This window comes from Streptococcus suis, assembly GCA_022354845.1.
GTDB classification, from domain to species: Bacteria; Bacillota; Bacilli; order Lactobacillales; family Streptococcaceae; genus Streptococcus; species Streptococcus suis_AA.
The window spans coordinates 1-230,686 of record CP031970.1 but is presented as its reverse complement, the minus strand read 5'-3'; the positions used below and the strand labels follow the sequence as shown (position 1 = coordinate 230,686).

Annotated in this window: 207 protein-coding genes, 20 tRNA genes, 3 rRNA genes, 2 other RNA genes and 16 pseudogenes (1 of these 248 cut by a window edge); 39 read left to right on the top strand and 209 right to left on the bottom strand. The window is 40.5% G+C overall.

Annotation, left to right across the window (positions count from 1 at the left end; genetic code table 11):
- Positions 1–992 carry the 5' portion of a purine permease gene (locus D2A30_01240; protein ULL20341.1) on the bottom strand. 316 nt of this gene lie to the left of the window's left edge, so the window shows 992 of its 1,308 coding nt (coding positions 1–992); the start codon lies at positions 990–992; its stop codon lies off the left edge, out of view.
- Between the two features lie 212 nt (positions 993–1,204).
- Between D2A30_01240 and D2A30_01235 the strand changes: the two genes are divergently transcribed.
- Positions 1,205–1,786 carry a xanthine phosphoribosyltransferase gene (locus tag D2A30_01235; GenBank protein ULL20340.1) on the top strand — a complete coding sequence of 194 codons (582 nt, stop codon included), beginning with the start codon at positions 1,205–1,207 and terminating at the stop codon, positions 1,784–1,786.
- 74 nt (positions 1,787–1,860) lie between these two features.
- Positions 1,861–3,213: pseudogene (locus tag D2A30_01230) on the top strand (IS3 family transposase).
- 59 nt (positions 3,214–3,272) lie between these two features.
- Here the strand turns inward: D2A30_01230 and D2A30_01225 are convergent.
- From D2A30_01225 to D2A30_01215, 3 genes are read right to left on the bottom strand one after another with little or no spacing between them, the layout of a single operon-like run.
- Positions 3,273–4,001, bottom strand: a complete 729-nt coding sequence (locus D2A30_01225) for an rRNA pseudouridine synthase (protein ULL20339.1) — start codon at positions 3,999–4,001, stop codon at positions 3,273–3,275.
- The gene (locus D2A30_01220; GenBank protein ULL20338.1) at positions 3,992–4,642 is read right to left on the bottom strand and encodes a GNAT family N-acetyltransferase; all 651 of its coding nucleotides are present in this window, start codon (positions 4,640–4,642) and stop codon (positions 3,992–3,994) included. The genes D2A30_01225 and D2A30_01220 overlap by 10 nt, the downstream gene beginning before the upstream one ends.
- A 35-nt stretch (positions 4,643–4,677) precedes the next feature.
- Complete coding sequence (locus D2A30_01215; GenBank protein ULL20337.1) at positions 4,678–5,838, bottom strand: MFS transporter; 1,161 nt, start codon at positions 5,836–5,838, stop codon at positions 4,678–4,680.
- Positions 5,839–5,969: 131 nt separating this feature from the next.
- Between D2A30_01215 and D2A30_01210 the strand changes: the two genes are divergently transcribed.
- Positions 5,970–6,584, top strand: a complete 615-nt coding sequence (locus tag D2A30_01210; GenBank protein ID ULL20336.1) for a peptide deformylase — start codon at positions 5,970–5,972, stop codon at positions 6,582–6,584.
- 236 nt (positions 6,585–6,820) lie between these two features.
- On the opposite strand, the gene D2A30_01205 is transcribed toward D2A30_01210, so the two are convergent.
- The 16 genes and pseudogenes from D2A30_01205 to D2A30_01130 form a co-directional block, all read right to left on the bottom strand.
- Positions 6,821–7,606 carry a translation factor (SUA5) gene (locus tag D2A30_01205; protein ID ULL20335.1) on the bottom strand — a complete coding sequence of 262 codons (786 nt, stop codon included), beginning with the start codon at positions 7,604–7,606 and terminating at the stop codon, positions 6,821–6,823.
- A gap of 62 nt (positions 7,607–7,668) precedes the next feature.
- Entirely contained in the window at positions 7,669–8,262 is a 594-nt protein-coding gene (leuD, locus tag D2A30_01200) for a 3-isopropylmalate dehydratase small subunit (protein ULL20334.1), read from the bottom strand.
- Complete coding sequence (gene leuC / locus D2A30_01195) at positions 8,262–9,641, bottom strand: 3-isopropylmalate dehydratase large subunit (protein ULL20333.1); 1,380 nt, start codon at positions 9,639–9,641, stop codon at positions 8,262–8,264. Before leuC ends, leuD begins: the two co-directional genes overlap by 1 nt.
- Entirely contained in the window at positions 9,638–10,690 is a 1,053-nt protein-coding gene (leuB, locus tag D2A30_01190) for a 3-isopropylmalate dehydrogenase (protein ID ULL20332.1), read from the bottom strand. Before leuB ends, leuC begins: the two co-directional genes overlap by 4 nt.
- An 8-nt stretch (positions 10,691–10,698) precedes the next feature.
- Complete coding sequence (locus tag D2A30_01185; protein ID ULL20331.1) at positions 10,699–12,261, bottom strand: 2-isopropylmalate synthase; 1,563 nt, start codon at positions 12,259–12,261, stop codon at positions 10,699–10,701.
- Between the two features lie 94 nt (positions 12,262–12,355).
- Positions 12,356–12,599, bottom strand: a pseudogene (locus tag D2A30_01180) (hypothetical protein).
- 477 nt (positions 12,600–13,076) lie between these two features.
- Complete coding sequence (locus D2A30_01175; GenBank protein ID ULL20330.1) at positions 13,077–13,310, bottom strand: GlsB/YeaQ/YmgE family stress response membrane protein; 234 nt, start codon at positions 13,308–13,310, stop codon at positions 13,077–13,079.
- Between the two features lie 59 nt (positions 13,311–13,369).
- Positions 13,370–14,611: an aminopeptidase gene (locus D2A30_01170; protein ULL20329.1), complete on the bottom strand. Its 1,242-nt coding sequence runs from the start codon at positions 14,609–14,611 to the stop codon at positions 13,370–13,372.
- A 374-nt stretch (positions 14,612–14,985) separates the two neighbouring features.
- Entirely contained in the window at positions 14,986–15,588 is a 603-nt protein-coding gene (locus D2A30_01165) for a nitroreductase (protein ID ULL20328.1), read from the bottom strand.
- Between the two features lie 152 nt (positions 15,589–15,740).
- Positions 15,741–20,132, bottom strand: coding sequence for a PolC-type DNA polymerase III (locus D2A30_01160; protein ULL20327.1), 4,392 nt, complete (start codon positions 20,130–20,132; stop codon positions 15,741–15,743).
- Between the two features lie 425 nt (positions 20,133–20,557).
- The gene (locus D2A30_01155; protein ULL20326.1) at positions 20,558–22,420 is read right to left on the bottom strand and encodes a proline--tRNA ligase; all 1,863 of its coding nucleotides are present in this window, start codon (positions 22,418–22,420) and stop codon (positions 20,558–20,560) included.
- A gap of 245 nt (positions 22,421–22,665) precedes the next feature.
- Positions 22,666–23,925, bottom strand: coding sequence for an RIP metalloprotease RseP (gene rseP, locus D2A30_01150; protein ID ULL20325.1), 1,260 nt, complete (start codon positions 23,923–23,925; stop codon positions 22,666–22,668).
- Between the two features lie 9 nt (positions 23,926–23,934).
- Complete coding sequence (locus D2A30_01145) at positions 23,935–24,741, bottom strand: phosphatidate cytidylyltransferase (protein ID ULL20324.1); 807 nt, start codon at positions 24,739–24,741, stop codon at positions 23,935–23,937.
- A gap of 9 nt (positions 24,742–24,750) precedes the next feature.
- A complete protein-coding gene (locus tag D2A30_01140) occupies positions 24,751–25,506 on the bottom strand; it encodes an isoprenyl transferase (protein ULL20323.1) in 756 nt (251 codons plus the stop codon).
- Between the two features lie 113 nt (positions 25,507–25,619).
- A complete protein-coding gene (gene yajC, locus D2A30_01135) occupies positions 25,620–25,943 on the bottom strand; it encodes a preprotein translocase subunit YajC (GenBank protein ID ULL20322.1) in 324 nt (107 codons plus the stop codon).
- A gap of 109 nt (positions 25,944–26,052) precedes the next feature.
- Positions 26,053–27,345 carry an adenylosuccinate synthase gene (locus D2A30_01130; GenBank protein ULL20321.1) on the bottom strand — a complete coding sequence of 431 codons (1,293 nt, stop codon included), beginning with the start codon at positions 27,343–27,345 and terminating at the stop codon, positions 26,053–26,055.
- Positions 27,346–27,709: 364 nt separating this feature from the next.
- Here D2A30_01130 and gshB point away from each other — a divergent pair, with 364 nt between their 5' ends.
- From gshB to dusB, 3 genes are all read left to right on the top strand, one after another.
- Complete coding sequence (gene gshB, locus D2A30_01125) at positions 27,710–29,941, top strand: bifunctional glutamate--cysteine ligase GshA/glutathione synthetase GshB (GenBank protein ID ULL20320.1); 2,232 nt, start codon at positions 27,710–27,712, stop codon at positions 29,939–29,941.
- A gap of 196 nt (positions 29,942–30,137) precedes the next feature.
- Entirely contained in the window at positions 30,138–31,004 is an 867-nt protein-coding gene (gene hslO / locus D2A30_01120) for an Hsp33 family molecular chaperone HslO (GenBank protein ID ULL20319.1), read from the top strand.
- Positions 30,997–32,001 (top strand): tRNA dihydrouridine synthase DusB, encoded by a 1,005-nt coding sequence (gene dusB, locus D2A30_01115; GenBank protein ULL20318.1) that lies wholly within the window; start codon positions 30,997–30,999, stop codon positions 31,999–32,001. The genes hslO and dusB overlap by 8 nt, the downstream gene beginning before the upstream one ends.
- 33 nt (positions 32,002–32,034) lie before the next feature.
- Here the strand turns inward: dusB and D2A30_01110 are convergent, their stop codons facing one another.
- The 5 genes from D2A30_01110 to D2A30_01090 all read right to left on the bottom strand — a co-directional run bounded on the left by D2A30_01110 (position 32,035) and on the right by D2A30_01090 (position 37,718).
- Positions 32,035–32,817, bottom strand: a complete 783-nt coding sequence (locus D2A30_01110; protein ULL20317.1) for an NUDIX hydrolase — start codon at positions 32,815–32,817, stop codon at positions 32,035–32,037.
- A complete protein-coding gene (locus D2A30_01105; GenBank protein ULL21963.1) occupies positions 32,810–33,595 on the bottom strand; it encodes a nicotinamide riboside transporter PnuC in 786 nt (261 codons plus the stop codon). Before D2A30_01105 ends, D2A30_01110 begins: the two co-directional genes overlap by 8 nt.
- 39 nt (positions 33,596–33,634) lie before the next feature.
- Complete coding sequence (locus D2A30_01100; GenBank protein ID ULL20316.1) at positions 33,635–34,672, bottom strand: transcriptional regulator; 1,038 nt, start codon at positions 34,670–34,672, stop codon at positions 33,635–33,637.
- Positions 34,673–34,800: 128 nt separating this feature from the next.
- A complete protein-coding gene (locus D2A30_01095) occupies positions 34,801–37,254 on the bottom strand; it encodes an ATP-dependent Clp protease ATP-binding subunit (protein ULL20315.1) in 2,454 nt (817 codons plus the stop codon).
- Positions 37,255–37,259: 5 nt separating this feature from the next.
- The gene (locus D2A30_01090) at positions 37,260–37,718 is read right to left on the bottom strand and encodes a CtsR family transcriptional regulator (protein ID ULL20314.1); all 459 of its coding nucleotides are present in this window, start codon (positions 37,716–37,718) and stop codon (positions 37,260–37,262) included.
- A 143-nt stretch (positions 37,719–37,861) separates the two neighbouring features.
- On the opposite strand from D2A30_01090, the gene D2A30_01085 reads away from it, so the two are divergent.
- Positions 37,862–38,200, top strand: a complete 339-nt coding sequence (locus D2A30_01085) for a thiol reductase thioredoxin (protein ID ULL20313.1) — start codon at positions 37,862–37,864, stop codon at positions 38,198–38,200.
- Positions 38,201–38,360: 160 nt separating this feature from the next.
- On the opposite strand, the gene D2A30_01080 is transcribed toward D2A30_01085, so the two are convergent.
- The 3 genes from D2A30_01080 to D2A30_01070 all read right to left on the bottom strand — a co-directional run bounded on the left by D2A30_01080 (position 38,361) and on the right by D2A30_01070 (position 41,516).
- Complete coding sequence (locus D2A30_01080) at positions 38,361–39,401, bottom strand: elongation factor Ts (protein ULL20312.1); 1,041 nt, start codon at positions 39,399–39,401, stop codon at positions 38,361–38,363.
- Between the two features lie 155 nt (positions 39,402–39,556).
- Positions 39,557–40,333 (bottom strand): 30S ribosomal protein S2, encoded by a 777-nt coding sequence (rpsB, locus tag D2A30_01075; GenBank protein ULL20311.1) that lies wholly within the window; start codon positions 40,331–40,333, stop codon positions 39,557–39,559.
- Positions 40,334–40,532: 199 nt separating this feature from the next.
- Positions 40,533–41,516 carry a DUF4767 domain-containing protein gene (locus D2A30_01070; protein ULL20310.1) on the bottom strand — a complete coding sequence of 328 codons (984 nt, stop codon included), beginning with the start codon at positions 41,514–41,516 and terminating at the stop codon, positions 40,533–40,535.
- Positions 41,517–41,683: 167 nt separating this feature from the next.
- On the opposite strand from D2A30_01070, the gene D2A30_01065 reads away from it, so the two are divergent.
- Positions 41,684–41,754, top strand: a tRNA-Cys gene (locus D2A30_01065).
- Between the two features lie 344 nt (positions 41,755–42,098).
- Here D2A30_01065 and nusG read toward each other — a convergent pair.
- The 4 genes from nusG to D2A30_01045 form a co-directional block, all read right to left on the bottom strand.
- Positions 42,099–42,638: a transcription termination/antitermination protein NusG gene (gene nusG / locus D2A30_01060; GenBank protein ULL20309.1), complete on the bottom strand. Its 540-nt coding sequence runs from the start codon at positions 42,636–42,638 to the stop codon at positions 42,099–42,101.
- Between the two features lie 153 nt (positions 42,639–42,791).
- Positions 42,792–42,968, bottom strand: coding sequence for a preprotein translocase subunit SecE (gene secE / locus D2A30_01055; GenBank protein ULL20308.1), 177 nt, complete (start codon positions 42,966–42,968; stop codon positions 42,792–42,794).
- 9 nt (positions 42,969–42,977) lie between these two features.
- Positions 42,978–43,130, bottom strand: a complete 153-nt coding sequence (rpmG, locus tag D2A30_01050; GenBank protein ULL20307.1) for a 50S ribosomal protein L33 — start codon at positions 43,128–43,130, stop codon at positions 42,978–42,980.
- 49 nt (positions 43,131–43,179) lie between these two features.
- On the bottom strand, positions 43,180–45,378 hold the full coding sequence (locus tag D2A30_01045) for a penicillin-binding protein (protein ULL20306.1): 2,199 nt from the start codon (positions 45,376–45,378) through the stop codon (positions 43,180–43,182).
- Positions 45,379–45,533: 155 nt separating this feature from the next.
- On the opposite strand from D2A30_01045, the gene D2A30_01040 reads away from it, so the two are divergent.
- A complete protein-coding gene (locus tag D2A30_01040) occupies positions 45,534–46,502 on the top strand; it encodes an NAD(P)/FAD-dependent oxidoreductase (GenBank protein ULL20305.1) in 969 nt (322 codons plus the stop codon).
- A gap of 1 nt (position 46,503) precedes the next feature.
- Complete coding sequence (locus D2A30_01035; protein ID ULL20304.1) at positions 46,504–47,367, top strand: RluA family pseudouridine synthase; 864 nt, start codon at positions 46,504–46,506, stop codon at positions 47,365–47,367.
- Positions 47,368–47,422: 55 nt separating this feature from the next.
- Here the strand turns inward: D2A30_01035 and D2A30_01030 are convergent, their stop codons facing one another.
- The 12 genes from D2A30_01030 to rsgA all read right to left on the bottom strand — a co-directional run bounded on the left by D2A30_01030 (position 47,423) and on the right by rsgA (position 55,518).
- Positions 47,423–47,674 (bottom strand): hypothetical protein, encoded by a 252-nt coding sequence (locus D2A30_01030; protein ULL20303.1) that lies wholly within the window; start codon positions 47,672–47,674, stop codon positions 47,423–47,425.
- Between the two features lie 28 nt (positions 47,675–47,702).
- The gene (locus tag D2A30_01025; protein ULL20302.1) at positions 47,703–47,906 is read right to left on the bottom strand and encodes a hypothetical protein; all 204 of its coding nucleotides are present in this window, start codon (positions 47,904–47,906) and stop codon (positions 47,703–47,705) included.
- 18 nt (positions 47,907–47,924) lie between these two features.
- Positions 47,925–48,104, bottom strand: a complete 180-nt coding sequence (locus D2A30_01020) for a hypothetical protein (protein ID ULL20301.1) — start codon at positions 48,102–48,104, stop codon at positions 47,925–47,927.
- Positions 48,105–48,438: 334 nt separating this feature from the next.
- Complete coding sequence (locus tag D2A30_01015) at positions 48,439–48,771, bottom strand: hypothetical protein (protein ID ULL20300.1); 333 nt, start codon at positions 48,769–48,771, stop codon at positions 48,439–48,441.
- 82 nt (positions 48,772–48,853) lie between these two features.
- Positions 48,854–49,036, bottom strand: a complete 183-nt coding sequence (locus D2A30_01010) for a hypothetical protein (protein ID ULL20299.1) — start codon at positions 49,034–49,036, stop codon at positions 48,854–48,856.
- A 356-nt stretch (positions 49,037–49,392) separates the two neighbouring features.
- Positions 49,393–50,205 (bottom strand): pur operon repressor, encoded by an 813-nt coding sequence (locus D2A30_01005; GenBank protein ULL20298.1) that lies wholly within the window; start codon positions 50,203–50,205, stop codon positions 49,393–49,395.
- Positions 50,206–50,307: 102 nt separating this feature from the next.
- A complete protein-coding gene (locus tag D2A30_01000) occupies positions 50,308–51,174 on the bottom strand; it encodes a phosphotransferase family protein (GenBank protein ID ULL20297.1) in 867 nt (288 codons plus the stop codon).
- Positions 51,174–52,115 carry an HD domain-containing protein gene (locus D2A30_00995; protein ULL20296.1) on the bottom strand — a complete coding sequence of 314 codons (942 nt, stop codon included), beginning with the start codon at positions 52,113–52,115 and terminating at the stop codon, positions 51,174–51,176. Before D2A30_00995 ends, D2A30_01000 begins: the two co-directional genes overlap by 1 nt.
- On the bottom strand, positions 52,105–53,343 hold the full coding sequence (gene rmuC / locus D2A30_00990; protein ULL20295.1) for a DNA recombination protein RmuC: 1,239 nt from the start codon (positions 53,341–53,343) through the stop codon (positions 52,105–52,107). The genes D2A30_00995 and rmuC overlap by 11 nt, the downstream gene beginning before the upstream one ends.
- Positions 53,344–53,976, bottom strand: a complete 633-nt coding sequence (locus D2A30_00985) for a thiamine diphosphokinase (GenBank protein ID ULL20294.1) — start codon at positions 53,974–53,976, stop codon at positions 53,344–53,346.
- Positions 53,969–54,628: a ribulose-phosphate 3-epimerase gene (locus D2A30_00980; protein ID ULL20293.1), complete on the bottom strand. Its 660-nt coding sequence runs from the start codon at positions 54,626–54,628 to the stop codon at positions 53,969–53,971. Before D2A30_00980 ends, D2A30_00985 begins: the two co-directional genes overlap by 8 nt.
- Positions 54,629–54,642: 14 nt before the next feature.
- Positions 54,643–55,518, bottom strand: a complete 876-nt coding sequence (gene rsgA / locus D2A30_00975) for a ribosome small subunit-dependent GTPase A (protein ID ULL20292.1) — start codon at positions 55,516–55,518, stop codon at positions 54,643–54,645.
- 124 nt (positions 55,519–55,642) lie between these two features.
- Here rsgA and D2A30_00970 point away from each other — a divergent pair.
- Positions 55,643–55,724 (top strand) — tRNA-Leu (locus D2A30_00970).
- A gap of 149 nt (positions 55,725–55,873) precedes the next feature.
- On the opposite strand, the gene D2A30_00965 is transcribed toward D2A30_00970, so the two are convergent.
- Positions 55,874–57,607: a hypothetical protein gene (locus D2A30_00965; protein ID ULL20291.1), complete on the bottom strand. Its 1,734-nt coding sequence runs from the start codon at positions 57,605–57,607 to the stop codon at positions 55,874–55,876.
- Between the two features lie 596 nt (positions 57,608–58,203).
- Here D2A30_00965 and D2A30_00960 point away from each other — a divergent pair.
- Entirely contained in the window at positions 58,204–58,842 is a 639-nt protein-coding gene (locus tag D2A30_00960; GenBank protein ULL20290.1) for a cysteine hydrolase, read from the top strand.
- On the opposite strand, the gene D2A30_00955 is transcribed toward D2A30_00960, so the two are convergent.
- A complete protein-coding gene (locus D2A30_00955) occupies positions 58,796–60,145 on the bottom strand; it encodes a GHKL domain-containing protein (GenBank protein ULL20289.1) in 1,350 nt (449 codons plus the stop codon). The two genes, D2A30_00960 and D2A30_00955, sit on opposite strands and share 47 nt — an antisense overlap.
- Before the next feature lie 3 nt (positions 60,146–60,148).
- Positions 60,149–60,886 (bottom strand): DNA-binding response regulator, encoded by a 738-nt coding sequence (locus D2A30_00950; GenBank protein ID ULL20288.1) that lies wholly within the window; start codon positions 60,884–60,886, stop codon positions 60,149–60,151.
- A 143-nt stretch (positions 60,887–61,029) separates the two neighbouring features.
- Here D2A30_00950 and D2A30_00945 point away from each other — a divergent pair, with 143 nt between their 5' ends.
- Positions 61,030–61,413, top strand: coding sequence for a hypothetical protein (locus D2A30_00945; GenBank protein ULL20287.1), 384 nt, complete (start codon positions 61,030–61,032; stop codon positions 61,411–61,413).
- 113 nt (positions 61,414–61,526) lie between these two features.
- Here D2A30_00945 and D2A30_00940 read toward each other — a convergent pair whose 3' ends face one another.
- Positions 61,527–61,733 carry a hypothetical protein gene (locus tag D2A30_00940; protein ID ULL20286.1) on the bottom strand — a complete coding sequence of 69 codons (207 nt, stop codon included), beginning with the start codon at positions 61,731–61,733 and terminating at the stop codon, positions 61,527–61,529.
- Between the two features lie 47 nt (positions 61,734–61,780).
- Here D2A30_00940 and D2A30_00935 point away from each other — a divergent pair.
- Positions 61,781–63,132 (top strand): annotated as a pseudogene (locus D2A30_00935) (transposase).
- Positions 63,133–63,432: 300 nt separating this feature from the next.
- Here D2A30_00935 and D2A30_00930 read toward each other — a convergent pair.
- The 12 genes and pseudogenes from D2A30_00930 to D2A30_00875 all read right to left on the bottom strand — a co-directional run bounded on the left by D2A30_00930 (position 63,433) and on the right by D2A30_00875 (position 72,696).
- A complete protein-coding gene (locus D2A30_00930; protein ULL20285.1) occupies positions 63,433–65,148 on the bottom strand; it encodes an ABC transporter ATP-binding protein in 1,716 nt (571 codons plus the stop codon).
- Between the two features lie 2 nt (positions 65,149–65,150).
- Positions 65,151–65,921: a hypothetical protein gene (locus tag D2A30_00925; protein ID ULL20284.1), complete on the bottom strand. Its 771-nt coding sequence runs from the start codon at positions 65,919–65,921 to the stop codon at positions 65,151–65,153.
- 6 nt (positions 65,922–65,927) lie between these two features.
- Positions 65,928–66,800 carry an ABC transporter ATP-binding protein gene (locus D2A30_00920; GenBank protein ULL20283.1) on the bottom strand — a complete coding sequence of 291 codons (873 nt, stop codon included), beginning with the start codon at positions 66,798–66,800 and terminating at the stop codon, positions 65,928–65,930.
- Positions 66,793–67,221 carry a hypothetical protein gene (locus D2A30_00915; GenBank protein ULL20282.1) on the bottom strand — a complete coding sequence of 143 codons (429 nt, stop codon included), beginning with the start codon at positions 67,219–67,221 and terminating at the stop codon, positions 66,793–66,795. The genes D2A30_00920 and D2A30_00915 overlap by 8 nt, the downstream gene beginning before the upstream one ends.
- An 11-nt stretch (positions 67,222–67,232) precedes the next feature.
- A complete protein-coding gene (locus tag D2A30_00910) occupies positions 67,233–67,808 on the bottom strand; it encodes a CPBP family intramembrane metalloprotease (protein ULL21962.1) in 576 nt (191 codons plus the stop codon).
- A gap of 12 nt (positions 67,809–67,820) precedes the next feature.
- Entirely contained in the window at positions 67,821–68,561 is a 741-nt protein-coding gene (locus D2A30_00905) for an amino acid transporter (GenBank protein ID ULL20281.1), read from the bottom strand.
- A 1,245-nt stretch (positions 68,562–69,806) separates the two neighbouring features.
- Entirely contained in the window at positions 69,807–70,679 is an 873-nt protein-coding gene (rsmA, locus tag D2A30_00900; protein ULL20280.1) for a 16S rRNA (adenine(1518)-N(6)/adenine(1519)-N(6))-dimethyltransferase RsmA, read from the bottom strand.
- 38 nt (positions 70,680–70,717) lie between these two features.
- Positions 70,718–70,970 (bottom strand): annotated as a pseudogene (locus tag D2A30_00895) (NUDIX domain-containing protein).
- 6 nt (positions 70,971–70,976) lie between these two features.
- A pseudogene (locus D2A30_00890) lies at positions 70,977–71,141 on the bottom strand (type II toxin-antitoxin system mRNA interferase toxin, RelE/StbE family).
- A 2-nt stretch (positions 71,142–71,143) separates the two neighbouring features.
- Positions 71,144–71,395 (bottom strand): annotated as a pseudogene (locus D2A30_00885) (toxin-antitoxin system antitoxin subunit).
- Positions 71,364–71,930: a ribonuclease M5 gene (gene rnmV / locus D2A30_00880; protein ID ULL20279.1), complete on the bottom strand. Its 567-nt coding sequence runs from the start codon at positions 71,928–71,930 to the stop codon at positions 71,364–71,366. Before rnmV ends, D2A30_00885 begins: the two are co-directional and overlap by 32 nt.
- Positions 71,914–72,696 carry a TatD family deoxyribonuclease gene (locus D2A30_00875; GenBank protein ULL20278.1) on the bottom strand — a complete coding sequence of 261 codons (783 nt, stop codon included), beginning with the start codon at positions 72,694–72,696 and terminating at the stop codon, positions 71,914–71,916. Before D2A30_00875 ends, rnmV begins: the two co-directional genes overlap by 17 nt.
- A gap of 149 nt (positions 72,697–72,845) precedes the next feature.
- On the opposite strand from D2A30_00875, the gene D2A30_00870 reads away from it, so the two are divergent.
- Positions 72,846–73,727, top strand: coding sequence for a diacylglycerol kinase family lipid kinase (locus tag D2A30_00870; GenBank protein ULL20277.1), 882 nt, complete (start codon positions 72,846–72,848; stop codon positions 73,725–73,727).
- 49 nt (positions 73,728–73,776) lie between these two features.
- Here the strand turns inward: D2A30_00870 and D2A30_00865 are convergent, their stop codons facing one another.
- The 9 genes and pseudogenes from D2A30_00865 to D2A30_00825 form a co-directional block, all read right to left on the bottom strand.
- Positions 73,777–73,914 carry a 50S ribosomal protein L34 gene (locus tag D2A30_00865; GenBank protein ID ULL20276.1) on the bottom strand — a complete coding sequence of 46 codons (138 nt, stop codon included), beginning with the start codon at positions 73,912–73,914 and terminating at the stop codon, positions 73,777–73,779.
- A 221-nt stretch (positions 73,915–74,135) separates the two neighbouring features.
- Positions 74,136–75,140 (bottom strand): protein jag, encoded by a 1,005-nt coding sequence (locus tag D2A30_00860; GenBank protein ID ULL20275.1) that lies wholly within the window; start codon positions 75,138–75,140, stop codon positions 74,136–74,138.
- A gap of 18 nt (positions 75,141–75,158) precedes the next feature.
- The gene (locus tag D2A30_00855; protein ULL20274.1) at positions 75,159–75,971 is read right to left on the bottom strand and encodes a protein translocase component YidC; all 813 of its coding nucleotides are present in this window, start codon (positions 75,969–75,971) and stop codon (positions 75,159–75,161) included.
- The gene (locus tag D2A30_00850) at positions 75,955–76,314 is read right to left on the bottom strand and encodes a ribonuclease P protein component (GenBank protein ID ULL20273.1); all 360 of its coding nucleotides are present in this window, start codon (positions 76,312–76,314) and stop codon (positions 75,955–75,957) included. The genes D2A30_00855 and D2A30_00850 overlap by 17 nt, the downstream gene beginning before the upstream one ends.
- A gap of 70 nt (positions 76,315–76,384) precedes the next feature.
- Complete coding sequence (gene argH / locus D2A30_00845; GenBank protein ULL20272.1) at positions 76,385–77,779, bottom strand: argininosuccinate lyase; 1,395 nt, start codon at positions 77,777–77,779, stop codon at positions 76,385–76,387.
- A gap of 13 nt (positions 77,780–77,792) precedes the next feature.
- A complete protein-coding gene (locus D2A30_00840) occupies positions 77,793–78,986 on the bottom strand; it encodes an argininosuccinate synthase (protein ULL20271.1) in 1,194 nt (397 codons plus the stop codon).
- A 191-nt stretch (positions 78,987–79,177) separates the two neighbouring features.
- A complete protein-coding gene (locus tag D2A30_00835) occupies positions 79,178–79,726 on the bottom strand; it encodes a hypothetical protein (protein ULL20270.1) in 549 nt (182 codons plus the stop codon).
- A 70-nt stretch (positions 79,727–79,796) separates the two neighbouring features.
- The gene (locus D2A30_00830) at positions 79,797–80,324 is read right to left on the bottom strand and encodes a transcription repressor NadR (protein ULL20269.1); all 528 of its coding nucleotides are present in this window, start codon (positions 80,322–80,324) and stop codon (positions 79,797–79,799) included.
- 103 nt (positions 80,325–80,427) lie between these two features.
- Positions 80,428–80,810 (bottom strand): annotated as a pseudogene (locus tag D2A30_00825) (hypothetical protein).
- A gap of 126 nt (positions 80,811–80,936) precedes the next feature.
- Between D2A30_00825 and D2A30_00820 the strand changes: the two are divergent.
- From D2A30_00820 to D2A30_00810, 3 genes and pseudogenes are all read left to right on the top strand, one after another.
- Positions 80,937–81,478 (top strand): annotated as a pseudogene (locus D2A30_00820) (NUDIX hydrolase).
- Positions 81,479–81,775: 297 nt separating this feature from the next.
- On the top strand, positions 81,776–82,141 hold the full coding sequence (locus tag D2A30_00815; protein ID ULL20268.1) for a MerR family transcriptional regulator: 366 nt from the start codon (positions 81,776–81,778) through the stop codon (positions 82,139–82,141).
- On the top strand, positions 82,138–82,650 hold the full coding sequence (locus D2A30_00810; protein ID ULL20267.1) for an adenylate kinase: 513 nt from the start codon (positions 82,138–82,140) through the stop codon (positions 82,648–82,650). Before D2A30_00815 ends, D2A30_00810 begins: the two co-directional genes overlap by 4 nt.
- Positions 82,651–82,690: 40 nt before the next feature.
- Here the strand turns inward: D2A30_00810 and D2A30_00805 are convergent, their stop codons facing one another.
- The 8 genes and pseudogenes from D2A30_00805 to D2A30_00770 all read right to left on the bottom strand — a co-directional run bounded on the left by D2A30_00805 (position 82,691) and on the right by D2A30_00770 (position 89,713).
- The gene (locus D2A30_00805) at positions 82,691–84,145 is read right to left on the bottom strand and encodes a glutamate--tRNA ligase (protein ID ULL20266.1); all 1,455 of its coding nucleotides are present in this window, start codon (positions 84,143–84,145) and stop codon (positions 82,691–82,693) included.
- Positions 84,146–84,533: 388 nt separating this feature from the next.
- Positions 84,534–84,965 (bottom strand): annotated as a pseudogene (locus D2A30_00800) (MFS transporter).
- A 224-nt stretch (positions 84,966–85,189) separates the two neighbouring features.
- The gene (locus D2A30_00795) at positions 85,190–85,948 is read right to left on the bottom strand and encodes a TIGR00266 family protein (GenBank protein ID ULL20265.1); all 759 of its coding nucleotides are present in this window, start codon (positions 85,946–85,948) and stop codon (positions 85,190–85,192) included.
- Positions 85,949–86,146: 198 nt separating this feature from the next.
- Positions 86,147–86,641 (bottom strand): carbonic anhydrase, encoded by a 495-nt coding sequence (locus tag D2A30_00790; protein ULL20264.1) that lies wholly within the window; start codon positions 86,639–86,641, stop codon positions 86,147–86,149.
- Positions 86,642–86,764: 123 nt separating this feature from the next.
- On the bottom strand, positions 86,765–88,132 hold the full coding sequence (gene radA / locus D2A30_00785) for a DNA repair protein RadA (GenBank protein ID ULL20263.1): 1,368 nt from the start codon (positions 88,130–88,132) through the stop codon (positions 86,765–86,767).
- A 6-nt stretch (positions 88,133–88,138) separates the two neighbouring features.
- Positions 88,139–88,673: pseudogene (locus D2A30_00780) on the bottom strand (histidine phosphatase family protein).
- Positions 88,674–88,679: 6 nt separating this feature from the next.
- Positions 88,680–89,123, bottom strand: a complete 444-nt coding sequence (locus D2A30_00775; GenBank protein ID ULL20262.1) for a dUTP diphosphatase — start codon at positions 89,121–89,123, stop codon at positions 88,680–88,682.
- Positions 89,124–89,353: 230 nt separating this feature from the next.
- Positions 89,354–89,713 (bottom strand): DUF454 domain-containing protein, encoded by a 360-nt coding sequence (locus D2A30_00770; GenBank protein ID ULL20261.1) that lies wholly within the window; start codon positions 89,711–89,713, stop codon positions 89,354–89,356.
- A gap of 127 nt (positions 89,714–89,840) precedes the next feature.
- On the opposite strand from D2A30_00770, the pseudogene D2A30_00765 reads away from it, so the two are divergent.
- The 3 genes and pseudogenes from D2A30_00765 (at position 89,841) to D2A30_00755 (ending at position 92,567) form a co-directional block, all read left to right on the top strand.
- Positions 89,841–90,443 (top strand): annotated as a pseudogene (locus D2A30_00765) (NAD(P)H-dependent oxidoreductase).
- A gap of 14 nt (positions 90,444–90,457) precedes the next feature.
- Positions 90,458–91,693 (top strand): NADPH-dependent FMN reductase, encoded by a 1,236-nt coding sequence (locus D2A30_00760; protein ULL20260.1) that lies wholly within the window; start codon positions 90,458–90,460, stop codon positions 91,691–91,693.
- Complete coding sequence (locus D2A30_00755; protein ULL20259.1) at positions 91,665–92,567, top strand: formate transporter; 903 nt, start codon at positions 91,665–91,667, stop codon at positions 92,565–92,567. The genes D2A30_00760 and D2A30_00755 overlap by 29 nt, the downstream gene beginning before the upstream one ends.
- A gap of 88 nt (positions 92,568–92,655) precedes the next feature.
- On the opposite strand, the gene D2A30_00750 is transcribed toward D2A30_00755, so the two are convergent.
- From D2A30_00750 to D2A30_00740, 3 genes are read right to left on the bottom strand one after another with little or no spacing between them, the layout of a single operon-like run.
- Positions 92,656–94,440, bottom strand: a complete 1,785-nt coding sequence (locus tag D2A30_00750; protein ULL20258.1) for an ABC transporter ATP-binding protein — start codon at positions 94,438–94,440, stop codon at positions 92,656–92,658.
- On the bottom strand, positions 94,441–96,147 hold the full coding sequence (locus D2A30_00745) for an ABC transporter ATP-binding protein (GenBank protein ID ULL20257.1): 1,707 nt from the start codon (positions 96,145–96,147) through the stop codon (positions 94,441–94,443).
- The gene (locus D2A30_00740; protein ID ULL20256.1) at positions 96,140–96,586 is read right to left on the bottom strand and encodes a MarR family transcriptional regulator; all 447 of its coding nucleotides are present in this window, start codon (positions 96,584–96,586) and stop codon (positions 96,140–96,142) included. The genes D2A30_00745 and D2A30_00740 overlap by 8 nt, the downstream gene beginning before the upstream one ends.
- Positions 96,587–97,066: 480 nt before the next feature.
- Between D2A30_00740 and D2A30_00735 the strand changes: the two genes are divergently transcribed.
- The 3 genes and pseudogenes from D2A30_00735 (at position 97,067) to D2A30_00725 (ending at position 100,474) form a co-directional block, all read left to right on the top strand.
- Positions 97,067–98,083, top strand: coding sequence for an NAD(P)H-dependent glycerol-3-phosphate dehydrogenase (locus D2A30_00735; GenBank protein ULL20255.1), 1,017 nt, complete (start codon positions 97,067–97,069; stop codon positions 98,081–98,083).
- 42 nt (positions 98,084–98,125) lie between these two features.
- Positions 98,126–99,025, top strand: a complete 900-nt coding sequence (gene galU / locus D2A30_00730; protein ULL20254.1) for a UTP--glucose-1-phosphate uridylyltransferase — start codon at positions 98,126–98,128, stop codon at positions 99,023–99,025.
- Positions 99,026–99,122: 97 nt separating this feature from the next.
- Positions 99,123–100,474, top strand: a pseudogene (locus tag D2A30_00725) (MFS transporter).
- Between the two features lie 98 nt (positions 100,475–100,572).
- Here D2A30_00725 and D2A30_00720 read toward each other — a convergent pair.
- The 13 genes from D2A30_00720 to D2A30_00660 all read right to left on the bottom strand — a co-directional run bounded on the left by D2A30_00720 (position 100,573) and on the right by D2A30_00660 (position 118,298).
- Entirely contained in the window at positions 100,573–101,250 is a 678-nt protein-coding gene (locus D2A30_00720; protein ID ULL20253.1) for a rhomboid family intramembrane serine protease, read from the bottom strand.
- Positions 101,234–101,776, bottom strand: a complete 543-nt coding sequence (locus tag D2A30_00715) for a 5-formyltetrahydrofolate cyclo-ligase (GenBank protein ULL20252.1) — start codon at positions 101,774–101,776, stop codon at positions 101,234–101,236. Before D2A30_00715 ends, D2A30_00720 begins: the two co-directional genes overlap by 17 nt.
- Before the next feature lie 41 nt (positions 101,777–101,817).
- On the bottom strand, positions 101,818–102,945 hold the full coding sequence (locus tag D2A30_00710; GenBank protein ID ULL20251.1) for an N-acetyldiaminopimelate deacetylase: 1,128 nt from the start codon (positions 102,943–102,945) through the stop codon (positions 101,818–101,820).
- Between the two features lie 9 nt (positions 102,946–102,954).
- Positions 102,955–103,653 carry a 2,3,4,5-tetrahydropyridine-2,6-dicarboxylate N-acetyltransferase gene (gene dapD / locus D2A30_00705; GenBank protein ULL20250.1) on the bottom strand — a complete coding sequence of 233 codons (699 nt, stop codon included), beginning with the start codon at positions 103,651–103,653 and terminating at the stop codon, positions 102,955–102,957.
- 75 nt (positions 103,654–103,728) lie between these two features.
- Positions 103,729–104,472 (bottom strand): serine/threonine protein phosphatase, encoded by a 744-nt coding sequence (locus D2A30_00700; protein ULL20249.1) that lies wholly within the window; start codon positions 104,470–104,472, stop codon positions 103,729–103,731.
- A 65-nt stretch (positions 104,473–104,537) separates the two neighbouring features.
- Positions 104,538–105,887 (bottom strand): glucose-6-phosphate isomerase, encoded by a 1,350-nt coding sequence (locus tag D2A30_00695; GenBank protein ID ULL20248.1) that lies wholly within the window; start codon positions 105,885–105,887, stop codon positions 104,538–104,540.
- An 81-nt stretch (positions 105,888–105,968) separates the two neighbouring features.
- Complete coding sequence (locus D2A30_00690; GenBank protein ID ULL20247.1) at positions 105,969–106,511, bottom strand: hypothetical protein; 543 nt, start codon at positions 106,509–106,511, stop codon at positions 105,969–105,971.
- Positions 106,512–106,837: 326 nt separating this feature from the next.
- Positions 106,838–106,935, bottom strand: an RNA gene (gene ffs, locus D2A30_00685) — signal recognition particle sRNA small type.
- A 37-nt stretch (positions 106,936–106,972) separates the two neighbouring features.
- Positions 106,973–107,485: a tRNA adenosine(34) deaminase TadA gene (tadA, locus tag D2A30_00680; protein ID ULL20246.1), complete on the bottom strand. Its 513-nt coding sequence runs from the start codon at positions 107,483–107,485 to the stop codon at positions 106,973–106,975.
- Positions 107,486–107,535: 50 nt separating this feature from the next.
- Positions 107,536–109,506 carry a transketolase gene (gene tkt / locus D2A30_00675; protein ID ULL20245.1) on the bottom strand — a complete coding sequence of 657 codons (1,971 nt, stop codon included), beginning with the start codon at positions 109,504–109,506 and terminating at the stop codon, positions 107,536–107,538.
- A 309-nt stretch (positions 109,507–109,815) separates the two neighbouring features.
- Positions 109,816–116,277 (bottom strand): pullulanase, encoded by a 6,462-nt coding sequence (locus D2A30_00670; GenBank protein ID ULL21961.1) that lies wholly within the window; start codon positions 116,275–116,277, stop codon positions 109,816–109,818.
- A 229-nt stretch (positions 116,278–116,506) separates the two neighbouring features.
- Entirely contained in the window at positions 116,507–117,454 is a 948-nt protein-coding gene (locus D2A30_00665) for a LacI family transcriptional regulator (protein ID ULL20244.1), read from the bottom strand.
- Positions 117,455–117,716: 262 nt separating this feature from the next.
- Positions 117,717–118,298, bottom strand: coding sequence for a CHAP domain-containing protein (locus D2A30_00660; GenBank protein ID ULL20243.1), 582 nt, complete (start codon positions 118,296–118,298; stop codon positions 117,717–117,719).
- Between the two features lie 158 nt (positions 118,299–118,456).
- Between D2A30_00660 and D2A30_00655 the strand changes: the two genes are divergently transcribed.
- Complete coding sequence (locus D2A30_00655; GenBank protein ULL20242.1) at positions 118,457–119,221, top strand: alpha/beta hydrolase; 765 nt, start codon at positions 118,457–118,459, stop codon at positions 119,219–119,221.
- Between the two features lie 90 nt (positions 119,222–119,311).
- Here D2A30_00655 and D2A30_00650 read toward each other — a convergent pair whose 3' ends face one another.
- Together D2A30_00650 and D2A30_00645 are read right to left on the bottom strand one after the other, a co-directional pair.
- Positions 119,312–119,710 (bottom strand): hypothetical protein, encoded by a 399-nt coding sequence (locus D2A30_00650; GenBank protein ULL20241.1) that lies wholly within the window; start codon positions 119,708–119,710, stop codon positions 119,312–119,314.
- 22 nt (positions 119,711–119,732) lie between these two features.
- Positions 119,733–122,234 carry a leucine--tRNA ligase gene (locus D2A30_00645; GenBank protein ULL20240.1) on the bottom strand — a complete coding sequence of 834 codons (2,502 nt, stop codon included), beginning with the start codon at positions 122,232–122,234 and terminating at the stop codon, positions 119,733–119,735.
- 183 nt (positions 122,235–122,417) lie between these two features.
- On the opposite strand from D2A30_00645, the gene D2A30_00640 reads away from it, so the two are divergent.
- A complete protein-coding gene (locus D2A30_00640; protein ID ULL20239.1) occupies positions 122,418–123,239 on the top strand; it encodes a hypothetical protein in 822 nt (273 codons plus the stop codon).
- A 75-nt stretch (positions 123,240–123,314) separates the two neighbouring features.
- Here the strand turns inward: D2A30_00640 and D2A30_00635 are convergent, their stop codons facing one another.
- A complete protein-coding gene (locus tag D2A30_00635; protein ID ULL20238.1) occupies positions 123,315–125,207 on the bottom strand; it encodes an endopeptidase in 1,893 nt (630 codons plus the stop codon).
- A gap of 191 nt (positions 125,208–125,398) precedes the next feature.
- Between D2A30_00635 and D2A30_00630 the strand changes: the two genes are divergently transcribed.
- The gene (locus tag D2A30_00630; GenBank protein ID ULL20237.1) at positions 125,399–126,058 is read left to right on the top strand and encodes a metal-dependent transcriptional regulator; all 660 of its coding nucleotides are present in this window, start codon (positions 125,399–125,401) and stop codon (positions 126,056–126,058) included.
- Positions 126,059–126,132: 74 nt separating this feature from the next.
- Positions 126,133–127,704, top strand: a pseudogene (locus tag D2A30_00625) (IS3 family transposase).
- 12 nt (positions 127,705–127,716) lie between these two features.
- Here the strand turns inward: D2A30_00625 and D2A30_00620 are convergent.
- The 10 genes from D2A30_00620 to D2A30_00575 form a co-directional block, all read right to left on the bottom strand.
- Complete coding sequence (locus D2A30_00620; protein ULL20236.1) at positions 127,717–128,058, bottom strand: hypothetical protein; 342 nt, start codon at positions 128,056–128,058, stop codon at positions 127,717–127,719.
- Positions 128,059–128,406: 348 nt separating this feature from the next.
- Positions 128,407–129,768, bottom strand: coding sequence for a bacteriocin secretion accessory protein (locus D2A30_00615; GenBank protein ULL20235.1), 1,362 nt, complete (start codon positions 129,766–129,768; stop codon positions 128,407–128,409).
- Between the two features lie 9 nt (positions 129,769–129,777).
- Positions 129,778–131,928, bottom strand: a complete 2,151-nt coding sequence (locus D2A30_00610) for a peptide cleavage/export ABC transporter (protein ID ULL20234.1) — start codon at positions 131,926–131,928, stop codon at positions 129,778–129,780.
- Between the two features lie 171 nt (positions 131,929–132,099).
- Entirely contained in the window at positions 132,100–132,309 is a 210-nt protein-coding gene (locus D2A30_00605; GenBank protein ID ULL20233.1) for a hypothetical protein, read from the bottom strand.
- A 27-nt stretch (positions 132,310–132,336) separates the two neighbouring features.
- Positions 132,337–132,528 (bottom strand): class IIb bacteriocin, lactobin A/cerein 7B family, encoded by a 192-nt coding sequence (locus tag D2A30_00600; GenBank protein ULL20232.1) that lies wholly within the window; start codon positions 132,526–132,528, stop codon positions 132,337–132,339.
- A 20-nt stretch (positions 132,529–132,548) separates the two neighbouring features.
- Complete coding sequence (locus D2A30_00595; protein ID ULL20231.1) at positions 132,549–132,737, bottom strand: class IIb bacteriocin, lactobin A/cerein 7B family; 189 nt, start codon at positions 132,735–132,737, stop codon at positions 132,549–132,551.
- A gap of 178 nt (positions 132,738–132,915) precedes the next feature.
- Positions 132,916–133,041 (bottom strand): bacteriocin, encoded by a 126-nt coding sequence (locus tag D2A30_00590; protein ID ULL20230.1) that lies wholly within the window; start codon positions 133,039–133,041, stop codon positions 132,916–132,918.
- A 10-nt stretch (positions 133,042–133,051) separates the two neighbouring features.
- Positions 133,052–133,195, bottom strand: a complete 144-nt coding sequence (locus D2A30_00585) for a bacteriocin (protein ID ULL20229.1) — start codon at positions 133,193–133,195, stop codon at positions 133,052–133,054.
- A gap of 245 nt (positions 133,196–133,440) precedes the next feature.
- Positions 133,441–133,665 (bottom strand): hypothetical protein, encoded by a 225-nt coding sequence (locus D2A30_00580; protein ID ULL20228.1) that lies wholly within the window; start codon positions 133,663–133,665, stop codon positions 133,441–133,443.
- A gap of 12 nt (positions 133,666–133,677) precedes the next feature.
- Positions 133,678–134,466: a ParA family protein gene (locus tag D2A30_00575; protein ID ULL20227.1), complete on the bottom strand. Its 789-nt coding sequence runs from the start codon at positions 134,464–134,466 to the stop codon at positions 133,678–133,680.
- Positions 134,467–134,667: 201 nt separating this feature from the next.
- On the opposite strand from D2A30_00575, the gene D2A30_00570 reads away from it, so the two are divergent.
- The gene (locus D2A30_00570) at positions 134,668–134,793 is read left to right on the top strand and encodes a bacteriocin (GenBank protein ULL20226.1); all 126 of its coding nucleotides are present in this window, start codon (positions 134,668–134,670) and stop codon (positions 134,791–134,793) included.
- A 128-nt stretch (positions 134,794–134,921) separates the two neighbouring features.
- On the opposite strand, the gene D2A30_00565 is transcribed toward D2A30_00570, so the two are convergent.
- The 6 genes and pseudogenes from D2A30_00565 to D2A30_00540 form a co-directional block, all read right to left on the bottom strand.
- A complete protein-coding gene (locus D2A30_00565) occupies positions 134,922–136,265 on the bottom strand; it encodes a GHKL domain-containing protein (protein ULL21960.1) in 1,344 nt (447 codons plus the stop codon).
- Positions 136,265–137,002, bottom strand: a complete 738-nt coding sequence (locus D2A30_00560; protein ID ULL20225.1) for a DNA-binding response regulator — start codon at positions 137,000–137,002, stop codon at positions 136,265–136,267. The genes D2A30_00565 and D2A30_00560 overlap by 1 nt, the downstream gene beginning before the upstream one ends.
- A 174-nt stretch (positions 137,003–137,176) precedes the next feature.
- A pseudogene (locus D2A30_00555) lies at positions 137,177–137,352 on the bottom strand (putative holin-like toxin).
- 509 nt (positions 137,353–137,861) lie between these two features.
- A complete protein-coding gene (locus tag D2A30_00550) occupies positions 137,862–138,047 on the bottom strand; it encodes a hypothetical protein (protein ULL20224.1) in 186 nt (61 codons plus the stop codon).
- Between the two features lie 76 nt (positions 138,048–138,123).
- Entirely contained in the window at positions 138,124–138,567 is a 444-nt protein-coding gene (locus D2A30_00545) for a D-tyrosyl-tRNA(Tyr) deacylase (protein ID ULL20223.1), read from the bottom strand.
- A 1-nt stretch (position 138,568) separates the two neighbouring features.
- On the bottom strand, positions 138,569–140,773 hold the full coding sequence (locus tag D2A30_00540) for a bifunctional (p)ppGpp synthetase/guanosine-3',5'-bis(diphosphate) 3'-pyrophosphohydrolase (protein ID ULL20222.1): 2,205 nt from the start codon (positions 140,771–140,773) through the stop codon (positions 138,569–138,571).
- A gap of 110 nt (positions 140,774–140,883) precedes the next feature.
- Between D2A30_00540 and D2A30_00535 the strand changes: the two genes are divergently transcribed.
- Positions 140,884–141,420 carry an N-acetyltransferase gene (locus D2A30_00535; GenBank protein ULL20221.1) on the top strand — a complete coding sequence of 179 codons (537 nt, stop codon included), beginning with the start codon at positions 140,884–140,886 and terminating at the stop codon, positions 141,418–141,420.
- A 23-nt stretch (positions 141,421–141,443) separates the two neighbouring features.
- Here D2A30_00535 and D2A30_00530 read toward each other — a convergent pair whose 3' ends face one another.
- The 7 genes from D2A30_00530 to D2A30_00500 form a co-directional block, all read right to left on the bottom strand.
- Positions 141,444–142,160: a DUF554 domain-containing protein gene (locus D2A30_00530; protein ID ULL20220.1), complete on the bottom strand. Its 717-nt coding sequence runs from the start codon at positions 142,158–142,160 to the stop codon at positions 141,444–141,446.
- A 3-nt stretch (positions 142,161–142,163) separates the two neighbouring features.
- Entirely contained in the window at positions 142,164–142,910 is a 747-nt protein-coding gene (locus tag D2A30_00525) for a 16S rRNA (uracil(1498)-N(3))-methyltransferase (GenBank protein ID ULL20219.1), read from the bottom strand.
- Between the two features lies 1 nt (position 142,911).
- Positions 142,912–143,865, bottom strand: coding sequence for a 50S ribosomal protein L11 methyltransferase (locus D2A30_00520; GenBank protein ULL20218.1), 954 nt, complete (start codon positions 143,863–143,865; stop codon positions 142,912–142,914).
- 15 nt (positions 143,866–143,880) lie between these two features.
- Positions 143,881–144,909: a tryptophan synthase subunit beta gene (locus D2A30_00515; GenBank protein ID ULL20217.1), complete on the bottom strand. Its 1,029-nt coding sequence runs from the start codon at positions 144,907–144,909 to the stop codon at positions 143,881–143,883.
- 615 nt (positions 144,910–145,524) lie between these two features.
- Positions 145,525–145,878, bottom strand: coding sequence for an RNA-binding protein (locus D2A30_00510; GenBank protein ULL20216.1), 354 nt, complete (start codon positions 145,876–145,878; stop codon positions 145,525–145,527).
- 1 nt (position 145,879) lies between these two features.
- The gene (locus D2A30_00505) at positions 145,880–146,350 is read right to left on the bottom strand and encodes a DUF3013 family protein (protein ID ULL20215.1); all 471 of its coding nucleotides are present in this window, start codon (positions 146,348–146,350) and stop codon (positions 145,880–145,882) included.
- A gap of 1 nt (position 146,351) precedes the next feature.
- Positions 146,352–146,687 carry a nucleotide pyrophosphohydrolase gene (locus D2A30_00500; protein ID ULL20214.1) on the bottom strand — a complete coding sequence of 112 codons (336 nt, stop codon included), beginning with the start codon at positions 146,685–146,687 and terminating at the stop codon, positions 146,352–146,354.
- A gap of 69 nt (positions 146,688–146,756) precedes the next feature.
- Between D2A30_00500 and D2A30_00495 the strand changes: the two genes are divergently transcribed.
- The 3 genes from D2A30_00495 to D2A30_00485 all read left to right on the top strand — a co-directional run bounded on the left by D2A30_00495 (position 146,757) and on the right by D2A30_00485 (position 148,422).
- Positions 146,757–148,028: a replication-associated recombination protein A gene (locus D2A30_00495; protein ULL20213.1), complete on the top strand. Its 1,272-nt coding sequence runs from the start codon at positions 146,757–146,759 to the stop codon at positions 148,026–148,028.
- A gap of 117 nt (positions 148,029–148,145) precedes the next feature.
- A non-coding RNA gene (gene ssrS, locus D2A30_00490) (6S RNA) lies at positions 148,146–148,339 on the top strand.
- Positions 148,340–148,349: 10 nt separating this feature from the next.
- A tRNA-Lys gene (locus D2A30_00485) sits at positions 148,350–148,422 on the top strand.
- Between the two features lie 388 nt (positions 148,423–148,810).
- On the opposite strand, the gene D2A30_00480 is transcribed toward D2A30_00485, so the two are convergent.
- The 9 genes from D2A30_00480 to D2A30_00440 all read right to left on the bottom strand — a co-directional run bounded on the left by D2A30_00480 (position 148,811) and on the right by D2A30_00440 (position 155,072).
- The gene (locus tag D2A30_00480) at positions 148,811–149,281 is read right to left on the bottom strand and encodes a sigma-70 family RNA polymerase sigma factor (GenBank protein ID ULL20212.1); all 471 of its coding nucleotides are present in this window, start codon (positions 149,279–149,281) and stop codon (positions 148,811–148,813) included.
- Between the two features lie 181 nt (positions 149,282–149,462).
- Positions 149,463–150,011, bottom strand: a complete 549-nt coding sequence (locus D2A30_00475) for a nucleotidyltransferase family protein (protein ID ULL20211.1) — start codon at positions 150,009–150,011, stop codon at positions 149,463–149,465.
- Between the two features lie 328 nt (positions 150,012–150,339).
- Complete coding sequence (locus D2A30_00470; protein ID ULL20210.1) at positions 150,340–150,660, bottom strand: DUF1292 domain-containing protein; 321 nt, start codon at positions 150,658–150,660, stop codon at positions 150,340–150,342.
- Positions 150,661–150,671: 11 nt separating this feature from the next.
- The gene (gene ruvX, locus D2A30_00465; protein ULL20209.1) at positions 150,672–151,091 is read right to left on the bottom strand and encodes a Holliday junction resolvase RuvX; all 420 of its coding nucleotides are present in this window, start codon (positions 151,089–151,091) and stop codon (positions 150,672–150,674) included.
- A complete protein-coding gene (locus D2A30_00460; GenBank protein ULL20208.1) occupies positions 151,091–151,357 on the bottom strand; it encodes an IreB family regulatory phosphoprotein in 267 nt (88 codons plus the stop codon). The genes ruvX and D2A30_00460 overlap by 1 nt, the downstream gene beginning before the upstream one ends.
- Before the next feature lie 109 nt (positions 151,358–151,466).
- On the bottom strand, positions 151,467–151,865 hold the full coding sequence (locus D2A30_00455; protein ID ULL20207.1) for a transcriptional regulator Spx: 399 nt from the start codon (positions 151,863–151,865) through the stop codon (positions 151,467–151,469).
- A 213-nt stretch (positions 151,866–152,078) separates the two neighbouring features.
- Positions 152,079–153,233 (bottom strand): recombinase RecA, encoded by a 1,155-nt coding sequence (gene recA / locus D2A30_00450; protein ULL20206.1) that lies wholly within the window; start codon positions 153,231–153,233, stop codon positions 152,079–152,081.
- A 51-nt stretch (positions 153,234–153,284) separates the two neighbouring features.
- Complete coding sequence (locus tag D2A30_00445) at positions 153,285–154,466, bottom strand: competence/damage-inducible protein A (GenBank protein ULL20205.1); 1,182 nt, start codon at positions 154,464–154,466, stop codon at positions 153,285–153,287.
- 36 nt (positions 154,467–154,502) lie between these two features.
- The gene (locus tag D2A30_00440; GenBank protein ULL20204.1) at positions 154,503–155,072 is read right to left on the bottom strand and encodes a DNA-3-methyladenine glycosylase I; all 570 of its coding nucleotides are present in this window, start codon (positions 155,070–155,072) and stop codon (positions 154,503–154,505) included.
- Positions 155,073–155,307: 235 nt separating this feature from the next.
- On the opposite strand from D2A30_00440, the pseudogene D2A30_00435 reads away from it, so the two are divergent.
- Both D2A30_00435 and D2A30_00430 read left to right on the top strand, forming a co-directional pair.
- Positions 155,308–155,513, top strand: a pseudogene (locus tag D2A30_00435) (hypothetical protein).
- A gap of 29 nt (positions 155,514–155,542) precedes the next feature.
- Positions 155,543–155,769 (top strand): annotated as a pseudogene (locus D2A30_00430) (hypothetical protein).
- Between the two features lie 157 nt (positions 155,770–155,926).
- Here D2A30_00430 and ruvA read toward each other — a convergent pair.
- The 8 genes from ruvA to ruvB all read right to left on the bottom strand — a co-directional run bounded on the left by ruvA (position 155,927) and on the right by ruvB (position 165,367).
- Positions 155,927–156,517: a Holliday junction branch migration protein RuvA gene (ruvA, locus tag D2A30_00425; GenBank protein ULL20203.1), complete on the bottom strand. Its 591-nt coding sequence runs from the start codon at positions 156,515–156,517 to the stop codon at positions 155,927–155,929.
- Positions 156,518–156,762: 245 nt separating this feature from the next.
- Positions 156,763–158,700, bottom strand: coding sequence for a DNA mismatch repair endonuclease MutL (gene mutL, locus D2A30_00420; GenBank protein ULL20202.1), 1,938 nt, complete (start codon positions 158,698–158,700; stop codon positions 156,763–156,765).
- Between the two features lie 117 nt (positions 158,701–158,817).
- Entirely contained in the window at positions 158,818–160,338 is a 1,521-nt protein-coding gene (locus tag D2A30_00415) for a quinol oxidase (GenBank protein ID ULL20201.1), read from the bottom strand.
- Positions 160,339–160,505: 167 nt separating this feature from the next.
- Positions 160,506–161,741 (bottom strand): bifunctional folylpolyglutamate synthase/dihydrofolate synthase, encoded by a 1,236-nt coding sequence (locus D2A30_00410; GenBank protein ULL20200.1) that lies wholly within the window; start codon positions 161,739–161,741, stop codon positions 160,506–160,508.
- A 208-nt stretch (positions 161,742–161,949) separates the two neighbouring features.
- Positions 161,950–162,852, bottom strand: coding sequence for an XRE family transcriptional regulator (locus D2A30_00405; GenBank protein ID ULL20199.1), 903 nt, complete (start codon positions 162,850–162,852; stop codon positions 161,950–161,952).
- Positions 162,853–163,006: 154 nt separating this feature from the next.
- A complete protein-coding gene (locus tag D2A30_00400; GenBank protein ULL20198.1) occupies positions 163,007–163,621 on the bottom strand; it encodes an HAD family hydrolase in 615 nt (204 codons plus the stop codon).
- Position 163,622: 1 nt separating this feature from the next.
- Positions 163,623–164,369 (bottom strand): GNAT family N-acetyltransferase, encoded by a 747-nt coding sequence (locus tag D2A30_00395; GenBank protein ULL20197.1) that lies wholly within the window; start codon positions 164,367–164,369, stop codon positions 163,623–163,625.
- A complete protein-coding gene (ruvB, locus tag D2A30_00390; protein ULL20196.1) occupies positions 164,369–165,367 on the bottom strand; it encodes a Holliday junction branch migration DNA helicase RuvB in 999 nt (332 codons plus the stop codon). Before ruvB ends, D2A30_00395 begins: the two co-directional genes overlap by 1 nt.
- Before the next feature lie 127 nt (positions 165,368–165,494).
- Between ruvB and D2A30_00385 the strand changes: the two genes are divergently transcribed.
- The 4 genes from D2A30_00385 to D2A30_00370 are packed head-to-tail and all read left to right on the top strand — an operon-like array spanning position 165,495 to position 168,445.
- A complete protein-coding gene (locus D2A30_00385; protein ULL21959.1) occupies positions 165,495–166,154 on the top strand; it encodes an amino acid ABC transporter permease in 660 nt (219 codons plus the stop codon).
- Entirely contained in the window at positions 166,135–166,812 is a 678-nt protein-coding gene (locus D2A30_00380) for an amino acid ABC transporter permease (protein ULL20195.1), read from the top strand. The genes D2A30_00385 and D2A30_00380 overlap by 20 nt, the downstream gene beginning before the upstream one ends.
- 4 nt (positions 166,813–166,816) lie before the next feature.
- Positions 166,817–167,563, top strand: a complete 747-nt coding sequence (locus tag D2A30_00375) for an amino acid ABC transporter ATP-binding protein (protein ID ULL20194.1) — start codon at positions 166,817–166,819, stop codon at positions 167,561–167,563.
- Between the two features lie 12 nt (positions 167,564–167,575).
- Positions 167,576–168,445: an amino acid ABC transporter substrate-binding protein gene (locus D2A30_00370; protein ID ULL20193.1), complete on the top strand. Its 870-nt coding sequence runs from the start codon at positions 167,576–167,578 to the stop codon at positions 168,443–168,445.
- Positions 168,446–168,805: 360 nt separating this feature from the next.
- Here the strand turns inward: D2A30_00370 and D2A30_00365 are convergent, their stop codons facing one another.
- From D2A30_00365 to dnaA, 73 genes are all read right to left on the bottom strand, one after another.
- Positions 168,806–168,997 (bottom strand): bacteriocin leader domain-containing protein, encoded by a 192-nt coding sequence (locus D2A30_00365; protein ID ULL20192.1) that lies wholly within the window; start codon positions 168,995–168,997, stop codon positions 168,806–168,808.
- Between the two features lie 16 nt (positions 168,998–169,013).
- On the bottom strand, positions 169,014–169,205 hold the full coding sequence (locus tag D2A30_00360; GenBank protein ULL21958.1) for a hypothetical protein: 192 nt from the start codon (positions 169,203–169,205) through the stop codon (positions 169,014–169,016).
- Between the two features lie 9 nt (positions 169,206–169,214).
- On the bottom strand, positions 169,215–169,394 hold the full coding sequence (locus D2A30_00355) for a class IIb bacteriocin, lactobin A/cerein 7B family (protein ID ULL20191.1): 180 nt from the start codon (positions 169,392–169,394) through the stop codon (positions 169,215–169,217).
- 387 nt (positions 169,395–169,781) lie between these two features.
- A complete protein-coding gene (locus D2A30_00350) occupies positions 169,782–171,134 on the bottom strand; it encodes a bacteriocin secretion accessory protein (protein ULL20190.1) in 1,353 nt (450 codons plus the stop codon).
- Positions 171,135–171,145: 11 nt separating this feature from the next.
- On the bottom strand, positions 171,146–173,299 hold the full coding sequence (locus D2A30_00345) for a peptide cleavage/export ABC transporter (protein ID ULL20189.1): 2,154 nt from the start codon (positions 173,297–173,299) through the stop codon (positions 171,146–171,148).
- A gap of 497 nt (positions 173,300–173,796) precedes the next feature.
- Entirely contained in the window at positions 173,797–175,065 is a 1,269-nt protein-coding gene (locus tag D2A30_00340) for a MerR family transcriptional regulator (protein ID ULL20188.1), read from the bottom strand.
- 106 nt (positions 175,066–175,171) lie between these two features.
- A complete protein-coding gene (locus D2A30_00335; GenBank protein ULL20187.1) occupies positions 175,172–176,884 on the bottom strand; it encodes an ABC transporter ATP-binding protein in 1,713 nt (570 codons plus the stop codon).
- A gap of 4 nt (positions 176,885–176,888) precedes the next feature.
- Entirely contained in the window at positions 176,889–177,635 is a 747-nt protein-coding gene (locus tag D2A30_00330) for a hypothetical protein (protein ULL20186.1), read from the bottom strand.
- 4 nt (positions 177,636–177,639) lie between these two features.
- The gene (locus D2A30_00325) at positions 177,640–178,509 is read right to left on the bottom strand and encodes an ABC transporter ATP-binding protein (protein ULL20185.1); all 870 of its coding nucleotides are present in this window, start codon (positions 178,507–178,509) and stop codon (positions 177,640–177,642) included.
- Position 178,510: 1 nt separating this feature from the next.
- Entirely contained in the window at positions 178,511–178,930 is a 420-nt protein-coding gene (locus D2A30_00320; protein ID ULL20184.1) for a hypothetical protein, read from the bottom strand.
- Between the two features lie 14 nt (positions 178,931–178,944).
- The gene (locus D2A30_00315) at positions 178,945–179,532 is read right to left on the bottom strand and encodes a CPBP family intramembrane metalloprotease (protein ULL20183.1); all 588 of its coding nucleotides are present in this window, start codon (positions 179,530–179,532) and stop codon (positions 178,945–178,947) included.
- Positions 179,533–179,542: 10 nt separating this feature from the next.
- Positions 179,543–180,292: an amino acid transporter gene (locus D2A30_00310; protein ULL20182.1), complete on the bottom strand. Its 750-nt coding sequence runs from the start codon at positions 180,290–180,292 to the stop codon at positions 179,543–179,545.
- A 586-nt stretch (positions 180,293–180,878) separates the two neighbouring features.
- Complete coding sequence (locus tag D2A30_00305) at positions 180,879–181,385, bottom strand: hypothetical protein (protein ID ULL20181.1); 507 nt, start codon at positions 181,383–181,385, stop codon at positions 180,879–180,881.
- Between the two features lie 12 nt (positions 181,386–181,397).
- Positions 181,398–181,886 carry a hypothetical protein gene (locus tag D2A30_00300; GenBank protein ID ULL20180.1) on the bottom strand — a complete coding sequence of 163 codons (489 nt, stop codon included), beginning with the start codon at positions 181,884–181,886 and terminating at the stop codon, positions 181,398–181,400.
- Positions 181,876–182,523: an ATP-binding cassette domain-containing protein gene (locus tag D2A30_00295; protein ULL20179.1), complete on the bottom strand. Its 648-nt coding sequence runs from the start codon at positions 182,521–182,523 to the stop codon at positions 181,876–181,878. Before D2A30_00295 ends, D2A30_00300 begins: the two co-directional genes overlap by 11 nt.
- Positions 182,460–182,945: a hypothetical protein gene (locus D2A30_00290; GenBank protein ID ULL20178.1), complete on the bottom strand. Its 486-nt coding sequence runs from the start codon at positions 182,943–182,945 to the stop codon at positions 182,460–182,462. The genes D2A30_00295 and D2A30_00290 overlap by 64 nt, the downstream gene beginning before the upstream one ends.
- A 4-nt stretch (positions 182,946–182,949) precedes the next feature.
- Positions 182,950–184,092 (bottom strand): hypothetical protein, encoded by a 1,143-nt coding sequence (locus tag D2A30_00285; protein ULL20177.1) that lies wholly within the window; start codon positions 184,090–184,092, stop codon positions 182,950–182,952.
- 27 nt (positions 184,093–184,119) lie between these two features.
- Positions 184,120–184,404 carry a circular bacteriocin, circularin A/uberolysin family gene (locus D2A30_00280; protein ID ULL20176.1) on the bottom strand — a complete coding sequence of 95 codons (285 nt, stop codon included), beginning with the start codon at positions 184,402–184,404 and terminating at the stop codon, positions 184,120–184,122.
- A 274-nt stretch (positions 184,405–184,678) separates the two neighbouring features.
- Positions 184,679–185,971, bottom strand: a complete 1,293-nt coding sequence (locus D2A30_00275; GenBank protein ID ULL20175.1) for an adenylosuccinate lyase — start codon at positions 185,969–185,971, stop codon at positions 184,679–184,681.
- A 104-nt stretch (positions 185,972–186,075) separates the two neighbouring features.
- On the bottom strand, positions 186,076–187,593 hold the full coding sequence (locus D2A30_00270; GenBank protein ID ULL20174.1) for a hypothetical protein: 1,518 nt from the start codon (positions 187,591–187,593) through the stop codon (positions 186,076–186,078).
- 12 nt (positions 187,594–187,605) lie between these two features.
- Positions 187,606–188,679: a 5-(carboxyamino)imidazole ribonucleotide synthase gene (locus D2A30_00265; protein ULL20173.1), complete on the bottom strand. Its 1,074-nt coding sequence runs from the start codon at positions 188,677–188,679 to the stop codon at positions 187,606–187,608.
- Positions 188,666–189,154, bottom strand: a complete 489-nt coding sequence (purE, locus tag D2A30_00260; GenBank protein ULL20172.1) for a 5-(carboxyamino)imidazole ribonucleotide mutase — start codon at positions 189,152–189,154, stop codon at positions 188,666–188,668. The genes D2A30_00265 and purE overlap by 14 nt, the downstream gene beginning before the upstream one ends.
- A gap of 27 nt (positions 189,155–189,181) precedes the next feature.
- Positions 189,182–190,444 (bottom strand): phosphoribosylamine--glycine ligase, encoded by a 1,263-nt coding sequence (locus tag D2A30_00255; GenBank protein ULL20171.1) that lies wholly within the window; start codon positions 190,442–190,444, stop codon positions 189,182–189,184.
- Between the two features lie 118 nt (positions 190,445–190,562).
- Positions 190,563–192,110 (bottom strand): bifunctional phosphoribosylaminoimidazolecarboxamide formyltransferase/IMP cyclohydrolase PurH, encoded by a 1,548-nt coding sequence (purH, locus tag D2A30_00250; protein ID ULL20170.1) that lies wholly within the window; start codon positions 192,108–192,110, stop codon positions 190,563–190,565.
- 25 nt (positions 192,111–192,135) lie between these two features.
- Positions 192,136–192,294: a phosphoribosylaminoimidazolecarboxamide formyltransferase gene (locus D2A30_00245; GenBank protein ULL20169.1), complete on the bottom strand. Its 159-nt coding sequence runs from the start codon at positions 192,292–192,294 to the stop codon at positions 192,136–192,138.
- Positions 192,291–192,848, bottom strand: a complete 558-nt coding sequence (locus D2A30_00240; protein ULL20168.1) for a phosphoribosylglycinamide formyltransferase — start codon at positions 192,846–192,848, stop codon at positions 192,291–192,293. Before D2A30_00240 ends, D2A30_00245 begins: the two co-directional genes overlap by 4 nt.
- Positions 192,845–193,867, bottom strand: coding sequence for a phosphoribosylformylglycinamidine cyclo-ligase (locus D2A30_00235; protein ID ULL20167.1), 1,023 nt, complete (start codon positions 193,865–193,867; stop codon positions 192,845–192,847). Before D2A30_00235 ends, D2A30_00240 begins: the two co-directional genes overlap by 4 nt.
- A 72-nt stretch (positions 193,868–193,939) precedes the next feature.
- Positions 193,940–195,400: an amidophosphoribosyltransferase gene (locus D2A30_00230; GenBank protein ID ULL20166.1), complete on the bottom strand. Its 1,461-nt coding sequence runs from the start codon at positions 195,398–195,400 to the stop codon at positions 193,940–193,942.
- 49 nt (positions 195,401–195,449) lie between these two features.
- Positions 195,450–199,166: a phosphoribosylformylglycinamidine synthase gene (locus tag D2A30_00225; protein ULL21957.1), complete on the bottom strand. Its 3,717-nt coding sequence runs from the start codon at positions 199,164–199,166 to the stop codon at positions 195,450–195,452.
- Positions 199,167–199,286: 120 nt separating this feature from the next.
- A complete protein-coding gene (locus D2A30_00220; GenBank protein ID ULL20165.1) occupies positions 199,287–199,994 on the bottom strand; it encodes a phosphoribosylaminoimidazolesuccinocarboxamide synthase in 708 nt (235 codons plus the stop codon).
- A gap of 117 nt (positions 199,995–200,111) precedes the next feature.
- Positions 200,112–200,360, bottom strand: a complete 249-nt coding sequence (locus D2A30_00215; protein ULL20164.1) for an acyl carrier protein — start codon at positions 200,358–200,360, stop codon at positions 200,112–200,114.
- On the bottom strand, positions 200,353–201,360 hold the full coding sequence (gene plsX, locus D2A30_00210) for a phosphate acyltransferase PlsX (GenBank protein ULL20163.1): 1,008 nt from the start codon (positions 201,358–201,360) through the stop codon (positions 200,353–200,355). Before plsX ends, D2A30_00215 begins: the two co-directional genes overlap by 8 nt.
- Positions 201,357–202,139: a DNA repair protein RecO gene (gene recO, locus D2A30_00205; protein ULL20162.1), complete on the bottom strand. Its 783-nt coding sequence runs from the start codon at positions 202,137–202,139 to the stop codon at positions 201,357–201,359. Before recO ends, plsX begins: the two co-directional genes overlap by 4 nt.
- Entirely contained in the window at positions 202,126–203,304 is a 1,179-nt protein-coding gene (locus tag D2A30_00200; protein ULL20161.1) for a pyridoxal phosphate-dependent aminotransferase, read from the bottom strand. The genes recO and D2A30_00200 overlap by 14 nt, the downstream gene beginning before the upstream one ends.
- 89 nt (positions 203,305–203,393) lie before the next feature.
- A complete protein-coding gene (locus D2A30_00195; GenBank protein ID ULL20160.1) occupies positions 203,394–204,359 on the bottom strand; it encodes a ribose-phosphate diphosphokinase in 966 nt (321 codons plus the stop codon).
- 105 nt (positions 204,360–204,464) lie between these two features.
- The gene (locus D2A30_00190) at positions 204,465–205,703 is read right to left on the bottom strand and encodes a CHAP domain-containing protein (GenBank protein ID ULL20159.1); all 1,239 of its coding nucleotides are present in this window, start codon (positions 205,701–205,703) and stop codon (positions 204,465–204,467) included.
- Between the two features lie 84 nt (positions 205,704–205,787).
- Complete coding sequence (gene mreD, locus D2A30_00185) at positions 205,788–206,303, bottom strand: rod shape-determining protein MreD (GenBank protein ULL20158.1); 516 nt, start codon at positions 206,301–206,303, stop codon at positions 205,788–205,790.
- Between the two features lies 1 nt (position 206,304).
- Positions 206,305–207,129 (bottom strand): rod shape-determining protein MreC, encoded by an 825-nt coding sequence (gene mreC, locus D2A30_00180; protein ULL20157.1) that lies wholly within the window; start codon positions 207,127–207,129, stop codon positions 206,305–206,307.
- Positions 207,130–207,192: 63 nt separating this feature from the next.
- Positions 207,193–207,280 (bottom strand) — tRNA-Ser (locus D2A30_00175).
- 11 nt (positions 207,281–207,291) lie between these two features.
- A tRNA-Ile gene (locus D2A30_00170) sits at positions 207,292–207,365 on the bottom strand.
- Between the two features lie 36 nt (positions 207,366–207,401).
- Positions 207,402–207,474: transfer RNA gene (locus D2A30_00165), tRNA-Phe, on the bottom strand.
- A 22-nt stretch (positions 207,475–207,496) separates the two neighbouring features.
- Positions 207,497–207,570 (bottom strand) — tRNA-Met (locus tag D2A30_00160).
- Between the two features lie 11 nt (positions 207,571–207,581).
- Positions 207,582–207,671, bottom strand: a tRNA-Ser gene (locus D2A30_00155).
- Between the two features lie 3 nt (positions 207,672–207,674).
- Positions 207,675–207,748 (bottom strand) — tRNA-Met (locus tag D2A30_00150).
- 13 nt (positions 207,749–207,761) lie between these two features.
- Positions 207,762–207,835 (bottom strand) — tRNA-Met (locus D2A30_00145).
- A 10-nt stretch (positions 207,836–207,845) separates the two neighbouring features.
- A tRNA-Pro gene (locus D2A30_00140) sits at positions 207,846–207,919 on the bottom strand.
- 44 nt (positions 207,920–207,963) lie between these two features.
- Positions 207,964–208,040 (bottom strand) — tRNA-Arg (locus D2A30_00135).
- A 19-nt stretch (positions 208,041–208,059) separates the two neighbouring features.
- A tRNA-Leu gene (locus tag D2A30_00130) sits at positions 208,060–208,143 on the bottom strand.
- 6 nt (positions 208,144–208,149) lie between these two features.
- A tRNA-Gly gene (locus tag D2A30_00125) sits at positions 208,150–208,221 on the bottom strand.
- Positions 208,222–208,233: 12 nt separating this feature from the next.
- Positions 208,234–208,306, bottom strand: a tRNA-Thr gene (locus D2A30_00120).
- 15 nt (positions 208,307–208,321) lie between these two features.
- A tRNA-Leu gene (locus D2A30_00115) sits at positions 208,322–208,403 on the bottom strand.
- A 3-nt stretch (positions 208,404–208,406) separates the two neighbouring features.
- Positions 208,407–208,479 (bottom strand) — tRNA-Lys (locus D2A30_00110).
- Positions 208,480–208,517: 38 nt separating this feature from the next.
- Positions 208,518–208,590 (bottom strand) — tRNA-Asp (locus D2A30_00105).
- 113 nt (positions 208,591–208,703) lie between these two features.
- A tRNA-Val gene (locus D2A30_00100) sits at positions 208,704–208,776 on the bottom strand.
- Positions 208,777–208,905: 129 nt separating this feature from the next.
- Positions 208,906–209,021: ribosomal RNA gene (rrf, locus tag D2A30_00095) — 5S ribosomal RNA — on the bottom strand.
- 152 nt (positions 209,022–209,173) lie between these two features.
- A 23S ribosomal RNA gene (locus D2A30_00090) occupies positions 209,174–212,077 on the bottom strand.
- Positions 212,078–212,378: 301 nt separating this feature from the next.
- Positions 212,379–212,451 (bottom strand) — tRNA-Ala (locus D2A30_00085).
- 64 nt (positions 212,452–212,515) lie between these two features.
- Positions 212,516–214,078, bottom strand: a 16S ribosomal RNA gene (locus D2A30_00080).
- Together the 16S, 23S and 5S rRNA genes with 17 tRNA genes alongside form the textbook arrangement of a ribosomal RNA operon.
- 553 nt (positions 214,079–214,631) lie before the next feature.
- Complete coding sequence (locus D2A30_00075) at positions 214,632–216,602, bottom strand: ATP-dependent metallopeptidase FtsH/Yme1/Tma family protein (protein ULL20156.1); 1,971 nt, start codon at positions 216,600–216,602, stop codon at positions 214,632–214,634.
- A 21-nt stretch (positions 216,603–216,623) separates the two neighbouring features.
- Positions 216,624–217,166 (bottom strand): hypoxanthine phosphoribosyltransferase, encoded by a 543-nt coding sequence (gene hpt / locus D2A30_00070; protein ID ULL20155.1) that lies wholly within the window; start codon positions 217,164–217,166, stop codon positions 216,624–216,626.
- A 7-nt stretch (positions 217,167–217,173) separates the two neighbouring features.
- Positions 217,174–218,442 (bottom strand): tRNA lysidine(34) synthetase TilS, encoded by a 1,269-nt coding sequence (gene tilS, locus D2A30_00065; protein ID ULL20154.1) that lies wholly within the window; start codon positions 218,440–218,442, stop codon positions 217,174–217,176.
- The gene (locus D2A30_00060; protein ID ULL20153.1) at positions 218,443–219,723 is read right to left on the bottom strand and encodes a serine hydrolase; all 1,281 of its coding nucleotides are present in this window, start codon (positions 219,721–219,723) and stop codon (positions 218,443–218,445) included.
- A gap of 22 nt (positions 219,724–219,745) precedes the next feature.
- Positions 219,746–219,859, bottom strand: a complete 114-nt coding sequence (locus tag D2A30_00055; protein ULL20152.1) for a hypothetical protein — start codon at positions 219,857–219,859, stop codon at positions 219,746–219,748.
- Positions 219,852–220,223, bottom strand: a complete 372-nt coding sequence (locus tag D2A30_00050) for a septum formation initiator family protein (GenBank protein ID ULL20151.1) — start codon at positions 220,221–220,223, stop codon at positions 219,852–219,854. Before D2A30_00050 ends, D2A30_00055 begins: the two co-directional genes overlap by 8 nt.
- A complete protein-coding gene (locus D2A30_00045; protein ULL20150.1) occupies positions 220,210–220,482 on the bottom strand; it encodes an RNA-binding S4 domain-containing protein in 273 nt (90 codons plus the stop codon). Before D2A30_00045 ends, D2A30_00050 begins: the two co-directional genes overlap by 14 nt.
- Positions 220,483–220,532: 50 nt before the next feature.
- Positions 220,533–224,027: a transcription-repair coupling factor gene (gene mfd, locus D2A30_00040; protein ULL20149.1), complete on the bottom strand. Its 3,495-nt coding sequence runs from the start codon at positions 224,025–224,027 to the stop codon at positions 220,533–220,535.
- The gene (locus D2A30_00035) at positions 224,027–224,596 is read right to left on the bottom strand and encodes an aminoacyl-tRNA hydrolase (protein ULL20148.1); all 570 of its coding nucleotides are present in this window, start codon (positions 224,594–224,596) and stop codon (positions 224,027–224,029) included. The genes mfd and D2A30_00035 overlap by 1 nt, the downstream gene beginning before the upstream one ends.
- A 597-nt stretch (positions 224,597–225,193) precedes the next feature.
- A complete protein-coding gene (ychF, locus tag D2A30_00030; protein ULL20147.1) occupies positions 225,194–226,309 on the bottom strand; it encodes a redox-regulated ATPase YchF in 1,116 nt (371 codons plus the stop codon).
- 88 nt (positions 226,310–226,397) lie between these two features.
- A complete protein-coding gene (locus D2A30_00025) occupies positions 226,398–226,745 on the bottom strand; it encodes an XRE family transcriptional regulator (GenBank protein ID ULL20146.1) in 348 nt (115 codons plus the stop codon).
- Between the two features lie 99 nt (positions 226,746–226,844).
- Positions 226,845–227,048: a DUF951 domain-containing protein gene (locus D2A30_00020; protein ULL20145.1), complete on the bottom strand. Its 204-nt coding sequence runs from the start codon at positions 227,046–227,048 to the stop codon at positions 226,845–226,847.
- A gap of 9 nt (positions 227,049–227,057) precedes the next feature.
- Positions 227,058–227,939, bottom strand: a complete 882-nt coding sequence (locus D2A30_00015) for a hypothetical protein (GenBank protein ULL20144.1) — start codon at positions 227,937–227,939, stop codon at positions 227,058–227,060.
- 91 nt (positions 227,940–228,030) lie between these two features.
- Entirely contained in the window at positions 228,031–229,167 is a 1,137-nt protein-coding gene (locus D2A30_00010) for a DNA polymerase III subunit beta (protein ID ULL20143.1), read from the bottom strand.
- Between the two features lie 154 nt (positions 229,168–229,321).
- The gene (gene dnaA / locus D2A30_00005; protein ULL20142.1) at positions 229,322–230,686 is read right to left on the bottom strand and encodes a chromosomal replication initiator protein DnaA; all 1,365 of its coding nucleotides are present in this window, start codon (positions 230,684–230,686) and stop codon (positions 229,322–229,324) included.

The window sequence follows — 230,686 nt, the reverse complement described above, 5'->3', positions numbered from 1 at the left end:
ACACCCGCAATAATCATGACATGACGACTAGCCACTTTTGTTAAGGTAATGAGACCAACATTTTGTGAAAAGGCCGTATTTGGACCTGCACCAAAGATACCAGCAATCAAGGAACCAACACCATCTGCCAGAACACCATTTGCTGCCCGCTCAGAAGAAATTTTTTGGTTAGACGCTTCTCCAATTGCCATCATAATCCCTACCGTACCAATCAAGGATACAACATAAGCAGGAATAAAGGCCAAAATCGAAGATAGGTCAAATTTTACACCGTAATGGAAAATTTTAGGAAGAGCAAACCAGGCTGCCTCTCCAACAGCAGACATATCTACTTTTCCAAGCAGAATACAGAGGACATATCCAAAGACCATTCCGAAGAAGACAGAGGCCGTCTTCAGCATTCCTTTACCATAATGATTCAATGCCAGAGTAAAGACCAAGACGATAAAGGCAATACTGATATTTTCAACAGAGGCATAATCTGTGGCTCCAGCACCACCAGCTGCCCAGTCCATACTCACTGGCATGAGGGTAATACCGATGAGGGAAACAACGGTCCCTGTAATCAATGGCGGAAAGAAACGCATCAAGGGTTTCACAAAACGACTCAAAACGATTTCAACAAATGAACCCGCAATGGTTGCACCCACGATACCAGCAATTCCCAATTGGCTACCAACACTGATAGCTGGATTAGCAAAGGTAAAATCCGTTCCCATCATTCCAGAGACACGTGAACCTACCGGGCCAACACCTTTAGATTGCAAAATAGTTGCAATCCCAGCAACAAAGATTGAGGCCGATACCATAATAGAAGTATCTTCTACTGATAACCCCAAAGCACTTGCAACGACAAGTGGCACCGCGATGATGCCTGCAAAAGCTGCTAAGATATGCTGAAAAGCAAGCAACACAGCCATGCCTTTTGGCGGTTGTTCATCAATTCCATAGAGCATTTCTGATGAATGTTCATTTGTTGTTTTCTGAGACATTGTTTCTCCTTTTTTGTTCCTAAATAATATTTTTTAGTCTATCATAAAAATTCACTTATTTCAATACAATCTACGATATTCTTTTGTTTCTGTTCGCTTTTTGGTCATTTAACGTGTTTTTTTACATGTTTTTATAACAATAATTCGTTTTTTGTTTTGCTTATAATAAAAAAATGCTATAATACACCAAGGAATCATTTGGAGGAAGAATCATGAAAATTTTGGAAGAACGTATTTTAAAAGATGGTCAGGTGTTAGGAGAAAATATTTTAAAAGTTGATTCATTTCTGACCCATCAGGTTGATTTTAAATTGATGAAAGAAATGGGACAAGTGTTAGCAGAAGCTTACCGGTCTAAGCAAATTACAAAAGTTGTCACTATTGAGGCATCCGGCATTGCTCCAGCTGTTTATGTCGCTGAAAGTTTAGATGTGCCAATGATTTTTGCCAAAAAACATAAAAATATTACGATGATAGAAGGAATCTTGACATCTGAAGTCTTCTCCTTCACCAAGCAAGTAAGCAGTACCGTTTCTATTGCTAGCAAGTTTTTGTCGCCGGAAGATCGGGTTCTAATCGTTGATGATTTTTTGGCCAATGGACAAGCAGCAAAAGGCTTGATTGATATTATCCAACAGGCTGGTGCTCAGGTAATAGGAGTTGGTATCATCATCGAAAAATCCTTCCAAGACGGACGTCAACTCTTGATAGATGCAGGTGTCCCTGTTACTTCACTCGCTCGTATTGAAAAATTCCAAGATGGTCAGGTTGTTTTTGCACCTGCGGATATTTAAAAAGACTTGCTTCCAAAATGAACCGCACCCCAAAAGTTAGACAGAAAAAATCTAACTTTTGGGGTGCTGTTTTTATGAAATTGAGCTATGAAGACAAAATCGAAATCTATGAACTACGTCAAAGTGGTCAGTCTATCAAGAACTTGTCAAAACAGTTTAATATTGCAGAATCTGTTATCCAATATATGCTTCGACTGATCGATAGGTATGGAATAAACATTGTCAAGAAAGGAAAGAATACCTATTATTCTCCAGAACTCAAGCAGGAAATGATTGATAAAGTACTTCTTGATAAGCAGTCAGTCCTCTCCGTCTCGCTTGACTACGCCCTGCCAAATCGTGGAACTCTTCCAAACTGGATAGCACAATACAAGAAAAACGGGTATACTATTGTTGAGAAAACAAGAGGGAGGCCACCAAAGATGGGGCGTAAACCAAAGAAAACCTGGGAAGAGATGACGGAGTTAGAGCGACTTCAGGAGGAAAATGAGCGCTTACGCACTGAGGTGGCTTACCTAAAAAAGTTGAGGGAGCTTCGTTTAAGGGACGAAGCCAGAGAGCAAGAAAGGCTCAAACAGTTAGAGAGATGGTCGCAGAAGGATTCCGACTAGATATACTGCTGGTTATTTCTCAATTAGCTCCTTCTACCTATTACTATCAAGTCAAGCAACTGGATAAACCAGATAAAGATAAGGAGTTAAAAGCTGAAATTCAAGCCATTTACGATGAACATAAGGGAAACTATGGTTACCGTCGCATTCACCTTGAGTTAAGAAATCGTGGATTTTCTGTCAATCATAAGAAAGTACAACGGCTGATGAAGGAGCTAGGATTGACTGCTCGTATTCGTCGACGTAAGAAATACAAGTCTTACAAGGGGGATGTGGGCAAGAAATCTCCCAATCTCATTGAAAAAATCTTTGAAGGAGCTAAGCCTTTTGAGAAGTGCTATACAGATGTGACTGAGTTCACTCTGCCAATTTGTTCTGAAAAACTCTATCTATCACCTGTTCTGGATGGCTATAATAGCGAAATTATTGCTTTTGCCTTGTCACGTTCTCCCAACCTCATACAAGTCAAGACTATGCTTGATAAAGCCTTTCCTGAGGAAACTTACCCAAATACCATTCTCCATAGCGACCAAGGTTGGCAATACCAACATGAAGCTTATCATCGTTTTCTTGCCAGTAAAGGCATACGTCCGTCCATGTCTCGCAAGGGAACTAGCACGGATAATGGCATGATGGAGTCCTTCTTTGGCATTTTGAAAACAGAAATGTTTTACGGATTTGAGAAGAATTTCAAGTCACTGGACCAACTAGAGCAAGCTATCACTGATTATATTTTATTACTACAACAATAAACGCATTAAAGCAAAACTAAAAGGACTTAGTCCTGTTCAGTACAGAACTAAATCCTTTCACTAATATTTTTTGTCTAACTTTTTGGGGTCAGTACAAAATCGGAAGCGAGTCTTTCTTATCATCTATAATTTCACACCAAACACTTCTAATTGCCTCAATTCGTCAGCTGTTAATCTTCGGTATTTTCCAATCGCTAGTTCGGAATCTAACCATAAGGGCCCCATTGATAATCGTTGCAAATCTGTCACCATCTTGCCACAAGCCTGCACCATCCGTTTGACCTGGTGAAACTTTCCTTCTCGGATGGTAATGTCAACCAGTGAAGTCTCTTTGACCTCATCTGTCGATAGGATAGTCAACTGGGCTGGCTGACAGGTAAAATCTTTTAGATCAATTCCTGCCGCAAATCGCTCGACATCCCCTTGGGTCATAATCCCGTCAATCTGTGCACGGTAGAGTTTATCAACATGTTTTTTAGGAGAGAGCATGGCATGGGCTAATTTGCCATTATTGGTCAAAAGGAGCAAGCCATGAGTATCGATGTCCAAGCGTCCAACTGGAAAAACTTCCTTATGTTGAGCTATTTCATCCAATAAATCTAAAACAGTCCGATGGTGGTCATCTTCAGTTGCTGAGATAACTCCTTTAGGTTTATTGAGAAGATAGTAAACAAATTGTTCATGATGGAGAATGTCGCCAGCTACTGCTACCAGATCCACCTGTTCATTTATTTGTTGTTTAGGAGACGTCTCTACTTGGCCGTTGACTGTGACTTGCTTGTTTTTCAGGAATTTCTTGACCTCTGTCCGACTACCAACACCACAGTCTGCCAAAAATTTATCTAATCGCATGCTAATTTCTTTTCCATTCTGACACATTCATAGTGGTTTCCACCACAAACTTGAATACTATGACCGCTTACAGAAAATCCAACTGCTCGAAAGAGAGCTTGAGCTCGTTGGTTACATATGGCTACACTTAGGCTAAGTTGCTCTGGATGATAATGTTCAACAATGTAGTCTTCAATCGTCTGATAGAAAGATCTGCCATTTCCCTGTCCCATCAAGGACGGCTTCATCCCTAAGTGAAGGCTGAGTTCCTTATCAACTTGCTCCACTTGAAAGTAACCCATGAGGGCTGCATTGCGAATGACTGCAAAAAACCGGTCTCCACGCGCCTCTGGCGTTATAAACTGGGTATACGTTTCTGATTGAGAGCTCACTGAATAAAAATCATATGGCGACGGATACTGCCACTGGTTGGCAATTTCCAACGCCAAATCTTGCGGTAAAGACATTACGTAAAAGTAATCCATCTTCCGAAAATTTTTAGCAAGATTTTTAATTCGTCGGTTCTGAGTAGCAACATCGTCTGTCTGATAGACATAGTCAGCATAACCCAATTGATAAGAAGGGATCATTTCATTAAAAATCAGCTGGACATCTTCAGGGAAACGCAACATTAATTGATTGAGTCGATTGTGTTCTAACATAAGACCATTTACCAAAAGGAGCGGAAATCCACTCCCTATTTCTTTATTTGTTGATAGATTAAACCTGCACTTATCAAAGCGCAACCGATAGCATAGATACCAAAGGCACCAGTTGGTGTTGGGTTGAGTTTTTCCAGAAAGGTTGGTAAGATTGCAGATGTTGCCCCACCAATATTACAGCCCATCAAAACAATCGTCATTACTGTATTAAGAATAGCTTTGGTTGCTCTGTCCGTTACTTGGCTGAAAACTATGGTCAGAACGATACTGTAGAAAAATCCTGATACCATACCGCCGAGGCCTAACACCCAAAGATTATCCGCAAAGGCAATGCCGATAACTGCGAGTCCAAAAATTACATAGGAAACTGCTAAAAGCCAGTCCTTCAAGCGGCCAACCAAGCTACTAAAAACCGTCCCTGCCACAATCCCCATTATTTGCATCAAACTGAGAATCAGACTAGCTTGCTGAGCAGTCCCAATTCCCTTGTCCAAAACAATCTGTGGAATCCGAATGGTCAAGAAAGTGTTGACATTGATAACAAAGAAAGCCAAAAATGCGAGGTAGATTCCCATTTGCCACATTTTCTTATCCAGTTTGACCTTAGAACCACTATCATTTTTTAACTCGCTATGTGCCACAAACTCTTCTTGGGGTACAAACAATAGAAAGAGGGCTAAAACAACCAAAGCAAAGAGATAGACCATAAAGGCTGGTTGCCAGCCAAATTGAGTCAACCATCCCACCAATAGGGTCAAGCCTGCACTTCCCAACACTTCTGCCGAGCCGCGCAATCCCATCATCTGCACACGTTCTTGACCGGTGAAAAAATTACCAATAATGTTAATGGCTCGTGCATTTATCAGACCAATCCCTAATCCCAGCAAAATCCTAGCCAAGAAAATCATTGGGAAGGCCGACAAAAACATAGGCATGGAACCACCGATAGCAAGGAGTAACAACCCAAGAATGATAATATTCCGTTCAGAAATAAATCGAACAACTAGACTATTCATCAAGAGGGCTGCCATAATAGCAAATGAGGTAACTGTAATTAAGTTTTCTACTTGACTGGCCGCAATCCCTTCTCGGGCAAAATGGTCAATCATCTGTGGAATAGCAGGGGATACTGCAAATGTTGATACCAGCATGGTGGATAAGGCCAACAGGCTGGCTTTTTCTAAAATTCTTTTCATCATTCTCCCTTTCAACGTTCGTCTTTTACTATAGTATAGCAGATTTACTACAGAATAGATAGGCGAGTGAAGCTTTTATTCTCTCTCATTTCATGCTATACTTATTTTAATAATACCCAAAGGAGAGAAGTATGACTATAATTGAAAACCTTACAAAACCTGCCCATTTGATTGACATGGATGACATCATACGTGAAGGGCATCCAACCCTACGCCAAGTTGCAGAGGAAGTCCAATTTCCACTTTCTGATCAAGAAGTGATTTTAGGTGAGAAAATGATGCAATTCCTCAAACATTCTCAGGATCCTGTCATGGCTGAAAAAATGAAACTCCGTGGCGGAGTTGGTCTTGCAGCTCCCCAATTGGATGTTTCTAAACGCATCATCGCTGTTTTAGTACCAAACCCAGAGGACGAGGAAGGACATCCACCTGCCCAAGCCTACTCTCTACAAGAAGTATTGTACAATCCTAAAATCGTGGCTCATTCTGTCCAAGAAGCGGCTATAGAAGGGGGCGAAGGTTGCCTATCTGTTGACCGCGAAGTCCAAGGCTACGTAGTCCGCCACGCGCGTGTGACTGTTGATTACATGGACAAAAACGGAGAAAAGCACCGCATCAAACTCAAGGGATATAATGCAATCGTGGTCCAACACGAAATCGACCACCTCAACGGTGTCATGTTCTACGACCGCATTGACCCGGAACACCCATTTGCCGTTAAAGAAGGCATGCTGGTGATTGAATAAACATAGGAAACTGACTGAAATATCGGTCAGTTTTTTTCTGGTAGAAAAAACGACCCTTTCGGATCGATCTATCATAGAACCTGTATTTACAAGTGAAGTGCTTGTATATAAGAGAAAGTTTTTCGCTAATCAAAGCAGTTTTTTGAGGGAATACTGACTGTATTTTGAAAAAAACTAACGATGAGTAGCTGAAAAACTAGCCTTAGATGGAAGTGCTGAACTGTGAATGTAGGTTCTTAGTAATATTCCCCTTGTCTGTAGTCCCAAGAGTTGAAATGATCAGACAAGTGCATCATGATTTTATCGATGTCCAAACCTTTACGGATGACAACTGGACATGGGCTGATAGAACGGCTATCTGCACCTTGTTCTGGAATCAGTTTACCATCTTTGTCTACCATAGACACCATAACCCCTTGCTCATAGCGGGTTTCGATGGTCTTGTCTGGCTGGATAGATGCCACATAGTCATCCGCCTCGATAATCAAGTCTACTTTAGACGCGATACGCTCACCAATACCTTCTACCTTACCACGATTTCCCTTACCTGATGGATTGGCAGAAGAAGCGTAGACCATACGACCTTCTTTTTCCCACATTTCCTTGGCAATCTGCTCGCCTGCAACACCAAACTTGATAACAAAGCAAGAAGTCCCACGAACGTCGGTCATCAACTCTTCACGACCATCGCCATAGGCTTGCAACTTAGCATAAGCCTCTGGTTTCCAAGGTAGGATACAACCCAACAAAATGTCCTCATCCCAATGTTTTTGGTAGAAGGCATCAATCTCAGGTGTCAGCTGCGCCAGCTCACGAAGCTCCTCCATGCTACCACAAAGGACCACGCCCGGCTTATTACGCTTACGCTCTTTAGCGTCAAACTTACGCTCCAAGCCAGCCTTGTCAGCAGTCATGATGATGTAACCAACCTTCGTCGGGCAGACAATCACGCCTCCCTCACCCTTGATAACGTCAAAACCTTCTTGTGAAAGTGCGCCATCCCAGTGAATTTGTTTCGTCATAATAATTTCCTCTTTTCTTTTGTTTCATAGCAGAGCGACCTGCTTGTTTTCTTATCTTTATTTTATTCCTGCCAGTAACTTGGCCGATTCCTTTCATACTCCTCAATCAAATCCTGATACTGAAGGGTAATCCCAATATCATCTAGACCGTTGAGTAATTTGTGTTTCCAATCTGCATCGATCTCGAAATCAAATTCTCCGACTGGTGAGATAATCTTTTGCTGGTAGAGATCCACAGTCACCTCATCAGTTGGTGCCAGCGCAGCCAATTTCTCCCGAACCTCAAGAGGCTGAACGATTGGCAAGATGCCATTGTTGAGGTCATTGTTATAATGAATATCCCCGAAGGAACCTGCAATGATAACCTTGAAGCCATAGTCAGCTAGTGCCCAAGCGGCGTGCTCCCTAGACGAACCTGCCCCAAAGTTATCCCCTGTAATCAAGATCGTTGCCTGACGATATGGTGCCGTATTAAAGATAAAATCAGGGTCCTCAGTGTACTTGTTATCCAAATAACGCCACTCATACATGAGGTACTTGCCAAAACCCTTCTTGTCAATCAGCTTAAGAAACTGCTTGGGCAAAATCTGATCGGTATCAATGTTGTCATTCATGAGTGGAACAGTCGTCCCAGAGTAGATTGTAAACTTTTCCATCAGACCACCTCCAAATCACGAACATCTACAAAGCGTCCTGCAATAGCTGCCGCTGCTGCCATGGCTGGACTACAAAGATGGGTTCGAGATCCAACACCCTGTCGATCCTCAAAGTTTCGGTTACTAGTCGATGCACAGTGGACACCTGTCGGCACCTTGTCTGGGTTCATACCCAGACACATGGAGCAACCAGGATCCCGCCATTCAAAGCCAGCTTCCAAGAAAATTTTGTCTAAGCCTAGTGCTTCTGCAGCTGACTTAACCGGCCTCGAACCAGGAACCACAATTGCAGTCACATGATCTGCCACACGTTTGCCTTCAACAATCTTGGCGGCCACCTTCAAGTCAGAAAGACGAGAATTGGTACAGGACCCCAGGAAAACATAGCCAATTTCGATGTCCTTTGGACTTTGTCCAGGCTGTAAGTTCATGTACTTATACGCTCGTTCATCGTTCATATCGCGAACTTCAGGAAAGGTCTCATCAAACGAGACTCCCATGGAAGGATTGGTTCCCCATGTTACCATCGGTGCCAGATTCGAAACATCCATTTCAATGACCTTATCATAAACTGCATCTGAATCAGATACCAGGGTTTTCCAATCAGCTACCGCTACCTCAAAGTCTTTAGGCCGTTTTTCCTTGTCTGCTAGATAATCAAAAGTGATTTGATCTGGGTTCATAATCCCCATCTTGGATCCGAACTCGATAGACATGTTACAAATCGTCATCCGTTCTTCCATGGTCAGAGCATCAATAGCCTCACCCACATACTCGACTACATAACCAACCCCCAGTGCCACACCATACTTAGCAATCAATGCCAGAACATAATCCTTGGAGTATATCCCCTTTTTCGGCTTACCTGTAAACCGTACTAAGAGCTTTTTGGGTTTGACTTGCCACAACGTTTGAGTCGCAAAGACATGCTCTACTTCTGTTGTCCCAATTCCAAAGGCAATGGCACCGAATGCTCCGTGGGTTGCCGTATGGCTATCTCCACAGACGATGAATTTCCCTGGCTGGGTCAAGCCAGTCTCTGGTCCCACCATGTGGACAATGCCTTGGTTGGCAGATCCATGTGGCGCATGTGGAATGCCGAACTCCGCCACATTGCGAGCTAAGGCATCCATCTGAGCCTTGGAAATGACATCACGAATATCATAAATATTAACCGTTGGAACATTATGGTCAAATGTACCAAAGGTCAATTCTGGCCGACGGACTTGCCGTCCAGCCTCTCGCAGACCATCAAAGGCCTGGGGACTAGTCACCTCATGGATATAGTGCTGGTCCACATAAAGGAGTTGGGGTTGACCTTCTTGCCCTGTAATCACATGGCGATCCCAGAGCTTATCGAAAATGGATTTTCCACTCATGGCGATCTCCTTTCAATCTGGGCTATAATAGCCTCCGTCATTTCTTTGGTAGAGGCGCTACCACCTAGATCTTTAGTAAAAATTCCCTGTGCAAAGACCGCTTCAACAGCTTGGCGAATGGTCTGACCTGCTTGGACCAAATCAAAACTTTCTTCCAGCATCATGGCAACAGATAGAATCATACTGACCGGATTGGCAATGCCCTGACCTGCAATATCTGGTGCCGAACCATGGATAGGTTCATAGAGACTGGGACCTGCCACCGCATGACTAGCAGAAGGCAGAACCCCTAGCGTTCCTGTTAATACGCTGGCCTCATCCGACAAAATATCTCCGAAAAGATTTTCCGTCACCAAGACATCAAATCGACTAGGATTGGTAATCAAGAGCATAGCTGCACTATCCACCAACTGGTGCTCCAAGACCACATCTGGGTAGTCCTTAGCCACCTCATCCGCTACCTTCCGCCATAATTTTGACGTTGCCAGCACATTTTGCTTGTCAATGCTGGTGACTTTTTTTCGTCTTTTTTGGGCTAGGTCAAAGGCAGTGCGGACAACTCGTTCAATCTCTTTTGCCTGATAGGTATTGCTATCGCTGGCTTGGTCTGTTTCCAGAATATGCTCTCCAAAATAAATTCCTCCTGTCAGCTCCCTTACCATGACCAAATCCACACCGTCCAGCCGGTCGGCTTTCAGAGGAGAATAGTCTTTCAGGCTATCAAAAATTTTCACCGGACGGATATTGGCAAAGAGACCCAATTCCTTCCGAAGTTGAAGCAGACCTTGTTCTGGTCGAACAGCTGCATCATCATATTGAGGGCTACCGATAGCTGCTAACAAAATCGCATCCGCCTGACGGCAGGCTTGTAAGGTGGCATCTGGTAGCGGATGGCCAGCCGCATCAATCCCAGCTCCACCAAAAGCTCTCTCCTCAATCTCATAATCAAATCCTACTTGCCCAGTAACAGCCTTGAGGACTGCTAGGCCAGCCTCCATGATTTCAGGACCGATTCCATCACCAGCCAAGGCTACAATTTTTTTCGTCATATTTCCTCCTAGCTAGTTGGCAACTCTTTCTCAGATAGTTTCTTATCAATCTGTCCGCTATTTTCTTTCTGTACCATGACATTGGCATGAATATAGGCAATTGCAGAAGCCTTCAATACGTCAAAGTCAATACCAGAGGCATTAAAGACGGTTTCCGTTGCCTTGTTTTCTACGGCGACAAGCACACGCGCCTGGGCATCAATCCCATCAGTAATAGCGTCGATATGGTAGCGTTCTAAGCTGATTTCCTGCTGGAAGAATTGGTCAATGGCATTAAAGACAGCCTCAACCGAACCCTTGCCTGACTCCACAACAACCACTTCTTCCTCATCCTGATTGATGAAGGTAACTTGAGCCTGAATACTTCCGTCAGACTGACTATCCAAACGCAAATCTTTAAATTGGAAGCCATCACGATTGCTGATTTCTGTACCAGCTACCAAGGCACGAATATCTGCGTCCGTGATTTTTTCTTTCTTGTCCGCAAGGTTTTTAAAGCGAGCAAAGAGGCCCGCAACATCACTCTCTTCAAAATACAAGTCTAATTCTTTTAGTTTTTCCACAAAGGCATGGCGACCGGATAGTTTACCCAGTGGCAGAGAATTTTTCTTGACCCCTACCAACTCAGGTGTAATGATTTCATAAGTCAATGGATTTTTCAAGACACCATCTTGGTGGATACCTGACTCATGAGAGAAGGCATTGCCACCAACCACCGCCTTATTGCGTGGAATGGCAATCCCAGAAAATCGAGATACTAATTCCGAAGTATTGAGAGTTTCCTTTAGAACAATTGGACTAGTCACATCATAGAAATCTTTCCGAATTTCAAGAGCAACAGCTACTTCTTCAAGGGCCGCATTTCCTGCTCGCTCACCGATACCGTTGATAGTTCCCTCAACACGACCGGCACCGTTTTTAATAGCTGAAAGGGTATTGGCAACAGCCATACCTAGGTCATTATGGCAATGCGGACTGAAAATAATCTCACGGTCCGACTTGATGTTTGTTGTCAAGTAACGGAAAATTTCTCCGTAGTGCTGAGGAGTCGTAAAGCCGACTGTATCTGGAATGTTGATGTAGGTCGCACCAGCATCTACCGCTGTTTGTACCACTTCTAGCAAATATTCCAACTCCGTCCGCGTCGCATCCTCTGGCGAGAACTCCACCACCTCAAAACGCTCACGGGCATAGCTGACATGTTCAGTGATTTGCGTCAAAATTTCTTCTTTGGACTTTTGAAGTTTAAATTCACGGTGAATGGGACTGGTCGCAATGAAAACATGAATCTGCGGATACTTGGCATCTTTCAGAGCCTCATAACAAGCATCAATGTCTGACTTGACTGACCGAGCCAAACCTGTCACAGCCGTCTTGGTCATAGCCGCCGCAATCTGACGAACCGCTTCAAAAGAATCAGGACTGGCCGCTGGAAAACCCGCTTCAATGGCAGAAATCCCCCATTTCTCCAACTGCTTGGCAATGGTCACTTTTTCCTTGATTGAAAAATTCACACCAGGCGTCTGTTCACCATCCCGTAAAGTCGTATCTAAAAATTCAATCACACGCATAAGAATACCTTTCTAAACTCTTCAAATTAAAGATATACGAACAACTAGTTCATTACTCTATAATTTTGACAGTCCATTCAACTTACTTTTAGTACTAGCTCCAGCAGTCAGAGTAGTGACTGTTGGAGGTGGGAAACAGAGCGAACTTAGTTCGCATCAATAGCCGAAGACAGCTTGCATAGTCCAGGGGACTGTGCGAGGAGGGAGATTAGACTTGCAAAGCAAGTCACATCCGTGGAGTACGGCAAAGCGAGTTCAAATAATGATGAAATTATTTGAAGTTGGTAATAAGGAAACGAAGTTTCCTCAATCGTCGCAGTAATAAAAGAAAAGGGAATGAATCGTGATAAAAAGAAAACACCTCGAGGATTACTACCTGCGAGATGTTGTCAACAGCGCCCGCTCGGTAAGCCAAACAGGACTAATGCTACCTAGTGCACTAGCCCAACCGTCGCAACAACAAAGTAAAGTTTGTAGTGACTGGTTTCATTTGACTTTTTCCTTTCAGTGTTCTGGAACCTGTATTCACAGCCCAGCACTTTCATCTAAGGCTAGTATTTCATCAACTCATCGTTAGTTTTTTTCAAAATACGTCAGTATTCCCTCAAAAAACTGCCTTGATTAGCGAAAAACTATCTCTTATATACAAGCACTTCACTTGTGAATACAGGTTCTTAATTGTTTACAATGATACCTTACTTTTTTTCACTTGTCAATAGAAAAATGGAAATTTTCTGAAAAATCCGAACAGTACGGCAATTCATGCAAATTCACACAATAAAGCCAAGCTCTTTTTCAAAGCTCGGCTTTATTTATTAACTCCGTCTGGAACTTGAAAAAATGGCCACTAACAATACTGCTCCAAAGACTGACGGTACCAGAGCCATGCCAGCAAATTGTGGCCCCCAACCACCAAAGAGCAACTGCCCAATCCACGAACCAGCAAGCCCAAGGATAATATTTCCCAGACAACCACGACGGTCGTCTGACGAAGTAAGTGCTCCTGCAATCATACCAATTATGGCACCTGCGATAATACTTGTTAACATCTTATTTTCCTCCAACATTTACAAAATAAGACTGGTTGCCCAGTCTTATAAGATGACTATTAGATAGCCCACTCACCGTCGCGGAAGATAGGGACGCGAGTTCCATCTTCACGAATGCCGTCAATGTTCATTTTGTTTGAACCAATCATGAAGTCAACGTGGACATCAGAACGGTTGAGACCTGCTTCTTTCAACTCTTCTTGGCTCATTTCTGTACCACCTTCAATTGAGAAGGCATAGGCTTGCCCGATTGCCAAGTGGTTTGAGGCATTTTCATCAAAGAGAGTGTTGAAGAAAGTTACACCTGATTGAGAGATTGGGCTCTTATCTGGTACAAGGGCAACTTCACCCAGACCGCGTGCACCAGCATTGTCAAAGACCAGTTTCTTCATGACTTCATCGCCTTTTTCAGCAGTCACATCTACAATCTCACCATCTTTAAAGGTTACTTTGATACCTTCAATAATATTACCGTTATAGCTAAGCGGTTTTGTAGAAGTTACATAACCATCGGCCACACGATAGTCAGGTGCTGTAAAGACTTCTTCTGTTGGCATGTTGGCAATAAACTTCTCACCTTGGGCATTGATCGAACCAGCCGCTTCCCATAAGTGGTTTTTCGGCATACCAAGAACAAGGTCGGTTCCTGGTGCTGTGTAATGCAATTTGACAAACTGCTCGTCGTTAAGAACCTTAGCTTTTGCTACCAAACGTGCTTCATGCTCTTCCCAGGCTTTGATTGGATCTTCTTCGTAGATACGGCAAGTCTTGAAAATTTGGTCCCAAAGCAGATCTACTGCTTCTTCGTCAGACGTTGCATTTGGGAAAACTTTTTTGGCCCATTCCAAACCAGATGCTGCACCAAGTGTCCAGCTGATTTTGTTAGCTTGACTGGCTTGACGCATTGGGTTTAAGGCCTGGCTGATTGCGCGTGCACTGCGAGACAATTTCTCAGGATCAACGCCATCGTATGCACCAGGATCATCAGACAAGACAACCAAACGACTAGATTTGTGCTCTAATAAATAATTCATTTCAGTAACACGTTGTGGGTGAACTTGTTCTAAGCGTTCTACATCTACATTGACCAAACGTTCGCGAGCAATGACATCATCTGACCAGTTCACTAAGACCTCTGCTGCACCGAGTGCATAAGCTTCTTTAACAATCAAACGGGCCAACTCTGCCTGATCAACAGCAATTGTCAACTGGACTGTATGACCTGGTTGGACATTGATACCAGTTGATACCAAAAGTTTCGCGTATTTCGCCAGATTTTCTTTAAAATTAGGTAATACCATGTTCATCTCCTTAGGTTATTATACTAGATTATTGTATCATATTTTAGTAAAGGGGAGATAAAAAAACTTCCTGCAAAACAGGAAGTTAGTGGGAAGGTTGTGTCGTATTCACTGAAGCTTTACACTCAACTAGACAAGCTGACAAGGGATATTTCCAATTTTCTAAGCATAAAGTTTTCAGTTTGCATTTAGTACTAGGCAACGAGCCGCAGACATAACTGGAGTTAGGCAAGGCGAGTTAACGACGTAATAAAGCAAACTGTAAGTATGTATACTCAATGAAAATTGAAGTCAGACTAGGCGACGCAGATGTAGATCGAACTTAAGTTCATCACATCAAGTCAACAACGTCTGACTTCAATTTTCGCAGAGGATTAGTTACCAAAAACCTTTACACGGTCCCCATCCGCCATGTAATCTTTTTCCCCTGCTGGAGCTGCGATGCTACCGAATGGAGCTTGTGCACGAAGTTTCCAGTTAGCTGGGATACCGTATTTTTCAGCAACTTGTGCATCTACCAATGGGTTGTAGTGTTGAACGTTCATACCGATATTTTTCTCAGCAAATGCCAACCACACTGCATACAAGTTGATACCGTGAGCTTGTTCAGACCAGATTGGGAAGTTTTCTGCATAGAGTGGGAAGCTTTCTTGCAAGCCTTTAACTACGTCTTGGTCTTCGAAGAACAAGATAGTACCTGCACCTGCAGCAAAGCTAGCCAAGCGGCCTTTAGTGCCTTCAAATGCTTCAGCTGGTGTTACTTTTTCCAATTCACTGTAAGCAATTTCGTTCCAGAAAGCTTCTGATTCAGCACCAAAAAGTACTACTGCGCGACTTGATTGTGAGTTGAAAGCTGATGGTGATTCTTTCATAGCTTTCTCAACGAGAGCTACTACTTCTTCATTTGATACTAGCAATTCTTTACCGAGTGCATAAATAGTACGACGAGTTTCTTGAAGTTTTGCAAAATTTGACATAGATTTCCTCTTTTCTGTTTATTACTATCTAGTAATTTTTATCACTATGTGGGGATTATAAACCTATTCAAAAAAATATTCAAGAGTTTTGGCTTCTTTTTATGTAAAAAATCACTGTCTCTCAAAATAACGAGAAACAGTGACCTTCCTTATTAAAACAAATCATCAAATAAGCTCAACTGGTTGTCCTCTGGCATTTTACCCAGGATTCCCATTTCATCCATTTTTTCAACAAGCGTACTTGACAATCCTCCACGTTTTCGGAGTTCGGTCTTGGAGAGAAATTCTCCTTCAGCACGCGCTGCAACGACCTGCTTAGCAACGTTTTCACCCAGACCATCCATGGCAACAAATGGAGGGATAAGGGTATCACCCTCAATCAAGAACTCTGTAGCATGAGATTTGTATAAATCTAATTTACCAAACTTGAAACCACGTTCCAGCATTTCGTTGACCAATTCAAGCGTGGTATAAAGATCCTGTTCAACGTTTGAAGCTTCGTTGTTCTTCTTTTTGAGGGCAATCTCTTCCATCTTGGACTTGACTTTATCCAATCCACCTGACATAGTCGCCAAATCAAAGGCTTTCGCACGAATGGAGAAATATGCACAATAATAATATAGCGGATGATGAACCTTGAAGTAGGCAACTCGTAAGGCCATCATAACGTAAGCAGCCGCATGGGCTTTAGGGAACATGTACTTGATTTTACCACATGATTCAATGTACCAATCAGGTACCTTGTTGTCCTTCATGGCTTGGATGTAACCATTTCGCTCTTCCTCTGAAATCTTGAGCCACATCCCTTTCCGTACCCGTTCCATGATGTTAAAGGCCATTTTCGGTGGCAAACCAGCATGCATGAGGTACACCATGATGTCATCCCGACAACCGATAACCGTAGATAGGTCAGCAATCCCGGATTTGATTAAGTCTTGCGCATTGCCCAACCACACATCTGTACCATGTGATAGACCAGATAACTGAAGTAATTCCGAAAAAGTTGTTGGGTGGGTTTCTTCAACCATCCCTCGAACAAAATTGGTCCCAAATTCCGGAATTCCTAACATACCAGTCGGTGTCCCAATCTGTTCAGGGGTAACACCTAAAATTTCTGTTCCTGAGAAAAGGGCCATTACCCCTTTATCATCTGCGGGAATCGTTTGTGGATCAATGCCTGACAAGTCCTGCAACTTCCGAATCATCGTCGGATCATCGTGTCCGAGAACATCGAGCTTAAGAACGTTTTCGTCAATATCATGGAAGTTAAAGTGAGTAGTCTGCCAACTTGCGGTAATATCATCAGCCGGGTATTGTACTGGGGTAAAGTCATAAACATCCATATAATTAGGAATAACAACAATCCCTCCCGGGTGCTGACCCGTTGTTCGTTTCACACCAGCTGCTCCTGCTGCTAAACGCTCCACCTCCACATCCCGGTAGAATTTTCCATAATCTCGTTCATACCCACGTACAAAACCATAGGCCGTCTTAGCAGCTACTGTACCAACTGTTCCCGCACGGAAGGCATATTCCTCACCAAAAATCTTACGCACGTCTAAGTGAGCAGATGGTTGATCATCTCCAGAAAAGTTCAAGTCAATATCGGGAACCTTATCTCCATCAAAACCTAGGAAGGTTTCGAAAGGAATATCCTGACCATCTTTTTTATACTTTGTTCCACAATTGATACATACCTTATCTGGTAAATCAAAGCCTGAACCATAGGAACCGTCTGTAATAAATTCACTGTGCTGGCAATTTGGACAGACATAGTGAGGAGGCATTGGATTTACTTCTGTAATCCCAATCATGGTTGCTACGAAACTAGAACCAACCGATCCCCGAGAACCAACTAAGTAGCCCCGTTCATTCGATCGTTGTACCAACATCTGCGATGCTAGGTAAATCACTGCAAACCCATTACCAAGAATAGAAGACAGCTCTTTTTCTATTCGCAAGTCAATAATATCTGGCAAAGGATTACCATAAATCTCAAAGGCTTTTTGATAGGTTAATTCAGCGACTGTTTCTTCTGCCTTTTCAATATAAGGCGTATACAGATCCGTCTTCACGACTTCTACATCTTCAAACCGACTCAGCATCGCATTAGGATTGGTAACGACAATCTCACGAGCGAAACTTTCTCCCAAGAAAGCGAACTCGTCCAACATCTCGCTAGTCGTTCTAAAGTGAGCCTTAGGCAGTGGAGCTGGTTGGGCATTTTCCCCATTTCCAATGGTCCAGTTAATCGGTGCCCCTTGCCCTAGAGCCCGTACAATAATTTCTCGATAGATTTCTTCCTCGGGATCTATATAGTGAACATTCCCCGTCGCCAAAACTGGCAGTCCTGCCCTACGCCCTACCTCAATTAACTGCTTGATAGTTTCTTCAATCTCTACAATATTCTTAAACTGTTCCTTGGCAATCATTGGTTCATAAAGAGCTGGAGGCATGACTTCGATAAAATCATAGTAGGTAGCCTTTTTTACCGCATCATCCATTCCCTTGGACAGAAGCTCTTCAAACACTTCACCTTCTTGACAAGCTGTCCCTAGTATTAGTCCTTCGCGATGGGCATCCAGAACTGTTCTTGGTATGCGAGGAACACCTGCAAAATATTTAGTATTTGACAGGGATACGAGCTTGAAGATGTTTTTTAAACCAACTTGATTGATGACATATAAAGTGGCGTGTTTGACACGAGCCTTCTTATAAGAATCTTCTACAATTAGTTCGGTATTGAGTTGGTTAAGATTCGCTATTTGATGTTTTTCAAAGGCATCCTTTAGGAAGATGAAGAGCAAGCGTCCCGTCGCCTCCGCATCGTAGTTCGCCATATGGTGATGTTCTAAGGCAACCCCAAATCGCTTTGTCAAAGGCCCCAGACCATGTCGCTTATAATCTGGATAAAGATTTCGAGCAAACTCCAAGGTATCAATCACAGGTTGACTAATCGTTGGAAGACCAGCCCGCTCGTAGTTGACATCCATAAAACCGACGTCAAAAGTAGCATTATGCGCAACCAAAATCGAACCCTGACAGAAGTCTTGAAACTCACGTAAGACTTGCTCAAGTGGTTTCGAGCCTCTCACATGTTCGTCCGTAATCCCTGTCAACTCAGTCGTAAACTGACTCAGCGGGTGACCTGGATCGATAAATTCATCAAATTCAGCAACGATATTTCCTTTATGCATCTTAGAAGCCGCAATCTGAATCAGGGAATTATTGACTGCAGAGAGGCCTGTTGTTTCCACGTCAAAAACTACATAAGTGGCATCTGATAGCACCACATCTGCTACATTGTAGGCAATCGGAACAGAATCCTCAACGATATTTGCTTCCATTCCAAAGAGAGCTTTAATACCGGCTTTTCGCGCAACATGATAACCATGTGGGAAAGACTGAACATTTCCGTGGTCCGTAATCGCCACAGCCTTATGACCCCAAGCTGCTGCACGCGCGATTAAATCCTCAACTGCTGGCAGGGCATCCATCGTTGACATATTGGTATGGGCGTGAAATTCAATACGTTTCTCATCATCAGGCATCAGATCCTTACGAATTTCTTTTTTGATCTCTTGAACTTCCTGTACATTCATGGTCAAATCACGCGTGAAATTATTGGTCTCCACGTTTCCACGAACCCTTAACCAGTTACCTTTTTTTACCATATCAAATTTTTGAGCCTCTTCTTCATTTTTAGCCCACTTCTGCATGGTAAAAGAAGATGTATAGTCGGTCATCTTGAAATTGATAATGACTCGTCCCGTCTTCGTGGTTTTCTGCTCAACATCAAAAACTAACCCTTCAAAGACAATACGATTTTCTTCACTGTCCACCTCAATCATCGGAGTAATATCCGCTTTCTCAATATTGACTTTAGCAGGACGGTTTTTCTTATATTCTGGGACAAATGGCTGATCTGCCTCTGGTGGTGGAGCCATTTGAGATAGTTGTTCCAGGGCCGCTAAATTTTTCTCATTAGCCTGCTGGTAAATTTCTTCATTTTGTGCATGGAAAACCTCTGCCTGTTGTTGCGTCATTTCTTGGCAGACTTCAATATCTACAGTTAGATTCCCAAAACCAAATCGCTTGTACTGTTCAACTAAATTCGGCAAATGATTCTTGCGAAAATGAGCTGTATCAATCGTTTCTGGTCCTTTTATCCACAGAACTCTGTCTCGATAAGTCACAGCAAGTGGCTGAAACAGTGCCTTGAACCCAGCACTCTGGCACAAATCTTCCATAAAAGCCTCTGGATAATAGGCTTCCACCAAACCCGTCTCAAAACTGTTCGCATCTGTTACCAAAGAAAATTGAATCTTGTTCCCTAGTTTTTCAAACTCTGTTTTCAAATGAGCCTTAAAGAGTTGATAATCTAAAAGTGGTAGGGGATTTTCAAAACGGAAGGTAAACTCCCATAATTTACTGACCTTGTGCAAGACCACTTTCTCAATCTTTGCAGTCGAAAAAGCCCCTGATTGTCGTGCATCAAGAGGCATCCCGATTTGTTGAAGCAAAAGCTGAAATTTATCTGACATGACCATTTCCTTTGTAATTAGTTAGAATCATTTTACCATAAATGGAGGAATTTTTCTTGGACTAAGTGAGAGACTTTCTGGCAGGCCACCATCATTTAACTTGCTTTTTCAAGCTTCCTTGTTATCATAGAAATAAAAAAGGCAGTTGCATCAATAACTACCCAAAGTAGAACCGTTAAAAGGACAGTGACTATTTAATTTTAACTAAAGAAATAGCCGTTACTTGCCAAAGTATTGACGGCAATTCCTTTTTGTCATGTTCTGTGAAAAATTTATTGTACAAGCTGATTAAAACCATGGAAAAGCTACCAGAAGCTAGAATCTTCTGTACAACCTCAAAAGTGGAAACAGCATATTCTTGTTGTCGTGGGATAACCGATTATATCAACAAAGACTTGGCTATCATCAACCAAGTCTTTTTCTGTTTATTCATTTTCTTTAGTAAGAATTTGAAGAGTTTCAAGGAGTTGATCCACATGAACTTCTACAGTATCACCTGTGCCCTTGATTTTCACTTCGACAATACCATCCGCTGCTTTCTTACCAACTGTCACACGGATTGGCAAGCCAATCAAGTCACTATCAGAGAACTTCACGCCGACACGCTCATTACGGTCGTCAGTTAATACTTCATATCCTGCACCAACCAAACTTGCTTCGATAGTCTGAGTCAATTCCATATCTACTTCGTCTTTGACATTGACTGGAATCAAATGCACATCAAACGGTGCCAATTCTTTAGGGAAATTGATCCCCCAAGCGTAACGGTATTCGCCTTTAGGTGTCTTATTAACAAAGAGGCGAGCGTGTTGTTCGAGAACCGCTGACAAGAGTCGGCTAACACCAATTCCATAGCATCCCATGATAATCGGCATAGAACGACCATTCTCATCCAAAATGTTGGCATTCATGCTGTCTGAATAGCGGGTACCGAGCTTGAAAATATGACCGATTTCGATACCACGAGCAAAGTTAAGAACACCGTGACCGTCTGGTGATGGCTCCCCTTCTTTGACTTCGCGAATGTCCACATACTCAGTCACTTGGAAATCACGTCCCGCATTGGCACCTGTGTAATGGAAACCGTCTTCGTTGGCACCGACAACAGCATTTTTCACATCTTGCACCTTGCGGTCTGCAATAATCTTGATGTTTTCTGACAAGCCGACTGGTCCAAGGGAACCAAAACCTGCACCGAAGATTTTTTCAGCATCCGCTGGGCCTGCTACATCAAAGAAATCTGCTCCAAGGTAATTTTTCAATTTAACATCATTGACCTGGTCGTTGCCAACAAGTAGGGCAACAACAGGCTCCCCATCTGCCATAAAGAGCATGGTTTTAATGGTTTGCTCTTCCGCAACATTCAAGAAGGCGGCCACTTCATCAATTGTTTTTGCATCTGGTGTAGCAACTTTTACTAATGTCTCTTCAGCAACCACAGCTGTCCGTGGTTTGTACTCACTCGTTGCCATCTCTAAGTTGGCAGCGTAGCCAGATTCGCTTGAGTAAGCGATAGTATCTTCACCAGATATAGACCAAGCCAAGAGTTCTGCTTTAATCGCTTCAAGGACATCCTCTGGGATTTCCTCAAAAGAAGCAACCGATTTATCCAAGACAACCCAGCGATTTAGATTGGTACGGTCTGGGGTGATAGCCATAAATTCTTGACTATCCTTACCACCCATTGCACCACCATCACCGATAATGGCCTTAAACTCCAAGCCTGCACGAGTGAAGATTGCCTCGTAAGCCGCCTTGTAGTCATCGTAGGTCTGGTCCAGACTCTCATAGCTAGCATGGAAGCTGTAGCCATCTTTCATGATGAACTCGCGACCACGGAGGAGACCATTACGAGGACGTTTTTCGTCGCGGTATTTTGGTTGGATTTGATAGATATTAAGCGGCAACTGCTTATAAGATTGAACTGCATCACGCGCTAAAAGGGTCACCGTTTCTTCATGGGTTGGTCCCAAGATAAAATCAGAACCTTCGCGGTTTTTGAGTTTGTATAAGTCATCGCCATATGTTTCATAACGACCTGACTCACGCCAGATATCTGCTGACAAAAGCGCTGGCGCTAAAAATTCAATAGCATCAATTTTGTCAAACTCCTCACGCATGATTTTTTTCGTTTTTTCAATCACACGGTTTGCCAATGGCAAATAGCTATAAATACCAGCAGAAATCTGACGAACATAGCCCGCACGCAACATCAAAGCGTGGCTAATCACCGACGCATCCGAAGGCATCTCCCGCAAAGTAGGGATAATCAATTTAGACTGTTTCATAATTAAGATACGGAGGTCGTAAAAAACGACTGAAAATTAGGAAACTGGCGCAATGTGCTTGCACATCAGTCAGTTTATCTATTTTCCGAGTTTTTAGACCGAGTTCAATTACGAACCTCCTTAATTCCTTTCATCATTTGTTTGACAGGAAGACACAGGTTTCAGCCCGTGTTCAATTCCTTTAATAGTTTTCAGAACATCCTGCGTAGCACGCATTCAATTCCTTATATTAATTTCAATTTATTCTAGAAGAAAACACGTATAATGTCATTCCATGTGACTACTATCATAAGAACTACCATTACGGCCACACCCGCTAGGGTAATATAAGATTCTGTTTCTGGCTTTAATGGTTTTCTACGTATTGCTTCCAGAATATTCATCACAATTTTACCACCATCTAAGGCTGGAATTGGAATCAAATTAAATATTCCAAGGTTAATGGAAAGCATGGCCATTAGCCCCAATACAGATGCCAAACCAAATTCAGCAGCTTGGGCACTAACTTTATAGATGGCTACAGGACCACCCAATTGTTTCACATCAAAGTTTGCAATAAGATTTTTCAAAGCTGTTACAATCAAGAGTGCCGTCGCACCTGCTTCTTGGAAACCACCGACTATTTTATCAACGAAGCCCGTCTTCAAGATTGGTGAAATCCCAATTCGATAGGTTCCGTCCACTTTCTCCGCAGTAACGGTCACATTTTTGGTTGCTCCATCATGTTCCACAACCAAACCAAAGCTTGGAGCAGTTGTTGCATCTGCCGCCGCCTTGCTAATGATCGTCGCGACTTCTGTGTAGCTGTCTGTTGCATCACCATTGACAGATAAAATTTTATCACCAGTCACAAGTCCAGCTGCTTGTAAGGCACCACCATCAGTAATACTAACTGCATTGCTTGACAAATCGGCGACCCCACCTTGCATGAACATCAAAAAAATAAAAACTAAGATGCCTAAAATGAAGTTATTCATCGGCCCAGCAAAGTTGGTGATCAAGCGCCCCCAGACTGTCGCATTTTGGTATTGAACATCCAGTGGAGCAATTCGAACTTCAGTGCCATCTTCCTCGACAATCGTTGCATCGTGATCAACTTTATAAGTCTTGCTTTCTTCCAAGACCAAGCCTGTAATTTCTAATTTTTTTTCGAAATCAAAACTAGTCACATTCATCGGTAAGCTAAGGTTATCTAGCTGTTTTCCAGTTAAATTTATCCGCGTCACAACACCAGCTTCATTCAGGCTGAGGCTAGCAGGAGTCCCTGTCTTAATCTCTGTCTTATCTTCACCCCAACCGGCCATTCGAACATAACCACCAAGAGGAAGAATACGAATCGTGTAAAGCGTCCCATCCTTACCTGTATGAGCGAAAATCTTTGGCCCCATCCCAATCGCAAATTCCCTTACAAGGATTCCTGCTTTCTTAGCAAAGTAGAAGTGACCAAATTCATGGACAACCACAATGACACCAAAAATAAAAATAAATGCTAAAATTCCTCTCATAGGACCTCCTTAAAATAGGCCAAAGAAGTGCATAATCGGAAAGACAAAAATCATACTATCGAAGCGATCCAATATACCACCATGTCCTGGAATAATTTTTCCAGAATCCTTTACACCAAAATGGCGTTTAATCGCACTTTCAACTAAATCTCCGAATTGTGAGAATATCGAGAAAATCACAACTAGCAACAATATCATGCCGAAGGAATAACCAGCCAACAAAGACTTATCGACAATCAAGAAAATGATAGCAACTACCACCGCAGAAAGAATACCACCTACAAAGCCTTCAACTGTTTTATTCGGTGAAACCTTTGGTAATAGTTTTCTGCGTCCAAACTGGCGTCCAATCATGTAAGCGCCTATATCTGTAGCCCAAACCAAACAGAGGGCAAAAAAGACCTTATTTAGACCATCCATTCGAGCCAATACCAAGCTATGGAAGCCAATTCCTACATAGAAGCTTGATGCAATTGGAAAGACTACGTCTGAATAATTGTATCGACCAATATTGAAAACTGTAGCCCCAAGAAGAAGGAAGACTACAATCGCATATGCTGTATAGTTCCCATCTGCCGGCAAGAATGTTAGATAATTCTGTAACGGAAGCGTCAATACTAGACTTGCCAACATGGCTAAAACACCTTCAATTGAATTCGGCGCTAGACGACGCATCTTAACCAGCTCAGCTGTCGCAATCATTGCTAATAAACCGACAAAAAAATCAAAGGCCATGCCTCCAGCTAGCAAGAAGGGAGTGAAAATAGCTAAAGCAATTGCACCAAATATCACTCGTTTCTGTAAATCATTTGTCATAACTTCTCCTTATACACCACCAAATCGTCTATGACGTCGGTTATACTCTTTAATCGCTAATTTGAGGGCATCTCCATCAAAATCAGGCCAAGCAACATCTGTAAAATACAACTCACTATATGCTGATTGCCAAGGCAGAAAATTGCTGAGACGGAGTTCGCCACTTGTACGGATAACTAGATCGGGATCGCGTAGCGCTGGTGATAAGGTCCCTGTATAGAGGTAGTCCGCAATTAATTTCTCGTCAATATCTCCAGAATTAAACTTGGCATCCAAGACATCTTGCGCTATGGCCTTAACTGCTCGAGTCACCTCATCACGACCACCGTAGTTCAAAGCGAAATTGAGAATTAGTCCAGTATTATTCTTCGTTTTTTGCTCAGCCTTATAGAGAGCATTAAGGGTGGCTTGAGGTAGTTTGGAATAGTCACCAATCATCTGAATTTTGACATTATTGGCATGGAGTTCAGGAACATACTTATCATAAAATTCCACAGGAAGGTTCATTATAAACTTTACTTCCTTTTCTGGTCTAGACCAATTTTCTGTAGAAAATGCATACACTGTCAATACTCGAACACCCAAGTCAGAAGCAGTTTTAGTAACTTTTTGTAGGGCATCCATACCTGCCTTGTGCCCCATAATACGGGGTTGCATCCGCTTTTTCGCCCAACGACCATTACCATCCATAATGACCGCAATATGCTTTGGAACTTCTATTGCCGTCTCAATGCTTTCTTTCTTTTTAAACTTAAACGTAAACATGCTATTTTCCTTCATTTATAATCGTTTCATTATACCATATTTTTTGCTAGGATAGCAAAAATCAGGCAAGTCTAAAACAAGAGAAAACCAAGGTTTCCCTCGGTTTCTCATCCTTATTCTTCAATAGCAGATTCTGGGGTTGCTTCTTTCGTTTCAACTGCAACTTCTTCAACTACAGCAGTTGATGTGTTAGAACTAGCGACACGATTACGAATCGCACCACGCTCAAATGTTAAATAGATACCATCGATATCAAGAACAACCTTTTTGTCATCTATTTCGTCGACAATACCATATAAACCACCAATTGTCACAATTTCATCACCTTTTTTGATTTGGTTCAATGCTTCTTGGCGTTGTTTTTGTTGTTTACGTTGCGAATAGAACATAAAGCCAATCATGGCAACCATGACAAGTGGCAAAAATAAACCTTCCATTTGTTTACCTCATTTTTTGTTTGATAAGCTTGATTATACCAAATTCTAAACAATAAAGCAAAATTAGACTTGGCCAAAAAAGACCGAACATTCGTTCAGTCTTCATACACTATTTTGTACTCCATACACTCTCAAGAATGTTAGTCTGTTCACGACCAGGACCTACTGAGAAAGTTGAGATACGAACCCCTACCAATTCGCTGATGCGACGAACATAGTTGCGAGCCGCTTCTGGCAATTCATCCAAGCTACGTACACCTGTGATGTCTTCGGACCAACCTGGCATCTCTTCATAAATTGGTTTACAACGTTTCAATTGCTCCAAACTTGCAGGATAGTGGTCAATACGCTCACCATCCAAATCATAAGCCACACAGATTTTCACTGTTTCAAGGCCTGATAGAACGTCAATAGAATTGAGTGATAAGTTTGTAATACCTGATACACGACGGCTATGGCGCATGACAACAGAGTCAAACCAACCGACACGGCGAGGACGACCTGTTGTCGTACCGTATTCTTTACCGATTTCACGGATGCGGTCTCCGATTTCATCGTTCAATTCAGTTGGGAATGGTCCGTCACCAACACGGCTAGTGTAGGCCTTACATACACCAACCACCTTGTCAATCTTGCTTGGTCCGACACCACTACCGATTGTCACACCACCTGCAACAGGGTTTGAAGAAGTTACAAATGGGTAGGTACCTTGGTCAATGTCCAACATAACGCCTTGCGCCCCTTCAAACAAGACACGTTTCCCTTGGTCGAGAGTATCATTCAAAATTACAGAGGTATCGGTCACATATTTCTTGATTTCTTGACCATATGCATAGTATTCTTCAAAGATTTCATCAAATTCGATTGGTGTTGACTCGTACATTTTTTCAAATAGACGATTCTTTTCTGCCAAGTTTACTCGCAAACGCTCTGAGAAAATATCTTTATCCAAAAGATCTGCAATACGGATACCAACACGCGCAGACTTATCCATGTACGCAGGACCGATACCCTTGTTGGTTGTACCAATCTTGTTTTCGCCTTTTGATTCTTCTTGCAATTGATCCAATTTGATGTGGTAAGGCAAGATAACGTGTGCGCGGTCTGAAATCCGCAAGTTATCTGTTGTAACACCTGAATTATGGAGATAGTTGATTTCCTTCACCAATGATTTTGGATTGATAACCACACCATTACCGATAACAGAAATCTTTTCTGGGAAGAAGATTCCTGATGGAATCAAGTGCAATTTATATTTAGTCCCATCGATAACGATAGTATGCCCAGCATTATCTCCACCTTGATAACGCGCAATTACTTCAGCATTAGCAGATAAAAAGTCTGTGATTTTACCCTTACCTTCATCGCCCCACTGGGTTCCTACAACAACTACTGATGTCATACTCACTCTTTTCCTGAACTGGCTGACCAGTCCAGCCTTTCTTCTACTTCTGGCAGGAATCTCACCTGCAAGTTTCGTTTTACACACTATTTTATCAAAAAACGAACATTTTTTCAAGAATTTCCTTTATTTTCAATTATTGCGAACATAACAGTTAAATCTTCCTTTTTTTACAAAAAAATACTGAACAAATTACACCTTCAAACATTTTTAAATAAGTTTTTATGAAGGATTCCCGAAACCTTTTATCACTTTCAATTATTTTCAATGATATTTTCACAAAAAACGTAGCAGAAATTTGTATTTGTCTATCAAACTAGATAAAATTGGAATAAGACTTTAACAGAAATAAGAAGGACTGAATATGTTACAGAAATTATCCCCAAATAGCCCTATTCTTCAGGCCACCTTCGGTATTGAACGAGAATCCTTACGCATCAATGCAAACCACAAAGTTGCTCAAACACCTCACCCAGAAAAGTTAGGTTCACGTAGCTTTCATCCGTATATTCAAACTGACTATAGTGAGCCACAAATTGAATTGATTACTCCCATTGCTCATTCCACTAAGGAGGCGAGAAGATTCCTTGGTGCGATTACAGACGTAGTGATGCGATCAATGGATAAGAGCGAATACCTTTGGCCCTTATCCATGCCACCTGTCATTTCAGAGGACGACATCAAAATTGCTCAACTAGAAAGTGACTACGAATATCAGTATCGCATCGGCTTAGGAGAAAGGTATGGTAAGCTCCTCCAGTCTATGTCAGGTATTCATTACAATTTTGAATTAGGAAAAGACTTAACCCAACAACTTTTTGAATTAAGCGAGGAAACAGATTTTGTCGCATTCAAAAATACCCTCTACCTCAAGTTGGCACAAAACTTCCTCAACTATCGCTGGCTCTTAACTTACTTATATGGAGCAAGTAGTTTAGCCGAAAAAGGATTTTTATCCGAGGAAGTCGGTTGCGTTCGTTCCATTCGCAACTCCAAACATGGCTATGTTAATGCCGAAGACGTTCATATTTCTTTCTCTTCTCTCGAACAATACGTGGCTGACATCGAACAAGCTGTCCAGTCTGGTCAACTATCCGCCGAAAAAGAGTTTTATTCCTCTGTTCGACTACGTGGGGCCAAAACGAGTCGCGACTTTCTCAGAAAGGGGATTTCTTATCTGGAATTCCGTACCTTCGACCTTAACCCCTATGACCCGTTTGCTATTAGTCAAGAAACCCTCGACACCGTTCATCTCTTCCTCTTAGCCCTCCTTTGGCTGGACCAACTAGCTGACGTAGACAATGCTTTAACAAAAGCAGATAGACTGAACAACCTCATTGCCCTAAGCCACCCTCATACACCTCTACCTAGCGATGCTGATCCCACACCAATCTTGATTGCCATGAAAGCCATAGTCATACACTTTGGACTGGACGACTACTATAGTCAGCTCATTGCACATGTGGAGGCAGCTCTTCAAGACCCGCGACTAACCCTTTCTGGAAAAATAGCAGAGCAGGTCAAAGATGGATCTCTGGAACATTTTGGCCAGCAACAAGGACAAGCCTTTCATGACTATGCTTGGACAGCCCCTTACGCTCTCAAAGGCTATGAAAATATGGAACTCTCTACTCAGATGATTCTCTTCGATGCTATCCAGATGGGCTTGAATGTGGAGATTTTAGATGAAGAAGACCAATTTCTCAAACTTTGGCATGATGACCATATTGAATACATCAAAAATGGCAATATGACATCCAAAGACAACTACGTGGTTCCCCTTGCCATGGCCAACAAGGTTGTCACTAAGAAAATTTTAGCAGAGGCTGGTTTCCCAATTCCTGCGGGAGCAGAATTTGCAAATAAAACAGATGCCCTGCGCTATTATGGACAAATTTCCAGCTCTGCCATTGTCGTCAAACCTAAATCCACCAACTTTGGCTTAGGAATCTCAATCTTCCAAGAACCAGCTAGTCTTGTAGATTATGAAAAAGCCTTAGACATTGCCTTTTCAGAAGATAGTCATGTGCTGGTAGAAGAGTTCATAGCCGGTACCGAATACCGTTTCTTCATACTAGATGGAAAATGTGAGGCTGTCTTGCTCCGCGTCGCAGCTAATGTCATAGGTGATGGGCATTCAACTATCCGAGAATTGGTCGCTCAAAAAAATCAAGACCCTCTGAGAGGACGTGACCATCGTTCACCACTTGAAATCATCAATCTCGGTGAAATTGAACTACTTATGTTAGAACAGCAGGGCTATACTCCAGATACAGTACTTCCCGAGGGCATTCAAGCCTTTCTACGCGGTAATTCTAATATCTCAACGGGTGGTGACTCAATCGATATGACTGACCAGATGGGTGAATCTTACAAGCAATTAGCTGCCGACATGGCACGCGCAATGGGGGCCTGGGCTTGCGGTGTAGATTTGATTATCCCAGATATATATCAGGCAACCAGCAAAGAAAAACCGAACTGCACTTGTATCGAACTCAACTTTAACCCAGCTATGTACCTGCACACCTATACCTTTGCAGGACCAGGTCAAAGTATCACACCGAAAGTTCTACGGAAACTGTTTGCGGAAATTTAATACTGAATGATCCATTGTCAAAAGCCCTGATAAGTAAATGAATCCAGAGGAACTTTTCTCTCAATTCCCACGAAATTAAAAGTTACAGAGTTTACTTTCTTTCTAATGCGTTAAGTAAAAACTGGCTGACACGGTCAGTTTTTTCTTATGGTCGTCTCCTTTCCGCATTTTCTTTACTTGTGCTATAATTAAAGTTATGGATAAAATTATTAAAACACTATCAAAAAGCGGGCATTTCCGTGCCTTTGTGCTAGATAGCACAGAAACCGTGAAAACAGCCCAAGAAAAACACCATACTATGGCGTCGTCCACCCTTGCTCTGGGCCGCACTCTCATTGCCAATCAAATTTTGGCTGCCAATGAAAAAGGCGATACAAAAATCACCCTGAAAATCTTGGCCAATGGAGCCGTTGGTGCCATTATCTCCGTTGCCAATACCAAAGGTCAGGTCAAGGGCTACATTCAAAATCCAGACTTGGATTACAAACGGACAGCGACTGGCGAAGTCATCGTTGGACCTCTTGTGGGGAACGGACAATTCCTAGTCATCACAGACTACGGAACAGGCCACCCCTACAACTCCATGACACCCTTGATTTCTGGTGAAATCGGTGAAGACTTTGCCTACTTCCTAACAGACAGCCAGCAGACGCCTTCTGCGGTGGGACTGAACGTTTTGTTGGACGAAGAAGATAAGGTCAAGGTAGCTGGCGGATTCTTGTTGCAAGTTTTACCAGGTGCAACTGAGGCTGAAATTGCCCGTTTCGAGAAACGCATCCAAGAAATGCCTGCCATTTCGAGTTTGCTGGCTTCTGAAAACCATATAGAAGCTCTGCTATCCGCTATTTATGGCGACGACGACTTCAAACGACTGTCAGAAGAAGAAATCGGTTTTGTCTGCGACTGCTCTAAGGACCGCTTCCTCGATGCTCTAGCCAGCTTGCCAAAAGCGGACCTGCAAGAGATGAAGGAAGAAGACAAGGGCGTGGACATCACCTGTCAATTCTGCCAGACCCATTACCACTTTGACGAAAACGATTTGGAGGAACTCATCAATGGCTAATCTCAATACCCCTTTCATGATTGGTGATGTGAAAATCCCCAATCGCTGCGTGCTGGCCCCGATGGCTGGCGTGACCAACTCGGCCTTTCGCACCATTGCCAAGGAAATGGGCGCAGGCCTGGTCGTTATGGAAATGATTTCTGAAAAAGGCCTTCTCTACAACAACGAGAAGACCCTTCATATGCTCCATATTGACGACAACGAATACCCTATGTCCATCCAGCTTTTCGGTGGCGATGCCGAAGGACTGAAACGGGCTGCCGACTTCATCCAAACCAACACCAAGGCTAATATCGTAGATATTAACATGGGCTGCCCTGTCAACAAGGTCGTTAGAAACGAAGCTGGTGCCAAGTGGCTCAAGGACCCCGACAAGATTTACCACATCATCAAGGAAGTGACCTCAGTCCTCGATATTCCCTTGACTGTTAAAATGCGGACGGGTTGGAACAATACCGACCTAGCGGTCGAAAATGCCCTGGCCGCAGAAAGTGCCGGTGTGTCTGCCCTGGCCATGCACGGACGGACCCGCGAGCAGATGTACACAGGAACCGTTGACCTGGAAACCCTCACCAAGGTGGCTGGTAGCCTGACCAAGATTCCTTTCATCGCAAACGGCGACATCCGCAATGTAGAAGATGCCCGTCAGCGAATTGAAGAAGTCGGAGCCGATGCCGTCATGGTCGGACGGACTGCCATGGGCAATCCTTATATCTTCAACCAAATCAATTACTATCTTGAAACTGGAGAAGTCCTACCCGACCTCTCCTTTGAAGATAAACTCGAAGTCGCCTTCGACCACCTGAACCGATTGACCAATCTAAAAGGCGAATCCATCGCCGTACGTGAATTCCGTGGTCTTGCCCCACACTACCTCCGTGGTTCAGCAGGTGCTGCCAAGATCCGTGGCGCCGTTGCCCGAGCAGAGACTATCGAACAGGTCCAAGAACTCTTTGACCAAGCTAGAGAGGCCTATCAAGAACGGATTGCCAAATAATATCAAAACCTCCAGTATCAGCTGGAGGTTTCTTTATCTATTTGATGAACTTTCTTTCAAACGGTAGGTTTTTCTAGGTTTGCGCTTGGGCAAGCGTTCCACTCCAACTTCTTCCACAAAGTCGCCATACTTAGCTAGGAAATTATTGTGGAGGATTTTTTTGTCGGGTGAGATAAGATTGACCAAATCTGTCGCAGCGTAGATGTTAAAGGGTTGCTGCAGGAGATTGAGAAAGGTTGGATTCCACTTCATCCGTCCCTGAATCCGCTGGATAGAGGTCATGACAATCTCGTAATGGTCAAAGGCAAAATCCTCTGCCGTCAAGACCTGACCCTCATAAGAACACTGCGAAGTCTTGAAATCCACATCGATCACAATCGGCTCCCTGCCATCCGGCCCTGGCTTGACCAGGTCCAAAGCTTGGCTAGGCAAGTAAACCAAGTGGGCAATGGTCATCATCCAGCCCCTAGGATCCCGCTCAGGGTTGGAGACTGTTAGGAGTTGCTCTATATGGCTACGAGGTAAATCCAATCCTGCTTCTTTTTTTATCTCACGCTGGCAGGTCTGGTAGGCATCCTCGCCTCTGGCAATAAAACCACCGACCAAGGAGAGTTTGTGTTGACAAGGATGAGTAGCCCGCCGAATCAAGAGGAGCTTTATTCGACCCTGGACAAAACTATAGACCACCATATCAGCCGTAACACTCGGCTTTTCAAAACGTGGCAAATCTTGTTGCTTATACCAGATTAAGAACTCTTCTTCCGTCCCATATTTTTCATAGTATTCCTTGTCTGATAGAACAGCAGGCCTAGCCATTTTGAGCCACCTGCCCCTCTTTTATAGACTTAGACCATTGGTACCAACCGACCGCACTGTTCAAGGCATAAACCCAGTACATGGCTTGCATGTGAAGAGAAGTCCCCCACCAGAGATAGATAGAGAAGAGATTGGTCGCAATCCAGAAAATCCACTGTTCACGATAAAGATAGGTCATCAAAAATTGACCCGTCCAGTTGGTCCCGTCTGTGATAGAGTCACGGAATGGACGAGCCGAACCAACCGATTGATAAATCAAGCCAAAACTTGCCCAAACCAGTAGAGTGAAGCCCAGCCATTTGATCCAGCCCTTCCAGTCCAGCTTACGTGCCTCGAATTCCGTCTCCTCCTCTTCCGCCACTCCATTAACACGGGCAGTCAACCAAACATATAGTCCAACTGGCTGCATGACAATGAAAAAGATAGCTGTCATCACTTCTCCATAAAACATATTTTGATAGGAGAGGGCAAAGTAAATCACACTATTTAGAAAACCAAAAAAGTAGTTACTAGCACGACCTTCCGCCACCATAATCACGCAGACAATACCCGTCCAGGAGGTAAAAAGTCCAACCCAGTCATGATTGGCAGCACCATTGGTAAATTCTAATACAATCGGCACACTAGACAGGGCCAGTAAGTAGCACCATTGAAAGAGCGTCCGCCCTTGAAACAGGTCCGCCATAATTGCCTGCAGGACCCCAAGTAGGCCCAGTTTCCTTGCCCTATTTGCAATTGCAGCCATATTTTCCGGCACCTGCTTCACAGCTGTCTTCATTCCTTCAAATTGTTGGAACAATTGATTCATATCTTCCTCCTAATATTCCTGATAGATGCCATCGATCAACTGAATGGCCTTGGCATAATTTTCTGCATAATCCCCACCAATATAAGTCAACTGGGTTTGCGGGTGATTTTTAACAACCAGTTCTTTCAAATGTTCGGTGAAGGCATTGCGAATATCAGCGTCAGCCATGGTCATATCCCGAAAACCGTCATCCACATAAGAGCCTGTCGGTAGAACAAAGATAATCAGATCCCATTTTTCATTCTTAACTGTATCACCACAGAGCGAGTGGAAAGAACCGGAAGTTTCGCCGATGTAGTAGTCGTAGTAGGCTTCTGTCACGGTCGCATTGGTATCCGCAATGACCAGACCACGATTGGTATCCGAGTCAATCAGATCTGAGGTCTGGCGATACTGGCCCGTCAAGAGATAGTTGTAGTCCTTGCCTGTCAACTCATCATCACGCACATTAAAGCGTTGTTGGTAGTAGCGAGCATATTCCAGCGAAACAGGACAGGAATAATAACGACCCAAATCCCGCACCAGCGTGGTTTTTCCATTTGAAGCAGAGCCGACCACCAAGACATTCTTAGAAAAATGACGTCGGAAGGGCTTGGCGATGGAATTCCAGTACTTGGCAGGATTTTCTCGAATCAGAGTCGCAGAAATCCCAAAATTTCGCTCCGTAAAGGAAGCCAGATAGCCCCGTGACTGCAATTCCTCTGCATACCCTTTTTCTGAAACGTAGAAAACGAGCTCTTCATCCTCCTTAATCGCCACCAAGGCCTGCAAGGCTTCTAACCAAGGTGTCCACCCTTCTGGATAAGGGGGCATACCTGTCTCATCCAACTTAAAGACGGATACTAGAGGCTCGTCGTTGAAGGTTTCACGGATATAGCGGAAACGCTTCTGCAAACCGAGGCCAATCTGATGTCCTCGGTCCTGGTCATAACCAGAAACGATAACCACCGCTCGATCATTTTCTCGCTTGGCCCGCTGAATCAAATCAATATGACCCTTATGCATGGGTGCAAAAGTTCCAAAGACAACTGAAACTGTTTTTTTCATAGACAACCTTTTTATATTTTTTTATATTTTCTATCTTACCTCTTCCCACACAAACTGTCAAGATATTTTTATAGTTTTTTATAAAAAGGTTTTATAAAAAGAAACAGGTTACCCCGTTTCTTTACTAACTATTCATTCACACTCTCAAATTTGAGTTGGTTAGCTTTGACACCCACTTTCAGAACCATACCTGCTCCAAGATCTTCACGCAAAAGCATTTCTGCCATCGGGTCTTCCAATTTTGTTTGGAGCAACCGACGAAGAGGGCGAGCACCCATTTCTGGATCGTAGCCTTCTTTGGCCAACAATTTGAGGGCTGATGGTTGGAATTTCAGGAGGATTCCCTTGCTCGCGGCAACCACAATCAATGGCTTCACCATCACTTTGACAACATCCAACATATCGGATTCTGTCAAGCTGTGGAAGACTACCTTTTCATCGATACGGTTGATAAATTCAGGACGATAGGTCTTTTTCAATTCTTCAAAAATGCGTTTCTCCACTTCCTTGTGGTCTTTGGACAGATCAGCCGCACCAAACCCAACAGTCTTGTCATCGCGAAGAGCTGTTGCTCCCAAGTTTGATGTCATGATAATGACTGTATTGGAGAAATCAACCTTGCGACCCTTACTATCGGTCAAGACACCGTCATCCAAGACCTGCAAGAGAACATTGAAAATATCTGGATGAGCCTTTTCAACCTCATCAAAAAGAAGAACAGAATAAGGTTTATTACGAACTTTTTCTGTTAATTCGCCACCTTCTTCATAGCCAACATAGCCTGGAGGCGCTCCATTGAGACGGCTGGCCGCAAATTTCTCCATATACTCAGACATATCAAAACGGATAAGAGCAGATTCATCATCAAAGAGAACCTCTGCCAAGGCTTTAGCAAGCTCAGTCTTACCGACACCAGTTGGTCCTAAGAACATAAAGGAACCAATCGGTCTGCGACCTGTCCGAATCCCCGACTGATTACGGCGGATAGCTCTACTAACGGCAGAAATAGCTTCTTCCTGCCCAATCACACGTTTGTGCAATTCTGCTTCCAGATTCAGGTACTTCTTAGTATCTGATTGGCTGAGCTTGGCTACTGGGATACCTGATAAGCGACTAAGTGTTTCCAAAATGTCATCTTCTGTCACTTCTAAGTCATCGTTTTGACTCAACAGATTCTTTTCTGTAGTCTTGATTAAGAGCTTACTGACAGTCTTGTATTTTCCAGCCATCAAAGCTTTATCAATACTCGAAAGACCTGTTTCTTCAACCTGCCCTTTCACTCTATTTTGTACAGTTGCACTGGCTTCATCTAACAAGTCAATTGCTGAGTCTGGCAAGTTTTTACTAGTCAGATACCTCTTGGCGTAAGCCACAGCTGTCTCAACAGCCGCATCTCCAATACGGACCCTATGGTATTTTTCAAAAGTCCCTTTAAGCCCGGTCAAAATGGCAATACTGTCCTCAACTGTCGGCTCTTCAATGGTCACTTTGGCAAAACGACGGACCAGGGCAGCATCTTTTTCAATATGCTTTTGGTATTCATCCTGTGTCGTTGCACCAACAGTGCGTAGGGTCCCTCGAGCCAAGGCCGGTTTGAGAATATTGGCAGCATCTAAGGTTGAATCAATTCCCGAACCCGACCCCATAATAGTATGTAATTCATCGATAAAGAGGATAACCTGACCATCTTCTTCAATATCATTGATGATATTATTCATCCGCTCTTCAAAGTCACCACGGAAACGAGTTCCTGCAATAACATTCATTAAATCAAGTTCCAAAACACGCATCTTTGCTAAACTGACAGGAACATCTCCTTCTGCAACACGCTGGGCAAGACCTAATGCTAGTGCTGTTTTCCCAACACCTGCATCGCCAACCAAAACAGGATTGTTCTTCGTTTTACGTGATAGAATTTGAATCATCCGTGAAATTTCAGCATCGCGACCAATAACAGGTTCAATTTTACCCTCGCGGGCTAAGGCTGTCAGATCTCGTGTATAATCCTCCAATCCACCACTTTGAGCAGTTGGTGGCATGCCCATCATTTGACCTACACTTGCTGTTTTAGCCTTTCCACCTTTCATCACGCTACGGATAGCTTTCAAATCCTCTTTGGTGAACCCTGCACGATACTCTAAGTTTTTACGCAAATCAACAAAACGGAATTCATCTTCTATCTCTTCAAAATGAAAACCTACTTTATCTAGAATTTGACTTGCGGTTGAACGTTTGTCTAACAGCATTGCCTGAAACAAATGCTCGCTTCCTAATTCTTTTGCCTTAACGACTTCTGCAATCTTTCTAGCGAACTGAGCTGTATCCTCTAATCTTTTTGAGGAGGATAGAACATTAAATTTATCCAATTCTTCACGGTATACTTTTTCTGTAACAACAAAAGTAGCATGTTCGAAATCTGAAATACTCATTGGGTATTCTGCCAAAACAGCACCAGCTACCGTATCGTGATTGATGACAAATGCTAGCAAAATATGCCACGTTTCTAAATGATCGCATGCATATCGTTGGGCAATCAACTGAGCATCTTCAAAAACCCGTTGTAAGCCTGTTGAAAATTTCATGAAAATTAATCCTCTTTCCTATCTAAACGACGGAGTAGTTGCAGCATCATTCGCGCTCGAATTTTATCCGCGTCTTTCCCCAAGACATCGTCGGAACCCGTTGCTAAAAACAAATTTCCTTCGCGTTCTGTCATCAAGCCTTCATCAAACAACAATTGTAATATATCAGCAAATACCGTTGTTGATAATTGCTCACCCATATTTTTTATTAGGTCATGTACCAATTCATGTTTGTCCGAGAAGGTAATCCTACCAATACGAATATACCCTCCTCCGCCACGCTTACTTTCTACAATGTAGCCACGGCTTGCAGTAAATCGTGTTTTGATAACATAGTTAATCTGACTCGGAACCACTTCAAATCGACTGGCTAATTCACTCCGACGCAATTCAGCAACACTGACTTGATCTAGAATGGCCTTGATATGTTCCTCGATATAATCCGATGTATTTTTCATCGCCATAGTATCGCCTCTTTCTTTGACATTCTTTGACCATTATACCGTAAAAATAGATTTTTTTAAAGTAAAAGCAACAGTGTCGATCGTAGTCGATTCTTGAAATTAATCCTATAATTCTTTATAATAGGAAGAAAAAGGAGTAGACAATGGATTTCAAAACGTATATTCAAGATTTTATTACAATTGACGTGGAGCAGGCCCAAACTTTGCTTTCAGCAAAAGAGGGAGGCATCCTCTTTATCGGACGCGCAACCTGCCCTTACTGCAATCGGTTCGCGCCAAAACTACATAAGGTAGCCAAAGAGAAGCAAGTACCTATTCACTTCCTCGACTCTAGTCAAGCCAGCCCTGAACTCCAAGCCCTACGCGACCACTACCAAGTTCCTACGGTCCCTGGACTCCTCGTCGCAAAAGCAGACGGTGTCCAAGTCCGTTGCGACTCTAGTATGACAGAAAAAGAAATCACAGCGTTTATACAAGATTAATAGAACAACAAAAGCACCGGCCAGACGACCGGTGCTTTTGTAAGGAGATATGAAAAATATTTAGGATTGATATTAGTATAGCTCATTCAACCTGTTCATTCATCAGCCCTAAGACCGATTTTACAAAAAAACTTCCTGTCGGAAGTTCTTCTATATATGATTATTTACCAAGAGCTGCTGCCATAGTAGCTGCAACTTCTGCTTCAAAGTCGTTTGAAGCTTTCTCGATACCTTCACCCACTTCGAAACGAGCAAATTCTACAACTGAAGCGTTCACTGAGTTCAAGTAAGCTTCAACTGTTTTGCTGTCGTCCATGATGTAAACTTGAGCAAGAAGTGTGTAAGCTTGGTCAACTTGAGTGTTGTCCAACATAAAGCGATCCATTTTACCTGGGATGATTTTGTCCCAGATTTTTTCTGGTTTGCCTTCAGCTGTCAATTCTGCTTTGATAGCTTCTTCAGCTGCTGCAATCACTTCGTCAGTCAATTCAGCTTTTGAACCATATTTCAACAATGGCAATGCTGGTTTGTCAACCATTGCACGGCTTTCGTTGTCTTGTTCGATCTTGTGGTTGATTTTTGCCAACTCATCTTTAACGAATTGCTCATCCAATTCAGTGTAAGAAAGAACAGTTGGTTTCATTGCAGCAATGTGCATTGAGATTTGTTTTGCAAGAGTTTCGTCACCACCATCAACAACTGAGATAACACCGATACGGCCACCATTGTGTTGGTATGCACCAAATGCTTGAGCATCTGTTTTTTCAACCAAAGCAAAGCGACGGAATGAGATTTTCTCACCGATTGTTGCAGTTGCATTTACGTATGCTTCTTCAAGGGTTTCACCTGAAGGCATAGTCAATTTAAGAGCTGCTTCGTTGTCAGCTGGTTTACCTTCTGCAATTACTTTAGCAGTAGTGTTTACCAATTCAACGAATTGAGCGTTTTTCGCAACAAAGTCAGTTTCAGCATTTACTTCAACAACTGCTGCAACGTTACCGTCAACGTAAACACCTGTCAAACCTTCAGCTGCTACACGGTCAGCTTTCTTAGCTGCCTTAGCCATACCTTTTTCACGAAGCAATTCAATCGCTTTTTCGATATCACCTTCAGTTTCAACCAACGCTTTCTTAGCGTCCATAACGCCAGCACCTGATTTTTCACGCAATTCTTTAACGAGAGCTGCTGTAATTTCTGCCATGTCTATTCTCCTTGTTTGTATTTATAAAATAGAGGAGCGGGCTTAGCCCTGCCCCTCTAGGATTGTTTTTGTGTTTGATAAATGATGTAGAGTGTACTCAGACTAAAAAGCTAAAATTTAGATAAATCTAACACTTTTCTTAATGCCTTCGTTACTTATTTACCTTCTACAACTTCAACCAATTCTTCGATTGATTCTGTAGATGCTGGCTCAGCTGCCAATTCAGCTTCAACTGCTACAACGCTGTCTTCACCTTGGTTGCCTTCGATGATTGCGTCAGCCATTTTAGCTGTGATCAATTTAACAGCACGGATAGCGTCATCGTTAGCTGGGATGATTACATCAATATCATCTGGATCTGTGTTTGTGTCAACCATCGCTACAACTGGGATACCCAATTTCTTAGCTTCTTTAACAGCGATTTGCTCTTTATGTGGGTCAACAACGAACATTACATCTGGAATGCGTGGCATATCAGCGATACCGCCCAAGAATTTTTCAAGACGTGCACGTTGTTTGTTCAACAATACTACTTCTTTCTTAGGAAGCACTTCGAAAGTTCCATCTTCTTCCATGCGGTTGATTTCTTTCAAACGAGCGATACGTTTTTGGATTGTACCCCAGTTTGTAAGAGTTCCACCCAACCAACGGTGGTTGATGTAGTATTGACCAGCGCGGATAGCTTCGTCTTTAACAGCTTCAGCAGCTTGTTTTTTAGTACCTACGAACAAGATAACTGCGTCGTTTGCTGCAGCATCACGAATGAAGTCGTATGCTTGGTCAGCCAATTTTACAGTTTGTTGCAAGTCGATAACGTGGATACCGTTACGTTCTGTGAAGATGTACTTAGCCATCTTAGGATTCCAGCGACGAGTTTGGTGACCGAAGTGTACACCAGCCTCAAGAAGTTGTTTCATTGAAATTACTGCCATGAGTATTTCTCCTTTTTGTTTTTTCTCCTCTCCCAAACTTCGACTTGCAGCCCAACCTTACGGCAACAGGGTCACAATTGGTTCGAGATGAGTATTTGTTGCTACAGCAACTCTATCAGTATATCAGAATACCTGTATATTTTCAAGTAAAATAGCAGAGGAATTCATGAAAATCTGCCATCAAATCCGATTCCTGATTTTATTCAAAGTAGGTTTCGGCAACCACCGCATAGGTCCCTGCAACAACATCCATTTTTTCTAGCTGACCGTTAGCATTGATCCTGTAAAAACCTGCTGCTGGGGCTACATTAGGATCAGTCCCCTTCATATTTGGACTGCTGTGGTCTTCTCTAACCTCAATGTAAACCAATCCATCGGATGACTGAACATTTGTAACCACGTGTGATAGAAAATCATCTTTCGTAAAAGGTACGCCATATCTTGTAGCCGCATGCGCCTTGGCCCAGTTGGCAGCCTGTTCGATTGTCAAATTCTTGGTGTCTACAGAAGTATTGGTGGCAGTCACAGAACTGGTTTCAGTTGCTACTGTTGAACTTCCACCGAGGACCAAGTTTTCAAAGAAAGCTTGTAATTCCTGGTTCTTAGTTGGTCGGAAATAAAGTCGTTTTTCTGGATTGCCCTGTTTTTGCTCAGTAATCCAAACAACAACCCGACCATCTTTGATCGTAAAGAGATAGAGGTAGGCACTTGGGTATTTGGTGTTCTCAATATCCGAATAAATGCCTACAACGGCTGTCTGCCCTACTTCAACTTGACCATTTTCACTCCAAACAAGTTCATGTGTTTCTCCCAGTAAATCAGGTATCATTTGCTGACCTGGACCACTCAAAACTCCAGACGGCAAGGTCACACCAAAAAGGTTTCCCGTACGATTTGGGCTATAGGATACATAATATTGGGGAGGCGAGAAAGATGGTCCCCACTGGTCAACCACAAAACTCCTCAATGCCTCTGCCTTGCCAGCATCCCACAGACCGGACTGACTACTTGATGTAGAGCTAAAGGTAGTTGTGGTTGATGTACTTGAACTGGTATTTGTCGAGCTAGAGCTAGTCGTCGCTTTAGATGAAGACACCGCTTCCTGCTTCTGACTACCACAAGCTGTTAACATACTTGCAAGAACCATCACAACAAAACCTGACACAATCGAATTCCGTTTCATTTCCTATTCTCCTTTTTCACACTAATCATACAAGCGGAAGAAGTTTTTTGACTAACGCCCCCAGCACTTATGGAGTTCTGGACATTTGCTTATATCTACGTTATCGACAAATGTTCATTTTTCCACTTGACCAATTTCACTATTTAAGGTACAATATTCTTTGTTATGGCGGTATAGCCAAGTGGTAAGGCACGGCTCTGCAAAAGCTTGATCGTCGGTTCAAATCCGTCTACCGCCTTTATTATAGGATTTTATCCGAATTTATACAAGTCAAAAGCCCGATTTTTCGGGCTTTTTTGATTTTTCATTCGGTTAAATTCGGTTAAATCTGGTAAAGTTGGTGGGCAAATTTTAGACAAGAGAAAGAGACTGGGCAAAACTAGCCAGTAAATAAAAAACACAGATAGAGTCAAGCTGAGTATGATGAAATCCAGCCAAACTGTCTGTGTTTTTTTTTATATCTATTATCTTAGACTATTCTCTTAGCCAATTTCGTTAGATTCATGCTCATTAGGAGCAATCGTATTAATCAAAAATTTGAAACAAAAAAGAGCGATTTCTCGCCCCTTAATATTTCTTTTCTTACAACTCAGCAATCTGGCTCAAGTTAACTTCGGCAATGGTATCATTACCAAACATAGAGATAACCATTTTGACCTTATTGTTATCAATCTCGGTGATTTTACCGGTGTAGTCTGTGAAGGCTCCGTCAATAATGCGAACAGTGTCACCAACTTTCACATCAATATCAAATTCTTGTACAGTTTGACCCATTGATACCAAGATTTGACGGATTTCTTCTTCCAAAAGTGGCGTTGGTTTTGAACGGTTCCCGTGCGAGCCCACGAAACCAGTTACGTTTGGAGTATTACGCACCACAAACCAAGCTTCATCAGTCATGACCATTTCAACCAATACATAGCCCGGGAAGCGATTTTCTTCCACTTCCTTAACTTCGCCATTTTTCTCAACTTGTACTGTTTGAGTCGGAATTTCTACACGAAGAATATTCTCCAGCATATTGTAAGTATGCGCACGTTGGAGTAAGTTTTCTTTTACTTTATTTTCATAACCAGAATAAGTTTGCAAAACAAACCAACCTTTATCAAAACTATCGTACATTATCTTTCCTTTCTCTGGAACCTGTGCCTCGTATTCTTCAATGAAAGATTCATTCAAAAACTACGGTATGTCATTTGAAGACGCTAAAAAAAGCCCGAAGGCTTTCGCTTTTCTCTATTATACCACTTCCATTTTGAATATGGCAAGCATTTTCTAGAAAAGATTAATTAAACTCATAATTCCTTTTGACAAAATAAGGTCAAATAGGTAAATGAGTGCAACAAAGAATGCGGAATACTGAATCACCGAAGCAAAGTCTTTCCAGCTTTGTTTTCCAGTAGGCCAAGCAGTCTCTTTTAAAATGCTAAAAATATCTGAAACGAATTTCATATGCAACTCCTATCGGGTTTCCTTGTGAACAGTGTACTGACCACAATGTTTACAAAATTTATTTACTTCTAACCGTGTTGGTTTGGGATTGCTCGAAAGGTTTATCGAATAATTTCGAGAGCCACAAACTGTACAGGCTAAACTTGCTTTTTTTAGTGCCATCATAGCCCTCCATCTTTACTATTCTAACATGTTTTATTCAGTTTGACAACTACTCAAACAAACTTCTTACCGTATCCCATAACGTTTTCGCCCGTTCTGGAATATTGGCATCTAGGATTTGTTGTTTTGTCTTTTCAATCAAATCCTGTGCTTGAGTAGTAATATCTTGCACTTGATCAGAGGTAACGACCGAATCTGAAGCACTTGTATCCTCTTCTTGAATCGCTACAATACCATTTTGAACAAACGCATTCTCCACATCGAAGGCAGTCCCTGCTGTATTTGGCAAAATCGCATCAGCTACTGTACGGAAGACTGTTGGAGCCATCCAGTAGCTACTGCTATCAATGTAATGATTCTCATCCGTCTGTTCAAAACCAACCCACTGACTGATAACCAAATCAGGTGTATAAGCAATATACCACTGGTCATTAACAAGATTGACATCAAAACTTGTTTCGGTTGTTCCCGTTTTTCCTGCAAGATAGTAATTCGTCGCATCTGCAGATACACCTGTACCATTCGTATAAGTCCCAAGCATCATAGAGGTCATTTTATCTGCAACCGAGCGGTCAATTACTTTTGTACTTGTCTCGCGATGCTGAGCCAATACCTTTCCACTCGCTGTTTCAATACGTGTAATTAGATGAGCATCCTTCATTACACCATCATTTGCAAAAGCACTATAGGCCTGAGCCATTTGCAAGGGGTTCGTTTCCACCCCTGATCCGATTGACGCACCAAGTACCTTTTCAACATTTTCCATATCAAGACCAAACTTTTGACCAAATTCAAAAGCTTTGTCAATCCCCAAGGTATTTACAATATATGCAACTGGCAAATTGTAAGATAAAGCTAAAGCTTGGTACATTGGAATGGTATCCGAAGTTGAATAGTCATAGTTGTGTAAGGTATAATCCCCATAGGTTTCTGTATGGTTATCCAAAGGTGTATCAATTGCCCAACCCGCTGCTACCGCTGGCGCATAGGCAACAAGGGGCTTAATGGTTGAACCGGGACTACGCTTAGCTTGAGTCGCAAAGTTGAATGTTCGAAACACAGCATCTTCCGAACTATTCACGCGCCCAACTAAGGCTCGAACACCGCCAGTTGTAGGATCCAAAGCTACACTAGCAGCTTGAGCCGAGGTTCCATCATAACTTGAAGTCGGGAACATAGTTTTATCATTGAAGATAACCTGCATACTCGCTTGAGAATTTTGGTCCATTTCGGTATATATTCGATAGCCGTTATTAATAATATCTGATTCTTTAAGGCCATAGCGATCAATCGCTTCAGCAATAACCGCATCAAAGTAAGATGGATAAGAATAGTTATCTTGTTTACCAGTATAGGTATCTGCTAACTGGCTCGCTAAATCGACTTGAAAACCTGCATCGGCAGTTGCCTGATCAATATAGCCAGCGTTGACCATATTTTGCAAGACTGTATCTCGGCGATTGATTGCATTTTCTAAGGAATAATAGGGATTATAAATTTCTGGACCTTTAAGCATCCCTGCTAAAACAGCTGATTGTTCAATCGTCAAGTCACTAGCAGAAATACCAAAATATTTTTGACTAGCATCTTCAACTCCCCAAACCCCATTACCAAAATAGGCATTGTTGAGATACATTGTAAGTATTTCTTGCTTACTGTATTTTTTATTGATTTCAAGGGCTAGGAAGAACTCTCTAGCCTTTCGACTAATGGTCTGCTCTTGTGTCAAAAATGCATTTTTAGCTAACTGCTGGGTAATCGTTGAACCACCACCTGAACGCCCCAAGGTCAAAACAGCTAAGATGGTTCGTTGATAGTTTATCCCTGAGTTTTTATAAAAACTTCTGTCTTCTGTAGCAATCACAGCATTCTCAAGATTATCAGAAATAGCATCTAATTCTACATAAGTCCCTTTTTGACCAGATAAGGTCCCTGCTTCAGCACCGTCCTTATCATAAATAATCGTTGTAGCCTTTAATGCTTCCTGCAAATCCCCAACATTCGCAGTCTTTGCAAGAAAGAATAGGTAACCACCTACCGTAAGAACCATTATCCCTATCAAGATCAAAACTATTTTTGTCAGTTGATAGCGCCGCCAAAATTTACGAACCGGCTCTGGAATGCGAGACTCTTTCTTTGGTTTGTCTGAATGACCACGATTTCCCCTGCGACTACGGCTAGGTCTGTCATCATTGTCAGATTGAAAATCATCTGGAACTTCAATCGGCTGATGTTGCAAATCGTCCATAGAACACCTCTTTCTAGTGATTTTGTACCATTATACAATATTTTCTTTCAGCTAGCTGAGAAAAACACTACTGCAAACCTGTCACAGCCGAACAGCGGAATTTTTTGTCAAAATATGATAAAATAGGGAGATTCTGAATCAGAAAAGGATTTCCAATGACACAAGTATATGATATTACCATTATTGGTGGCGGACCCGTTGGTCTATTTGCCGCCTTCTATGCCCATCTCCGCCAAGCTAAAGTCAAAATCATTGACTCCTTACCACAGCTTGGGGGCCAACCGGCTATTCTCTATCCAGAAAAAACAATTTTGGATATTCCAGCCTTCCCTAGCTTAACAGGACAAGAATTAACCAATAACCTCCTTGCCCAACTCTCAACTTTTGAGACAACCATTTGCCTCAATGAAACTCTGACTGCCATTGAACCAGGAGAAGTTATTTCCCTGACAACCACCAAAGGCATCCACCAGACAAAAACTCTCCTTATCGCCATGGGAGGTGGCGCCTTTAAGCCTCGTCCACTGGAAATCGAGGGAGCAGATAGCTTTGAAAACGTTCACTATCATGTATCCAATATCCAACAATATGCTGACAAAGATGTTGTCATCTTAGGTGGAGGAGACTCCGCGGTTGATTGGTCATTAGCTTTTGAGAAAATCGCTAAGACTACTCACATTGTCCACCGTCGCGACAACTTCCGCGCCCTTGAACACAGCGTAGAGGAACTCAAGCAGTCTAGCGTCACCATCCATACACCACTTGTCCCTAAAGGGCTTTCTGGGGAAAATGGCAAAGCTTCTGCCATTCATTTCGACAAGGTTAAGAGCGAGGACAAGCTCACCCTGCCTTTCGACCACCTCTTTGTCAACTACGGTTTTAAATCATCCGTTGGAACGCTAAAAGAATGGGGCTTGGAGCTCAATCGTCACCGCATCGTTGTCAATAGCAAACAAGAAACTTCTGTTACAGGTATTTATGCCATCGGTGACTGTTGTTTCTATGAAGGCAAGATTGACCTGATTGCGACTGGTCTTGGCGAAGCCCCAACCGCCGTCAACAATGCCATGAACTACCTCAATCCAAATGAAAAAGTGCAACCTAAGCACTCAACCAGTCTGTAAGATGAAAATTGACATTCGCATTTCCCAAGCATTTCCACAACTCTCTGTTAAAGAAGTCTTGGAAGATTATTTTCTTATTCCTAGAAAAATCCGCCATTTCCTCCGCACCAAGAAGCACGTCCGTGTCAACGGTGAGTTGATAAACTGGCAGAGCTCCATTGCCGCAGGTGATTTGCTCGAATTGACTTTTGACCAAGAAGACTATCCTGAAAAAAGTATTCCTCTGGGACAGGCGGACATGGTGGAGGAACTTTATCAGGATGAACATATGATAATTGTCAACAAGCCAGAAGGTATGAAGACCCACGGTAATGAGCCAACGGAAATCGCCCTGCTCAACCATGTATCTGCCTATGTTGGCCAGACCTGCTATGTGGTCCACAGACTCGATATGGAAACCAGTGGAGCCATACTCTTCGCCAAAAATCCCTTCATCCTGCCCATTCTCAATCGGCTTTTAGAGGACAAGGTTATCTACCGTGACTACCTAGCCCTCTCTCAAGGAAAGTTAAAAAAGACCGACTGGACCATTACCGACAAGATTGGACGGGACCGACACGATCGCAGAAAGCGAGTGGTTGACAACCACAAAGGACAAGCAGCCTTAACTCAAGTCCATCTCTTGAAAACCATTGGCAAAAATAGTTTGGTCGCCTGTCGCCTCCAGACTGGGCGGACACATCAGATTCGTGTGCATCTAGCCCACCACGGTCATGCTCTAATCGGCGACCCGCTTTACAGTCGAGTCTCCGCCCCTCGTCTCATGCTCCATGCCCAAAAACTCAGCTTAACCCATCCGCTAACTCTGGAAAAAATCAGCGTAGAAGCAAGGTCGGAGAGTTTTGAGGAAGTATTGAAAATGTAAAGAAAACTCACTATTTCAACAATGGAAATAGTGAGTTTTTCTATATCAATAATATCTATTTGACACTTCTTCTCTTAGGATCCAATCTGGAGTAAACAAAACTTCCCAGATAGACGATAACAAAAGCTCCTGTAATCAAGCCAAGAAGTCCATGAAAGTCCTGTGCATTGGGAAGAACTATCACAAGTAAGCAGACCAAAAAAGCAACTGTGGCATTCAAGTCTTCCTTTTTCTTGTAAAAGAGATAGAGTTGGTTCAGCACAACTACATTTAGCGATAGGGTAACAAATAGTAGATGGATTGGCATAGATTTGCTCCTTTGATTAAATCTTAAATTATTTTTTCTTATTTCGTTTCAACAGATGCACAAGGGCAAGACTGAAAAAAATAACATAGATCATCAATTCAAGCTTCCCGACATTGGACAAGCCCAATCGATAGATAAAGGCTATCAACAATATTGCTACCAGAATAACGTAACCTATTTCTTTGACAAATTTTATTTTTTCCATAGTATCCCCAGAAACAACCGTCTGCATTAGCCCTAAACTGTCTCATTATAAATCTTGAAAATCCGCTTCTTCACCAAAACCTTGCCTACTTAACTTGTATTCCCTCTGTTTTAAAAAGGGAATTAGGAAATTTGAAAAAACTAGAACACCTGCATACAGAGTCACATGAGATCCCGTCCATAGCAGATAAAACAAGACTATATATACCAACTTCACCAAAGTCATTATTTTTACTCCACTAGATAGAATAAAATCATTGACAATATAGAATAAATGATGAATTGAAAGACATGACTAAGTATTGCTTGGAGTGAAAGACATTTCACAAGTCTATTTTGCTCTATGTACTGCTTTTCTTCTAAAAAGGAGAGAGCTCCTTTAGAAGCGTATGTTTCTATAGATAGTGTGATGGGTATACAAACCAATAACATGACCGAATCAATTAGCAATAGCCACTTCAAAAAAGGGATGTATTTTTGAAACAATAATGAATACGTAGCTAATAGCTTCAGAGATACCGAAATCAGATTAAAATAAAGAGATGTAAAGGATTGTAGCTTTAGCAATATCTATTTCTGTCCTTAGAGTGATAGAGTTCATGTAAAAAAGCAAAGGCATCAACCAAATGATCACTTTCTAAATTTTTCACTCCGACAGTATGTGCTATCGGGCGATACCAATAAGCCTTTGATTCGACAATTTTAGGGGGATCTACAACTTCCCTCTCACAGAACTGTTGAAAAATCGTATGTAAATCATCACTTATTCTTAGTTCTTTACGAATGTGTCTGTTTAAAATAATTTTATTCGTTACACTTAAAATGCTTAGAATAGTGAAAGCAATAAGTAGTATAACAACCATTGAAATTTCTTTTTCACTTTGAAGTTTCATCACCAGAATTTACAACGTCTCCCTTTGTACTACACAAACACACCAACAACGACAGTAGCACCCACTTTTGCAAGTGTAACTATTATTTTTTTAAAATCAATTTTGCATAGAGAATCATGGTCAGGACTATTATAAAGAATAGAGTATTGACCCAAATAATGTATTTCTTTATTTCTTCGTTGACATGATCATATGTTAGAAATGTGATGGATGAGATTAGTAAACAGCCAAAAAAGACAAGTACAAATATTTTTTCAATTTTCATTATTTCATTACCCTGACATTTTTTGATAGCTATAGAATACAGATGATTTTTGACAACATGATAATCGGATTGGTTACACGATTGAACAAGGAAATTTTTTAATAACTTTACATCACTCGTAACTGGGATTCTTCACAGAACTATATATTTACTAAAGCTTGTTTCTATTTGTATTATAACAACACATTTATTTTCAGTCAATAATTTTTGCTATTTTTTGTAGCAATTATATTAGATTCATCGCCTAACATCGCACCAATAAATCCCTTCTATCATTATTTCAACAGTAAATTTGTGCATCATTATAACGGGATATTCTCGGATACAAAAAAACCTCTCGTTAGAGAGGCTACAGATTATTCAAAAATATTCCCCAATTCGACGTCAACGCGGTTTTCCTTGACATTGATATCCGTCACAGCCAGCAGGGATTTGTAATTCGCTACGCTGCGGTCCCCTTTTTGGTTTTCCGCAAAGACAGCCACGCCTACCAAGGTCGAGTCAAACTCTGACAAGAGGCTAATCATACCATTGATAGTTCCACCATTTTTCAAGAAGTCATCGACGATTAAGACACGGCTTCCCGCCTTCAAACTACGTTTAGACAGGAACATCTTTTCGATACGGTCGCTAGATCCTGACACATAGTTGACAGAAACAGTTGACCCTTCAGTAATTTTCAAATCACGGCGAACGATGACAAATGGTACATTAAGAACATTGGCAACCGCATTCGCTAATGGAACACCTTTTGTTGCAACTGTCATGACAGCATCGATTTTTTCATCTTTAAATGCATTTGCAATAATGCGACCCACATTTTTTAGGATGTGAGGTGTTGATAAGAGGTCTGAGGAATAAATATAACCGCCAGGTAAGATACGGCTACTTTCAGCCATCTGACTGCGCAGTGTCTCTGCGATTTGCAACGACTCTTCTTTTGAGATGGACGGTGTGAACACAACACCTCCACTAGCACCAGTGATGGTTTCAATTTTCCCAATGGAGCTTTCCTCAAAAGCCTTTTTAATGATGGCAATATCTTCGGAAATGGAAGATTTAGCTGATTCATACTTTTCAGCAAAGGTATTCAAACTTGTCAATTCATAAGGGTGGTTGATGAGATAATTCGAAATCACTACCATCCGTTCGCTTCTTCTTAACTTCATATGATCATCCTCTAAATTTATTTTTTCTATTATATCACAAAAACAACAAAAAGCGAACTTTTTATATAAAAAGTCCGTCTTTTTTCGCATTTTATAGAAATACTACCGATACCATGAAGGGGAATAAAGCCTATAGTGTTCATACCAACCAACCATTCTCTCAGCTTGCGCCTGCATCAAGGGGATTTGTTCGGGATCTACTTTTTCTGCCCAAGAAAGAGCTCCTAGACTATTTACTGTGATATAAAGAGCAGTGAGTCTCCAAAATTCCTCTGGCATGCATCCTTCAAAATAGGCATCCACCTGACCACGCGCAAAGGCTGGAGACAAATCTGCCGTAAAAATCAATCGATTAAATTCTTCCCAGGGGTCTCCTATATCGTAGCGATCAAAGTCTAAGATTTTTAGTTTTCCATCTCTTCCCAGTAGAAAATTACCTGTATGAAAATCTCCATGATGATAGGCAATCGGTCTCCTTTCAAGCAAATGACGGTTGGCTTGGACAAAGTCTATCATGGCTTGACCATTTGGATAGGAATGACTAGCTGCTTGGTAGGCAGCTAATTTACTGTCAATCTTTGCCTGATAAAAACTGTTCCAGTCGCGCAGACTTTGATCAATAGGCAGACCATGCAGGGCTCGTAAAAACTTTCCAGCCTGACAACCCAATTCATACAAGACAGAATCCGGCAGATCGGAAGCCACTTCATTCATATCCTGACCTTCCACCCATTCATAAAGGGTGTAGACTGACAAGTCATCCGCCCAACAGCTTAGTGGCTCTGCCACAGGCAAACCTAGACCAAACAGGTTTTCAACTAATTGAAATTCGACTTTCTTGACCTCAATAGCTGACCGCTCTGCTATTCTCAACAGACCAAAGCGACCATCTTCTAGCTCAACCTTGTACTTTTGGTCCGTGGACCAGCCTTTGGTGAGGGGCTGTCGAGACACTATCCTAACTGCCATCAGTCTAGGTTGGGCTTATAGAAGGCGCGGTTCTCCATGGCAAAGATACGGTTGGTCATCTCGCCTGGGCCAACCTTATCCAAGGCCGACAGCATCATCATCATTTCCGCATCGATATTGTCAATCATGTGGAGGATTTCCGCCTCCATAATCTGCGGACGGACAGGGCTTCCATACTCCAAGAGGCCGTGGTGGCTGAGGATAACGTGGCGCAGAACAATCACTTCCTCCAGACTGTCATCGATACCCAATTCCATCAAGACCTTGGTAATCTCTTCATCAATCAAGGAAATGTGCCCAATCAGATTGCCACGGACAGTGTAGCCTGTGTTATCAGGGCCTGTCAGTTCAATCACCTTGGCTAGGTCATGAAGCATGATTCCTGCAAAGAGCAGGCTCTTATTGAGCTGAGGATAAATATCACCAATTTTATCCGCCAAGCGTACCATGGTCGCGGTATGGAAGGACAAGCCTGAATAAAAGGCATGGTGATTGGTCTTGGCCGCTGGATAAGAATAAAATTCCTTTTCATATTTACCGTAAAGAGCACGGACAATCCGCTGCCAAGTGGCATTTTCTATGAGGAAAATCATCTGATTTAGGTAGTCCTTGGTGTCCTTGACATCCACAGGTGGTTTTTCCTTGAAATCAGCAGGGTCGTTGGGTTCACCAGCTTTTGGCAAACGGAGAACCAACTGATTGACTTGGGGTGTATTATTGTAGACTTCACGGCGTCCCTGCATATGAACTACAGTTCCAGCAGTAAAATCCTTGATTTTCCCTGGTTGGGCGTCCCAGAGCTTGCCCTCAATCTCACCAGTCTCATCCCGGAAGGTCAGAGCCAAGTAGTCTTTGCCAGCCCGTGTTTGACGGACTTCTGCTGTTTTGATCAAATAGAATCCTTCGAAGAATTCATCTTTTTTCATTTGGTTAATTTTCATTATCTTCCTCATCTAATGGGCACAAGCCAAGCAGTCCCTTAGTTTGATCATCTTCGTACAGGTCGATGGCTCGAAGACTACGCTCGATAGCGTTGGTTCGAGTCGTTAGGAGTTTGTCAATATTGCTGCTGGCCTGATTGAGTTGTTTCTGAGCCTTAAGCAAGAGGTCAGAAAACTTGCCAAATTCCAGCTTGACATTGCCCAAGACCTTGGAAATATCATCGGCCGACCGTTGAATATTGAGGGTTTTAAAGCCGACAGAGAGTGAATTAAGCAGGGCAGAAAGCGTGGTCGGTCCTGCTATCACGATATTTTCCTGACGGCGAAGGTCATCAAAGAAAATGGGATTGCGGACCACTTCTGAATAAAGCCCTTCGGTTGGCAAGAACAACACACCAAAATTAGTCGTTTCAGGTGGATTGAGGTACTTGCTCTGAATGTCCTTGGCAAAACGTTTAATAGCAGCCAAGAGATTTTTCCGATGGAGGTCAATCTGGTCCTTATCCCCACTTTCGTAAGCATCTTCCAAGCGGTAGTAATCCGCCAGCGGAAACTTGGAATCGATTGGCAAGTAGATATAGTCGCCTTCCGTCTGTCCTGGTAACTTGACCGCATACTCCACGCGCTCACTAGAGCCTGAAACCGTGGCAAACTCTCGCTCATATTGGCTAGGTGTCAAAATATCCTCGATAATCTGTCCCAGCTGTAATTCACCCATGATGCCACGGGTTTTGGTGCCAGACAGGACCTTGTTAAGACTACCCACATCACGCGCCACCGTCTGCATTTCTCCCAGACCGCGATTGACCGATTCCAATTGCTTGGACACTGTTTCAAAGGAGGATTGTAGGCGGGTTTGCAGGGTTTTCTCCAGCTTTTCCTCAACCGTCTGCCGCATTTCTTCCAGGCGTTTTTCATTGGACTCCTGAATGGCCTGCAAACGGCGGTCGGTGGCATCTCGCGTTTCCAAGTGGCTCTTATTCAGCTCTTGGCGGATGTCTGTTAGCTGTTGGTAAAGCTCCGTGCGGAGTCTTTCCACTTCCTGATGAATGGCTTGCTGCTGTTTGAGAGTTGCATTTTCTAGTTGATAGCCGAGCTGATCAGACAAGTTGTCTGCTGTGTCTTCTGCCTGATCTTGCAAAAGCAGGGCCAAGCTCTGCCATTTTCCATAAAGAAAAACCAAGGCGAGCAAGACCAGTATCAGCAAAATAAGTAGTACAATATCCATCTAATTCTTATCCTTACTGTAGATTAGGACCACATAGCCCTCATCCAGTTGAATGTCTATATCTCTATCTATAAATTCGTTAGAGGAATAGCATTTTTTGAAAAAATAATTGCTGGCATCCAATGGGTACTTGGCATGACAAATGGTCAGGCGACTGCCATCTGACGGCATAAAGGAAATATAAGTCATTCCTTGAATAGGTTGAATGACATGACGTCCTGCAGGTCGAAAACGAACGATGTTCTGACTGTCCATCAATTCAATTTGCTCCATGTAGGGTGCCAAGTCAGGCTCTGCAGCTAGAAAGAGATTGGCCATCATATGATCCATGCGTCCACCCAAGGCTCCGTATATGTGAACCTGAGCCTGCGGATAAACTTTGAACACTTCCTTTAACGCTAACTCTAAGTCTGTGTCATCTTTTTCAGCAGGTGCTTGTAGGAACCGCTCTACTAGATCCTTTATCCGCCCTAATTCTTCAGGTGTCACCGAGTCAAAATCACCGATAGCCCAGTCAAGAGGTAGGGAGTGTTCCAATAGACGAAGTGAGCCTGCATCTACCCCTACATAGAGGTCTGCAGGCTCAGGAAGGCAGTCAAATGAACCACCTGCTATTAGGGCAATCTTAATCATGGAGGGCTGCTTTCAATTTGGCAACGTTGGCATCCAAATCGCCTTTGAAGAGGTAGGAACCTGCCACAAAGACATTGGCACCCGCATTTTTGGCTGAATGAATGGTCTTATCGTCAATTCCGCCGTCCACTTCGATGTCAAAGTTCAGGCCTTTGGCTTCACGGAGTTTGACCAAGGCCTCAATCTTCTCAGCTACTTCTGGAATGTAGGCCTGACCACCAAAACCTGGATTGACCGTCATGAGAAGCACCTGATCCACCAAGTTGAGCACAGGCTCAATGGTCACAAGAGGAGTGCCTGGATTGATGACCACACCCACCTTCATACCAGCGGCACGAATTTTTTGCAGGGTTCCATGCAGGTGAACCGTTGCTTCTGCATGAATGGTTAAAATATCTGCACCTGCTCGAGCAAAGGTCTCGATATGATTTTCAGGATTGGACACCATGAGATGGCAATCAAAAACCAGCTTGCTATGAGGACGCATAGCCGCAACCACATCCGCCCCAAAGCTGATATTTGGCACGAAATGACCATCCATGACATCAATGTGCACATACTCCACACCTGTCTTTTCTAGACGTTTGAGCTCTTTTTCAAAATTTGCATAATCTGCCGCCAAAATAGACGGTGCAATCTTATAATGTGACATACAGAACCAACTTTCTATTTTAATTTCTTACTAACCTTGGCATAGGTTTCACGCTGATTTTGGATTTCGCTGAGGAATTGGAGATAATTGTCAAAGCGACTTTGGGAAATGGCAGAGCTGACAACAGCTTCTTTGACTGCACAATCCGGCTCATGGGTGTGGGTACAGGTCCTAAATTTGCAGCTCTGGCTAGCTTCTGCAATCTCTGGGAAACAATCTGTCAGTGCCTCAGCCTCCTTGACTTCATAGTCTAGAGATGAAAAACCTGGCGTATCCGCAATTTTCCCACCGAAGACATTGTAGAAACTGACCGCACGAGTGGTATGACGACCACGCCCCAGACTATCTGAAATCGCACCTGTTTCCAAGGCTAATTCTGGCGCAATGCGATTGAGAAGAGTCGATTTGCCAACCCCTGTCTGCCCCATAAAGACCGTCACCTTATCCTGCAATAATGGCGTCAATTCCTCCAAACTATAGACAAAAGGATAGCCAATTTTCTCATAGATAGCCTTGAAGGCATCCATCTCCGCCCGTTCTTCTACCAAGTCCATCTTAGAGATATAAATAATGGGATCCATGTCCTTCTGTTCCAAAAGCACTAGGAAACGGTCTAGTAAATTGGCATTAAAATCAGGTTCCTTGGCCGACATGATAACCACCGCCTGATCGATATTGACGATAGGAGGTCGAACCAGACTATTTTTCCGCTCATGAATCTTTAAAATGTAGCCTTCTGAGTTTTCCTCCGCAGAAAAGTCCACAAAATCACCCACGTAGGGCGTTTGTCCCTTCTTACGAAAATTCCCTCTGGCTCTGGTTTGATAAATCTGTCCATCTGCCTCGACATAGTAAAAACCTGCCAAGGCCTTGATAATTCTTCCTTGCAATGAAGACTCCTTTGTGTGTACTTGTTCCTATTATACCAAATTTCCTAAGAAAAAACCGCAAGCGGTTTCGATTTTACATTTTACTCTAGTCATTTCAATTGAAAAATAGTATAATAAAAAGCAAGCGGAGGTGGTGGAACGGCAGACACGCATGCTTCAGGCGCATGTGCCCATCGGGTGTGAGGGTTCAAATCCCTTCCTCCGCATTATTTATAAAGAATAACCCCAAGTCAAAGTTGATGACTTGGGGTTATTCTTTATTCTGATCATTTGGCTTCAAATTATTTAAGTAATTTTAACCAGATTAGCTTTGAGTGCAAGATATGGGCCACAAAAAATCTGATGTCTCTCTTTTCTAAGTAGAAAGTTTTGATTTGCGATAGAAAGCCATATAGTAACAAAGCCATAATCCCCATCCCATCAAACTAATCGCAATCACCGGTAACAACCACCACTGTTGCTTATAGGATAAGACAAGGGTATTCTGCCCTTTTTGGCTTGTGACTGTTGGAACTCCGATAGTGGAAAGTTTTATATCTTCTCTATTTAACACTTGATGGTTTAGGACCAGCTGGCTATCTTGGTAAACAATAATCGGAACCGCCGTTTCTTCTGCTTCTTTTGCTGTCCATGTAATCACTAACTGATTCCCTTTAACCTGCTTTTCAAAATTATTATTTGGAAGAATAATCTGGTCATGGTAAGCATGGTAGGCCTTATGTGTCTCTTCATTTGTTGCAGGTCCGGATTTTTCTTCTAAATTTGGTAAGTAGTCTGGAGTTGATTTCTGAGCAAGATAAATAAATTCACTCAAGTCTGATGAATGGAGAGAATCACGCAATTCATCAGCCGAACCATAAAGAGAAGTATAGATCCGGTGTTGCATAAAGGTATCACTATAGTAGTCCTCTTGGATGTCTTTACCATTTTGATACCATATAAACCCAACTCCGATAAAAAGAGACATTAAAACTATCTTAGAAAAAACTTTTTGCCACTTCTCGGATAGGCGTGTTATTTGCAATCCAACGACAACTAGTAAAAAGACATTAGCATAAAGGAAAAATCGAGAAGGAAATTGAATCAACTCAATAATGGCAATTCCCTTCCCTGCTACTAATTGCCAAGGAAATAGATTAGTTGATAAAATTAGATATATCGTATAGGTTATAGATAATCCTGCAAGAACCCGAGAATGCTTTTTCCAATTTTTTACCAAAAAGAAAAGAAAAAGTCCAAAGTACAGTGGCAAGGGATACGGATAGTACAAGAATCGGATTTTGAGGTGAGTGACTGTTGATAATACAAACTTCTTATTCACAAATGGGGGTATCAAAGTATTTGTCACATCAATATTAATGAGTGGTAACCAAATATTCATTGTTAGCAGTAGGAAAACAAGTATTGATTTGGCAACTTCTCCAACAATCTTAAACTTTTGTTCTGATTTTAACCAACCAAAAAGAAAGATGATTCCATAAGCGATAACTAAGAATAACGTTGACAACATGTGAACCTGCAACATCAACCCTACTGCTCCTGCCATAAGGAAAATAGGAACTTTCTTGGTTTGCAAGAAACGAACTGCTGGAATAAGACAAAGCGGAAACAGTGCCACTCCCCAGCTAGTGAAACCTTGGGATACCCACCAATATTGAATAGAATAAGTTGTCACGAAAAACATTGATAGTAAAAGAGAGAGTGAGTATTTGACCTTAACCTCGCGGAAGAGAACATATAAAGAAGTTGCGCTCAGTGTTCCCAAAAATAAATTAGAAACAATCTGATAGCGGTACCAAGTACCACTCAACAATACCAAGACGCTTTGCAAGTATGCAAAATACGGGCCATAGAGAGCATTAACAATTCGACCAGACTGTTGATAGCCATACAAACTGATAATATAAGAGAAATTTCCCTCCTTCAGTTGCATTGCTCCATCATAAAAATGATTGTAATGGAAAATCAAATCTGCTCCTGTTACCATCCCCTTAGTCACTAAATGTGGAACTAATAATAAAATAGAAAAGCCCACAAATAGGCTAATTGCCACAAGGTGGGGATGTTTTTTTTGTAACTTTTTAAACATATTTATACCTTCATGTGAAGAAAAATTTTCTTCTATTTTGTTACCTATATTCAAATTTATCTACTTATACAGTTGTGGGTGCTACCTCTAAACAAGAATCATACTAACGGAACACCAAAATAATGTCTACCACTCTCCGAAAATCAAAAATATGCCTTATCCAGAGACTGAATGAATAACAGATTCAATGGAGGTTTTTGACCAATAAACTTGAGTTAAGAACGAAATAGAGTTCTACCTTCGGCTTGGAGACACAAACACAAATCGATTTATTTCCAACTTTCAAAGGTAAATCAAACCTTTGGAACTAAGCTATTTTTATTTTTCATTGAGTTTAAACGAGTATCGAGCACCCTACCTCAAAGGATAAGGCTGGAACAATATTGCCCAGCCTCAGTTCCTTTTAGGATAACAAGCTTTCGTGAGTGAGTCAGTCAATGAATAACTCAGAAGTTCCACCCCATATCAACCAAGTAAACGAATTCTATTTCATTATGTGAGCGCGAAGTATGAAAAGCGAGCCAGCACAACCATATTACTTTACTACAACTTTTATCTGTGTTAGAATACCATAAATTTATTTTTTAGGAGTTAAAATGAAAACGGCATTAGTACTAATTGACTTTCAACAAACATTTCGAGATGGGTCTTGGGGTACTTCTAGTAATGATCAGGCCGAAGTCCAGGCAGCTAAGTTACTAAAACATTTTAGACAAAACCAACTACCTATTGTTCATATCCATCATTGGAGCCAGCATCCAGATTCTCGTTTCTATTTTAAATCAAACGGGTTCTCTGCTATTGATATGGTGAAACCGTTGGAAGATGAATTAGTCATAACCAAGACCGTTAACAGTGCTTTTATCGGAACAAGTTTAGAAGCAATTCTCAGAGAACAAAGTGTCAGTCGTTTAATTATTGCCGGTTTGACAACCCCTCATTGTGTATCCACCACCATCCGTATGGCAACAAATTTAGGTTTTTCAGTCACATTAGCAGAAGACGCTACTGCATCATTCCCACTACATGACCATAACAGCAGAATGTTTAGTGCCCAAGAAATCCAAGACTCTACTTTGGCTAGTCTGAACGAAGTCAGGGATAGACAGGGCTTCCCCGCGAATGGAGGGCTGGATGTCAGCCGTCAAAAAATGACAAAAATTTATAGCACTCCTTTTTTACGTCTTGTTATATCGCATTCCCCTTCTTTTCCAGAATATGCAATTCTTGTCTGAATCGGTAATTGGAGCTACTGGTCATGAGGCTAATATGAGGATATTTCCCAAGAATTTCTTTAACATTAGCCAAGCCAATGCCTCTTTCTTGGCCCTTACTAGACTGACCATACTTAAAAATGGACTTGGTATCTATTTTTTCTTTCTCCATGGCATTGTCAATGATTAGAATCGCTTGTCCTCCCTCTTTAAAATAGGCAAATAAAAAACTCGGATGTTCTGCTTCTAAAGAGGCTTCAATGGCATTATCTAAAAAGATAGAAAGCAGGGTAATGAGGTCCAATAATTCCATATTCGGCAAGCCAATCGGCTCAACAATCTCAATGGCCACCTCAATACCGGCATGTCGGGCCTGACCCAGTTTGGCAAACAAGATACTCTTTAAGGCCTCATCCTTGACATTGGCCAAATTTGCCATATTGTATTTGGCATCATAAAATTTTTTATCTGAGTCCTCCAGAATAGATTCATAAATTTGCTTGATCATCGGAAGATCATTATTTTTTATGGATTGAGAAAGGCTGACCAAGATGTTGGTATAATCGTGTCGGAAACTACGAATTTCTCGGTAAAGAGATTCAACATGCTTGCTGTACTCTGCCAAGGATTTTAGTTGCAGCTCCTTTGAGCGGCGTAACTCCTTATCCAGTTGGTCCTTGACCTTAAAATTGATATAAATGATTGCTACTATGAAAAAGAACAGGTAGAAAGGAATGACATCGATATAAAGGCTTACGTTAGGGATTTGGAAGGAAAATTGAGCTTCTCGATTCCAAATCATGATAGGATTGATAGCCAGGCAATAAACCAGAAGAAAGGTATTGATGGCATAGACAATTCTCTTGTAAATCTTATTACCAAACACAATATTGATATTCTCAAAATCTATCCGCATGATGCGAATAAAAAGGAAATAAACAGGTAGGAAGATGAGCAGTGAGACGAGAATAAAGATAAAATCATTGATAGAAACATTCTCATTGAACACTAAAAAATATTTTACTGTAAAAATACCCGTTATTCTCTGGAAAAGATCCACCAAAACATTGGGAATCAGGCCATAAAACAGATACTGGGAAATTTTCCAGTTTGGTCGTAATAGGAAGACAAGGATGAAAAGGAGATAGAATGATTCTACATAAAGGGCAAGCCCTTGTACAAAAAAACTCATTAAAAGAATCACAACTAAAATAGCTGAATCTTTTTTTATTTCCCACTTTAAGCCGCTGATTTTGTGAAATACGAATAACTTAATCAACCAGTCGACTAGAACAATCAAACCACTATATACACTACCTACCATTTGTTACGGATTCTCCACTTTTTCAATCAGGCCCTTTAATTTCAACTTGGAGACAAAACAAGATTCATCACCTTCAAAATAAACCATGTGGTTGGCACGATCAATGCGTACAATATTTTGGGGATTCACGACATAAGCACGATGGCTTTGATAGAGCCGTTCATCAGATTTGGCAATTTCTGATACCTTGCCATAGAATTCCAGTTGTCCTGTCTTGGTATAAAGAATGACCTTATGGACAGTTGTAGATGTCTCAAAGAAGAGGATATCTGAAAAAGGAACCTGAACATGTGAATGCTCGCTTTTAAAGACAAAAGCATCTTCTCCGACTGTGCGCCCCACATTTTCATAGGCATGAACCAAAACCGAAGTAACAGCATCCTGAAACTCCTCCTCAGGCAATCCTTTATCAATGAAGTCCAGCGCTGACACGCGATATTTATAGGTTACTGGCATGAATTCCGAATGAGTGGACACAAAAACAATGACCGCATTGGGGTCTTTTAAACGGATTTCACGCGCAATCTCCATTCCTTTTTGCTCTTCTCCCCTAATCTCTATATCCAGGAAAAATAGCTGATGGTTTCCTTTTTCGGAAATAGTCTCTAGTAATTGGTGGGGCTTCCCATAGATCTCTAGATGCCTGTATTTCAAATTATTTGTGGCTACACTCTGCTTAATGACATTTTCTAAACGAGTTTGTTGCAGATAGTCATCCTCTAATATAAAAATATTTAACATATTATACCTCCCCAAAAAGTAATATGCTCACTTCTGTTACGGATATGTGCCATTCATGATAAAAAAAGGTCCATTCATGACATTGACTCCTCAAATCTCCTATTTTGTATTATACTGTTAGCAAAAAATGGAAAGGAGGAGCAATGATTTATCTCATTCAACCCTTATTTTATAAGTCAGATTTAAAAAAGATGATCCAAGAGTATCTCAAACGAAGTTACCCAAATCATTATTTAACGACTTCTCAACATGTAAATTTTCCCATACCCAATCACATAAACCTATTCTTTGTCATTTATGATTCAAGATTAGAAGATTGGGATGGTATTCAACAATCAAAAGCTATTCGTTCTAGGCCCAATGGATATTTAGACCACATTATTTTAGTTTCGAATCAACTCAATTACGCGGCTTTTTTTAGAACCCATCTTCGCTTTCTAGGAATTATCAGTAGTGAAGAGTTGGACAAAAATGAAATCATGCAATACATTGATGAATATCTTTCTTATCAACATAAAAATCGCTAAAACACAAGATGGAGCGTTTTCATCTTTTTTTTATTACTTCTTATCATAACACAACATCACCAAGTCTTCAATTTAAAGGAGGTATTTCATGGTTGCAATTGTTTCAAAAGATGTCAGAATAACGTGATTCTACCGCCATCAATTGAGATACAAAAACAATGAGGCTGGGCTTTCTGCCTAGCCTCTCTTCTTAGAGTTCGGGGTTGCATTTTGACACAGCGGGGGCGAGTAGATGAACTTTTTGGCTCTATAATTTCTGTAGTGGGTAAAACTACCATGGAAATTATGGAGCCTTTTTGAGTATATACAAAAAGTCCCATATGACCTATAATGAAAAGCGACTAAACAACTCATTAGAAAGACTCATATGGAACAACTAAATCTTATCACAAATTTTCTCAGAATTAAAGACAAAAATATCACTATTACTGATGAATATGATATGGGAACTCACTTAGAACTCCACGGTCACTTGGACTACACAGCCCCTAAATGCCCAAAATGCAAGTGACAAATGGCTAAGTACGACTACCAGAAAGCCTCAAAAATCCCCTACCTAGAAACAGCTGGCTATCCCTTACTTATCCGCCTTAGAAAGCGTCGGTTCAAGTGTAAAGAATGTGGGAAAATGGCGGTCGCTGAAACTCCTCTTGTCAAGAAAAACCACCAAATCTCTGTCGCTGTTAACCAGAAAATCGCACAATTACTCATCGAAAATCAAGCAATGAAACATATTGCACACAGGCTATCTATCTCAACATCATCAGTTATAAGAAAGCTAAATGAGTTCAAGTTTGAAACGGATTGGAATACCTTACCTGAGGTGATGAGCTGGGAGTCAAACAGTCTGGGGATAGACTGTTTGAGCTGCCTTCAAGAAGGGGAAAATGAGCTTCATCGCTCAAGATTTCGACTCCCTAAATATCATCGCCATTCTCGACGGAAGAACTCAAGCAACCATCCGAAACCACTTTCTACGCTATCCTAGAAAGGTTAGAAAACGGGTCAAAGTGATTACCATGGATATGTTTAGTCCCTATTATCAACTTGCTAACCCCTTCGCTATTCTATTTCTGAGCTCAGGCTGAAACAGTCTATTCCCAGACTGTTTCACTCCCCAATGCAAAAATTGTACTCGATCGCTTTCATATCGTGCAACACCTTAGTCGTGCTATGAACCGTGTCCGTATTCAAATTATGAATCAATTCGACAGAAAATCGCAGGAATACCGAGCCTTGAAACGTTACTGGAAATTGATACAACAAGATAGCCGTAAACTCAGCGATAAACGATTTTATCGACCTATGTTTCGAATGCATTTGACTAACAAGGAAATACTCGAAAAACTCCTGTCTTTCTCCGAGGAACTACGACAACACTATGAACTCTATCAGCTTCTCTTATTTCATTTCCAAGAGAAGAACTCAGACCATTTCTTTGACCTCATCGAACAGGAAATAGCCATCGTTAATCCTATTTTCCAGACGGTATTGAAGACATTTTTAAAGGATAAAGACAAGGTTTTAAACGCCATGGAATTGCCTTATTCCAACGCCAAACTGGAAGCTACCAATAATCTCATCAAAGTCATTAAGAGAAATGCCTTTGGTTTCAGGAACTTTGAAAACTTTAAAAAACGGATTTTGATTGCATTGAACAGTGAAAAGGGCTGGGGAGAGCCCTTTTCAGCTTATCTCCTAAAAACAAAAAAGAGATAAAGAAAGAGAGAGCGAAGTTCGTCCTCTCTAGGTGTTAGCTTTTCATCTACCCACTACAGTTGACAAAGAGCCAACTTTTTTTCGACTTGTCGAGTTCTTTCCCGCTCCAATTTTTCGCTCTATACTCTAAAACTAGCCTGTAGCCTGTTGCAGAAATCAAAAGATTACCGATTAACTCTGTTTGGAATGAACCAAAATCACAGAAATAAAAAAGTTTCCTGTGCGATACAAGAAACTAAGCATATTGATGTTTCTAACTATCCCTGTCTTGAGACGGTTCCTATCTCAGATTAACTGTTTTTAACCTGCTGCTTGTAATTCAGACAAGAAATGATTGTAAAGATGGTTCCGTTGGATTAACTGCTGGTGTTTTCCAAAGTCTGAAACAGAGCCATTCTTATTTAAGACCAATATATAGTCTGCCTCTCTAACCGTATTTAAGCGATGAGCAATCGTCAAGCGGGTTTTTCCTGCTGTAAACTTATCAATTGCTTTACTAATAATGCTTTCCGTAACACTATCGAGACTAGCTGTTACCTCGTCTAACAGATAGATAGGATGATCGACCATAAAGGCCCTCGCAATGTTGAAGCGCTGTTTTTGACCTTCAGAAAGGCCTGTACCACTATCTGAAATTTTAGTATCAATTCCCTTTTCTAATTCATTCACCAACTTGGTCAGATCCAGTTGTTCTAAAATTTCATACAAGCGCTCCTCAGACACTCCGCTATTTTTTCCATACAGTAAATTTTCGCGTAAGGTCCCATGGAACAGAGTATTGTCTTGGGGGATGTAGGAAATCATTTGACGTACTTGACTAGGCGATAAATCTTTCAACTCCTGTTGACCAATTTGGATACTGCCTTGATAGTCCTGGTAGAATTTCATCAACAAAGAAAAGATTGTCGATTTTCCAGAACCACTCGGCCCAACAATCGCAACATGTTTCCCAGAAGGGATTTGAACAGATAAGTCGTTCAATATACGTTCTGTATCATAGGCAAATTGAACACCTGACATGCGAATGGCTGCACTCTCGATACTAGAGTAATCCTTGCCATCATCTTCTTTAGCCAATTTCAAGACTTCCATTAAGCGGTTTGAAACGCTTCTGAACTCGCTTATTTCGGTCATGGCATCCGAAACATCTGAGATGGGATCAATGAGCTGGGTAATATAAAGGATAAAGGTCGTTAATGAACTCATCGTCATTGTTCCTCTAGCCACCTCGCCTCCAGCCAGGACAAGAATCAAGATAATAAACCCCATCATCAAGCTACTAATCAGTGTATTTTGGAAAGAAGACCAGCCAATAATCTTTTTATAATTTGATGTCAGATGATCAAAAGATTTCCCCATATCTCTTGCCTCACTATGCTCTCCGCGAAAGGCTTTCATGAGACGAATATGGACAAACTTATGACTAATGCGGCTCGAAATTTCTCCGACCCCAGTCTGGTAGTCATTATAGTAAGCCTCCAAATGAGCGTTGATGGGCACGATAACCAATAACAAAACCGGAACAATCAATAAACTAATGAAGGTCATTGACGAACTGATCATAAATAAGAAATAAATGGATCCAACAATGACGATAACGTTTAATAATAAATTTGGAACAACTACTGTCATAAAATTCAAGACGATCGACATATCGTTCGTCAATCGACTGGCTAAGTCTCCAGACTGATAAGCATCCAATTCCTGAACAGACGCCTTTAAAAGATGATCATAGATATGTTTCTGAATTTTATTTAAGGCCTGACTGCCACAGGTCCCTACCAAGTAGGAAGAGACCGCTCGAATCACATAAACAGACACGAAGAATAGGACCATCCCAGTTAACAGAAGCGGCTGGGAGGCTATCTCTGTTAAAAAAGTGATATCTAATAATTTACCAATCACCTGTGGCAACAAGAGGCCTAAACTGGTTCCTAACAAGCTTAAGATGAAACCGACAATGAATTTCGGTTTATTAAGAAAGCCGATGAGCAACTTGAACAATGGGTTTGTCATCCTTAAAACTCCAAATTTTTAAATGTTCTGATACTAAAGTAATTGCAAAAGACAGTATACAAACTAGTAATGGCTACTGACCCCACCAAAGGAATCCAAACGTCACTGACACTTTTGAAAAACTGATTGTAACCATTTGGGAAAATCATCGCAACTGGTCCTCCGATAATGGATGTGATTGTCATGGCTATTGACAAGGCGATAGATACCCCCATCGTCGCTCCCGTTCCGAAACGTAAAGAGAGGTAGGCTGCGGCGGCGATGGAAAAAATACCTTTCAGGAAAATGACGAGCATGCTGATCCCTGCATAGATGGTGGAATAGAGATCGTCTGATCCGAGACGACTGCTGCCAAAGTCCATGTTGACGACACGAGTATAGTGAACAAATAGTGTCACGATAAAGAATAATACAAAGTAGAGCACTAAAATCAGTGCAAGACTGAAAAACTTCGTTAGGAAGATTGACCGACGATTGATGTCCTTGTATAAAAACATGGTGTGGTCATCAGTCTCACGCTTAAACACAGAGATTGTCAAGAAATAGAGGGCCAATGTTGGTAACATCATGGCATCAACCGAATTGAGCATCATATCCGCAAAATCAATATAGCCAACCTGAGAACCGCTACCAACATTGATCTGCATGAAATTGGAAGAGTCAAAGAAGGATGCAACAAAGTAGATCAAGGGATAGAGGGCGAAGACTAGGAATATCTTCGTCTCTTTCCGCTTCCATACTGATTCGAATACTGCTGAAAAAATGCCATTCATACTGTTTTATCCTTTCATAAATACCTCTTTAAGGTGATTTTCCTTGATTTCAATACCATTAATGAGATGGTTGTTACCAAGCGTTGCCCAAAGTTGATTCAAGCTATCCTTATCTGTAACAGTTGAAATTTCAAGGTCCTGTTCTCTAAGTTTTACATTTTCTGATAAGAAGGGTTGCAAGAAGTCAAGGTCAATACCTGGAGTAAGTTTTACAATGACACTCTGTGCTTCTTGTCCTGCAAAGGACTCGGCTAACTGTCCACCATCAATGTAAACATACCGTTCACAAAGAGCTTCCAACTCTCCCAATTGGTGACTAGAGATGAGCATGGAGATTTGGCGTTCACTAGACCATTTTTTGAGGATATCAATGAGTTTTTGAACCCCGATTGGATCCAAACCAACGAATGGTTCGTCGAGAATAAGGAAGTCCGGTTCAGCAACCATGGCGATAGCCAATGCTGTTCTTTGTTTCATCCCGAAGGAAAAACCTTTTGGTTTACGATTGCGAGCATCCCAGAGTTCGACAATTTTCAAGGTAGGTTCAATATTGGAGTACAGTTCTTGTTTGCCATGTAGCTTGAGGTAGAATTTTAAATTATCCACAACAGACATTTCTGGATAAAAGACTGGATCGATCATAATTCCGAAATCATCCAGAACATTATCACGACCATTGATATCCTCACCTTTATAGGTAATCTTGCCCGCAGTTGGTTTTAAGGATTTTGCCATCAATTTCATAAGGGTTGATTTACCGGCACCATTTTTACCAATCAAACCGACAATTTCTCCCTTTTTAATCTCCATGCTAACATCCTTGAGAGAGTAAAAATCATTACCAGCGAATTTTTTTGAAATGTTTTCAACCTTAAGCATGTTGAACTCCTCTATTTTTTGAAAGCGATGCTTTTGAGATAAAATATGTTGCGAGTGAGATTCCGAAGAAAACCAAGGAAACGAAGATCAGTTGAGATGCATCCAGTGGTGTCGTTGTAATTTCCAAAATGATACTGCTGTTGGCAACATTGTTTGCTTCAACAAATTTAGACCATGCCCCTGAAGATAGGGATAGGGAAACAAAACCAACATAGAATAGCACCGTGAGAATTGGACTAACCAAACTTGCGATCAATTTCTGTGTGTCGTTCTTTTGCATCTTGGTCACTAGAAAATTCAGTATCAATGGGAATATATAGACCAACAAAGCGAAAGCCGGAGCCGATAAGGCCAGTAAGAATTGAGAACCAGCGAAAGCGAGTACAGCGTAAATCATTGCAGCGATAAGTAATAATGTCATGATGTGACCTCCTAAAAATAAATTTGTGAAATGACTAAATTGTAAAGCCAGTGACCAGCAATTGCATACTGAAGTCCAAAGCGACTAGCCAATAATGAGAAGATTATTCCTGCTGGTGTCCGAATCAATAGATTATCCATGAATGGATAATTCAAGTGAAGAACAAAGCCAAACAAGAGAGAAGTGATAATAATGGTTGGCCAATACTGATAATGCTTGCGCAGAATCTTATAGAGGACAAAGCGGAAAAGAAATTCTTCACAGGCTGAGATAATCATTTGTTGGAAATATTCATTGCTCTTTATAAAGAAAAGATTGGCAATGAAAATCAAAACTGCTATCAACAAGTAGGATTTCCAACTAAAGTGAATATCATATTCGTTGGAGTAGAGAGAATTTTTTTGTGCTATCAGATGTGGTATGACAATGAACCCCAAAGGCATGAAACAAATGATTGCCAGTAAGTAAGAGAGTTCCAAGTGATTTCCGGAACTAAAGAAAATCATCGATGTTCCAAACACATAGATTATCGAAGCAATCAGGACCAAGCCTATCGCAATAAAGATCTGTTTTATATTTGATGCCAACATGACTCCCTCCTAAAACTCTACTTTTTTAAACTTCTGTAAGCCTTTTATGTAGCAGACTCCCAAGTATAGAAGAAATAGAACCACTATGAGAAGAAGGGCTGTCCCAAGATTCGAATGACTCATTTCCACATACCCACTTGGGAATAAATATCGGATTCCAATCAACATGGGAGAAACGGTTACCAGCAAGGTAAAGAAGACTCCTGACAAGACAGACTGGATTGTCTTTGAACTGATGGATATCATCGCCACCAATACAATCGTAATTAAATTGAGGGTCACAGTTGATAAAATGGAAACTAGTGACTGTCCACCATCTGCCACTTGCGCTGGAAATAGATTACTTGAAACATCTCCACTTGGAACCATCAGGACGTAGTAGGCCAATAAACTTGCCACCATAGTTCCCAAGACATACAAACCATAGATGGCAAACAAACTTAAGATTTTGGCATTAAATATTTTTGTTCGATTGATATCCTTATAGAGAAACATGATTCCGGAATCAATTTCATCTCTAAAAACAGATGTAATAACGAGTGAAAAAATCATAATCGGCAGGATGACACGATACTGGGTGACCAAAGTCAGATCTAAGAAGGTCAGAAAACTTTGACCAAAGTTATCCCGAGCTCCATCCATTGTCTGAGATAAAAACGGTACTAAAATCGGTAAAATAATGAAACCGAAAAATATTTTGACATCTCTCCGGCTTGCGACGGATTTTAAAATTGAAGTAAATAACATCATCGTCATTTGTCCTTTTCTATTTTTATCAATAAGATAGGGTATAACATATTACATTTAAACCCCATCTTATTGATAGTTAACCTCTCCTTCAGTTAACTATCAATAACGTTTTACTAGAATGAATGACGGCCACGGGTGTATGTGTATGAAAAGATACCGAGGTTAATTGTGTTGCGTCTGGTTTGTTTTTTCATGGGAAACTCCTTTTATGTGTTTTCTTTTTCAATCTATTGTGACTCCGCTCAATCCAACTTAGAATGAGTGACGGCCACGGGTGTATGTGTATGAAAAGATACCGAGGTTAATTGTGTTGCGTTTGGTTTGTTTTTTCATGGGAAACTCCTTTTATGTGTTTTCTTTTTCAATCTATTGTGACTTCGCTCAATCCAACTTAGAATGAGTGACGGCCACGGGTGTATGTGTATGAAAAGATACCGAGGTTAATTGTGTTGCGTCTGGTTTGTTTTTTCATGGGAAACTCCTTTTATGTGTTTTCTTTTTCAATCTATTGTGACTCCGCTCAATCCAACTTAGAATGAGTGACGGCCACGGGTGTATGTGTATGAAAAGATACCGAGGTTAATTGTGTTGCGTTTGGTTTGTTTTTTCATGGGGCATTCCTCCTTTTTTTTTGCTCAGTTTTTCAACCAAAATTTCTTATTTTTGGATATTGGAGGTTCTTGCCAGATTGAATCATCCGCAACAATTACTGCTGTCATTTAAAAGTCCTCCTTATTTTGTCAACTATCTAGTAAGCAATTTTATACTCTAATTGTTTTGCATCCATCTCTTGGAAAATTTTTATTTCCAGTTTTAGCAGTCATAAATGTCCTCCTTATTATATTTTTTGGCGATTTTCTTGTGTTCTTCGCCTTTACATGAACAAGTATAACCCAGACAAAATTTAAAAAAATCACTTTATAATGAATAGCCATTATTTTGTAATGAATGGGATATGCACATAAAGAAAAAGACAATCCTACGATTGTCCCAGAACGTAGACAAACTCCTAAAAATATTAAAAATTGAAGAAGTTTGCGAAAGACAGCAAGTCATTAAACTCTTAGAAACATTGATATTTCGGCGTTTCTGATAGTTTTTTATTTTCAACATAAAGAAAAAAGATTGAAGAAAATTGTCCAAAAAGGACTTTTTCTTCAATCTGAGACAATCCTACGATTGTCCCTATTCAATAGTTTTTTGTCAAAAACACTCTAGTTTCAGCATATAGTGCAGATTGTTTTCTTATAACCCCACTTCTTTCAGACTATCCGCCAAACGTGCGAAGTCAACCATAGAAAGTGCTTCTCCACGGACACTGGCTTCCAGCTCTGCCATGCCAAGTGCCTGCGTCAGCTTATCCTTGACTTCTTCAGACTTACCGAAATGGTTGGTCAGGTTGTTCCACAGGGTCTTACGACGGTGCACAAAGCTGGCCTTGGACACTCGGAAGAAGAAATCTTCGTCCTTGACGTTCACCAGGGGTTGCTCGCGGCGGACCATTTTGAGAATGGCGGAGTCCACGTTTGGTGCGGGCACAAAGACGGTGCGAGGCACGATGAAGGCCACCTTGGCAGTCAGGTAGTACTGGACCGCAATGGACAGGCTGCCGTAAGCCTTGGTGTTTGGCTCGGCAGAAATACGGTCGGCCACCTCCCGCTGCATCATGACCACGAACTCGCTGAAGGGAATCTTGCTCTCAATCAGGTGCATGAGGATAGGGGTGGTGATGTAGTAGGGCAGGTTGGCCACGACCTTGATGGGCAGGTCAGGATTCTTGAAATTCTGAATCTGGGTCTGCAGGTCGGTCTTGAGGATATCTTGATTGATCACGGTCACATTGTCAAAGCGACCCAAGGTATCCGCCAAAATCGGAATCAGGCGGTGGTCAATCTCAAAGGCCATGACCTCAGCGGCACTCTCTGCCAAAAATTCAGTCAGTGCTCCGATTCCAGGACCAATCTCGATAACATTGACATTCTGGTCAATCTCTGCCGTGTCCACAATCTTCTGTAAAATATTGGTATCGGTCAAAAAGTTCTGACCGAAGGATTTCTTAAAGGTAAACCCGTGGCGTTCAAGGACGGCACGAGTAACGTTTTTGTCTGCGATTCTCATGTGTGTTCTTTCTTGTTTTTTTATTTCTAGGCAAACTTCAGATAGCGATAGTGATCTGTTGGATCCGTCCAGTTTTGAATGCCACAAAGCTCGAGATTAGATACCGTCAAACCCGTTTCTTCCTTGATTTCGCGAATGACGGAGGAAATAATACTCTCTCCACATTCGACATGGCCCCCCAGGGAAAGTCACACCAGGCCACTTTTCAGATTTTCTATCCTGGACCAATACCCGCCGACCGTCTGTAATCATACACATATTGGTTAGGATGACTTGCTCTGTCCTACTCATACACTCTCACTTCAACAACTTAACATAATCACTCTTGGTCGCAAAAAGGTGAACAACTCGAAGTTCATTTTTCACTACGCGATAGAGAGCAATGTAGTCTTTTCCAATGACGTAGCCTCGGGTCAGATGAAGCGGGTCTATCTGCTTACCAAAACGGTTATCGGCGTTAAAACTCAAATTCCATGCTTCTCTTTGACACGCTCTAGACCGATTCCTCGACCCGCCTCAATAGTTTGCTGATTTTCCTGCATTTCCTTCTGAAGCTGTAAAAACTACTCTTCTTCTGTCAGAATTAGCAACTCATTTTTTACAGCAATGTTTTGTAAAATTAGATTGAAGCTAGCAGTCAAATCCAGCTGGTTCATAGCAAATACTTCCTTGCCTGTTTCCAATTCACTCATACTCCCCCATCGCCTCCTCGACATCCGCCAAACTTATCCCGAACAAGTTTAGGCGTTTGAGCAGTTGCTTGCCGTTGCAATAGCCGATGCGGAGCTTCTCTCCCAGATATTCCCTCCGCTTGCGACTGTCGCTGCCCATAAGCAAGCCTAGGCGCATCAAATCGGACTTGGTGATGTCAAAGTTATGTTCATCATCGTAGTAACCACGCACGCCTGCGAGAGCTTTTTCCAAGTCCTCAAAGCTGGCGTGCTCAATGCCCAAGGACCGCCCTTTTGTTTTGGATTGGGGCCGAGCCTCGTCCCGCTGTAAAAAGGCGTGTTTGACCGTGGGAATAGCCTGCATAATGATTTTTCGAATCCGCTCGCCATTGTAGTCTGGGTCAGTAAAGACAATGACACCACGCAGGTCATGGAGTTTCTCTATGCGTTCCAAGTCATCGTCTGATATGGCAGAACCTCTGGTTTCGTAGGTATCCACCTCGTAAAACCGTTTGAGGTTTGCTGTATCGTCCTTGCCCTCGACAACTATGACTTCTTGTATCTTAATTTTCTGAGTCAATTCTGAACAAGCTCCTTGCATTCTCGTAAGTCGCTTTCGCCACTTCTTCGACCGACTGGTTGCGAAGCTGGGCCAGCATTTCCACCACATAGCGGGTGTAGCCAGTGCGATTTTCCCGACCCCGCTTTGGAACTGGGGCCAGGTAAGGTGCATCTGTTTCGACCAGGATTTTTTCTAGGGGCAATGCTTGCGCCGCTTCCTGGAGTTCGACAGCTTTTTTGAAGGTCACGACTCCCGAGAAGGAGATGTGCATCCCCAGGTCTATGAAAGCTTGAGCCTCCTCCAGCGTGCCAGAGAAGGAATGCATGATCCCTCCGCGCGGACCGACGCCGACTTCCTTAATGATCTGGTAAGTATCTTCCAAAGCATCACGAGTATGAACCACAAAGGGTAAATCCAACTGCTTGGCCAACTCCATCTGACGTTTAAAGACGCGTGCCTGGGTTTCCTTGTCAGCCGTCATCCAGTAGTAATCCAGTCCAATTTCCCCCAGGGCAATGACCTTGGAATGTTTAAGAGCCTTGAGTAGATAACGTTCAACTTCTTCATCATAGGTGCCAGCCTCTGTCGGATGCCATCCCAATGTTAGATAAATTTCAGGGTGCTGGTCAGCTAGCTCCATAGCCTTGACAATGGTTGCTCGGTCAAAACCAACCACATTGTGGAGGGTAACCCCCATCTCCTTGGCAAAGTCTAGCTCTTCTTGGACCCGTCCGTCAAACTGTTCAACATTGAGATGTGTGTGTGTATCAAAAATAGTTACCATTCTCTTTTTTATAAGCTCCTCTTTCAAACTACTAAGTAGTATACCATTTTTCCACCTGTACGTTAACTAATAAGGAAGCGGTTAGTTGCATCTGCTATGTAAAAAATTGTATAATAAATAATATCATAAAAATCAGTAGGAGAATCGCTATGAAAAACGCCTTGTTAGTTGTTAATCCTAGTTCTGGTGGTGAAAAAGCACCAGAGTTCCAAAAACAGGCCCTTGAGAAATTAAAAGCCTATTTCGATTATGTTGAGGTAAAAGAAACCAAAAAAGCTGGTGATGCGACTCGCTTTACTAAAGAGGCTGCCCAGAAACAGTTCGATAGCGTGATTGTTATGGGTGGTGATGGCACTGTAAATGAAGGAATTAGCGGAATCGCCAATGAACCACACCGACCACATTTTGGATTTTTCCCGCTTGGTACAGTAAATGATTTAGCCAGAGCATTAGGTATTCCTTTAGATCCAACAACAGCCATTGCTCAATTTGATCCTTCTCGGAAGCGCCTCCTTGATATAGGCCAGGTCAATGATAGTTTCTTTATGAATGTCGCCGCAATTGGAGCCATCCCACAAGGAATCAACGATGTAGCCCCAGAAGAAAAGACACGATTTGGTAAGTTGGCATATTTTATCAATGGTATAAAAGAACTAGTTAATAACCAGAGCTATCAATTTAAAATAGAGTTGAATAGCGCTTCAAAAACCATCACTTCTTCAACGCTGATTATCGGTTTAACCAATTCAATAGGTGGATTTGAGACACTCCTGCCGAATGCCAAGGTAGATGATGGCTTACTTCACTTAGTTTATCTAAAAGATAGTCATTTTCTGGATACAGTATCCGCCATCCCTCAATTAATGAACGGTGTCACGGAAGACACAACAAGTCTTGGTTATGAAACCTTCACAGAAGGGAAAATTTCAGTCATTGATGGTGATTTGCAAATCAATATTGACGGTGACGAAGGAGACCATCTTCCTATTCATGTCAAAGTACTCCCTTCTCACATTTCCATTTACTATTAAGAAAGAAAAACCAGCAGACTCGAGTTTCTGCTGGTTTCTTGTTCATCAATTACGCTACAGCAAGCACTTTACGTCCCTTACGGCGACGAGCTGCTAACACACGACGGCCATTTTTTGTTGCCATACGGTTACGGAAACCGTGTTTACGTGCGCGACGGATTTTACTTGGTTGAAAAGTACGTTTCACGATGAATACCTCCTCTAGATTTTCGTATTCGTTTAGCCGGCTAGTTTTGATCAGTTACTAAACATACCAATCTATTTTATAAGAAATTAAACCATTTGTCAAGGTGTTCTGACTGACTTTTTACCAAGAATCCAAAAATCAGCCTATCCGAACAAATATTTTTCTTCATAATTTAATAAAAAAGAGAGGAACACTTCATCCTCTCTTTAAACATCTGATAATTAATCACGATTTCCTTCGATATCTACGACAACGTATCGATTCGGCTCGCTACCTTCTGAATAGCTTGTCAATCCATCCATTTTTGAAATGATGCGATGGATTATTTTGCGCTCATTACTAGACATAGGATCTGTATGATAAGCTTCTTGCTCGGTTATCACACGCTCTGCCAGTTTTTGAGCATATCCCTGTAGTACCTCTGCACGGTGCTCTACATAGTCATTAACGTTAATTGTAATATAAAAATTACGCTCATATCGATTATATAAGAAGTTTTGTGCCAAAAGTTGCAAAGCTTTTAATACTTTTCCATGATATCCAATGACACGTCCAGGTTCGTTTGTGTCGACTTGAATGTTAATGGTTCGTCTATTGTGACTTGTCTCGATGCGAGCCTCTACATCCATATCATCCAATATTTCTTGAACATATTCTGACACTTCAGCTACAACTTGTTCAATGTCATACTGTGATTCCACCTTAATATCAATATCAGCAAATTCAGAAGTTGATTCACTTTGATTTGTGGTAGCAGGTTGGTCTTGAATTGTTTCATCGACAAACTGATCCGCAGATGATGGATGAAGCAGCTCTTCTGGTAAAATCTCAATACGACCTGTCTCTTCCAGAATTGTAGTTGCCTCTTTTTCATTTTTCAAAATCTGAGCCTTGATATCATCTTCGAGCGTTTGGCCAGATTTTTCAAATTCTTTAACAGCTGCAACAACTTTTCCTAGGTCAATTGTCGCTTCTGAGATACTTTTAACCGGCTCATTCAACTCATTAATTTCAGTTGGAACTCCACGAACAGCTTTTTGATTAGCTTTCACTACCGTTGTCTCATTGATTACATAAATGTCAACAATAGCTGGCTTTTTCCCAAAACCGAAGAAACCTTTTTTCTCACGCGCAACTACAGTAATATGTGCTCTCTTCCGAGGAATATTTAACTCTACCAAGCCATTTTGAATAGCTTCTTCAACACTTGATCCTGTAAATTTCATTTTCTCTCTCCTAGAATCCTATTTCTTTTTCTTGGCCTTTTTTTGAGCCTTTCGCTTCTTAGACTGAAGTTCTTTCTCCACATCAATTTTGGCTTGACGCTCCGCTATTATTTTGAACGGATTATTAAATACTAAAGTTTGAACCACTTGATAAGCATTTGATACAGTCCAGTACAAGGATACCCCGCTCGCAGCCGGCAAAGCAAAGAGAAAAATCATGACTGGCATGGCAAAAGTCATAACTGTCATAGCCATATTTTTTTCAATTGCAGACTTGTTGGTCAACCATGTGCTGAGGAATGTGAAACCAGCAGCCAGAACAGGCAAGACAAAAATCGGATCAGGTTCCCCGAGATTTAACCAAAGAAAATGACCAACTTTTAAGGCTTCAACGCGTGTTAGAGCTTGGAAAAGAGCCAATAAGATTGGCATTTGAATGAGAAGCGGAATCATAGACGATCTCATACTAACGCCGTTCTCTTTATAGAGTGCCTGTGTTGCTTCATAAAGTTGTTGGCGACTCTCCATATCTGTTCCTGGATATTCAGCCTGTAGCGCTTTCAACTTCGGTTGCAACTCTTGCATCTTTCGCGAAGAATTAATCTGTATTTGGAACAAAGGCAATAACAGGGTCCTAATCAAAATAGTAAATAGGATAATCCCTATTCCAATTTGACCGTTGATGGACAAGAATTGGATGACACTAGCGAACCAATAGATTAACTGGTCCCATGCACCAGACGACTGGCTAGTTACTGGACCTGTCCCACAGGCTGTCAATACAAACAGGGACGTGGCGAGTAAACCAACCCACTTAGCTTTCTTTTTCAATCTCAACACCTTCCTGATAAAGTTTGGCAAGTTTTAAAACATGGAGAAGATTTTTCTTAATATCCTGATAGTTTAATTCTTCAACACCCTTGCGAGCAATGACAACAAAATCATTCGTTACAAGTTGTTCCTGATGCTCAATAAGAACATGTCGAATTTTTCTCTTAATCTTATTCCGCGTGACAGCGTTTCCTAATTTTTTACTGACAGAAAGCCCTACTCGGAAATGCGGTTGTTCTTTCGCTAGCCAATAGACTACAAATCGACGATTTGCCACATTATTTCCTTTGGTGAAAATGTCATTAAAATCTCGTTCACGCTTGACACGATAGCTTTTTCTCAAACTCTCACTCCATCTTTCAAAATTACTACTATTATACCATAAAATTCAAAAAAGCCAATAAACATCACGTTTAGAGGCCTTTTGAAGCTGATAATTGCTCTTTTGCTTGCTGAATTTGCCAGCGAATGGATTCAAAACCGGTTCCTCCAAGCGAATTCCTTCGTGAAACTGCCGTTTGAGACTCTAAAGCTGTATATATATCCGGTCCAATAATCGATGAAATTTCCTGATAACGTTCTAAAGGAACATCCTGTAAATAGTACCCAGCTTTACTACATTCCAAGACCAGTTTTCCAACAATCTCATGCGCCTGACGAAACGGTAGACCCTTGCTAGCCAAGTAATCCGCCAACTCTGTAGCATTCGAAAAGTCCTTCTCAGTTGATTGAGCCATTCTTTCCTTATGAACTGTCATAGATTGTAGCATTCCTGCCAAAATATCAATAGATACCAAAATGGTTTCCGCGCTATCAAACATTCCCTCTTTGTCTTCCTGCAAATCCTTGTTATAGGTCAACGGTAAGGATTTCATGACTGTCAACATTCCGACCAAATTTCCATAAACTCTACCTGTTTTCCCTCGAATCAGCTCAGCCATATCTGGATTTTTTTTCTGAGGCATAATGGAAGAACCTGTTGAAAAGGTATCCGATAAAGTAACGAATTTGTATTCATGTGAGCACCAATTAATGATTTCCTCACAGAGACGAGACATATGCATCATCAAAATGCTCGCATTTGATAAGAATTCTAAGATAAAATCCCTATCTGATACAGCATCTAAGGAATTTGTATAGGGATGAGAAAACCCCATTAAATCCGAAGTTAGTTGACGGTCGATTGGAAATGTAGTTCCTGCCAATGCTGCCGCGCCAAGTGGAGATATATCTGTATGCTGAATGTTGAATGCAAAACGCTCACTGTCACGGCTGAACATATTGTAATAGGCCAACATATGTTGAGCAAAACTAATTGGCTGAGCATGCTGTAAGTGGGTATAGCCCGGCATAACCGTCTCGATATGCTCTTGTGCAAGATTAACCAATGTCTGGCGTAGATTGGTCAATTTATCTACTACTTGAAACAAGGTATCCTTCAAATAGAGGTGCATATCTGTTGCAACTTGATCATTACGAGAACGTGCCGTATGCAATTTCCCTGCCACTGACCCGATCTTCTCAGTCAGGAGACTTTCGATATTCATGTGAATATCTTCGTTTCGAATATCAAATACTAGTTTTCCAGCTTCATAGTCATTCAGAAGCTCTTCCAGACCAGCCTGTATAGACTGAGCTTCTTCAAGACTAATAACACCTGTTGCCCCAAGCATTTGTACATGAGCTAATGACCCTTGAATATCATACTTAGCCAGTTTTTGATCAAAGCGAATGGAGGCACCGAATTCTTCAACCCATTCCTCAAGACTGGCCTCAAAACGACCACCCCATAGCTTCTTTGCTTCCATAAGCTCCTACTTTCTAGTTCTTTTTATGAATTTCTGCATTAACTTTGGTTGGTAATCCCCAAAGCTTGATGAAACCAACTGCAGCATCTTGATCAAATGTATCAGCACTTGTATAAGTTGCCAAATCTTCATCATATAGAGAATTTGGTGATTTTCTGGCAACTACTTTCGCTGATCCTTTATACAATTTCACTTTTGCGGTTCCATTCACGACTGATTGAGTTGCTTGCAGATAAGCTTTCAATGCCTGTGTTGCAGGGTTGAACCACAAACCATTGTAAATCAGATTCGAGAGTTCATTAGATACAATTGGCTTGAAATGAGATACTTCACGCACTAGGGTCAAATCTTCAATTTCCTTATGAGCTGTTAAAAGAGTAATGGCTCCGGGACACTCATAAATTTCACGTGATTTGATCCCAACTAACCGGTTTTCAACATGGTCAATTCGTCCAACACCATGCTTACCAGCAATCTCATTGAGTTGTTGAATGAGATTGGCAAGGCTGAGCGTTTCTCCATTAATAGCAACTGGGACACCAGCCTTAAATTCGATTTCTACATACTCAGGAAGATCTGGTGCATTTTCTGGAGAAGTAGTGATTCCAAAAGCATCTTCTGGTGCTTCATTCCATGGATTTTCTAATACACCACATTCATTAGCCCGGCCCCAAAGATTTTGGTCAACTGAATAAGGGCTATTCAAATCTGCTGGAACTGGAACACCATTTTCCTTGGCAAATAGGATTTCCTCTTCACGCGCCCACTTCCATTCACGAACAGGTGCTACAACTTTCAAAGTTGGATCCAAAGCCGCAATCGCTACTTCAAACCGTACCTGGTCATTTCCCTTCCCTGTACAACCATGAGCGATGGTCGTTGCACCAGTCTTGTGCGCCATCTCCACTAACTTTTTAGAAATCAGTGGGCGACTAAGTGCTGATACTAGTGGGTATTTTTGTTCATAATATGCATGAGCTTGTAGGGCAGGCAAAACGTATTCTTGAGCAAATTCTTCTTTCACATCCAAAACATGCGATTCAATTGCACCGATGGAAAGGGCCTTGTCATGAATAAATTGGAGATTTTTCCCTTCACCAACATCCATACAAACCGCAATGACATCATAGTCTTTTTTCAACCATGCAATCGCAACTGAAGTATCCAGACCACCTGAATAAGCTAGGATTAATTTTTCTTTCGTCATAAACATTCTCATTTCTATTTAAATTAGCAAATAAAACTTAGTGACTATTATAGTGTATATTTATACTTTTTGCAACATATTTATACACATTTTTATAAAAAATTGAATAAACCTCGTACATTTACAGAAAAAACAAGAAAAAGCCAGAGAATTTTCTCCGACTTCTAGACTATATTTTATCTCAACTCATATTAAGGTTGATAAATTTTCCGTTCTTTCAAGATTTTCCAAAAATAATATGCCAAACTAAAATCGAGCAATCCATGAAGTGCAGAACCTAGACCAACTAAGCCAAGCATAGTCATCCAATAAGTATCTGAAGTCTGCCCGCCCGAAGTCAGGACCATGACCACAATATACTCCCCTAAGCCATGAAGTAGATTGAGACCAATCCCTAATAGGAAGAAACGTTTAGTGTCCATAAAACTTGGAAATCGTTTTATTAAAAAAGCTCCCAGAGTAAGAAAAATCAAGTGGGTTAATGCACGAAATACGATTACAATAGGAAATCCTGCTAAAAAGAAGCCTAGACTGGAGCCCAATGCTACCAATATGGCCGTTGCTGGTGAAATAAACATTGCAATAAACAACGGAATATGACTAGCAAGTGTGTAGGATGCTGGACCAATAACAATTTTAATCGGCATCATCAATGGAATCAAAATAGCAAATGCAGTAAGAATCGCACTAATGGAAAGCTGCTTGACGGAACTTTTAGATGATAGTGTTAATTGGGACATAAGGAACCTCTCTTTCTATAGGTTCGATTATAAACCAAAACATTACAGGTGTCAAGACACCTGTAATGTTTTATTGATTTTCTAGCAAAATTCCTGCAGCCTTTAATACCAAAGAAAGTTCTTGGTAGGCTTGAACCGAGGGAAATGAGACAGTATGAGTATGAACTCCTTCTGTTAAATTACTCAATAGCACTCCTTTATAATGACTCAAATCATCTAAAAAACGGTCCCGATCTTCAAAACTGGTAATATTTAGTTTGCCAGATAAGAGACCGTAAATAGGATGTTCAATTTCGACATCAAGGATTTGAGCTCCTCCCTCTAATAAGATAGTCAACTCTTTTTCAACATCTTCTGGTCCATGTTGACAAGCTATTTTACGAATATAAGCTCCTTCAAGAGGCGCCAGAGAAGACTGCAGTAGGTAGCCTCTCGGAGTCGCCAAAACCAGATCCCCCTCTGCTCTAAGCAAGGCTATATCTCCCACAATCACCTGACGGCTCACTCCAAATTCTTTTGCTAGGTAATTCGCTGAAAGTGGTTGAGATGTTTCCTGTAAAAGTGATAAAATGTGCTTTCGTCTTTCTATTGCTTTCATGTGGTCTCCCCTCTACTTTCTTTCATTATACCAAAAACCGAGCAAATTCATTCCTGTCTAATAGAAAAAACAGAAACTGCAACTCAGTCCCTGTTACATCTTATTAATCTAATAAGGCTTGAATAGATTCGATATCTAGACGCTTCATTGTCATTACTGCAGCATTCACAGCCTTAATCTGTTCTGGGATAGCCGAATCGTATGCCTCCATCAAGATACGTGGCACAATCTGCCAAGAAATCCCAAACTGATCCTTGGCCCAACCACAAATTTCTGCTTCTGGAGCTGCCGACACTGTTTCATACCAACTATCCGCTTCTTCCTGACTATCCACATAGACCATTAGCGAAAAGGCCTCGTTGAATGAAGCTTCGCCTCCGTAACCGTGTAGGTCCAGTCAATCTTGCCTCCGAAGAGTTCTACATAGAAAGCTACCGTTTCTTTTGCCTCTGTATCGTACCAGAGATGAGGAATAATAGTTTGTATCGATTTCTCCTTTGAATTACTAGGCTTAGTATAGCATTAGTCCGTACAAAAATCAAAACATGTTGCTTTGCACTTCACTTATAGATGTGCTATACTGAATAACTACAAAATTGACAGGAGAATGAAATGGAAACTTGGAACGCCTACACAGCCGACGGCCAACTGACCGACCACACCCTCACATGCGGAGAACCTATCCCCCACGGCCTCTACCACCTAGTCGTCGAGTGCATCATCCGCCACCGCGACGGCAGCACCCTCTTCATGAAGCGCGACAGCGCCAAGCTCTCCTACCCTGACTATTATGAAGCGACAGCAGGAGGCTCGGCCTTGTTTGGGGAAATAGCAGAGCAGGCCATATTACGCGAAGTCCGCGAAGAGACAGGCATTGAGCTGACAGCTGACCAACTCCGCCACCATACACACTTTATCGCCCATGACGACCAGTGCATTTTCCACTGCTACTGGGCCGAAACCAATTGGGACAAAGCTGCTATCCAACTCCAAGCCGACGAAACCAGCAATTATATCTGGATCCCACAGGAAGATTTAAAAGACTTTTTAGAAACAGAACTGGTTATCCCAAGGAGAAGGTTTATGTGGAGAGGTTGTTTTTAGAACAAAAACAGGGCAAGAGCGAAAATGAAACTCAGTACAACATGAGATAAAAAGTGACTGAGTCGATTTCTCCCAAAAAGAATGCGACCACCTAAAACCCGTACACAGCAAGCCAAGATTAGACCTAAGATACATCCCAAAACTGTCTGCCAGCCCAACAAACTGAGCAACACTGGGCAGGCATATAAAATCAGTAACCAGCTAGGAAGTTGCTTGCGATATACCCAAGCAGATAGCGGTAATAGCCCCAAATAAAGCACAATCAACCATTTAACAACAATAATCATATAGAACTCCTTTCCCCATCAATGTATCATGAGGGGGTAAGGCACTGTCAAGAGGACATTATGAAAACAGGACAAGTTATGCAACAATTTGGTATCAAACGCGATACGCTTCGTTTCTACACCGAACAGGGATTGCTACAACCTCAGCTGGTTAACGGTAACTACTACTGGAACGAAGAAGAAATCAACAACCTAGAAAATATACTAGGACTTCGCCAGTTAGGCCTATCTGTGAAAGCTATTATCCGTATCAAAGACCTTCACGACACCAAATGCGGCAGTCTCGAACAGCTAAAAGAAAACAAACAGGTCATACTGGATGAAATTGCCGACCGTGATAAACAAATCCTCCTGCTCCAAGAACAGAAGGAAAATCTAGAAAATTTACTCCAGCAGATTAATAACAAACTAGAGGAAAGCCAATGATTTTATTGCTAACTGGTGCCAGTCACACTGGTAAAACAACCGCCGCTCAAACCATATTGGAAAAACAACACATCAACTATCTTTCTATTGACCATCTGAAAATGGGCTTAATACGTAGTGGTCAAACCAAACTGACAGTCGAAGATGACAAGGAGTTGACAGACTACTTATGGCCCATTGTTGTCGAAATCATCAAAACAGCTATTGAAAATCAACAAAACCTCGTGGTTGAAGGCTGCTACATTCCATTCGATTGGCAGAAGGATTTAGAAGCTAAATATCTCTCCCACATTCGCTATACTTGTCTGATTTTCTCAGAAAACTATATCAAGGAGCATTTTTCAACCATCAAAGCCTTTGCCAACATCACCGAAAAGAGAATAGATGACTCTTGGGCGACTGAGGAACTGCTCCTGCAAGATAACGCTTATTATTTAGAAAACTGTGAGAAATATAACCTCAACTATATTCTGATTGATCAAGAATACGATATTAATCCACTCATATAACAAAATCCCCGCTGTCACAGGACATCGGGGATTATTTACCTTACAAAGATTTCAACATATTCTCAATATGCTGGATAGATTTCTCACGGCCGAGCAGGTAAATAGTATTTGGCAACTCTGGTCCATGCATTTCACCCGAAACGGCGATACGGATTGGCATGAAGAGGTTTTTGCCCTTGATACCTGTTTCTTTTTGGACTGCCTTGATTTGTAGGAAAATATTGCCTGGTTGGAAATCTTCGTCTGTCATGGCTTCCAATTTTTCCTTGAAGGCATTTAAAACAGTCGGAACAGTTTCTCCCGCCATCACTTCTCTTTCTTCCTCTGTCAATTCTGGGAAATCAGAGAAGAAAAGGTCTGTCAAACCCACAATTTCATCTGCAGAAGATAATTGTGGCTTGTAAAGTTCCACTAATTTCTCTGCCTTATCTGTCAAGCGACCTGCTTCTTCCAAGAATGGTTTGGCAAGGTTGAAAATAGTTTCTAAATCAGCATTTTTGATGTACTCATTGCTCATCCAGTCCATTTTCTTTTGGTCAAAGGCTGCTGGTGACTTGCTGAGGCGTTTTTCATCGAAGAGTTGGATAAATTGCTCACGAGAGAAGATTTCCTCTTCACCACCCGGGTTCCAACCCAAGAGACCGATAAAGTTGAAGACAGCTTCAGGCATGTAACCCTTACGACGGTAATCTTCGATAAACTGAAGGGTGTTGGTATCACGTTTGGACAGTTTTTTACCAGTTTCAGAATTGATAATCAAGGTCATGTGACCAAACTCTGGTGCTTCCCAACCAAGTGCTTCGTAGACCATGAGTTGCTTAGGTGTATTTGCAATGTGGTCATCCCCACGGATAACGTGAGAAATGCCCATCAAATGATCGTCAATGACAACGGCAAAGTTATAGGTTGGGTAACCGTCGCGTTTCTGGATAACCCAGTCACCACCGATATTACCACCTTCGAACTCGATTTCGCCCTTAACCATGTCATTCCACTTGTAAATACCAGCTTCGTTGACAGCCAAGCGAACAGTCGGGAAAATGCCAGCCGCCTCACGCTCTGCGATGTAGGCTGTTTTTTCATCTTCAGACATACCCAGGTATTCATTGATGTAGCGAGGTGTTTCGCCCGCAGCTTCTTGACGCTCACGCTCCGCTACCAATTCTTCTTCTGTCACGTAAGACTTGTAGGCCTTGCCTTCTGCCAAGAGCTGATCAACATACTTTTGGTAAATATCCAAACGCTCTGATTGACGGTATTGCTCATGAGTTTCTGGACTCTCATCCCAATCAATACCCAACCAACGCAGGTTTTCAAGCTGAGAGCGCTCTCCGTCTTCCACATGACGTTTACGGTCAGTGTCTTCAATACGAATAAGGAAAGTACCGCCGTGATGGCGGGCAAAAAGATAGTTAAACAATGCTGTACGGGCATTTCCGATATGTAAAAGCCCAGTTGGACTTGGTGCATAACGCACACGAATTGGTTTAGTCATGATTCTCTCCTGTAAAATTTCATACTCAAAAAATCAAAATCAAACGAACTTCAACTATCTGGGTGATAGTTAAAGGTGGGAATAAAATAATCCAGTGGAGTAAAGCAGCTCAGGGAACTGGTTCAGCCGGTCACCTATAAACAAGTAAACGATCATAGAAGCCCAAACTTACAATTGGGAGTCAAGAGACTGCTTCTAGTCGAATTCTTTCCCACTCTGTCAACCATGGTGTAGATTAACCCGCTACTTTTTCTTTTCAAGTAGCAGTCTGACAAGCTCAACTAGGGCTTGTCCCTCATCAAGTCAACTATGCCTGAATTTGATTTTCGCAGAGTAACAATCAAGAACATTATAGCACAGATATGAGTAAGAAAACAGAAAAATCAGCCTATACAGACTGATTTTGAGGTGTTTTTTGATTTCTGATAAGCCAGTAGATAACATATAAGGCTAAAAAGCCACTTGCACTCAAGAAAATCCAGCTAATCTGATCAACTGATAATAGCAAGACTAAACCAGATACAACCAGCCGAAATAGAGCTTGACCCGACATGAAGTAGGTGGAAACACCACCTCCTATAGTTCCCAACTGCTCCTCTGGCATGGAATTGACAAATTTTGCATTAAATTTTGGACCACTTGCTCCGAAACCAATTCCCATAGTCGCTAAAAAGAATAGGTTGAGAGGCAATTGGTGAGTCAACATCCCTACAAATACCCCCAATAGAGAAAAAGTAGCTGCCACTTCAAGCGTAACCATGCTGGTCTTTTTGAACAAGGTAAAGACCAAAGAGGACCCCAAAATATTTCCCGCAAAGAATGATAACTTCAACCTGATCTAAGCTGTCATCAAATTCAATCCTAACTTTCATAAACCCTCCTTTACTTTTGATACTCCTATTTTATAACAGGCAATCCGGGGAATACAAGGGCATTTCAGTAAGTGGTTACAAATTAGAGGTAAGTGGTAGAAATGAATAAAGAAAAATCCCTTGCTTTACACGAGGGACTTACTTTTATGTTGGATATTTCAGTATTAACTTCTTAAAAAATCGCATCAAGAAGTGATGTGCTACCACCACCACCGTCGCCACCTGTACGGACAATATGATTACCGATAACTTGAGCAAAGGTTTCAATATTCAAACTTTGTACATAGATTTCACCGTAACCTGAGAATGTATTGACAATCCCTTCACCTGTACCAATTGATTGCAAGAAACCATTTTCCATATGGATATTGTAATCTAGTTCTCGGCTCCAAGCAACGACATGCGCATTATCAATTGTAATACTACCACCTGTTAACTCAATTTTCTTAATTGAACCAAAGGCATTTGCTAAAAGAGTACCGTAACCCTCAGTGGTCATAACAAAGAGACCACCCTGACCACCAAAGAAAGCTTTACCTACACTTTGACGTTCCATCTTATACTGAACAGAACCATCAAGAGCAAGAAATGCACTATCATTTAGGCGATATTGTTGAGCTCCAAGTTCTAAGGCAATGACCTGTCCAGGAGTAGAAGGAGCCAAAGCTATTTTTCCGTCATTACTATTCGAAACTGCTTGGGTGATAAACATGGATTCCCCTGATACCATGGAGCGACCGATAGCTCCCATGAGTTTACCAAAACCAGAACCACTGCGCGCATTGAGCTTAGTATTCAATGTTACGCTTGGCGTGTGGTAAACCATACTTCCCTGCTGGATATAAGCTGACTCACCAGCTTCCAAAGCAATCTCTACTAAAGGAAATTGCATATTACTATCAATCGTGTATTTCATTCGATTATCTGACATAGTTGCCTCCTATTTTTTACGAAAAGTTCCTGTTAACCACAAGATAGCTATAATAAACCAAAAACAAGCTAAAACAAACCAAATCATTTTCAACTTCATTTGTATTACTTTTATAACACAATTCTACAGCTAAGTAGGAGAACTGTCAAGCATATTTACAAAAAAATAAAGGAATCTGAGCAAACAGATTCCCTCGCATTATTTAACTTCTGTCATCACACCTGTATCCACGTTATATACAGCACCGTTGATAACAACATCCTCTGGAATTAGTGGAGATTTACGAAGCAATTCCATGTCCTCACGAACACTGTCTGCTACATCTGTAAATGGCAAGAAATCCTGTCCCGTTACATCTATACCCAATTCCTTATGAATAAGGCGTGCAAAGTCTTCATTCGTAAAGGTCTGAGCTCCACAATCCGTATGATGTAGGACAACAATCTCACGCGTTCCCATTTGTTGCTGGGAAATGACTAAAGAACGAATCATGTCGTCCGTCACTCGCCCACCCGCATTCCGCAGAATGTGTGCGTCCCCTAATGCCAAACCAAGTGCCTGCGCTACGTGCAAACGTGAATCCATACAAGTTACAATGGCCACCCTAGTCTTGGGACGCAATGGTAAGTGATAATCTCCATGTAAATCAACATACGCTTTATTAGCTTGCATAAAATGTTCAAAATATGACATAATTCCTCCTAAATCGATGAGAATTTCTGAAATCTTCAGACAATAACTACTTCTAGCTTAACACATTCTTTTGTATTTGTCGCAAAAAAAGGAGCGACAATCTGTTACTCCCGAATATTTTTATTAGTTAAACACTTTCTGCAGAACTTCGCCAATTGTTGTCACGCCGATAACCGTGATTTCCTTGGGCACCTTGATACCGGTCAGGGAATTTTTAGGAGCATAGACCTTGGTAAAGCCCAATTTAGCGGCTTCGTTAATCCGTTGCTCAATCCGATTGACACGGCGGATTTCACCTGTCAGGCCAATCTCGCCTATAAAGCACTCTTGTGGGTTGGTTGGCTTATCTTTGTAACTGGAGGCAAGGGCAACTGCGACCGCCAGGTCAATAGCTGGCTCATCCAGTTTGACACCGCCAGCTGACTTAAGGTAGGCATCTTGGTTTTGGAGGAGCAGGCCTGCCCGTTTTTCCAAAACCGCCATAATCAAGCTGGCACGGTTGAAGTCCAAGCCTGTCGTGGTCCGCTTGGCATTGCCAAACATGCTCGGGGTCACCAGAGCCTGCACTTCCGCAAGGATAGGGCGGGTGCCCTCCATGGTCACGACAATAGCAGAGCCTGTCGCCCCGTCCAAACGCTCTTCCAGAAAGACCTCACTAGGATTGAGGACTTCGACCAAACCCTGTGACTGCATTTCAAAAATGCCGATTTCGTTGGTGGAGCCAAAGCGGTTTTTGACCGCCCGCAAGATACGAAAGGTATGCTGCCGCTCGCCTTCAAAATAAAGAACGGTGTCTACCATATGCTCCAAGGTCCGCGGTCCAGCCAGGGTTCCTTCCTTGGTCATGTGACCGACGATAAAGGTTGCAATGTTGTTGGTCTTGGCAATTTGCATGAGTTCATTGGTCACTTCACGGACCTGACTGACAGAACCTTGTACGCTAGAAATGTCAGGACTCATAATGGTCTGGATAGAGTCGATAATCAGGAAATCTGGCTTAATCTTTTCAATCTCGGTCCGAATGCTCTGCATATTGGTCTCCGCATAGAGATAGAACTCGCTGTCGATGTCGCCCAAACGTTCCGCCCGCAACTTAATCTGCTGGGCAGACTCTTCCCCGGACACATAGAGGACGGTACCAATGGTCGAAAGCTGTGTTGAAACTTGCAAGAGTAGGGTGGATTTGCCAATCCCTGGATCGCCTCCGATCAGGACCAGACTCCCTGGCACCACACCGCCACCGAGGACACGGTTAAACTCCTCCATGTTGGTCTTGGTGCGAGCCACTTGAATGGAGGAAACTTCATTGAGTTTCATTGGACGGGTCTTCTCACCTGTCAGGCTAACCCGCTCGTTCTTGACTTCAGCGACTTCAACTTCCTCGACAAAGCTAGACCAGGAGCCACAGTTGGGGCAACGGCCCAGATACTTGGGCGAATGGTATTCACAATTTTGGCAGACAAAGGTTGTTTTTTTCTTAGCGATGATGATTTCCTCCTATAGAGTGTATTCTAGGATTTCGCAGTAGGCTAAAGTTACTTTGGGAACAAACTGGCGTATCAGCATATCGTGACAGACGATAACAAGTCGGTCATAGGCTTGGTATTTTTCAAGGGCCTGTAAAAATCGCTCTTTCATTTCCGCAGCAGTCTCATAGCGAGCAGGAGAAGACTCGGGAACCGCTCCGCCATTTTCCAAAAAATAATCGATGAGCCAAGACAGCCTCATCTTGACTGGCATTTTGCCCCGTCATATCTGGTCGCCACTCATGAAAAAAGGGTTCGACCAGAAGAGGTAGTTGCTGGGCTTGAGCAATGTAGGTCGCAGTTTCCAAGGCCCTTGTGACGCTTGAAGCGACGACTACTTGAGCTTGGGAAAAGATAGGATTACTAGCAATTTCCTGAGCTAAAGTCCGCCCCTTTTCAGTTAAAGGAGCCAAATCCCGTCCAAAACCTGCATACAGCCGGGGATTATCATGCTGGTCAAACATACTGTAATTGGACTCGGAATGCCGCACAAAGAGAATCTGCATAGTAATCTATTTCCCTGTCGAGCCAAATCCACCTGTCCGAACGCCGTCGGCCTGGTCGCCGTCAGCCAAAAGGAAGGGGGCAAAAACAGCCTGTACGATTCGCTCGCCAGCTTCCACCACAACGGTTTCTTCTGTGATGTTTCGCATCTGGGCAAAGATATGACCTTCATTGGCTGGATTGCCGTAGTAGTCGCCGTCGATAACTCCAACCGAGTTAATCAGAACCAAGCCTTTCTTGCGAGGATTGGACGAGCGGTCGTAGAGATACAGGACCTCATTGGCCTGCATATAGGCCTTTACACCTGTTGGAACCAGCTTAATCTCGCCTGGCTCCAAGCTGACCCTCTCCGCAGCTTTCAGGTCATAACCTGCTGCATGAGCTGTCTCACGTTTTGGCAATAAGTTTTCATCTGTAAACTGACTGACCAGTTCGAATCCACGGATTTTCATAGTAGTTTCCCTTCAATTTCTTCATGCATAATACGCTCTCTATTATAATTTATTCGCAGGCTAAAAGCAAAACTCCAACCTAGTGGCTGGGGTTTTCAACTTTATTCAAACACAAACTGGTTGTGGTAGAGTTCGGCGTAGAAGCCGTTGAGCTTGAGGAGCTGGCTATGGTTGCCTTGCTCAATCTCTTTTCCATCCTTGAGGACGATGTTCAACCCTCAAATCTGACTTTATTTCTCCGGTATGACCAAAAACAAATAGTAAGTGATGAAGATTGTTAATAGTCCCAGTCCCATTTTGACCAATAAAATAGGAGCCAGCCAGATAGAAATTGCCATGAGTAAGTAAATTTGCCAGATGATTTGCTTTTTCCGTTTGCAGGAAATGGATTTGGTCTCAACGTAATCAGCTACGTAAAATTGATAAATTTTTGTATTGCGTAGCCATTTTTCAAACCTTTTTGAACTTCTCGCAAAGCAAAAACCAGCTAAAAGTAAAAGAGGGGTTGTCGGAACTATCGGCAAAACAATCCCAATGACACCAACCATCAAACTAACAAAACCAAATACTAGATAGAATATTGTCTGCATACTAATATTATACCAAAAGAACTCGTGAATTTTTGAACAATTTTATCACATTTTTAGAAAACGCTTGTATTTTATTGGATAAACGGGTACGATAAAGGTACCAAATTTAGGAAAGAGGGAAGACGCTATGAAACTTCTAGGACTGGTCGGAACAAACTCCGCTCGCTCAACCAACCGCAAACTCTTGCAGTACATTGAACAACACTTCGCTGATAAGGCAGATATCGAACTGGTTGAAATCAAGGAACTCCCAATCTTCAATAAACCAGCCAAGCGAGAATTACCAGAAATTGTCAAAGAATTGGTCGCAAAAATTGAGGCTGCTGACGGAGTCATCATCGGAACTCCCGAATATGACCACTCTATTCCAGCTGTCCTTATGAATGCCCTTGCTTGGGTATCATACGGTGTCTATCCACTATTAAACAAACCAGTTATGATAACTGGTGCTTCTTATTGAACACTTGGTTCCTCTCGTGCCCAACTACAGCTACGTCAAATTCTCAACGCTCCTGAACTCAAGGCCACTGTCTTGCCAGATGAATTTTTATTGTCACATTCCTTGCAAGCCTTTGATGCTAATGGGGAGCTCATTGATTTAGAAACTAGTCAAAAACTGGATGCCATCTTTGATGACTTCCGCCTCTTTGTCACTATGACTAGCAAGCTGTCTAACGCAAAAAAATTACTCCAAAAAGAAGCTGAAAACTTCGAGTGGGAAAACCTGTAAGAGAGGAATATACTATGAAATTTGTCGGAATTGTTGGATCAAATGCAGATCAATCTTATAACCGCATGCTATTGCAATTCATTCAACGCCACTTTAAAGTGAAGTTTGGACTAGAACTTTTGGAAATCAAAGATGTTCCAATGTTCAATCAGGACGAAGACCAGTCTGATTGTTTTGCAATTCAATACCTTTACAACAAAATCAACCGTGCTGACGGGGTCATTATTGCTACCCCTGAGCACAATCATACCATTACCCCTGCCCTTAAGAGTACTCTGGAATGGCTCAGCTTTAATTTGCACCCATTCGAAAATAAACCAGTTATGATTGTCGGGGCATCTTACTACGATCAAGGAACTTCTCGTGCCCAAGTTCACCTACGGAAAATTTTAGATGCACCAGGTGTCAATGCTTACACACTACCAGGTAATGAATTCCTCCTTGGTAAGGCCAAAGAAGCTTTTGACGATAAGGGCAATATCATCAATGAAGGCACCGTGAAATTCTTAGAAAGCTGTCTAGACAACTTTATCAAGTATGTCGGTGTTGTATCCAAATTGAAAAAACCAAAACCAATCGCACCAGAAGATTTAGACTGTACCAAACCAATCGCAACGACCATCACTGGTGTGGATCCCGATGATCCAGATTGGCTAGAAAAAGCTTCTAAATTGGTTAACGCAGTTGAGGGAGACACCTATGTTAAACTGGACAATGGTCTGTTGACCGTTAACCAACTCAATATGTTCCTCAATGCGATGCCATTTGAATTGACCTATGCAGATGATAATAACCAGTTCCTCTACTACAACAATAGTCACCAAGAACCTGATACCATGTTGGGTAAACGGGTACTTGCTCAAGTAGGAAATCGCCTGTCAACTGTCCACGGTACGCTACCTCCTGCCCGTATGAAGAATGTTGAATGGGTTGTCGGTACCTTGCGTAATGGTAACCAGGAATATGTTCGTACCATTGTACCCGGTACCCCTGCTGAAATTATCAACACCCACAACTACCAAGCTATGTACTATCCTGACGGATCCTACGCCGGTATCAATGAAATTATCTTTAATATCAAACCATGGCTAGATTGGTATCTTGAAGCTACTGGTCAACGCTTGGTTGGTGGTTCGGGAACTGCCGCAGCTCCTGCACATGTTGACGCAACCTCTGGTGCATCAGATGCTGGTAGTGCCCCTGCTACTTCCACACCGACAGATGCAGATTCTGGTGCATCCGCTCACTAATCGTTCACATATAGTGGGAAGAACTCTTCCCACTATATTTTTCAAACAAAACATTGATAATGATTTCACAAGGAGTTCCTATGTCACCATTTCAAGAAAAAATTTCAGCTGCAGTTTCAAAAAAGAAGACCTTTTTGACGAAAGTCTAGGCCGCTATGCCTTGCGTTCTATGTATGCAGGAGCCTACCTGACTATGTCAACAGCTGTCGGTATTATAGGAGCAGACGTTATTGCCAGTCAATTTCCAAGTTTGTCGCGCTTTGTCCTTACCTTCATCTTTGCTATTGGGCTGGTTTTTGTTCTTATTTTTGGTGGTGAGTTAGCCACATCTAACATGATGTATCTCACAACTGGTACCTACTATAAGCAAATTACCTGGAAAAAAGTGACACAGATGCTGCTATACTGTACTTTCTTTAACTTTGTAGGCGCTACTATTCTAGCCTGGCTCTTCAATCAGTCCTTCTCCTACCTCAATCTCTCTGATAAGAGCTTTGTCATCAATGCCGTTACCATCAAACTTGGAAAATCTGACTGGAGCAATTTTATTGAAGGAATCACGGCTAATATGTTTGTAAATATGGCAATCCTTGGCATCATGCTCATCAAAGAACAGTCTGCTAAGTTCTTTGTCATCATTTCCTCCATTTTTATGTTCGTTTTCCTCATCAATGAGCATCTGATCGCCAATTTCGCATCTTTCATGCTCCTAGCTTTTAACGCTACTCGAAGCAATGTCGAAGCCTTCAATATGAGCAATATCCTTCGTCAATGGATTGTGGTCTTTTTTGGGAATTGGCTCGGAGCCGGTCTCTTTATCGGTATCGCCTACGCTTGGCTCAATCAAACCAAAACCAACCATATTGAGCAGTAAGCCTACCACAAAAACAGCCAAGATAAACCACGTCCTAAACGTTTAAGGATTGTGGTCTGCTTATCTTGGCTGTTTATTTTTCTATATATTATTCAAACACAAACTGGTTGTGATAGAGTTCAGCATAGAAGCCATTGAGTTTGAGTAACTCACTATGGTTTCCTTGTTCAATGACTTGACCATCTTTTAATACAATGATTTCATCTGCATTTAGGATGGTTTTAAGGCGGTGGGCAATGACGAAGCTGGTCCGTCCTGCAATAATGGCCTCCATAGCTTTTTGAATTTTAGCTTCAGTCACGGTATCAACGTTAGACGTTGCTTCATCCAGAATCAATACTTGTGGATCTGTCAACAATGTACGGGCAATGGAAATCAACTGTTTCTGACCTGTTGAAAATACATTTTCATCATCCGTTACATAAGTGTCATACCCTTCTGGCAAACTCATAATGAAATCATGAATGTGGGTAGCACGTGCGGCAGTTTCAACCATTTCTTGTGAAATATCATCATTACCAAATCGAATGTTATCCGCAATGGTACCAGAGAAAAGCACTGATTCCTGCAATACAATACCGACTTTATTTCGCAAACTATCCAAATCATATTCACGAATATCACGGCCGTCAAACTCTACGCTTCCACCATTTACATCATAAAAACGATTAATAAGGTTCATGATTGTTGTCTTACCTGACCCTGTTGGACCAACGACGGCTATCATTTTCCCTTTAGGTGCCGAGATAGAAACTTTATTAAGCACTTTTTGACCTGGTAAATAACCAAAATCGATATTCTTAATCTCAACACCTTCCTTTAATTCGGTAAACAAGGGTGCATTTTGAGGGCGGACCTCTTCGGTCTCATCAAACATTTCTTGAACCCGGTGAGCACCAGTGAAAGCCAACTGTAGCTCTGCCCAACTTGAAGCAATCTGCATCATTGGTTGATAATACTGTTGAGAATATTGAACAAAGGTAACAACCAAACCTAGTGCAGCGGCCGCCTCTAACGAACTATCATTAAGGACTATAGTTGAACCGACAAAAATAACAATCGCAGTGTTAACCAAGCTCATCCCGTTCATAAATGGGAATAAGATACCCCCAAATAATCTACCTTTAAAGGTGGTACGACGAACTTCCTCATTAAGCTCTAAAAAGCCATCAATGGTTTCTTCTTGGACACCTTGAACGATAATCGCTTTTTGACCAGAAATTTTTTCATCCATGTAGGCATTTAATTTGGAAACTGCAACTTGCTGAAGATTGGTATATTTTCGAGCCAAACGAATGATTACTATTAAAGCAAGTAAGGCAACTGGTGTTGAAGCTATCGTCACTAAAGCCAATCGAACATCCTGTCGGAACATCATGATAATCAAACCAATGTATAAGGCTACGTTGGTCATAACCTGTGTCAATGATTGGTTGAAAGTATTTTGAATATTATCCAAATCAGAGGTAAAGCGAGAAAGGATATCACCATCTTTATGGCGATCAAAAAACGCAATAGTCAATCGTTCTAATTTCCCAAAAAGACCCTTTCTCATACGGCTTGTAGAGTTGGCAATAATACGAGTAAAGAGCAAACTGTAAATTAAGTTGGCAATAACTGTCATAGCATAGGCTAGAAAGAGTTTGGACATAATACTATTAAAATCTGAGTAGTCCGCTTCAAAACCAATTTGTCCCATTTGCTTAGCAACAGCATAGCTTTGACCTATTTTGCCCATCTCTGCAATCGCATCCCCAAGCAAAACCGGACTTTTTACTTGTAAATAAGTAGCTGCCACGATTGCCAGAAAAATAACAGCAAAAGACAATTTATAGCGTTTAAAATAAAACCAGAAAAAACGTAAAGTCTTCATCTATTCTTCTCTCCCTTTCTGAGTTTCATATATTTCGCGGTAAACAGCATTGTTTGCTACCAGTTCAGCATGTGTCCCTTCCCCAATCAGACGTCCTTCGTCAAGTACAAGGATTTTATCTGCTTTAATCACTGATGAAATTTTCTGTGCAACAATGACCGTTGTTGTCGCTTTTAATTCATGGTTTAAAGCCTCTTGAACCAACTTCTCAGATTTGGCGTCTAAGGCTGAAGTCGAATCATCCAAAACAAGTACCTTCGGCTCACCAATCACACCACGTGCAATCGAAATCCTTTGTTTTTGACCCCCAGAGAAGTTATTCCCCCGTTCCTCGACTTTACTTTCATAGGTTTCATCTAGGCGATCTATAAATTCTTTTGCTTGAGCAATCCCCGCTGCGCGTTCTAAGCGGAGTAAGTCTGCTCCTGGAGCACCCTGTCGCAGGTTGTCCGCAATTGTTCCAGAGAAAAGAATAGCCTTTTGTAATACAATCGAGACCGTATCTCGAAGGGTGTTTTTATTAACTTCCTTAACATCACGACCACCAATAAAGATACTCCCTTCTTGTGGATCAAAGAGACGAGGAATCAGTTGTGCTAAAGTTGATTTACCTGCACCTGTAGCACCAACGACGCCAACCATCTGTCCTGGCTCAATCTCAAATGAAATATTTTTTAATGTCGGCTCTGTATCATGTGGATACGTAAATGTTACATTATCAAAAACAATACTTCCATTTAATTCTTCGTCTGGAACATCTACAAAGGTCATAGCTGGTTCGGTATTTAAGACTTCTGCAATCCGTTTAATCGAAATAGCTGCACGAGATGCCTGCATTCCCATAAAGCTCGTCATAATGATTGCGAACATGATTTGCATCAGGTAACTCATAAATGAAGTGAATCCCCCAACCGCTTCTATATTTGTATCTACCATCCCTGAAACAAGATAGAGAGATGCAAAGATAGCCATGTAGGAGATAAACATCATCAATGGTTGTAGAATTGAAAAACCATATCCAATAAAAATATTTAAATCCAGAAGTTCATTAGAAACTTCTTTGAATTTATCGTATTGATTTTTTTCTTGAACAAATGATTTTACCACCCGAATACCACGAAGATTTTCCTTGACAATCCTATTCATACGATCCATCAAAGTTTGAAATTTTCCAAAATGTGGTCCCATTTGTCCCATCACAATGGCCATAATGGCTACAATCAAAATCACCATGACAATGATCATCCACCAAAGTTCTGGTAAGGTTCTTACAGCCATAATAAATGCCCCGATAAATAGCAACGGCACGCGTAATAAAATAGTGAAAAGCATCATGGTCAGGTTTTGAATTTGCGTAACATCATTTGTCATTCGGACAACTAAATTACCAGCATTAAACTCTTCGATATTCGCATATGAAAAACTTTGAATTTTTCGGAAGGTATTTTCTCGAATATCCGCAGATACTCCTTGGGCAATTTTTGCTGCATTAATTGTATTTGCGAGTCCAGCAAGCAAACCAATTCCGGCAATCACTAAAAGAATTTTCCCAACCCGAAAAATCTCATCTTGATCATTTAACAAAACTGCCGTCAAGACATCTTTGAGATAACTTGGTTGCAAAAGTGTTGTAATAACAACAATGGATGTTAGCACAACCGACGTCAATGCATGCCACTTGTAGCGTAGAATTGCATTTTTAAACATCATTATTCTCCTTATACTGTTTAATATTCTCCTCCAGCTGATGAATCAGCCGAATCATTGATTGAAAATCTTCCCGAGGGATTCCCCTAAAAAGTGATTCCGACATTTCTTGGTGCCATTCCCTTAATGGTTGCAACTTCTCTTGACCCAATGGTGTCAAAACAACTTGCTTAAAACGCTTATCAACCACAGATGGAATGATTTGAACAAAGCCATTTTTTTCCATACGCTTAACCAAGTTACTGGCGACAGACTTAGATATTTTCAGTTCAGTTTCAATATCCTTTACAAAAATTTCCTTATCCATATGATCACCTAAAAAGTGTAAGACATGACCCTGCGGACCAGCCAAATGCTCAACACCATAGTGTTTTGCAATCTTTTCACTCAAGTATTCTAACTGATGAAAAACATGTCGTAAGTCTGCTATATGTGACATCAAGAACTCTCCTTTTTTGCTAGCACGCTGATTATTATAGTTCCTAAGAGAACTAATGTCAAGTCTACTGCTCTCTTTTTTTCATTAATTTGAAAAAGTGATCCCATAGAACTGAAAAACAGCAAAAAAAGATTTATATTTTATATTTTTCCATTTCGTTTATACTGGCTTTAACAACCTTTCTCAAAATCTATTTTTTATACTACGTTTAAAATAGAACTCGGTTATGTCTTCCTATAATTCCAATTTATTGCAATACAATTTGACTTTCTAGAAGTAATTCGTAAGTAATTCGTTCTTCATTTTTCCGTACATTCCTCACTCTCTTCCACCTCATATTACCATCCCTCCTGTTTGAGCCTCTCCCAAATGAACCACCATAATTGCACAACAATTGAATTAAAGTCAGCCAATGATTTTTCTGTGAGAATATACCTACTTGTGATATAATATTAGTAACAATCTATGCAAGGAGAGGTCATGGAAAAACAAAAAATTGCCGTTCTTGGTCCTGGATCATGGGGAACAGCTCTCTCTCAAGTCTTAAACGATAATGGACATGAGGTACGTATTTGGGGAAATATTTCCGAACAAATTGATGAAATCAATGAACAACATACGAATACTCGATATTTTAAAAATATTGTTCTAGATGAAAAAATTAAGGCATACAAAGACCTATCAGAGACTCTTGACGGAGTTGATGCTGTTCTTTTTGTTGTCCCAACCAAGGTAACTCGACTGGTGGCGAAACAAGTTGCGCAAGTGCTCAAACACAAAGTCGTTATCATGCATGCCTCAAAAGGATTGGAACCTGATAGTCACAAACGTTTGTCTGAGGTTTTAGAAGAAGAAATTCCAGCACAACTTCGTTCCGAAATCGTAGTTGTATCAGGTCCTAGCCATGCAGAAGAAACAATCGTTCGTGATTTAACACTGATTTCTGCCGCATCAAAAGATATGAAGGTAGCAACCTACGTTCAAAACCTATTTAGTAATCGTTACTTCCGCCTTTATACTAATAATGATGTCATTGGTGTAGAAACAGCAGGTGCTCTGAAAAACATTATTGCAGTTGGTGCGGGTGCCTTACATGGTTTGGGCTATGGAGACAATGCCAAGGCAGCCATTATCGCCCGTGGTTTAACTGAAATCACACGTCTTGGCGTTGCTATGGGGGCTAATCCTTTAACTTATAGTGGCCTTTCTGGTGTCGGTGATTTAATTGTTACCGGTACATCTGTCCATTCACGTAACTGGAGAGCCGGTGACCAGCTCGGTCGTGGTGAAAAACTGGAGGACGTTGAGCGCAATATGGGGATGGTTATCGAAGGAATTTCGACAACCAAAGCTGCATATGAATTAGCACAAGAACTAGGTGTCTATATGCCAATAACTCAAGCGATCTACAAGGTCATCTACCAAGGAGCTAATATTGAAGGTGCCATTAAGGAAATCATGACCGGTGAGTTCCGCCATGAAAATGAATGGCACTAATTCTTCTAGTTGAAAATAATTGCACAAAGGAATATATGAACTATGAAAAAAGTCAGAAAAGCAGTCATCCCTGCTGCAGGATTGGGAACACGTTTCCTTCCAGCAACAAAAGCACTCGCCAAAGAAATGCTACCGATTGTGGACAAACCTACTATTCAATTTATCGTTGAAGAAGCACTTCGTTCTGGTATTGAAGATATCTTAGTTGTAACTGGTAAATCAAAACGTTCTATCGAGGATCATTTCGATTCAAATTTTGAATTGGAATTCAACCTTAAAGAAAAAGGTAAGAATGATTTGTTGAAACTTGTTGATGAAACAACAGGGATTCGTCTACACTTCATTCGTCAAAGCCACCCACGTGGACTCGGAGATGCAGTTCTTCAAGCCAAAGCATTTGTAGGGAACGAACCATTTGTCGTTATGCTGGGTGATGACCTAATGGATATCACAGATACAAAAGCTGTACCATTGACCAAGCAACTGATGAACGACTACGAACAAATACATGCTTCAACGATTGCTGTTATGTCTATCCCTCATGAAGAAGTTTCTGCCTACGGTGTCATTGCCCCTCAAGGAGAAGGCATCAATGGTCTATACAGCGTAGATACATTTGTGGAAAAACCAAAACCTGAAGATGCTCCTTCTGATCTTGCTATCATCGGTCGTTACTTACTTACACCTGAAATTTTTGGAATTTTAGAAAACCAAAAACCAGGTGCAGGTAATGAGATTCAACTGACTGATGCCATTGATACACTAAACAAAACGCAACGTGTATTTGCCCGCGAATTTAAAGGTAACCGATACGATGTTGGTGACAAGTTCGGTTTCATCAAAACATCTATCGATTATGCTCTGCAACATCCTCAGGTTAAAGATGACTTGAAACAATACCTCATTGAATTAGGTAAACAGTTAGATAAATCAAAAAAATAACGTCAAATTCCAAATAGTCAACACTATTGGATTGCAAAGGTGGTAGCCAACTCCGTGCTACCCTTTTTTAATGAATAAAAACGGACGGATTCTCCCAATGAATGACACTGTTTCCAAAAACACAACCATGTCCATTGTTGCCACCGCTCTGCTAGGATTTTCAGGTATTCTTTCAGAAACGAGTATGAATGTGACATTTCCTACCCTACAAAAAGTTTATCACTTGCCACTGTCAAGTCTCTAATGGATTACAACCATCTTCCTTTTAGCTGTTGCAATATCAATGACTGTCAGTGCTACTTTACAGCAAAATGTTAAAGAAAAAACTATTTTAAATGCCTCTCTCATTCTGTTCACATCGGGTACAATCTTGGCATTTGCAACCCCTAGCTTCTCCATCATGATTGTAGGACGCGCCTTACAAGGATTAGGAACTGGGATTGGAATGACATTGATGTTCAATCTCATTTTAGACCGGATTCCTCCTCAAAAAATTGGAACCTATATGGGATCGGCGGTCTGATTATGAGTTTAGCACCTGCTTTCGGCCCTACCTATTGCGGTTTTATGATTGCACGCCTTCCCTGGCAATGGATTTTCATCTTTATCCTACCCGTCCCCCTTATCTGTTTTGTTCTAAACCATCTCTACATGGAAAATAGCCAAAAAGGTGAGAAACGTCCTTTGGATATTTCGTCCTTCATACTGTTAGCTCTTGCGCTAATTACGTCGCTTCTAGCAATTACAAGTCTAGAAGAAGGTAAAATAAATTGGATATATTTAACTGTATTCATCCTTTGCTTGGCCGCATTTATCCATCGAAGTCGGACTATCCCTAAACCATTTCTTGATATTCGTGTCTTGAAAGTACCAACCGTTTGGCTTGGTTTAATTCCCTTCTTTATTTATCAATTTGCTAATTTAGGTTCAAACTTTATTATTCCAAACTTTTTAATTGAAGCGAAGGGGGCAAGTTCCACCCTAGCAGGATTCTCATTACTACCAGGTACGCTTTTGGGAGCCATCCTAGCCCCTGTTTTTAGCAAATTCTATGATTTAAAAGGACCAAAACCTTCACTATATATTGGGAATACATTATTTACCATAGCTCTTTCAATCATGGCCTTATTCACTGAAACATTGACACTCTTTAGTTTGGCAGCAACCTATATTGTATTCACCTTTGGAAGAAACATGGCATTTAACAATACCCTGGCCGTTTCAGTATCCACATTGCCTCAAGAAAAGAAAGCAGATGCCACAGCTATTTTTCAAATGATGCAACAATTTGCAGGTGCTTTAGGAACAGCTATTGCTTCTGTCCTTGAAAATAGTAGCCAAAATTTGACCGTAGGAGTCCAATGTGTCTTCTCTCTACAGCTATTCTTAGTCGTCATTATCTACTTCTTCTTCATTAATCTATTCCAACAGCTCAGCAAAAATTCCTGAAAAAGATTGGATAGTTATAATTCTTTATCTTCAAATGAAAAAGCCGTCAGAAAACAATTCTAACGACTTCTGTTAAAAACTAGCATCCGCTAGTTTTTTTACATGAAATAAAATACGCCCAGTAGCAAAGCAAACAAACCCAAATAACCAATGAAACTGTAAAAAACCTGTTTCCCAGTAAATAAATTTTTCTCTGTAAGCGGTGGTAAAAAAATAACGACTAAACAACCACCAATCGCTCCTCCAATATGTCCCGCCATGCTAATGGATGGGGTAAAAAGGCCTAATGCCAAGTTCAGTCCTAGAAGAAGCATGTAACGTTGGCCAAGAACTTGTAAATAAGGGCTACGACTAAATTTTCTCAAAAGGGCCATGGCTGCAAATAAGCCAAAGAGCGAGGTCGACGCACCTGCGCCAACCACATCTGGTGTAAAGAAGAGAACAAAAAGGTTCCCCATAATACCAGATAATAGATAGAGAAGAAAGAACCTCCGGGACCCAAAAAGCCCTTCTAATTGATAACCTAAACCAAGTAAAGTAATACCATTGAATAGAAAATGCTCCCAACCAATGTGGACAAAAACAGGTGAAACCAAGCGCCACAACTGAGTCGGATCATAACGCACTACTTCACCATACATACCACCGAATTCAAAAATCGTATAGGCTGTAGTGGTCTGCCCAAAGCGAAATATTTGTATAAATAGAAAAACAAGAGCCGTAACTGCCAACAAGCCATTGGTCACAGGGTAGCGCTTATCAAAAAGATTCTTCAAAAATCAACAACTCCTTTACTGGGATATCAAATGTCTGGTGTTCAAAATCATATAACTGGAAAGAGCCCAAGGTCGATACCGTCTCCCCCTGATAATCTGACAAGTAGCGGTCATAAAACCCTGCCCCATAGCCAACCCGAAACCCTACTTGATTCCATGCCAATCCAGGGACATGAATCCAGTTAACCACAGACTTATCCACAGGTTGTGAATAAGTCCCAGGTTCCCAAAGTCCAAACCTTGTTTTAACCAAATCATCAGGATTATATTCTACAAAATCCATGCGTCCTTGTGAATAGGTTTTAGGAATGAAAATGCATTTTCCATCCTTTTGAGCCTGTTCAATTAAGTAACTAGTATCGAACTCATGTCCCATAGAAAGGTAGGTCCCAAGCGACTTTGAGCACTTATAGGTGTCAGAGGAAAGGAGCCTTTCTGTTAGTTGCTGACTCCATCTTGCTCGTTGACTACTCGTTAGTCCTTGCAAAGTCCCTAGCACTTCTTTCCGAATTTCTTTTTTATCCACAGAAACTCCTTTTCTTTCAGAAAAAGACTGGAAAACCCAGTCTAATTTGCTTTCGTTTTCAAAAAATCGCTCAACTTATCCACAGCAAAGGGAAGCACTTCCTCTTTGGGACTGAGACGAGGATTGTGAAGGGGATAAGGCGTATCCACACCCAGCCAGAACATAACACCTGGAACTTTGTTGAGCAGGTAGCCAAAGTCTTCACCCGTCATGGCAGGTGGACAGTCAATCATTTCCACACCATCAACCTGTTCAAAATAAGTCATTAGTTCATCCGCCAACTGAGGATTGTTCTCCACAGGCAGATAACCGCTAGGATTAAGTTCGATCTCCAAGTCTACTCCAAAGGACAGAGCAATTCCTTCTGCTATTTCACGCACTCGTTTTTGCACCAAGAGGCTCATACTCTGGGTCAAGGCCCGAATGGTGCCATGCAAAAAGGCTGTTTCGGTAATAACGTTGTTGGTCGTTCCCGCGTGCATGGAGCCGAAGGTCACCACAGCTCCCTCGATTGGGTCGACATTTCGACTCACCACTGACTGAACTTGGGTCACAAAGTAGCTGGCTGCCACCAAGGCGTCATTTGCGGTATGGGGAAATGCTGCGTGACCACCCTTTCCTGTAAACCGTATCTTGACCTCACAGGTCCCAGCAAAGAGGGTCGCACGGTTGGTGGCCATTTGACCAACTTTGAGATCTGGTCGGACATGGAGCCCATAAAATTCATCTGGTAACCAATCCCCAAAAGCTCCCGCTTCATACATAAGCATGCCACCTGCTAGATTTTCCTCTGCAGGCTGAAACAAGAAGAGTAGGTTATTTTTCGGTTGCTGCTCTGCCATTTTCTCCAAAAGCCCCAAGGCAATGGTCATGTGGAAATCATGTCCGCAGGCGTGCATCCGGTCTGGTTGGAGGGACTTGAAGTCCAGGCCCGTTTCCTCCACAATTGGCAGACCGTCAATATCCGTCCGCCAACCAATCGTTTTTTGAGGAGCAGATCCTGTCAGATAAACCAAGATACCCGTCTCCCACGTGCGAACTTGGGAAAAAGAGCAGTCTTGAAGCAACCCCTCTATAGTTTCCATAAGAAAGGCATGGGTCTTGAACTCCTCCATGCCCAGCTCTGGAATCTGGTGGAGGGCCCGCCGTGTTGCAATTAAATCTAGCATAGCTACCTCTTAGAGTGTCCGCAAAGCCTCTTCCAAGGCTGTTTTTTGTTGGGTTTGCTCATCGATTTCCTTGATGATGCGGGCTGGTACACCTGCAACCACAACGTTTTCAGGTACATCTTGGGTCACAATGGCACCCGCTGCGACAACAGAGCCACTACCGATTTGCACACCTTCGATGACAACAGCATTGGCACCAACCAAGACATTGTCACCAACACGAACTGGATCTGCAGAAGCTGGCTCGATGACACCAGCAAGGACCGCACCTGCACCGATGTGGCTGTTCTTACCAACCGTTGCACGGCCACCGAGAATAGCACCCATGTCAATCATAGTTCCTGGACCGATTTCTGCACCGATGTTGATAACGGCACCCATCATGATAACGGCATTATCGCCAATCGTCACTTGGTCGCGAATAATTGCACCTGGTTCAATACGAGCATTGATGTTCCGTTTGTCCAACAAGGGCACAGCTGAATTGCGGCCGTCTTGCTCAACCACGTAGTCTACATTTTCAGTCAAGTTCGTCAAAAGTGGCTCGACGTCTTTCCAGTCACCGAAGAGGACGTTGCCAAGTTTTGTCACTTCTGCAGGAACAGGACCAGCCAATTCCCCTTCATAAGTTACTTTCACAGTTGTTTTTTTCACCGCATTACCGATAAAGGCAATGATTTCTTGTGCAGTCATTTTTTGTGCAGTCATAATGATTCCAATCTAAAAATAATATTATGTCTATTATATCAAAATTTTCAAAAAATTTGGGGAAATTTTGTTTTCTCAATCACTCGTATGTTTCCTTGGATAAACAGCACCTATAATATTATCTTTTACCAGACCAGTGTCATCCAGTACAATCCCATGGAGAACTCCGCCGTAAACAGCTCCGCCATCAATCCCCATTTTACCATCTGGGCTAGTCCAAATTTGACTAATGCGAAGTTGAGTTTGAAAGAGGTTATACACAGGTGTATGTCCAAAGACAATCATTTTTCCTGTGGTATTTTCAGCCTCATGGAAAGGGGTGCGTAACCAAACCTTATCATGATTACTGGTTTTTCGCCAATCAGGCAAGGTCAGATCCACACCCGCATGAACGAAAATATAGTGCTCGGTTTCTACATGGTAAGGGCATGTTTTGACAAAAAAATTGATCAATTGTTCGTATTGTTCCATCACCGCATTGGCATCGATTAAGCCATCCACAGGTGTATCCAAGGGACGCCCAAGAAGAGAATTAATGGTCGTATCGCCACCATTCCTCCGGTAATGATCATAGCGTTCCAAGGGATCCCGCAACCAAGCTAAAAACATACGTTCATGGTTACCTGTCAGACAGATAGCTTCCTTTTCGCGAACCAACTGCCAAACCAGTTCTAAACAGGCCTTTGAATTTTCTCCACGGTCAATCAAATCTCCCAGAAAAATTAGCTGTTGTCGCTCTTCATCCCATTTCTTTAAAATATCTAGTAGGAGCTCAAACTCTCCATGGACATCACCCACTACAAAAAATTCATTTTTCATAGGCTCTATTCTACCACATTTAATAAGCAAAGAAAAACTGACCGTCGCCGATCAGTTTGGTTTTTTTACAAACGTGCGTTTAATTCTGCACCAAGTTCTTCAAATCCTGGTTTACCAAGAAGAGCAAACATATTTTTCTTGTAGGCTTCTACACCTGGTTGGTCAAATGGGTTGATAGCATTGAGGTAACCAGAGATAGCAATAGCCAATTCAAAGAAGTAGAAGGTGTAACCAAGTGTGAACTCATCTTGTTGTGGAAGAGTCACAAACATGTTTGGTACGTCACCATCTGTGTGAGCAAGAAGCACTCCATCCGTTGCTTTTTTGTTTACAAAGTCAACGTCTTTTCCTTGCAAGTAGCCCAGACCATCAAGGTCTTCTTCCATTTCAGGGATAAGAATATTTTTTCTAGGTTTGTCAACACGAACAACTGTTTCAAAGATGTTGCGGTTTCCTTCTTGGATAAATTGTCCAAGAGAGTGCAAGTCTGTTGAGAAGTTAGCAGATGTTGGATTGATACCTTTTTGATCCTTACCTTCGGATTCACCAGCCAACTGTTTCCACCATTCACTGAAGTATTGAAGCGATGGTTCGTAGTTAGCTAAGATTTCTGTTACATAACCTTTTCTGTAAAGAATGTTACGCACTGCAGCATATTGGTATGCTTGGTTTTCAGCAATTTTATCAGATGTGAATGTCGTACGGGCAGCATTTGCACCTTCCATAAGAGCGTCAATATCTGCACCAGATGCTGCGATTGGCAAAAGTCCAACTGCTGTCAATACTGAGAAGCGTCCACCGACGTTATCTGGAACAACAAAAGTTTCCCAACCATTTGCATCTGCTTCCACTTTTACAGCACCTTTGGCTTTATCTGTTGTAGCATAGATACGGTTATTAGCTTCTTCTTGACCGTATTTTTTCACAAGCAATTCTTTAAAGACACGGAAAGCAATCGCGGGCTCTGTTGTTGTACCTGATTTAGAAATCACGTTAACAGAGAAATCTTTATCCGACACGTAGTCAACCAAGTCAGCAAGGTAGCTTGATGAGATAGAATTTCCAGCGTAAAGGATTTGTGGCGCTTTGCGTTCTTCACGAGTTTGCAAATTAGCAAAAGAATTGCTTAAAAAGTCAATCGCTGCTTTGGCACCAAGGTATGAACCACCGATACCAATAACCACCAAAACTTCACTTTCATTTTGGATCTTAGTTGCTGCTTTCTTGATACGAGCAAATTCTTCTTTGTCATAGTTTTCTGGCAAATCCAACCAGCCAATAAAGTCGCTACCAGGACCTGTACCTTGACGAAGCATTTGGTCAGCCAATGTAACCTGTGGTTGCATATAGTCAACTTCTTGTGCACCAACAAATTGGCCTAAGACTTTTGAATAATCAAATGTAATATGTGTCATGTTTTTCCTCCATTTGTATACTATAATATGATAACGCTTTATCAGGTTTTTTTCAAGGAATTTATCAATTTTCATTCATTTTCATGAAATGGTTTGCGTAATTTTTGGTTTTCTTGGAAATTCCATGAAATTTTCACGTTTACAATAATCCTCTAGGGTCTCTCCAGCATGTGTTACAGTAATCCAGTAGGGAAATAGCTTAGCTAGCATATACAGTGGAATCAGAGCGATATACCAAATAAACATAACCTCAAAGATAAAGCGTTGGTTGTTTCCTCTAGAAATATAGCGTTGCCGATATTCCTCTTTTAAAAACGGATGAGGAATGAAAATATGAAACAAGACCCCACCACGTACTATCATTGCAGCTAGCATTCTGGCTAAAAAATTCAGTGCTACTAAAACAACTTTTCCATCCTGGTGGAGACTATATGCTTTATCCACATAGATTGTTTTATAGAGCTTATCCTTTAAAGGCCGCTTCGTTGATTTTCGTTCTTCCTTACTCAAATGCTGTACACTACTATTATCGTATTTTATATCGGACATCTCTAAGTCCACCACTCTGCTATATTTCTTAGCAAGAGTCGTTTTCCCCATACCTGGAAAGGCAAATACAAACATAGACTTCCCTCCTTCTTTTTCAATAGAATAGCAGAGCAGTCCAAAACTTTTCTTAATAATATTCGAAAAACGGAGCCATCTAGAATCAATTCAAGTAGAATGTGTTATGCGACGATGAAAAAGAATTTGAAGAATAAAAGCCAAAGAATATTTCAAACCGCCTCCCCCCCTGACAATCCCTGACTTTAATTCTTTTCGTTATGGGGTGGGGTATTGTAGCTTGGCTAGTTTCGTTCATGGTTTGATTTGACTGCCCCTATTTTGCCCCTGTCTCTAAAAAACGAGACAATAAAAAACCTCTGAAAGCTTAATTTCAAAGGATTTTTAGGCTGTACAAAAAAAGAGCACACACCCGACTTCGCTTAGGGCTGCTGGATTCCTCCCCTGACCCGCTTCACGCACGAATGTTGCTCCGTTTATTATTATAACACAATTTGGCTAGAGTGCAAGTGGAGAGTCGATTAGGATTGATCCACTAGGGATTTAGTAGCCAGCTTATCAGCTTTTTGCTTCTCCCTACGTTGTCTGAAAAAATCTTGCATCATTTGGGCACACTCCTCTTCCAATATTCCCTTTTCCACCTCTACTCGATGATTCAGACGGACGTCCGCTAAAATATCATAAAGACTCCCAGCAGCACCAAACTTTTGATTGGTGCCTCCATAAATCACCCTTGGAATGCGTGCGAGACCAATAGCACCACTACACATGACACAGGGTTCTATTGTGACAAAAAGGGTCGTATCCAGCAGTCGCCAATTCCCTTCCACTCGATTGGCTTCTTGGATGGCCATGACTTCGGCGTGCATGATGGCTTGATTGAGTTCCTCACGCGCATTGTGGCCTCTACCAATAATCTGCCCTTCCTTCACAATAACGCAACCGATTGGGATTTCATCTTTTTCAAGGGATTTTCGTGCCTCTTCTAAGGCTTGTCTCATAAAATATTCTTTTTCTTCTAAGGTATAGTTCATAAAATGATTATAACAGAAAACAGCCCCGAAAGGCTGTTTCTGACATTTTACTATAATTTGCCAACCAAGTTCACAACATTTTCTACTGTGAAGCCATAGTTGTCAATAACTGTTTGTGCTGGAGCTGAGGCACCGAACGTGTCGATACCAAGAACTTTACCGTCAAGACCGACATACTTGTACCAACTTTGAGTCGCACCCATTTCAATAGCCAAGCGACGACGGATAGCATTTGGAAGGATTTCTTCCTTATAAGCTGCATCTTGTGCATCAAAGAGCTCTGTAGACGGTACAGAAACCACACGGACCTTAGTGCCTGTTGCTTCTAGTTCTTTGGCAGCTTTTACAGCCAAGTTCACTTCTGAACCAGATGCAAGAAGGATGGTATCAAAGCCTGCTGCTTCATAGACAACGTAAGCACCTTTTGCAACCTTGTCAAAGGCTGTTCCTTCTTCAACTGTCAAGTTTTGACGAGTGAGAACAAGAGCTGATGGTGTTGATTTGCTGGTCAATGACAAGTACCAAGCTGCCTGTGTTTCACGCGCATCTGCTGGACGGAAAACGTTGAGGTTTGGCATGGCACGAAGTCCTGCCAAGTGCTCGATTGGCTCGTGAGTTGGGCCATCTTCACCAACTGCAATTGAGTCATGCGTGAAGACATAAGTTACAGGAAGTCCTTGAAGGGCTGACAAACGAACTGCTGCCTTCACATAGTCTGAGAAGACGAAGAAGGTACCACCGAAAACGCGAAGTCCACCGTGTGCTGCCATACCATTCAAGATAGTACCCATAGCAAATTCACGCACACCGAATTGGATATTGCGATTCAGAGGATTAGCAGAGTCTTGAAGTCCTTCCCCCTTAATGACAGTCATATTTGAGTGTGCCAAGTCAGCTGAACCACCAAAGAAATTTGGTAATACTGCCGCTGCTGCATTTATCGCGTCTTGTGATGAGTTACGAGTTGCTTGTGAGAAACCATTTTCATAGACAGGGAAATCAGCTTCTGTCAACTCAGCCAATTCACGACCTTCCAAGATAGCTGTTACTTCTGCAGCCAATTCTGGATGTGCTACTTTGTAGTCTTCCACCAATCTCACCCAAGCATCATACGCAGCTGCTCCACGGTCAGCTACATTAGCTTTGAAGTCCGCATAGACCTCAGCTGGAATTTCAAACGGAGCATAGTTCCAATCAAGTGCCTTACGAGTTGCTTCTGCCTCTTCTGGACCAAGAGGAGCACCGTGAGCCGCATTGCTTCCAGCTTTATTTGGCGAACCATAACCAATAACTGTTTTGATTTCGATAAGTGATGGTTTACCAGCAGCTTTTGCTTTTTCAATAGCCGCAAAGATGACATCTACATCTGTACCATTTGTTACGAGGTCTGTATACCAACCATATGCATCGTAACGTGCACGTACACTTTCTGTAAAGGCATCTTTCGTTTCACCATCCAAGTTGATGTCGTTTGAATCATAGAGAACGATGAGTTTTTCTAATTTTTGAAGTCCTGCATAAGAAGCAGCCTCTGAGGAAACACCTTCCATCAAGTCCCCATCACCGCAAATCACATAAGTATAGTGATCAAAGATTGGGAAGCCATCGCGGTTGTACTTAGCTGCAAGGAAACGCTCTGCTTGCGCAAAACCTGTCGCAGTTGAAATCCCTTGTCCAAGAGGGCCTGTTGTTGCATCTACACCTGTTGTATGACCTAATTCTGGGTGACCTGGTGTTTTTGACCCCCATTGACGGAAGTTCTTGATCTCGTCCATTGTGACATCTTCAAATCCTGACAAATGAAGGAGGCCATAAAGAAGCATGGAGCCATGGCCGGCTGATAAGATGAAACGATCACGGTTAATCCAATTCGGTTGGGATGGATTAATGCGGAGCTCCTTGGTAAAGAGGCTGTAAGCCATTGGGGCTGCACCCATAACGATGCCAGGGTGACCTGATTTCGATTTCTCAATGGCATCAATACCAAGGAAACGAATCGCATTGACTGAAAGATTTGACATGTTTTTCTCCTTTTATAAAGTCATGTTTTCATTATACCATAAAGCGTTTTCTATGTCTGTCAGAATATTCTTGTTTCTATATAACGAAATTCTTTTGAGAGGAGGGGAATCAATAAATGTATGAAACAAATTACAATTTTTGAGATCTAAAAAATCCAAGTAAATTCTTCATTAAAAAAAACACATAGAATCATTGCGTTACTAAACCGTTGATTCTATGCGTTTTATAATGTGGTCTATCTCAATAATTTTGCTACATTTTAAGCTTTTCCCAAAAACTGTAAAAACTATTGTTACGTCCGAAGAATACTATTCTTCCGATTTTTTGTTTCTTCCTTGTGCAGCAACTGTCAAACCAAGTCCAGCAAGTCCGAGACCTAGAAGTGCCAAATCACTTTGTCGGTCACCTGTAGCTGGTAGGCTTTCTTTGTTTGATGCACTTGTGGTTTGTTCAGACACTTGAGCTGTTGGAGTAGAAAGACTTGGTTTTTCTACCACATCCTTAGCCTCCATACTACCCTTAACAACAATCCGTGCCTCAGCATCTACAACTGATTCTGATAACAAGTTAGTAGCAATCACCTTGCCGTCAACTAAGACATCTTGATAAACCAAGACTCTCTTACCTGCCTTACCTTCTTGAAGCACATAAGATTGACCTTTTGCGAGAGTTGCATCATAGCGAACTTCCTCTGCAATCGGAAGGACAGATTCTTCTGTACGTTCTTTCGTAGTAAAGTCTAAGGTTGGTTTTTCTTCAGCAGTAGGTGCTGTATCTGGAACGTCTGTGATGATATAAGGCAAACGAATCACCGCTGCAGTTAGTGGCGAAAGGACAACTGCACTATCAGTCAATTCGACACCCACTATATCAGACAATGCTTCTACACCTGCACGCTCACCATCAACCAGTACTTGACCCTGCAGTAAGTCTTTGTAAACATCTGAAAGAACAAAACTACGTTCCTTACTGTCAGCATTGACAAAGACAGCATAGCGATCACCGTTGCTTGCAATGGTTTGATAGGCAATAACCACATCGTTTGTAGCAATACCATTTTGACCTGGTATTGAAATCAAGCTAACCATTTGATCGACTTGGTCTTTTGTTCCCAAACGGAAGGCATCTGTAGATTTGCGCAAGGCAATCAATCCTTTTGTAAAGGCCTGAGTACGGGTATTTTCTGGATAGAGCGCCTCATCTGTCGCTTTGGTCCAGTCAAACTTGTTGACGGCATCAGATGAATCATAAGAATCATGAATGTAGTATGGGTAATCAAATGGTGTACCATCAGCATTTGTCAACAAATGAGCTTTGTTCGGCACTTGATCTTCTGCTACAGGGTACTGATAATCAGGGTGACGGAACTGTTTGGTCCGTCCATACTCCTGACCAGAATGGATGAACGGTGTCCCTTGAGCAGTCAAAACTAGCAAGTTACCCAAACGTTGCCGTTGGTGAATTTCAGTGTAATTTTCAGCGATTGATGGGTCCTTCTTGATGGACTGAGCAATGATATCAAAGAGGGTCAAGTTATCATGCGCAGCAATATATTGGATCACATCACCTGGATCATCTGCCAAGAAGTTGCCTGGTTGTGCCTTGATGTTATTGAAGACAGATTCTACACTCTTAGCACCGCCTGTGATAAAGGCTGGCTGACCTTCGTTTGGATAACCAGATTTAAGTGTATTGCGAATTTCATCTGAGAATACCGCAACAGTATCTGTTGAACTCATCCAGTCTTGGTCTGCTGGCTGAACAGGCTGATTGGCATCACCTGTAAAGGTTCTCCAACCTTCACCAAGCATAATGATGTTTGGATTGAGTTTTTGAGCTTCAGTAAAGGCCAGCTCAATTGCTTCGGCATCATGGTCCCCCATCATATCAAAGCGGAAACCATCTACCTTAAACTCGTCCACAAGATACTTGATAGAATCAACGAGGACACGGCGACTCATGTAGTGAGTGGTTCCCAGACGACCACCACCAAAGCTTGATTTAGCCGTACCATCTGCCTCCATGAAGTGATAATAGTTTGGCTCTAAATCTTCAAATAAGAAAGTCTTAGAAGTGTGGTTATACACCACATCCAAAATCACACCCATGCCTTGTTTGTGAATTTCATTGACCAGGTTTTTGAACTCTTCAATGCGTTTCATTGGATCTGTCGGATCTGTAGAATACATACCTGTAAAGGCAAAGTAGCTCTGTGGATCATAACCCCAGTTGTAGTTACTGTTGCTTGACGCGTACTTATCCATCCGCTCTGTATTTTTCAATTCATTGACAAAATAGTAGCTCATAACAGGCAATAATTGAATATGAGTCACACCCAATTCCTTGAGGTAGCTGAGACGCTCTGCAAAGGCTGCAAAGGTACCAAACTGAGCAGTCAATTCATCCGAAATTGCAGGATCTGATGTGAAGTCACGAACATGTGCTTCATATATAATCGCATCTTCACGCTGATTGAAATTAGGAATAGTAGCATAATCCAAATTGCTTGGACCAACTTCTGATGGATCCACAATCGCCGCTTTGGCAATACGATAAGATGGATCAGTATCTGCTAAATCACTATTCCACTCCGCTAAAGACATAGCATATGGATCTAAAACAAGAACAGATTGATCCCCACGAGTGATTTCATAATGGTAATAGTAACCACGATAATCTGCGATACCAAGATCTGATTGACTGTTCAATTCAAGATCCCATTGTCCTTTATCGCCCTTGGTCATGGCTAATTTACCGACCACCTTAGACTGATCATCCTTATCATAAAGAACAACTGCTACACTGTCTGCACTTGGAGACCAGAGAGTCATATCAACGACACTTCCAGCCTGACTCACACGCGCACCAAGTTCTCCATCATAAGCATAGAGCTCATCCTTCAATTGCCAGCTCATAGTTGTTGTGAAGCTATCATTGCCATATTTGAGGGTATAGCCCGCATTTTCTTGGTTGAAATCCCCAAGGACTCGCACCTTGTTGCTGGTAGCATCCAAGACAAGGTCCGTCACAGTCACCGTCTGACCATTTTTATCTGTTACAGACAATTTTTCAAAAATACTTTCCTTATCAGCACCTTCAAGCGTTGTAAAGACTGCTTCTAGAGCTGTCAGGCTAACATGAGAAACGCCTGTTACACGGACGTTGTTCACAAAATACGGATTAGTGTAGATGGTTGGATCCTCATCTTTTAGGAAGATTTGTGTCTGATTTTTCAAATCTGTAAAGCTATAATCTTTCTGCTGAATCTTGACATCATCTCCTGACTTGCTTTCATCCAATAGCAGGAAGCCAATTGAACTTGGTAAATCTGTCAATTTGACATCGATATAGGCACCATATTTACCTTGGTTTTCAAAATCAATACCATTTGGCCAGTCACCCAAGACAACATCAGTCACATCACCCCAGATCCAGAGACCTTTTTGGTCATAATCGCCATCTGTACGGAAGTAATTGATACGGATATAGCCTTCTTTGAGTGGTTGATAGAGGCTGAGTTGATAATTCTCATCAAACCAAGCTTCATTCATCTTAGTGCTAATTCGCTCAATAACTTTATCGCCGGTTATATTTTCCCCAGATGTATTATTAATCAGAAGACTGATTTTGCTGGCTGTTTCATCTTTCATCTTGATATCAAGATAATAGCCATAATCATCCTGCTTAGCAGTACTGAAATTAGTCGCCCCCGTTGGCCAAGCACCAACATCTGACGATGGTTTTTCGACATCATCCCATGTCCATAAACCTAAGCTAGATAAATTATCAGATGGTAGAGTTTTAAAGTGAACACGTAAGTAGCCTGTTTCAATTGGTTCTTCAGTTGCTCCTTGCACACTTGCATTGACGATGTCACCTGCTTCTGTCTGAAGGAGCATGGTGCCACCTTGACCGATAGTTGGAAGTTCGACTTGAACAACCCATTTACCGTCTTTCTCGATAGCTTGATAAGATTTTCCTGTGTATGCATCTGTGACCACTACATCCTTACCAGATACTTCAATTGCCATTCCCTTGCTCTCGGTATTGGTTGAGAAGACAAGATAGGCAGCTTGATCTTGGTAACTGCGTTTGCTGATAAGCCAACCTTGGCTATCATTTCCAGCAAGTGTTGTTGTATCACCACGTGAGAGCAATGTTGAATTTCCATTACGGAAAGCCAACAATTTTTGGTAATGGTCCTCTATGTCACTTGTCTCTACCTTACTCCAATCGAAATCGTACCGGTTGTCATAAGCTGGCCAGTTGTTTTGTCCAGATTGGCCTAATTCTTCACCGTAGTATATGACAGGCTGACCTTTAGCAGTAATCAAGAGACTAGCAGCCAATTTCAGTTTATCCAGATTTCCTTCTTTGTCTGCGCCACCGAGACTGTAAAGGAAACCATCTTCGTCATGACTACCCAAGAATTGACCCAGAGAAGCTGCGCTAGTCAGAACCTTGCTACGCTCTTCTAGCTCTTTTCCAGCTGCTTTCAGTTGACCATTGACCAAATACTTGGCGATATCCTTGAAGCCAAAGTCCAACAAGCTGTCCATAGTACCGATTCCCAAGTCACCCTTGGTATCTTTATAGTTAGCTCCCCAAGTTTCTCCAATCAAGTGGAAGTCAGGATCTCTATCCACCAATTCATTTTTGAAATGTTGCCATGTGGTATCATCAACGTGTTTGACTGTATCGACACGGAAACCATAGATTGAATTACCTTTAGCAGTTTTTGAGCGTTCCAACCAAGATGCCTGCCAAGCAACCAACTGATTGCGTACTGTAGCTTCTTCTGTCTTGAAGTCTGGTAATCCAGATAATGAGCCTAATTGGTCATCTCCCTGCTTATCTTCTTCCTTGGTCCGTACCATACCTTTAAAGGTTTCTTCTGCGCCATAGCCAGCATGATTCAACACCACGTCAACAATGATATTGATTCCTTTTTCGGCTGCGGCATCAATCAATTTGTGGAAATCGGCTAAACTTCCCAAATGTGGATTTAGTTTTTCAAAATTTGATGCCCAGTAGCCATGGTAAGCATAGTATTCTCCATCTGTAGCGCTACCAACATTCTGTGGAATATTTTCAACAATTGGTGTCAACCAGATAGAATCCACACCCAATTCTTTCAAGTAGTCCAACTTAGCTGTAACCCCTTTAAAATCTCCGCCTCGGTAGAGACCACGAGGGTTAGTTACGTCTCCAACAACCTTCTGATCATTGCTAACGTCACCATTGTAGAAACGGTCAGTCATCATAAAGTAGATGACTTGCTCGTCCCAGTCTTTTTCACCTTCTGCCTTAATGCGCTCCGTAATGGTCACATCCAATTTTGTTTCGTAGTAGCCATTGTCTTTATCATATACCTTTACAGGTAGACTGTATGTCCCTGGAGCTGTGTCAGAAGTTGCCTTAATCGTTACACGATTAAGCTCTGTTGAAATTGGTACGATACCACCACCCAGTGTAGTAGTGTCGACTTCCATTTTGATAATTTCAGCACTTTCAGGATTGGTTATAGCTACAGAAACAAGACCACTTTCGTTGTAGTTGAAAGGCGCGTTTATACTTGCTTCAATGGTTACATTTTTTGTTCCCGGAGTAGCTTTGCTTGTATCTAATTCTACTTTTTCTTCGATAAAGTATGGATTGGTATAGACTTTGTCATCACCATTCTGAAGGAAAATTTGGCTATGCCGTTTACGATCTGCAAAAGCAAAATCAACCGATTTATTGCCAGCAAGATCTGGATTATTCTGATTGATTAGTAGAAATCCAAGCTTAGAATCTAAACCATTTGAAAGAGGAATGTCAACATAAGCACCGTATTTCCCAACTTTAAAATCAAGGGCACCTACTGGCCAGCCGCTACTTACTTCAGTCGTATCTCCCCAAGTCCATACGCCCCAACCATCATAATTGTTGTCTTCACGTGTGTAATTGATGCGGAGAACATTTTCATCCTTGAGTGGCTCATAGCTAGAAACAGTATAATCGCTAGCAACCCAAGCCTCATTTTGTTCCGGAACAAGAAGCTCCACTTTTTGGTCCGATTCTGTTATTTTTTCTCTATCTTTAAGGACCACATAACCGATTGTGCCTGGTGTCTCAGATTTTTTAATATCAACATAATGGCCGTAGTCATCCACTTGGCTACTTGAGAAATTCACTGTATCAGTTGGCCATTTATTTCCATCAGATGGTGTTTCAACTCCTCCCCAAGTCCACAAACCTTGACTTTCTGGTGCTGTTTCGTCTACATTTTCAAAGTGCAGACGAATACTACCTTCTTCAATTGGCGCTTCTGCTGGGGTGGACAATGTAGCTGTTTCTGCTACAGTTGCAACATTTTCTACTGATGCTGTATTTACTTGTGCATCGAAAGCTTCGCTTGCTTCAGCAACTAGCGTTGATGCCTCTGCAGCTGTTGTGTCAGAAGTTACAACCTCTTCTACTGATGCTGTATTTACTTGTGCATCGAAAACTTCGCCTGCTTCAGCAACTAGCGTTGATGCCTCTGTAGCAGTTGTGTCAGAAGTTACAACCTCTTCAACCAACTCACTGCCAGCGACTGATGCAGTAGCATCAACATCTGACGTTTGATCTGTATTAATTGGAGCTGTTATTTCCGTAGAGGGAGTTGCTACTTCCTCTGCTTGAACTAATTGGCCAGTTCCGGATATCAAAAAAGCTGTTGCAATACCGACTGATGCAACACCCACCGTGAACTTACGTATCCCAAAAATAACCTTTTTTTCAAACATTGGTGATTTCTTTGCTACACGCAAACGTTTTTTATTCATTCCATTCTCCTTTGGTATGTCTAATATAATAATAGTATATAAGAAACAGCCGTTACTTTGCAAACGTTTTCTTAATTGTTAGCGGTAACAGTTTTACTTAAAAAATAAGGGGATTGTGCCACTGGAACTTATTGTTAGATAGTTTCTAACTGTACTTTGGACAATTCCCTATTTATGAAGACTTTAATTGTTAAGACCGAGTGCTCTCTCTCTCGACTAAACTCGCTTGACAATACCGGTTGTATTCTTTCAATTCCCGTCCTTCAACCAAGCGCATCAACTGGCTAACACTAATTCTTCCCATTTGACGAAAGGGTTGTTTCATTGTTGTCAACTGTGGATTAGAAACTCGATCAATAAATATTCCATCAAACCCAATAATCCCGTAATCTTCAGGTACATTCCTTGACATATTCATTAATCCTCGAGCAATTCCCAAAGCTATTCGGTCTGAGGCACAGATAAAGCATGTATTCGGCATTAACTTATTAACTTGTGTAATGAACTTTTCTGCTATCCTTGACCGATTTTCTAATCGGTAAACCCTTGGTTTTTGACCTAACTCATCCATAGCCTCTAAATATCCAGCTTCTCTAGCTTGAGCAAAAGTATCTGGTAAATCGATTCCCACAAATACAACTTGATGATATCCTTTTCTTGTTGCAAATATACTGGCTTGATAGGTTGCCTCTTTATTCTGTGTGTCAACAAAAGGTATCCCTGCTCGATTCTCTCCAAAAAGTACTACTGGTTTATTCAAACTTTTCAGCCAACTATAGTCTGAAGTACGTGCTCCAGTAACGATATAACCATCACATTGGTCTGTTACTTGGTGCTTTTCGGTCACAATCTGCATCGTGTAATTTTTTTCAGTCAATCCAAGAGCAATCCCTGCGATCAATTCGGCATAGTAAGGCTCTACAATCTCCATCTCCTCTAGAATGATAACTTGAACTGTCAATGTCCGTTGTTGAGCAAGGGCTTTTGCTACAACATTTGGTTGATAATCTAACTCTTTCATCGCTAATCGGACCAGTTGTTTTAACTCTTCTGTGACAAGTTCCGGATGATTCAGAACCCTAGAAACAGTCATCTTTGAAACATTGGCCCTTTTCGCCACATCCGCCAACGTCGTCATATTTCTCCCCTTTAGATTTCAAAGCCATAAAGTGCAAACGTTTTCTTAATGTTATTATATACTATTGACCACTAAAAAGTAAAGCCCTTTCAATATATATTTATTAAAAATAAGTAAGATTTGTACACAAAAACTACCCCCTTGGATTTAACCATATTCGGTCGCAGCCATGGAGGTAGTTTTATCTTGTGTCATTAGTTTTATACTTTGTGATGATATTCAAAGAAGCCAAACCTTTTTCATTGACAAAAATCTTGCAGTTTCACACTCCAGCAGGGGGATAAATATAACTTACCGTTCCCTCACTGGTTTTTGTCGGATCAAAGAAACCTCGAATATTACTTGGATAATAGGATCCATTATAGTTTGACTCAGTGACTTGAATTTGACCATCGGTAGCCACATCTGTTACATAGGCAACATGCCCGTAGCCACCATTTTCATCTGTCCAGACTGTAATTGCGCCAACTTTTGGTATTGTTCCAACTTCATAGCCTAAGGAAGCTGCACTGGTTGTCCAATCTCCAGCGTTTCCCCAATAGTTCCCAACCCATGGAGCCATTTCTTTTGCTCCCCATGTACATTGACCTGCTGGGTAAGTATTGGATGTATATTCAACCGTCACCTCTGAAACCATATTTGTAGCTAATGCTGCTTCTTCAGCTCTTTTTTTCGCTGCAGCTTTTGTTGCTAAAGCCTGCTTTTTTAATATTTCTAACGAAGGTCTATCATTTACAGTTAGGTCATCCGCAAGAATAGTGGATGTTCCCGTCCAAAACAGATTTCCCATAAACAGAGCAAATATCCCTAATTTAAGATATCTTTTGATAATTTGGTGGTTCATATTATTCGATTCCTTTAAGTTTTTTTCACCCAATCCATCCTATAGGACAATTCTTGCATAGAGCTTAAAATAACGTAACAAATATTACAGATAGGTTGCAAATGCTTAACAATTGTTTTTTCTCATGCTATAATTAAGAAAAAGTCAGGAGTAAACCTATGAAAAGCATCGTTTTAATACACGGTACCTGGTGTAATGGCACATTCTGGGGAGACTTTGCTACGAAATTGGAACAAATGGGTCTACGAGTCCACACACCCAGCCTACGCCACCATGACTTACCCTATAACGAAGTCGCAAACAAGGTCGGCGCCATCAGCCTAACAGACTATGTCAAGGACTTGGTATCCTTGGTCGAAAGCCTAGAAGAACCGCCACTTCTTTTGGGGCATTCTCTGGGCTGTCTACTAGCCCAAATGGTCGCAGAACGCACTCCGGTGGCTGGCATGATTCTCATGGGCCCTGCCCCAACAGCTGACATCTTGGCCCTCTATCCGACCATGTTAGCCAGCTTTTTACCGCACTTCCTTCGCTGGGGATTCTGGAAAAAGCCTATGCCACCCTATAAAAAAGCCTTCTTTAACTACTGTCTAAATGCTCAAGATGCCGAGATAAAAGAAGGACTCTATCAAGATCTGGTGCCAGAATCTGGCAAAGTCTACACCCAAATGGCCTTTCCTTTTTTGGATAAAAGCAGAGCTGCCTATGTTGATTTCAGCAAGATGACAGGACCTGTCCTCATTATCACTGGAAGCGAGGATAAGATGACCGTTTCTGCCATCGCTCGGAAAACAGCACAGAATTACAAAGATTCAATCCTGATTTCCCTAACAGGAGCAGACCATATGTACCCGATAGGCAAATTCCAAGACAAGACCCTGTCCGTTATCCATGCTTGGTTAAACGAGAAAGGCTATCTATAAACAGCCAAAAACGACCTCCTAAACGGAAGTCGTTTTCTTGTATTCATTAGTTCATAATAATCTTCATCTAGGTATCCGAAGTCGATTAACCTAGTCACGCTTTCGACTCGAACGCATGCCACGGATTTGGGTCAAGGTCTCATCTTTTTCAAAAGCTTGGTATTCCTTAGATTCTCGAGGATAGAGGGCCGATTTTCCCTCTTCATCAAAGTGAATCCCCCAGCCATAGCGCTTGCTGAGAGCCGAACTACGCATACAAGCCTGCCCCTTAGAGAAAAATTCTTCCTCAGAGATACCTCTGCGGGCTCCGTTAGACTCATAAATCACCTGATCCGAAGTATATTGGTAGGGACTGTCTTTGAGCCTATCGTACTGGATACGAACAGCCGATTTAGGCTCCTTCAAAGGAGGCTCTTGCGCAATTTCCACCGGACAATCCTCCGCCACAGCAAGAAAGGCATTATAGTAATTGGTTGAATGTTTTTTCATAGCTTGTCCTGCAAGGAATTCCTTACTTAGTAACGATATTGACGAGTTTGTTCGGCACACTAATCACCTTCACAACTGTTTGCCCAGCGATTTCAGCTTGGACTTTTTCGTCTGCCAGAGCGGCTTTTTCAAGGTCTGCTGGTGACAGGTCTTTGGCTACGGTCAAGCGGGCTTTCACCTTGCCTTTGATTTGGACAACGATTTCTACCTCGCTTTCTACCAGCTTGCTTTCGTCATAGCTTGGCCACGCTACGTAGCTGATAGACTGACCCGTATTTGCAAGACCCTGCCAGAGTTCTTCTGCCAAGTGTGGTGCAAATGGAGCAATCAATTGGACAAAGCCTTTGGCATAGTCGACATAAAGCTTATCTTCCTTGTTGGCTGCGTTGATAAAAATCATGAGCTGAGCGATAGCCGTGTTGAATTTCAGGTCTTCAATATGCTCTGTCACTGTCTTCACAGTTTCATTGTAAACCTTATCCAAAGCTCCGCTATTTTCCGCCACAATCTCCTTGGTCGTCAAGAGACGATAGACACGATCGAGGAACTTACGGCTACCTTCGAGACCCTCTTCTGACCAGGCGATTGACGCATCAAGTGGGCCCATGAACATTTCATAAACACGAAGAGTATCTGCACCGAACTGCTCGACCACATCATCTGGGTTAACCACGTTCTTAAGAGATTTAGACATCTTAGCAGGTGCCTGCTCCAACTCTTCACCAGTTTGGATGTGGAAGAAGGACCCATCGCGTTTCTCCACCTTGTCGGTCGCAACAAGGGCACCACGGCTGTCACGGTAGCTAGTCCCCAAAATCATCCCTTGGTTAAAGAGTTTTTGGAAGGGCTCTTTGGTCGGTACAACACCGATGTCATAGAGGAACTTGTGCCAGAAGCGAGCGTAGAGCAGGTGAAGGACTGCGTGCTCGGCACCACCGATGTAGATGTCCACTGGCAACCAAGCCTTGAGAAGCTCTTCGTCTGCCAATTTCTCATCATTGTCCGGGTCAATATAGCGGAGGTAGTACCAGCTAGAACCCGCCCATTGTGGCATGGTGTTGGTCTCACGGCGACCTTTTACGCCGTCTTCCCGCACCACTTTCAACCAGTCTGTCAAGTTAGCAAGAGGTGACTCCCCTGTACCTGAAGGCTTGATGTCTGAGGTTTTTGGCAATACCAGAGGTAACTCATTTTCTGGGACTGCTGTGGAAGTACCGTCTTCCCAGTGGATGATTGGAATTGGCTCACCCCAATAACGTTGACGGCTGAAGAGCCAGTCACGGAGGCGGTAAGAAATTTTTTCTTGACCAACACCATTTTCTTCCAACCAAGCCACCATTTTAGCAATGGCATCAGCCTTGTTGAGACCATCTAGGAAGTCTGAATTAATGTGAAGACCATCTCCTGTGTAAGGTGCTTCATCTACATTGCCACCTTCCAAAACTGGAATGATGTCCAAACCAAACTGTTTGGCAAAGTCCCAGTCACGCTCATCGTGGCCAGGAACCGCCATGATAGCACCTGTTCCGTAGCTTGCCAGTACATAGTCGGCAATCCAGATTGGAATTTCTTTACCATTTACAGGGTTAATGGCGTAGGCACCTGTCCAAACACCCGTCTTGTCTTTGGCAAGGTCTGTACGGGCAAGATCTGATTTAAGAGAAGCTTGGCGTTTGTACTCTGACACAGCTTCTGCCTGCTCAGGCGATGTAATGCTATCAACCAAGTCATGCTCAGGAGCAAGGACAGCATAGGTCGCACCAAAGAGGGTATCTGGACGAGTTGTGAAAACAGTGAAGTCCTTGTCTGTGTCCTTGATTTTGAAGGTCACATTTGCACCTGTTGACTTACCAATCCAGTTGCGCTGCATATCCTTGATTGACTCTGGCCAATTAACCTCTTCTAGATCATTGAGCAAGCGTTCTGCATAGGCAGTGATTTTCAACATCCATTGACGCATTGGCTTGCGAACAACTGGGTAGCCACCACGTTCAGACGTTCCGTCAGGAAGGACCTCTTCGTTGGCGATGGCTGTTCCCAATTCCTCTACCCAGTTGACAGGCACTTCTGCCTCATAGGCTAGGCCTTTTTCATACAACTTAGTGAAAATCCACTGAGTCCACTTGTAGTAGTTAGGGTCAGTCGTATTGACCTCACGGTCCCAATCGTAAGAAAAGCCAAGGGCGTTAATCTGACGCTTGAAGTTAGCGATATTTTCCGCCGTAAAGTCAGCTGGGTCATTTCCCGTGTCCATAGCGTATTGCTCTGCTGGCAGACCAAAGGCATCCCAACCCATTGGGTGAAGAACGTTATAACCTTTGGCACGCTTGTAACGGCTGAGAATATCTGTCGCAGTATAACCCTCTGGGTGACCAACGTGAAGGCCTGCACCAGACGGATAAGGAAACATGTCTAGGGCATAAAAGTTTGGCTTGTCCGCATCTGTTCCCGTCTTAAAAGTATGATTTTTTGCCCAAAATTCCTGCCATTTGGGCTCGATTTCCTTGTGATTGTAGAAGCTCATGTCATTTCTCCATGTCAATAAATTATCTTTACTATTATATCACGAAATAAGGAAAGAAAAAAGCAGGATTGTAAACCCTGATAAAAATAACTGTAGCGTTACAATAGATGTTGTTCATCTTACCAAAAAATGGTATAATTCCTTCTGTAAATATATAAACTAAAACATGCTAAAGGAGTGATCATGCTTCATTTTCGTGATCGTAAGGCGTTTTTTTCTGTTCTTGGATTTCTATTGCTTGCTCTAATTTCCTATTTTATTCTATCTGATGCAGCGTTTTTTCACAGTATGAATGCTGGTACCATTGCTTACTTAGATGAAAAACGCGAAGAGGTCATGACTCTGACCGTCCTATCTGGCGTGATTTCCACTGCTATTACAGCCATACCGGGGGACATTGGAATACCTGTCGCTGAAAATTTTGCGGATATTGCTGACTATCTACTGTTTGTTTTTGGAGGTATTTGGGTTCAAAAATATCTAGTTTCATTAGCAACGGCCTTGACCTTTAAATTTTTTATCCCCATCAGTTGCCTGATTTCTGCTGCCAATGCTTTCCTTAAATTGGATCATTTAAAGGCTATCGCAACCCGCTTCACTCTCTTTAGCCTCCTAATTCTTTTTCTAGTCCCGTCCAGCGTCTGGTTGTCAAAACACATCGAGGGCACCTATCAATATTCAGTGCAAGAAAAAATTGTAGAAATCGAAAGTACTGCTAGTGAGGTTGAAGAGGATAAAAATTTCTTTGAAGAACTGGTTGATAATGTAACAGATTACTTTGCAATAATCAAAGAAAAAACCGAGACTGCCCTTGCCAACATGTTAGAAGCAGCAGTCGTCCTTATCATTACATCGTGCATCATTCCAATATTGGTTTTTCTAATCTTCTTCAAAGCCTTTCACTTTATTTTCGGAATAACCTTGCCTACCCCACCTTATAAACCAACTGTCTTCAACAAGCTTATGAAAAGTAGACATACAAAAAAGGTTGTCAATACTGATTGAGTTCGACGGAACCCCTTCTCATATTTTGATTATAAATAAACTCCCTAGCGCATATAAAACTAGGGAGTTTCTGTTTTACCAAATAATCACACGGTCTTCTTTAGTACGCCACATGCCGTCGCCTTCTTGAACGCCAAAGGTTTCATGGAATTCATCGAAGTTTGGCAACTGGATGTTGGTGCGCAGATGACCTGGTGCATGGACATCCACACTTGCCAACATCTGCATGAACTCAGGACGGGCCTTCATTCGCCAGATACGAGCAAAGTTGGTGAAGAATTCCTCAGCGGAGAAGTCTTCTTCTGACTTGGCTGCTTCTAAGGCTGCTGCAATCCCACCAAGGTCGGCAATATTTTCTGACACAGTCAACTTACCATTGATTTTGGCACCATAAGAATCCTGACCTTCAAACTGGTCAATGACCTGCTGGGTACGAGATTCAAAAGCTGCATAGTCTTCTTCTGTCCACCAGTTATTGAGACTACCATACTCATCAAAGGAGGCACCGTTTGAGTCAAAGGCATGGGAAATCTCGTGGGCAATGACAGCACCAATACCGCCGTAGTTAGCTGATGAAGACTGTTCTAGCGAGTAGAAAGGTGCCTGCAAAATGGCTGCTGGAAAGACAATCAAGTTTTTCTGTGGGTTATAGTAGGCATTGACCATGTGAGCTGGCATGCCCCATTCCTTAATATCCACAGGCTTGTTCCACTTGCTCCAACTATGAGCAATGTCAATCTTGTTTAGTTCGATAGCATTTTCCACCAAGGACTTGCTTGGGTCAATGATCTTCTTATAATAACGCTCTGGCAAGGCATCTGGGTAACCAATGTAAGGCTTGATAACATTGAGTTTGACAATGGCTTTGTCACGCGTTTCCTGAGCCAACCAGTCTGCAGTTTCCAAACGAGACTTGTAGACCTCAATCATCTTGGCAACTTTTGCTTCCACATCGGCCTTGGCTTCTGGTGAGAATTTTTCTCCAGCATACCAAAGACCGAGGGCTTGGTTAAAGTAGCCTTGTGCCAGATTGTAGGCTGCTTTTTCTTGGTTTTGAGCCTGCGGTGTACCAGAAAGGGCACGGCTATAGGCTCCTGCTAGAATACGAATTTCATCCGACAGAAAGGCTGTATAAGCTCCTGCCGCTTTCAAAATCAAGGTCGCCTTCAAAAGCTCCCAATTATCCTCACTGTAAATGTCCTTAGCTGCTTGCCAGAAACGTTCCTCTGGAACGATAATCTTGTCTGGTGTTTGCCCCAAAATCGCTGTGAAGAAATCATCCAAAGGCAACTCTGGTACTAAGGCAGTAAAATCTGCCCACTCGTACGGGTGGTAAAGTTTGGCGTACTCAGAACCTTCTTCATTTGACAAGACATACTTGGCAACCTTGGCATCCAGTTCCAAACGTTTGTCCAGAAGGTCCTTGATCTCTTCATCTGAAAAATCAAACTTAGGTAAGAGGGCCTCTTGACTCTCTCTCCAAGTTTTGAGCAATTCTGCTCCTTTTTCATGACCTTCTTCATAGTAGGTCGTATCTGGTAAGATAATACCTAATGAATCTGCCCAAAGAACATTTGTTGTCGCATCCATAAAGTCAGGTGCCACACCAAAAGGCATGAGATTTGGCTTGCCGGCCAACTCAAACTCTGCCAACTTGCTGGTAAATTCTTCGAAAGAGTTAAGAGCCTTGTACTCCGCAATCAAGGCCTGAGCAGGCTCCGCTCCCAAACGGTCACGGGTTTCATAGTCGGCTACTTGTTTGTGGAAAGCCACGAAATTTTGCAAAACGCTATCTTCTGGGACATTTTCCCCTGTCAACCAAGCATTTGTCGTATCAATCATGAGCTTTTCAATCTCGTCCGCCAAATCAGAAAAGCCACCTGTTCTTGGCTTATCGTCTGGAATCACGGCTGTTTTTGCCCATTCGCCATTGACGTATTCGTAAAAATCATCTTGTAAACGTGTCATTCTATTCTCCTTTGTATTTCATAATGATTATGATAACAAAAAATTATGACAATTTCACATGTTAAATCTGTCTCTAACGCAACTTTTTATTTAGCAACAAGAATTTCTTAGTTGAGAATCTTCTGAAAAAGCATTTGCCCATTATTTATCTATTTTTTGTTATAATATTCTTAACTAGAAAGCGAGTTCTCATGACACCAAACAAAGAAGATTATCTAAAATGTATTTATGAGTTAGGTCAATTAGACCAAAAAATTACCAATAAACTCATCGCAGAGAAGATGGCCTTCTCTGCACCAGCCGTTTCCGAAATGCTCAAAAAAATGGTAGCCGAAGAGCTCATTTCTAAGGATGCCAAGGCAGGTTATCTCCTCAGCCAAACTGCCCTTGAAATGGTCGCCAGCCTCTATCGCAAACACCGCTTGATTGAGGTATTCTTAGTTGAACAACTCGGCTATTCTGCAGAGGAAGTCCATGAGGAAGCTGAGATTCTAGAGCACACCGTTTCAGATCACTTTATCAATCGCCTAGACCTACTACTGGAACAGCCCCAAACTTGTCCTCACGGTGGAAGCATTCCTCAAGCAGGTCAGCCACTCATCGAACGCTACCAGACACGACTCTCCCAAATCACTGAAACTGGATACTACCAACTTGTCCGTATACACGACTTTTATCAGCTCCTCCAGTACTTAGAACAACATGATTTAGCTGTCGGAGATCAGCTGGTTGTAACAGATTTTGATAGTTTTGCCCAAACGATTACTATTCAGTACAAGGGCAAAGAACTCGCAGTACCCACCACTATTGCTCAACAATTATACATAGAAAAAACCAATCGCCCAAATTAAACTGATATACTCCCCTTATAGTGGACAGTGAAAAAACAAAAATTTTCACTAGAAACTTTAAGGGGAGTTTTATTATGTCCAAAAGAAGTCCAAAATCTGTATCTGAGAAACTAGAAATTGTTCTACTTCACTTGGAAGAAGGAAAATCACTTAGTTGGTTAACTAGAAACCAAGGTATTTCTAAAGACACCCTATCGAACTGGGTTCGGAAGTACAAAGAAGCTGGTATTGAGGGGCTAGAGGAAAGCCGTCAATGGAAGAAGTATAGTAAGGAACTAAAGGAACAAGCTGTTTCCGACTATCTTAATGGCTTGGGAAATCTCAAAAATCTGACCAAAAAAATATGGAATTTCTGACCCATATGTTCTCAGATTATGGATAAAAAGTTATACTAGTGGTAAAGAACTGAAAGCTACTAGTAAAGGAATGAGACGCATGAAACAAGGACGCAAGACAACATTTGAAGAACGGATTGAGATTGTTAATTTTACCCTTGCCCACGAGAAAGATTACCAAGGGGCTGTTGAGAAGTATGGTGTTTCCTACCAACAGGTCTATTCTTTGGTCAGAAAGTTCGAGAAGGATGGTTCTAACGGTCTCCTAGATCGTCGTGGGAAAGGCCTGGAAAGCAAGCCTAATCTGACTCCAGAAGAAGAGTTACGCCTCAAAATCAAGCAACAGGAAGAACGGATTAAGTATCTTGAAATGGAGAACGGCCTGCTAAAAAAGTTAGAAGAAATCAAGCGACGAAACCGTCGGTAAGACTTGGTCGCCACTTGGAATCCTTCCAAGCGATTAAAGAATATGCGGATGAACAGGAAGAGGCTTCTATCAGCCACTTGTGCCGTATTCTAAAGGTATCTCGCTCAGGCTACTATAAGTGGTTACAACATCAGGAAACAGTTTCTGAACAGGAAAATTTAGTATTGATGAATGTCATCAAGGAACTTCATAGCCAACATAATGGTATTCTTGGTTATCGTCGTATGACGCTATTTGTCAATCGCAAGCTTGGAACCAGCTACAACAAGAAACGGATTCGACGCTTGATGCACATTCTAGGTCTACGTTCCATTATCAGAAGAGCCAAGGGTTATTGTACTAAGACTAGCTTTGTCAATGTAGAGGACAACATTCTCAATCGTAATTTTACAGCTACTGCTCCAAATCAGAAATGGTGTACAGATGTGACTTTCTTGAAGTACGGTTTCAGCTGTAAAGCCTATTTGAGTGCTATTAAGGATCTTTACGACGGCTCAATTGTCGCCTATGTAGTTGGTCAATTTAATGATAACGAATTGGTATTGGAAACACTTCGTAAAGCACAAAAAGCTAATCCTAATGCGACACCATTAATTCACAGCGACCGAGGTTCGCAGTATACTTCGAAAGATTATTACCGTTTAACTACCAAATACCAGATGACCCGCTCCATGTCTCGTGTTGGTAAGTGTATTGACAATGCACCAATTGAGAGTTTCTTTGGGCACTTTAAGACGGAGTGCTATGATTTGAAGAAATATAAGACTTTTGAGGAGCTAGTTTCAGATATTGATGCCTACATCTATTTTTACAATCATCAACGTTTTCAAGAGCGCAAAAACGGCCTTGCCCCTCTTGAAATGAGGAACAAGGCCGTCGCCTAATCTTTTATTATTTCATTGTCCACTTGACAGGGAACTGTTCATTGTCTTCCAATCCCATAATACAACACATGAAATAAATATTAAAATTTTAATAATGATTCCCAAAATAACCAATCCAAACAATTTACCATAGCTATAGCCTTTTGCCTCTAAACTAGCGTCACGATAGTTTTTCCGAAGAGTTTCCAATAACCCAAAAACGAAAAGAGTGAGAAGAATCCAACAAAACACATGTAGGATATAACCAAGTAGGTGTTCATCTATATTCCCCCAACTCATCTCAGCAGTGAAGAGGACTTGTATGACTAAGGTTAACAATAAAACCTGTACTATGCTTTTTATCCAATTAACCATCACTACCCTCCTGCTTCGACTTTGTTTATGCTATCAACTATCTATTTTGCCATTCATTTGAACAAACCTAGAAACCAATTGACTAACTTATAGTTAGAATTATTTGGCAATAAAATTGCTGGAACTCCACTCCCTGTAATACTTTTAAGTTCTTTTTTTGTCAAGTCTCTCATACTACTACTACTTTCTAAATATATTTATCTTGTTTACATATTCAGTATAAACAACTATTATCTCCTTTTTCCTTATAAATCATGAAATGGTATTGTTTAGTAATGAACAGCCGATTTTTACCATTGGCGACAAAAAAGAAACCAAATTTACAAATTCGATTTCTTCCTGTGTTATTTAATTTAAAAATTTATCCAGATAATAGTCCAAATATGTTTTCTCTCCAGTTACTACAACGATTTCTCCAGATGTACCATATTTCAGAACCTGGGTTTCCTTATCCGAAAGTTTCACCTCTGAAACAACTTTAAAGTAGCTACCCGTCTCTGTCTTAGTGGCATTACTATCTATACTTGAGATTTTTGAAATAAGAGTTAGTTCTTTATTGGATGAATCCTGGGTTTTAAACTTAATCTTGTCTCCTACTTTAAGGCTGGAAATATCACTAGAAGGAATATAAGTCTCAATCAAAACTTTCTTCTCATCTGCAATAATTGGATATATTTGAGCAATCAATGTTCCTTCTGGAATCAATTCTGCATTAAGGACTTCATTATTCATATGAACAATCCCAGCAACAGTAGACACAATTTCAGTATTTGAAAGAGTATTATTTTGGACATCTAATCCATTCTCCAACTCATTAATTTTTTGTTCCAAAGCTGTTAGTTCTTGACTTGCTTCTGAAATTTTTTGAGATTGTAAAGAAGAAAACTGGCTATCTAAGCTGGAATTGTAGGATTGCTGAACACCAGCACTAGAATATTGGATTTGATAACTAGATAATTCTGACTGAAATTGCTGGATTTGTGAATCAATCTGAGTAATCGTTTGGTTCTTTAGACTATCCTTTTCTACATCACTCGTTAATGTCCCAGATTGTGAAATATAGGTAGTATATAATGAGTACCCTTGGTTCATACTGTCGATCGATGTTCCTGTTGAAATAGCACTCTTTAACGCTTGATAATCCGATATTTTACCTGATAGTTCATTGATTAAACCACCAATTGTATTTTGAGTATTCGTTGATGCTGCGTTCTGTGAAGCAATTGTTCCATTCTGTTGTGAAACACTACTTTCTAGTGTTTGTCGTTGATTCAAGTAATCCTCAAACCTACGATAGTAACCAAATGTATCTGTTTCTGGAAACTGACTAGTAGTGGTCTCATAGCTCAATTTTAATAGCTCAAGCTGCTCTTTTTGTTTTTGCAGTAAACTCAACTGATCTTCAGAGTTATCTTGTTGCAACGTCTCATTTGTAGAATCGTACTTGATCAAGACATCACCAACATTAACTACGAGATTTTCCTTCAGTGAATTTAAAATAATCTTGTTACTGCTGGTTGATTGAACCTGGGCTAATACTTTTACTGGCTCTACAGTAGCAGCACTTTTAAGAGTAATTTCTTTTTTAAAGAATGCCAAAAATACAACCAAGAAAACCATCAAAGCAAATACTGGAAGAATCAATTTACTTGAAAAATTATGATACCGTTTTTGATAAAATTCCGAACTTTCTAGTAATTCTTCGTACATGATTCCCTCCTAACTATTTACTAAATGAGCATAAAATCCTTGTTTCTGTAGCAAATCTTGATGAGTTCCTTCTTCAATAATTTTACCTTTATCAAGGACAACAATATGCTCCGTTCTTTCAGAAATTGTTAATCTATGAGCAATGAAAATCAATGTCTTATCTAATTCCATAAGATTATCTATGATTTTCTTCTCAGTCAATACATCTAAGCTACTGGTTGCCTCATCTAAAATCAATACTGGAGAATCCGTCAATAAGGCTCTAGCCAAGGCAATCCTCTGACGCTGACCTCCTGAAATACCAACACCATCTGACGTTAATTCTGTTTGATAGTTCAACGGCATAGATTCTATATCGGACTTGATTTCTGCGATTTGAACTGCCCTAGAAATATCTTCCTGAGTCGTTCCCTCTTTTGCTCCTAGCAAAAGATTATCCAGGATAGTACCATTAAAAACATACGGTTGTTGAGGTAGATAATTGATATATCTTCGAAGACTTTCTTTGTTAATGTCTTCTAGATTCACATCATCTAATAAAATCTCACCCTTTGATGGACTAAAGAAGTTAACAAGCATCTTGGCCAATGTAGTTTTTCCTGAACCTGAAATTCCTACAAATGACACCTTACTACCTGCTTTCAATGTGAGATTAATGTCACTAAGAACATCTCTACCATATCCATACTTATAGCTGACACTGTTGAATGTTAGATTCCCTTTGAAATGGCTCAAATCATGAACTGTTTTTTGCTCTTCAAATTCAGATTTTACCAGGTATACTTCATTTAGGCGGTTATTTGCAACTTTAGCAGTTTGTAACTTCGTCTGAAGGTTAATAATATTTTCCAGAGGGTTTGTGAAGTAAACCAATAGAGAGTTATAGGTAATAAGCTGACCTAATGTCATCTTATTATCCATAACAAGATTTGCTCCCATCCATAATACCGCAACATTCAGCAATAACTGAGCCAATTTTTTTAGCGTTTTCTGAATGCTCTCAGCTCTACCGTAAGCAAATGACTTCTTCAGATAATCAATAAATTCCTTATCAATCTTTTGATAACGTTGACGTTCACTTGTTAAGGACTTGATTGTCTCAATGCCGTTAATATCTTCAATGATTGAAGATGATAGGACCGCATTAGATTCCATTGTTTCTTGATTCATTTTTTCGAATGGTTTCATGAAAGATAGGATAATCACGGTATAGATTGGCAATGCAAGTAAGCTAATGAAAAATAGGTTAATGTTTTGAGAAAACAAAACAATTGAAACAATGATGATAATCGAAACATCTAAGAAAACCGATAAAATCGTACTTGCTAAAGCATCGATGATTGAATTAGCATCAGTGAAACGTGAAACGATTTCCCCTGTTCTTCTTGTTGCAAAGAAAGACATCGGCAAGTGAAAAACATGCTTGATATAAGACAAAATAACATCAATTGATAATCTCTGCCCCAGGACCAATAATAAGTACTCTTGAGCATATGAAATCAGTTGTTGAAGAATATAGACGATAACTAATCCAACTGACACAATGCTTAGAGTATTTTTTACCTGTTCAGGAATATAGGTATCTATAATCGATTGTAGATAGTATGAACCAACAATATTGATTATAGTCACTATAAGAGTGGCAATGACAATATTTAATATCAGTCCCCTCTGTCTAGCAAGGATAGGGACAAAAGACAATAAGCTATCTTTCTTTTCTTTGTGAACCTTATAGCTGGGAGTGGGAGCAATAAAAAGAGATACTCCTGTCCACTCCTCTTCAAATCGCTCACGTGGCATCTTAATCATCTTAACTGTCGGATCTGGATCGGCAATATGGATTGACTTTTTATCACATCCAGTTACGACATAATAGTGCATCAAATTCCCATTTTTGACTACATGAGCAATAAAAGGATAGATGATATCCTCATCAAAAAGAGTCATATCTGCACGGATTGCTCGAGTTTCAAATCCTTCACCTTCAGCAACTTTGACCAATCCAAAAGCTGTTGTCCCCTCTTGTGTAGTCTTCGCTAACTCACGCAAAGTGGCCAATGAGTAATAAGACCCATAGAAACCAAAAACCATTGCTAGAGATGCAACACCGCAGTCCCTAGTATCTACTTGAGCACGATAATGTTTCTTCTTAAAACGCATATAATCTCCTATCGATTTACATATCTATTATCATACACTATTTCTACTGATTTGAAAATGACACAACAGAAAAAAGCTGATATCCAGCCTTTTCTGAATTAATAATCATTTGATGGTTGCGTTTACAATACTTCTACTTATTTTATAATAGAACCTCTTCTATATATGCTGTTAGCTGTGTTTTTTATTGCTTCCAGTTCTATTTTTTTCAATAATTAATAAAATTACAGTTGAAAACAGAGGTGGAATTAAATAGCTGTTTTCAGTAATAACCATGTTAAATCCAATTATTGATAGCAATTTAAGGACTAATATATTTATTACAAATAAAGAAAAAAATAGTAGGGAAATCTTCATAATTCGTTTTATTTCGTTTTTCATCGTTTACCTCCCCGACATCCTATTTTATCAAAAATGAGATAAAACCCAGTCCCCAGCTCTTTTTACAGCTTTCCCTCCTACATATACAGTTGTAGCTGTCGCACCTACAATACCTACAGCTTTAGTCACTCCCCATGCAATAGCCAACGCTCCAGCTACTGAACCACCTTTAATTTCTTCTAACTCCTGAAAATTTACTGTCTCATAATCTTTAATCATATTATCTATCTCCTTTATTTTTAAGTTGTTGCCAATGCTGCAATTCCGAGTGTTGCTCCTGCAGATAGTGCATGACCAACAAGTACTTGCGTTCCCCATACAGTAAACAGCACCGGACCAAAGAAACCACCTTCCATCTCCATCAACTCTTGATCTGAAAGTGCTACAAAGTTCGTATTCATATTATCCATTATTTCAAATTTAGTCATATTATTTTTCTCCTTTATGTATTATTTTGTTCTAAATTATGACCTATCTATTAATATTTTTTGTGATTTATTATATATTTTAAATGAAAATAATCACTGTTGGTGAAAACGCAACCTTTAAAAGATATAACATATGCGACATATCCATCACCCTCCTTCTTTATTTATTTTTTAAAATTTATTTCAATGTTTTAATAAGCCATTCTGCAATCTTCTTCGACCAGATGACTGGTACTGGAATTAAAATGCTCCCACCATTTGTATTTTGAAGTTCTGATTGACTTAAAGTTTTAAATTTAGTCATTCTATTCCTCCTACATAATAGCTACTTTAGGTTTCACCGGTTCTCCTGGAAGATAAATTATAGGGCGACGAATAGCATTTCCTACAAAACTTACCAATCCTAAAATACTTCCACCTGTAATATTTTGAAGTTCTACATCTGTCATTTTTTTCATGAGTTTCTCCTTTCTTTATTTAACTAAGCCATTGGTTTCTTTAGTAGTTCCAAAAATAATTGCCAAAAAATCATATTCTTTACCCCTATCTGATTTTTTTTCTGTGTTGTTTTGTTTACATGCATAGTATAAAACAAAAAGAGTCCTAATTTTATTTCTTGTCATGAAATGTCGTTATTTTGTAATGAATGACCATTATTTACCGTTAAAGAAAAAATCCAGCTAAAGTAAGCTGAATTTTTTGGTTATTTTCTGTTGAGATAATAATCTCTAATTAAGCTTGAAAGAAACTGTGAATCTGACACACGGATAGGGGACGACTCTGCCAATTCCTTAAGCATTTGACGTTCTGAGGGCAATAGAGTAAAAGAATAAGTCTTCTTCAGTTCTTGACTTTCTGATACTACCATTCCTTTTTTTACAGAAACTTCCTCCCTAGCTTTTTGAAAATTTGAAAATTTATTTGTCATGATTACTTCTCCTTATATAGTATGAATGATTTTTTCAAAGACTTCTTCAATGTGATCATAAAAGTGCTTATGACGTCTCTTTTCAGCATCTGACATTTCATCCTGAAGTTCAAATATACTCTTATCGCTCAACAAGCTCTTTGCCAGTAATTCTTTTTTCGGAATTACTCCTAACAAACCTGAATCATCAGCAATAATATCCAAAAATTCTCGTGAGCTACTTCCGATATGCTCTATTTTATTCCCAATCAGATACGGAACAGCCTGAATATAGGACCTCCTAGTCATAATGTCGACAACCTCAGATTTAAGACGACTAATGGTTTCTTGGAGTTCTAACCAGGCACGATAACCGTTTCTAGAAGGTTCTGAAACTCCAATCACAGCATCCGCAACTGCTATAAAGTTCGATGTAACCAAGCTAGCATCATTATGAGTATCTATAACAACGTAATCATATTTACTTAGCACATCAATGTTATCCGCAAACCACATAAAAAGAATCAGACAATTATTTTGTTTCTTCCTAAGCTCCAAATCCTCATCAGTTAAAAATTCTGAACCTTTGATAAAGTCCAGTTTTTTATCAACAGGGTATATCTCAAAAGCTCCTCCTTTAAATGCATCATAAATAGAACTTGTCCCTAATTCTTTAAAAGAATAAGTTAAATTACATGATGAGTCCCCATCTATTAGAAGAACCTTTTTATGTTTTATAGATGATAACCACTTAGAAAAGTTATAAGAAAAAGTAGACTTACCTGTACCACCTTTATTGATATTAATTGTTATTATCTTCATGTAAATCACCTCTAATATATTGCATCATATTATTTTATAATATGATACAATATATTGTTTTTTCTTTATAAAATTTAAAAAATGGTCATTCATTACAAAATAATGACCATTCATTACTTATGTGTGCGTTTTCACTAAAATTCCTTTATAATGAAACTATAAATAAAGTCTAAGATATAAATAATAAAAGGAGATTAACAAATGAATAAACATAATAATTGTACAGTGTCCCACTCACTTTCAAAAGAAGAACTCCAGAATATCACTGGGGGAAATCGTTCAGATTTTTGGGACTTTCTTCTACCACGTATACAAGGGAAAAAATAAACTATGTCACACTAGTCCTCCTAAATTCAGACATAATAAAACACTCCTGGTAAAAAGCTAGCAAACTAGAAACTGGAGTGTTTTATTTCTTTCTCAATTTATATACCTAATGTCTCCTTTGTATTTCATTAATACTCATTTTCTATAAAAATCAACTCCTGAACAAATCGATGATTGCTACTGTTCGTTGATATAGAAAATTTAGGATATTTATGTAAAATAGCTTTTACATTGGCCAAGCCAATTCCTCGATTATCTCCTTTTGTAGAATGACCATATTCAAAAATATGACTTGTGGATACCTTATCTTCAACCGTAGTATTTTCTACAACGACAATTTTTCGGTCATATTCCTGGAAATAGGCAAATACAATATTTCCATTTGTACACTGCTCTGCAGCATCGATAGCATTATCTAATAAAATAGACAGAATCGTTATGAATTCTATCAACTCTAAAGCAGGTGGTTCAATTTCAGCATCTACTTCCACAGAAATTGCAATACCTTTTTTTTGCGCCTCCAACATCTTAGATGACAGCAAACTCTTCACAGCAGGATTTTGTATATTGGATAATCTAGCTATATCGTACTTTCCATCATAGAATTTTCTATCAGAATCTGCTATCACTTCTTGATAAATTGAACGAATCGCAACAATATCTTCTTCCTTAATTGCTTCATTCAGACTAATAAGAATATTAGTGTAGTCGTGTCGGAAACTTCGAATTTCTTTATAAAGTGACTCAACATGACGACTATAACGGCCTAAATCTGTTAATTGTTTGTCTTTCAACTCCTGGATTTCTTTGTCTTGTTTTTCTTTATTTCTGTAATTCAGATATAATAAACTTGCTGTAAAAAGAACAAAATAAAGTAATACTATATTGGTACGAACATAATAAGGATCCCAATTAACTGATATTACTTTCATTTCTACCCATCTTTCAATTAGAACTGTAGTTCTGACAAAAAGAAAATAGACAATGAATGAAATATTCAAACGGATAAACATATTTTTAAAATCACTATCAAGTGTATCAACTTTTAAATACTTAGCTTCAATTCTCAACCCTTTAAAAAAGAGAGTATAGAACGGTATAAGCAACAAGGTTAAAATAATATCGAAAAATAAACCTAAACTGAAATAATCCAATTGAAACACAAATCTTAAATAGAGACTTATGATACGTTGAAACATATCCCCTATTACAAATGGCAATAAGCCGTAAAATAGTTTCTGGGTTCCATTCCAATTTGTTTTTAAAAAAGGAATAATAACCAAAAAAGAAAAAGGCTCTAATAACAGATATATGTCATAAAAAACTATTTGACAACCGGTTAATAGGAAAGCAATCCAACATTTTTTCAAATTGCTCAAAAATAAACCACTGATTTGTTGAAGAATCATCAAACGAATCAGCATGTCAATAAAGAAAACCGTATCATAAAAAGGAGATATAAAAATATTCATCATTTAATCTCCAGCAAATCTGCAAGTTTCTTCTGCTTCAAACGAGAAACAAAACAAGATTCTCCATTCTCAAAATAGGCAATATGGTTTGTTCTGTCCAATCTTGTTATATTTAATGGATTCACTACACAAGAACGATGTGCCTGGTAAAGTCGTTCGTCAGCTTTCGCTATATCGGATACTTTCCCGTAAAACTCAGTCTGACCTGTTTTCGTTTTTAAAATGACTTTATGAATCGTTGATGATGTTTCAAAATAAAGAATATCACTAAAAGGGACTTGAATATAAGCAGTTTCAGTTTTATATACAAAAGAATTTTCAGCTATAGTATGATCAATATTTTCAAAAGCATGCACTAACACATCTGATACTGCCTTTTGAAAGTCACTATCCTCTAGGCCTTTATCTATAAAATCTAAAGCAGAAACTCGATAACGATACGTTACCGGCATAAATTCTGAGTGAGTTGTTACAAAGACAATAACAGCATAGGGATCGCGAGCACGGATTTCTTTAGCGATTTCCATTCCTTTCTTTTCTTCGCCTTTAATTTCAATATCTAAAAAGAAAAATTGGTGATTGCCTGCTTCCTCAATTGATTCCAATAACTGATTTGGTTTACCAAAAACTTCTAGGAATTTATACCTTACTGACGTTTCTTCAACACACCGCCTAATAGCATTTTCTAGCCTGCTCTGCTGAAAAAAATCATCTTCTAATACAAAAATATTAAGCATAGAAATCTCCTACATTTTTTGTAAGTAATAATCATTATTATAGCATATTTAGACAAAAGATAAATGTCCAATTCGACTTGATAGACCTGCCGATGTATATTAAACATAGAAAAAGGTAGTTGCCAGAAACAACTACCCTTTGCAGAACCGTTTAAGACGGTGACTTGTTATAAATTATGAAAAAATTACCGTGAACTCGCCAAAGTTATAGACGGTTATTTTTTTGCCGTTTTTACCAATTCAAGAACGAACATCACGGGAGCGATAACAAAGTTACCAGCTACAAACATGAGTGTCAGCACCTCAAGGTTGACAAGCTAAGACCTTCGACGTGAGAGTTTTGAAACGATATTTTTCAAAACTCGAGCTAGTGCGAGCCCTAGACAAATCTTATAGGATTTGTCGTTGCCAGATGAGTAAGTTCACTTACCAGCTGGCTTGGGCTAGCCTCTTCGTCAGATTCGGATGATTTGCATAGTAGAACAAAAAGTTCCATTCCACTTCTCTTAATTCGCGTCAACATCTCAGCACAGTGGTTGATTGGCTTAAACAGTCCAGGGGACTGTTTAAGGTTGGAGATAGGATTTGCAAAGCAAATCACAGCAGTTCGTGCTTCGCACTCCAAATCTAACCTATACGACTGTTGCGAACAAGTTCGCTCCATTTCCAACCTCAAAATGTTCACTGAACCTTTTGAGCTGTGCGGGGGCGGTAAGTCGAACTCATTTTCTACTAGTTGAGTTCTGTACCGCTCCCACCTACCTTTCAGAAATTAGCGCTACCGTCTTTACTTTTCACAAAATTTTTGTAGCATACTTAATAAAACATTGTAGTCCAATTTACATACCAAAAAACCAGCCTACTCGGGCTGGTCTTCTTGTAGTCGCTCTTTTAGGCGACGCCGATATAAAATCTGCGAAGGGATGAAGTAAAGAAAACTCACAAGAATGATCCAGCGTTTATCCACTCCGCTAAAGAAAATCACTAGAATCAAAATAAATGCAATCGTCAAATAAAAGAAATGATTGGTGAACAATTTTTTCATAACCAGCTTCCATGACTACCTTTCGACATTAGTATATCAAAATAGAGATAGAGACTATAGGCTATTTCTGAAATTCTTACCTGTTTTTTGTATCTAAGATAATGGTAACTGGTCCATCATTGACTAGACTGACCTGCATATCAGCCCCAAAGACACCCACCTCGACTGGTACAAATTCAGACAAGGCCTGATTAAACTCATCATAGAGTTGACTAGCCATAGCAGGAGCTGCCGCTCCTGTAAATGCAGGGCGATTACCTTTTTTTGTATCCGCAAAAAGAGTAAATTGAGAAATGGATAATATCTTGCCCTCCACATCTTGAACAGATTTGTTCATCTTACCTGCCTCATCTGAAAATATCCGCATACTAACGATTTTTCGCACAGCATAATCTAAATCTTCTTGACCATCTTCCGGACCAATACCGACCAAAAGAAGAAGGCCTTGCTTGATCTGCCCATGTACCATATCTTCGATAGTCACACTAGCTTGAGAAACACGTTGTAATACTATTTTCATCTTATCCGTTGGTCCTTTTCACTGAATAAACCTCTGGAACCGACTTAATTTTGTCGACCAAACTTGTCAAGGTTGCCAAATTGGAAATCCCAAAGGATACATGAATCGTCGCAAATTTCATATCCTTGGTTGGTTGTGCATTAACGGACGAAATGTTTTTGCTAGCATTAGTCAATACTTTCAAAACATCATTGAGAAGTCCCGAGCGATTCAGTCCATAAATATCAATATTGGCCATGTACTCTTTTGTTGAATTATCATCTTCCCAGTCAACATCAATTAAGCGCACATCGTAATTTTCTTGACTCTTAAGGTTCATACAGTCCACACGGTGAACAGCCACCCCACGCCCCTTGGTGATATAACCAACAATTTCATCACCCGGTACTGGATTACAACATTTGGCAATCCGAATAAGCAAGTCAGAAGCGCCCTCGATAACCACACCACCCTCGTGTCGGATTTTTAAACTGTCTTTATTGTCGTGTTTGACCTCTCCACCATTAACCAGTTCATCTGCTACCGCTCTTGCCTTGGCACGTTCGGCTTCACGACGTTCCTTTTCTGTCAAACGATTGATGATTGACACAGCAGAAACTTCTCCAAAACCGACTGCGGCATAAAGTGCCTCGTCTGTTTTATAGCTGGTCTTTTGCAAAACTTCATCCATGTGACGACGATCTAAATACTGGTTCGGAACGTAGCCATTTTCTTGAAGCAAGCTTTGAAGCATCTCACGTCCTTTGGAAACCGATAATTCCTTATCTTGATTTTTAAAGAACTGCTTGATTTTGTTACGGGCTTTATGGGTTTTTACAAGATTAACCCAGTCACGACTCGGACCAAAGGAATTGGCTGAAGTAATAATTTCTACCTGATCCCCTGTTTTGAGTTTGGTTGTCAGAGGGACCATGCGACCGTTGACTTTAGCACCTGTCGCTCGCTCACCTACCTTGGTATGAATTTCATATGCGAAGTCGATTGGCACAGAGTCCTTAGGCAGTTCCCGTACCGCACCATCAGGAGTGAAGACATAAATTCGTTCTGTAAAAATGTCTTCCTTGACAGAATCTACAAAGGTTTGTGCATCTCCACCAGCACCTTCTTGAAGTTCGATCAAATTATTAATCCAACGCAATTCTTTTTCAGAAGCGGTTGCCTTACCACCACGCTTATAGGCCCAGTGTGCTGCAACCCCGTACTCTGCAACTTGGTGCATCTCTACAGTACGAATTTGAAATTCGATTGGACCTTTAGGCCCATATACAGTCGTATGAATGGATTGGTAACCATTTGCTTTCTGATTTGCGATGTAATCTTTAAATCTTCCTGGCATTGGTTTCCACAACTCATGTATGTAACCTAGCATCGCATAAACATCACTTTGAGTATCCATGATACAACGAATAGCCGTCAAATCGTACAACTCATCAAAACGCTTCCTCTTATCATGCATTTTCCGATAAATAGAATAAATATGCTTTGGACGACCATAGATTTGTCCGTGAAGATGGCGTTCCTCTGTATACTCTCGCAGTTTGTTGACGACTTCAGTCACTAATTCCTCACGCTCACGGCGCTTCTCACGCATCATATGTGTAATTTTATAAAATTCAACTTCATTGAGATAGCGGAAAGACATGTCCTCCAATTCCCACTTAATGGAAGAAATACCTAAGCGGTGAGCAAGAGGTGCATATATTTCCATTGTTTCACGTGAAATACGTTCCTGCTTGTCCTTGCGCAAGTGCTTAAGAGTCCGCATGTTGTGTAAGCGGTCAGCGAGTTTAACCAAAATCACCCGCATATCTTGAGACATAGCAATTAGCATATTTCGGTGGTTTTCAGCTAGTTGTTCTTCATGAGATTTATATTCAACCTTACCCAGTTTGGTCACACCGCCGACAATATGGCGGACTTCCGGGCCAAATTCAGCTTCCATCTCATCCAAGGTCACCTCTGTATCTTCAACCACGTCATGTAAGAAACCACATGCAACCGTCACCGCATCTAGCTTGAGACCTGCTAAAATACCTGCCACCTGAATAGGGTGTACAATATAGGGCTCACCTGATTTACGAAATTGTGTTTTGTGCGCCTCTGTAGCAAAATCTAATGCTTTTTTGACAAAGGCAACATCTTCTTCCGGTAAGTAGGTGGCCGTTAAGGCAACCACTTCCTCCCCAGTATAATTTATTTCTTTCATGTCATTACTCTTCCTCTTATGTTTCCTACTATTTTACCATTTTCATGAAAAAAGAAAAAGGATAGCGCTGAAAGGTTTGAGAAAGTCTACTTTTCAGATATACTATCTTTATGACTAATACATTATTTGACACTATTCCATTTCTTGACCACCCTCCGATTTTACTACGACACATCCAAGAAAGTGATCTAGACAATCTTTGGGAAATCTATTCCAATCCCCTTCATTTCCAATACACTCCTAACACATCAACTAAAAGTAAAGAAACCCTTCGCAAACGAATCAGTCATTTCCAACGTGATTTTAATAAGAAAAAAAGGTTGTTTTTAGGACTAGAATTTCAAGGAAAATTGATTGGCGTCTTGGAAGTTTTCGACTACAAAAAACGAACTGCGTCGGTGACCATTGGCTACCGTCTTCATCATGCTTTCTGGAATCAAGGTCTGGCTAGCCGAGCAGTCAGTCTGCTCTGCCATTTCCTACTAGAAGAATGCCCGATAATAACAATCGTCGCCTTTGTCCTGCCAGAAAACTATGCTTCTCAGCAGGTACTCCTGAAAAATGATTTTCAACAGGTCGGGCAAGTCGAGGAGGTCTGGAAGGGCTTGGGGCAGGTCAGCCTCTTGCAATTTGAACGAAAACAGTAAAAACCAGGGGAATCCTGGTTTTCTTATGCAAAATAGCTCCAAATCACCGCAATGAGAATAGCTGGCAACATATTGGCCACGCGGATTTTTCGATCCCAAACAATATTAACTCCGACACAAAAAATAAGAACTGACCCTATTAGAGAAAGGTTCGCAAGTGCTTGTTCCGTCATAATCGGTTCAATCAAACGTGCCAAAATCGTTACTGAGCCCTGGAAAAAGAAGACGGGTACGGCCGAAAACCCTGCTCCCTTACCTAAACTAGAAGTCATAATCAAAATAATTATAAAATCCAAAATGCTTTTAATAGCTAATAATCGGTAATCTCCCGTCAAACCATCTTGAATAGAACCAATAATGGCCATAGCTCCAATACAAACAGTCAAGGAAGCCGTCAAAAAGGCATCTAAAAACTGAGAATCTTGACTATTTCCCGATTTTTCACGGATCCAAACACCAAGTTGCTCAAACCAACCTTCGATATGGAGTACTTCCCCCATCAAGGTTCCTAACGCCAAACTAATGACCAGAAGCATACTATTCTGACTTGTGATCTGACCATCTACAACTGTCAGTAACCCCTCTAAACTACCAGAAATCCCCAGAAAAAGAACAGCAACACCACTCGCCATCGTCAACCCCGACTGATGGCGTTCTTTTAGTAAATGCCCAAACCAAGACCCTAGCAAACCTGCTAGGGCAATGGCCAAGGTATTGATAATCGTTCCTAAAGCAAACATATACTACCTCAACAATTCCGTCGCGTAGCTAATAGCAGAAAGAGCATAGAGTGGAGCCGTTTCTGCTCGGAGGATGCGAGGACCCAGTCCTGTCTTGACCGCTCCTGCTCCTTCAAATGCGGCTACTTCCTCAGGCGATACGCCACCTTCTGGACCGACAATGACAAGGACTGATTGACCAGTTTCTAAACCAGATAAGGCCTTCACCAAATTGGCTTGTTCGCCCTCTTTTGCAGCCTCTTCGTAGGCTAAGATAATCTGGTCAAATCCTGCCAGCTGAGCTAGAAAATCCGTTTTTTTCTCAAATAAACGAACAGCTGGAATTCGATTGCGTTTGCTTTGTTCGGCTGCACCTTGGGCGATTTTTTCTAGCTTCTCTGCTTTTTTGCCTAATTTTTTACCATCCCATTTGACCACTGACCAGTCAGCTGGAAAGGCCCAGAGGGCTGTCATGCCTAATTCCGTTGCCTTTTGGGCGACAAATTCGAGCTTATCTCCCTTGGGGAAGCCCGTGGCAATAGTGACGGAAACGGGTAATTCGACATTGTCTGCCAGTTCTTCGATGATTTCAACCGATTGGCTTTGGCTGTCCACTACCCGTGCCAAGCGTTTAATCCCGTCGTCAAAGACTAGGACAATCTGTTCATCTGCCTGCAAGCGCATGACAGAAAACATATGCTTGGCAGTGTCCTTATCCTTAATCTGGAAAATGCCCTGCGGTGCTCTGCCATTGACAAAATACTGCTGCATCCTAGCCTCCAATCACACCTGAGCGGTCCGCCGTTTTCTTGAAGATACAGCAATTCCACTCACCTTGAATCATGTGGGTCTCAAGAAAGAATCCAGCCGCCTCCGCCGATGCTCGCACCATGTCCCACTTGTCCGCTATGATACCGCTCATAATTAGGTAGCCCTCGTCCTTGACCAGACGGTAGGCATCCTCCGTCAGATGGATGAGAATATCCGCCAAGATGTTGGCAACGATGACTTCTGCTTCAATGTCAACGCCACGAAGCAGGTCGCCTGCCGCGACATGGATATTGCTGGTGTGGGCATTGAGGTCAATGTTTTCCTGAGCCACACGCACCGCCACTTCATCCAAGTCATAGGCAAAAATCTCCTTAGCACCCAAGAGGGAGCTGGCAATAGAGAGTACACCTGAGCCTGTGCCGACGTCAATGACCGTTTCGTCACCACGAAGGACCTGAGAAAGAGCAAAGAGGCTCATCTTGGTAGTCGGGTGGGTACCCGTACCGAAAGCCATGCCTGGGTCCAGACGTATAATCTTCTCACCAGCATTCGCCTCGTAGTCTGTCCAAGATGGCACAATGGTCAAATCATGGGTAATGCGCGCTGGTTGATAGTATTTCTTCCAGTTGTCCGCCCAATCTTCTTCTGCCAATTCCTGACTTTCTAGACTGACCTGACCAATCTCCAAGCCAAAGCCTGTCAAATCCGCCAAGCGAGTCGCCAAGTCTGCCTTAACTTCCTCAATATCTACAGTATCAGGATAATAGCCCGTAATCGCAATCATATCTGACTGCTCCACTTCGGGATAGAGTTCACCAAAACGGTCCTCCTGTCCCACATAGTCAGCCGAGTCGCTAATGGCTACCCCCTGACTGCCCGTTTCAATCATGAGATTTGAAACTGCTTCTTCTGCATCACGATGCACGTGAATCGTTAATTCTTGCCATGAGTTCATGTTTGTTTTCCTTTTCTACTCTATATCAACTAATTTAAAAATACTTTTACCAATAACTGTAATAATATTTTTTCTCAATTGTTGTTCTAATTCCGAGTCAATTCCGCAATTATTAACAAACCTATCTTCAAAAGTTGTATACAGACGTCTCACTCGAATTGGATTTCCGGCATCAAAATTTTCAACATAGTGGTAAATTATTATCGGAACACCACGTTCTAATGAACATTTTGCTACTTTTTCCCAAAGATAGCTATCTGTCTGTCCCAATGATGCTCCATAAATAATGAGAATATCTGAATTTTTGATAATTTGTTCGTTTCTAATATCTAGGTTTTCACGAACTCCTGAGAGACTCAAATTTTTTATTAAAAATTCTCTCTGCTCCTCAGAAAATTCATCCGATAGCTGTTCTGAATTACTGACACCAAGGATTGTGTTCAATTCTAAACTTCCATGGCAGTGAATCGGTTTTCTCACAATAAATTTATAAGTTGAACTTGAACTAGACCGATAGTTGTTCTTATATGTATCCATCGACTTCTCAAATAATTTATCTAATACATTAGTATAATTTAATGTCATTAAATTAACAATGTCATGTTCAAACCTATTTTCATCGAAAAGTTTAGTAATTAGTGGCTGATTTAGGGTGGGTAAATCACTAATTAAGCGGTTGAATGTCTCTCCAAAATCAATAATTTTTTGTTCATATTCAAATGACTTTTGAACATCACTTAAATAAAATCGTAAATCATCAATTACATCAGATAAATCATTAATAAACTTTTCTTTTGCATCATTGGTCTTAGTAATCTCTTCATTATCCCTAGTCAATTTTCCAATCGATAACTCAAAGTCTGACCAGTTCTCATAATCATTCACTCTGTCCTTGAAGAGAGCTTCATATATAAAGTTTGAATAGTCATTTTTCTCTTTCTTATTTTTATAAATTTCATTTTGAAATTCATAAAAGTTTTTATATTTTGTTTTTAGACCATATTGTATATCTAATCCATTTCCAACAATATAAGTAATGTACATTTCCCCTCCAAAGCATTTTCTCATCCATTATTACAAATTGTATACAATTTTATTTAAAATTATTGTACCGATTTCTAGCCTTTTTTACAAGTTAATGTTGCGCGATGGAGCCCTAATAATACTTTTTCGAAAATTTTCTAATCGCACTGCGAATAAACATGTGTAGGAAAGTTTGAGACGATGGTTCCAAGTTTCTGAACGGAGGTGATGCCCATGGAAGTGGACAGCAAATCTGCTAGAAAGGCTAGCCCATGCCAGATGGTAAGTAAACTTACTCATCTGGCAACGACAAATCCTATAAGATTTGTCTAAGGCACGCACTAGCTCGAGTTTTGAAAAATATCGTTTCAAAACTCTCACGTCTGAGAACTCTGGATTTATATTTATCAGGTCTACTTGTTGAAATGCTGAGCTTGATAATCGTCATCATTTTAGCTATTCGAGATAAAAAATAACCGTCAGCAAACTTTGATACAGTTCTGACGGTTATTTAATCTAACGAACTGAACCACCGTTTAGCGGTCCTACTGGGCGTTGAGTTCCAGCTCAACGCCTTTTCTATTTTTATAGTAGCAAAAGTTTCACCCACAGTCAAGCAAGAGAGGAAACGGAATGTCAAATAGAATCTATTACCCTCAATTCTATACCTACTGCACCATATTGTTCTAACTGTTCTCGCGAATAGTAAACTTCCATATCTTCTGGTTTCGCCTCTCTGATACTGCTTTGCGTATACCCACAAGATAATAAATCCAGTTCTTTGTATAACTGAGCAAAATTATCAAATATGTGAAGATTTAATACTTGCACCTCGATCGTTTGCGTCTGATTCTCTGTACAATAAAAACGGATGCGATCTCCAATTTGTATATGCTTGCGCTTCTCATCGTAAAGTCGTAGCTCAATGGTCTTCTGACCAGACTTCATCATTTCAAACGGTTTTGGAGCCAGTAACATTTCATGAACCATCTCAATACCTCGGATATGGGTAAAATTCTCCCTCCACCAAGTCTGCTCTGCCTTTTTCAAAAGCCTCCGCGTCCCAGTCAAGGCCAAAGTCAATGGCAGTCTCGTCGCTCAGGAAGTCCATGAGGTCGTCTAAACCTTGGTCGGCGGTATCCTTGAGAAAGACTGCGAAGTAGGTCAGAAACTCTGCCGAAAAGCCCTTCTTGGCGTCAAATGGCAGAGCCACCAGGTAGTCTTCCTCGTCAAAGCGAGACTTGTCCTGGTTGTATAAAAGGACATACTCCTCTAGGAAAATATCCTCCGCAGAGGCATTGCCTTCGTCATCCACCGTTTCAATCCCAGCCGCATTTTGTGCTTCCAAGATGAAAGCTAACTCAACTGCGTGGTTTTTCTTGTCCCAGTTGAGCTCGTAATCGTAGGTAAAGTGTTTGTCCAGTGCCACTTCCAGCACATCTAAAAAGCCATGTTTCGCCATTCTATTTCCTCTTTTCTATAAATTCCAATAAATTTATTTCTCGACCGTATTTGACGGAAGCCCGCTCGTCTTTCTCCAAAATGGACTTAGTTAAATCTAGTTGATTCACCGCTGCCAAGGCTACAGCATAGTGAATAACGTCAGCTAGTTCTTCTGCCAGACAAGCAGAGCTGTCTTCTTCGCCGTCCATCATCTTGCGGCCTGCACGCTTGTTCAGCAGCTCTGCCACTTCACCAATTTCTTCCACTAATTTCATAAAGAGACTTTGCTCGGGAACTGTCGTCCCATAGTGGTCACGCAAGTATTCTTCCAAAACACTCACCGTCAACTCCACCATCTTCGTTTCTCTCCAAATCTTAAAATTGTAGTATAATAATTATACCATAAATACACTGAAAGGAAGCCTATGCCAGCCAATCTCGCCCTTCGCATGCGGCCCAAATCCATTGATGAAGTAATCGGTCAGGAACACCTGGTCGGTCCTGGAAGGATTATCCGTCGCATGATTGATGCCAATATGCTATCGTCCATGATTCTCTACGGTCCGCCAGGGATTGGCAAGACCTCGATTGCGTCCGCAATTGCTGGCACGACCAAGTATGCCTTTCGGACCTTTAATGCCACGACAGACAACCAAAAACGCCTGCAGGAAATCGCTGAAGAAGCTAAGTTTTCCGGTGGTTTGGTTCTCCTGCTCGATGAAATCCACCGTCTCAACAAGACCAAACAGGACTTCCTGCTTCCTCTCTTGGAAAATGGCAATATCATCATGATTGGGGCAACGACGGAAAATCCCTTTTTCTCAATTCTGCCTGCCATTCGTAGTCGGGTGCAGATTTTTGAATTGCAGCCTTTGCAAACCAGCCACATCCGACAAGCCTTGGAACTGGCTCTGACAGACAGCGAACGTGGATTTGACTTCCCTGTCACCATTGAACCGGAGGCTCTGGACTTCCTAGCCAATGCTACCAACGGTGACCTGCGAGCTGCCTATAATTCGCTAGAATTGGCTGTGCTTTCGACCAAGGAAAGTGATGATGGTAGTCGCCACATTGATCTGGATGCCGTGGAAAATAGCCTGCAAAAGTCCTACATCAGCATGGACAAGAACGGCGATGCCCACTACGATATTCTCTCAGCCCTGCAAAAATCCATTCGAGGCAGCGATGTCAATGCCAGCCTACACTACGCCGCCCGTTTGATTGAGGCAGAGGACCTGCCTAGTCTGGCTCGTCGCTTGACGGTCATTGCCTATGAAGACATCGGCTTGGCCAATCCAGAGGCACAAATCCATACGGTGACCGCCCTTGAAGCTGCCCAGAAAATTGGTTTTCCAGAAGCACGGATTTTGATTGCCAACGTGGTCGTTGATTTGGCTCTCTCACCCAAGTCTAATTCTGCCTATCAGGCTATGGATGCAGCTCTGGCTGATTTGCGGAAAAACGGTCATCTGCCTATTCCAAATCACCTGCGAGACGGTCATTATGCTGGAAGTAAGGAGCTGGGAAATGCCATTGGCTACCAGTATCCGCATGCCTATCCTGAAAAATGGGTGGACCAGCAATACCTGCCCGATAAGTTACTTCATGCGGACTACTTTACCGCCAATGACACCGGTAAATACGAGCGTGCCTTGGGTATGACCCAAGAAAAGATAAAAAATTTGAAAAAAAAATAATAGATAAAACCTTGGTAACACAAGGTTTTTAACCAATAATGTTTTGGCAACGCTTACATTTTTTGATTTTTTCTCTTGATTTTTCTAAAAAAAGTGGTAAGATTAAATTATAGATAAGAACTGCTGTGGTATACGAATTCATACCTATGTGTTGACCGACTATTTTTGTATTATTAGGGAGACAAAGATCCTCTGACAGTATGCAAGCTGGCACACCCAGAAGCAACTAAGTCAGAAACGTGTCACCCACCTGCTTCTAGCGTGCGGGATCAATACAAATCATGGATAACCGGTACCAATACAGCATTTTTATTTTTTTATCCTTCCTTAGCTCAGCTGGCAGAGCAGCGGACTCTTAATCCGTGGGTCGTAGGTTCGATCCCTACAGGGAGGATTGGTTGATATGTGGGAAACCCACCTGTCCGAAGGGGCAGGTGGTTCCTTGCGTAAAAAACAAAAATTCAGTCACAAAGAATCGATATTGCTTCATTCAGAGTAAATATATAATTAATTTAGATGAATCACCTTGTTTCTTTTGGCAATCGGAGGCTGGGCTTTTGGGAGAGCTCGTCAGTAGAGCGCATCCGTTTTGTCTTTGATTATTAAAATCAATAAGTCGTAAACCAAAAGCCCTTGCTAAGATTCTTCACTTAGCGAGGGCTTCTTGTTCATTTTTATTATTCAATGGAGAAACTGTCATAGACATCTCACATAGCCTATCATGGTATTTTACACGTCCTAAGTTGATAGAAAAAATGCATACTATCCAGTCTTGACCTAGCTTATTTAAAATCTGCTAAATAGTCTTGCAAATCACGAATCATTTGTTTTCGGCCACTAAAACTCTGGCCTGCCATCAATTTTTCGTATTGCTCTAGTTGTTCTGAATTTAACTGTTGCCGATAAGACTGTAACATATCTTGCAGAAGAATAAATTCATCGTTAACCAGTCCAGGTGATTTCACAACATGGGATAGGTCATGGATGTCTTCATGTGCCATTCTGTCAAATTTTCTTTTGTAACTTTCTTGCTTGCGTATAACATCCTTTATATGATTTCTAAATTTTACTTTAAAATATACATATAATTTTTCTTTATCATCATATAACTGGGGTTGTTTTTCTAATAATTCATATAATACCATCATTCCTTCTTGATCCCAGTCTGACTTTTCCCATAACTTGATATAAAATTCTTGACGAGCCTTATGTACAATACCACTAACCTTTGCGTAAGTTTGTTCAAATTTCATAAACTATTAACCTCTTAGTTTTTTCTTAATTCGTTGGCTATAGTTTATCGAAAACAAGCAATACTTTACATGACATTTATGTCCTCTTTTTAGAATGTGGTCATTTTGCTCTCATCATTCAAGCAACGCGAATATACATTTGGATAAATAAAAAAAGGCCAAATAGAACTTATCTATTTAGCTATTCTTCAAATGAAATGATCATTTGCGGCCATTTGTGATCCCAGTTCTTCTTAGAAGCTCTCGTTTTATACAGCTGCATACGGTTTTTGTCCGCTAAAAAATGAGGGGTAGGCCGTACTCTATATTGATAGATGTCCTCCATTCCAAATGGGGCGAACAGTTCCATGTTTCCCTCTTTTAGCAGTCGTACACCAACAGCTGTACATCTTTCTGGAAATTTTTCAATTGCATCTTTTGATGACTGGTAAGGAAGACTGTTCGGACTGTGAATATGCATAAAGACCTGATTTTTTAATTCCCATTTATATTCTGGATACATATAATGCAAATGGTTCTCTATTTCTAAAGTTTTTTCATAGGATATTCCTTCGTCAAAGAATACAATATCAACATCAGTTGTCTTATCAAAATGGTATTGATTCCAGATGAAATTACGAATCGTCCCAGCACATAGCCAAGAATCTTTTAAATCAAGTTCCCTAACGATTTCCAAAATCCTAATGATATCTGAGTTTGCTCTCAAATACTTTTCCAGTTCTGCACTCATCTCATTCCCCAGCTTAACAAAACTTTGTAGTACAATCGTTTTCCAGAAGGGAGGTTCTAGTTCTTCAGAGCAGAATCCTCGATTAAACCAACTAGAAATACCACTCTTCTATTTTCGGTCTCAGACTGAGACAGTCTCTTCCTAGACTGTTTCTTTCCACTGGACCTTTGTTTTCGCTTTTCAAATTTTGGGCTCAAAGATAAAAAGGTCCACTGGACCTCTGTTTTCGCTTTTCAAATTTTGGGCTCAAAGATAAAAAGGTCCACTGGACCTTTGTTTTCGCTTTTCAAATTTTGGGCTCAAAGATAAAAAGGTCCACTGGACCTTTTTATTCCTCTTCCATAAAGCTGTTGAAAACTTCTTCAATCATATCCCACTCTGCTGTTGCGTCTTCTGGAATTGGTTGCAAGTCTCCTTCTGTGCCGTTCTCATTTTCAATGTATGAGTAGGCTTGGATTTCAACTTCTCCGTTCTCATCTTCTTCTGCACTAGCAGGAATCAGGAGGACGTAGTTCTTTCCAAATTCTTCCTGACCGTCAATTGTCAACAAGATTTCAAAAAGTGTTTCATTACCTTGATCGTCTACTAAAGTAATCAATTCAGGTTCGTCGTGATTATGGTCATGTTCATGATCGTGATGGTGTGCCATAGGTGTCTCCTTTAAAATGTTCTATCTAAATAATTTTGCAAAATCAGCTGAGCTGCTAATTTGTCAATAACTTTTTTACGTTTTCCTCGACTAATGTCTGCTTGTTCAATTAGCATTCGCTCTGCTGCAACAGTTGTCAACCGTTCGTCCTGATATTCTACTGGAAGTTTGTATCGCTCAGTTAATAAATCACCGTAAGCTTGACTAGCCTCTACTCGAGGGCCACTTGTATTGTTCATATTCTTTGGTAAGCCAACAACAAACTGATCAACCTTGTATTGTTCAACAAGCTCTGTCAAACGTTCCAAGCCAAATTCACCCTTGTCTTCATCAATCGGAATGATTTCCAAACCTTGAGCTGTAAAACCTAATGGATCTGAAATAGCGACCCCTACAGTTTTAGAACCAACATCTAATCCCATTATTCTCATTAAAGGTCTATCCCATTCCCTTTCAGGTAATAGCGTACCAATTCTTCAATGATTTCATCACGTTCATGCTTACGAATCTGGTTACGCGCGTCATTATAACGCGGAATATAAGCAGGGTCCCCGCTCAATACATAACCGATGATTTGGTTAATTGGATTATAGCCCTTCTCTTCCAAAGAACGATAAACACTAATCAATGTTTTGTTGATTTCCTGCTTATCGGTATCATCGAGACGGAAACGGACAGTTTCTTCCGTGAATCCCATACTTACACCTTCTTTCATTTTATGGTCTAGTTATTATACCATATTTGGACATTTTTCTCAAATAAATAAACGAAGAGAACCCTTTATTTTAGAGCTCTCTGAACACAATTTATAAAGCTGCTCTCATGCGGGCCTGTGCATTCTCAACATTTCTTACAGAACGAGGTAAAAATGCACGGATATCATCTTCCTTATAGCCAACTTGGAGTCTTTTCTCATCAATTAATATTGGACTTTTTAAAATGCGAGGATTAGAGGTAATCAAATCGATTACTTCGTTCACACTTAACTCCTCGATATCAAAATCTAAACTTTTTGCATAACGATTTTTCGATGAAACAATGCTTGCAATCCCATTTTCAGTCTTTGTTAAGATGTTAAGAATTTCTTCTTTTGTAATTGCCTCTTTTCCCAAATTGTGTTCATTATAGGATAGTTGATGTGCATTCAACCAATTCTTTGCTTTTTTACAAGAGGTACAACTAGATACTGTATAAATTTTTATCATGTAGTCACTCCTTTGCTTCATTTTATTAAACACATTATATTACATTATACCATATAAATACTCAGTCTGTAGACCTATTTTTTAGAAAAACTCAAAATTTATTGGCGAAAATTCGGAAATCCCAACTAAAATTCCTCAAAATATACGTTTCTTTCGTGGATATTCTCCTAAAAAAGAAAAAAGGGAGAAATCTTTTCCTCCCATTTCAACATCCTAATCTTCTAACTCAATCCCACCATCTAGATCAAGTACAACATCTTGTATATCTTCAACAGCAATCGTATTTTCTTCTGCTTCCACTACTTCTTGTTCTTCATCCGCTTCAATCAAACCATAGTGAATACGAATCTTACGGTCGATTTCATCAAAGATTGCTGGATTGTCTGCCAAGAATTTCTTAGCATTTTCAGAGCCTTGTCCGATTTTTTCTCCATTATAAGAATACCAGGCACCTGCTTTTTGAATAATACCAAGGTTGCTACCGATCTCGATCAATTCACCTGTGCGAGAAATTCCCTCTCCATACATGATTTCAACGATAGCTTCCTTAAACGGAGGAGCTACCTTATTCTTCACAATCTTGACCTTGGTTTCCTTACCAACGTTTTGATCTTTTTGATCACCAGTACCTTTGATCTGCGTATTTCCGCGGACATCCATACGAACAGATGCATAGAACTTAAGAGCACGTCCACCAGGTGTTGTTTCAGGGTTACCAAACATCACCCCAACTTTTTCACGTAACTGGTTGATAAAGATAGCAATTGTCTTGGTCTTGTTGATAGAAGCTGACAACTTACGCATAGCCTGACTCATCATGCGTGCTTGCAAACCTACGTGACTATCACCAATATCACCATCAATTTCTGCACGAGGTACAAGGGCTGCTACAGAGTCAACGACAACTAAGTCAACCGCGCCAGAGTCAATCAACTTACCTGCAATCTCAAGACCTTGTTCACCTGAGTCTGGTTGCGACAAAAGTAATTCATCAATATTTACCCCTAGGGCTGCTGCATAGGCTGGATCCAAAGCATGTTCTGCATCAATAAAGGCTGCAATTCCACCTTCTTTCTGCGCTTGAGCCACAGCATGAAGAGCAACTGTTGTCTTACCTGAACTTTCTGGACCATAAATTTCAATGATACGCCCTTTGGGATAACCACCTGCCCCAAGCGCAATATCAATAGACAGACTACCTGAGCTCATAACTTGAACCTTTTGCTCTGCACGTTCACCGAGACGCATGACAGCTCCCTTACCAAAATCTTTTTCAATAGATTTCAGTGCATCATCCAGCGCTTTTTTACGTTCATCTCCAAATTTTTTTGTAATATCTTCTAGTTTTTTTCCTGGTTTCTTAGCCAATGATTTTCTCCTCTTTTCTTAGTCAAACTATTATAGCAAATATCTGCTATTTCACAAAGTGTTTCGTACAAAATCTAACGCCTGTAAACAAGCAAGTTGACGAAGGTATTGCCATGAATAACCTCCTAAATCTACCTCTTTTTTGGAAATACCCGAGGTACTGGCCAAGGCTAGATATACTTTAGCAAGTACGTTGTCTACTGTTGATTCTGGTTTGACCGCCACCGACACAACTAGCCCTAAATCAGCTTGTAGTTCCTCCCGAATGCGACTTGCTTCTTCTGATAGCCCGCCCGATTCTGTCCCTAGCTGACCGATGATTTTTCCTCCACTATAATACGGCTGACCAGCCAAAGCCAGACTCAATTCTGCTTGTAATAAACCACCTGTTCCATTCTCTAGGATGCCCAAAGATTGTTTCTTTTCCTCTAAAAGAGTCGCTACGGTTTTAACCAAACTATTGTCATCCCCATATGCATAGAAAAAAACTCTCAAATGGTCACGTTGCAATATCTCTTCTTCCAACTGATTCAAACGAACGTTCGCTTCTTCCTGGCTATCTGCCTTCGTAGATAAACGAAGCGTCACCTCTCCAACTTTTGCATAAGGCGCAAGAGTCGGGTCTGTCTGCTTGTCAATCAAATCCGCTAAAACAGTCACCAACTGGCTTTCACCTATTCCAAAAAAGCGTAGGACACGCGAGTAAAGTTGTTGCTGAGATTGAGTCAAAAAAGGTAACAGACTCTCAGAAAACATGGCCTTGAGTTCACTTGGTGGGCCAGGCAAAACAATATAGGTCACACCATCTTGCTCAATCATACCACCTACAGCTAAACCAGCTGGGTTCTGTAGCGCCTGACTTCCCTCCACAATCTGTGCTTGACGCTCATTATTATGTGTGCGAACACGACCTGGTCGACTGGCAAAAAAACGGTCTAATTTTGCCATCGCTAGTTCGTCAGCAACCAACTCTTTTTGCAAAAATGTCGCTAAAGTTTGCTTAGTCAAGTCGTCTTCAGTAGGACCTAAACCACCACATAAAATGACCAGATCACTTCGTTTACTTGCAATTTCAAGCACAGACAATAGTCGCTGTTCATTATCACCTACAGCAGTGTGGAAGTATACATCAATACCTAGCTCTGCACATTTTTCTGACAAGAATTGAGCATTCGTATTCACAATTTGACCTGTCAATATTTCTGTTCCAACAGCAATTAATTCTGCTTTCATGTTCCTCCCCTAACTAAGATACGATTGCTCGCTCATCTAATTAATTCGTAATTTCTTTCCAATTTCACAGGTTTCTTCATGGTCATTTAGAAGACCTGCAGCCTGCAAATAGGAGTAAATACAGACAGGTCCTAGAAATTTGAAACCTCGTTTCTTCAAATCTTTTGAAATCCGCTCAGACAAGTCGTTCTTGGTCGGCAATTCTCGGAAGGACTTGACAGGGTTGTCAATTGTTGCACCGTTCACCCATTCCCAAAGATACGTATCGAACGTACCGAATTCCTCCTGTACTCGAAGAAAAGCCTGGGCATTGACGCGGGTAGCGTACAACTTTGCCTTGTGACGGATGATATGTGGATTATTCAAAAGTGCATCCAAATCTTCATCAGTCATTGTTGCAACCTTTTGAATATTATAGTTGAAAAATGCGGAGCGAAAAGCCTGCCGTTTGTTGAGAACAATTTCCCAGGAAAGTCCAGCTTGGTAGGATTCCAAGCAAAGCAACTCAAACAAAGACTGCTCATCGTGAAGTGGCTTGCCCCATTCTTCATCATGGTAAGCAATATAAAGTGGATTATTTAGATTAACCCAAGTACAACGGGACATAGAAACTCCTTTTCACATACGGTTTACTTAATATAGTCGAATGAATTAGCTTTCAGACAAGGAACTGAGGCGCAGGCTGTACTAGAGTACGGCAAGGCGAAAGTGACGATGTATCAAAGCTAATTAAAATGACTATACTTTTAGCTACTTAATTCAGCAACCATCGTACTGTTACGGTAATTGAACACGGCTACGATACTTTGCAAAAAGATAAAGACTTCCTAGATGCCAAAGCATCTGCGTCCGCTTTCCTATTTTCTCTTTGTCCTTTACGTCCTTTGTATCTGGACACGACATGAGCCGCAAAAATCGATATTATTTTTGTGGCGAATTAGTAAGGTACCTAGGCAAGTCGCAAATAGCGATTGCCGTAGTATGATGAGTTACTTTAGTAACCATCATACTGGTACGTTAGTTGAACACGGCTACGATACTTTGCAAAAAGATAAAGACTTCCTAGATGCCAAAGCATCTGCGTCCGCTTTCCTATTTTCTCTTTGTCCTTTACGTCCTTTGTATCTGGACACGACATGAGCCGCAAAAATCGATATTATTTTTGTGGCGAATTAGTAAGGTACCTAGGCAAGTCGCAAATAGCGATTGCCGTAGTATGATGAGTTACTTTAGTAACCATCATACTGGTACGTTAGTTGAACACGGTTACGATACTTTGCAAAATTGTCAAACTGAATCCTAAATATCACCGAATAACGCAGTTGACATCTGGTAAAAGGCTTCGTCAAAACTCGCCTTTTACCTAGTTGTCATTGCGGAGGTCTCACAACGAAATTTCTAACAAAATTTCTGTTCGGCCGTCTATTTTGCTTTGTATCGCTTAACGCCTTAGTATCCTATTACTTCATCAGCATTTTAAGGGCTGACTTGATGTAGTTTTCTGCGGTGTCGTTGGTGCCTTCAAAGAATTTCTTGATTTTCTTGAGTTCGGCTGGTCGGTAACCAAGAGCTTCCATGGCTTCCATGGCTTCTTCGAGGGCGATATTTTCACTGGATGGTGCTACTTGTTGAACAGGACCCGCTTCTTCGCTCATGACAAACTTGCCTTCCAAGTCCAAAATCATCTGCTGGGCTGTTTTCTTGCCAATCTTTGGAAACTTGGTCAGGTAAGTAATATTTTTCTGCTCAATGGCACGAACAAGCCCATCATTATCATCAACAGCAATAATAGCTAGAGCCGTTGTTGGACCAATACCTGATACTGAAATCAGACTCAGAAAGACGGATTTTTCATTCTCTGTAGCAAATCCGTAGAGTAAATGAGCATCTTCACGAATCACCTGATGAGTATAGACTGTCACTTCTTGCTGGACTTGTCCTGAATAGGCGTAGGGATTAGCAACCTGCAAGATATAGCCTACTCCATACGTTTCCACCACAATATATTTTGCAGTTATTTTCGTTAAAATTCCTTTAATATAGCCGTACATATGATTCCTTTACTAATGTGTCAACTTTTTGTTAATATTTATACTCAATAAAAATTGAAAACGATTAGCTCCAAAGGTTTGGGAAACCTTTGGAGGTTGGAGATTGAGCGAACGAAGTTCGTTTCTCCAAGAGTAGATAGGCCCTTACTACTTTCGCGTTTTAAGATAGCAGGCTGTAAAGCTCACAGGAGCTTTACACTCATCAAATCAAGTCAACAAGGTCTGATGTTAATATTCGAAGAGTATTAATACTTGCCCAATTCTCGCAAACTCGTGTGATTTTCCTGAATGCGACGGAACATTTTTTCCATATCCGATTTGCTAAAATGCACTAAAACTGGACGACCGTGCGGGCAGTTATAGGGGTTTTGGCAGTAAGACAATTGTCTCAATAAATCACGCGCCGAATAATCATCCAAAGCATGGTTGGCCTTGATTGACCGTTTACAAGACATCATGATAGCCAGTTCTGCCCGATACTGCTTGATTGACACCCGATCCGTCAAGAGCAACATGTCACACATCTCATAGATGCCAGACTCAATCTCCTCTTCCTTCATCCAAATAGGATGTTCACGCAGAATAAATTGATTAGCTCCATATTCTTCTAAGTTGACACCAACTTGACGAAGAGCATCCATTTTGTGGACAAGGTTAAGGGCATCATTCTGCGGAAATTCAAAAATATACGGCACCAATAACTGTTGAGCTGAATTGTCAACCTGTCCAATTTTCTCACGATAGTATTCGTATTTGACCCGCTCTTGTGCAGCATGCTGGTCAATGATATAAAGTCCTGTCTTACCTTGCGCAAATAAATACGTCCCATGCATTTGACCAAAATATTCTAACTCTGGAAATGTCGAGGTTTCCTCCTGGTCTAATTTATGTGCCAGTTTTGCCAATTCTTTTGCACTTAGATTAGGATGCTCCTGATCTTCTGATTCCACCGACTGACGTTCTGCAAATTGAACAGATGTAGGTCTATTTTCGACAGGCGACTCAACAATCTCTTGCCTATCCTCTTCGAGAGGTTTGACATCCTCAGCGACCACGTCTGGTTTTAAGAAGAAGTCTTGCTTAATCGTATCATAATAGATTTTTGGCTCTTTGAGTGGTAAGGTGCCTTGCTCTGCTTTTACTTTTGGTCGAGTACTTGACTGAGCTAAATTCTCAAGAGCATCTGGTATCAAGTCCTGCTCTTTAAGCGCTTGACTAATCGCCTCTCGAATCAAGGCCATGAGTTCTTTTTCCTTGGAGATACGAACTTCCTGCTTGGTCGGATGCACATTGACATCAGCAAGATAGGGGTCAATTTCTATAGAAATGACTGCCAGCGGAAAGCGTCCAACCATCAACTTACTGCCATAACCTTCCAAAATCGCTCGATTAAGCAAAAAATTCTTGATATAGCGACCATTGATGAAAATGGAAATGTAGTTGCGGTTGGCACGAGTCAACTCTGGCAAAGAAACATAACCTGAAATCTGAAAATCCAGGTCTTCGGCCTCAATTTCAACCATTTTTTTGGCAGAAGCAATCCCATAAATCCCTGAAATTGCCTGACGAAGTTTCCCTGTCCCTGCAGTTCTAATTAATTCTCGTCCTTCGTTTACTAAGGCAAAAGCTATTTCCGGATGAGCTAGACTCAATCGATTTACAACATCAACAATATGTGATAATTCAGCCTGTTGACTGCGAACGTATTTGAGACGAGCAGGGGTATTGTAAAATAATTCTGAAACTGTAATCTGTGTGCCAACCGGACGACTAACTGGCTCCTCTTTCTCGATGACACCACCTTTGGCCTCTAATCGTAGACCATGCGAATGATTTGTAGTTGCAGTCTCAATAACCACCTGACTGACAGAAGCAATGGAAGGCAGAGCTTCTCCACGAAAACCGAGGGTGCGAATACGAAACAAATCCGATTGACTTTTTATCTTACTGGTGGCGTGACGGCGGATGGCAAGCGCTACTTCATCAGGGGCAATTCCCTCACCGTTATCCGTGATTTGAATCATTTTAAGGCCAGCCTCTTCAACACTAATTTCAATCTGACTAGCCCCTGCGTCAATGGAATTTTCCACCAACTCCTTAACCACACTGGCTGGTCGCTCAATGACCTCGCCAGCCGCAATCTGGTTGGCTAGTATTTCTGGTAGTTCAATAATATGTGACATCATTTCTCCTACATTCTTTTGATAATTTTTCCTGAGTACTTATTTTTCCATTATACCACATATCCACTTTCCCTCCTTTTCCAAGATAAGCTAAAGAAAAAATGACTGCCTGAGCAATCATTCATTCTTTTGATAAATAATAAAATGGTCTGTTGTTTGAATAGCTTTATATTGAGATTCGAGAATTGTTTTCACCTTGTCTAACATGGAAATATATTTATTTACAACCACGTATTTTGATTCACTCTTATTTAAGTCGTATATCAAACTATTCACATTTTCATCTGTATTTAGAAATGGCTCTGCTGTCGTTATCGTCGCTGCCGATAAGCGCTGGCTTGAAATGTAAACACCTGCACTATTATCCCAAGCATAAACTTTGTCTGAGTTTTCTGTTTGGCTACTGATGTACTGGGCAACTTCTTGACGATCGGCTCTTAAATCTCCTTGAACTGAATAAATATAGGCAGGTTGTGCAAGAATTCCTAATCCAATAAATACAGGTAGAAAGAAATGACGACGCGCATAACTACTATTAGTATCCTCATATTCCTCCTGAGTAAGTATTACCGCCATCACAAATCCATATGGCAAAAGTAGGACCAATTGACTCCACTGAAAATGTGCACTTCCAACGATGAAAATTAATTGGATAATGAATACTAGTAACATTAAGACCTTAATGTAAGTATATTTTTCTTGTCTAAATGAAAATAAGGTTTGGATGGCATTTTTTACAAATCCAGACAGTAGGAGGAAAAGAATGACAATTGTCAAATCCATAAGTACTGTCGCATGTTGAAAATCTAAACGAAGATTATATAAAAATGTCTGCTGAATTGCTGTTCCTAAAACTTGTGCTTCAAATGCATAATACCCGACCGAATACAAAATAAGCAGAAATCCAAAAAGAGCTGCCAATAATTGGTAAAATCCGCGAGCCATCTGATGGTGCTGAACATTGTAGACAACTAAAACTATACCTGCTACTACCCAAAGAATTAAGCTTTTCGGATAGATAAGAAAAACGAGGGCGGCATCTACGCCATAAAGAATAAATGCTTCGTCAGTCACTGCGTTCTCAAAGTAACGAACTAAAAACCAGATACTGGTTAAAATGAAAGGGAGGGCAAACATCTCAGCATACAATCCTCCGAAGCCAAGAGCAAAGATGAATATATAAAACCAATGGCTTGCACTAAGGGCAACTTTTTCGGACCGGCTAAAATAAGCAATAATCTTATAAAAATAGACTCCTGCTATCAGCAATGCGATGAATTGGAGAACGCCAAAAATGATAAAATTTCCACCCACATTCCCTAATAAGGCCAATAAGTAAAATAATAAACCACTTGTTCCAAAAAAATCACCGTATGGAATTTGGCCCTTCATCATGGCCATTCCTGCATATAAATTCTGAGTCTGTATGTTGGTCGCAAACGATGTTAGCAACGGGTTTACTACGCTACAAAAACTTAAGACAATACTCCAGACAAGCGCTGGCCAAATCTTTGTTTTTAATATTGTCTTACCAAATTCTTTGTTTAGCTTAACTGACTGCTTACGTGATGCTCTACGGCTACGTCGATAGGTTGCTTCGTGATCAACGACCTCAGAAACTATTTCTAATTCTGTCATTTTTTTCTCCTCAGATTTGCTTTTCTCATTATATCAAAAAGCCCTCCCAATGTCATTTCTTATCGGGAGTTCTAAACATTTTTCACTCCATGCTAATCCGCAAAAAATAAGGCTCTTTGGCGTTTTTTGTTCCTTTGAGAAGCTTTTTTCTACAATGTTCAACCGTTCTATTTGAAAAGTTTCTTATTTATAAACTTCCGACGAACTTCCGATATAAAGTAAAGGGAACCTGTGATAATCAAAATCCCTTGCCCATCAGATTGCCACTTCTCAATAAATTGTTGATAATCCGCAACAAAGTCTCGATCTTGTTGATTCTTCTCGGACAAGGCACCGTCATAAGCAAAGCTAGTCAAAATAAGGGGAACATGAGGCAGTCTTTTCTCTAACAACCCCAACATTTCTTGAAAGTCCTTACGCCGAAGGGCTGAAAAGAGAATAGTAACAGGTTCTTCTTGTTCTTGAATAAATTCAACCAGACGTTCGATAGCTGGGACATTGTGGGCTCCATCCAAATAGATTTTTGGCTCTTGAGCAACCAATTCCAAACGACCAGGCCAGCTGGTTTGGGCAAGGGCTTTTTGAATCAACTGAGGTTGAATGTCTTTTTGGATATTGGTCATATAGAGTAGAAAAGTTTGTAGGGCTACGGCCGCATTCTCTTCTTGATGATGGCCAGCCAGACCCAAAACCAATTCTGACAGGTCGATGGCCGGATTGCTGAACTGTCCTGTTTTATAGGTGAATTCCTGACCAAATTGGTAGACAGGTGCTTGATTGTCAAGGGCAATTTGGCGACAGATAGCTGTGGTTTCTGGAGAAAGTGGTCCTAGGACGACAGGCACGTTTTCCTTGATAATCCCTGCTTTCTGCTCTGCTATTTCCCTTAAGGTCGAGCCTAGTAAATCCTGATGGTCCATGCCGATGGAGATGATAACGCTTAGGGCTGGTGCCACGACATTGGTCGTATCCAAAAGCCCTCCGATGCCCACCTCTACTAGTGCCACATCGGGTTGTTGAGCTTCGAAATAGAGGAACATAATGAGCACCATGACCTCAAAATAGCGAAAAGGCTCATAACGAGCGGCGATTTCCTGCTCCAAGTCGTAGACTTTCTGTAAATAATTCTGAAAATCATGGTCTGAAATGGGCTCGCTGTCAATACAAATCCTGTCGTGCACACTCACCATGTGGGGGGATACAAAACTTCCAACACGCATACCATGTGCCTGAAATAGATGGCGCATAAAGGCAATGGTCGATCCCTTGCCATTGGTTCCAGCAACATGAATGACCGGAACTGCAAACTGGGGATTCCCTAGCAGTTCTAGGGCATACTCAATCTTTTCCATCTTGTAATGAAACACCTGACCCTGTTTGGTGTTTAACCAATTTTCTAACATAGCCACCTCCTACATACTGTCTAGTATAACAAAAAAGCTAACTACGTAGTCAGCTTTTTATGACATATTTTACAATCCCCACCAGCCAAGCCAACCAGTACCAAACACACAGATTGATTTTAAAACTGTAATCACTAGCTATCTCCTTTAAACTTTTTTTTATTATAGTTTAATGGAAGCTAAGTAAAGTTAACAGGACATTTTTGTCCTAAAGTCGTGAATCCTCTTCCCAGTCTTCTTTAATTTTGTGAACTAGATAATCATTTCCAATTAGCTTCGCAAAAAGGGTAGCTTCTTCAAAGTAACTCTGTGCGGCATCTCTGTTCTTATTAACGTGGAGCTCGTATTTCCACTTCAATAAGTTTAAAATAGGTTTCTTTTGAAAATCTTGAGTTAAAACCATTATTTTATCTAAAGCATCAAAAAGAGACGGGATTTTCTCATAGTCTTCTCGATCTCCTAAAATCCCTATTGAGATTAATATAACATCCCTTAGAATAAATAACTCTTTTGAATCCATTACCTCCTGTTGATTAGGCAGGTGGGTAATAAGTGAGGAAAAATAGTGATAGATTGTTGCGTCAGTGTCCCTATCTCTAATATGCTCAAGGTATAGTCGAATGATTAACAAGTCATTTATCGAATACTTTTCTTTACGATGAACTTGTTCAAAATAATCGTCCAAAATCTCTTTGCCAAATTGATTAGACCGTGTTTCAAATACATCAATTGTAGACTGAAAAGCATCAATAGCTATTTTTTCTTCTTCTGGGAGCTCATCGTAATATTCATCATAAATGATTGTCAACATTTGATCGCGTTGTTCTACCAAAAATTGGTCTCCATAGGTAGGAGTTCGTAATACCTCATATTTTAGACGCGAATAGCGTTCCGGAAGTTGGACATAATCCGGCATAAGCTCATATAAACCCATATTCAACCTGCTTGCTATAAAACCTATCTTTGAAAAAGTTGGTTTGCATTGTCCCGCTTCTATACGACTCAATTGACGAACAGATAATTCTAGTTCATCTTCACAGAATTCTTCACGCGTAATTGCTAATTTCTCCCGTAAATATCTCACACGTTGCCCAAATTCCTTATCGTTCACAGATTCTTCTCCTAAATTTATTTTTGTATATTATAACAAATTTGTTAATAATTTCACAATATATTTCTGACTTCTACAGCCTGATACCGTTAACAATATGAATAGAACGAACGATGTGCACATAAAAATAGAGGCTGAGATATACACTCCGCCTCTAACTAAAATTTAGCTCCACAATCTCCTGTAAATTGGTGATCTTTTTGTTCTCTTTTATCCCGTCAATCTGCAAGTTGATACTGTGTATTCCCGCATGAATAGCTGTCTCCACATCAAGCCGACGGTCACCAATATAGTAAGTATGTTCCTTTTCCAGACCGTACTTGTCTATGAGAAATAGCAGAGCTTCTGGACTTGGTTTGCGGGCAAAGCCAGAATCGCTTGTCAAGATTTCTGTGAAATGGTGTCGGACGCCCAAATCTTCCAACACCTGAAAGGCATTGTCACTCTTATGGGTATAGACAAAATTTTGTATCCCTTGCTCCACAGTCCAATCTAAAATATCACGCGCACCAGTCATCAAAGGAATTTGCGTATTTTTCTCCTTCAAGGAAGTCGCTCGTACACGGTTGAGTTCATCACTATTCAGACCATACTTATCTGCATCACGCACCAGCAAGTCTTTAACAGAATAACGGAGAATATATTTTCTCACCTCTTTACGGTCAAAAGGAAGACCAAACTGCTCATAAGTTTCTTGAATTCCAGCCAATATCGCCTCATAGGAATCCAACAGTGTTCCGTCCAAATCCCAAATAAATGTCGGTATCATCTTATCTCCATTCATATGCTCGATAGGGCTTGTCCAATTGGTAACCCAATTGTTCAGCTAGTTTCAAGGATGTCAAGGTGTGGGCATCCCAGCTTGGATAGAGTCCGCGGTCTAAACAAGCTAAAATTAACTGAGCCGCACAGGCTTTTGCCAAACCCAGACCTCGATAGTCTTCCCTAGTATCCACTTCTATCTCAATCCCAGCTGAATAGCTGGCATAGGATGAAGCCCCTGAGACCACCTGTCCCTTATGCAAGATGACATATCCCAGACCCAAGTCCAAAAATTGTTCCACATCTATATAATTTCCCACCAAATCCCGTGACCATTCCTCTACCAGACAAGCCTCGTACAGATTACGGTCAATCCGTTTCATATCAAAGCTTTCAGGCAAGTCATCAACCAGTTTCTGTAAATACCCAAGGTCAAACTCAGTGTCCTTTTTCGTAGCATAGCGGGTAAAGGACCGAATCCCGTCTCCGTAAGTCCCTTCTATCAAGTCAGACCAGTTTTGGTTTTGAGGGACTAGAATCATATCCTTACCTTCGCAGATTTTTAGCAAGTCTCGATGTGGCTGGCCAGCTAAAAAAACAAAGAAGCTCTGCCGTCCATAAAGAGCTAGAGCTGACTGGGGCGACTGACTATCATCAACATAAACTTGCCCCATTGTGCCTTCTAAACAGGACCAAATGATGGTTTCTGGCCAATTTCCAAATAAGCTAGCTATATGGTTCATCTGCTCTGCCATTATTTTTCCCTATAAGGATAGCCCAAATGCTCGTAGGCTTTGGCGGTCGCGACCCGCCCCGTCCGGGTCCGCATGAGGAAACCTTTCTGAATTAGGTAGGGTTCGTACATATCCTCCACTGTTTCGCGCTCTTCAGCGATATTGACCGAAAGGGTATTGAGACCGACGGGACCACCGCCATACATCTCAATCATGGTACGGAGAATCTTTTGATCCACATAGTCCAACCCTTCACGGTCCACATCTAACATCGTTAAGGCTTTATCAGTGATCGTTTCGTCAATCAACCCATCTCCCATTATCTGGGCAAAATCCCGTACCCGCTTCAGGAGGCGATTAGCAATACGAGGGGTCCCACGTGATCGACGAGCCAATTCAATTGCTGCCTCATGAGTAATCTCCATCTCAAAGATATCCGCTGTGCGCTCAACTATCTCAGTCAAATCAGCCAACTCATAATACTCCATGTGACTAGAAATACCAAAACGAGCCCGCAGTGGATTGGATAACATCCCTGCACGTGTGGTAGCACCAATCAAAGTAAAAGGTGGTAAGTCCAAGTGTACAGAGCGATTCGCTTCCCCGGTTCCAATCATAATATCAATGTAAAAATCCTCCATGGCACTGTAGAGAATTTCCTCAACAGCCATCGGCATACGATGAATTTCGTCGATAAAGAGAACATCTCCCGGTTCCAAATCATTGAGTAATGCAACCAAATCGCCAGCTTTCTCAATAACAGGTCCGCTGGTCTGCTTGATATTAACTCCCAACTCATTGGCAATAACAAAAGCCATGGTGGTCTTACCCAACCCTGGAGGTCCAAAAAGAAGAGTGTGGTCTAAGGCTTCATCGCGTAATTTGGCAGCTTCAATAAAAATTTTCAGCTGATCCTTGACCTTGTCTTGTCCAATATATTCATTTAATTTTTGCGGACGTAAGGTACGCTCAACGTATTCCTCGTCCTGCATCGGTTCCATATCTAAAATTCTTGTCATACCTCTATTATAACATAGCAAATTGACTGATAGGAAAAACTTATAGCCCTCTTTAAAAAAACAAATTTTTCAAGAAGTAGTATCCGTGTTACTATAAATTAAATACTTCACAAAGGAGGTGAATCTTCTGGATTGGATCTTTATTCGAGAATCTGTCCCACTCTATCAAGAGGCATTCATTCTAACGATCAGACTCGCATTCTTCGGGATTATAGGCGCTTTGGGCTTGGGTTTGATTATTAGTATCATCCGTTATTACCGTATTCCAGTTTTTCAACAGATTTCTACAGCTTATGTTGAATTGTCACGAAATACCCCCTTGGTCATTCAACTTTTCTTCCTCTACTATGGTTTACCGAGATTGGGAATTGTGCTGGATGCTGAAGTCTGTGCCATTGCTGGTTTGATTTTTCTTGGTGGTTCTTACATGGCAGAATCTTTCCGCAGTGGCTTTGAAGCTATCAAGAAAAGTCAGATAGAAATCGGAGCTAGTTTGGGGCTAACAAATTGGCAAATTTTCCTATATATTTTGCTACCTCAATCACTAGCTATCGCCTTGCCTTCATTTAGTGCTAATATTATCTTTCTAATAAAAGAAACTTCCGTCTTCTCCATTATTGCCTTGGCCGACCTTATGTACGTCGCTCAAGATTTGATCGGACTACAATACGAAACTGACGAAGCCCTCTTTCTCCTAGTGAGTTCCTATTTAATCATCTTGCTACCGCTTTCGCTCTTCTTCTATTATCTTGAAAGGAGGATTCGCCATGCAGGATATGGGCATTAAAGTCTTACTAGAGGGGAATAATTTGCAACGACTATTAGTCGGACTGAGTGTCACACTCTGGATTTCCTTTCTCTCCATTGGCATTTCAAGCGTTGCAGGGCTATTAGTAGGAATCATCATGACATCAAAAAATAGACTGATAGTATGGATATTCAGAATTTACTTAGAAACCATTCGAATTGTTCCACAGCTGGTTCTACTCTTCCTTTTCTACTTTGGATTAGCACGGGGATTCAATATCAATATTTCAGGTGAATTGGCCGCGATTATAGTATTCTCACTTTGGGGGACAGCTGAAATGGGAGATTTAGTTCGAGGAGCCATCACTTCTCTACCTAAACACCAATTCGATAGCGGATTAGCATTGGGGTTAAGCAAACGAAGTCTCTATCGCTATGTCATCATTCCTCAAGTTCTACGCAGACTACTCCCACAGGCAATTAACTTGGTCACCCGCATGATTAAGACCAGCTCCTTGGTTATCCTCATTGGCGTGGTTGAGGTAAATAAAATCGGGCAACAGATTATTGATTTTTACAGGACTAGCTCTCCAAGCGTGTCCTTATGGATTTACGGAGTGATTTTCTGTATTTACTTTATGATTTGTTTCCCAATATCTGCATTTTCTCGCTATCTTGAATCGATTTGGAAGGAGTGAAGTCGTGAGTCAACCAGTCTTAGAATTACAAAATATTACTAAAAATTTTGGTCAGCAAACCATTCTCAACCATCTTTCCTTATCCGTTAAGGAAGGGGAAGTCGTCGTCATCTTAGGCCCCTCTGGTTGTGGGAAGAGTACACTACTACGCTGTATTAACAAGCTGGAAAGCATTCAAGAGGGCGATATTTTACTAGATGGCCAATCTATTCTGTCTGGAACACTTTCTCTACAGGATATTCGGCAAAAAATCGGTATGGTTTTTCAAGATTATGAATTATTCCCACACATGGATGTCTTGCAAAATCTGACCCTTGCTCCTGTCAAAGCCTTAAAACGAAAAAAAGAAGAGGTCCAAGCAGAAGCCGAGACCTTGCTAAAACGGGTAGGACTAGAGCATAAAAAACATAGCTATGCCAGAGAATTATCTGGCGGGCAAAAGCAACGGGTAGCTATCATTCGTTCCCTGCTGATGCATCCTGAAATATTATTATTTGATGAAGTCACTGCTTCTCTTGACCCAGAAATGGTTCGGGAAGTCTTGGTTCTCATCAATGATTTGGCAAAAGAAGGACGGACCATGCTGATTGTGACGCATGAAATGGAATTCGCACGCGCCATTGCTGACCGCATCATTTTCATGGACAAAGGAGAAATTATCGAAGAAAATACCGTTCAGAATTTCTTCCAACATCCACAAACGCAACGGGCTCAAGCCTTTCTAACAACTTTTGACTTTAATCATTTTTAAAAGGAGAATTTTATGAAAATCTTTAAACCTATTTTTGCTATTTTTAGTGTCTTAGCTGCAGTTATTTTAGTTGCCTGCAGTAATGCAAACAGTTCTTCAACTAGTTCCAGCAGTTCCACAAGCGGGGCAACCGCACGTACTCTTGAAGAAATCAAAGAAAGTGGAACAGTCAAGATCGGTGTTTTCAGTGACAAGAAACCATTTGGCTATGTGGATGCAAATGGTGAATACCAAGGATATGACGTCTATCTAGGCAACCGTTTGGCAAAAGAATTGGGCGTCGAGGTAGAATACGTCCCTGTCGAAGCCGCAAACCGTGTGGAGTATCTCACTTCTGCCAAGGTTGACATCATCCTAGCCAATTTTACAGTAACAGATGAGCGAAAAGAACAAGTAGACTTCGCCCTTCCTTACATGAAAGTATCCCTCGGTATCGTGTCTCCTAGCTCTGCTGTCATCACTGATCCAGAACAACTCAATGGTAAAACTCTCATCGTCAGCAAAGGTACCACAGCTGAACTTTATTTCGAAGAGAATTATCCAGAAGTCAAACTTCAAAAATACAACCAATACAGCGAAGCCTATGCTGCCCTCTTAGACGGACGTGGCGATGCCATGAGTACAGACAATACCGAAGTTCTCGCATGGGCCTTGGAAAACAAAGGTTTCGAAGTTGGTGTAAAAGCTCTAGGAGATGTAGACACTATCGCTCCTGCCGTCCAAAAAGGAAATACCGAATTACTTGATTTCATCAACCAAACAATTGAAAAACTTGGTGAGGAAGAATTCTTCCATAAAGCCTACCAAGAAACTCTTCAACCAGTATATGGTGATGCTGCTCAAGCTGATGATCTTGTTGTAGAAGGTGGAGTTATTAAATAATTTTTTACACAAAAAGGCGCAAATGCGCCCTTTTTAGTTTATCCAATCCTCTTATCTCCTTCCTTCACTATGCTTTTAAAGGACAAAAACAGCTGACGGGAGACTGTCAGCTATCTCGGAGATTATATGAAAAAGATATGCCAGCCGTTTGAGCTTTAGCTCTTACGGATGACGATACTGAAAGTGATGAGCTATTTCTAGCTTGGATTTAGTATAACTCGCCAAGCTTAAGGGAAACTAAATTGAATAGTTGAGCTTATTTTTTTTATTTACGCTCCTGTCTTATATCCTTTTTCAAGTTTTTTATTTTAAGATACAGCCTGCTACTCTTCACTTTTCCATTTTTGAATCAATACACGATTAATAAAATGCATTATACCAATTACGACCAAAGCTTTTTCCTGCATTATAAATACTACCAAAAGCTCGAGTTGCATAATCTACTAACTTATCAACATCAACTTTAAAATTATAACTACCACCACTTACATATTGTAAATCAGTATCACTTAGACACAGGAACTGATTTTCCAGTTTTCCAAAATTATTCATTGCTTATTTTCCTTTCCTACCTAAACATTGCATTGTAAACATAGCGACCAAAGTCTTTCCCAGCAGAATAAACTGGTCCTAACACCAGTGTTGCTAGGCAATATACAAGAATAACGCCTGCAATAAAAGTAACTATTTTTACAACAGGAGATTGTTGATCATAAAGCTGATTCAGCTTTTGAAACCCTAAGTCAATCGACTGCAGCATATTCCCCATCTAGTAGCCTCTTCGTTTCGCTTTCGCTTCAAAAGCACCATCTAATGCTCCAAAAATATAGGTTCCAGCAATTGCAACACCACTTGCTATTGCAACTCCTAAAAAGATGCTACCTCCTGAAGAATCTTGTAGTTGCTCATCCATTACCAATGGATACTTCATTTCTAATTCACCAAACATCTATTTTTTCCTCCTTATTATTTGTAATATATCTGTGTTGATTTTTAATCAGATTACAATCTGCTCTCTGAGCTATCTTACTCGACAACTGGAGGCCCGTTAATTGATATTGAATTGATGAATTGTGTTTTCAAGCAAATATTTGGTATGTTACGCCCTTGCACATTACATACATACCTCAGTATATCCTTCCCCTCCTTTCCATTCATTGTGACATGTGAAGGATAGCTCCCTCACTTTAATTATTCGTAAACAAACCACAATTTTTCCTTAATATCATTTATTACTACTCAATGAGAATGAAATTCACTAACTTCAAAGCGCGGAATCTTTCACGACTAGTATAAAAAGGGCATGTCTATCAATCTGATAGACATGCCCCTTCTTCTATTCCTTACCTAAAAATTCATCTATGAAATATTGAAAATACGTCTTCTTACCTGTAATCACGACAAATTGGCCTTCCATTCCATACCTCAATTGTTCAGCCATTTCTGTTGATATTCTGGTTTCTGCTTCAACTTTGAAAAAATTACCAGCTTCCGTTTGAATGGCAGTACTTGCAATTTCTGATATGTTGGACTGCAGTGCTAGTCGCTTAACTCCCTTCCCTTGTATTGAAAACTGGATATTATCCTTTAATGAGATGCTTGCAATATCTTTCGAAGGAATATATGCTGTAATCTTCATTTTCTTAGCTTCCATTAGAACTGGATAAACATCTGCAATAATTGTTCCTTCTGGAATCATCATTGAGCCCTCAACTTCTGTATTTAAATGAACGACCCCTGCCTGATCAGCAATAATTTTTGTCTTATCCATTGCTTGTTTTTGAACCGTAAGTGTCGCTTCTAGTTCTCTTAATTGAGAAGACAACAAGGTCATTTCCTGACCAACCTTGGTTAAATATTGAGCTTTCAACGATGCCGACTGACTATCCAAGCTATTCGTATACGATTGTTGCACTCCTGCACTGGCATATTGCAATTTATAACTGGCCAGTTGAGTCTCTACTTGACTGATTTGATTATCGATTTGAGCGATGAATGATTCTTGACTGGCAACTGCATCCTCTGATTGTGCTACCTGATACTGTGCATAGATTGAATAGCCAACATTCTCCTCATCAATGACACCATCAGACCGAATGGCCCATTTCAATTCTCTATAGTCTGCTAAGGCTTTCTCCGTTTGATGCATTACTTTATCCAATTCCAATTGTGATTGTTTTGCAGCTTGATTTTGAGATGCAATCGTTACATTTTGTTGGTCAATCGTACTTGCCAATGTTTCTAATTGATAGCAATAATCCTTAAACATTTGAGAATAACCATATTGATCTTCTTTCTCAAATTGATTACTTCCCGATTCTAAACTTTTCTTCAAGACATTGAGTTGAGAAATCTGATTTTTCAAAACAGCTATGTTTTCTTTGATCTTGTCTTCTTGGATTTGCTCATTCTCTGATTGATATTCTACCAATAAATCTCCAACTGAAATCTCTTGATTTTCGAATAAATGATTCCTAAGAATCTGATGATTACTGATTGAGTGAATCTGTGCTAATCGTTGTACAGGTTCTACTGTTGCTCTTGTTGAAATGGTCATTTCTTTTTTTGCAACGATTGAAAAAAGAATGAGAAACAAAAACAATATACAACTAGGAATAATCACTCTACTGGCTGCATTATGATAACGTCTGTTGTAAAATTCTGCACTTTCTAACAGATGATGGTCCATATCTCACTCTCCTAACTATTTACTAAATATTCATAGAACCCTTGCTTGTCTAACAATTCCTTATGACTCCCTTGTTCTACAATTCTTCCCTTATCTAGCACAACAATATGTTCAGTACGCTCTGCAATGGTTAACCGATGTGCAATAAAAATTAGAGTTTTGTCCAATGACAATAGGTTGTCCACAATACGCTTCTCTGTCAAAATATCCAGACTACTGGTTGCCTCATCCAAAATCATAATAGGGGCATCCGTAAGAAGGGCACGCGCCAAGGCAATTCGCTGCCGTTGTCCACCGGAGATTCCAGCTCCATCAGAAGTCAATTCCGTTTGGTAATTCAGTGGCATTTTTTCAATATCTTCTCTAATACATGCCATTTCAACAGCCCACAAGATATCTTCTTGACTTGTTCCCTCTTTTGCACCTAGCAATAGATTTTCGAGAATTGTCCCATTAAAAACATAGGGTTGCTGTGGAAGATAATTAATATGCTGACGAAGTGTTTGCTTATCGATTTGATTAATGTTGACATTATTTAATCGAATCTCACCCTTGTAAGGGTCATAAAAATCCACCATCATTTTAGCCAACGTCGTCTTCCCAGAACCAGAAACTCCAACAAAGGAGACCTTTTCCCCTCGTTTAATTTTCAAATTAATATCTGTCAAAACATCCCTACCATAGCCATATTTATAATGCACTTTGTTGCATTCAATATCCCCCGAAAGTAACGAAAGGTCCGTCACGGATTTCTTTTCAGCAAATTCCGATTCAACCAAATAGACCTCGTTCAAGCGGGTATTGGCAACTTGAGCTGTCTGTAGTTTTGTTTGTAAATTGATTATATTTTCCAATGGATTCGTGAAATAGACCAATAACGTATTGAAGGTGATTAGCTGCCCCAAAGTCATTTTCTGATCCATAACAAGACAGGCTCCTAACCAAAGAATTGCTACATTTAATACGAGTTGGGCCAAGCGCTTTAACACTTTTTGCTGCCCTTCGGCCTTGTTGTATGCAAATGATTTTTGTAAATAATCTACAAATTCTCTATCAATTTTCTGATAACGTTGTTTCTCACTTGTCAATGATTTTATGGTTTCAATACCATTAATATCTTCAATAATAGACGAAGAAAGAATTGCATTACTTTCCATCACTTCTTGATTCATCTTTTCAAATGGTTTCATAAACGCAAAAATGATTATAGTATAGATTGGCAATGCCAATAAGGAAATAAAGAAAAGATAGACATTCTGACTAAACAGCACTACCGAAACAACCACAACAATAGATACATCCAAAAATATTGATAGAATGGTACTAGCTAAAGCATCAATAATAGAATTGGCATCTGTAAATCGTGAAACAATTTCCCCAGTTCGCCGAGTAGCAAAAAATGACATTGGTAGATGAAAAACATGTCTAATATAAGACAAAATCACATCAATAGAGAGTCGTTGCCCAAGAATGATTAATAAATACTCTTGGGAATAAGATAACAATTGTTGCAGGGCATAAACAACCACCAAACCGACTGAAATGACACCTAATGTTGTTTTCATCTGATTTGGAACATAAGTGTCAATAATGGATTGTAAATAATAGGAGCCCACAATGTTGATGAAAGTAACCAAGAGCGTTGCGAGAACAATATTTGTAATCAATCCCTTTTGTTTAGTCAACAATGGAATGAAAGAAAGTAACCCATGACTCTTCTCTTTATGAGGTTGATATTCCGGTTTGGGAGCCATGAATAGCGAAACTCCTGTCCACTCCTTTTCAAATTGTTCATGGGATAACTTTGTTAATTTCACTGATGGATCCGGGTCTGCAATATAGATATATTTCTTATCTGCCCCAATGACAACATAATAATGTAGTAACGTGCCATCTTTTACCACATGGGCAATGAAAGGATAGACCGCTTCCCTCATCGAAAACAAAGACATATCTGCCTTAATCGCACGCGTCTCAAACCCTAGCTCTTCAGCAACCTTTACTAAACCAAATGCTGTAGTGCCTTCCATAGTTGTCTTTGCCATTTCTCGCAAACTTGCTAAAGAATGATGAGAACGATAATATTCCAAAATCATAGCAAGCGCTGCTACACCACAGTCTCGTGTATCTACTTGTGCTCTATAATGACGTTTTCCAAATTTCATACCTATTCCCTTTTTCACCACAATTTTTGAGAAGAGCCTCCTCAATTAATTTATTCGTAAAAAAGAAAATGGAAAATGAAACAATCACTACTAGTTTTATTTGCTGAACTAGGATTAAGCCCAACAGAAGTAATAATCAGGATGAGAATATATTTGTCTTTTTTAATATCTTAGCCACTGACACATTTCCACCCTGGATTAATAACTATGGGTGACCAATAACGTTATTGTCAACTAGTCAACTCATTTCTAATGTATGATTTTATAAATAAAAATGAGAGGGAACTGAGCAAAAAGTCCAAAATAAACAAAACCGCCTGAAATCTTTCGCCTAAAAACGTTGATTTCATGCGGTTTATTATTTATAAAAGTTAAAAAAATATTAGTTGGATTTCGAATTTTTGCCCAGCCCCTTCCTTGAAGTTTCGCTATCTTCACAATGATGAGGAATAAGCTTTTCAAACTGTAGAAAGATGAATAAGAATGATCCCTCAAGACTATTTATTTTCAATAATCCGTAAAAATCGCTCTACATAATGTGGATCCAAATCATTGTACTGACTACCTTCTGCCGAACTTTCTTTGGAAATTCCCAATTCCATCAGTCGCTGATCAAATTCTTCTAGTTCAATATAGGTGTCATCTGACACTAATTTCTGATTGACAGTCGGTTGCATGAACACTTTTTCTTCCCCATCTAGGTCAATACAGTAGCTAAATGTTCCCTGCCGTTTAGTCTCATCTAGTGCAAACAACTTTGTCCCAAATCCTGTCCAGACCGATTTAACATCGCTGTAGACAAATTCTTTGGACGGAACAATCAGATTAATTTCAATAATACGATTATTAGTGACAGCTGTTGTTGTACTAATTAGCAGAGCCATCAACAAGATACAACTTACTGTCAGAGGAAGTAGATATTTCCATGACAGCCTCAACAGTCTCGCCAGTTTTCCAAAAAGTAATATAAGAAAAGTCATAATAAATAATATAAAAACCTTACTCAGACCAATCGAATACTCATAAAAGAGCCAATCACTTGGTAGAAAAAAAGTTTCTGTCAACCAGCTAACAAAGATAAAGCCGGCAATCCCGACCACAAGGGAAACTAGTGCTATGGGAATCCACCAAACTTGACTGCGGTTTTTCTTACAAACCTTGTCCCGATTCTTCCACCAAGTCACAAGATAATCTCTCCACAGGAGTGTTATCCAGGCGGAAGCAAAAAGCGAGAGAATAGATAGTAAGAGTAGATTTTCTTGGCGGCCTTGTTGAATTCTTGTAAACAACCAAAGAATCGGACCTGATAATATGAACGTCTGCAAAAGAGTCATCCAAATACTCGGTAGCAAGGCATATTCTATGTCTTTTTTCAACTCTTGGAAATCATCGCTTTCCACATAAGTAATAGAATTCTGTATTTCTTCAAGCCAACCATCTTTCTTCCCCAAGTATTTGACTACTTGGTCTAGCAAATCAATCTTATTCGTCAATCTTTCTTGCTTCTGAATGATGGCTTGCTTTTTTCTCAACAAAGCCGATTTCAACCCTTTTTCTGACCATGTAAAAGGTTCTTCTATCTCTGATAAAGAAAAATCGAAATAGCGGAGCAACTTAATCAAACGAAGTTGCCGCACATTTTCCACTGAATAGTCACGATAATCGTTGACCGGATTTCTCTCCACAGAAATCAATCCCTTCTCCTCATACAGACGTATTGCCTTAGTTGACAGCCCTGTCAACCTTTCCACATCTTTGACTCGCATCTTAATTCTCCATATTTGTTAATACATAAAGTATATACTATTCCCCTAGGGTTGAGTCAAGACTTATCAGAAAAAATAAAAACAGGAGCTATCAACTCCCGCTTTATTAACTTGCATTTGGTAAGTTTCTTAGAAAATCATTGTACAAATGGCTATGAGTCATTAGCTGTTGATGGTTCCCATAATCAGAAACCTGCCCATTTTTATCCAAGACGAGAATAGCGTCAGCTCCTTTTACAGTATGTAGGCGGTGAGCAATGGTCAAGCGTGTCTTTCCAACTGTTAGACGATCAATCGCTTTGCTAATGATGTGTTCCGTCACACTATCTAAGCTTGCTGTTACTTCGTCTAAAAGATAGATAGGGTGCTCTAGTAACAACGCTCTCGCAATATTTAAGCGTTGTTTTTGACCCTCTGACAGACCTGCACCATTTTCTAGAATCCGTGTATCTAAGCCTTGTTCCATCTCCGAAACTAACTTATTGAGACCTAACTCTTTTAAAATAAAGCAAATTCGTTCCTCCGATACAGCTTCATTTTTACCATATATAAGATTTTCCCTAATCGTTCCATGGAAAAGCGTATTGTCCTGTGGAATATAAGAAATCATGTTTCTCACTTGTTTTGCAGAAATTGACGATAGCGAGTGACCACCAATCAAAATATCTCCCTGGTAATCTTCATAAAACTTCATCAGCAAAGAAAAAATCGTTGATTTCCCAGCACCACTTGGACCAACAATAGCCACATGCGCGCCCGCAGGGATTTCCACGGAAAGACCATTCAATGCTTGATCTTCATTGTATGAGAAATGAACATCTTTCAATTGAATTGAAGCATCTTGAATCATCAATTCAGTTAATGGTTGTTCTTCCTTACTCTGTTCTAATAATTCTACCAGTCTCTTAGAAATTGCTTTAAATTCTGTCAATTCATTCAAAGATGAAACCATATCAATCACAGGTTCAATCATTTGCATCATGTATAAAACAAAGGTTGTTAGTGTTGCTATTGTCATCACTCCGTTTGTTACTTCCATTCCTGCAACAAGTAACATCAAGATAATTAATCCCATCATTAAGCTACTAACTAGCGAATGTTGCACAACTGAATATTTTATTATGTTTTCAAAACTGAGAGCTAAACGGTCAAAAGCTCCTGTCATACTATGTAATTCAGATTCTTCTCCTTGAAAAGCTTTCATCAAACGGAAATGAGTAAATTTATGACTAATATGACCAGAAATCTCACCCAAACCCTTTTGATAATTTGAATAGCTGTTTTCTAATTTGTAGCTCATTGGCACCATTACTAACGTTATAAAAGGCATCAGCATTAGACTCATGAGAGTGAGAGAGGAACTAATAGTCCAAAGAAAATAAATTGAGCCTAGCAGAATAAGAACATTCATGAATAAATTCGGAAGAACTACCGTAATAAAATTTAAAACAGCAGACATATCATTGGTTAGACGACTGGCAATGTCCCCTGATTGAAAGTTATCCAATGCAGAAACTTCCGAGTGTAACAAATCAGAATATATTGTTACTTGTACCTTCTTTATCGCCAAATTTCCAACCCTACAAATCAAATAGTTTCCAAAAACTTTTATTATATTAATTAAGATAAAAAGTGAAAGGTAACCAATCAGTTTGATAGGATGATCCAATAAATCAACAAGGAAGTGACGATCTAGGAACTGTCCGATAACTTTTGGTACAAATAATCCCAAAATTACACCTGTTATACTTAATAAAATACCTAAAATGAATAGATTCTTTTTCAGATGACGATATATAAGCCTGCCTATTTTTTTCATAGTACTAAAATTCCAAATTTTTCATACGAAATGCACCTGCAACATAAGAGAATAGACAATAAACAATACCTACCCCCAATAACATTAAACAGCCTATGGTAATATTTGATTTTTCAAAGATAGTGACATAACCACTCGGAAAGAATGGGGCCAATGATGGAAAGAATATTGCGATGCTCATTAATGCATTAAGGATTAACGCAATGATTAATGTAATACCGTTCCTGAAATATAGCGAACACACACTTGTCACAACCCCAACAATAACATATGACGAAATTACTGAGATTACTGAAAGAATAGAATAATTAAAATCTTGACTCCAAAAATTTAAACTCCCATACGGCAGATGTGCAACTTGAAGATAGTACACACCGAGCGAAATGATAAAGTACCCTATACTATAAATCAAAATTACTGTAAGCATACTTAATAATTTCATCAGTAGAATTTTAAATCTACTTATATCCTTATATAATAATAGTCTTTTTGATTGAACCTCTTGACGCATCATACTGATTGAAACAAAAGCTAATGCAATAGATGGGATGATCGAGTTGAACTGTAGATTAAATTGGCCATAATAAAAATCAAAAAATGCGATTTTAATATTTTCAGGGCCCGCAAAAGAGAACATTCTAGAATTCAACAATGTTGATATCAAATATAAAACTGGCGTTAAACAAAGTGACAGAAATATCTTGGTTTCTTTACGACTTAAAGTTGAGCGTAATTCTGGAAAAAACATCATATCTTTAGTCTCCCATCTCAAAATAATCTTTCAAATGGTTTTCTTTTATTTCAATTTTTTTAATGGCTTTTTGACTGGATAGTGTGTACATTAATTGATTCAAATAATCCGCCTCCGAATCGATTGTAACCTCAATTTTGCCATCTTGGATACTTTCAAACAGTTCAATAGGTAATTGGACTTCTGATAAATCATCTTTCAATTGAATAATAACACTTGGGGCAGATTGAATCTGCATTTCCGTTTCAAGCCTGCCTCCTTCAATGTATACATAACGATTGCATAAAGCCTCTAATTCTCCTAATTGGTGACTAGAGATAATCATTGAAATATTTCGTTCTTGTGACCACTGTTTTAGTATCGAAATTAATTGATTTACTCCTAATGGATCTAGTCCAACAAATGGTTCATCAAGCAACAAGAATTCTGGCTCCGATACCAGGGCTATAGCCAAGGCTGTCCTTTGTTTCATTCCAAATGAAAACCCTTTTGGTTTCCTATTTCTTGCTTCCCATAAATCAACTAAACGAAGTGTTTTCTCAATATTAGAATATTGTTCCTTTTTTCCATGAATATCTAGATAAAATTTCAAATTGTCCATTACTGTCATTTCTGGATAAAAAACTGGTTCAATCATGATTCCAAAATTTGACAGAATATGCTTCGTCTGATGAATATTATGTCCAAAATACTCAATGCTCCCATCCGTAGGTCTTAGAGATTTTGCAATTAACTTCAATAAAGTAGACTTTCCTGCTCCGTTTTTCCCGATTAATCCTACAATATCTCCTTGATTAATCGTTAGATTCACATCTTTTAAAGAGTAAAAATCATTTCCTGAAAATCTTTTTGATAAATTCTCTATTTTTAACATACTATGCCTCCACTAATGTTGTATTTCTATGCATCTGATAATAGTAATTTAATCCAAATATACTAAAATATAGAATTGTGGCAAAAATTAACTGAGAAGGATAAAGTAGAGAATTACTTACCTCCACTGTAAAATTACTTGTCTGTACTGTGTTTTGTAAAATATATTGTTGCCATTCTCCACTTTGTTCAGCAAAAATACCAAAAGAAATATAAAATAGTAGTGATAATAGTGGTACCATGATCAGTTTCGCTATGCCTGTATTCTTAGATTGTTTTATCAGTTTATTCGTAACAACAACACTAACGATAAGTGGTAACACATATAGAAGACCAGCTAAAACAATTAGGGGCATATCGCTCAAAAATGATATGGATATAAATACTAAAGCAGCATATAACATGGAAACAACAAACAACATAAATATTTTTCTCCTTAAATAATTTTTCCAACCACTACATTGTGTAACCAATGAATGGCAATAGAATATTGTAAACCAAATTTCAGACCTACCCTAGACAACAGATAACCTGCAGGTACTTTAATCATCGCATTTAACCAAAAATCTCCATTTATATGAAGCAATAATCCAAAAAGTAATGATGTCACTATAATAGTGAAAAAAGTATGATATTCCTTAAATAAAATATGAAATGCGACATATCGAAATAAGTATTCCTCACAGATTGCAACAATCAGTGCTGTAAAAATTTCATCTGATTTAATAAAAATTGAATTCATCAGAAGAATGATAACGAGTATCAATATAGACTGATTTTTGCTAAACGGAACCAATTCCTCTTCAAACTCGATTCCGATTTTCTTTGAAATAAAAGTGGGAATTAAAATAAATCCTGTACTCATTCCTACTAACTTAACAAATAAATGACCACTATCATTCTGTAGAATTTCCAACATTACTAATGCAACATTGCCAATATTTGCTATTAAACCAGCTAACATAATAAGAGCAACAACTATTATCAAATAAAATATTTTATTATTTTTAGCATGTGTATTCACAAACTATCTCCTAATATTCTATTTTTTCAAATGCCCTCATTCCTAAATAATAGAAAGTGCAGCAATAGACACCACTAATAAAAATTAATCCAAATACAGCAAATAAGGTTGAGCCACCCAACTCAGCATACCCTGTTGGGAATAAGAATTTACCTAACGATAATTGAGGAGCTACATTTGAAAATAGCATAAAGAGTACCCCTCCAATCACTGATGCTGCAACATTATACCGTATAGAAATATTAGCTACTAAAAGAATAACAATAACATATACTGCTATACGGGCTAAAATAATCAATAAATGATGTGATAGTGATTTGAGGGAACTTGGGAAGAAATGTCCTGAAATATAGTTATGAGGTAACATGAACACATAATAACAAATAAATGATGTGATAAATGTACCAATAATAAAAATTCCTAAAATTTTCATCAGGTTATAGATCTTCGCTTTAAATATGAGTGGTTTTTCGATATCTTTAAATAAAAACAGACGTTTTGAAGAAATTTCATTTCTAAAGACACTCATCACACTGTAACTTAATAATAATGTTGGAATTGTGAGTTGCCACTGAGTATGCACGATTATCTGCCAAAACATGATAAACGAAATCTGTTCTCCTTCAGCGTAACTTGCAATACCAGCTTGAAAAATACTGACTAAAGCAGTTATCAACGGATATATCATACAAATTAAAAATAATACTATTTCTCTCTTACTTAAAATTGAACGAAAAACAGGTTTTAATAATTCCTTCATTTCTTTTCCTCTGTTTTTATAAACTAAGCTAGACGCGTAAATAGATACACGTCTAACTTCTTTTGTTTCCAAACTTTTACTTCGTTTTATATGATTACCAATAGAATCTCTTGCCTTTGTACCCAAATTTTAAGAAACCAAAATTAAGTTCAAAACGAGAAGCAATTTTTCCAAACAATTTATGCATATTTATCTCCAATCTATTTTATTTATTATTTAACAAGACAAAATCAATCTTTCCATTTTAGTCAACCAATACTTATATTCTTATTCGGTAGCATCAGATTCATAACTATTTTAGAAAATATATGTATTTCAGGTATTATTACCAATGGAAGACTTTACCACGATAACCAAATTTCAAAAAACCTAAGTTTAATTCACAACGCCCAAATGTTTGACGAAAAAGTTTCTTCATATTCTTTCTCCTTTCATTTTTCCTACACTTGTTTATTCGTAAATCATTTGCATTTTTTGAAAAAATGTTAATTTTTTTGAATAAGTTGTGAGCTTGTTTTCCCCTTCACCTATTTATTCGCAAGTAAACAAAAAAATTCTCTGGAAGATCCAAAGAATTTAATATCCTTTATACAGGAGAAAGCTCACTCCCCTTAACATCTCTATATAAGCTAATTAATATTATAGCAATATATACAACAAATAGCACTATACTTCCATAAAATTTAAAATTAGTTGCTACTACAGTAAATTGACGAACATCTTCAAAATTTATAGAATTTACAATCATGTTAAACCCAACAAATCTATATATCGCGTGCAAAAACTGCACCACAATATAAGATAAATATAACCATTTAGCTTGTAAAATTTTACCTTTTAAGTAACAAATAAGTACACCAATCAACAGTAATAATAGCAAAATTGTCAACCATTTATTGATATTATTTTGATAAAATTCAGCTTGATTCAAAGTAAATTTCTGACTCTCTAAAATTAGTTTGTCAATCTCCACATCCCCTGTTAGTTGTAAATGTAATGTAGTTACTTTTTGAAAAAATACTTGTTGCAACCTACATGCCATGGCTAATATTGATAAAATAACTAACCCAATAAATCCTCTGGTTCGCTCCATAACAACCTCTTTCTAAACTAATTCTAATAATAATGCTGTAACGTTACTTAAATAGAGTACCGAACGAACCAATACTGCTACAACTGTAAATTTCTTAGTAGCCTTCTCTCTTAAAACAAAGTACATAATTGTACTACCAAGAATAGGAATTAGAATATAGAACAATATTTTAGGCAATACTTCAATAAAGGTCAATGCAAATACATTACAAACTGTTTCGCTAACCAAAATAGCAACTGATAGTTGCTCAGTAACATTCCCGCAAACTTTCTTCAGAACAATTGACAAAATATAATGATAGGTGAGGTATAGCAATAATGAAAAGACAATCGTTGCAAATGTAAGTAATACATTCAAACTTCGTGATGAAATACCCGCAGATTTACCTAATGCTTCAAGTGAAGCAGAGAGTGTTGTATCCAACTGAATATAGTGAAATACTAGCAATGTAAAACTCAACAAATAACTAATTGAAAAAAAATAGTGAAGTTTATCTTTCATAAATTTTTCCCTCTTCTACAACTATACACTTAAACTTAGTCTCTTCGTCGGTTAAGTTGTGGTCAACAATTAAGATGATTGTACCTTCCTTTCGACGCTTGTTCAATTCTTTCAAAACCTGTTTTCGAGAACTACTATCTATATTCGACATTGTTTCATCCAAAATAATTAAATCCCAAAATAAAGGTTCCACTGTAAGACTCAGTCCGACTTTATGCCTCATTCCGACAGATGCTTGCTTACACAGCCTTGTCAATTGTTCCGGTAAAAATAAGGAAGTTTTCAAACTTGCTGTAATACCAAAAATATCTTGATTTATCCGTAGATTCTCTTCAATGGTCAAATTAGGAAATGTAACCTCTTCATTTGTTAAATATAAAATATTTTGACTACCATTTTTAATAAATGACTCTGATTCCTTGGTTAACTTTGCTAAATGTCGCAAAAAGACACTCTTTCCTGAACCATTTTTCCCCTTGACTAAGTAAATATTTGGTTGTAATTCCATTGAATCTATCACAATCGACAGATCTGAACTAAGTCTAAGTTTTTTTTCCTCTATTATGATTGTTTTCATGATATATTCCCTTCTATCCAAGCTGCAAGTATTAAAATTAAATAACTTATGATATAGCATCTCCAATTCAACAATACTGTTTGAGTAAGGGTCGAAAGCTTTGAATTTTTCCAAAAAGCATTAAACATATGAAAAGACAGAAAACTATAAAATAGAATATTTGGCAATTCTAATAGTGCGTGCGGCAATAGCAATGAGATAGTCTCTTCTAATCCATACACTTTATAACCAGCATAAATATTGACAGCCAAAGCCAAGAATTCATAAGTCGCCACAACGATATTGATCGGAAACAAAATAAAATACAAGAAATAATTATACGTATTATTTAACAAGATTTCAACAAATGTCTTCTTCTGTGCAATATGTATAGTTCCGAAATCCATCTGAAAATCAACACCGGACAAGAAAAATAATACTAAAATGAAAAATAAACACCATACTAAACTCCACTTATAAAAATGTTTAAATTGTACTTTCAAAAGGCTATCCTCCTATAAATGAAGCTAAATAAGTGGTTACAAGTAAGATGACAAAGGTTAGATATTGAAATAAAAAACTATTAACTTTTTGCTGCTTTTCAAACATTCTTTCCTCTGCCCAATAATATACAAAGCCTAGTAAAATGAATATCACTGTCTGGAAACTCAAGCGCCCTAAAGGAACTTTTCCTGCAATCCCCATAATTAACATACACATAAGGATTTTAATACTAACTATGTAATTTTCTGACAATAAAAAGCGTTCTAGTAAATTTCGAGAACTGTTTTGTAAGAAATAATATTTAGAAATATAATTACTTTGGTGCTTATATTTTTTATCAAGAAGTAGCTCCAACTCTAGCAACAAAATAAAGAGAAATATACTACTTCCATCACTATGGAATATATAGTAAAAGATGAGGCCTGCTAATAGACTACCTAGCATCTTCACAGTGGATTTTCTATAATCCTCAGCAATAATATTATGGATAACAAAATTGTATAAAGTAATTCCACGAATATGCTTACTCTTATAATCTGACTTTTCGATATCTAATCTAAAAAGACGTAATTCTTTTTTTAAAGTCATGACTAGAATGATTATATAGACTAGTTGTATAACTGTCAGAAGTGTAATAAATTTCACACCGCAAATAGCACATACAGCCATCATTAAAACGATGCATATTCCTAGAAACTTATAATATAAATGTGATAACAATTTCAATCCCAACCACATCAATACCAATAACACAGAATTAACAATAATCAAGACCTTTGATAGATTTTGTACATTCATTAAAACCGTCGCTAATATATATAACATGGATGCCATTGCCAATGGATTGTTTTCCATAAATAGATACAAAAATAATCTAGCGCTATGACTACTATTAGTTCTATAAACTTTGAATTTATCTAATGAGAATTCCTTCAAAGTAAAACCATAATTATAAGCTAATAACAAATACAATACCAAAGTATTTACAAGTAGACCTGTCTGTACATTGCAAATTGTAGTTAAAAAAGCAAAGAAAAGAGCGATTGTCACTACTAAAATAATTTTAAAAAACGACTGATTCTCACTTCTGAGAGTTACTTCTCTATTTTGTGATATTCGAGTCAATTTATAAAAACGAACTAGCATTACTCGCCCTCTTTCTCATCTATTTTTTTACCAAGCAGCTGCGGCTCTCTTACCGTAACGTTTGGCTAGTGCTTTTGCTGATGCAAGAAGTGCAACACCTATTCCTCCTCCACCAACAATCGCAGCTACAATTCCAACAATTGCGTACACCGTCCCTGCAGTAGATACAATATCAATCACTTTATTTGCTGCATATGCGTTAATACCTAAGGTAGAAGCAAGTTGGGCCGATTGATAAAATGGTATTGCAGCCATTGTTAAAGCAGTTGGGGCAAGGAACATCAGTTTAGAAACTTTCTTTTTTGTCATCATTTTTACCTCTCTTTATATCTTAAAATAAATTCAACGTCATATTTTATTTATCTACCTCATTTTTATCTCCTTATCCTAATTATTTGAAACAAGTATTTCATTCACCTATCTCTTAAGTGAATTTCCCTCTCACTTAATTGTTCGCAAATTGTTTGCATTTTTTGAAAAATTATTAATTTTTTTGAATAAGTTGGGAGCTTTTTTTCCCCTTCACCTATTTATTCGTAAGTAAACAAAAAAAATTCTCTGGAAGATCCAAAGAATTTTGATTTTTTTATAATCCAAGTCGAGCAAAGATATCATCCACACGCTTAGCATAGTAGTCTGGGTTGAAGAGTTCATCGATTTCTTTCTGACTAAGTTTAGCTGTCACGCGCTCATCCGCTTCAAGAAGAGGCTTGAAGTCCACTTGATTATCCCAAGACTGTGCCGTTTTTGGTTGCACCAAGTCATAGGCTTCCTCACGCGTCATACCTTTTTCAATCAAACTGAGCATGACACGCTGGCTGTAAATCAAGCCAAAAGTCGACTCCATATTGCGTTTCATATTCTCAGGGAAGACCGTCAAATTCTTAACAATATTGCCAAAACGATTGAGCATGTAGTTAATAAGGATAGTCGTATCCGGCGTGATAATGCGCTCCGCTGACGAGTGGGAAATATCACGTTCGTGCCAGAGGGCCACATTCTCAAAAGCCGTCACCAAGTGACCACGAACCACACGAGCCAGACCAGTCATATTTTCAGAGCCGATAGGGTTACGTTTATGAGGCATAGCAGAGCTACCTTTTTGGCCTTTGGCGAAATACTCTTCTACTTCGCGTTGTTCAGATTTTTGTAGTCCACGGATTTCTGTCGCCATACGCTCGATAGACGTTGCAATCAATGCTAGGGCTGAAAAATATTCTGCGTGGAGGTCACGAGGAAGGACCTGGGTCGAAATTTCCTGCGGACGAATGCCCAATTTGCTACAAACATACTCTTCCACAAATGGAGGAATGTTGGCAAAGTTACCAACCGCACCTGAAATTTTACCAGCCTCAACGCCTTTAGCCGCCACATCAAAACGCTCCATGTTGCGTTTCATTTCGCTATACCAAGTCGCCAACTTAAGACCGAAGGTCGTTGGCTCCGCATGGACACCGTGAGTCCGCCCCATCATAATGGTGTACTTGTGTTCACGCGCCTTGTCGGCGATGATATTGGTAAAGTTTTCAAGGTCGCGACGGATAATGTCGTTGGCCTGCTTGTAGAGGTAGCCGTAAGCCGTATCCACCACGTCGGTCGACGTCAGACCGTAGTGGACCCACTTGCGTTCCTCACCAAGACTTTCCGAAACCGCACGCGTGAAAGCCACCACATCGTGACGAGTTTCCTCTTCAATCTCTAAAATGCGGTCGATGTCAAAAGTCGCTTTCTCACGAATCAAAGCCACATCTTCCTTCGGAATCTCACCCAACTCAGCCCAAGCCTCATCAGCGAGGATTTCCACCTCCAACCAAGCCCGGTACTTGTTTTCTTCACTCCAAATAGCCGCCATCTCAGGGCGTGAATAACGTGTTAACATTTTTTCTCCTTAATTCCCTTTATATTATAATCATTGCCAAATACGCTCTTAAATAAAAAACACCTAGGGGGCTTGAATCTGATTGTCAGCATTCGAGTATTCCCCTAATTTTCATTTAATCTATGGCGCAGGCGTCTAATTTTTCGGTTTGTCATTCTGTATTTTTCGATTAGAGATTCTTTACGTAATGTCAATGCAGAGATAATCTCTGGGTCGGTAATCATCTCAAGCTCATTTTCAATATCTTCGATTTGAGTCCGTAATCTATAAGCTTTGTGCAGTTCAGCTAAAATCCTCTCTTTATTAACTTCATTTTCAATCCCATCATCACTGTACGGATTACCCAAACTATTAACAAGCTTATTTCGATAATTTAATATATCTCTTTTTCGATAGCCTATCTCATCCATTTGTTTTTCATAATAGTTTCTTTGTTCCACATCTCTTGACTCACTATAAGCGCGGTAAATTTCATTGTACTTTTTATCCAATTCTTCCAATTCTATGGTAACATCGTCAAGTCTAGTACGCAAAAATACCTGATTACTTCTATCCAAATCGAGAAGTGAAGATCGATGTGAATCTACATTAGCAATCTCTGGTTGATAAATCTTGGCTTCATCCTTATTCAGCGCATTTGCTAATGACATAAAACGAAAACCATCAATTACAAATAAAATCTTTTCAGTCCTCTGTTCTGAAGGCGTTGGGTTACTTAATATGTCATAACCATATTTTAAATTATAAAGCTCATTAACCATGTAGATGTTTGGCCCAACAGTTTTTCCTTTGACTTTGTACATAATATCATACTTGCTTTCTGAGTTACCGTCACTTGTCACAAAAATAACCTTCATGCCATAGCCGTTTCCATCTCTAGCGACTTTATGTAATATTTCTTCCCAAATAATATAGTCTCCATATTGTTGTTCATAAGATAGACCTGAATAACAACGAACCTTGGTGCCTTTATTTTTCCTATCATTAAATCCTGGCGGTATCTCTCGGTCATACCTTATACTACCAGACTCTTGCACTTTATCCAACCACTCTTGCTCTAATTTTTCAGCTACCGAGTTGTCGAGCAACTCAATAATTTCACTAGTAAGTTTATCTAATTCTTCTGTATATTTTGCCTCAATTGATTTATCAAGTTCAGAAAACATTTGTTTTTTTCTCTTCTCGACTTCTTGACTGAATTTAGTAGCAGATTCTTTAAAACTTTCCTGCAAATTCTCTCTCTGGGTTCTATTAGACACAAAGGATAGAGACTTGCTATCTAATAATTCGTCATACCATTTCTTAAAGAAATGCTGATAATTATCTTCAAAGCTATAATGCATATTTTGCTTCAGTAATTTGATGCTTTCTTTCGTTTCAATCTTAACTTTTTTCTTGTTGAAATTAAATTCGACTCCAACTAAGTATGGCACAAATATATGTCCTTTAACTTTATCAATCGCTTCTAAATATTTTTTTGCCACCTCAGTAGGCAATCTTAAAATATCTAACAAAAAATTAGAATCAAAAATAACAAGGTTTGGTTTATCATTTTCAGCAAAATCACTAACTGCTAGAGAGTCTTGATAAAACTCAGGAAATAAATCTTTCATTTTTCCCATTACAACTTCTCCTTAAAACTCCCTCACTTTATCCAAATCTTCTGCTAACACCGTCACATGTCCCATTTTGCGATTGTGCTTCGCTTCTAGTTTACCATAAAAATGAAGATATGCGTTAGGATTTTCTTGAGAAAAGGCTTGTGCTGCTTCCATGTCTTGTCCGAGGACGTTGATCATAACGGCTGGAGAGAGCAGGCGGATAGGAGGTAGGGGTTGACCAAGGATACCCTGTATATGGGTATCAAACTGTGAAAAATTACAAGCTTCAATAGAATAGTGTCCTGAATTGTGTGGTCGAGGGGCAATCTCATTCACAAGAATTTCTTGCCCTGCCACAAACATTTCAACACAGAGGGTGCCTGCTAAATGGAGCTGGCCGGCGATTTGCAGGGCCATGGTTTTGGCTTTTTCAGCAAGTTCATCTGAAATACGGGCAGGCACGATGGTCTTGTAAAGAATATTATTGCGGTGGATATTTTCCTGTACAGGAAAGACGGTATAGTCGGAGCCATTCCCAGACACAAGGACGGAGATTTCTAGGTCGAAATTCACAAACTCTTCCAAGACACACTCGGCAGAATTTGCCAGTTGACTAGCCTCTACCAAGTCCACCCCTTCTCGAATGACCTTCTGGCCATGTCCATCATAGCCCCCAGTGGCTGTTTTCAAGACGTAGTTTTTACTAAGGTCCAAACCTTCTAGGTCTAGGCTAGATGTGACGACTTTGTAGGGGGCGACTTGCACGCCAGCTTTTTTGGCCAAAAAATCCTTCTCAAAAATGCGGTTCTGGGAAATGCGAAGAAGGTCTGTTCCCTGAGGCAGCTGGCCGTCTTTGATGACCGCGTCCAGTCCGTCGGCATCGACATTTTCAAACTCGTAGGTCAGGACATCGCACCGCTCCGCCAACTGTTTGAGGGCCGCCACATCGTTATAGGGAGCGACGATAACCTCGCTGACCTTGGAGGCTGGGCAGTCCGCTGCAGGATCCAGCGTGATCACCTTGTGACCCATGTAAATAGCGGAAATGGCCATCATCTGACCTAGCTGACCACCGCCAATAATTCCTATCGTTTTAGATGAGTTCATCTGACATAGCCTCCGCAATTTTTTCCTGCTCCTTGGCAAAGTCTACCAGCTGAGCTGCAATGGTTTGGTCTTCAATGGAGAGAATGCGAAGAGCTGTCAGAGCCGCATTGGTCGCACCTGCTTCACCAATAGCCATGGTTGCAACAGGCACACCGCCGGGCATCTGCACGATAGAATAGAGCGAATCCACACCACTTAGGGCACGAGATTGGACAGGGACACCGATGACAGGCAGGGTTGTCTTAGCTGCCACCATACCCGGCAAATGAGCCGCACCACCCGCTCCTGCGATAATAACCTTGATACCACGGCCACGCGCTTCCTCGGCGTGACGGAACATTAGGTCGGGCGTGCGATGGGCAGAAACCACTTTCTTTTCATAGGCTACGCCAAATTTATCCAGCACTTCGGCCGCTTTTTTCATGGTTTTCCAGTCAGAACTAGAACCCATAATGATGGAAATTGGAATGTTCATATTTGCACTTCCTTTTCTTATACCAAGTTATTTAACAGCTTTACTTCCAATATCTGTCCGATAAAAGAGGCCTGTTGTATCTTGTTTCTTCAGCTCCGAGTAAATTTTTTCCTGGGCTTCTTGGACAGTGTCTGCTGTAGTGACTAACATATAGACCCGACCGCCGTTTGATAGCAGTGCTCTGCTATTTTCCGCAAAACGAGCCCCTGCATAGTAGGTCGTGATGTCTCCCTCGGTCTTTGCTGGCAATACCACACCTTTTTCGTAATCCAAAGGATAGCCATTTGATGCCACCACTACCCCAAGCGTCACGCCACTATCTAGCCAAGTCAGCTGTGTCGTGCGTTTGTGGAGGATGTCGTCAATGTTCTGAGCAAGGTCAGAGGTCAAGCGAGGTAGGATAATCTGAGTTTCTGGGTCGCCAAATCGAGCGTTGAACTCAATGACTTTAGGACCTTGATCGGTCAGAATCAAGCCAGCATAGAGCACGCCAAGATAAGGTCGCTCTTCAGCAATCATGCCCGCAAGAATAGGCTTGACAATGGTGTCAACAGCTGTGTCCACCACACTTTGAGATATGTGAGGCACTGGAGCGTAGGCACCCATGCCGCCTGTATTAGGACCTTGGTCGCCGTCAAAGGCACGCTTGTGGTCCTGGGCTGTCGGCAGGATATAGAACTGGTTGCCGTTGACCAAGGCAAAGAGCGAGAACTCCTCACCCTCCAAAAACTCCTCGATGACTACGCGGGCACCCGAATCACCGAACTTGTTGTCCAAGAGCATCTCCCGTGCCGCTTCGACCGCCTGCTCGACAGTTTCCGCCACGACCACACCCTTGCCCAGTGCCAATCCGTCCGCCTTGACAACGATTGGTGCGCCCTGCTCTTCGATGTAGGCTTTGGCTTCTTCGAAGTTGGAAAAGGTGCCAAAGGCTGCTGTTGGAATGCCGTATTTGACCATGATTTGCTTAGCAAAGTCTTTTGACCACTCTAGCTCCGCGGCGAGACGACTCGGACCAAATGCCTTTAACCCAGCCTGTTCAAAATCATCAACGATACCCGCTGCTAAAGCATCGTCTGGACCAACAAAAGTCCATACAATGTCATTTTCCTTTGCAAAGTTGATTAATGCAGAATGTTCGGAAATACCGATATTCACTAATTCAATCCCATCTAAAATCATTCCATCATTTCCAGGAGCAACAAAGACCTGTTCTACCTGATCAGATGCCAACAACTTCTTTGCAATCGCATGTTCACGACCACCAGACCCAACAACCAAGAGTTTCATGTATTCACCTCAAAAACGGATTTTATATGAATAGTATAGCAAAAACAGACGGATTTTAATAGAAAAAACAGGAGAATGTTCGGGAATGGAAAAAGCTCACACAAGGTGAGCAAAATTCTCAATGTCTAAAATGTCTGACTCCTGTAAAGACCATAGTTAAGCCATAGTTATTGGCCATGTCAATGGAATCCTGGTCACGGACGGATCCACCAGGCTGAATGATGGCCTTAATACCTGCTACAGCAATCTCTTCCACATTATCTGCAAATGGGAAAAATGCATCCGATGCTAAAACAGCACCATCCAAGCGGTCCTTAGCTTGCTCGATAGCAATGCGGACGGAAGCTACACGGTTGGTTTGCCCCGGTCCCACTCCCAAGGTCATCTTGTCATTGGTGATGATGATCCCGTTGGATTTGACATACTTAGAAGACTTCCAGGCGAACTCCATAGCCGCCCACTCTTGCTCGGACGGTTGACGCTCAGTCACAACCTGCCAGTCCGCTGGGTTTTCCACCACCACGTCCTGATTCTGCACCAAGAGACCACCAACAACGCCTGTGAATTCCTTTTCTACTTCACTAGCATCTTGAGCATCAAAAGCCAATTCCAAAATGCGAAGATTTTTCTTTTTATTGGTCAAAATTGCTAACGCTTCTGCCGAGTAGCTCGGTGCGATGATGATCTCTAAGAAAATCGGATGCATCTTTTCAGCAGTCGCAGCATCTACTTCTCTGTTGAGTACAACGATTCCTCCGAAAATCGATACTGGATCAGCCTCATAAGCATAATCCCACGCATTTTCAATAGTATCTGCTTGTCCGATACCACATGGATTCATATGTTTAAGAGCTACAACAGTTGGACGGTCCTTGAAATCACGGATAATACGAATAGCGGCATCCGCATCACGAATGTTATTGAAGGATAGTTCCTTCCCGTTTAACTGCTTAGCAGTTGCAATGGAATATGCAGTCGGAAGTGCGTTTTGATAGAAATCCGCATTTTGTTGTGGATTTTCTCCATAGCGCATTGGCTGATTAAGGTCATAAGTAAGAGTAAGTTTCTCAGGTTTCTCTTCACCTACTTGCTTAGTGAAATAATCAGCTATTAAAGCGTCGTAAGCTGCGGTATGACGAAAGACCTTCGCTGCTAATCGCTGACGCGTTGAGTAGCTAGTTTCCCCCCGCTCTGCTATTTCTCCTAAAACTGTTGGATAATCTGCCGGGTCTACCACAACTGTCACACTGGCATGATTCTTGGCCGCTGAGCGCAACATAGATGGACCACCAATGTCAATGTTCTCCACTGCCAAATCATAGGTTACATCCGGGCGAAGAATTGTTTCTTTGAATGGATAAAGGTTGACTACCACCAAATCAATCAAGTCAATTTCATGGTCGCTGGCAGCTTGCAAATGGCTGTCCAAATCCCGACGTGCCAACAAACCACCGTGAATTTTCGGATGAAGAGTCTTGACACGACCATCCATCATCTCTGGAAAACCTGTCACATCATCAATGGCAATAGTGGGAATACCCGCCTGATCCAATGTAACTTTTGTACCGCCTGTTGAGATAATCTCCCAACCAAAACTGTTTAGTTCCTTGGCAAATTCCACGATACCATTTTTATCAGATACGCTAATTAACGCACGCTTTGTCATATTTACTCCTTCTTCTACACTTTTACTATTTGATTTGAGTCATTAAAAATCCTGATAAAATCAAGGATAATCCATAGGCCAATATCAAACGTGCTGGATTTTCTAAGTTTGCAAAAATAAAGCTATTAAATAGCAGAGCAGCTAAAACAAATACCAAAACGAATGAGATTATTTTCTTTATCATAACTCTATCCTTTCCACCCCCAGCTCTTCTAAAACTGTTGGATAAAGCTGATATTCTGCGGCGTGAATCCGTTCCTCAAACTGCTCCAAATGATCATCAGCCAACCTAGGTACACGGACTTGTTTAATAATTTGACCTGTATCAACACCACTGTCGACCCAGTGAACCGTCACACCACTCTCTGGAACGTCAGCTTCCCAGGCATCTTCAATCCCATGGGCTCCTGGAAATTCTGGCAGATAAGCTGGATGAATATTGATAATCCGTCCCTCGTACTTAGCAAGCAATGTAGGGCCAACAATCTTCATATAGCCAGCTAAAACAACCAGATCAATCTGGTGTTTGTCCAATAAGTCAATGAGTGCTTTTTCATATGACTGTTTATCAGCAAACTCCTTCAGTTCAAAAGCATAGGCTGGAACTCCTAATGTTTCAGCTCTCTTTAAAACGAAAGCATCTCTATGATCTGAAAAAACAAAATGTACCTTGAATTGTTCAGCTATAACTTGAAAATTGGAACCATTACCAGAGGCAAAAATTGCTATTCGCTTCATTTGATTATCACACTCTTGTCTTCTTTGATTACAATACGACCAATTTCATAAACATCTTCATTGACTGATTCTCGAACCTTGTCAACCTTTTCAGGACTGACTGCTAGCACCAAACCAATCCCCATGTTGAAGATTTCAAACATTTCTTCGTGTTTGATTTTGCCATATGTTTCAAGGGCGGTGAAGATAGGAAGGACTGGAATCTTATCTTCTTCAATCTCTGCTGCTAAATCATCTGAAAACATACGAGGGATATTTTCAATAAATCCACCACCAGTGATATGAGCGATACCATTTACAAGTTCATCTTTTACCAATGGTAGTACTTGTTGGACATAAATACGTGTTGGTTCTAGTAAGACATCCTTAAGAGCTTTGCCATTGAGCTCTGGCAACAGAGCGTCACCATCAAGATTCGCAAAAACACGGCGAACCAATGAATAACCATTAGAGTGGATGCCACTTGAAGCTAACCCGAGTAAGATATCACCTTCTTTGACCTTACTTCCGTCAATAATTTGTGATTTATCAGCGATTCCGACTGCAAAACCGGCTAAATCATAATCATCTTCGCCGTACATGCCAGGCATTTCAGCAGTTTCACCACCAATCAACCCGCAACCTGCTTGGACACAGCCTTCTGCAACACCTGCCACTATTTGTTCCAATTTAGCTGGCTCATTTTTCCCTGTCGCAATATAGTCAAGGAAATAAAGCGGTTCTGCACCTGCTGCAATAATATCGTTGACACACATCGCAACACAATCTTGGCCAATTGTGTCATGTTTGTCATATTGAATTGCAAGCATAAGCTTAGTACCAACACCATCAGTTCCTGATACTAAAACAGGCTCTTTCACATCTAATTTGGTTAGGTCAAACATACCACCAAAACCACCTAGTGCCCCCATGACACCCAATCGCTCTGTCCGAGCAACGTGTTTTTTGATACGTTCAACTACTTCATAACCCGCTTCGACATCCACTCCTGACTGAGCATAAGCATTTTTATTCGTCATTCTATTTCCTTTCCTCTAAAAACTTTACAGTTGATTGACAAGGTTTACAAGGTTGTCAATATTGATTGACACTTATTTATCTCTTTTGACATTCTCTATGTAGAAACTAGTTTTCTCTTCTAAGCTTCGAAGATATTCTTCCTCATAGTCATAAAGGGGCGTTGGAAATTCTCCATCAAAATACGCCACACAGAGCCCACCCTTTGGTGCATCTGTTTTTATACCAATCGAGTCTATCAAACCATCTAATGACAGATAGGTAAGGCTATCAGCTCCTATAATTTCACAAACCTCATCTACAGAATGATTGGCTGAAATCAGTTCTCTACGTGTTTGAATGTCAATTCCATAAAAACATGGATACTTCAGTTCTGGACTACCGATAGCAACATGGACCTCTTTCGCACCAGCATCACGTAACAGTTTGACAATACGACGACTCGTTGTTCCTCGAACAATTGAATCGTCAATCATAACCACGCGCTTATCCTTAACAACACTGGAAACAGCTGATAACTTCATGCGAACACCCTGTTCCCGTAATTCCTGTGTAGGCTGGATAAAGGTCCTTTGAATGTACTGATTTTTAATCAGCCCCATCTCATTTGGCAAACCGGACTCCTCTGCAAAACCCATTGCAGCTGAAAGTGATGAATTAGGCACACCAACAACAATATCTGCTTCGTGTTGAAATTCTTGAGCCAAACGGCGCCCCATATTTTTTCGGGCGGTATGAACATTGATCCCATGAATGACAGAATCTGGACGCGCAAAGTAGATATATTCCATCGAACAAACTGCAAGTTGTGTATCCGTCGTATAGGTATCATAGCGAATTCCTGAATCATCAATAATGACCATCTCTCCCGGCTCAACATCACGAACCCATTCTGCTCCAACAACTTCAAACGCACATGTCTCGCTGGCGACGACCCAAGCCCCGTTCTTCATCTTTCCAATAGATAATGGACGAAAACCGTTTGGATCCAAGGCTGCAACCATTTTATCCTCTAACATAATCAAGTAGGCAAATCCACCCTTGACAGTATTAAGAGCTTCCTTGATTTTACCCATCAGGTCTGGATTATGACTGCGACGAATCAAATGCATCAGAATTTCAGTATCAGATGAACTTGAAAAAATCGAACCATTTTTTTCTAATTCAGCCTTTAAACTAACTGCATTAGTCAAATTGCCATTATGAGCTAGTCCAACTTCCATATCTGAAAACTCAAAGAGAAAAGGTTGAATGTTATGGATAGAAGCCGAACCTGACGTAGCATAGCGAACATGACCTATCGCTGCTCTCCCAGTGAGACGTTCTAGGTCTTCTGACTTTTTAAAAACATCCGCAATCAACCCTGTATTCCGATGACGACGTAAATGTCCTTTATCATTTGCTAAAATCCCTGCGCCTTCTTGACCTCGGTGCTGCAAACTATGGAGTCCAAAATATGTGACCTGAGCAGCTTGCGGATGACCCCAAATCCCGAAGACTCCGCATTCTTCATTAAGTGATTTAACTTCGTACATGTTATTCCCTTTATTATGTTTATTCAACCAGAATGATTGCTGAACTTTCTTATTCTGTAAAATAGCGAACCGCTGATGCAAATAAGCCCTGGTCTTTATTCCCCGGAATATTTTGGAAGAGACCAGTTTCATAACGCTCTGAATGTCCCATTTTCCCAATGATTTGACCATTGGCACTAGTAATTCCTTCTATCGCATGATATGAGCCATTTGGATTGTATTTTGAATCCATACTTGGTTGACCAGTGAAATCCACGTATTGACTGAAAATTTGGCCATTGTTGCGCAAGACTTCAAATTCTTCATCTGTAACTACAAATTTCCCTTCACCATGAGAAACTGGAATAGCGTGAATATCTCCAACTTGAACCCCTGATAACCATGGAGAATTTACATTAGCAATGCGTGTCTCAACTATTTTTGCAACGTGCTGGTTAGCATCGTTATAGAAGAGAGTTGGACTGGTTTCCACTACTTCTTCAAAATTCCCATAAGGTAATAAGCCTGATTTAACAAGGGCTTGGAAACCATTACAGATTCCGATAATGAGACCACCTTTTTCGATAAACTGGTCGATAGCTGAACGGACCTTGGCATTTCGCAAGATAGTCACGATAAATTTAGCAGAACCATCTGGCTCATCTGCTGCTGAAAAACCACCTGCAAAGAAAAGAATATTAGCCTTGTCAATATTGTCCACCATTGTGTCAACGGAATGTTCCATACTCTTTCCATCTAAGGTAACAAATGGTACTAGATTTACCTGGGCACCAGCTTGTTCAAACGCCTTGGCTGAGTCATACTCAGAGTTAGTTCCCGGGAAAACTGGAATGTACACCAGTGGAACATCAACTTTTTTCTTGGCTCTACGAATCGTTGTTTTCGCAATGGCTGGGACATCCTCTATAGAAGTGTTTTGTTTAAATTCTGTAGGATAGACCTCTTCAAGTTTTCCTTCAAAAGCAGCTTGTACATCTTGTCCAAACAACTTGACACCATTGACAACAAGTGCAAACTCTTCTGTCGTCTGTCCAATTTTCACTGCTTCTGAAATTTCTTCAGTAGAAGTAAAGACAAAACCACCTAATTGACCTGTCAGACATGTTTCCACGGTTTCTAATTCAATTGTCGCACCAATCTGATTTCCAAAAGTCATCAAGGCGATACTTTCTAAAACACCACCATACTTAATAGCACTTGCTGCTGTAATCGAATAAGTATTCTGCCATTTTTCAAAAGTCTCAAAGTTTGACTTGATGAATGTAAAATCTATATCTTCCGATAAAATTTGACCTGGAAGATAATAGATATTCTCACTGGTTGTTTTGAACTCAGGAGAAAGAACCTTGCGACTATCTGCAGTGGTTACACCAAAAGCAACTAGGGTTGGAGGAACCGTTAGTTCTTCAAAGGTACCAGACATAGAGTCCTTACCCCCAATAGATGGTAAACCTAACTGAATTTGAGCCTCAATTGAGCCAAGTAAAGCCGCTACAGGCTGTCCAAATCGTTCCGCCTGTTTATCCATTCTTTGGAAATACTCTTGATAAGAGAAACGGGCCTTAGACCAGTTTGCACCTGTTGCAACCAAACGAGCTATTGCTTCAATCACCGCATACGCTGCACCATGATATGGAGACCACTCTGCTAAATATGGATTGTACCCTTGCGCCATAACCGAAGCTGTTGTCGTCACACCATCTTGGACAGGTAACTTTTGAACGGAACTTTCTGTCGGCGTCAACTGATAACGCCCACCAAGTGGATGATTCACTGTTGAACGACCAACTGAAGAGTCAAAAATAGTCTGCAATCCTTTTTGGCTAGCATGATTGAGGTCTGAAAGAATTGTCTTCAAATCCTCTTCTAGGGTTTCAAGTGATGTCTGACGTAATTCGGGAAGGTTGACAGCATTGTCAACTACTTTTGCATCAACTACTACACGAACACCATTTGTATCAAGGAAAGAACGTTCCAAATCAACAATCGTTTGGCCATTCCAAGTCATGACTAGATTTGGTTTATCCGTCACTTTAGCTACTACAACAGCATGGATATTTTCTTCACGACAGGCTTCGATAAAAGTTTCTACATCCTCTGGACGAACGACTACACTCATCCGCTCTTGTGATTCTGAAATGGCAATCTCAGTTCCATTCAAACCTGCATACTTGAGTGGCACCTTATCTAAATCTATTTCCAAACCATCTGCTAACTCACCAATCGCTACACAGACACCCCCTGCACCAAAGTCATTCGACTTTTTAATCAGACGTGTCACTTGTCCATTTCGGAATAAACGCTGAATTTTACGTTCTTCAATAGCATTTCCCTTTTGAACTTCTGCACCAGCTGTTTCGACCGATTCGACAGTCTGAACCTTAGACGAACCTGTTGCTCCACCAATACCATCTCGTCCTGTTTTACCACCAAGTAAGATGACCACATCACCAGCCACCGGTTTTTCACGGACTACATTTTCTTTCGGAGCAGCTCCAATCACCGCTCCAAGTTCCATACGTTTGGCAACGAAACCTGGGTGGAAGTATTCACGGACATAGGTCGTCGCAAGACCAATTTGGTTGCCGTAAGAAGAATAGCCATGTGCAGCTGTTTTTGAAATGATTTGTTGTGGTAATTTCCCATCACGTGTTGCAGTTAATGGTTGAGTGATATCTCCTGCACCTGAAATCCGCATTGCCTGATAGACATAAGACCGACCTGACAACGGATCACGGATAGCACCACCAATACAAGTTGCTGCCCCACCAAAAGGTTCAATCTCTGTTGGGTGATTATGTGTTTCATTTTTGAACATGAGAAGCCAAGGTTCCTTCACTCCATCCACGTCCACTTCAATTTCTACTGAACAAGCGTTAATCTCATCAGAAACTTCCATATCATCCAATCGACCATTCACACGCTCATAGCGACCAAAAATAGTAGCCATATCCATTAAAGTTTGAGGCTTGTCTGATCGACCTAATTCTGATCGCATCGCAATGTATTTGTCATATGTCGCCTGCAATTGCTTTTGGAATTTTGAAGCTGAAAAGTCAATCGTTCTGAGTTCTGTTTCAAATGTCGTATGACGGCAGTGGTCACTCCAATAAGTATCTAAGACTTTGAGCTCTGTTTCAGTTGGCACTCGACCGATTGATTTGAAATAGTCTTGGATAAATAATAAATCCTCCACTTCCATGGCCAAACCAACTTCACGCTTGTACATCGCAAAGTCTTCAGCACTATAGTTTTCAAAAAATTCTAAATTTGGAATAGAGCTGTCTGAAACAGAAAATTCCTGTTCCAGCAAAGGCGATTCCATATCTTTGAAACGAGAATCAACAGGATTAAGAAGATAATTCTTAATTGCAGCCAATTCTTCTTCTAGTACATTTCCATTTAAGATAAAAAGCTGACCAGTATGAACACGTACATTTTGACGGCTACCCAATAAAAGGAGAGCCTCTTGGCTACTAGCTGCACGTTGATCAAATTGACCAGGGAGAGCCTCAATGGCAAAATAGACTGAGCTTTCTAAACCCAGTTCTTCTTCCAACAACGCCTTATCTGTTACCTGTTCCATGAAGATATGCTTAATCGCTTGTTCAAGCAATTCTTCCTCTAAATTGAAAATATCATATACCTGTACTAATCGAAGATTGGATAGACTAGTCAACTGCAAATTGTGAACCAATTCTTCGAGAAGAGCTTCTGCCTTAATTTGAAAATCTGCTTTTTTTTCAACAAAAATACGTTTTGCCATATTCAAGATACCAAGTCCGACAAGAAAAGCTGTCTTACACTTAGAAATCACCAAATACATTTAGTGAATTCCCAGTCTAATCATATTTTCCGGACGGTTTCAATCCCTTTCTAAAATCCCCTATTTCACGCTCTGCAATTTTTCTAAAACAACCTCATAAACATCGGTCAACTCTCCAAGACCACGACGGAACACATCTTTATCAAGATGGTTTCCATCCACATCCCACAGACGACAGTTATCTGGTGAAAATTCATCAGCCAATATAATTTGTCCTGTTTTATCAAATCCAAATTCCAATTTGAAATCTACCAACTTTAAACCAATCTGAGCAAACAGCTCTTTCAAGAAAACGTTGATTCGGCGAGTTTCTTCTTTAATATAAGCAATATCCTCTTGGCTAGCTATATTGAGAAACGCAACATGTTCATCATTAATAAAAGGATCATCTAGCTCATCTTTTTTATAGTAAAACTCAACAATAGGGTGAGTTAACTCAATACCTTCTTCCACACCAAATCGTTTTGAAAATGATCCAGCTGTAATATTACGCAATACAACCTCAAGAGGAATGATATCCACCTTCGCATTTAATTGTTCCGTATCTGATAAACGCTTGATAAAATGCGTTTTTACACCAGCCTCATTTAACTTTTCAAAAATAAGTGAAGAAATCAGATTATTAAGCCGACCCTTCCCAGCAATCTGTTCTTTCTTACCACCATTAAAAGCCGTTGCCTGATCCTTGTAGACTGCAACAATTTGATCATCATCGCTTGTAGCAAAAATATCTTTAGCTTTTCCTGAATAGATAGGGTCTGTTTTCATAAAAATGTTCGCCTTTCACAAATTATTTTAACCTTTTTGTTTATTTTATCACAGCTTGTTCGTATATTCAAGAAATACCTTAATCTTCCTGTAAAAGTAAAGAAAAACGCCCGTAAACTACGAACGTTTTTGTGTTTCTTCATAAACAAAATCAACAATATCAGAAAGAGTTTCAAAGCGCTCAATCGCAGTATCTGGAATATCAATTCCAAATTCATCCTCCAAATTTAACACAAATTCCATAATTTCAACAGAATCTGCAGCAATATAATCAGCTAAAGTCGACTCAGGTTGAACATCGAAATCCTCACCTTTTTCATCTTGAATCAATTCAACAACCCGCTGATAGACTTGTTCTCTATTCATTGTCTTCCTCCACTACAGAAAATTTGGCAACTGATTTATCCACAATACCGGCCTCCAAAATCGAACGCGTCTGTTTAAGAGTGTAGAAAATTGATTGAGCATCGCTGGATCCATGGGCCTTGATAACCGGAGCTTTTAGACCTAGCAAAACTGCCCCGCCAGCTGTTTTGTAATCCATAGCACCAAGCGCCTTTTTCAAGGTTGGCTTAACAAGTAGACCACCAATTTTAGCACGCAGACCACCATTCTTGATTGAGCCAGTCAACTGACCAACGATGGATTTTGCTGTACCCTCTATGGTTTTCAGCACAGCGTTTCCCGTGAAACCATCCGTCACGACCACATCCGCCACGCTGTTGAGCAACTCACGCGCTTCCACATTGCCGATAAAGTTGATTGACTTGTCTTCCGCCAAGAGTTTATAGGCCTCTTGGTGAACTGGAGTTCCCTTGGTATCTTCCGTACCGTTGTTCAAAAGTCCCACACGAGGTTGTTTGACACCACGCACGTGCTCCGCGTAAAATGAGCCAAGAATACCATACTGATAGAGGTGATGAGCTGTATTTTCAGCATTTGCTCCCAAGTCCATCATATCAAATCCCTTACCGTCCATAGTCGGCAAGGTAGACATAAGACCAGGACGGTCAATGTGCTTGATGCGACCGACCACAAAGACGCCTGCCGCCAAAAGAGCACCTGTATTTCCAGCTGACAAGACCGCATCTGCTTGGCCATCCTTGACAGCCTTGGTTGCTAGGACCATAGAAGCCTCTTTCTTCCGACGAATGGCCTTGACAGGCTCATCATCTGAATTGATTTTCTCAGTCGTATGGACAATGCTGACACGTTCTTTCGCTGTCAAATAATTCTTGATTTTTGCCTCATCGCCATAGAGCTGAATTTCAATATCTGGAAAGGTAGCCAAAGCTTGATTGACACCTTCTACCACTGCCTGAGGGGCATGGTCCCCACCCATAGCATCTACTGCAATACGTTTCATTCTGTTTCCTCATTTTCTGTTCTTGGTTTCATAATCTGCCCCCAAGAAGACAAATCATCTATAAATTTCTTTGATTTCAAGTGAATCCCCACATATTCTTCATACAACTGGTCAATAAAAAAACGTAATTTGCGTTTCATCTCAGGCTTGATGGAAATGGTTTCCAGCTCATCAAAGGAAATAGCCTGAAATTGATCAAGTAAATAGGGAACATTAGGATCCAGATAAGCCCGTCGTTCATCTTGTTGATAGTGTTGCGGACATAAGACCCCGCTGTACTTGTAGGAATAGTCAAAAGGCTGACCTACTCGATGACAGAAAGCACACTCATGAAAATTCAAACTAACACCAAATCGACCCAATAGCTGAATTTCAAAGATATTGGTTAAAATTTCATAATCCAGACCCGACTCCATCAAGTCCAAGGTTTTGACCAAGAAAGCAAAAAGAGCTGGATCATAAACCTTGTCCTGCAAGGCCGCATCTGCCAAAGCTAATATATAGGTGGCGTAGCTGAGCTTGAAAATATCACCGTTAATTGATTTAAATGGCTGTACCTGATGAAAATCTTCTATATAAGACAAACCATCATCATTAATTTTGACAATAAAATCCGCATGTGTCAACGGCTGAATAGAGGCTACCAACTTGGACTTAGAGGCATGTTTCACGAAAAACATTCGCTTGCCAGACTTCTCGGTAAAGATTTTGACCAGTTTATCATCTTCTCGGAAATCTTGATTATAAAGGACGATTCCTCTGGTTTCAATTCGTTCCATTTTCTTTAAGATATTCTTTCAAACGAGCCATAGCTGTTTGAATTGTTTCCATACTTGCCGCATAAGAAATACGTACATACCCTTCCCCGTATTTACCGAAAGCTGCACCTGGAATAAAGGCAACTGCTTTTTTCTTAGCAAAATCCTGTAAAAAACTAAATGAATCCTGATTGTATTCTGCAGGTATTTTGGCAAAGATATAAAAAGCACCATCAGGTTTGATAATCTTAAAGCCCAAGTCAGTCATCTTTTCGATGATATAATCCCGACGCTTGACATATTCCGCCCGCATCGGTAAGGCATCATCCTTACCATTTTTTAAGGCCTCCACTGCACCATATTGCATAGCTGTCGCTGCAGCTGTTACTAGATACTGGTGACTTTTAATTATTTGAGCAATAATCGGAGCCTGACTCATAATCAAGCCAATCCGCCATCCCGTCATAGCATGAGATTTAGAAAGTCCTTGAATCAAAATGGTTTGCTCTGGTAAAAATTCTGCAATTGATGTATGTTGCTGACCAGTATAAGTCAACTCTGCATAAACCTCATCAGACAAGACAAAAATTGGATACTTCCGAATGACATCCGCAAAAGCCTGAATTTGCTCCCGTGAGTAAGTCACACCCGTTGGATTGGCAGGATAGTTGAGAATGATAGCTTTTAGCTTATCCCCCTGCTCAATAATCGCCTCTTCCAACATCTCAGGTGTCAATACAAAATCATTAGCAGTCGTATCGATTTCAACGATGTCTGCCCCTACCATATTGACAATAGGTTCATAACCAGGGTAGGCAGGAGCAGGCAGGATAACAGTATCACCGGCCTCCAAAATGGCCACTAAACTAGCTGATAAAGCCTCGGTCGCACCGATTGTTGATAAAACCTCAGTATTTGGATTGTAAGTTAAATTGTATTTTTTAGCTACAAATTCAGCCGCAGCTTCACGCAAATCCAGCAGTCCAGCCATACCTGTATAGTAACTTTGGTTCGCATCAATTGCCGCTTTTGCTGCCTCTTTTACATGATCCGGTGTTGTAAAATCAGGCTCTCCCAAGGTCAGTTTTAAAATCCCAGGCACATCAGAAATTGACTGATCAAATTGACGAATCATTGATACCTCGATTCGATTTAAATTTTTATTGAAACGATTTAATAAATCCATACTGTCACCTCAAAAACATATAGAACTATTATAATATAATTTCCAAATAAATGTAAAAAAGAAGAGTCATTTAACTCTTCTTTTACGTATTAACCACGACTTGTTTCAAACAAAGGTGACAGTGGACGTTTTTCATGAATACGAATAATCGCTTCTGCCAATAATTCAGCTGTCGAAATATGTTCAATCTTGTCAATCAAGCGATCCTCAGCAATCTCTATTGTATCCAAAACAACTAATTTCTTAATAGCTGATTTACTAATGTTATCCATCGCTGGTCCTGATAAAACCGGGTGAGTACAAGAAGCATAGACAGCTGTTGCACCCGCTTCTGCTAATGCATCTGCAGCATGACAAATCGTACCTGCTGTATCAATCATATCATCAATTAAAATACAGGTTTTCCCTTCAACATCACCAATAATATTCATAACTTCTGATGTATTCATCTTATCAATGCTACGCCGTTTATCAATGATTGCAATCGGAGTCTTTAAGAATTGAGCTAATTTACGAGCACGAGTCACACCACCATGGTCTGGAGATACAACCACATAGCCATCTCCTACCATACCACGACGCTCAAAATAATCACCAATTAAAGGAGCTCCCATCAAATGATCAACAGGAATATCAAAGAAACCTTGAATTTGCGCGGCATGTAAATCAATCGTTAACAAGCGATCAACTCCGGCTGTCTGTAACATATTTGCAACCAATTTAGAAGTGATTGGCTCACGTGCACGTGCTTTACGGTCTTGACGTGCATAACCATAGTAAGGCATAACAACGTTTACTGATTCTGCAGATGCACGCTTTAGAGCATCTACCATAATCAAAATTTCCATTAAGTTATCATTGACTGGTGAGCTAGTTGATTGAAGAATGAACACATGCGTACCACGGATAGACTCTTCAATATTGACTTGAATCTCACCATCTGAAAATTGACGAACACTTGATTTTCCTAATGGGATCCCTATGATGTGTGACACTTTCTCTGCTAACTTTTGATTAGATGATAGTGCGAACAATTTTAAGTCAGTAAACGACATGACTGCCTCCTATATTTTTCTACCATTACTATTTTAACGTTTTTTACTTCATTTTTCAATAAAAAATAGAGCGCACAATGATTACGCTCTAATAAAAATAACAAATCAATATGAAGGATAAATATAATAAACTGTACCTTCAGAAGTTGTCGTAGGATTAAACCAACCGCGGTGGTTACCAATATAACGACGACCCATATAGTTGGACTCTGAGACTTGAATGTTTGTAGAACTTTCAACAGCACTAACTAAAGCCACATGTCCATATGCTCCACCAACCCAAACAGCAACTGCTCCAACTTGCGGAGTTGTCCCAACACTAAAACCTTCTGCACGTGCTGATGCAACCCACTGGTTAGCATTACCCCAATAAGGACCAACCCATGACAGTTGAGATTTAACACCCCATGTACATTCACCTACAGGATAAGATGAAGCATTGTATCTTGCATTATTAGATGCTGCTGATGAAGACGAAGAGGATGAATTTGAAGGTGTTGATACAGTTGTTGATTGTTCAACTACTTGACTTTGAGAAGAAGTTACAACTGTTTCAGTACTAGATTGTGCAACAGGTGTTGAAACAATTGAGACTGCCTGTTGTTGAGCCAAAGCAACTTGTTGAGCTTCATATGCCGCTTGACGAGCTGCAGCCTGACGAGCCGCCTCTTCAGCAGCAGTTTTTTCTGCCAACAACGCTGACTTCTCATCTTCAGCAGTCGCTTTTTCTGCCGCAAGATTCAATTGAGCCGCTTTTAACTCAGCCTGACGTACTTCCAAAACTTGAGCATCATCTTCAAGTTTTTGACGATTAGCCGCCAAAGTCTTAATTGCTTCTTGGTTTGCCTTTTGTTTTTCTACAATAGCTTCCTTATCAGTTTTTTGTTGCTCTAACATACGATTATTAGCAGTAACAATTTCACGCATAGCATTCACACGTGACACTGCATCAACAATTGATTTTGAATCTAAAATAGTATTGATGTAACTAGATGCTGAAGCATCAACTTGTGCGCTACGAGCTTGTTCTTTCAATGCACCATCACGAGACACAATATCAGCAGACAAACGTTCAATTTCAGCCGCTAATGATGCAGATTCACTTTCTAAACGAGAATTTTCTTCATTTAATTTAGCCTGCTCAGCAACAATTTCGTCAACCTGACCTTGAATATTATCAACTTGTTGTTGTGCAGCTGCTTGCTGTTCAGTGAGACTACTAATTTCTTGGTTTTTAGCTTCAATCTGACTATCAATATCATTTGCGCTAATCACAGCCACATAGCTAACATTCGATAAAACAACAGTACTTAACATCAATGTAGCTAAGATTTTTTTCTTCATACTAAATTAGACTCCTCTTTCATATTCTGACTCTATCATTTTAACAAAAAAATAGCGTAATAATATTACGCAATTATTACATTTTTATGTCTTATATGTAATGTCAAAAAAACGCTTAAAAACCGGTCTTCCTAGACAATACATAACACTATTTATGATTAAACTAGGTAGTAGATTATAAAAAGTAAAAATAAAGACTGACAAATTCGTCAGATGAAAAATCCTAGCAAACAAATAACTAACAAATTCAAAATAGAAGATTAACACCAAAAAAACTAGTAAATCAACGAACCAATTGCGTTCGAAAGATTTGTAGAAATAATAGATAACAAATATCAAGAGAGGAAAAATTGTAGTTGCAATTCCAAGGATATTCAGATAATATTGGTCATAAATTAAACCGAGTACAATAAAAATAAATAGGGACGATGGCAAAGAAATGAGGTCAATTAGATACAGACCAGCTAAAAGCAAAAGATGGCTCGAAATAGAAAAATGACTAAAAGAAACTGTAGTAAATAAAGTTGATAACTGGCTATCAATCAAAAAAATGAAGAATAAAAAAGGAAAAACTAATAAGCGTAATGAGCTATATTTCATATTATTCCTCCACTAATAAGACCGAATAAATCTCAGAAAAATCGGTAGTTGGCTCAATAAAAACTTCTCTATTCAAATTATTGCTTGTTGAACTAATAGATTTGACTTTCCCAACTTGAATATTTGCAGGTGTTGTCCCTGCTAAATCGCTAGTTACAACATTACTATCAATTTTAATTTCATCCATAGAATTAAGTTGATTCACAACAAAACTATTTGAATCTGAATCATAACCAGACAAAATACCATAAATATCACCAGATTGAGTTGAAATTTTAACTGGTATTTTAGTAAATTCATCAGAATTAGTTAACAATTTAACATTAGCAGAAGAAGACTCAACATTTGTAACTATCCCAGCAAGCCCACCATTCGCTACAACTAACATATTTTCAACAACACCCTGTTCAGTTCCAGCATCGATAATCAATTGTTCAGTCCAAGATACAGGATTTCTAACTAAAACAAAACTAGAAAGAAAAGATTTTTCAGGAAATGAAGCTACAATCCCTAAATCCTTTCTTAATGACTCATTCTCTAAACGTAAAGTTTCATTGTCCTCAGAAATATTCTCAAGTGAACCGATAGATTGTTTTAATTCTTGATTTTCATTAAAAGTAGAAAAAAGATCCTCAATCTTTGTTCTTTGTGCGGTAATAAATGAAACGGTTGGTGAAAAAATTTTTTCTATAGGCGTCATGACTCCAGAAACAATACTAGAAAGAAACGGAATGTCATGACTGCCACTTGTCGTAACAAACAGCAATGAAAACGATAGAATTAGGAAAACGAAAAAGGCTATGATGAGCTTAGACAATTTATTCATTAAAAGACCCTCTACTGAAAATACAATAAAACGAGAATATCAATAGATAATCTCGTTCACTTACGGAGAATAAGGGATTCGAACCCTTGCGCCAGTTACCCGACCTAACGATTTAGCAAACCGTCCTCTTCAGCCTCTTGAGTAATTCTCCATATTATTTTATGGGCACGAGTGGAATCGAACCACCGACCTCACGCTTATCAGGCGTGCGCTCTAACCATCTGAGCTACGCGCCCAAGAAATAAAGTAACTACTTGGACATAGCCATGTAATGGCGCGAGACGGAATCGAACCGCCGACACATGGAGCTTCAATCCATTGCTCTACCAACTGAGCTACCGAGCCATAATCCATAATATAAATAGAATTGCGGGAGCAGGATTTGAACCTACGACCTTCGGGTTATGAGCCCGACGAGCTACCTAGCTGCTCCATCCCGCGATAATAAGTAAAGGAGGATGTGGGATTCGAACCCACGCACGCTTTTACACGCCTGACGGTTTTCAAGACCGTTCCCTTCAGCCGGACTTGGGTAATCCTCCAAATGGACCTTGTAGGACTTGAACCTACGACCGCTCGGTTATGAGCCGAGAGCTCTAACCAGCTGAGCTAAAGGTCCAGCAACAAGTTAATAGCGGCGAAGGGGATCGAACCCCCGACCTCCCGGGTATGAACCGGACGCTCTAGCCAGCTGAGCTACACCGCCAAATATTGAATCGGGAAGACAGGATTCGAACCTGCGACACCTTGGTCCCAAACCAAGTACTCTACCAAGCTGAGCTACTTCCCGATATCATTAAAAATAAAGCTCCCCTAACGTCTCCATTAAGCGAGTGATGCACCCTAGAGGAGTCGAACCTCTAACCGCCTGATTCGTAGTCAGGTACTCTATCCAATTGAGCTAAGGGTGCTAACTATATATGTAGTCCATGCCGAGGACCGGAATCGAACCGGTACGATGTTGCCATCGCAGGATTTTAAGTCCTGTGCGTCTGCCAGTTCCGCCACCCCGGCTCTTAAAGCGAACGACGGGATTCGAACCCGCGACCCCCACCTTGGCAAGGTGGTGTTCTACCACTGAACTACGTTCGCAATTCTTCTGAATGCCGGCTACATGACTTGAACACGCGACCCTCTGATTACAAATCAGATGCTCTACCAACTGAGCTAAGCCGGCCTATCTCTATTTCTATGCGGGTTAAGGGACTTGAACCCCCACGCCCGAAAGCGCCAGATCCTAAATCTGGTGCGTCTGCCAATTCCGCCAAACCCGCATATGACTCGTGCTGGGCTCGAACCAGCGACCCATTGATTAAAAGTCAATTGCTCTACCAACTGAGCTAACGAGTCTTATATCTTTCTTTGAATTGTACCACAAACAATCCGAACGGTCCCGACGGGAATCGAACCCGCGATCTTCGCCGTGACAGGGCGACGTGATAACCGCTACACTACGGGACCTATCTGTACTCAAGCTAAAATCCTAGTGAAAAAAATTAACTTTCTAGAGTCATTCACTCTGTGTCAGTTTCCTATTTTCATTCGGATTTATTAACGCTTTTAGTAACATGATATGGGAGTTAACGGGATCGAACCGCTGACCCTCTGCTTGTAAGGCAGATGCTCTCCCAGCTGAGCTAAACTCCCAATGGGTGGGACTTAGCTCAGCTGGGCAATGAAGAAAACTTCGTCTTCCTCATCTCCAACTTGAAAGCTCGATTGCCTCTCACTTTCAACTAAGCTAAACTCCCATATGGAGATTTCTCTCCAAATCTTGCTAAGCGACTACCGTATCTAACAGGGGGCAACCCCCAACTACTTCAGGCGTTCTAGGGCTTAACTGCTGTGTTCGGCATGGGTACAGGTGTATCTCCTAGGCTATCGTCACTTAACTACTGAGTCTTGTCAACTCAAAATTGAATATCTATATTCTAACAAGAAAAACCAACGCTGTCAATATTGACTCGTGAGTATTTGTACTCGAACTAAAAAGCTACTGATTTAGATAAATCATACGCTTTTCTTTACGTTCTCTTTACTTATTCTTGGATAAGTCCTCGAGCGATTAGTATTGGTCCGCTACATGTGTCGCCACACTTACACTTCCAACCTATCTACCTGATCTTCTCTCAGGGCTCTTACTAACTTAATGTTATGGGAAATCTCATCTTGAGGTGGGCTTCACACTTAGATGCTTTCAGCGTTTATCCCTTCCCTACATAGCTACCCAGCGATGCCTCTGGCGAGACAACTGGTACACCAGCGGTAAGTCCACTCTGGTCCTCTCGTACTAGGAGCAGATCCTCTCAAATTTCCTACGCCCGCGACGGATAGGGACCGAACTGTCTCACGACGTTCTGAACCCAGCTCGCGTGCCGCTTTAATGGGCGAACAGCCCAACCCTTGGGACCGACTACAGCCCCAGGATGCGACGAGCCGACATCGAGGTGCCAAACCTCCCCGTCGATGTGAACTCTTGGGGGAGATAAGCCTGTTATCCCCAGGGTAGCTTTTATCCGTTGAGCGATGGCCCTTCCATACGGAACCACCGGATCACTAAGCCCGACTTTCGTCCCTGCTCGAGTTGTAGCTCTCGCAGTCAAGCTCCCTTATACCTTTACACTCTGCGAATGATTTCCAACCATTCTGAGGGAACCTTTGGGCGCCTCCGTTACCTTTTAGGAGGCGACCGCCCCAGTCAAACTGCCCGTCAGACACTGTCTCCGTAGATGATTAACCTACCGGGTTAGAGTAGCCATAACACAAGGGTAGTATCCCAACAGCGCCTCAATCGAAACTGGCGTCCCGATTTCATAGGCTCCTACCTATCCTGTACATGTGGTACAGATACTCAATATCAAACTGCAGTAAAGCTCCATGGGGTCTTTCCGTCCTGTCGCGGGTAACCTGCATCTTCACAGGTACTAAAATTTCACCGAGTCTCTCGTTGAGACAGTGCCCAAATCATTACGCCTTTCGTGCGGGTCGGAACTTACCCGACAAGGAATTTCGCTACCTTAGGACCGTTATAGTTACGGCCGCCGTTTACTGGGGCTTCAATTCAGATCTTCGCTTACGCTAAACCCTCCTCTTAACCTTCCAGCACCGGGCAGGCGTCACCCCCTATACATCATCTTACGATTTAGCAGAGAGCTGTGTTTTTGATAAACAGTTGCTTGGGCCTATTCACTGCGGCTGACTAAAAGTCAGCACCCCTTCTCCCGAAGTTACGGGGTCATTTTGCCGAGTTCCTTAACGAGAGTTCTCTCGCTCACCTGAGGCTACTCGCCTCGACTACCTGTGTCGGTTTGCGGTACGGGTAGTGTATACTTATCGCTAGAAGCTTTTCTTGGCAGTGTGACGTCACTAACTTCGCTACTTAATTTCGCTCCCCATCACAGCTCAATGTTACAGATACAAGCATTTGACTCATATCACACCTCACTGCTTAGACGGGCTCTTCCATTCGCCCGCTTTAGTTAGCCTACTGCGTCCCTCCATCACTATATACACTAGTACAGGAATATCAACCTGTTGTCCATCGGATACACCTTTCGGTCTCTCCTTAGGTCCCGACTAACCCAGGGCGGACGAGCCTTCCCCTGGAAACCTTAGTCTTACGGTGGATGGGATTCTCACCCATCTTGCGCTACTCATACCGGCATTCTCACTTCTATGCGTTCCAGCACTCCTCACGGTATACCTTCTTCACACATAGAACGCTCTCCTACCATAACACTTTCGTGTTATCCACAGCTTCGGTAAATTGTTTTAGCCCCGGTACATTTTCGGCGCAGGGTCACTCGACTAGTGAGCTATTACGCACTCTTTGAATGAATAGCTGCTTCTAAGCTAACATCCTAGTTGTCTGTGCAACCCCACATCCTTTTCCACTTAACAATTATTTTGGGACCTTAGCTGGTGGTCTGGGCTGTTTCCCTTTCGACTACGGATCTTAGCACTCGCAGTCTGACTGCCGACCATAAATCATTGGCATTCGGAGTTTATCTGAAATCAGTAAACCGAGATGGCCCCCTCATCCAAACAGTGCTCTACCTCCAAGATTCTCAATGTCGACGCTAGCCCTAAAGCTATTTCGGAGAGAACCAGCTATCTCCAAGTTCGTTTGGAATTTCTCCGCTACCCACAAGTCATCCAAGCACTTTTCAACGTGCCCTGGTTCGGTCCTCCAGTGCGTCTTACCGCACCTTCAACCTGCTCATGGGTAGGTCACATGGTTTCGGGTCTACGACATAATACTAATTCGCCCTATTAAGACTCGGTTTCCCTACGGCTCCGTCTCTTCAACTTAACCTCGCATCATATCGTAACTCGCCGGTTCATTCTACAAAAGGCACGCTCTCACCCATTAACGGGCTCGAACTTGTTGTAGGCACACGGTTTCAGGTTCTATTTCACTCCCCTTCCGGGGTTCTTTTCACCTTTCCCTCACGGTACTGGTTCACTATCGGTCACTAGAGAGTATTTAGGGTTGGGAGATGGTCCTCCCAGATTCCGACGAGATTTCGCGTGTCTCGCCGTACTCAGGATACTGCTAGGTATAAAGACTATTTCAAATACGAGGCTGTTACTCTCTTTGGCCTACCTTCCCAGGTAGTTCTTCTATACTCTTTAAGTCCACTTTGCAGTCCTACAACCCCGAGGAGTAAACTCCTCGGTTTGCCCTCCTGCCGTTTCGCTCGCCGCTACTAAGGCAATCGCTTTTGCTTTCTCTTCCTGCAGCTACTTAGATGTTTCAGTTCACTGCGTCTTCCTCTTCACTACCTTAACAGTAGTGAGTGACAGGCTTTACCTGCCGGGTTCCCCCATTCGGACACCCCTGGATCATTGCTTACTTACAGCTCCCCAAGGCATTTCGTCGTTAGTCACGTCCTTCTTCGGCTTCTAGTGCCAAGGCATCCACCGTGCGCCCTTATTAACTTAACCTTATTAACCTAATTTTTTCAAAAATTAGAAAACTCATTAAATATTCACAGCGTTTTCGGTTTATTTTCTTGTTACTATTTCTTTATGTATCTTTTCAAATACATAAGGATTGTTTGATAGATATTCAATTTTCAATGGACAAGTTTAGGATATGAACGACGGTCGCTTCTGCGAAACTTCTGTAGAAAATTAGGAATCTGACAATGTGTGTCTTGCACACAAGGAAGATGATCTATTTTCCTAAGAAGTTAGTCGTGAATTCAACTTCACTGTTATTCAGTTTAGTAGGATTTCTATCCTAATGGAGCCTAGCGGGATCGAACCGCTGACCTCCTGCGTGCAAAGCAGGCGCTCTCCCAGCTGAGCTAAGGCCCCACATTTGTGGTCTTTTCTTAACAAAACCTCTCAAAATTAAAGAAGACTAACGTACAGGTTCCTTTTCCTTAGAAAGGAGGTGATCCAGCCGCACCTTCCGATACGGCTACCTTGTTACGACTTCACCCCAATCATCTATCCCACCTTAGGCGGCTGGCTCCAAATGGTTACCTCACCGACTTCGGGTGTTACAAACTCTCGTGGTGTGACGGGCGGTGTGTACAAGGCCCGGGAACGTATTCACCGCGGCGTGCTGATCCGCGATTACTAGCGATTCCGACTTCATGTAGGCGAGTTGCAGCCTACAATCCGAACTGAGACTGGCTTTAAGAGATTAGCTTGTCGTCACCGACTTGCGACTCGTTGTACCAGCCATTGTAGCACGTGTGTAGCCCAGGTCATAAGGGGCATGATGATTTGACGTCATCCCCACCTTCCTCCGGTTTATTACCGGCAGTCTCGCTAGAGTGCCCAACTGAATGATGGCAACTAACAATAGGGGTTGCGCTCGTTGCGGGACTTAACCCAACATCTCACGACACGAGCTGACGACAACCATGCACCACCTGTCTCCAGTGTTCCGAAGAAAAATCCTATCTCTAGGACGGTCACTGGGATGTCAAGACCTGGTAAGGTTCTTCGCGTTGCTTCGAATTAAACCACATGCTCCACCGCTTGTGCGGGCCCCCGTCAATTCCTTTGAGTTTCAACCTTGCGGTCGTACTCCCCAGGCGGAGTGCTTAATGCGTTAGCTGCGGCACTGAGTCCCGGAAAGGACCCAACACCTAGCACTCATCGTTTACGGCGTGGACTACCAGGGTATCTAATCCTGTTCGCTCCCCACGCTTTCGAGCCTCAGCGTCAGTTACAGACCAGAGAGCCGCTTTCGCCACCGGTGTTCCTCCATATATCTACGCATTTCACCGCTACACATGGAATTCCACTCTCCCCTTCTGCACTCAAGTTTGACAGTTTCCAAAGCATACTATGGTTAAGCCACAGCCTTTTACTTCAGACTTATCAAACCGCCTGCGCTCGCTTTACGCCCAATAAATCCGGACAACGCTCGGGACCTACGTATTACCGCGGCTGCTGGCACGTAGTTAGCCGTCCCTTTCTGGTAAGTTACCGTCACTGTGTGAATTTTCCACTCTCACACACGTTCTTCTCTTACAACAGAGCTTTACGATCCGAAAACCTTCTTCACTCACGCGGCGTTGCTCGGTCAGGGTTCCCCCCATTGCCGAAGATTCCCTACTGCTGCCTCCCGTAGGAGTCTGGGCCGTGTCTCAGTCCCAGTGTGGCCGATCACCCTCTCAGGTCGGCTATGTATCGATGCCTTGGTGAGCCGTTACCCCACCAACTAGCTAATACAACGCAGGTCCATCTCATAGTGAAGCAATTGCTCCTTTCAAGCATTTACCATGTGATAAATACTGTTATGCGGTATTAGCTATCGTTTCCAATAGTTATCCCCCGCTATGAGGTAGGTTACCTACGCGTTACTCACCCGTTCGCGACTCATGATTAATGGTGGAGCAAGCTCCGGTATCAATCATGCGTTCCACTTGCATGTATTAGGCACGCCGCCAGCGTTCGTCCTGAGCCAGGATCAAACTCTCATTAAAAGTTTTGATTCAAACTCAAGCTATTGCTAGCTTTCCGTTTTATTGTTTTTTGTTTTGTCATTGACGATTTATCCTTAGATAAATCACCCTGCACGTTTGGTTCGTCTTCTTTAATTTTCAAAGGTCTTGTCGTTGTCACGTCCTTGCGACAACTATATTAGTATATCACTTTTTCAAGGTCTTGTCAATACTTTTTTGAAACTTTTTTCGTTCCCTTTGTATCAATCGCCCTCAAGAGACAACTCAATTATTCTATCATCTTCACTTACTATTGTCAACTGCTTTTTTAAACTTTTTCGTTTTTTTAAGCTGACTAGTCTTGCGAGACAACTCAATTATTCTATCAAATCTTATCCATCATTGTCAACTACTTTTTCAAACTTTTTTCGTTTTTTTTCATACTATATTTTCAACTGTATTTTCATTCATTTTTGTACTAATATCTAAGAGAAGTTTCTTTGTATATTTCTCTAAATACCAAACATAGCGCTCTTAATCACGAGCGCTATGGGAATTTATTTTGAACAATCATTTATATTTTGAATTATTTTATTACTGATCATTCATTTTATTTTTTATCTCATCGTATGAAAGTGGATGGACATCGTCCTCACCATGTTCGGTATGCTCAGGCATTTTGCCTGTTTCATAGAGTGATTTTATTTGGACACTGTCAAGTGTTTCATATTTGAGCAATGCCTCAGCGATGAGTTTATGCGTTTCACGGTTTGACTGGATAATATCTGCTGCTTTGTTTCGAGCTTCATTTAATAAGTCTCTGACTTCATTATCTAATTCATAAGCAGTCCGTTCTGAAATATATTTCTGAGTGGTTTGACCACCAAACATTGCATGGTTCCCTTCATACTGCATTGGACCCATTTTTTCACTCATACCATACTCTGCAACCATTGCACGCGCCATCTGCGTTGCTTGTTCGAAGTCGTTTGACGCTCCTGTGGTCTGTGTATTGAAGATAATTTCTTCTGCTACACGTCCACCCATAAGGCCTGCCAATTGTTCTTTCATATCATCTTTTGAAAGAAGCATTTGGTCTTCCTTAGGTAGTGCAATCATGTAACCTCCTGCACGACCACGTGGGACGATAGTTACTTTATGTACCTCACGAGCGTTTGATAAAACAAGACCTACAATAGTGTGTCCCGCTTCATGATAGGCAACTAATTCACGTTCTTTAGCAGACACCTTACGATCTTTCTTAGATGGACCTGCAATGACACGATCTTCTGCTTCATCAATATCAGATGCATCAATAATCGTTTTATTTCGTCGAGCTGCAACAAGTGCAGCTTCGTTTAGAACATTCTCTAAATCAGCTCCAACAAAACCTGGTGTTTGTTGTGCTACTAATTTTAAATCAACGTCTGCTGCAAGTGGTTTATTTTTAGCATGAACCTTAAGAATAGCTTCGCGACCTTTAACATCTGGACGGCCAACCAATACTTTACGGTCAAAACGCCCTGGACGAAGCAAAGCTGGATCAAGTACATCACTACGGTTTGTTGCAGCAATAACAATAATTCCTTCGTTTCCTTCAAAACCATCCATTTCAATCAAGAGTTGGTTAAGAGTTTGTTCGCGTTCATCATTACCGCCACCCATGCCGACGCCACGTTGGCGACCAACGGCATCAATTTCATCGATGAAAATAATGGCTGGGGCTACTTTTTTAGCATCTTCAAAAAGTGAACGTACACGACTAGCACCAACACCAACAAACATTTCAACAAAATCAGAACCTGAAATAGAAAAGAATGGTACACCGGCTTCACCAGCCACAGCTTTAGCAAGTAGTGTTTTACCTGTTCCCGGAGGGCCCTCTAAAAGGACGCCGGCAGGAATACGAGCACCTAATTTCGTGAAACGTTTAGGATCTTTCAAGAATTCAACAACTTCTACCAGTTCTTGTTTTTCTTCTTCTGCACCTGCGACGTCTGAGAAACGTACTTTTATATTGCTTTGTTCTAGAGCTTTAGCTTTGTTTCGACCAAAGTTCATTGCTCCGCGTGCTCCACCGCCACCTTGGTTCATCATCATCATGAAAAATACACCAAAAATAATGAGTGGAACAAGATTTATCAAGATACTAAACCATAAGCCATTTGTACTCTCTGGTTTAACTGTAACTTTAACACCATTTTCACCCGCAAGTGTTTGTAATTCTGACAAACTTGTTTCAGATGGAAGTATTAGAGCCTTAAAGTTTTTATATTTAATTGTACTAGAGACTTGGAATAATTTGATAGAAGATGCGAGTTCATCATTAGCTTCTTGTTCTTCTTTATATGTACCTGTTATTTCGATGACACTTGAATCAGGTTGATATGTAATTTCAGATACATTGTCATTTTTTAATTCCGTAATGACTTGTGAATAGCTAATTTCTTGTGTTGCAACCTGTTGATCAGCATTAAAAAATTGAAAAGCTGTAACCAAGGTCGCTATAACGAGAATAATGAGAAAAGGATTTTTTATAAATCCTTTATTTGGTTGATTGTTCATAATATTATAGGAAACCTTTTTCTATTTTGTATAAACTTCCTCTTTGAGTACACCAACATAAGGAAGGTTACGGTAATTTTCGTCATAATCTAATCCAAACCCTACTACAAATTCATTTGGAATGGTGAAACAAGTATAGTCTGGTTCTATTTCTACAACACGACCTTCAGGTTTATCTAGAAGTGTAGCAATTTTAATTGATGCAGCTTGTCGCAACGCAAAGAGTTCTTTTAATTCTTTCAGTGTGCGACCAGTATCAATGATATCTTCTACAAAAATAATATGACGACCAGCAACACTATTGTCTAAGTCTTTGACAATTTTAACTGTCCCACTACTTTCAGTACCACCATGGTAACTTGAAACAACCATATAGTCTGTTTCAATATGGGCATCAATATGTTTGATAAGTTCTGCCATAAAAGGAATAGAACCTTTCAAAATACCAACGAGAAGTGGCTTCTTATCAGCATATTCTTTCGCAATAATTTGTCCGAGTTCTTTACTTTTTTCGAATATCTCTTCTTCTGAAATAAGAATTTTCTTTATATCTTTGTCCAACATAGTTGTTCTACTCTTTCATTTTTATATATAAGGTAGCCTTAATTATATCATTCTTTGCAAATTTACTCAAATCACTAGTCACTAGTTTTACAATTCCGTATATTTTATCCGATTGTTCGATGATAATAGCCTCCTGTCTAATTTTTTGTGGAATTTTATGGTCAATAAACCAGCGACGCAGTTTTTTAGTGATACCATTTACTAGGATAGTATCTCCTGCTTGTCTTCCTCTTAATAAAATTGGTTCATCTGTTGGAAAATAAATTACCCAATCCGCATCTTTTAAGGGGTGGTTCAGAGAAAAAATATAAGAATCATATGAAAAAATACCTTCTGATTTTATCACGATTTTTTTCTGTTGGCTATACGTCTCTGGTCCTATTTTATAGATACGAAAATTCTGATAGTTTTTCTCTAGTACATAGTCATTTTTTAATATATGATAATAGTTCTTATTCGATTGTAATATATGTATCAATTGCTCGAACTGAGAACGAGAGAGTTGTAAATCAGGAAAATTATCTAAATACTCTTCAACTAAGACGCGTTGAACCGCAGGTGTCTGTTGTTGAAAACTTACCAAGTCAGTTGTTGATATATCCTTTGTTAAGTCTCGTAATGCTTGATAGATGTAATTGGTATCATCTGCTAGATGATTGAGTGCCACATCAATTTTAGGATTTTCTTGTTTTAACTGTGGAATGTAGTTATTTCTGACTCTATTTCGAAAATATCCCAAATCTGTATTACTACTATCTTCAAAGTGAAATAAGTCTTCAAACTCGGTTTTATGGAAAGATAGTAGTGGTCGGATAAGCTCACCTGAGGCAAAGGGTTGAATAGACTTAATGGCAGATAGGTGGCGCAGTCGACTCCCTCTTATCAAACGCATCAACACCGTCTCGGCTTGATCATCAGCATGATGGGCTGTGACTAGAGCAGTGTATCCCTCTTTCTCCATAACTTCCGCAAAAAATGTATAGCGCCATTTACGTGCTGCTTCTTCTGAAAATATTCCTTCAAAGCGGGATAAATAGAAAGGTACTTCACAATCTTTTGCTAACTGTTTGAGATATTTTTCCTCAGTAACAGATTCCTCTCTTTGTCCATGGTTGACATGGGCAAGTCCAAGTTCAATTCCTAATTCTTTGCTGTATTCGTACAAGAGATGAAATAGATTCATAGAATCTAAACCACCTGATACGGCCACTAATACTTTCTTGTGTTTATCAAAAAAGTGACCTTCCTGTGTCACTTTTAAAAATTTATTTTTCATTTATTTTAATATACCATAAATATCATTTGCGATTTGAGTAATCTCATCATAGCTTGATTTATCCGTAAAGATGGATAAAACAAAAGGAGATTCTGCATATACAATTGCCACATCATGTTTCACATCATCTGCATCACCAATCTTATGAGCAACTGGGACTGGAATGTCTTTCGAAATGCGTTGGTTATCAAATTGGGTAGATAATAAACTTTCTATGACATAGCCATTTTGTTCATATAAGGCTTCCATCATTTTTCCTGCAACTTGAGCTGATGTTTCACGTGAAACCATATCCCATCTACTACCTGTTACAGCAGTCGTCACTTGATAAAAATCATCATCAAATTTATTTGCTATATAATATGAAAGTAAATTACTTGCTACATTATCTGACTCTTTAGCTGTTTTATTAATTAATTCCTCAATGGTGTAGTCTTTGTTATCGGGTATTTTTGATAAGGAACCACTACCAGAAACTTTATATGCCCCATTAAATGAGATTGATTCTGCTGTATATTTAACTGTAGTGTTCAAAGCAACTTGACCAGCATTCAGTTGCTCTTGGACATAGTATAAAATAGGGAGCTTAGCAATACTTGCAGAATAAAATATCTTGTCTTGATTGATACCTGCTTCCGTTTCAGTTGTTAAATCTTTTACATAAATTCCTATATTATTTTTTGAATAGTTGCTACTCAGTAATGCTTGAACAGCTTCCATTCTATTGTCTTTTTCTGATAAATCTTTTAGTGAAATCCAGCCTTTATCACTGATATAGGCAAAGTCTCCAATGGCAGTTGTCGCAATTTTAGAAATGGTAATTGCTTGATAGGCCCGCAAGTCTGTTTTCAATTCCTTTGCTTGATTAGAAATTGGGGAGGACAATACAGTAAATCCTTGTTTAAGCCAATAAGTTTGTTCTACAGTGGATTCGGTCACAATCGTATCATCAAAGAGTAGCTGTTTACTTGCAAGAATATAGTGAGTATTATCTAATTGATACACTAACTCTTTCCTTTCATTGATTGCTACTCCTGTGATAGAAAAATCTTGATTTGGTTTTATTTGTCCACTTACCTGAGTCAAGTTTACATCAGAATAGATACTTTCAGTTTGAAAAACATTTGGATTTTGAGGGATTGTTTGAAAATACTGATCATAAACAGTTTGCGTTAATTCATATTCTTCTTGCGCTGTGAGTTCAAACGGTATTTCAGTACTATCAACCACTTGCCATCCAAATAAAATTGGTAACAACCATACGATCAGTTTTTTCTGCATATTCCCTCCTTTCCTCTCTATTCTATGTTTCCTTTTCTTCTAGCTTCAGTTCCCTATTTTTTTGCGATAATTCTTCTAATTTTTCGTCAGAATGCTGTAAAAATTGCTCCACAATTTGTAAAATAGACTCAGTCATTCGGTAACCCCGGAATATTGTAGACAAATTCCCCTTCTTTGGAGTATTGATATTTTGCTCGAACATATTTGGTAGCATAATCTTCATCTTTTAATTTGGTTACCAATTGAGATTCTTGCTTTTCAACATCGACTAATTCTTCATACCGTGTTTCTAATTCAACCAATTTCTTTTCATTTTCTTGCAACTTACCATAGCTTTGAACTAAGTTGTAAGTAGGCAATATAAACAAAAAAATGACTAAAACAAGTATGGCTCCCATAAAACGATTTTTTCGTTGTCGTTCTTCGTGAAAATGTTGATTTTTTTGGCGTTCTGACTGAATAAACGAATTATTCAGTTGGAGGATGTTAGATTTTTTCATCTGTTTCTATCCTTTTTTCACTGATTATTTCATACATTTTCAGTGCATCTTCTTTTTTTGTAGAATCTTTCATTTCAAGTACTTTAACAGTGAGTAGTTTATTGCCGAATTGGATTTCAATCTGATCATTCATTTTCAAATCTGTTGAAGATTTTGCTAAAATGCCATTGACTTTTATTCTTCCCTTATCAGCTACTTCTTTTGCAACTGTTCGACGCTTGATAATGCGAGAAACTTTTAAATATTTATCTAGTCTCATACCTTTACCTCAAGTAAATATTCTACCATTTTTTCGTTCAATTGAGAAATTTATTCTGCCTTTCTAGCCTTTATTTCTTGCAACTTTTCAGCAAAACAAATCATTTCTCCTAAAATCTCATATTCTTTTTTCTGTTGAACATTAAAAATAATTGCCAACTTTCCTCTATTTTCTGTTATCTGAGCTTTTAAATTAGTGGAAGAAAGTGCTTCGAAATAATCTTGCGTTAGAAAAATTTGACCTGCCATCGGTTCAAATGTGATAATCACCTGATGTTGTCGTTTTAAAACCGTACAACAAAAGACCTGGTCCAGGTAAGATTTAAGAAGTCCAATTTCAAGTAAGTATGCAACAACATCTGGATATTCACCAAAACGGTCTATCAATTCTTCTTGTAATTCTTGATAGTTTACACGACTGTCAATGCTCTTGATGCGTTTGTAAATTTCGATTTTTTGCCGTTGGTCAGCAATGTAGTCACTTGGTAGATAAGCATCAATCTGTAGGTTGATCTCAGAGTTGCTTTTCTGACGCTGAGCCGCCTTGCCTTGTCTTTCTAAAATAGCCTGTTCTAGCAATTGTGAATATAGTTCATAGCCTACAGAATCAATAAATCCTGACTGGGCAGCACCTAAAATATTACCTGCACCACGAATAGACAAATCCTGCATAGCAATCTTGAAACCTGATCCTAGTTCTGTAAAGCCCTTGATTGCCTCCAAACGTTTTTCAGCTACTTCTGTCAAGGACTTGTCTGGACGGTACATGAGATAGGCATAGGCAATCCGACTGGAACGGCCAACACGTCCTCTAAGTTGATAAAGAGTTGACAGTCCCATGTGATCTGCATTCTCAATAAACAGTGTGTTAGCATTTGGAATATCAACACCTGTTTCGATGATTGTTGTGGTCACTATAATATCATACTCACCCTCTACAAAGGCATAGAGAGTATTTTCTAATTGGATCTCTGACATTTGACCATGAACATATCCTATAGTAGCTTCTGGAACTAATTCTTTTAATTCAGATACTTTCTGTTCAATGGTGTCAACTTTATTGTAAAGATAGTAAACCTGACCTCCACGATCAATTTCTCGTAGAACTGCATCTCGAATTACAGATGGATTTGTTTCCATCACATATGTCTGAACAGGATACCGATTGGTCGGTGGAGTCTCAATTACCGATAAGTCTCTTATCCCTAGCATAGACATTTGTAGAGTACGAGGAATTGGGGTAGCAGTCAATGTTAAGACATCAATTTTCTTTTTCAATTCTTTCAACCGTTCTTTATGTTTAACACCGAACCGTTGCTCTTCATCAATGACCAGTAAACCTAAATCTGCAAAAATAACATCTTTTGATAAAAGACGATGGGTCCCAATCAGGATATCAATTTGTCCTTTTTTCAACTTCTCAAGTGTTTTTTCCTGCTCTGCCTTTGTTTTAAAACGACTCATAACATCCACATTTACAGGAAATTCTGCAAACCGTTCTTGGAAAGTCGCATAATGTTGTTGGGCCAGAACAGTGGTTGGTACAAGAATAGCAACCTGTTTGCCATCATTGACAGCTTTAAAGGCGGCGCGCATAGCTACTTCTGTTTTACCAAAACCAACATCTCCTACTAATAAACGATCCATTGGAGAGTCTTTTTCCATGTCCTTCTTAATTTCATCAATGGAACGAAGTTGGTCGTCGGTTTCCACATGTGTAAAGTAGTTGTCAAACTCAGCCTGATTCTCATCATCTGGTGAAAAGGCAAAGCCTTTTAGTTGGCTACGCTCAGCATATAGTTTAATTAAATCATCTGCTATATCTTCTACTTGTTTTTGAACTTTTTGTTTTGTTCGCTGGAAACGACCATCATTTAATTTATTAACTTTTGGAGCTTTTCCATCAGATGCTAAGTATTTGGAGAGAAGATCTATTTGTTCGACTGGAATGGAAATTCGATCTGCATTTTGATATTGGACAGTCAGATAATCACGATGAATTCCTGAAATTTCGATGGTTTCAATTCCTAAATACTGACCAATACCGTGAACATGGTGAACTACATAGTCACCAACAGCTAGCTCACTATAGTCCTTTATGCGCTCAGCATTAGAAATATTCGTTTTTCGAACCTTACGCTTAATTTTTTTATTAAAAATCTCTTTTTCAGTAATCAAAACGAGCTTTTCATCCATCAGATGAAACCCAGCTGTAAATTGGCCAATAGTAACTTGTTGTTGACCTTCTACCAACTTATCTGATGGATAAGATGGTAGTTGGATATTATACTCTTGTAAAGCTTTTTGTAAAGTATGTAAACTTGATTCAGAACTTGCTTGAATAATGACCGTATTCTTTGACTTAGCATACCGAGTCAATTCTTCCTTTAAAAGTGGAATTTGGTGGAAGAATTCTTGCATAGGGTATTGTGTAAATTGATAAAGTGCATCGAATTTTAAATTTCCCAACCCCTTCTGAAAACTCGAAAAGAAGGTAGCAGGTTTATATTTTCTTAATTCTGAATACGTTGATGCGAAATACTGAAGACTTGACACGGATTTACTATTTTGTAAATCATCTGTCAATAATTCAGCAACCTCTTTTTCAAACTGTGCTTGTTTGTCAGCAATTTTATGAAAATCATCTAAAAATAGAGGCGAACTCTTAGGTAAATAGTCCAATAAGGTCCATGAATTTTCATATAAAAAAGACAAGAATTTACGCAAGTCTGGATGTCTATACTCCGCTTGCATATCTGCTAATACTTCGCGTAAATAAGACTGCTGATCTTCTATGCTTGAATGTTCAATGGCTATTTGAATTTTTTGTCTCGCTCGCTTATAATCTTCCGAAGACAAAAGGATATCTGAAGCAGGAGCAATGATGACTTTATCTAGATTTTCTAAAGATTTTTGACTATCCACATCAAAAATTCGAATACCATCAATCTCGTCTCCAAAAAATTCCAAGCGATATGGTGAGTCTGCTTGCATATCAAAAATATCTAGTATATCACCACGTTGGCTAAATTCTCCCTGTGTTAAGACACGAGACACTTTCTTATAACCAATGTTAACAAGTTTCTTTACAAGAGTGTCAACTTCAAATTCTTGACCTATTTCAATTTGAATCTTCGCATTTTTATAGGCTACTGGATTTGGCAATAAAACCCTACAAGCTGCCATACTGACAACAATAATTCCTGACCGAGTGGTGTCAGTCAAAAAATTCAAGCTATCAATTCTTGACTGAATTCGTTCTTTTGAGGCAAATATAAACTCTGCAATCGGACTATCGTCTGTAAAGAAGTTGTAAACATTCTCACTGCCAATTATCGCTGTTAAATCTGCTACTAGCTTTTCAGCTTCATTCTGACTAGCAGTTACTATCATTATTTTCTCTGCTAGACAATCATAAGCAGTAGCCATGACTAAAGATTTACTCGTTCCAGAAAGCCCTAACAGCAATTGCCTAGTTGATTTATTCAATCCCGACTGCCATTGGTTGAGTTGCTTATTCTTGTGAAGAATATCTAATATATTCATTATCCGTTAAACTTTCTCATAATTGCTTCAAAATCATCTTCTTCTAAATAAAAGTTGATAGCACTGTCAAGTTTATCTAGTGCTAAATCAATTTCAATGCGATCCTCTGCATCAAATCCTGATAAGACATGATTGACAACACTCATCTTCCCTTTAGGGCGACCAATTCCAATTTTAATCCGATCGAATTCTTGTGTTCCAATATATTTAACGATAGATTTTATTCCATTATGGCCGCCAGCAGAACCTTTTTGGCGAAAACGAATTTTCCCAACAGCCATATCTAAATCATCGTATGCAACTAAAATATCTTTTTCGTCTAAACCATAGTAGGTCATCAGAGCATGGACAGCTTTTCCTGACTCATTCATAAACGTAGTTGGTTTAACTAAAAAGATTTTTTCTCCATCAATGAAAGTTGTTGCAATATCAGCTTGAAAAATCTTATCGTGGGTAAAGGTTACATTTTCACGCTTAGCAATTTTATCAATAAGCATAAAACCAACATTATGCTTGGTTTCAAAATAACGGTCTCCTGGATTCCCTAGACCAATAATCAATCGTGTCATTTATCCTCCTTATTGTCATTTAGTTTATCTTTTATTACTTCATTGAACCGTTTCCTTATTTCCAGATGAGGCTAGACTCAAGCCCAGGACCATTTCTCAGAGTTCGTGTCAACATCTCAGCGCAGTGGTTGATTGCTCTAACAATCTGGGAGATTGTTAGTGGTAGGAAATAAAACAAACGAAGTTTGTGTCAAAATAGTCCAGTGGGGTGGATTAAAACAGTCAGGGAAGTGACTGTTTTAACCCGAGCTAAAAAAATAAAAGCGAGGCTTGTTTGGGAAACTGTTTCAGCTGGTCACCGTAAAATTAGAAGGTGACCATAGAAGCCCGAACCTACCCGAACCTACATATTTGGAAGTGAGGGGGTACTCTTTTTGACCTGGTCAAGTTCTTTCCCACTCACTTTGCTGTACTCTAGTACTGCAAATAGTTCGATGCCTAGTGCTAAAAACAAACTAAACAATTAGAAATACCAAAAGGCTGGAAAATACTTCCCAACCGAATACTAGGCCTATTATTCTACGAACTCTTTTTATATCAATTCCTCTACCTAAGCACTTTGTAAATACAGCATTAGAGAATGGGAATTGTTGGCTATCAGACATTAAAACGGAACTCCATGATGTCACCATCTTGAACGACATATTCTTTTCCTTCTTCACGAAGACGTCCAGCTTCCTTTACAGCCTTTTCGCTACCATACTTGATTAAATCATCATAGGACATGGTTACTGCTCTGATAAAGCCTTTTTCAAAGTCTGAGTGAATAATACCTGCAGCTTGAGGTGCTTTAATCCCCCGTTTGAAAGTCCATGCACGTACTTCCTTCTCTCCTGCTGTAAAGTAAGTACCTAATCCAAGTAAGTGGTAGGCTGCACGGGTTAATTTGTCCACGCCAGATTCTGTTAAACCAAGAGCTTCCAAAAACTCACCCTTATCTTCATCATCTAGTTCTGAAATTTCTTCTTCTGCACGCGCAGAAATCACCACCACTTCTGCATTTTCTGTCGCAGCAAAATCACGAATTTGTTGGACATATGCGATAGAGTCTGGATTAGCTACCTTATCCTCATCAACATTGGCTACGTAGAGTACTGGCTTAGTAGTCAAAAGGAACAACTGTTTCACAATCTTTTGTTCCTCATCAGTAAATGATACGGTACGGGCAGATTTTCCATCTTCTAAAACTGGCTTAATTTTTTCAAGAACCGTAAATTCTGCTACAGAATCCTTGTCTTTTTGAGTACGGGCCATTTTTTCAACACGGGCATAACGCTTGTTGATGCTCTCTAGGTCCGCCAAAATCAATTCTAGGTTAATGGTATCAATATCTGCGATTGGATCCACAAATGCATCTTCACGGCCTTGTTCACGCATGACATTTTCATCATCAAAAGCACGGACAACGTGAACGATTGCATCCACCTCACGGATATTGGCCAAGAATTTATTTCCAAGCCCTTCACCTTTTGAAGCACCTTTGACGATACCAGCAATATCGGTAAATTCAAAAGTAGTTGGCACTGTTTTTTTAGGGGTAATGATTTCGGTCAATTTTTGTAACCGCTCATCAGGTACTTCCACCATACCAACGTTCGGATCAATTGTTGCAAACGGGTAGTTTGCTGCTTCCGCTCCTGCCTTTGTAATTGCATTAAATAAGGTTGATTTACCTACGTTAGGTAAACCTACGATTCCTGCTGTTAAAGCCATGTTTATTACTCTCCAATTAAAAATTCAATCATTACTATTATAGCAGAAAAGTAAATAAAAATCCTGCCAAATGACAGGATTCAAAAAATTAACCAAACATTTGAATAACTTTCATTGCACCTGCAAATAAACCAAATGCAAAAATCATGATTGGTATAACAACCCACCAATATTCAGATAAGAATTCCCAAGCATTCATTTTTCCTTTTTGTTCCACCACAATTTCCTTCTCAGGCTCTTTTCCCAAAACCAGATAATCTAAACTGACACCAAAGATTTCTGCCAGCTGGACTAGTTTATCAATATCTGGCGTTGCTTCGCCATTTTCCCACTTGGAAACAGCCTGACGGGAAATATAGAGTTTCTCTGCCAGTCCATCTTGGGATAGATTCTTGGCTGTGCGTAAAGTTCGAATTTGTTGTGCTAATTGAGTCATTTTTTTCCTCCTGATTTCTAAGTTTAGTATAACTTAGGTATAAATAGTTTACTAGCAACACTTCAGAAACTCCCGCAACCAACGGTTGCAAGTTGTCAACTAGCCTTCGCTTGGCAGAACTTTCTTCATTTTTTTCTCAAAATCATGCCGGCTCATCATCACTACATGGTCACAGTTGTTGCAGCGGATTTTAATATCCGCTCCTAGACGAATTACTTCCCACTTATTGGCCTTCTTGCCGGTCGATTTGATGACACAGGCATGAGGCTTTTTCATTTCGACAAAGGATCCTAATTGATACATACTTCCTCCTTAAAGATACATACTTCTTTCTTGATAGATTAAACTTACTTCGTTTGCTGTAGTAATCTCTCCATCCATCTGTAATAATAGTTTTTCATTTGATTTAAGTACTACGTGTAAACCTGTTAGATGACGAATAGTTGGTGATAATTCATGCTTTTTCAAAACCATAGATAACAATGACTGAAGTCGTTGAAAAAACGAACCATTCTCAAAGTAAACAAGATCAATTTCTTTCTTTTTAGCACTTGCTGTTGGCCAAATCATAATTCCACCACCAAAATAACTACTGTTGGCTATCGAAAGAAAAAAGAGATTGTCTAATGGATAGGATTTTCCGTCAAGAATCACTTCTATATTAATGGATTGCTTTGAAAATAGGGTTTTGATACCAAAAAATAAGTAAGTTAATTTGCCTAATTTTATTTTATTTAACATTCTTTTTAAAGCTGAATCTGTAGAACTATTGATTACTTGTGCTGCAAAACCAATATCCATGCTATTCACAACTGTTCCAAAAGAACTCTGTAAAACATATATGCTTTGTCTTTTTCCCTCTAGGATTGAGTCTATAACTGTAGATAAATTTTTGATATTCACAGCTTTTGCAAAATCATTCCCAGATCCGGTCGGAAAGTAAGCAAAAGGTAATTCTACAGGCCAAAAAGTAAGAGACTTTGATAAAGTACCATCTCCACCAATGATGATAAAATGATCTTTTCTGTACGAAAATTCTCTTAAAATGGCCTCTATTTGATTTTTTTCGTCCCCTGGCTCTACAGTCATAAACTCTTTTATTGTAAATTGCGGATAATTATCCTTAATGCTTGATACGATGCTATTGGTAGTATGGCTACCTGCATTCGGATTTGCTAAGATATATAAAGTCATCTATTTCCCATCACTAGTCACATTCATTATTACAGAGTATTATTTTTTTAGTATAACATAAAAACGGCCTATTTGGCCGTTCTTGTTCATATTAGTTTGTGCGAACTGGGGTTATCAATTGAATAAAGTCTTCACCATCATTATTTGGCACCAAGGTAAATGGTCGAACTGAAGAAATGAAGCTAATTTTCACTTGTTCACTAGTTGTAGCTTTCAAAGCTTCAATCAAATAAGTTGGGTTAAAGCTGATTACTAAGTCCTCACCTAATACTTCGACAGTGTCTAATTCTTCATTCACCCGTCCAACTTCTGGCGAATTTACGTGGGCAGAAACTATGCTATTGGTAATCTCTAGTTTTACAGTACCATTTTGAGTAGCATTTGACAGTAAGCGTGCGCGTTCCATAGAGTGGCGTAAGGAAGCAGTATTAAAAACAACTGTTGTTTTATATTCTACTGGAATCAAACGATCAGTATCTGGATATGTTCCTTCTAATAGCCGAGTATAGAAGCTAATTGATTCACTTCTAAATAGAATTTGATTATTGGAGAAGAATACTTCTACTGTCTCAATATCATCTGTAAAGACAGCTGTAAATTCACGAAGGGATCGACTTGGGATTACAACATCAAAGTCATCTCCTGATGTGTCTAATTCTAGTTTACGTTGACTCATTCGGTGCGAGTCTGTTGCTACTGTTTTTAGATTCTTATGTTCTGTCAGAACAAAGTGAACACCGGTCAAAATTGGACGACTTTCCTGGGTAGAGGCCGCAAAGGCTGTTTCATTGATGGTTTGTCTAAGTGTACTTGTTTCTAATATCAGAGGTTTTGAGGTAGGAACTTCCTGTAAACGAGGATATTGCTCAGAATCTTTCCCTTTTAAAGTGATTTCAGATTTTCCACTGGTTAAAACAATTTGCTTTTGTTCAATCTCAGCGAAATCTAATACTAGATCCGGCATGCTAGAAACAACATTGATGAAGAATCCAGCTTCTAAAAGAATAGAACCTGGTGAAGAGATTAATAAACCAGCATTTTCATCCTGAGTTGAAATATAGTGTTCAATTGAAATTTGTCCATTTGAACCTGTTAAAGTAATTCCTTCACTTGTTACTGAAATTTTAACAGTTGAAAGAATTGGAATAGCATTCTTACTACTAATAGCTCTTTTAGTAACATTCAATGCTTGTAAAAAAATAGTTTTATTTATTGAAAATTGAATCATGGATTCTCCTTTATTTAGTATCTATAAGGTTAATAGTAATAGTAGGTTCTGTGAAAAGTGTGGATAACTTTAAAAACTATAGATAAATCAAGGATTTCTACTTGTTCACAAATTGTGGATAACTTAGCGGGTTTTGATAGAAGTTATCCACAACTTAGCGGATTTTATTTTTTATAGCAGTTATCTCTATTTCTAAATTATCGTCATCTAACAAGAGAGATTTTATTTTATTGTAGGCATGCATGACAGTTGTATGGTCTCTATTACCAAATTCTTTTCCTATTTTTGGAAGAGAGTTATCGGTCAATTCTCTTGCTAGATACATAGCCACCTGGCGCGCGTGAACAATATGTTGCACTCGTTTAGAGGCCTTCAATTCTTTTACACTAACACCGTAAAAATTGCTTACCTCATTTTGAATTTTTTCAATTGGTATGACTAGGTTTTGAGGACTTGTTTGTTTTCTAGAACGAATAGCCTCTGCTGCAACTTCAACGGTAATTTCAGAAAGATTTCGCATGGAGGCCAAAAGATTAATATCTTTCAATGCTCCTTCTAAATCACGAACGTTGGAATCAAATTGTCCTGCTAGATAAGAGAGTGTCTCATTGGTGAATGTATAGGGCGATTCATCACATTTATTTCGTAGAATCGCAATTCGCGTTTCGTAATCTGGCGGAGTTATTTCACTTGTTAATCCCCATTTAAAACGTGTTACCAAGCGCTCTTCAATGTTATCTAAGAAATCAGGGTTTCTGTCACTTGTCAATACAATTTGTTTATCTTGGGTGTGGAGTGCATTAAATGTATTGAAAAACTCTTCTTGCGTAGAGGCTTTATTTTTCAATGATTGAATGTCATCAATGAGTAGCAAATCTAGATTCCGATAGGTCTTCTTAAAACTATCCATATCGTTTAATTGCAGATGTTTTAAAAAGTCATTGATAAAGGTTTCCGAAGAGACATACTTAATTCGCGCGTGAGGGTTATCACTTAATACCTTATTTCCAATTGCATTCAAAATATGTGTCTTACCGAGTCCTGGGCCTCCAAAAATAAATAATGGATTGTACAAGCCTCCCAGATTGTCAGAGACAGCCAGTGCGGCTGCTTTTGCCCATTGATTATTGTCTCCTTGCACAAAGTTTTCAAATGTATATTTAGGTTTAATATCAGGATGAACAGTAGGAAGAATTTCAGCAGGTGCAGCCTCAGCTATGCTATTTTCTATTGGTTGTATTGCCCCACTCTGAGGAGTATATTGTGTAGTTTCTTCAGTAAACTGGTACAGAATCGTAATAGGTTCACCGTATACTTCAAAACTTGCAGCTACCATTAATTCTTCAAAATTCTTTTCCCAAAATTCTTTTTTGAAATCACGATTCAGAAATATTTTGGCAGTCTGATATTGAATAGTCAGTAGTTTTGCATCAGCAACGTAAAAGTCATATACAGACGGTTTAAAATTTGATTGCACCAATTCTAAAAAACGATGCCAAAAACGTTGTTCTTGATTCAT

What these genes read in the sequence shown, in the direction of transcription:
- D2A30_01235 (ULL20340.1), top strand. Translation starts at nt 1,205, where the DNA reads ATGAAAATTTTGGAAGAACGTATTTTAAAAGATGGTCAGGTGTTAGGA.
- D2A30_01225 (ULL20339.1), bottom strand. Translation starts at nt 4,001, where the DNA reads ATGCGATTAGATAAATTTTTGGCAGACTGTGGTGTTGGTAGTCGGACA.
- D2A30_01220 (ULL20338.1), bottom strand. Translation starts at nt 4,642, where the DNA reads ATGTTAGAACACAATCGACTCAATCAATTAATGTTGCGTTTCCCTGAA.
- D2A30_01215 (ULL20337.1), bottom strand. Translation starts at nt 5,838, where the DNA reads ATGAAAAGAATTTTAGAAAAAGCCAGCCTGTTGGCCTTATCCACCATG.
- D2A30_01210 (ULL20336.1), top strand. Translation starts at nt 5,970, where the DNA reads ATGACTATAATTGAAAACCTTACAAAACCTGCCCATTTGATTGACATG.
- D2A30_01205 (ULL20335.1), bottom strand. Translation starts at nt 7,606, where the DNA reads ATGACGAAACAAATTCACTGGGATGGCGCACTTTCACAAGAAGGTTTT.
- leuD (ULL20334.1), bottom strand. Translation starts at nt 8,262, where the DNA reads ATGGAAAAGTTTACAATCTACTCTGGGACGACTGTTCCACTCATGAAT.
- leuC (ULL20333.1), bottom strand. Translation starts at nt 9,641, where the DNA reads ATGAGTGGAAAATCCATTTTCGATAAGCTCTGGGATCGCCATGTGATT.
- leuB (ULL20332.1), bottom strand. Translation starts at nt 10,690, where the DNA reads ATGACGAAAAAAATTGTAGCCTTGGCTGGTGATGGAATCGGTCCTGAA.
- D2A30_01185 (ULL20331.1), bottom strand. Translation starts at nt 12,261, where the DNA reads ATGCGTGTGATTGAATTTTTAGATACGACTTTACGGGATGGTGAACAG.
- D2A30_01175 (ULL20330.1), bottom strand. Translation starts at nt 13,310, where the DNA reads ATGTTAACAAGTATTATCGCAGGTGCCATAATTGGTATGATTGCAGGA.
- D2A30_01170 (ULL20329.1), bottom strand. Translation starts at nt 14,611, where the DNA reads ATGGTATTACCTAATTTTAAAGAAAATCTGGCGAAATACGCGAAACTT.
- D2A30_01165 (ULL20328.1), bottom strand. Translation starts at nt 15,588, where the DNA reads ATGTCAAATTTTGCAAAACTTCAAGAAACTCGTCGTACTATTTATGCA.
- D2A30_01160 (ULL20327.1), bottom strand. Translation starts at nt 20,132, where the DNA reads ATGTCAGATAAATTTCAGCTTTTGCTTCAACAAATCGGGATGCCTCTT.
- D2A30_01155 (ULL20326.1), bottom strand. Translation starts at nt 22,420, where the DNA reads ATGAAACAGTCTAAATTGATTATCCCTACTTTGCGGGAGATGCCTTCG.
- rseP (ULL20325.1), bottom strand. Translation starts at nt 23,925, where the DNA reads ATGAGAGGAATTTTAGCATTTATTTTTATTTTTGGTGTCATTGTGGTT.
- D2A30_01145 (ULL20324.1), bottom strand. Translation starts at nt 24,741, where the DNA reads ATGACAAATGATTTACAGAAACGAGTGATATTTGGTGCAATTGCTTTA.
- D2A30_01140 (ULL20323.1), bottom strand. Translation starts at nt 25,506, where the DNA reads ATGTTTACGTTTAAGTTTAAAAAGAAAGAAAGCATTGAGACGGCAATA.
- yajC (ULL20322.1), bottom strand. Translation starts at nt 25,943, where the DNA reads ATGGAAGGTTTATTTTTGCCACTTGTCATGGTTGCCATGATTGGCTTT.
- D2A30_01130 (ULL20321.1), bottom strand. Translation starts at nt 27,345, where the DNA reads ATGACATCAGTAGTTGTTGTAGGAACCCAGTGGGGCGATGAAGGTAAG.
- gshB (ULL20320.1), top strand. Translation starts at nt 27,710, where the DNA reads ATGTTACAGAAATTATCCCCAAATAGCCCTATTCTTCAGGCCACCTTC.
- hslO (ULL20319.1), top strand. Translation starts at nt 30,138, where the DNA reads ATGGATAAAATTATTAAAACACTATCAAAAAGCGGGCATTTCCGTGCC.
- dusB (ULL20318.1), top strand. Translation starts at nt 30,997, where the DNA reads ATGGCTAATCTCAATACCCCTTTCATGATTGGTGATGTGAAAATCCCC.
- D2A30_01110 (ULL20317.1), bottom strand. Translation starts at nt 32,817, where the DNA reads ATGGCTAGGCCTGCTGTTCTATCAGACAAGGAATACTATGAAAAATAT.
- D2A30_01105 (ULL21963.1), bottom strand. Translation starts at nt 33,595, where the DNA reads ATGAAGACAGCTGTGAAGCAGGTGCCGGAAAATATGGCTGCAATTGCA.
- D2A30_01100 (ULL20316.1), bottom strand. Translation starts at nt 34,672, where the DNA reads ATGAAAAAAACAGTTTCAGTTGTCTTTGGAACTTTTGCACCCATGCAT.
- D2A30_01095 (ULL20315.1), bottom strand. Translation starts at nt 37,254, where the DNA reads ATGAAATTTTCAACAGGCTTACAACGGGTTTTTGAAGATGCTCAGTTG.
- D2A30_01090 (ULL20314.1), bottom strand. Translation starts at nt 37,718, where the DNA reads ATGGCGATGAAAAATACATCGGATTATATCGAGGAACATATCAAGGCC.
- D2A30_01085 (ULL20313.1), top strand. Translation starts at nt 37,862, where the DNA reads ATGGATTTCAAAACGTATATTCAAGATTTTATTACAATTGACGTGGAG.
- D2A30_01080 (ULL20312.1), bottom strand. Translation starts at nt 39,401, where the DNA reads ATGGCAGAAATTACAGCAGCTCTCGTTAAAGAATTGCGTGAAAAATCA.
- rpsB (ULL20311.1), bottom strand. Translation starts at nt 40,333, where the DNA reads ATGGCAGTAATTTCAATGAAACAACTTCTTGAGGCTGGTGTACACTTC.
- D2A30_01070 (ULL20310.1), bottom strand. Translation starts at nt 41,516, where the DNA reads ATGAAACGGAATTCGATTGTGTCAGGTTTTGTTGTGATGGTTCTTGCA.
- nusG (ULL20309.1), bottom strand. Translation starts at nt 42,638, where the DNA reads ATGTACGATAGTTTTGATAAAGGTTGGTTTGTTTTGCAAACTTATTCT.
- secE (ULL20308.1), bottom strand. Translation starts at nt 42,968, where the DNA reads ATGAAATTCGTTTCAGATATTTTTAGCATTTTAAAAGAGACTGCTTGG.
- rpmG (ULL20307.1), bottom strand. Translation starts at nt 43,130, where the DNA reads ATGGCACTAAAAAAAGCAAGTTTAGCCTGTACAGTTTGTGGCTCTCGA.
- D2A30_01045 (ULL20306.1), bottom strand. Translation starts at nt 45,378, where the DNA reads ATGGACGATTTGCAACATCAGCCGATTGAAGTTCCAGATGATTTTCAA.
- D2A30_01040 (ULL20305.1), top strand. Translation starts at nt 45,534, where the DNA reads ATGACACAAGTATATGATATTACCATTATTGGTGGCGGACCCGTTGGT.
- D2A30_01035 (ULL20304.1), top strand. Translation starts at nt 46,504, where the DNA reads ATGAAAATTGACATTCGCATTTCCCAAGCATTTCCACAACTCTCTGTT.
- D2A30_01030 (ULL20303.1), bottom strand. Translation starts at nt 47,674, where the DNA reads ATGCCAATCCATCTACTATTTGTTACCCTATCGCTAAATGTAGTTGTG.
- D2A30_01025 (ULL20302.1), bottom strand. Translation starts at nt 47,906, where the DNA reads ATGCAGACGGTTGTTTCTGGGGATACTATGGAAAAAATAAAATTTGTC.
- D2A30_01020 (ULL20301.1), bottom strand. Translation starts at nt 48,104, where the DNA reads ATGACTTTGGTGAAGTTGGTATATATAGTCTTGTTTTATCTGCTATGG.
- D2A30_01015 (ULL20300.1), bottom strand. Translation starts at nt 48,771, where the DNA reads ATGAAACTTCAAAGTGAAAAAGAAATTTCAATGGTTGTTATACTACTT.
- D2A30_01010 (ULL20299.1), bottom strand. Translation starts at nt 49,036, where the DNA reads ATGAAAATTGAAAAAATATTTGTACTTGTCTTTTTTGGCTGTTTACTA.
- D2A30_01005 (ULL20298.1), bottom strand. Translation starts at nt 50,205, where the DNA reads ATGAAGTTAAGAAGAAGCGAACGGATGGTAGTGATTTCGAATTATCTC.
- D2A30_01000 (ULL20297.1), bottom strand. Translation starts at nt 51,174, where the DNA reads ATGGCAGTTAGGATAGTGTCTCGACAGCCCCTCACCAAAGGCTGGTCC.
- D2A30_00995 (ULL20296.1), bottom strand. Translation starts at nt 52,115, where the DNA reads ATGAAAATTAACCAAATGAAAAAAGATGAATTCTTCGAAGGATTCTAT.
- rmuC (ULL20295.1), bottom strand. Translation starts at nt 53,343, where the DNA reads ATGGATATTGTACTACTTATTTTGCTGATACTGGTCTTGCTCGCCTTG.
- D2A30_00985 (ULL20294.1), bottom strand. Translation starts at nt 53,976, where the DNA reads ATGATTAAGATTGCCCTAATAGCAGGTGGTTCATTTGACTGCCTTCCT.
- D2A30_00980 (ULL20293.1), bottom strand. Translation starts at nt 54,628, where the DNA reads ATGTCACATTATAAGATTGCACCGTCTATTTTGGCGGCAGATTATGCA.
- D2A30_00965 (ULL20291.1), bottom strand. Translation starts at nt 57,607, where the DNA reads ATGTTTAAAAAGTTACAAAAAAAACATCCCCACCTTGTGGCAATTAGC.
- D2A30_00960 (ULL20290.1), top strand. Translation starts at nt 58,204, where the DNA reads ATGAAAACGGCATTAGTACTAATTGACTTTCAACAAACATTTCGAGAT.
- D2A30_00955 (ULL20289.1), bottom strand. Translation starts at nt 60,145, where the DNA reads ATGGTAGGTAGTGTATATAGTGGTTTGATTGTTCTAGTCGACTGGTTG.
- D2A30_00950 (ULL20288.1), bottom strand. Translation starts at nt 60,886, where the DNA reads ATGTTAAATATTTTTATATTAGAGGATGACTATCTGCAACAAACTCGT.
- D2A30_00945 (ULL20287.1), top strand. Translation starts at nt 61,030, where the DNA reads ATGATTTATCTCATTCAACCCTTATTTTATAAGTCAGATTTAAAAAAG.
- D2A30_00940 (ULL20286.1), bottom strand. Translation starts at nt 61,733, where the DNA reads ATGGGACTTTTTGTATATACTCAAAAAGGCTCCATAATTTCCATGGTA.
- D2A30_00930 (ULL20285.1), bottom strand. Translation starts at nt 65,148, where the DNA reads ATGACAAACCCATTGTTCAAGTTGCTCATCGGCTTTCTTAATAAACCG.
- D2A30_00925 (ULL20284.1), bottom strand. Translation starts at nt 65,921, where the DNA reads ATGAATGGCATTTTTTCAGCAGTATTCGAATCAGTATGGAAGCGGAAA.
- D2A30_00920 (ULL20283.1), bottom strand. Translation starts at nt 66,800, where the DNA reads ATGCTTAAGGTTGAAAACATTTCAAAAAAATTCGCTGGTAATGATTTT.
- D2A30_00915 (ULL20282.1), bottom strand. Translation starts at nt 67,221, where the DNA reads ATGACATTATTACTTATCGCTGCAATGATTTACGCTGTACTCGCTTTC.
- D2A30_00905 (ULL20281.1), bottom strand. Translation starts at nt 68,561, where the DNA reads ATGATGTTATTTACTTCAATTTTAAAATCCGTCGCAAGCCGGAGAGAT.
- rsmA (ULL20280.1), bottom strand. Translation starts at nt 70,679, where the DNA reads ATGAGAATCGCAGACAAAAACGTTACTCGTGCCGTCCTTGAACGCCAC.
- D2A30_00875 (ULL20278.1), bottom strand. Translation starts at nt 72,696, where the DNA reads ATGGTAACTATTTTTGATACACACACACATCTCAATGTTGAACAGTTT.
- D2A30_00870 (ULL20277.1), top strand. Translation starts at nt 72,846, where the DNA reads ATGAAAAACGCCTTGTTAGTTGTTAATCCTAGTTCTGGTGGTGAAAAA.
- D2A30_00860 (ULL20275.1), bottom strand. Translation starts at nt 75,140, where the DNA reads ATGAAATTTACAGGATCAAGTGTTGAAGAAGCTATTCAAAATGGCTTG.
- argH (ULL20272.1), bottom strand. Translation starts at nt 77,779, where the DNA reads ATGGAAGCAAAGAAGCTATGGGGTGGTCGTTTTGAGGCCAGTCTTGAG.
- D2A30_00840 (ULL20271.1), bottom strand. Translation starts at nt 78,986, where the DNA reads ATGACGAAAGAAAAATTAATCCTAGCTTATTCAGGTGGTCTGGATACT.
- D2A30_00835 (ULL20270.1), bottom strand. Translation starts at nt 79,726, where the DNA reads ATGTCCCAATTAACACTATCATCTAAAAGTTCCGTCAAGCAGCTTTCC.
- D2A30_00830 (ULL20269.1), bottom strand. Translation starts at nt 80,324, where the DNA reads ATGAAAGCAATAGAAAGACGAAAGCACATTTTATCACTTTTACAGGAA.
- D2A30_00815 (ULL20268.1), top strand. Translation starts at nt 81,776, where the DNA reads ATGAAAACAGGACAAGTTATGCAACAATTTGGTATCAAACGCGATACG.
- D2A30_00810 (ULL20267.1), top strand. Translation starts at nt 82,138, where the DNA reads ATGATTTTATTGCTAACTGGTGCCAGTCACACTGGTAAAACAACCGCC.
- D2A30_00805 (ULL20266.1), bottom strand. Translation starts at nt 84,145, where the DNA reads ATGACTAAACCAATTCGTGTGCGTTATGCACCAAGTCCAACTGGGCTT.
- D2A30_00795 (ULL20265.1), bottom strand. Translation starts at nt 85,948, where the DNA reads ATGTCAGATAATCGAATGAAATACACGATTGATAGTAATATGCAATTT.
- D2A30_00790 (ULL20264.1), bottom strand. Translation starts at nt 86,641, where the DNA reads ATGTCATATTTTGAACATTTTATGCAAGCTAATAAAGCGTATGTTGAT.
- D2A30_00775 (ULL20262.1), bottom strand. Translation starts at nt 89,123, where the DNA reads ATGAAAATCCGTGGATTCGAACTGGTCAGTCAGTTTACAGATGAAAAC.
- D2A30_00770 (ULL20261.1), bottom strand. Translation starts at nt 89,713, where the DNA reads ATGCAGACAATATTCTATCTAGTATTTGGTTTTGTTAGTTTGATGGTT.
- D2A30_00760 (ULL20260.1), top strand. Translation starts at nt 90,458, where the DNA reads ATGAAATTTGTCGGAATTGTTGGATCAAATGCAGATCAATCTTATAAC.
- D2A30_00755 (ULL20259.1), top strand. Translation starts at nt 91,665, where the DNA reads ATGCAGATTCTGGTGCATCCGCTCACTAATCGTTCACATATAGTGGGA.
- D2A30_00750 (ULL20258.1), bottom strand. Translation starts at nt 94,440, where the DNA reads ATGAAGACTTTACGTTTTTTCTGGTTTTATTTTAAACGCTATAAATTG.
- D2A30_00745 (ULL20257.1), bottom strand. Translation starts at nt 96,147, where the DNA reads ATGTTTAAAAATGCAATTCTACGCTACAAGTGGCATGCATTGACGTCG.
- D2A30_00740 (ULL20256.1), bottom strand. Translation starts at nt 96,586, where the DNA reads ATGTCACATATAGCAGACTTACGACATGTTTTTCATCAGTTAGAATAC.
- D2A30_00735 (ULL20255.1), top strand. Translation starts at nt 97,067, where the DNA reads ATGGAAAAACAAAAAATTGCCGTTCTTGGTCCTGGATCATGGGGAACA.
- galU (ULL20254.1), top strand. Translation starts at nt 98,126, where the DNA reads ATGAAAAAAGTCAGAAAAGCAGTCATCCCTGCTGCAGGATTGGGAACA.
- D2A30_00710 (ULL20251.1), bottom strand. Translation starts at nt 102,945, where the DNA reads ATGCTAGATTTAATTGCAACACGGCGGGCCCTCCACCAGATTCCAGAG.
- dapD (ULL20250.1), bottom strand. Translation starts at nt 103,653, where the DNA reads ATGACTGCACAAAAAATGACTGCACAAGAAATCATTGCCTTTATCGGT.
- D2A30_00700 (ULL20249.1), bottom strand. Translation starts at nt 104,472, where the DNA reads ATGAAAAATGAATTTTTTGTAGTGGGTGATGTCCATGGAGAGTTTGAG.
- D2A30_00695 (ULL20248.1), bottom strand. Translation starts at nt 105,887, where the DNA reads ATGACACATATTACATTTGATTATTCAAAAGTCTTAGGCCAATTTGTT.
- D2A30_00690 (ULL20247.1), bottom strand. Translation starts at nt 106,511, where the DNA reads ATGTTTGTATTTGCCTTTCCAGGTATGGGGAAAACGACTCTTGCTAAG.
- tadA (ULL20246.1), bottom strand. Translation starts at nt 107,485, where the DNA reads ATGAACTATACCTTAGAAGAAAAAGAATATTTTATGAGACAAGCCTTA.
- tkt (ULL20245.1), bottom strand. Translation starts at nt 109,506, where the DNA reads ATGTCAAATCTTTCAGTCAATGCGATTCGTTTCCTTGGTATTGATGCC.
- D2A30_00670 (ULL21961.1), bottom strand. Translation starts at nt 116,277, where the DNA reads ATGTTTGAAAAAAAGGTTATTTTTGGGATACGTAAGTTCACGGTGGGT.
- D2A30_00665 (ULL20244.1), bottom strand. Translation starts at nt 117,454, where the DNA reads ATGACGACGTTGGCGGATGTGGCGAAAAGGGCCAATGTTTCAAAGATG.
- D2A30_00660 (ULL20243.1), bottom strand. Translation starts at nt 118,298, where the DNA reads ATGAACCACCAAATTATCAAAAGATATCTTAAATTAGGGATATTTGCT.
- D2A30_00655 (ULL20242.1), top strand. Translation starts at nt 118,457, where the DNA reads ATGAAAAGCATCGTTTTAATACACGGTACCTGGTGTAATGGCACATTC.
- D2A30_00650 (ULL20241.1), bottom strand. Translation starts at nt 119,710, where the DNA reads ATGAAAAAACATTCAACCAATTACTATAATGCCTTTCTTGCTGTGGCG.
- D2A30_00645 (ULL20240.1), bottom strand. Translation starts at nt 122,234, where the DNA reads ATGAGCTTCTACAATCACAAGGAAATCGAGCCCAAATGGCAGGAATTT.
- D2A30_00640 (ULL20239.1), top strand. Translation starts at nt 122,418, where the DNA reads ATGCTTCATTTTCGTGATCGTAAGGCGTTTTTTTCTGTTCTTGGATTT.
- D2A30_00635 (ULL20238.1), bottom strand. Translation starts at nt 125,207, where the DNA reads ATGACACGTTTACAAGATGATTTTTACGAATACGTCAATGGCGAATGG.
- D2A30_00630 (ULL20237.1), top strand. Translation starts at nt 125,399, where the DNA reads ATGACACCAAACAAAGAAGATTATCTAAAATGTATTTATGAGTTAGGT.
- D2A30_00620 (ULL20236.1), bottom strand. Translation starts at nt 128,058, where the DNA reads ATGGTTAATTGGATAAAAAGCATAGTACAGGTTTTATTGTTAACCTTA.
- D2A30_00615 (ULL20235.1), bottom strand. Translation starts at nt 129,768, where the DNA reads ATGTACGAAGAATTACTAGAAAGTTCGGAATTTTATCAAAAACGGTAT.
- D2A30_00610 (ULL20234.1), bottom strand. Translation starts at nt 131,928, where the DNA reads ATGCGTTTTAAGAAGAAACATTATCGTGCTCAAGTAGATACTAGGGAC.
- D2A30_00605 (ULL20233.1), bottom strand. Translation starts at nt 132,309, where the DNA reads ATGAAAAACGAAATAAAACGAATTATGAAGATTTCCCTACTATTTTTT.
- D2A30_00600 (ULL20232.1), bottom strand. Translation starts at nt 132,528, where the DNA reads ATGATTAAAGATTATGAGACAGTAAATTTTCAGGAGTTAGAAGAAATT.
- D2A30_00595 (ULL20231.1), bottom strand. Translation starts at nt 132,737, where the DNA reads ATGACTAAATTTGAAATAATGGATAATATGAATACGAACTTTGTAGCA.
- D2A30_00590 (ULL20230.1), bottom strand. Translation starts at nt 133,041, where the DNA reads ATGACTAAATTTAAAACTTTAAGTCAATCAGAACTTCAAAATACAAAT.
- D2A30_00585 (ULL20229.1), bottom strand. Translation starts at nt 133,195, where the DNA reads ATGAAAAAAATGACAGATGTAGAACTTCAAAATATTACAGGTGGAAGT.
- D2A30_00580 (ULL20228.1), bottom strand. Translation starts at nt 133,665, where the DNA reads ATGACAAATAAATTTTCAAATTTTCAAAAAGCTAGGGAGGAAGTTTCT.
- D2A30_00575 (ULL20227.1), bottom strand. Translation starts at nt 134,466, where the DNA reads ATGAAGATAATAACAATTAATATCAATAAAGGTGGTACAGGTAAGTCT.
- D2A30_00570 (ULL20226.1), top strand. Translation starts at nt 134,668, where the DNA reads ATGAATAAACATAATAATTGTACAGTGTCCCACTCACTTTCAAAAGAA.
- D2A30_00565 (ULL21960.1), bottom strand. Translation starts at nt 136,265, where the DNA reads ATGAATATTTTTATATCTCCTTTTTATGATACGGTTTTCTTTATTGAC.
- D2A30_00560 (ULL20225.1), bottom strand. Translation starts at nt 137,002, where the DNA reads ATGCTTAATATTTTTGTATTAGAAGATGATTTTTTTCAGCAGAGCAGG.
- D2A30_00550 (ULL20224.1), bottom strand. Translation starts at nt 138,047, where the DNA reads ATGAAAAAATTGTTCACCAATCATTTCTTTTATTTGACGATTGCATTT.
- D2A30_00545 (ULL20223.1), bottom strand. Translation starts at nt 138,567, where the DNA reads ATGAAAATAGTATTACAACGTGTTTCTCAAGCTAGTGTGACTATCGAA.
- D2A30_00540 (ULL20222.1), bottom strand. Translation starts at nt 140,773, where the DNA reads ATGAAAGAAATAAATTATACTGGGGAGGAAGTGGTTGCCTTAACGGCC.
- D2A30_00535 (ULL20221.1), top strand. Translation starts at nt 140,884, where the DNA reads ATGACTAATACATTATTTGACACTATTCCATTTCTTGACCACCCTCCG.
- D2A30_00530 (ULL20220.1), bottom strand. Translation starts at nt 142,160, where the DNA reads ATGTTTGCTTTAGGAACGATTATCAATACCTTGGCCATTGCCCTAGCA.
- D2A30_00525 (ULL20219.1), bottom strand. Translation starts at nt 142,910, where the DNA reads ATGCAGCAGTATTTTGTCAATGGCAGAGCACCGCAGGGCATTTTCCAG.
- D2A30_00520 (ULL20218.1), bottom strand. Translation starts at nt 143,865, where the DNA reads ATGAACTCATGGCAAGAATTAACGATTCACGTGCATCGTGATGCAGAA.
- D2A30_00515 (ULL20217.1), bottom strand. Translation starts at nt 144,909, where the DNA reads ATGTACATTACTTATATTGTTGGAAATGGATTAGATATACAATATGGT.
- D2A30_00510 (ULL20216.1), bottom strand. Translation starts at nt 145,878, where the DNA reads ATGGTTCATGAAATGTTACTGGCTCCAAAACCGTTTGAAATGATGAAG.
- D2A30_00505 (ULL20215.1), bottom strand. Translation starts at nt 146,350, where the DNA reads ATGGCGAAACATGGCTTTTTAGATGTGCTGGAAGTGGCACTGGACAAA.
- D2A30_00500 (ULL20214.1), bottom strand. Translation starts at nt 146,687, where the DNA reads ATGGTGGAGTTGACGGTGAGTGTTTTGGAAGAATACTTGCGTGACCAC.
- D2A30_00495 (ULL20213.1), top strand. Translation starts at nt 146,757, where the DNA reads ATGCCAGCCAATCTCGCCCTTCGCATGCGGCCCAAATCCATTGATGAA.
- D2A30_00480 (ULL20212.1), bottom strand. Translation starts at nt 149,281, where the DNA reads ATGAAATTTGAACAAACTTACGCAAAGGTTAGTGGTATTGTACATAAG.
- D2A30_00475 (ULL20211.1), bottom strand. Translation starts at nt 150,011, where the DNA reads ATGAGTGCAGAACTGGAAAAGTATTTGAGAGCAAACTCAGATATCATT.
- D2A30_00470 (ULL20210.1), bottom strand. Translation starts at nt 150,660, where the DNA reads ATGGCACACCATCACGATCATGAACATGACCATAATCACGACGAACCT.
- ruvX (ULL20209.1), bottom strand. Translation starts at nt 151,091, where the DNA reads ATGAGAATAATGGGATTAGATGTTGGTTCTAAAACTGTAGGGGTCGCT.
- D2A30_00460 (ULL20208.1), bottom strand. Translation starts at nt 151,357, where the DNA reads ATGGGATTCACGGAAGAAACTGTCCGTTTCCGTCTCGATGATACCGAT.
- D2A30_00455 (ULL20207.1), bottom strand. Translation starts at nt 151,865, where the DNA reads ATGATAAAAATTTATACAGTATCTAGTTGTACCTCTTGTAAAAAAGCA.
- D2A30_00445 (ULL20205.1), bottom strand. Translation starts at nt 154,466, where the DNA reads ATGAAAGCAGAATTAATTGCTGTTGGAACAGAAATATTGACAGGTCAA.
- D2A30_00440 (ULL20204.1), bottom strand. Translation starts at nt 155,072, where the DNA reads ATGTCCCGTTGTACTTGGGTTAATCTAAATAATCCACTTTATATTGCT.
- ruvA (ULL20203.1), bottom strand. Translation starts at nt 156,517, where the DNA reads ATGTACGGCTATATTAAAGGAATTTTAACGAAAATAACTGCAAAATAT.
- mutL (ULL20202.1), bottom strand. Translation starts at nt 158,700, where the DNA reads ATGTCACATATTATTGAACTACCAGAAATACTAGCCAACCAGATTGCG.
- D2A30_00415 (ULL20201.1), bottom strand. Translation starts at nt 160,338, where the DNA reads ATGACAGAATTAGAAATAGTTTCTGAGGTCGTTGATCACGAAGCAACC.
- D2A30_00410 (ULL20200.1), bottom strand. Translation starts at nt 161,741, where the DNA reads ATGTTAGAAAATTGGTTAAACACCAAACAGGGTCAGGTGTTTCATTAC.
- D2A30_00400 (ULL20198.1), bottom strand. Translation starts at nt 163,621, where the DNA reads ATGATACCGACATTTATTTGGGATTTGGACGGAACACTGTTGGATTCC.
- D2A30_00395 (ULL20197.1), bottom strand. Translation starts at nt 164,369, where the DNA reads ATGGCAGAGCAGATGAACCATATAGCTAGCTTATTTGGAAATTGGCCA.
- ruvB (ULL20196.1), bottom strand. Translation starts at nt 165,367, where the DNA reads ATGACAAGAATTTTAGATATGGAACCGATGCAGGACGAGGAATACGTT.
- D2A30_00380 (ULL20195.1), top strand. Translation starts at nt 166,135, where the DNA reads ATGCAGGATATGGGCATTAAAGTCTTACTAGAGGGGAATAATTTGCAA.
- D2A30_00370 (ULL20193.1), top strand. Translation starts at nt 167,576, where the DNA reads ATGAAAATCTTTAAACCTATTTTTGCTATTTTTAGTGTCTTAGCTGCA.
- D2A30_00365 (ULL20192.1), bottom strand. Translation starts at nt 168,997, where the DNA reads ATGAATAATTTTGGAAAACTGGAAAATCAGTTCCTGTGTCTAAGTGAT.
- D2A30_00360 (ULL21958.1), bottom strand. Translation starts at nt 169,205, where the DNA reads ATGCTGCAGTCGATTGACTTAGGGTTTCAAAAGCTGAATCAGCTTTAT.
- D2A30_00355 (ULL20191.1), bottom strand. Translation starts at nt 169,394, where the DNA reads ATGTTTGGTGAATTAGAAATGAAGTATCCATTGGTAATGGATGAGCAA.
- D2A30_00350 (ULL20190.1), bottom strand. Translation starts at nt 171,134, where the DNA reads ATGGACCATCATCTGTTAGAAAGTGCAGAATTTTACAACAGACGTTAT.
- D2A30_00345 (ULL20189.1), bottom strand. Translation starts at nt 173,299, where the DNA reads ATGAAATTTGGAAAACGTCATTATAGAGCACAAGTAGATACACGAGAC.
- D2A30_00340 (ULL20188.1), bottom strand. Translation starts at nt 175,065, where the DNA reads ATGCGAGTCAAAGATGTGGAAAGGTTGACAGGGCTGTCAACTAAGGCA.
- D2A30_00335 (ULL20187.1), bottom strand. Translation starts at nt 176,884, where the DNA reads ATGAAAAAAATAGGCAGGCTTATATATCGTCATCTGAAAAAGAATCTA.
- D2A30_00330 (ULL20186.1), bottom strand. Translation starts at nt 177,635, where the DNA reads ATGATGTTTTTTCCAGAATTACGCTCAACTTTAAGTCGTAAAGAAACC.
- D2A30_00325 (ULL20185.1), bottom strand. Translation starts at nt 178,509, where the DNA reads ATGTTAAAAATAGAGAATTTATCAAAAAGATTTTCAGGAAATGATTTT.
- D2A30_00320 (ULL20184.1), bottom strand. Translation starts at nt 178,930, where the DNA reads ATGTTGTTTGTTGTTTCCATGTTATATGCTGCTTTAGTATTTATATCC.
- D2A30_00310 (ULL20182.1), bottom strand. Translation starts at nt 180,292, where the DNA reads ATGAAGGAATTATTAAAACCTGTTTTTCGTTCAATTTTAAGTAAGAGA.
- D2A30_00305 (ULL20181.1), bottom strand. Translation starts at nt 181,385, where the DNA reads ATGGAGCGAACCAGAGGATTTATTGGGTTAGTTATTTTATCAATATTA.
- D2A30_00300 (ULL20180.1), bottom strand. Translation starts at nt 181,886, where the DNA reads ATGAAAGATAAACTTCACTATTTTTTTTCAATTAGTTATTTGTTGAGT.
- D2A30_00295 (ULL20179.1), bottom strand. Translation starts at nt 182,523, where the DNA reads ATGCTATATCATAAGTTATTTAATTTTAATACTTGCAGCTTGGATAGA.
- D2A30_00285 (ULL20177.1), bottom strand. Translation starts at nt 184,092, where the DNA reads ATGCTAGTTCGTTTTTATAAATTGACTCGAATATCACAAAATAGAGAA.
- D2A30_00280 (ULL20176.1), bottom strand. Translation starts at nt 184,404, where the DNA reads ATGATGACAAAAAAGAAAGTTTCTAAACTGATGTTCCTTGCCCCAACT.
- D2A30_00275 (ULL20175.1), bottom strand. Translation starts at nt 185,971, where the DNA reads ATGTTAACACGTTATTCACGCCCTGAGATGGCGGCTATTTGGAGTGAA.
- D2A30_00270 (ULL20174.1), bottom strand. Translation starts at nt 187,593, where the DNA reads ATGGGAAAAATGAAAGATTTATTTCCTGAGTTTTATCAAGACTCTCTA.
- D2A30_00265 (ULL20173.1), bottom strand. Translation starts at nt 188,679, where the DNA reads ATGAACTCATCTAAAACGATAGGAATTATTGGCGGTGGTCAGCTAGGT.
- purE (ULL20172.1), bottom strand. Translation starts at nt 189,154, where the DNA reads ATGAACATTCCAATTTCCATCATTATGGGTTCTAGTTCTGACTGGAAA.
- D2A30_00255 (ULL20171.1), bottom strand. Translation starts at nt 190,444, where the DNA reads ATGAAACTCTTGGTTGTTGGGTCTGGTGGTCGTGAACATGCGATTGCA.
- purH (ULL20170.1), bottom strand. Translation starts at nt 192,110, where the DNA reads ATGACAAAGCGTGCGTTAATTAGCGTATCTGATAAAAATGGTATCGTG.
- D2A30_00245 (ULL20169.1), bottom strand. Translation starts at nt 192,294, where the DNA reads ATGATAAAGAAAATAATCTCATTCGTTTTGGTATTTGTTTTAGCTGCT.
- D2A30_00240 (ULL20168.1), bottom strand. Translation starts at nt 192,848, where the DNA reads ATGAAGCGAATAGCAATTTTTGCCTCTGGTAATGGTTCCAATTTTCAA.
- D2A30_00235 (ULL20167.1), bottom strand. Translation starts at nt 193,867, where the DNA reads ATGACGAATAAAAATGCTTATGCTCAGTCAGGAGTGGATGTCGAAGCG.
- D2A30_00230 (ULL20166.1), bottom strand. Translation starts at nt 195,400, where the DNA reads ATGTACGAAGTTAAATCACTTAATGAAGAATGCGGAGTCTTCGGGATT.
- D2A30_00225 (ULL21957.1), bottom strand. Translation starts at nt 199,166, where the DNA reads ATGGCAAAACGTATTTTTGTTGAAAAAAAAGCAGATTTTCAAATTAAG.
- D2A30_00220 (ULL20165.1), bottom strand. Translation starts at nt 199,994, where the DNA reads ATGAAAACAGACCCTATCTATTCAGGAAAAGCTAAAGATATTTTTGCT.
- D2A30_00215 (ULL20164.1), bottom strand. Translation starts at nt 200,360, where the DNA reads ATGAATAGAGAACAAGTCTATCAGCGGGTTGTTGAATTGATTCAAGAT.
- plsX (ULL20163.1), bottom strand. Translation starts at nt 201,360, where the DNA reads ATGAAACGTATTGCAGTAGATGCTATGGGTGGGGACCATGCCCCTCAG.
- recO (ULL20162.1), bottom strand. Translation starts at nt 202,139, where the DNA reads ATGGAACGAATTGAAACCAGAGGAATCGTCCTTTATAATCAAGATTTC.
- D2A30_00200 (ULL20161.1), bottom strand. Translation starts at nt 203,304, where the DNA reads ATGGATTTATTAAATCGTTTCAATAAAAATTTAAATCGAATCGAGGTA.
- D2A30_00195 (ULL20160.1), bottom strand. Translation starts at nt 204,359, where the DNA reads ATGTCGTTTACTGACTTAAAATTGTTCGCACTATCATCTAATCAAAAG.
- D2A30_00190 (ULL20159.1), bottom strand. Translation starts at nt 205,703, where the DNA reads ATGAAGAAAAAAATCTTAGCTACATTGATGTTAAGTACTGTTGTTTTA.
- mreD (ULL20158.1), bottom strand. Translation starts at nt 206,303, where the DNA reads ATGAAATATAGCTCATTACGCTTATTAGTTTTTCCTTTTTTATTCTTC.
- mreC (ULL20157.1), bottom strand. Translation starts at nt 207,129, where the DNA reads ATGAATAAATTGTCTAAGCTCATCATAGCCTTTTTCGTTTTCCTAATT.
- D2A30_00075 (ULL20156.1), bottom strand. Translation starts at nt 216,602, where the DNA reads ATGAACAATCAACCAAATAAAGGATTTATAAAAAATCCTTTTCTCATT.
- hpt (ULL20155.1), bottom strand. Translation starts at nt 217,166, where the DNA reads ATGTTGGACAAAGATATAAAGAAAATTCTTATTTCAGAAGAAGAGATA.
- tilS (ULL20154.1), bottom strand. Translation starts at nt 218,442, where the DNA reads ATGAAAAATAAATTTTTAAAAGTGACACAGGAAGGTCACTTTTTTGAT.
- D2A30_00060 (ULL20153.1), bottom strand. Translation starts at nt 219,723, where the DNA reads ATGCAGAAAAAACTGATCGTATGGTTGTTACCAATTTTATTTGGATGG.
- D2A30_00055 (ULL20152.1), bottom strand. Translation starts at nt 219,859, where the DNA reads ATGACTGAGTCTATTTTACAAATTGTGGAGCAATTTTTACAGCATTCT.
- D2A30_00050 (ULL20151.1), bottom strand. Translation starts at nt 220,223, where the DNA reads ATGAAAAAATCTAACATCCTCCAACTGAATAATTCGTTTATTCAGTCA.
- D2A30_00045 (ULL20150.1), bottom strand. Translation starts at nt 220,482, where the DNA reads ATGAGACTAGATAAATATTTAAAAGTTTCTCGCATTATCAAGCGTCGA.
- mfd (ULL20149.1), bottom strand. Translation starts at nt 224,027, where the DNA reads ATGAATATATTAGATATTCTTCACAAGAATAAGCAACTCAACCAATGG.
- D2A30_00035 (ULL20148.1), bottom strand. Translation starts at nt 224,596, where the DNA reads ATGACACGATTGATTATTGGTCTAGGGAATCCAGGAGACCGTTATTTT.
- ychF (ULL20147.1), bottom strand. Translation starts at nt 226,309, where the DNA reads ATGGCTTTAACAGCAGGAATCGTAGGTTTACCTAACGTAGGTAAATCA.
- D2A30_00025 (ULL20146.1), bottom strand. Translation starts at nt 226,745, where the DNA reads ATGACTCAATTAGCACAACAAATTCGAACTTTACGCACAGCCAAGAAT.
- D2A30_00020 (ULL20145.1), bottom strand. Translation starts at nt 227,048, where the DNA reads ATGTATCAATTAGGATCCTTTGTCGAAATGAAAAAGCCTCATGCCTGT.
- D2A30_00015 (ULL20144.1), bottom strand. Translation starts at nt 227,939, where the DNA reads ATGACTTTATATATCTTAGCAAATCCGAATGCAGGTAGCCATACTACC.
- D2A30_00010 (ULL20143.1), bottom strand. Translation starts at nt 229,167, where the DNA reads ATGATTCAATTTTCAATAAATAAAACTATTTTTTTACAAGCATTGAAT.
- dnaA (ULL20142.1), bottom strand. Translation starts at nt 230,686, where the DNA reads ATGAATCAAGAACAACGTTTTTGGCATCGTTTTTTAGAATTGGTGCAA.